Origin of the sequence: Bacillus sp. 205(2023), assembly GCF_037027485.1 — a bacterium.
Taxonomy (GTDB): domain Bacteria; phylum Bacillota; class Bacilli; order Bacillales; family Bacillaceae; genus Bacillus; species Bacillus halotolerans.
In genome coordinates, this window is sequence record NZ_JAXCHF010000001.1 from 403,699 (window position 1) to 634,384 (window position 230,686).

218 protein-coding genes, 1 tRNA gene, 2 other RNA genes, 11 pseudogenes and 2 riboswitches (2 of these 234 running past the window's edge) are annotated in these 230,686 nt (G+C 41.8%); of the genes and pseudogenes, 68 read left to right on the forward strand and 164 right to left on the reverse strand.

Going from position 1 to position 230,686, the window contains the following annotated elements:
- The 6 genes from fenE to WA325_RS01785 form a co-directional block, all read right to left on the reverse strand.
- A protein-coding gene (gene fenE, locus WA325_RS01760; RefSeq protein WP_336183119.1) for a fengycin non-ribosomal peptide synthetase FenE crosses the window boundary here: on the reverse strand, nucleotides 1-5,573 show its 5' portion. It extends 2,092 nt beyond the left edge of the window; the window shows 5,573 of its 7,665 coding nt (coding positions 1-5,573); its start codon is at nucleotides 5,571-5,573; the stop codon falls past the left edge of the window.
- A 16-nt stretch (nucleotides 5,574-5,589) separates the two neighbouring features.
- Entirely contained in the window at nucleotides 5,590-13,305 is a 7,716-nt protein-coding gene (gene fenD, locus WA325_RS01765; protein WP_336183120.1) for a fengycin non-ribosomal peptide synthetase FenD, read from the reverse strand.
- Between the two features lie 25 nt (nucleotides 13,306-13,330).
- Nucleotides 13,331-21,013, reverse strand: coding sequence for a fengycin non-ribosomal peptide synthetase FenC (fenC, locus tag WA325_RS01770; RefSeq protein WP_336183121.1), 7,683 nt, complete (start codon nucleotides 21,011-21,013; stop codon nucleotides 13,331-13,333).
- 431 nt (nucleotides 21,014-21,444) lie between these two features.
- On the reverse strand, nucleotides 21,445-22,920 hold the full coding sequence (gene dacB / locus WA325_RS01775) for a D-alanyl-D-alanine carboxypeptidase/D-alanyl-D-alanine endopeptidase (protein WP_336183122.1): 1,476 nt from the start codon (nucleotides 22,918-22,920) through the stop codon (nucleotides 21,445-21,447).
- 26 nt (nucleotides 22,921-22,946) lie between these two features.
- Complete coding sequence (galM, locus tag WA325_RS01780) at nucleotides 22,947-23,921, reverse strand: aldose 1-epimerase (protein WP_336183123.1); 975 nt, start codon at nucleotides 23,919-23,921, stop codon at nucleotides 22,947-22,949.
- A gap of 139 nt (nucleotides 23,922-24,060) precedes the next feature.
- Nucleotides 24,061-25,452 (reverse strand): MATE family efflux transporter, encoded by a 1,392-nt coding sequence (locus tag WA325_RS01785; protein WP_305934479.1) that lies wholly within the window; start codon nucleotides 25,450-25,452, stop codon nucleotides 24,061-24,063.
- A gap of 288 nt (nucleotides 25,453-25,740) precedes the next feature.
- Here WA325_RS01785 and WA325_RS01790 point away from each other — a divergent pair, with 288 nt between their 5' ends.
- Nucleotides 25,741-26,286, forward strand: coding sequence for an IseA DL-endopeptidase inhibitor family protein (locus WA325_RS01790; protein ID WP_105955726.1), 546 nt, complete (start codon nucleotides 25,741-25,743; stop codon nucleotides 26,284-26,286).
- A gap of 88 nt (nucleotides 26,287-26,374) precedes the next feature.
- Here WA325_RS01790 and WA325_RS01795 read toward each other — a convergent pair.
- From WA325_RS01795 to WA325_RS01805, 3 genes are all read right to left on the reverse strand, one after another.
- A tRNA-Arg gene (locus WA325_RS01795) sits at nucleotides 26,375-26,447 on the reverse strand.
- A gap of 54 nt (nucleotides 26,448-26,501) precedes the next feature.
- On the reverse strand, nucleotides 26,502-27,047 hold the full coding sequence (locus WA325_RS01800) for a site-specific integrase (RefSeq protein ID WP_044155674.1): 546 nt from the start codon (nucleotides 27,045-27,047) through the stop codon (nucleotides 26,502-26,504).
- 315 nt (nucleotides 27,048-27,362) lie between these two features.
- Nucleotides 27,363-27,593: an excisionase family DNA-binding protein gene (locus WA325_RS01805; RefSeq protein WP_024121629.1), complete on the reverse strand. Its 231-nt coding sequence runs from the start codon at nucleotides 27,591-27,593 to the stop codon at nucleotides 27,363-27,365.
- 181 nt (nucleotides 27,594-27,774) lie between these two features.
- Between WA325_RS01805 and ggt the strand changes: the two genes are divergently transcribed.
- Nucleotides 27,775-29,538, forward strand: a complete 1,764-nt coding sequence (ggt, locus tag WA325_RS01810) for a gamma-glutamyltransferase (protein WP_336183124.1) — start codon at nucleotides 27,775-27,777, stop codon at nucleotides 29,536-29,538.
- A gap of 281 nt (nucleotides 29,539-29,819) precedes the next feature.
- Here ggt and WA325_RS01815 read toward each other — a convergent pair whose 3' ends face one another.
- Nucleotides 29,820-30,689: a LysR family transcriptional regulator gene (locus WA325_RS01815; RefSeq protein ID WP_336183125.1), complete on the reverse strand. Its 870-nt coding sequence runs from the start codon at nucleotides 30,687-30,689 to the stop codon at nucleotides 29,820-29,822.
- 128 nt (nucleotides 30,690-30,817) lie between these two features.
- On the opposite strand from WA325_RS01815, the gene WA325_RS01820 reads away from it, so the two are divergent.
- On the forward strand, nucleotides 30,818-31,807 hold the full coding sequence (locus tag WA325_RS01820; protein WP_336183126.1) for a zinc-binding dehydrogenase: 990 nt from the start codon (nucleotides 30,818-30,820) through the stop codon (nucleotides 31,805-31,807).
- A gap of 56 nt (nucleotides 31,808-31,863) precedes the next feature.
- Here WA325_RS01820 and gltD read toward each other — a convergent pair whose 3' ends face one another.
- Nucleotides 31,864-33,345: a glutamate synthase small subunit gene (gene gltD / locus WA325_RS01825; RefSeq protein ID WP_336183127.1), complete on the reverse strand. Its 1,482-nt coding sequence runs from the start codon at nucleotides 33,343-33,345 to the stop codon at nucleotides 31,864-31,866.
- A 16-nt stretch (nucleotides 33,346-33,361) separates the two neighbouring features.
- A complete protein-coding gene (gene gltB / locus WA325_RS01830) occupies nucleotides 33,362-37,924 on the reverse strand; it encodes a glutamate synthase large subunit (protein ID WP_336183128.1) in 4,563 nt (1,520 codons plus the stop codon).
- A 146-nt stretch (nucleotides 37,925-38,070) separates the two neighbouring features.
- On the opposite strand from gltB, the gene gltC reads away from it, so the two are divergent.
- A complete protein-coding gene (gene gltC / locus WA325_RS01835) occupies nucleotides 38,071-38,973 on the forward strand; it encodes a glutamate biosynthesis transcriptional regulator GltC (protein WP_024121635.1) in 903 nt (300 codons plus the stop codon).
- Between the two features lie 59 nt (nucleotides 38,974-39,032).
- Here gltC and proB read toward each other — a convergent pair whose 3' ends face one another.
- From proB to rtp, 3 genes are all read right to left on the reverse strand, one after another.
- Nucleotides 39,033-40,148: a glutamate 5-kinase gene (gene proB / locus WA325_RS01840; RefSeq protein ID WP_336183129.1), complete on the reverse strand. Its 1,116-nt coding sequence runs from the start codon at nucleotides 40,146-40,148 to the stop codon at nucleotides 39,033-39,035.
- Nucleotides 40,149-40,163: 15 nt separating this feature from the next.
- The gene (gene proC / locus WA325_RS01845) at nucleotides 40,164-41,042 is read right to left on the reverse strand and encodes a pyrroline-5-carboxylate reductase (protein WP_101863279.1); all 879 of its coding nucleotides are present in this window, start codon (nucleotides 41,040-41,042) and stop codon (nucleotides 40,164-40,166) included.
- A 146-nt stretch (nucleotides 41,043-41,188) separates the two neighbouring features.
- Nucleotides 41,189-41,557, reverse strand: coding sequence for a replication termination protein (rtp, locus tag WA325_RS01850; RefSeq protein ID WP_010334473.1), 369 nt, complete (start codon nucleotides 41,555-41,557; stop codon nucleotides 41,189-41,191).
- Between the two features lie 304 nt (nucleotides 41,558-41,861).
- Here rtp and WA325_RS01855 point away from each other — a divergent pair, with 304 nt between their 5' ends.
- Nucleotides 41,862-43,079, forward strand: a complete 1,218-nt coding sequence (locus WA325_RS01855; RefSeq protein WP_202853184.1) for a cytochrome P450 — start codon at nucleotides 41,862-41,864, stop codon at nucleotides 43,077-43,079.
- A 30-nt stretch (nucleotides 43,080-43,109) separates the two neighbouring features.
- Here the strand turns inward: WA325_RS01855 and WA325_RS01860 are convergent, their stop codons facing one another.
- Entirely contained in the window at nucleotides 43,110-43,826 is a 717-nt protein-coding gene (locus tag WA325_RS01860) for a 3-ketoacyl-ACP reductase (RefSeq protein ID WP_059293344.1), read from the reverse strand.
- Between the two features lie 149 nt (nucleotides 43,827-43,975).
- On the opposite strand from WA325_RS01860, the gene WA325_RS01865 reads away from it, so the two are divergent.
- The 3 genes and pseudogenes from WA325_RS01865 to WA325_RS01875 all read left to right on the forward strand — a co-directional run bounded on the left by WA325_RS01865 (nucleotide 43,976) and on the right by WA325_RS01875 (nucleotide 45,671).
- The gene (locus WA325_RS01865; RefSeq protein WP_105955718.1) at nucleotides 43,976-44,281 is read left to right on the forward strand and encodes a DUF948 domain-containing protein; all 306 of its coding nucleotides are present in this window, start codon (nucleotides 43,976-43,978) and stop codon (nucleotides 44,279-44,281) included.
- Nucleotides 44,282-44,349: 68 nt separating this feature from the next.
- A pseudogene (locus tag WA325_RS01870) lies at nucleotides 44,350-45,131 on the forward strand (hypothetical protein).
- 43 nt (nucleotides 45,132-45,174) lie between these two features.
- Nucleotides 45,175-45,671, forward strand: a pseudogene (locus WA325_RS01875) (GNAT family N-acetyltransferase).
- A 291-nt stretch (nucleotides 45,672-45,962) separates the two neighbouring features.
- On the opposite strand, the gene WA325_RS01880 reads toward WA325_RS01875, so the two are convergent.
- From WA325_RS01880 to WA325_RS01910, 7 genes are all read right to left on the reverse strand, one after another.
- The gene (locus WA325_RS01880; protein WP_336183130.1) at nucleotides 45,963-46,952 is read right to left on the reverse strand and encodes an ABC transporter permease; all 990 of its coding nucleotides are present in this window, start codon (nucleotides 46,950-46,952) and stop codon (nucleotides 45,963-45,965) included.
- On the reverse strand, nucleotides 46,946-47,692 hold the full coding sequence (locus tag WA325_RS01885; protein WP_336183131.1) for an ABC transporter permease: 747 nt from the start codon (nucleotides 47,690-47,692) through the stop codon (nucleotides 46,946-46,948). The genes WA325_RS01880 and WA325_RS01885 overlap by 7 nt, the downstream gene beginning before the upstream one ends.
- A gap of 10 nt (nucleotides 47,693-47,702) precedes the next feature.
- Nucleotides 47,703-48,641, reverse strand: coding sequence for an ABC transporter ATP-binding protein (locus WA325_RS01890; RefSeq protein ID WP_202853189.1), 939 nt, complete (start codon nucleotides 48,639-48,641; stop codon nucleotides 47,703-47,705).
- A 13-nt stretch (nucleotides 48,642-48,654) separates the two neighbouring features.
- Nucleotides 48,655-49,206: a MarR family winged helix-turn-helix transcriptional regulator gene (locus tag WA325_RS01895; protein ID WP_336183132.1), complete on the reverse strand. Its 552-nt coding sequence runs from the start codon at nucleotides 49,204-49,206 to the stop codon at nucleotides 48,655-48,657.
- Nucleotides 49,207-49,675: 469 nt separating this feature from the next.
- Nucleotides 49,676-50,920: an MFS transporter gene (locus WA325_RS01900; protein WP_105955716.1), complete on the reverse strand. Its 1,245-nt coding sequence runs from the start codon at nucleotides 50,918-50,920 to the stop codon at nucleotides 49,676-49,678.
- Between the two features lie 93 nt (nucleotides 50,921-51,013).
- Entirely contained in the window at nucleotides 51,014-52,492 is a 1,479-nt protein-coding gene (locus tag WA325_RS01905; protein ID WP_336183133.1) for an FGGY-family carbohydrate kinase, read from the reverse strand.
- Between the two features lie 16 nt (nucleotides 52,493-52,508).
- The gene (locus WA325_RS01910; protein WP_336183134.1) at nucleotides 52,509-53,531 is read right to left on the reverse strand and encodes a 2-hydroxyacid dehydrogenase; all 1,023 of its coding nucleotides are present in this window, start codon (nucleotides 53,529-53,531) and stop codon (nucleotides 52,509-52,511) included.
- A gap of 97 nt (nucleotides 53,532-53,628) precedes the next feature.
- Nucleotides 53,629-53,720, reverse strand: a riboswitch (SAM riboswitch).
- A gap of 147 nt (nucleotides 53,721-53,867) precedes the next feature.
- Between WA325_RS01910 and WA325_RS01915 the strand changes: the two genes are divergently transcribed.
- Both WA325_RS01915 and WA325_RS01920 read left to right on the forward strand, forming a co-directional pair.
- A complete protein-coding gene (locus tag WA325_RS01915) occupies nucleotides 53,868-55,910 on the forward strand; it encodes a molybdopterin oxidoreductase family protein (protein WP_326327350.1) in 2,043 nt (680 codons plus the stop codon).
- 111 nt (nucleotides 55,911-56,021) lie between these two features.
- The gene (locus tag WA325_RS01920; RefSeq protein ID WP_059336530.1) at nucleotides 56,022-56,318 is read left to right on the forward strand and encodes a hypothetical protein; all 297 of its coding nucleotides are present in this window, start codon (nucleotides 56,022-56,024) and stop codon (nucleotides 56,316-56,318) included.
- Between the two features lie 153 nt (nucleotides 56,319-56,471).
- On the opposite strand, the gene WA325_RS01925 is transcribed toward WA325_RS01920, so the two are convergent.
- Together WA325_RS01925 and WA325_RS01930 are read right to left on the reverse strand one after the other, a co-directional pair.
- Nucleotides 56,472-57,170, reverse strand: coding sequence for an expansin EXLX1 family cellulose-binding protein (locus WA325_RS01925; RefSeq protein WP_202853193.1), 699 nt, complete (start codon nucleotides 57,168-57,170; stop codon nucleotides 56,472-56,474).
- Nucleotides 57,171-57,443: 273 nt separating this feature from the next.
- Nucleotides 57,444-58,121 carry a YoaK family protein gene (locus WA325_RS01930; protein ID WP_268511085.1) on the reverse strand — a complete coding sequence of 226 codons (678 nt, stop codon included), beginning with the start codon at nucleotides 58,119-58,121 and terminating at the stop codon, nucleotides 57,444-57,446.
- Between the two features lie 195 nt (nucleotides 58,122-58,316).
- On the opposite strand from WA325_RS01930, the gene WA325_RS01935 reads away from it, so the two are divergent.
- Complete coding sequence (locus WA325_RS01935; RefSeq protein WP_369810953.1) at nucleotides 58,317-59,327, forward strand: polysaccharide lyase family 1 protein; 1,011 nt, start codon at nucleotides 58,317-58,319, stop codon at nucleotides 59,325-59,327.
- Nucleotides 59,328-59,622: 295 nt separating this feature from the next.
- On the opposite strand, the gene WA325_RS01940 is transcribed toward WA325_RS01935, so the two are convergent.
- Nucleotides 59,623-60,396, reverse strand: coding sequence for an acetoin reductase (locus WA325_RS01940; protein ID WP_326327354.1), 774 nt, complete (start codon nucleotides 60,394-60,396; stop codon nucleotides 59,623-59,625).
- 1,558 nt (nucleotides 60,397-61,954) lie between these two features.
- Here WA325_RS01940 and WA325_RS01945 point away from each other — a divergent pair.
- Nucleotides 61,955-62,500 (forward strand): hypothetical protein, encoded by a 546-nt coding sequence (locus WA325_RS01945; protein WP_336183135.1) that lies wholly within the window; start codon nucleotides 61,955-61,957, stop codon nucleotides 62,498-62,500.
- A 279-nt stretch (nucleotides 62,501-62,779) separates the two neighbouring features.
- Here WA325_RS01945 and WA325_RS01950 read toward each other — a convergent pair whose 3' ends face one another.
- A complete protein-coding gene (locus WA325_RS01950; RefSeq protein WP_326327358.1) occupies nucleotides 62,780-63,136 on the reverse strand; it encodes a DUF3221 domain-containing protein in 357 nt (118 codons plus the stop codon).
- Between the two features lie 352 nt (nucleotides 63,137-63,488).
- Here WA325_RS01950 and WA325_RS01955 point away from each other — a divergent pair, with 352 nt between their 5' ends.
- The gene (locus tag WA325_RS01955; RefSeq protein ID WP_326327360.1) at nucleotides 63,489-63,845 is read left to right on the forward strand and encodes a YoqO family protein; all 357 of its coding nucleotides are present in this window, start codon (nucleotides 63,489-63,491) and stop codon (nucleotides 63,843-63,845) included.
- Between the two features lie 154 nt (nucleotides 63,846-63,999).
- Here the strand turns inward: WA325_RS01955 and WA325_RS01960 are convergent, their stop codons facing one another.
- From WA325_RS01960 to WA325_RS01970, 3 genes are all read right to left on the reverse strand, one after another.
- On the reverse strand, nucleotides 64,000-64,479 hold the full coding sequence (locus WA325_RS01960) for a DUF4944 domain-containing protein (protein WP_326327463.1): 480 nt from the start codon (nucleotides 64,477-64,479) through the stop codon (nucleotides 64,000-64,002).
- A gap of 288 nt (nucleotides 64,480-64,767) precedes the next feature.
- A complete protein-coding gene (locus tag WA325_RS01965; RefSeq protein ID WP_442895277.1) occupies nucleotides 64,768-65,247 on the reverse strand; it encodes a hypothetical protein in 480 nt (159 codons plus the stop codon).
- Between the two features lie 240 nt (nucleotides 65,248-65,487).
- A complete protein-coding gene (locus tag WA325_RS01970) occupies nucleotides 65,488-66,903 on the reverse strand; it encodes a sugar porter family MFS transporter (RefSeq protein ID WP_326327363.1) in 1,416 nt (471 codons plus the stop codon).
- A 619-nt stretch (nucleotides 66,904-67,522) separates the two neighbouring features.
- On the opposite strand from WA325_RS01970, the pseudogene WA325_RS01975 reads away from it, so the two are divergent.
- Nucleotides 67,523-68,131: pseudogene (locus tag WA325_RS01975) on the forward strand (thermonuclease family protein); the annotation flags it as partial.
- Nucleotides 68,132-68,213: 82 nt separating this feature from the next.
- Entirely contained in the window at nucleotides 68,214-69,653 is a 1,440-nt protein-coding gene (locus WA325_RS01980) for a flavin monoamine oxidase family protein (protein WP_336183137.1), read from the forward strand.
- A gap of 309 nt (nucleotides 69,654-69,962) precedes the next feature.
- On the opposite strand, the pseudogene WA325_RS01985 reads toward WA325_RS01980, so the two are convergent.
- The 3 genes and pseudogenes from WA325_RS01985 to xylA form a co-directional block, all read right to left on the reverse strand.
- A pseudogene (locus WA325_RS01985) lies at nucleotides 69,963-70,128 on the reverse strand (glycoside hydrolase family 11 protein); the annotation flags it as partial.
- A 101-nt stretch (nucleotides 70,129-70,229) separates the two neighbouring features.
- Nucleotides 70,230-71,729: a xylulokinase gene (xylB, locus tag WA325_RS01990; RefSeq protein WP_336183138.1), complete on the reverse strand. Its 1,500-nt coding sequence runs from the start codon at nucleotides 71,727-71,729 to the stop codon at nucleotides 70,230-70,232.
- Between the two features lie 159 nt (nucleotides 71,730-71,888).
- A complete protein-coding gene (xylA, locus tag WA325_RS01995) occupies nucleotides 71,889-73,226 on the reverse strand; it encodes a xylose isomerase (RefSeq protein WP_336183139.1) in 1,338 nt (445 codons plus the stop codon).
- 256 nt (nucleotides 73,227-73,482) lie between these two features.
- Here xylA and xylR point away from each other — a divergent pair, with 256 nt between their 5' ends.
- Entirely contained in the window at nucleotides 73,483-74,637 is a 1,155-nt protein-coding gene (gene xylR / locus WA325_RS02000; RefSeq protein ID WP_101861430.1) for a transcriptional repressor XylR, read from the forward strand.
- A 167-nt stretch (nucleotides 74,638-74,804) separates the two neighbouring features.
- Here xylR and xynB read toward each other — a convergent pair whose 3' ends face one another.
- The 3 genes from xynB to WA325_RS02015 all read right to left on the reverse strand — a co-directional run bounded on the left by xynB (nucleotide 74,805) and on the right by WA325_RS02015 (nucleotide 78,785).
- Nucleotides 74,805-76,406 carry a glycoside hydrolase family 43 protein gene (gene xynB / locus WA325_RS02005; RefSeq protein ID WP_248338926.1) on the reverse strand — a complete coding sequence of 534 codons (1,602 nt, stop codon included), beginning with the start codon at nucleotides 76,404-76,406 and terminating at the stop codon, nucleotides 74,805-74,807.
- Between the two features lie 54 nt (nucleotides 76,407-76,460).
- Entirely contained in the window at nucleotides 76,461-77,852 is a 1,392-nt protein-coding gene (locus WA325_RS02010; protein WP_336183140.1) for an MFS transporter, read from the reverse strand.
- Nucleotides 77,853-78,503: 651 nt separating this feature from the next.
- Nucleotides 78,504-78,785, reverse strand: a complete 282-nt coding sequence (locus tag WA325_RS02015; RefSeq protein ID WP_105955059.1) for a permease — start codon at nucleotides 78,783-78,785, stop codon at nucleotides 78,504-78,506.
- A gap of 548 nt (nucleotides 78,786-79,333) precedes the next feature.
- Here WA325_RS02015 and WA325_RS02025 point away from each other — a divergent pair.
- A complete protein-coding gene (locus WA325_RS02025) occupies nucleotides 79,334-79,564 on the forward strand; it encodes a hypothetical protein (protein ID WP_105955058.1) in 231 nt (76 codons plus the stop codon).
- Nucleotides 79,565-79,576: 12 nt separating this feature from the next.
- On the opposite strand, the gene WA325_RS02030 is transcribed toward WA325_RS02025, so the two are convergent.
- From WA325_RS02030 to WA325_RS02040, 3 genes are all read right to left on the reverse strand, one after another.
- Nucleotides 79,577-79,972, reverse strand: a complete 396-nt coding sequence (locus WA325_RS02030) for a UPF0715 family protein (protein WP_105955057.1) — start codon at nucleotides 79,970-79,972, stop codon at nucleotides 79,577-79,579.
- Nucleotides 79,973-80,055: 83 nt separating this feature from the next.
- On the reverse strand, nucleotides 80,056-80,331 hold the full coding sequence (locus tag WA325_RS02035; protein ID WP_336183141.1) for a hypothetical protein: 276 nt from the start codon (nucleotides 80,329-80,331) through the stop codon (nucleotides 80,056-80,058).
- Nucleotides 80,332-80,913: 582 nt separating this feature from the next.
- Nucleotides 80,914-81,534: a lytic polysaccharide monooxygenase auxiliary activity family 9 protein gene (locus WA325_RS02040; protein WP_336183142.1), complete on the reverse strand. Its 621-nt coding sequence runs from the start codon at nucleotides 81,532-81,534 to the stop codon at nucleotides 80,914-80,916.
- Nucleotides 81,535-82,123: 589 nt separating this feature from the next.
- On the opposite strand from WA325_RS02040, the gene WA325_RS02045 reads away from it, so the two are divergent.
- Both WA325_RS02045 and WA325_RS02050 read left to right on the forward strand, forming a co-directional pair.
- Complete coding sequence (locus WA325_RS02045) at nucleotides 82,124-82,627, forward strand: DinB family protein (protein WP_336183143.1); 504 nt, start codon at nucleotides 82,124-82,126, stop codon at nucleotides 82,625-82,627.
- A 192-nt stretch (nucleotides 82,628-82,819) separates the two neighbouring features.
- Nucleotides 82,820-83,053: a hypothetical protein gene (locus WA325_RS02050; RefSeq protein WP_336183144.1), complete on the forward strand. Its 234-nt coding sequence runs from the start codon at nucleotides 82,820-82,822 to the stop codon at nucleotides 83,051-83,053.
- Nucleotides 83,054-83,177: 124 nt separating this feature from the next.
- Here WA325_RS02050 and WA325_RS02055 read toward each other — a convergent pair whose 3' ends face one another.
- The 4 genes and pseudogenes from WA325_RS02055 to WA325_RS02070 form a co-directional block, all read right to left on the reverse strand.
- Nucleotides 83,178-83,690: a GNAT family N-acetyltransferase gene (locus WA325_RS02055; protein WP_336183145.1), complete on the reverse strand. Its 513-nt coding sequence runs from the start codon at nucleotides 83,688-83,690 to the stop codon at nucleotides 83,178-83,180.
- 369 nt (nucleotides 83,691-84,059) lie between these two features.
- Nucleotides 84,060-84,222, reverse strand: a pseudogene (locus WA325_RS02060) (GNAT family N-acetyltransferase); the annotation flags it as partial.
- A 315-nt stretch (nucleotides 84,223-84,537) separates the two neighbouring features.
- Complete coding sequence (locus tag WA325_RS02065; protein ID WP_336183146.1) at nucleotides 84,538-85,044, reverse strand: hypothetical protein; 507 nt, start codon at nucleotides 85,042-85,044, stop codon at nucleotides 84,538-84,540.
- Nucleotides 85,045-85,766: 722 nt separating this feature from the next.
- On the reverse strand, nucleotides 85,767-86,510 hold the full coding sequence (locus WA325_RS02070) for an alpha/beta fold hydrolase (RefSeq protein WP_326327385.1): 744 nt from the start codon (nucleotides 86,508-86,510) through the stop codon (nucleotides 85,767-85,769).
- A gap of 440 nt (nucleotides 86,511-86,950) precedes the next feature.
- On the opposite strand from WA325_RS02070, the gene WA325_RS02075 reads away from it, so the two are divergent.
- Nucleotides 86,951-87,181, forward strand: a complete 231-nt coding sequence (locus WA325_RS02075) for a hypothetical protein (protein ID WP_105955051.1) — start codon at nucleotides 86,951-86,953, stop codon at nucleotides 87,179-87,181.
- A 7-nt stretch (nucleotides 87,182-87,188) separates the two neighbouring features.
- Here the strand turns inward: WA325_RS02075 and WA325_RS02080 are convergent.
- The 6 genes and pseudogenes from WA325_RS02080 to WA325_RS02105 all read right to left on the reverse strand — a co-directional run bounded on the left by WA325_RS02080 (nucleotide 87,189) and on the right by WA325_RS02105 (nucleotide 91,164).
- Nucleotides 87,189-87,515 (reverse strand): annotated as a pseudogene (locus WA325_RS02080) (UPF0715 family protein).
- A 204-nt stretch (nucleotides 87,516-87,719) separates the two neighbouring features.
- Nucleotides 87,720-88,844: an ATP-binding protein gene (locus tag WA325_RS02085; protein WP_336183147.1), complete on the reverse strand. Its 1,125-nt coding sequence runs from the start codon at nucleotides 88,842-88,844 to the stop codon at nucleotides 87,720-87,722.
- A gap of 22 nt (nucleotides 88,845-88,866) precedes the next feature.
- The gene (locus WA325_RS02090; protein ID WP_336183148.1) at nucleotides 88,867-89,661 is read right to left on the reverse strand and encodes a hypothetical protein; all 795 of its coding nucleotides are present in this window, start codon (nucleotides 89,659-89,661) and stop codon (nucleotides 88,867-88,869) included.
- A 277-nt stretch (nucleotides 89,662-89,938) separates the two neighbouring features.
- A pseudogene (locus WA325_RS02095) lies at nucleotides 89,939-90,095 on the reverse strand (helix-turn-helix domain-containing protein); the annotation flags it as partial.
- Between the two features lie 139 nt (nucleotides 90,096-90,234).
- The gene (locus tag WA325_RS02100; protein WP_336183149.1) at nucleotides 90,235-90,876 is read right to left on the reverse strand and encodes a hypothetical protein; all 642 of its coding nucleotides are present in this window, start codon (nucleotides 90,874-90,876) and stop codon (nucleotides 90,235-90,237) included.
- A gap of 54 nt (nucleotides 90,877-90,930) precedes the next feature.
- Nucleotides 90,931-91,164: a hypothetical protein gene (locus WA325_RS02105; RefSeq protein ID WP_106022513.1), complete on the reverse strand. Its 234-nt coding sequence runs from the start codon at nucleotides 91,162-91,164 to the stop codon at nucleotides 90,931-90,933.
- 347 nt (nucleotides 91,165-91,511) lie between these two features.
- On the opposite strand from WA325_RS02105, the gene WA325_RS02110 reads away from it, so the two are divergent.
- From WA325_RS02110 to WA325_RS02125, 4 genes are all read left to right on the forward strand, one after another.
- On the forward strand, nucleotides 91,512-91,772 hold the full coding sequence (locus WA325_RS02110; protein ID WP_081638323.1) for a hypothetical protein: 261 nt from the start codon (nucleotides 91,512-91,514) through the stop codon (nucleotides 91,770-91,772).
- A gap of 324 nt (nucleotides 91,773-92,096) precedes the next feature.
- Nucleotides 92,097-92,141 carry a hypothetical protein gene (locus tag WA325_RS21425; protein ID WP_372588338.1) on the forward strand — a complete coding sequence of 15 codons (45 nt, stop codon included), beginning with the start codon at nucleotides 92,097-92,099 and terminating at the stop codon, nucleotides 92,139-92,141.
- A gap of 133 nt (nucleotides 92,142-92,274) precedes the next feature.
- A complete protein-coding gene (locus tag WA325_RS02120; protein ID WP_336183150.1) occupies nucleotides 92,275-93,405 on the forward strand; it encodes a Rap family tetratricopeptide repeat protein in 1,131 nt (376 codons plus the stop codon).
- Complete coding sequence (locus WA325_RS02125; protein ID WP_024121692.1) at nucleotides 93,395-93,538, forward strand: hypothetical protein; 144 nt, start codon at nucleotides 93,395-93,397, stop codon at nucleotides 93,536-93,538. Before WA325_RS02120 ends, WA325_RS02125 begins: the two co-directional genes overlap by 11 nt.
- Nucleotides 93,539-93,566: 28 nt before the next feature.
- On the opposite strand, the pseudogene WA325_RS02130 reads toward WA325_RS02125, so the two are convergent.
- The 9 genes and pseudogenes from WA325_RS02130 to WA325_RS02175 all read right to left on the reverse strand — a co-directional run.
- A pseudogene (locus WA325_RS02130) lies at nucleotides 93,567-94,448 on the reverse strand (DinB/UmuC family translesion DNA polymerase); the annotation flags it as partial.
- Nucleotides 94,449-94,746: 298 nt separating this feature from the next.
- Nucleotides 94,747-97,350: a phosphoenolpyruvate synthase gene (gene ppsA / locus WA325_RS02135; protein ID WP_336183151.1), complete on the reverse strand. Its 2,604-nt coding sequence runs from the start codon at nucleotides 97,348-97,350 to the stop codon at nucleotides 94,747-94,749.
- Nucleotides 97,351-98,578: 1,228 nt separating this feature from the next.
- On the reverse strand, nucleotides 98,579-98,911 hold the full coding sequence (gene csaA, locus WA325_RS02145; protein ID WP_105955047.1) for a chaperone CsaA: 333 nt from the start codon (nucleotides 98,909-98,911) through the stop codon (nucleotides 98,579-98,581).
- 62 nt (nucleotides 98,912-98,973) lie between these two features.
- The gene (locus WA325_RS02150) at nucleotides 98,974-99,696 is read right to left on the reverse strand and encodes a helix-turn-helix domain-containing protein (RefSeq protein ID WP_336183152.1); all 723 of its coding nucleotides are present in this window, start codon (nucleotides 99,694-99,696) and stop codon (nucleotides 98,974-98,976) included.
- Nucleotides 99,696-100,448, reverse strand: a complete 753-nt coding sequence (locus tag WA325_RS02155) for a GNAT family N-acetyltransferase (protein WP_336183153.1) — start codon at nucleotides 100,446-100,448, stop codon at nucleotides 99,696-99,698. Before WA325_RS02155 ends, WA325_RS02150 begins: the two co-directional genes overlap by 1 nt.
- A gap of 78 nt (nucleotides 100,449-100,526) precedes the next feature.
- A complete protein-coding gene (locus WA325_RS02160; protein WP_336183154.1) occupies nucleotides 100,527-101,102 on the reverse strand; it encodes a TetR/AcrR family transcriptional regulator in 576 nt (191 codons plus the stop codon).
- Nucleotides 101,103-101,104: 2 nt separating this feature from the next.
- The gene (locus WA325_RS02165) at nucleotides 101,105-101,809 is read right to left on the reverse strand and encodes an MBL fold metallo-hydrolase (protein ID WP_336183155.1); all 705 of its coding nucleotides are present in this window, start codon (nucleotides 101,807-101,809) and stop codon (nucleotides 101,105-101,107) included.
- Between the two features lie 75 nt (nucleotides 101,810-101,884).
- Nucleotides 101,885-102,370, reverse strand: a complete 486-nt coding sequence (locus tag WA325_RS02170) for a GyrI-like domain-containing protein (protein WP_024121704.1) — start codon at nucleotides 102,368-102,370, stop codon at nucleotides 101,885-101,887.
- A gap of 53 nt (nucleotides 102,371-102,423) precedes the next feature.
- Nucleotides 102,424-103,362 (reverse strand): helix-turn-helix transcriptional regulator, encoded by a 939-nt coding sequence (locus WA325_RS02175; RefSeq protein WP_336183156.1) that lies wholly within the window; start codon nucleotides 103,360-103,362, stop codon nucleotides 102,424-102,426.
- 206 nt (nucleotides 103,363-103,568) lie between these two features.
- Here WA325_RS02175 and csk22 point away from each other — a divergent pair, with 206 nt between their 5' ends.
- Nucleotides 103,569-104,111, forward strand: a complete 543-nt coding sequence (csk22, locus tag WA325_RS02180) for a mother cell-specific sporulation protein Csk22 (RefSeq protein WP_336183157.1) — start codon at nucleotides 103,569-103,571, stop codon at nucleotides 104,109-104,111.
- A gap of 30 nt (nucleotides 104,112-104,141) precedes the next feature.
- Here the strand turns inward: csk22 and czrA are convergent, their stop codons facing one another.
- A complete protein-coding gene (gene czrA, locus WA325_RS02185) occupies nucleotides 104,142-104,474 on the reverse strand; it encodes a Zn(II)-responsive metalloregulatory transcriptional repressor CzrA (protein ID WP_024121707.1) in 333 nt (110 codons plus the stop codon).
- Between the two features lie 191 nt (nucleotides 104,475-104,665).
- Between czrA and WA325_RS02190 the strand changes: the two genes are divergently transcribed.
- Nucleotides 104,666-105,340, forward strand: coding sequence for a lysozyme family protein (locus tag WA325_RS02190; RefSeq protein ID WP_024121708.1), 675 nt, complete (start codon nucleotides 104,666-104,668; stop codon nucleotides 105,338-105,340).
- A 92-nt stretch (nucleotides 105,341-105,432) separates the two neighbouring features.
- Here the strand turns inward: WA325_RS02190 and WA325_RS02195 are convergent, their stop codons facing one another.
- Both WA325_RS02195 and WA325_RS02200 read right to left on the reverse strand, forming a co-directional pair.
- Entirely contained in the window at nucleotides 105,433-105,969 is a 537-nt protein-coding gene (locus WA325_RS02195) for a DUF420 domain-containing protein (RefSeq protein WP_003231280.1), read from the reverse strand.
- 137 nt (nucleotides 105,970-106,106) lie between these two features.
- A complete protein-coding gene (locus tag WA325_RS02200; protein WP_227599374.1) occupies nucleotides 106,107-106,889 on the reverse strand; it encodes a VLRF1 family aeRF1-type release factor in 783 nt (260 codons plus the stop codon).
- Nucleotides 106,890-107,059: 170 nt separating this feature from the next.
- On the opposite strand from WA325_RS02200, the gene WA325_RS02205 reads away from it, so the two are divergent.
- The 5 genes from WA325_RS02205 (at nucleotide 107,060) to desR (ending at nucleotide 111,629) form a co-directional block, all read left to right on the forward strand.
- Entirely contained in the window at nucleotides 107,060-107,557 is a 498-nt protein-coding gene (locus WA325_RS02205; RefSeq protein ID WP_024121710.1) for a hypothetical protein, read from the forward strand.
- A 64-nt stretch (nucleotides 107,558-107,621) separates the two neighbouring features.
- Complete coding sequence (locus WA325_RS02210) at nucleotides 107,622-108,599, forward strand: S66 family peptidase (protein WP_202853550.1); 978 nt, start codon at nucleotides 107,622-107,624, stop codon at nucleotides 108,597-108,599.
- Between the two features lie 121 nt (nucleotides 108,600-108,720).
- Nucleotides 108,721-109,779 carry a fatty acid desaturase DesE gene (desE, locus tag WA325_RS02215; RefSeq protein ID WP_105992068.1) on the forward strand — a complete coding sequence of 353 codons (1,059 nt, stop codon included), beginning with the start codon at nucleotides 108,721-108,723 and terminating at the stop codon, nucleotides 109,777-109,779.
- 119 nt (nucleotides 109,780-109,898) lie between these two features.
- Nucleotides 109,899-111,011 carry a two-component sensor histidine kinase DesK gene (gene desK, locus WA325_RS02220; RefSeq protein WP_305934443.1) on the forward strand — a complete coding sequence of 371 codons (1,113 nt, stop codon included), beginning with the start codon at nucleotides 109,899-109,901 and terminating at the stop codon, nucleotides 111,009-111,011.
- A gap of 18 nt (nucleotides 111,012-111,029) precedes the next feature.
- Complete coding sequence (gene desR / locus WA325_RS02225) at nucleotides 111,030-111,629, forward strand: two-component system response regulator DesR (protein ID WP_044155563.1); 600 nt, start codon at nucleotides 111,030-111,032, stop codon at nucleotides 111,627-111,629.
- Nucleotides 111,630-112,027: 398 nt separating this feature from the next.
- Here desR and WA325_RS02230 read toward each other — a convergent pair whose 3' ends face one another.
- From WA325_RS02230 to WA325_RS02265, 8 genes are all read right to left on the reverse strand, one after another.
- Nucleotides 112,028-112,405, reverse strand: a complete 378-nt coding sequence (locus WA325_RS02230) for a sodium:solute symporter family transporter (protein ID WP_336183158.1) — start codon at nucleotides 112,403-112,405, stop codon at nucleotides 112,028-112,030.
- Between the two features lie 869 nt (nucleotides 112,406-113,274).
- Nucleotides 113,275-114,138, reverse strand: coding sequence for a LysM peptidoglycan-binding and 3D domain-containing protein (locus WA325_RS02235; RefSeq protein WP_336183159.1), 864 nt, complete (start codon nucleotides 114,136-114,138; stop codon nucleotides 113,275-113,277).
- 236 nt (nucleotides 114,139-114,374) lie between these two features.
- Entirely contained in the window at nucleotides 114,375-116,162 is a 1,788-nt protein-coding gene (recQ, locus tag WA325_RS02240; protein ID WP_105992066.1) for a DNA helicase RecQ, read from the reverse strand.
- A gap of 143 nt (nucleotides 116,163-116,305) precedes the next feature.
- Nucleotides 116,306-116,492, reverse strand: a non-coding RNA gene (gene ssrS / locus WA325_RS02245) — 6S RNA.
- 231 nt (nucleotides 116,493-116,723) lie between these two features.
- A complete protein-coding gene (gene azoJ / locus WA325_RS02250) occupies nucleotides 116,724-117,350 on the reverse strand; it encodes an FMN-dependent NADH-azoreductase AzoJ (protein ID WP_024121718.1) in 627 nt (208 codons plus the stop codon).
- A gap of 150 nt (nucleotides 117,351-117,500) precedes the next feature.
- Nucleotides 117,501-117,992, reverse strand: coding sequence for a TraR/DksA family transcriptional regulator (locus WA325_RS02255; RefSeq protein WP_336183160.1), 492 nt, complete (start codon nucleotides 117,990-117,992; stop codon nucleotides 117,501-117,503).
- Between the two features lie 123 nt (nucleotides 117,993-118,115).
- On the reverse strand, nucleotides 118,116-118,460 hold the full coding sequence (locus tag WA325_RS02260) for a PH domain-containing protein (RefSeq protein WP_024121720.1): 345 nt from the start codon (nucleotides 118,458-118,460) through the stop codon (nucleotides 118,116-118,118).
- A gap of 384 nt (nucleotides 118,461-118,844) precedes the next feature.
- On the reverse strand, nucleotides 118,845-119,048 hold the full coding sequence (locus WA325_RS02265) for a DUF6501 family protein (RefSeq protein ID WP_024121722.1): 204 nt from the start codon (nucleotides 119,046-119,048) through the stop codon (nucleotides 118,845-118,847).
- 228 nt (nucleotides 119,049-119,276) lie between these two features.
- Here WA325_RS02265 and dhaS point away from each other — a divergent pair, with 228 nt between their 5' ends.
- From dhaS to WA325_RS02280, 3 genes are all read left to right on the forward strand, one after another.
- Nucleotides 119,277-120,764 (forward strand): aldehyde dehydrogenase DhaS, encoded by a 1,488-nt coding sequence (dhaS, locus tag WA325_RS02270; RefSeq protein WP_105955029.1) that lies wholly within the window; start codon nucleotides 119,277-119,279, stop codon nucleotides 120,762-120,764.
- Between the two features lie 99 nt (nucleotides 120,765-120,863).
- On the forward strand, nucleotides 120,864-122,762 hold the full coding sequence (locus WA325_RS02275) for a terpene cyclase/mutase family protein (protein ID WP_336183161.1): 1,899 nt from the start codon (nucleotides 120,864-120,866) through the stop codon (nucleotides 122,760-122,762).
- Nucleotides 122,752-123,597 carry a superoxide dismutase gene (locus tag WA325_RS02280; RefSeq protein ID WP_202853838.1) on the forward strand — a complete coding sequence of 282 codons (846 nt, stop codon included), beginning with the start codon at nucleotides 122,752-122,754 and terminating at the stop codon, nucleotides 123,595-123,597. The genes WA325_RS02275 and WA325_RS02280 overlap by 11 nt, the downstream gene beginning before the upstream one ends.
- A gap of 31 nt (nucleotides 123,598-123,628) precedes the next feature.
- Here the strand turns inward: WA325_RS02280 and WA325_RS02285 are convergent, their stop codons facing one another.
- A complete protein-coding gene (locus WA325_RS02285; protein WP_095713102.1) occupies nucleotides 123,629-124,966 on the reverse strand; it encodes a sodium-dependent transporter in 1,338 nt (445 codons plus the stop codon).
- A 241-nt stretch (nucleotides 124,967-125,207) separates the two neighbouring features.
- Between WA325_RS02285 and WA325_RS02290 the strand changes: the two genes are divergently transcribed.
- Nucleotides 125,208-126,173, forward strand: a complete 966-nt coding sequence (locus WA325_RS02290) for a bile acid:sodium symporter family transporter (protein ID WP_105992063.1) — start codon at nucleotides 125,208-125,210, stop codon at nucleotides 126,171-126,173.
- Nucleotides 126,174-126,230: 57 nt separating this feature from the next.
- Here the strand turns inward: WA325_RS02290 and odhB are convergent, their stop codons facing one another.
- From odhB to cdaS, 8 genes are all read right to left on the reverse strand, one after another.
- Nucleotides 126,231-127,484: a 2-oxoglutarate dehydrogenase complex dihydrolipoyllysine-residue succinyltransferase gene (gene odhB, locus WA325_RS02295; RefSeq protein ID WP_105992062.1), complete on the reverse strand. Its 1,254-nt coding sequence runs from the start codon at nucleotides 127,482-127,484 to the stop codon at nucleotides 126,231-126,233.
- A gap of 15 nt (nucleotides 127,485-127,499) precedes the next feature.
- The gene (gene sucA / locus WA325_RS02300) at nucleotides 127,500-130,334 is read right to left on the reverse strand and encodes a 2-oxoglutarate dehydrogenase E1 component (protein WP_059293273.1); all 2,835 of its coding nucleotides are present in this window, start codon (nucleotides 130,332-130,334) and stop codon (nucleotides 127,500-127,502) included.
- Nucleotides 130,335-130,562: 228 nt separating this feature from the next.
- Nucleotides 130,563-132,479, reverse strand: a complete 1,917-nt coding sequence (locus tag WA325_RS02305) for a vWA domain-containing protein (protein WP_105992061.1) — start codon at nucleotides 132,477-132,479, stop codon at nucleotides 130,563-130,565.
- Nucleotides 132,480-132,489: 10 nt separating this feature from the next.
- Entirely contained in the window at nucleotides 132,490-133,380 is an 891-nt protein-coding gene (locus tag WA325_RS02310; RefSeq protein WP_105955023.1) for an AAA family ATPase, read from the reverse strand.
- 87 nt (nucleotides 133,381-133,467) lie between these two features.
- Complete coding sequence (locus tag WA325_RS02315) at nucleotides 133,468-134,058, reverse strand: superoxide dismutase family protein (protein ID WP_336183162.1); 591 nt, start codon at nucleotides 134,056-134,058, stop codon at nucleotides 133,468-133,470.
- 142 nt (nucleotides 134,059-134,200) lie between these two features.
- Entirely contained in the window at nucleotides 134,201-135,436 is a 1,236-nt protein-coding gene (locus WA325_RS02320) for a C40 family peptidase (RefSeq protein WP_336183163.1), read from the reverse strand.
- Between the two features lie 397 nt (nucleotides 135,437-135,833).
- Complete coding sequence (locus tag WA325_RS02325) at nucleotides 135,834-137,051, reverse strand: macrolide family glycosyltransferase (protein WP_326327429.1); 1,218 nt, start codon at nucleotides 137,049-137,051, stop codon at nucleotides 135,834-135,836.
- A gap of 243 nt (nucleotides 137,052-137,294) precedes the next feature.
- The gene (gene cdaS / locus WA325_RS02330) at nucleotides 137,295-137,918 is read right to left on the reverse strand and encodes a sporulation-specific diadenylate cyclase CdaS (protein WP_336183164.1); all 624 of its coding nucleotides are present in this window, start codon (nucleotides 137,916-137,918) and stop codon (nucleotides 137,295-137,297) included.
- Nucleotides 137,919-138,183: 265 nt separating this feature from the next.
- On the opposite strand from cdaS, the gene WA325_RS02335 reads away from it, so the two are divergent.
- The gene (locus tag WA325_RS02335) at nucleotides 138,184-139,542 is read left to right on the forward strand and encodes an MATE family efflux transporter (RefSeq protein ID WP_336183165.1); all 1,359 of its coding nucleotides are present in this window, start codon (nucleotides 138,184-138,186) and stop codon (nucleotides 139,540-139,542) included.
- Nucleotides 139,543-139,557: 15 nt separating this feature from the next.
- A complete protein-coding gene (locus tag WA325_RS02340; protein WP_326327432.1) occupies nucleotides 139,558-140,406 on the forward strand; it encodes an STAS domain-containing protein in 849 nt (282 codons plus the stop codon).
- A gap of 28 nt (nucleotides 140,407-140,434) precedes the next feature.
- Here WA325_RS02340 and bshB2 read toward each other — a convergent pair whose 3' ends face one another.
- The 4 genes from bshB2 to rarD form a co-directional block, all read right to left on the reverse strand.
- Complete coding sequence (bshB2, locus tag WA325_RS02345; RefSeq protein WP_024121739.1) at nucleotides 140,435-141,100, reverse strand: bacillithiol biosynthesis deacetylase BshB2; 666 nt, start codon at nucleotides 141,098-141,100, stop codon at nucleotides 140,435-140,437.
- Between the two features lie 19 nt (nucleotides 141,101-141,119).
- On the reverse strand, nucleotides 141,120-141,470 hold the full coding sequence (locus tag WA325_RS02350) for a YojF family protein (RefSeq protein ID WP_010334594.1): 351 nt from the start codon (nucleotides 141,468-141,470) through the stop codon (nucleotides 141,120-141,122).
- Entirely contained in the window at nucleotides 141,467-141,745 is a 279-nt protein-coding gene (locus WA325_RS02355) for a hypothetical protein (protein WP_024121740.1), read from the reverse strand. Before WA325_RS02355 ends, WA325_RS02350 begins: the two co-directional genes overlap by 4 nt.
- Nucleotides 141,746-141,819: 74 nt before the next feature.
- Nucleotides 141,820-142,716 carry an EamA family transporter RarD gene (gene rarD, locus WA325_RS02360; protein WP_059293280.1) on the reverse strand — a complete coding sequence of 299 codons (897 nt, stop codon included), beginning with the start codon at nucleotides 142,714-142,716 and terminating at the stop codon, nucleotides 141,820-141,822.
- A 98-nt stretch (nucleotides 142,717-142,814) separates the two neighbouring features.
- On the opposite strand from rarD, the gene WA325_RS02365 reads away from it, so the two are divergent.
- A complete protein-coding gene (locus WA325_RS02365; RefSeq protein WP_336183166.1) occupies nucleotides 142,815-143,270 on the forward strand; it encodes an Hsp20/alpha crystallin family protein in 456 nt (151 codons plus the stop codon).
- Between the two features lie 32 nt (nucleotides 143,271-143,302).
- Here the strand turns inward: WA325_RS02365 and WA325_RS02370 are convergent, their stop codons facing one another.
- Together WA325_RS02370 and WA325_RS02375 are read right to left on the reverse strand one after the other, a co-directional pair.
- Complete coding sequence (locus tag WA325_RS02370) at nucleotides 143,303-143,536, reverse strand: hypothetical protein (protein WP_044155524.1); 234 nt, start codon at nucleotides 143,534-143,536, stop codon at nucleotides 143,303-143,305.
- A gap of 99 nt (nucleotides 143,537-143,635) precedes the next feature.
- Nucleotides 143,636-143,736: pseudogene (locus tag WA325_RS02375) on the reverse strand (transporter); the annotation flags it as partial.
- Between the two features lie 363 nt (nucleotides 143,737-144,099).
- On the opposite strand from WA325_RS02375, the gene WA325_RS02380 reads away from it, so the two are divergent.
- Nucleotides 144,100-144,489, forward strand: coding sequence for a tautomerase family protein (locus WA325_RS02380; RefSeq protein WP_024121746.1), 390 nt, complete (start codon nucleotides 144,100-144,102; stop codon nucleotides 144,487-144,489).
- A gap of 91 nt (nucleotides 144,490-144,580) precedes the next feature.
- On the opposite strand, the gene WA325_RS02385 is transcribed toward WA325_RS02380, so the two are convergent.
- Nucleotides 144,581-144,847, reverse strand: coding sequence for a hypothetical protein (locus tag WA325_RS02385; protein WP_024121747.1), 267 nt, complete (start codon nucleotides 144,845-144,847; stop codon nucleotides 144,581-144,583).
- 181 nt (nucleotides 144,848-145,028) lie between these two features.
- Nucleotides 145,029-145,367 (reverse strand): transcriptional regulator YodB, encoded by a 339-nt coding sequence (gene yodB, locus WA325_RS02390; RefSeq protein ID WP_105955015.1) that lies wholly within the window; start codon nucleotides 145,365-145,367, stop codon nucleotides 145,029-145,031.
- A gap of 129 nt (nucleotides 145,368-145,496) precedes the next feature.
- On the opposite strand from yodB, the gene WA325_RS02395 reads away from it, so the two are divergent.
- Entirely contained in the window at nucleotides 145,497-146,105 is a 609-nt protein-coding gene (locus WA325_RS02395; protein ID WP_322008783.1) for a nitroreductase family protein, read from the forward strand.
- A gap of 45 nt (nucleotides 146,106-146,150) precedes the next feature.
- Here WA325_RS02395 and WA325_RS02400 read toward each other — a convergent pair whose 3' ends face one another.
- Nucleotides 146,151-146,753, reverse strand: a complete 603-nt coding sequence (locus tag WA325_RS02400; protein ID WP_202853605.1) for an alpha/beta hydrolase — start codon at nucleotides 146,751-146,753, stop codon at nucleotides 146,151-146,153.
- An 11-nt stretch (nucleotides 146,754-146,764) separates the two neighbouring features.
- Nucleotides 146,765-147,676 (reverse strand): ring-cleaving dioxygenase, encoded by a 912-nt coding sequence (locus tag WA325_RS02405; RefSeq protein ID WP_336183167.1) that lies wholly within the window; start codon nucleotides 147,674-147,676, stop codon nucleotides 146,765-146,767.
- A gap of 184 nt (nucleotides 147,677-147,860) precedes the next feature.
- Here WA325_RS02405 and WA325_RS02410 point away from each other — a divergent pair, with 184 nt between their 5' ends.
- Complete coding sequence (locus WA325_RS02410; protein ID WP_044155515.1) at nucleotides 147,861-148,061, forward strand: DUF3311 domain-containing protein; 201 nt, start codon at nucleotides 147,861-147,863, stop codon at nucleotides 148,059-148,061.
- The gene (locus tag WA325_RS02415) at nucleotides 148,061-149,551 is read left to right on the forward strand and encodes a sodium:solute symporter family protein (RefSeq protein ID WP_024121753.1); all 1,491 of its coding nucleotides are present in this window, start codon (nucleotides 148,061-148,063) and stop codon (nucleotides 149,549-149,551) included. The genes WA325_RS02410 and WA325_RS02415 overlap by 1 nt, the downstream gene beginning before the upstream one ends.
- A gap of 34 nt (nucleotides 149,552-149,585) precedes the next feature.
- Here WA325_RS02415 and ctpA read toward each other — a convergent pair whose 3' ends face one another.
- Nucleotides 149,586-150,986: a carboxy-terminal processing protease CtpA gene (ctpA, locus tag WA325_RS02420; RefSeq protein WP_322008773.1), complete on the reverse strand. Its 1,401-nt coding sequence runs from the start codon at nucleotides 150,984-150,986 to the stop codon at nucleotides 149,586-149,588.
- Between the two features lie 151 nt (nucleotides 150,987-151,137).
- Between ctpA and WA325_RS02425 the strand changes: the two genes are divergently transcribed.
- Both WA325_RS02425 and WA325_RS02430 read left to right on the forward strand, forming a co-directional pair.
- A complete protein-coding gene (locus tag WA325_RS02425) occupies nucleotides 151,138-151,839 on the forward strand; it encodes a class I SAM-dependent methyltransferase (RefSeq protein ID WP_059293285.1) in 702 nt (233 codons plus the stop codon).
- An 86-nt stretch (nucleotides 151,840-151,925) separates the two neighbouring features.
- The gene (locus WA325_RS02430) at nucleotides 151,926-152,186 is read left to right on the forward strand and encodes a hypothetical protein (protein WP_044155510.1); all 261 of its coding nucleotides are present in this window, start codon (nucleotides 151,926-151,928) and stop codon (nucleotides 152,184-152,186) included.
- Nucleotides 152,187-152,226: 40 nt separating this feature from the next.
- Here WA325_RS02430 and WA325_RS02435 read toward each other — a convergent pair whose 3' ends face one another.
- Both WA325_RS02435 and deoD read right to left on the reverse strand, forming a co-directional pair.
- Entirely contained in the window at nucleotides 152,227-153,048 is an 822-nt protein-coding gene (locus tag WA325_RS02435; protein ID WP_336183168.1) for a M15 family metallopeptidase, read from the reverse strand.
- Nucleotides 153,049-153,131: 83 nt separating this feature from the next.
- Nucleotides 153,132-153,833, reverse strand: coding sequence for a purine-nucleoside phosphorylase (deoD, locus tag WA325_RS02440; protein ID WP_024121757.1), 702 nt, complete (start codon nucleotides 153,831-153,833; stop codon nucleotides 153,132-153,134).
- Between the two features lie 201 nt (nucleotides 153,834-154,034).
- Between deoD and WA325_RS02445 the strand changes: the two genes are divergently transcribed.
- Nucleotides 154,035-154,160 carry a hypothetical protein gene (locus WA325_RS02445; protein ID WP_024121758.1) on the forward strand — a complete coding sequence of 42 codons (126 nt, stop codon included), beginning with the start codon at nucleotides 154,035-154,037 and terminating at the stop codon, nucleotides 154,158-154,160.
- 37 nt (nucleotides 154,161-154,197) lie between these two features.
- Here the strand turns inward: WA325_RS02445 and yodL are convergent, their stop codons facing one another.
- The 3 genes from yodL to WA325_RS02460 form a co-directional block, all read right to left on the reverse strand.
- Complete coding sequence (yodL, locus tag WA325_RS02450; protein WP_038954208.1) at nucleotides 154,198-154,512, reverse strand: shape determination protein YodL; 315 nt, start codon at nucleotides 154,510-154,512, stop codon at nucleotides 154,198-154,200.
- 59 nt (nucleotides 154,513-154,571) lie between these two features.
- Complete coding sequence (locus WA325_RS02455) at nucleotides 154,572-155,183, reverse strand: phosphatase PAP2 family protein (RefSeq protein WP_024121760.1); 612 nt, start codon at nucleotides 155,181-155,183, stop codon at nucleotides 154,572-154,574.
- Nucleotides 155,184-155,260: 77 nt separating this feature from the next.
- Nucleotides 155,261-155,437, reverse strand: a complete 177-nt coding sequence (locus WA325_RS02460) for a YozD family protein (RefSeq protein WP_202853601.1) — start codon at nucleotides 155,435-155,437, stop codon at nucleotides 155,261-155,263.
- 120 nt (nucleotides 155,438-155,557) lie between these two features.
- On the opposite strand from WA325_RS02460, the gene WA325_RS02465 reads away from it, so the two are divergent.
- Entirely contained in the window at nucleotides 155,558-155,701 is a 144-nt protein-coding gene (locus tag WA325_RS02465; RefSeq protein WP_101860544.1) for a hypothetical protein, read from the forward strand.
- Here the strand turns inward: WA325_RS02465 and WA325_RS02470 are convergent.
- The 13 genes and pseudogenes from WA325_RS02470 to WA325_RS02530 all read right to left on the reverse strand — a co-directional run.
- Nucleotides 155,698-156,378, reverse strand: coding sequence for a hypothetical protein (locus tag WA325_RS02470; RefSeq protein WP_010334614.1), 681 nt, complete (start codon nucleotides 156,376-156,378; stop codon nucleotides 155,698-155,700). The genes WA325_RS02465 and WA325_RS02470 overlap by 4 nt on opposite strands.
- A gap of 153 nt (nucleotides 156,379-156,531) precedes the next feature.
- Entirely contained in the window at nucleotides 156,532-156,756 is a 225-nt protein-coding gene (locus tag WA325_RS02475) for a YozE family protein (protein WP_336183169.1), read from the reverse strand.
- Nucleotides 156,757-156,842: 86 nt separating this feature from the next.
- A complete protein-coding gene (locus WA325_RS02480) occupies nucleotides 156,843-157,121 on the reverse strand; it encodes a YokU family protein (protein WP_105992047.1) in 279 nt (92 codons plus the stop codon).
- Nucleotides 157,118-158,533: a lysine 2,3-aminomutase gene (gene ablA, locus WA325_RS02485; protein ID WP_336183170.1), complete on the reverse strand. Its 1,416-nt coding sequence runs from the start codon at nucleotides 158,531-158,533 to the stop codon at nucleotides 157,118-157,120. The genes WA325_RS02480 and ablA overlap by 4 nt, the downstream gene beginning before the upstream one ends.
- A 32-nt stretch (nucleotides 158,534-158,565) precedes the next feature.
- On the reverse strand, nucleotides 158,566-159,393 hold the full coding sequence (gene ablB, locus WA325_RS02490; RefSeq protein ID WP_305934425.1) for a putative beta-lysine N-acetyltransferase: 828 nt from the start codon (nucleotides 159,391-159,393) through the stop codon (nucleotides 158,566-158,568).
- Entirely contained in the window at nucleotides 159,371-160,681 is a 1,311-nt protein-coding gene (locus WA325_RS02495; RefSeq protein WP_326327450.1) for a peptidase, read from the reverse strand. Before WA325_RS02495 ends, ablB begins: the two co-directional genes overlap by 23 nt.
- Before the next feature lie 8 nt (nucleotides 160,682-160,689).
- Nucleotides 160,690-161,343 carry a 3-oxoacid CoA-transferase subunit B gene (locus WA325_RS02500; protein WP_024121766.1) on the reverse strand — a complete coding sequence of 218 codons (654 nt, stop codon included), beginning with the start codon at nucleotides 161,341-161,343 and terminating at the stop codon, nucleotides 160,690-160,692.
- The gene (locus WA325_RS02505) at nucleotides 161,328-162,017 is read right to left on the reverse strand and encodes a CoA transferase subunit A (RefSeq protein ID WP_044155490.1); all 690 of its coding nucleotides are present in this window, start codon (nucleotides 162,015-162,017) and stop codon (nucleotides 161,328-161,330) included. Before WA325_RS02505 ends, WA325_RS02500 begins: the two co-directional genes overlap by 16 nt.
- 18 nt (nucleotides 162,018-162,035) lie before the next feature.
- Nucleotides 162,036-163,358 carry an aspartate aminotransferase family protein gene (locus WA325_RS02510; RefSeq protein WP_105955004.1) on the reverse strand — a complete coding sequence of 441 codons (1,323 nt, stop codon included), beginning with the start codon at nucleotides 163,356-163,358 and terminating at the stop codon, nucleotides 162,036-162,038.
- Between the two features lie 131 nt (nucleotides 163,359-163,489).
- Nucleotides 163,490-163,606, reverse strand: coding sequence for a YjcZ family sporulation protein (locus WA325_RS02515; RefSeq protein ID WP_044155488.1), 117 nt, complete (start codon nucleotides 163,604-163,606; stop codon nucleotides 163,490-163,492).
- A gap of 79 nt (nucleotides 163,607-163,685) precedes the next feature.
- Nucleotides 163,686-164,465, reverse strand: coding sequence for a GNAT family N-acetyltransferase (locus tag WA325_RS02520; RefSeq protein WP_105955003.1), 780 nt, complete (start codon nucleotides 164,463-164,465; stop codon nucleotides 163,686-163,688).
- Between the two features lie 28 nt (nucleotides 164,466-164,493).
- Nucleotides 164,494-165,774: a glycosyltransferase family 2 protein gene (locus WA325_RS02525; protein ID WP_336183392.1), complete on the reverse strand. Its 1,281-nt coding sequence runs from the start codon at nucleotides 165,772-165,774 to the stop codon at nucleotides 164,494-164,496.
- Nucleotides 165,775-165,843: 69 nt separating this feature from the next.
- Nucleotides 165,844-166,117, reverse strand: a pseudogene (locus WA325_RS02530) (spore maturation protein CgeC); the annotation flags it as partial.
- Between the two features lie 221 nt (nucleotides 166,118-166,338).
- Between WA325_RS02530 and cgeA the strand changes: the two are divergent.
- Both cgeA and WA325_RS02540 read left to right on the forward strand, forming a co-directional pair.
- A complete protein-coding gene (gene cgeA, locus WA325_RS02535) occupies nucleotides 166,339-166,740 on the forward strand; it encodes a spore crust protein CgeA (protein ID WP_336183171.1) in 402 nt (133 codons plus the stop codon).
- 6 nt (nucleotides 166,741-166,746) lie between these two features.
- Complete coding sequence (locus tag WA325_RS02540) at nucleotides 166,747-167,700, forward strand: CgeB family protein (protein WP_326327461.1); 954 nt, start codon at nucleotides 166,747-166,749, stop codon at nucleotides 167,698-167,700.
- A 98-nt stretch (nucleotides 167,701-167,798) separates the two neighbouring features.
- Here the strand turns inward: WA325_RS02540 and WA325_RS02545 are convergent.
- Together WA325_RS02545 and WA325_RS02550 are read right to left on the reverse strand one after the other, a co-directional pair.
- A protein-coding gene (locus WA325_RS02545; RefSeq protein WP_336183172.1) for an IS3 family transposase occupies nucleotides 167,799-168,949 on the reverse strand; the annotation gives its coding sequence in 2 pieces (ribosomal slippage) (nucleotides 167,799-168,676 and nucleotides 168,676-168,949; 1,152 coding nt in all).
- Between the two features lie 110 nt (nucleotides 168,950-169,059).
- Nucleotides 169,060-170,208: a phytase gene (locus tag WA325_RS02550; RefSeq protein WP_336183173.1), complete on the reverse strand. Its 1,149-nt coding sequence runs from the start codon at nucleotides 170,206-170,208 to the stop codon at nucleotides 169,060-169,062.
- A 351-nt stretch (nucleotides 170,209-170,559) separates the two neighbouring features.
- Here WA325_RS02550 and WA325_RS02555 point away from each other — a divergent pair, with 351 nt between their 5' ends.
- A complete protein-coding gene (locus tag WA325_RS02555; RefSeq protein WP_105954998.1) occupies nucleotides 170,560-171,585 on the forward strand; it encodes an SDR family NAD(P)-dependent oxidoreductase in 1,026 nt (341 codons plus the stop codon).
- Between the two features lie 45 nt (nucleotides 171,586-171,630).
- Here WA325_RS02555 and msrB read toward each other — a convergent pair whose 3' ends face one another.
- Together msrB and msrA are read right to left on the reverse strand one after the other, a co-directional pair.
- Nucleotides 171,631-172,065: a peptide-methionine (R)-S-oxide reductase MsrB gene (msrB, locus tag WA325_RS02560; RefSeq protein ID WP_024121776.1), complete on the reverse strand. Its 435-nt coding sequence runs from the start codon at nucleotides 172,063-172,065 to the stop codon at nucleotides 171,631-171,633.
- Nucleotides 172,066-172,599 (reverse strand): peptide-methionine (S)-S-oxide reductase MsrA, encoded by a 534-nt coding sequence (gene msrA, locus WA325_RS02565; protein WP_248339000.1) that lies wholly within the window; start codon nucleotides 172,597-172,599, stop codon nucleotides 172,066-172,068.
- Nucleotides 172,600-172,732: 133 nt separating this feature from the next.
- Here msrA and WA325_RS02570 point away from each other — a divergent pair, with 133 nt between their 5' ends.
- On the forward strand, nucleotides 172,733-173,158 hold the full coding sequence (locus WA325_RS02570; protein WP_024121778.1) for a MarR family transcriptional regulator: 426 nt from the start codon (nucleotides 172,733-172,735) through the stop codon (nucleotides 173,156-173,158).
- A 46-nt stretch (nucleotides 173,159-173,204) separates the two neighbouring features.
- Here WA325_RS02570 and WA325_RS02575 read toward each other — a convergent pair whose 3' ends face one another.
- The 7 genes from WA325_RS02575 to ilvA all read right to left on the reverse strand — a co-directional run bounded on the left by WA325_RS02575 (nucleotide 173,205) and on the right by ilvA (nucleotide 178,587).
- The gene (locus WA325_RS02575; protein ID WP_202852540.1) at nucleotides 173,205-174,542 is read right to left on the reverse strand and encodes an MATE family efflux transporter; all 1,338 of its coding nucleotides are present in this window, start codon (nucleotides 174,540-174,542) and stop codon (nucleotides 173,205-173,207) included.
- A gap of 72 nt (nucleotides 174,543-174,614) precedes the next feature.
- Entirely contained in the window at nucleotides 174,615-174,809 is a 195-nt protein-coding gene (gene ypmT, locus WA325_RS02580) for a protein YpmT (protein ID WP_044155479.1), read from the reverse strand.
- Between the two features lie 11 nt (nucleotides 174,810-174,820).
- A complete protein-coding gene (locus tag WA325_RS02585; RefSeq protein WP_069487337.1) occupies nucleotides 174,821-175,384 on the reverse strand; it encodes a YpmS family protein in 564 nt (187 codons plus the stop codon).
- A gap of 9 nt (nucleotides 175,385-175,393) precedes the next feature.
- A complete protein-coding gene (locus tag WA325_RS02590) occupies nucleotides 175,394-176,161 on the reverse strand; it encodes an SGNH/GDSL hydrolase family protein (protein ID WP_095713132.1) in 768 nt (255 codons plus the stop codon).
- Between the two features lie 77 nt (nucleotides 176,162-176,238).
- On the reverse strand, nucleotides 176,239-176,820 hold the full coding sequence (locus WA325_RS02595; RefSeq protein WP_336183393.1) for an SCO family protein: 582 nt from the start codon (nucleotides 176,818-176,820) through the stop codon (nucleotides 176,239-176,241).
- A gap of 156 nt (nucleotides 176,821-176,976) precedes the next feature.
- Complete coding sequence (locus WA325_RS02600; RefSeq protein WP_305934418.1) at nucleotides 176,977-177,228, reverse strand: DUF2535 family protein; 252 nt, start codon at nucleotides 177,226-177,228, stop codon at nucleotides 176,977-176,979.
- 90 nt (nucleotides 177,229-177,318) lie between these two features.
- Nucleotides 177,319-178,587 (reverse strand): threonine ammonia-lyase IlvA, encoded by a 1,269-nt coding sequence (gene ilvA, locus WA325_RS02605; protein ID WP_095713134.1) that lies wholly within the window; start codon nucleotides 178,585-178,587, stop codon nucleotides 177,319-177,321.
- A 248-nt stretch (nucleotides 178,588-178,835) separates the two neighbouring features.
- Here ilvA and WA325_RS02610 point away from each other — a divergent pair, with 248 nt between their 5' ends.
- Entirely contained in the window at nucleotides 178,836-179,840 is a 1,005-nt protein-coding gene (locus tag WA325_RS02610; protein WP_336183174.1) for a sigma 54-interacting transcriptional regulator, read from the forward strand.
- A 23-nt stretch (nucleotides 179,841-179,863) separates the two neighbouring features.
- A complete protein-coding gene (gene trhA, locus WA325_RS02615) occupies nucleotides 179,864-180,505 on the forward strand; it encodes a PAQR family membrane homeostasis protein TrhA (RefSeq protein WP_044155470.1) in 642 nt (213 codons plus the stop codon).
- Between the two features lie 32 nt (nucleotides 180,506-180,537).
- On the opposite strand, the gene WA325_RS02620 is transcribed toward trhA, so the two are convergent.
- The 11 genes from WA325_RS02620 to WA325_RS02670 form a co-directional block, all read right to left on the reverse strand.
- Entirely contained in the window at nucleotides 180,538-181,158 is a 621-nt protein-coding gene (locus WA325_RS02620; RefSeq protein ID WP_336183175.1) for a 1-acyl-sn-glycerol-3-phosphate acyltransferase, read from the reverse strand.
- Nucleotides 181,159-181,668: a dihydrofolate reductase DfrA gene (dfrA, locus tag WA325_RS02625; protein WP_202852545.1), complete on the reverse strand. Its 510-nt coding sequence runs from the start codon at nucleotides 181,666-181,668 to the stop codon at nucleotides 181,159-181,161.
- Nucleotides 181,665-182,459 carry a thymidylate synthase gene (locus WA325_RS02630; RefSeq protein WP_202852546.1) on the reverse strand — a complete coding sequence of 265 codons (795 nt, stop codon included), beginning with the start codon at nucleotides 182,457-182,459 and terminating at the stop codon, nucleotides 181,665-181,667. The genes dfrA and WA325_RS02630 overlap by 4 nt, the downstream gene beginning before the upstream one ends.
- 85 nt (nucleotides 182,460-182,544) lie before the next feature.
- The gene (locus WA325_RS02635) at nucleotides 182,545-183,078 is read right to left on the reverse strand and encodes a phosphatidylglycerophosphatase A family protein (RefSeq protein ID WP_336183176.1); all 534 of its coding nucleotides are present in this window, start codon (nucleotides 183,076-183,078) and stop codon (nucleotides 182,545-182,547) included.
- A gap of 17 nt (nucleotides 183,079-183,095) precedes the next feature.
- Nucleotides 183,096-183,710, reverse strand: a complete 615-nt coding sequence (locus WA325_RS02640; protein ID WP_059352470.1) for a YpjP family protein — start codon at nucleotides 183,708-183,710, stop codon at nucleotides 183,096-183,098.
- Between the two features lie 259 nt (nucleotides 183,711-183,969).
- Nucleotides 183,970-184,755, reverse strand: coding sequence for a class I SAM-dependent methyltransferase (locus tag WA325_RS02645; RefSeq protein ID WP_202852547.1), 786 nt, complete (start codon nucleotides 184,753-184,755; stop codon nucleotides 183,970-183,972).
- 39 nt (nucleotides 184,756-184,794) lie between these two features.
- On the reverse strand, nucleotides 184,795-185,229 hold the full coding sequence (brxA, locus tag WA325_RS02650; RefSeq protein WP_202852548.1) for a bacilliredoxin BrxA: 435 nt from the start codon (nucleotides 185,227-185,229) through the stop codon (nucleotides 184,795-184,797).
- A gap of 105 nt (nucleotides 185,230-185,334) precedes the next feature.
- Nucleotides 185,335-187,011 (reverse strand): dihydroxy-acid dehydratase, encoded by a 1,677-nt coding sequence (gene ilvD / locus WA325_RS02655; RefSeq protein WP_105991761.1) that lies wholly within the window; start codon nucleotides 187,009-187,011, stop codon nucleotides 185,335-185,337.
- Between the two features lie 292 nt (nucleotides 187,012-187,303).
- Nucleotides 187,304-188,434 carry a conserved virulence factor C family protein gene (locus WA325_RS02660; RefSeq protein WP_105991760.1) on the reverse strand — a complete coding sequence of 377 codons (1,131 nt, stop codon included), beginning with the start codon at nucleotides 188,432-188,434 and terminating at the stop codon, nucleotides 187,304-187,306.
- Between the two features lie 59 nt (nucleotides 188,435-188,493).
- Complete coding sequence (locus WA325_RS02665; protein ID WP_202852597.1) at nucleotides 188,494-189,099, reverse strand: HD domain-containing protein; 606 nt, start codon at nucleotides 189,097-189,099, stop codon at nucleotides 188,494-188,496.
- A gap of 31 nt (nucleotides 189,100-189,130) precedes the next feature.
- The gene (locus WA325_RS02670) at nucleotides 189,131-189,613 is read right to left on the reverse strand and encodes a glutathione peroxidase (RefSeq protein ID WP_105954988.1); all 483 of its coding nucleotides are present in this window, start codon (nucleotides 189,611-189,613) and stop codon (nucleotides 189,131-189,133) included.
- A gap of 368 nt (nucleotides 189,614-189,981) precedes the next feature.
- On the opposite strand from WA325_RS02670, the gene metA reads away from it, so the two are divergent.
- The 4 genes and pseudogenes from metA to cspD all read left to right on the forward strand — a co-directional run bounded on the left by metA (nucleotide 189,982) and on the right by cspD (nucleotide 192,712).
- Complete coding sequence (metA, locus tag WA325_RS02675) at nucleotides 189,982-190,887, forward strand: homoserine O-acetyltransferase MetA (RefSeq protein WP_024121799.1); 906 nt, start codon at nucleotides 189,982-189,984, stop codon at nucleotides 190,885-190,887.
- Nucleotides 190,888-191,117: 230 nt separating this feature from the next.
- Nucleotides 191,118-192,266 (forward strand): diglucosyl diacylglycerol synthase, encoded by a 1,149-nt coding sequence (locus tag WA325_RS02680; RefSeq protein WP_044155455.1) that lies wholly within the window; start codon nucleotides 191,118-191,120, stop codon nucleotides 192,264-192,266.
- A gap of 102 nt (nucleotides 192,267-192,368) precedes the next feature.
- Nucleotides 192,369-192,496, forward strand: a pseudogene (locus tag WA325_RS02685) (hypothetical protein).
- Nucleotides 192,497-192,511: 15 nt separating this feature from the next.
- Nucleotides 192,512-192,712, forward strand: coding sequence for a cold-shock protein CspD (gene cspD / locus WA325_RS02690; protein ID WP_003153604.1), 201 nt, complete (start codon nucleotides 192,512-192,514; stop codon nucleotides 192,710-192,712).
- A 43-nt stretch (nucleotides 192,713-192,755) separates the two neighbouring features.
- Here the strand turns inward: cspD and degR are convergent, their stop codons facing one another.
- Complete coding sequence (gene degR / locus WA325_RS02695; protein WP_010334663.1) at nucleotides 192,756-192,938, reverse strand: transcriptional regulator DegR; 183 nt, start codon at nucleotides 192,936-192,938, stop codon at nucleotides 192,756-192,758.
- A 156-nt stretch (nucleotides 192,939-193,094) separates the two neighbouring features.
- Between degR and WA325_RS02700 the strand changes: the two genes are divergently transcribed.
- Complete coding sequence (locus tag WA325_RS02700) at nucleotides 193,095-193,364, forward strand: DUF2564 family protein (protein WP_024121801.1); 270 nt, start codon at nucleotides 193,095-193,097, stop codon at nucleotides 193,362-193,364.
- 26 nt (nucleotides 193,365-193,390) lie between these two features.
- On the opposite strand, the gene WA325_RS02705 is transcribed toward WA325_RS02700, so the two are convergent.
- Together WA325_RS02705 and WA325_RS02710 are read right to left on the reverse strand one after the other, a co-directional pair.
- On the reverse strand, nucleotides 193,391-193,573 hold the full coding sequence (locus WA325_RS02705; protein ID WP_024121802.1) for a zinc-finger domain-containing protein: 183 nt from the start codon (nucleotides 193,571-193,573) through the stop codon (nucleotides 193,391-193,393).
- Nucleotides 193,566-194,246 carry a ribonuclease H family protein gene (locus WA325_RS02710; protein WP_336183177.1) on the reverse strand — a complete coding sequence of 227 codons (681 nt, stop codon included), beginning with the start codon at nucleotides 194,244-194,246 and terminating at the stop codon, nucleotides 193,566-193,568. Before WA325_RS02710 ends, WA325_RS02705 begins: the two co-directional genes overlap by 8 nt.
- 82 nt (nucleotides 194,247-194,328) lie before the next feature.
- On the opposite strand from WA325_RS02710, the gene WA325_RS02715 reads away from it, so the two are divergent.
- The 3 genes from WA325_RS02715 to sspL are packed head-to-tail and all read left to right on the forward strand — an operon-like array spanning nucleotide 194,329 to nucleotide 195,577.
- Nucleotides 194,329-195,018, forward strand: coding sequence for a queuosine precursor transporter (locus WA325_RS02715; RefSeq protein ID WP_024121804.1), 690 nt, complete (start codon nucleotides 194,329-194,331; stop codon nucleotides 195,016-195,018).
- On the forward strand, nucleotides 195,018-195,416 hold the full coding sequence (locus tag WA325_RS02720) for a reverse transcriptase-like protein (RefSeq protein WP_024121805.1): 399 nt from the start codon (nucleotides 195,018-195,020) through the stop codon (nucleotides 195,414-195,416). The genes WA325_RS02715 and WA325_RS02720 overlap by 1 nt, the downstream gene beginning before the upstream one ends.
- Nucleotides 195,417-195,448: 32 nt before the next feature.
- Nucleotides 195,449-195,577 carry a small, acid-soluble spore protein L gene (sspL, locus tag WA325_RS02725; protein WP_010334670.1) on the forward strand — a complete coding sequence of 43 codons (129 nt, stop codon included), beginning with the start codon at nucleotides 195,449-195,451 and terminating at the stop codon, nucleotides 195,575-195,577.
- Between the two features lie 8 nt (nucleotides 195,578-195,585).
- Here sspL and WA325_RS02730 read toward each other — a convergent pair whose 3' ends face one another.
- The 14 genes from WA325_RS02730 to WA325_RS02795 form a co-directional block, all read right to left on the reverse strand.
- Nucleotides 195,586-196,473, reverse strand: coding sequence for a 5'-3' exonuclease (locus WA325_RS02730; protein ID WP_105954984.1), 888 nt, complete (start codon nucleotides 196,471-196,473; stop codon nucleotides 195,586-195,588).
- Between the two features lie 98 nt (nucleotides 196,474-196,571).
- On the reverse strand, nucleotides 196,572-196,718 hold the full coding sequence (locus WA325_RS02735) for a hypothetical protein (RefSeq protein WP_003230761.1): 147 nt from the start codon (nucleotides 196,716-196,718) through the stop codon (nucleotides 196,572-196,574).
- A gap of 74 nt (nucleotides 196,719-196,792) precedes the next feature.
- Entirely contained in the window at nucleotides 196,793-197,050 is a 258-nt protein-coding gene (locus WA325_RS02740) for a YpbS family protein (protein ID WP_044155446.1), read from the reverse strand.
- A gap of 63 nt (nucleotides 197,051-197,113) precedes the next feature.
- Entirely contained in the window at nucleotides 197,114-200,695 is a 3,582-nt protein-coding gene (locus tag WA325_RS02745; RefSeq protein WP_336183178.1) for a dynamin family protein, read from the reverse strand.
- 178 nt (nucleotides 200,696-200,873) lie between these two features.
- Nucleotides 200,874-200,963, reverse strand: a complete 90-nt coding sequence (gene fbpC / locus WA325_RS02750; protein ID WP_100069434.1) for a Fur-regulated basic protein FbpC — start codon at nucleotides 200,961-200,963, stop codon at nucleotides 200,874-200,876.
- Nucleotides 200,964-201,033: 70 nt separating this feature from the next.
- Nucleotides 201,034-201,540, reverse strand: a complete 507-nt coding sequence (locus WA325_RS02755; RefSeq protein WP_105991758.1) for an isoprenylcysteine carboxyl methyltransferase family protein — start codon at nucleotides 201,538-201,540, stop codon at nucleotides 201,034-201,036.
- Nucleotides 201,541-201,543: 3 nt separating this feature from the next.
- The gene (locus WA325_RS02760; RefSeq protein ID WP_336183179.1) at nucleotides 201,544-202,641 is read right to left on the reverse strand and encodes a type III polyketide synthase; all 1,098 of its coding nucleotides are present in this window, start codon (nucleotides 202,639-202,641) and stop codon (nucleotides 201,544-201,546) included.
- 73 nt (nucleotides 202,642-202,714) lie between these two features.
- Nucleotides 202,715-204,031, reverse strand: coding sequence for a xanthine permease PbuX (gene pbuX, locus WA325_RS02765; RefSeq protein WP_105991756.1), 1,317 nt, complete (start codon nucleotides 204,029-204,031; stop codon nucleotides 202,715-202,717).
- Nucleotides 204,028-204,612 (reverse strand): xanthine phosphoribosyltransferase, encoded by a 585-nt coding sequence (gene xpt, locus WA325_RS02770; protein ID WP_105954979.1) that lies wholly within the window; start codon nucleotides 204,610-204,612, stop codon nucleotides 204,028-204,030. Before xpt ends, pbuX begins: the two co-directional genes overlap by 4 nt.
- Before the next feature lie 91 nt (nucleotides 204,613-204,703).
- A riboswitch (purine riboswitch) is annotated at nucleotides 204,704-204,803 on the reverse strand.
- Nucleotides 204,804-204,946: 143 nt separating this feature from the next.
- Nucleotides 204,947-206,452 carry a carboxypeptidase M32 gene (locus tag WA325_RS02775; protein WP_336183180.1) on the reverse strand — a complete coding sequence of 502 codons (1,506 nt, stop codon included), beginning with the start codon at nucleotides 206,450-206,452 and terminating at the stop codon, nucleotides 204,947-204,949.
- A 112-nt stretch (nucleotides 206,453-206,564) separates the two neighbouring features.
- Entirely contained in the window at nucleotides 206,565-207,560 is a 996-nt protein-coding gene (kdgT, locus tag WA325_RS02780; RefSeq protein ID WP_024121814.1) for a 2-keto-3-deoxygluconate transporter, read from the reverse strand.
- Nucleotides 207,561-207,603: 43 nt separating this feature from the next.
- The gene (eda, locus tag WA325_RS02785) at nucleotides 207,604-208,194 is read right to left on the reverse strand and encodes a bifunctional 4-hydroxy-2-oxoglutarate aldolase/2-dehydro-3-deoxy-phosphogluconate aldolase (RefSeq protein WP_336183181.1); all 591 of its coding nucleotides are present in this window, start codon (nucleotides 208,192-208,194) and stop codon (nucleotides 207,604-207,606) included.
- 1 nt (nucleotide 208,195) lies between these two features.
- A complete protein-coding gene (gene kdgK / locus WA325_RS02790; protein WP_024121816.1) occupies nucleotides 208,196-209,170 on the reverse strand; it encodes a 2-dehydro-3-deoxygluconokinase in 975 nt (324 codons plus the stop codon).
- 34 nt (nucleotides 209,171-209,204) lie between these two features.
- A complete protein-coding gene (locus WA325_RS02795) occupies nucleotides 209,205-210,224 on the reverse strand; it encodes a LacI family DNA-binding transcriptional regulator (RefSeq protein WP_105954977.1) in 1,020 nt (339 codons plus the stop codon).
- Between the two features lie 222 nt (nucleotides 210,225-210,446).
- On the opposite strand from WA325_RS02795, the gene kduI reads away from it, so the two are divergent.
- Both kduI and kduD read left to right on the forward strand, forming a co-directional pair.
- Complete coding sequence (kduI, locus tag WA325_RS02800) at nucleotides 210,447-211,274, forward strand: 5-dehydro-4-deoxy-D-glucuronate isomerase (protein WP_105954976.1); 828 nt, start codon at nucleotides 210,447-210,449, stop codon at nucleotides 211,272-211,274.
- A 1-nt stretch (nucleotide 211,275) separates the two neighbouring features.
- Nucleotides 211,276-212,040: a 2-dehydro-3-deoxy-D-gluconate 5-dehydrogenase KduD gene (gene kduD, locus WA325_RS02805; RefSeq protein ID WP_202852557.1), complete on the forward strand. Its 765-nt coding sequence runs from the start codon at nucleotides 211,276-211,278 to the stop codon at nucleotides 212,038-212,040.
- Between the two features lie 45 nt (nucleotides 212,041-212,085).
- On the opposite strand, the gene WA325_RS02810 is transcribed toward kduD, so the two are convergent.
- Nucleotides 212,086-214,011, reverse strand: coding sequence for an ATP-dependent DNA helicase (locus WA325_RS02810; protein ID WP_336183182.1), 1,926 nt, complete (start codon nucleotides 214,009-214,011; stop codon nucleotides 212,086-212,088).
- Nucleotides 214,012-214,113: 102 nt separating this feature from the next.
- Nucleotides 214,114-214,308 (reverse strand): hypothetical protein, encoded by a 195-nt coding sequence (locus WA325_RS02815; RefSeq protein ID WP_024121821.1) that lies wholly within the window; start codon nucleotides 214,306-214,308, stop codon nucleotides 214,114-214,116.
- 161 nt (nucleotides 214,309-214,469) lie between these two features.
- Between WA325_RS02815 and WA325_RS02820 the strand changes: the two genes are divergently transcribed.
- Complete coding sequence (locus WA325_RS02820; RefSeq protein WP_003153548.1) at nucleotides 214,470-214,622, forward strand: YpzG family protein; 153 nt, start codon at nucleotides 214,470-214,472, stop codon at nucleotides 214,620-214,622.
- Nucleotides 214,623-214,674: 52 nt separating this feature from the next.
- On the opposite strand, the gene WA325_RS02825 is transcribed toward WA325_RS02820, so the two are convergent.
- The 9 genes from WA325_RS02825 to WA325_RS02865 all read right to left on the reverse strand — a co-directional run bounded on the left by WA325_RS02825 (nucleotide 214,675) and on the right by WA325_RS02865 (nucleotide 222,049).
- Nucleotides 214,675-215,832, reverse strand: coding sequence for a THUMP domain-containing class I SAM-dependent RNA methyltransferase (locus WA325_RS02825; protein WP_101864421.1), 1,158 nt, complete (start codon nucleotides 215,830-215,832; stop codon nucleotides 214,675-214,677).
- A 98-nt stretch (nucleotides 215,833-215,930) separates the two neighbouring features.
- An RNA gene (rnpB, locus tag WA325_RS02830) (RNase P RNA component class B) lies at nucleotides 215,931-216,312 on the reverse strand.
- A gap of 66 nt (nucleotides 216,313-216,378) precedes the next feature.
- On the reverse strand, nucleotides 216,379-216,675 hold the full coding sequence (gpsB, locus tag WA325_RS02835; protein ID WP_010334692.1) for a cell division regulator GpsB: 297 nt from the start codon (nucleotides 216,673-216,675) through the stop codon (nucleotides 216,379-216,381).
- Between the two features lie 78 nt (nucleotides 216,676-216,753).
- Entirely contained in the window at nucleotides 216,754-217,299 is a 546-nt protein-coding gene (locus WA325_RS02840) for a DUF1273 domain-containing protein (protein ID WP_024121823.1), read from the reverse strand.
- Nucleotides 217,300-217,388: 89 nt separating this feature from the next.
- Nucleotides 217,389-217,616, reverse strand: coding sequence for a spore coat protein CotD (gene cotD / locus WA325_RS02845; RefSeq protein ID WP_081638329.1), 228 nt, complete (start codon nucleotides 217,614-217,616; stop codon nucleotides 217,389-217,391).
- A gap of 85 nt (nucleotides 217,617-217,701) precedes the next feature.
- Nucleotides 217,702-217,830, reverse strand: a complete 129-nt coding sequence (locus WA325_RS02850; protein WP_003230707.1) for a hypothetical protein — start codon at nucleotides 217,828-217,830, stop codon at nucleotides 217,702-217,704.
- Between the two features lie 100 nt (nucleotides 217,831-217,930).
- Nucleotides 217,931-219,172: a ribonuclease H-like domain-containing protein gene (locus WA325_RS02855; RefSeq protein WP_336183183.1), complete on the reverse strand. Its 1,242-nt coding sequence runs from the start codon at nucleotides 219,170-219,172 to the stop codon at nucleotides 217,931-217,933.
- Between the two features lie 16 nt (nucleotides 219,173-219,188).
- Nucleotides 219,189-221,438 carry an ATP-dependent helicase MrfA gene (mrfA, locus tag WA325_RS02860; RefSeq protein WP_105991750.1) on the reverse strand — a complete coding sequence of 750 codons (2,250 nt, stop codon included), beginning with the start codon at nucleotides 221,436-221,438 and terminating at the stop codon, nucleotides 219,189-219,191.
- A 104-nt stretch (nucleotides 221,439-221,542) separates the two neighbouring features.
- Nucleotides 221,543-222,049, reverse strand: a complete 507-nt coding sequence (locus WA325_RS02865) for a PTS sugar transporter subunit IIA (protein ID WP_336183184.1) — start codon at nucleotides 222,047-222,049, stop codon at nucleotides 221,543-221,545.
- Between the two features lie 136 nt (nucleotides 222,050-222,185).
- On the opposite strand from WA325_RS02865, the gene WA325_RS02870 reads away from it, so the two are divergent.
- Nucleotides 222,186-222,605 (forward strand): Hsp20/alpha crystallin family protein, encoded by a 420-nt coding sequence (locus WA325_RS02870; protein ID WP_095713161.1) that lies wholly within the window; start codon nucleotides 222,186-222,188, stop codon nucleotides 222,603-222,605.
- Nucleotides 222,606-222,626: 21 nt separating this feature from the next.
- Here WA325_RS02870 and WA325_RS02875 read toward each other — a convergent pair whose 3' ends face one another.
- Nucleotides 222,627-223,001, reverse strand: coding sequence for a YppG family protein (locus tag WA325_RS02875; RefSeq protein WP_336183185.1), 375 nt, complete (start codon nucleotides 222,999-223,001; stop codon nucleotides 222,627-222,629).
- 187 nt (nucleotides 223,002-223,188) lie between these two features.
- On the opposite strand from WA325_RS02875, the gene WA325_RS02880 reads away from it, so the two are divergent.
- Complete coding sequence (locus WA325_RS02880) at nucleotides 223,189-223,377, forward strand: YppF family protein (protein WP_105991748.1); 189 nt, start codon at nucleotides 223,189-223,191, stop codon at nucleotides 223,375-223,377.
- Between the two features lie 35 nt (nucleotides 223,378-223,412).
- On the opposite strand, the gene WA325_RS02885 is transcribed toward WA325_RS02880, so the two are convergent.
- Together WA325_RS02885 and WA325_RS02890 are read right to left on the reverse strand one after the other, a co-directional pair.
- Entirely contained in the window at nucleotides 223,413-223,784 is a 372-nt protein-coding gene (locus WA325_RS02885; RefSeq protein ID WP_105991747.1) for a YppE family protein, read from the reverse strand.
- 45 nt (nucleotides 223,785-223,829) lie between these two features.
- The gene (locus WA325_RS02890) at nucleotides 223,830-224,075 is read right to left on the reverse strand and encodes a DUF5446 family protein (RefSeq protein WP_095713163.1); all 246 of its coding nucleotides are present in this window, start codon (nucleotides 224,073-224,075) and stop codon (nucleotides 223,830-223,832) included.
- Between the two features lie 197 nt (nucleotides 224,076-224,272).
- On the opposite strand from WA325_RS02890, the gene sspM reads away from it, so the two are divergent.
- Nucleotides 224,273-224,377, forward strand: a complete 105-nt coding sequence (gene sspM, locus WA325_RS02895) for an acid-soluble spore protein SspM (protein WP_010334703.1) — start codon at nucleotides 224,273-224,275, stop codon at nucleotides 224,375-224,377.
- A gap of 25 nt (nucleotides 224,378-224,402) precedes the next feature.
- Here the strand turns inward: sspM and WA325_RS02900 are convergent, their stop codons facing one another.
- Entirely contained in the window at nucleotides 224,403-225,365 is a 963-nt protein-coding gene (locus WA325_RS02900) for a DUF2515 domain-containing protein (RefSeq protein ID WP_336183186.1), read from the reverse strand.
- A gap of 40 nt (nucleotides 225,366-225,405) precedes the next feature.
- Here WA325_RS02900 and recU point away from each other — a divergent pair, with 40 nt between their 5' ends.
- Both recU and WA325_RS02910 read left to right on the forward strand, forming a co-directional pair.
- Nucleotides 225,406-226,026 (forward strand): Holliday junction resolvase RecU, encoded by a 621-nt coding sequence (gene recU, locus WA325_RS02905; protein ID WP_044155259.1) that lies wholly within the window; start codon nucleotides 225,406-225,408, stop codon nucleotides 226,024-226,026.
- Between the two features lie 21 nt (nucleotides 226,027-226,047).
- Complete coding sequence (locus WA325_RS02910; protein WP_336183187.1) at nucleotides 226,048-228,795, forward strand: PBP1A family penicillin-binding protein; 2,748 nt, start codon at nucleotides 226,048-226,050, stop codon at nucleotides 228,793-228,795.
- Between the two features lie 72 nt (nucleotides 228,796-228,867).
- Here WA325_RS02910 and WA325_RS02915 read toward each other — a convergent pair whose 3' ends face one another.
- The 3 genes in view from WA325_RS02915 to dnaD are tightly spaced (at most 18 nt apart) and all read right to left on the reverse strand, a layout consistent with a single transcriptional unit that may run on beyond the window.
- On the reverse strand, nucleotides 228,868-229,362 hold the full coding sequence (locus tag WA325_RS02915) for a YpoC family protein (RefSeq protein WP_105954966.1): 495 nt from the start codon (nucleotides 229,360-229,362) through the stop codon (nucleotides 228,868-228,870).
- Complete coding sequence (gene nth, locus WA325_RS02920) at nucleotides 229,359-230,018, reverse strand: endonuclease III (protein ID WP_105954965.1); 660 nt, start codon at nucleotides 230,016-230,018, stop codon at nucleotides 229,359-229,361. The genes WA325_RS02915 and nth overlap by 4 nt, the downstream gene beginning before the upstream one ends.
- An 18-nt stretch (nucleotides 230,019-230,036) precedes the next feature.
- Nucleotides 230,037-230,686 carry the 3' portion of a DNA replication protein DnaD gene (dnaD, locus tag WA325_RS02925; RefSeq protein ID WP_044155229.1) on the reverse strand. Its footprint extends 49 nt past the window's final position, so the window shows 650 of its 699 coding nt (coding positions 50-699); its start codon lies beyond the right edge, outside the window — the gene reads right to left on this strand; the stop codon is at nucleotides 230,037-230,039.

Sequence of the window (230,686 nt, forward strand, 5' to 3'; positions counted from 1 at the left end):
AGGTCTGGTCGACCAAGATAGCCTCTTGCCACACCATCTCCGCCGACACACAGTTCACCGACAGCTCCGATCGGCTGCAGCATTCCCCATTTATTTAAGATAAATGCGGTTGAATTACCAATCGGCCGGCCGATCGGAATGGAATGTTCATACAGTTTTTCAATGTGAAAACAAGTCGAAAATGTTGTATTCTCAGTCGGCCCATATCCGTTCCAGATTGACAATTCCGGGCATGCTTGCTTGATTCGATTGACATGACTGGCTGACAGAGCTTCTCCGCCAATAATCAGATTTATGAGCCGGGAAAATGTTTTCTCATTCTGTTCTGTTAAATGGTTGAAAAGAGATGCAGTCAGCCACATTGTGGTGATTCCGTTTTGTTCTATGTACCTCTTAAGCTGATGGGAATCCAGAAATGTTTCTTTATCTGTGAGATGCAAAGCAGCGCCATTTAGCAGCGGCCCGAGTATTTCAAATGTAACGACATCAAAACCGAGTGAAGAAGTCAGCAGAAGCCGGTCTCCAGGTGTAAATTCAATGTAATTGCTGTTTTTGACAAGACGGATCACACTTCGCTGCTCAATCATGACACCCTTCGGTTTGCCGGTTGATCCCGAGGTATAGATGATATAAGCGAGTGAATGTGGTCCTGCTGGAGATTCAAAGTTCTTCGTTTCTCCTTGTCCTTGAATCTCTTCGATGACGATTTGCTCACATTTAAGCTCTAAGTCTAATCGTTGATTGTTTGCTTTTTCAGATTGAAGGAGTATTTTTGCACCGCTGTCAGACAGCATATATGATATTCGGTCAGCTGGAAGATCCTTAGCGATAGGCAAATAGGCTCCTCCAGCTTTCAAAATGCCGAGCATTCCTGCTGCAAGTTCTGGAGTTCGTGTTGTCAATAATGCAACTACAGTTTCAGGTCCGACTCCTTTTCTGCGAAGAACAGCAGCAATCCTGTTTGCCCGGATGTTCAGCTCCTTATACGTTAATGTTTGTTCATCGCCGGCCACAGCTATGGCATCAGGCGTTTGTGCAGCCTGTAACTCAAACAGCCTGCTGATGGTTTCATGTCTCGGATACTCTCTTTTTGTGCAGTTGAGTTCATGGATAAGGAAATGGGTTTCATTCTCGTCCAATACATGTATTGTTCCAAGGGCTGCTTCGCTGTCTTGGATGATGGCGCGCAGCATATTCATTAAATATTGAAGCCACATTTCAATCGTATTTTTCTGATAGAGATCAGTGCTATATTCCATTTGAAACATCATAGATCCATTAGCTTCCTCGTACGCATACAGGGTTAAATCGAACTTTGAGACTTGATGTCCCACATTTGTTGCGGGCCGGAGACACAGGTCCTTCAGCTGCATGGATTCTTGGTCCATATTCTGAAGCACAAACATCACATCAAACAGCGGATTTCGGCTCATATCCCTCGTCATGCCGAGCTTGTCGACAAGCTCTTCGAACGGATAATCCTGGTGTTCGTAAGCTTCCAATGCAGTCTCACGCACTTCCTGCAAAAATTGTGCAAACGGCTTCCCGCCCTCCGGGCGTGTCCGAAGCGCCAGGGTGTTGACGAACATTCCAAGTATCGGCTCAAGATCTTTGTGAGGACGTCCGGCAATTGGTGACCCGACGATGATGTCTTCCTGTCCGCTTAAGCGCGCCAATAACGCTGTGTAAACTGCCAGGAGCACCATGTACAGGGTGCTTCCGTTCTCCCGTGCGAGTTTGTGAAGCCCGGCTGTGAGTTCTTGATCGAGCGTAAATGAGACTTGATCACCCGCGAAGCTTCGCACTGGCGGCCGGGCGTAATCAGCCGGCAGGTCCAGTACGGGCAGCTCGCCTTCGAGCTGCTTCAGCCAGTACGCCTCCTGCGTCTTGTACGTGTCTCCTTTTTTAAAGGCCTCCTGCCATACGGCATAGTCTTTATATTGAATGTGAAGCGCAGGTAGCTCTTGATTGGCGTACAGCTCCCCGAATTCGCGAATGAGCGTATTGACTGACACACCATCTGAAATAATGTGATGCATATCGACCAGTAATAGATGCCGTCCGTCTGATACCTTGACGATCCCCGCTCGGAACAGCGGAGCTTGGCTGAGGTCAAACGGCTGGATAAACGCTGCCGCGGCTTCCTGTTCAGTTTGTCCGCCGAGCACAGAGGTGTGGAATGTAAACGTCACTTCGTCATGGATGCGCTGAACCGGCTCGCCGTCTGTGTCCGTTGTAAAGGACGTCCGCAGTGACTCGTGGCGTTTGATCAGCTTTTTGAATACAGCATCCATTCTTGTAAGATCCAGCTTTCCTTCCAGCTCCAAGACTGCCGGCATATTGTAGCCTGTGCCTCCATCCTCCAGCTGCTGGAGCACATACATCCGCTTTTGGGCGGAGGAAACCGGGTAGGTCTCGCGTTTTTCAGCCGGCTTCATGGCTTCATACGGACTTTCCGTTCCTTCGCTGATGACAGAAGCCAAACCTTCTACCGTCGGATGGGCAAACACATCCTTCAGCGGCACCTGGACGCCGAATTCCTTAGCGATCCGGGAGACAAGCGCGGTGGCTTTTAAGGAATGGCCGCCCCGGTCAAAAAAGTTGTCGTGAATGCCGACAGGTCCGCTTTTCAGCACTTCCTCCCACAGCTGGGAAAGCTTCATCTCTGTCAGATTTCTTGGCGCTGTGTAGGTTTCCCGATCTGCCGCTCCGTCAGGAGCAGGCAGCGCTTTTCGGTCGAGCTTTCCGCTCGGGGTAACCGGCCATTGTTCCATCTCAATGATATGAGCAGGGATCATGTAGCCCGGAAGCAAAGTATCAAGCTGCTTGCGCACTTCATTTCTGCCGAGCCCTTCCGCATACGCACATAATTCCGCCTCGCCGCTTTCTGTACGAACAGTCACAGCCGCTTCCCGCACGCCTTCTATGCTTCTGAGCGCCGCTTCGATTTCTCCCGGCTCAATCCGGTAGCCGCGGATTTTCACCTGGTCATCCAGACGGCCGAGGAATTCAACCTGTCCGTCTGGGAGCCAGCGCGCCAAATCACCCGTTTTGTACATGCGTTCACCCGGATAAAATGGATCATCAAGAAAACGTTCTTCTGTTAATTCCGGACGATTCAAGTAGCCTCTGGCAACCCCGGCCCCGGCAATGTACAATTCTCCCGCTACGCCGACAGGCTGTACGGCTAAATGAGGATCTAATACATACAGACGCGCGCCAGGCACGGGTTTTCCGATCGGAAGGCGTAAGCGATCCTTGTCCAGCTCAGGATCACACGCGTAAAATGCCGCATCAACGGTTGCTTCTGTCGGCCCGTAGCCGTGCACCAGCGATGTCTCCGGCAGCAAAGAAGCGAACCGGGCTGCCGTATGGGGTGCCAGCGGTTCACCTCCGGCGAATACGCGCTTCAGGCTTCTCGGTGCCTCTATTTCCGCTTGATCCAAAAAGCTGTTCAGCATGGCCGGAATAAAATGGGCCGTTGTAACGCCTTCCTCTCGAATGGCTTTTACCATCAATGCCGGGTCTTTCTCCCAGCCGGACGGAAGCAGATAGGCCGAAGCACCTGAAAGCGTCCACCAAAACAGCTGCCAGACAGATGCATCAAAGGAAAAAGACGTTTTCATCATAATGATGTCGTCTTCCTCTAAAGGAAACTGCATCTGCATGCCGGTCAGAAAGGAAACAGCCTGGCGGTGCTCTACGGCGACCCCTTTCGGCTGTCCAGTGGAGCCCGACGTATAGATCACATAGGCGAGAGAATCGCTGTCCGCTTGATGAAGAGAGTGATATTCAGATTCTTCATTCGCAAGCGCCGTCATATCCACTTCAAGTGTCTTTCCGGAAAAAACAGGTGCCTTTAATCCCGGCTGCGTCAGCAACAATGCTGCCCCGCTGTCTTTCAGCATATAGCTCAGCCGCTCCTCTGGATATGCAGGATCGAGAGGAACATAAGCTCCGCCTGCCTTTAAAACGGCGAGAACGGCTGTCAGCATGTCCGGCGACCGCTCGCTTAGAACACCGACAATGCTTTCCTTCGTGACACCATGCGCCGTAAGGCGCGCTGCCAGCCTGTTGGCGTACATGTCAAGCTGCGCGTAAGTCAGTGAGCCGCCAGAAAAGCGCAAAGCCGTCCGATCCGGCGTCAAAGCCGCCTGACGTTCAAACAGCCCGTGCAGTGTCGGAGCTAACGCTGAAACAGTTCCCGTCGTATTATATTCAGCAACCATTTTCTGTGTTTTGTCTTTATCTAGTAACGTCATCTTTGAAACAGGAAGAGAAGGATCAGAGATGACAGCTGAAATCATATGCTGTAAATAATCTTTTATCTCAGCTATTATGCCAGGCTCATATAAACCTGTATGAAAATTGATGCGCACGAACAATGTGCGGCCTGGAATCACTTTGACGCTGCATCCATAATTAGTCTCCTCCGCCATCGCAAAGTTTTCCACTGAGAAACCGAACGATCCAGTCTGGTTTAGTCCTTCAATTTCTTGCTGGGTCGGCACGTTTTCAAACACGATAATATGATCAATGAGCTCTTGTTTAAGAGCACTCTGTGCTTGAATGTCATATAGAGGGAAATAGCTGTATGCTTCTGCTTCAGTCATTTCCTTTTGCATCCGGCTGACCAGGCCAGAGAAAGAAAGAGCTTTGCTTTGGACCCGGATGGGAATGGTATTGATAAAAAGGCCGACTATATTTTCTACATCCTCCAGCTCAGAGGGCCTGCCTGAGACGACTGATCCGAACACGGCATCGTCACAGCGATTGAATTTTTGCAGCAAAATCCCCCACAAAGCTTGGAAAACGGTGTTAAGCGTTGCACCGGATGCTGCTGCGATTTTCTGCAAATCGGACGTTTCTTTTTCAGAGATGGTAAACGTGACCTGCTGTAATTCACCTTCTGATACTTGCTCGTTTCTTTTTGGCAAAGAAGAAGCTTTCTCGAAATGCTGCAGCCGCTTTTTCCAATACGCAGCTGCCTCTTCACGATCCTGCTGCATCAGCCATTTAATATACGTTCCGTACGGCTGAACTGGCTGCAAATATGGAAGCCGCCCTTCTCCCAGCGCTTGATAAATGTGGAGAAAGTCTTTAATGATGATGCCTAAGCACCATCCGTCCATTAAAATATGGTGATGGCTCCAGATGCACACGTAACGCTCAGGCGCCCATTTTAAAACGGATATTCTCATCAGTACATCCGACTGAAGATCAAAGCCCCTTTTTTTATCTTGTTCCTTGAATGCTTCTGTACAATGTTCTTTCTCTCTCTCATTAAGATGAGAAATATCTTCAAAATGAACATGGCAAGGACGGTTTTTAAGCACCACCTGACGAGGTTTGGCTACATTTTTGTAGATAAAAGTCGTTCGAAAGATTTCATACCTGTCAAAAACAGCGTCCATACTTTTCTGGAAACGGTCTAAGTCAAGCTGCCCATTGATTGTAAAAGACGCCTGTTCAAAATAAGCTCTCGACTGTTCATCATACAGCGAATGAAAAAGCATCCCCTCCTGCATAAAAGACAAGGGATATATATCCTGTATTTCGGGTTGCTGCGGCATCAATGAATCTCCTCTCCTATAGTTTGTTGACGGCCCCCATAATCTCACTTAAATCCTCCAGCGTTAAATCCTCATCAGTAAAATCAGCGGCACTCCATTCGCGGTTTTCTTTGCCCGCGCAATGCTGAATTATGTTTTCAAGCGCATGTTTAAGATGATCGGCTAATGCTTGTACGGTTTGTTTCTTAAATTGAAGACGGTTATAAATAATGTGCATGTGCAAGCATCCTGATGAAACGGCTCCACTGATATCAAGCACATAAGGACGCTCCCAATCCGGGCTGATTTCATTCCCTGTCTTAATATCAGAAATCTCAAAAGCTTTTGATTGAACATCCTGATCAAACTGGCCTAAGTAATTAAAGCTGATTTCCGGGTCGCTGTACTTAGAATCCCATATCTTGTTGATATATTTCAGCACTCCATAGCCTGCGCCTTTATGCGGTATGCGGTGCAGCATGTCTTTTGTCTGCTTAATGTGTCGCCCTAGCCGCTCACCTTCATCCGTATAGTCAGAATCACTCATATCAAGCCATACAGGATAAATTGAAGTGAACCAGCCTACTGTTCTGTTTATGTCAATATTGTCAAGATAATCTTCTCTGCCGTGGCCCTCCATACTGATTTTGAAATGGTCAAGTCCCGTCCATTCCTGCAAAGCTAGGCCTAAAGCAGTCAGAAGGATATCATTCGTTTCCGTGTTGTATGCATTGTTTGCACCAGTTAACAGCAATTCTGTATCTTCACGAGACAGCTCGAAATCAATTACTTCTGTATCTTTGAATGAGTTCGATGTGACCGAATGATCTTTGGGAATACGCTCAATATGCCGGTCCTCCCGCTCATTCCAATACGCGATTTCACGCTGCAGACGACGGCTTTTTGAATAGTCAGCCAATGTTTGTGCATAGGTGAAATATGAATCCGTTTTTTCCGGCAGTACGATGGGTTTTCCTGAGACTGCCTGTTCGTAAGCAATTGAAAAATCCTCAAATAAAATGCGCCATGAAACGGCATCAATGACTAAGTGATGGATCGTCAGAAACAAATGGTCTCCATCATCGGCTTTAAACAAACCAGCATGAAGCAAAGGGCCAGTCTCCAATCGAATGGTTTGCTGAATTTGGTTTGCCATTTCTTCAATCTGTTTGTGTGCTTCGGCCGACAAGCCCTGTGCATTTCCGGCTGTATTTGAACGATGATCTCTTATATCAAACAGATCGAAGGCATATAGCTCCTCATCCGGAAGATCTGCTCCTCTGTTAACCTGTACAGGCTTGCCATCTTTGTAACGGCATATGATTCTCAGTGCGTCATGATGAGTCACCAAGCTTCTCAGCACATTTCTGAGTGCAATGTCATCAAATCGTTCAGCCCGGTAGAGCATGACAGATTGATTAAAATGATGGGCTTCCAATGATTGTGAGAAAAACCATTGCTGTACAGGTGTCCAAGGCAGCTCGCCTTCGACTGGCGTTTGGTCAATTACGCGTTCGGCTTTTCGAACGCGGGCGGACAGTTCACCAAGCGTCTGATGCTCAAACATCTCACGCACTGTCGTTTCATAGCCTCGCTGCTTCAGCCGTGCACACACCTGCAACGCTTTTATTGAATCCCCTCCAAGCTCAAAGAAATTCGCGCTGACACCTATCTCCTCCGCTTCGAGCAGTTCCTCCCAAATGTCAGCCATCGCCTTTTCAATCTCATTTCTAGGGCTGATATCATTCTCAGCTTGAGCGCGCTTATCTGGTTCCGGCAGGGCTTTCTGGTCGAGCTTGCCGTTAACCGTCAGCGGGATGCTGTCAATCTGGATCAAGCGGGCAGGCACCATAAAATCAGGCAGAACGCCTCTCAGGGCAGCCCTGATATCTGCTTCATTTACGACCTGTCCATCTTCCGCAACCAAGTAAGCATATACAGCGGATCGGCCTTGTTCATCATCTTTTGTGATGACTGCCGCCTCTTTGATTATTGGAAGCTGAAGCAGAGAAGCCTGGATTTCGCCGAGCTCGATGCGGTGTCCTCTCACCTTTACTTGATCATCAATTCGGCCCATATATTCCAGATCTCCACTTGCCAGACGCTTTGCAAGGTCTCCGGTTCGGTATAATCTGTCTCCCGGAAGATAAGGATTAGGTACAAATCGGGCCGCGGTCAGATCATCTCTGTTCAAATATCCCCGGGCTACCCCTTCTCCGCCAATATACAGCTCTCCTGGAACTCCTGTAGGCTGAAGATTCATATGAGCATCCAGCACATAAGCCTGAAGAGTTGCCAGCGGTTTTCCGATATTGCTCTTATTTTTTTCTATATCAGCTGAGGACAATTTCTTATATGTCACATGTACAGTTGTTTCAGTAATGCCGTACATATTGATCAGATCAGTATCAGGGTATTTCTCGTTCCAGGTTACAAGCATGCCGGGCTGTAAAGCTTCTCCGCCGAAAATAACGTATCGCACATGTAATCGGTCCGTATGGTTTTCTTCTTCATGAATGAGTCCGTAAAAAGCAGTTGGAGTCTGATTGAGTACTGTGACGCCTTCGTTTTTTAACAATTGGCGGAATGCATTTGGATCGCGGGCTGTTTCTCTGGAGACAACAACCAGCGTACTTCCATTCAGCAACGCTCCGAACATTTCCCATACTGAGAAATCAAAGCAATATGAATGAAATAAAGTCCAAACGTCCTCACTGCCAAAATCAAAAGGCAGATCCTGATGCTTCAATAGACTAATCACATTGCGATGCTCGACAACGACGCCCTTTGGCTGCCCTGTGGTTCCAGATGTATAAATCACATAAGCTGGCTGGTCTGCTAATGTTTCTTGCGCTTTCAAATCAGGCGAAATCAATTCGTTTTCGGCGTCATTCAGATATAAAATTTGCCCATGGTAATCCGCCGGCTTGTTGTGCCCGTGCTCTGTCAGAAGAATTCTTGCCCCGCTGTCATTCAGCATAAAGCTGATGCGTTCTTGAGGATATTCAGGGTCAATCGGCAAGTATGCCCCTCCGGCCTTTAGAATAGATAAAACGCCAATCACCATATCAGGCGATCGATCAAACAATAAACCGATAATATCCCCGGATCGGACTCCCTGTTTCATCAGCATAGCCGCTGTACGTTCTGCTTTTTCATTCAGGTCGCGATAAGTCAGCCGTATATGATCGCATACGACTGCGGTATGTTCGGGATGTTCAGCTGCTTGTTTTTCAAATAAACGAACGATGCTTTCATCTCTTGGATAGTCAGCATACTGACCCATCGTTTCAAGAAGCAATTCGCGCGCTGGAGCAGAAAGCAATTGCATTTCCGAAAGCTTCATATGGATATCAGACGTTATTCCTTTCACCAGCTCAATAAAATGGGAAGCCCATCTTGCAATGGTCTCTTCTTCAAACAGCGCGGTACTGTATTCGAAGCGGCAGCGAATGCCATCGGAATGCTCCTCAGCGTGTAATGTCAAATCGAATTTAGATACATTGTGTGACGGGGTTACAGACGAGATAGATAAACCAGGCACTTCAAACCGGAAATCTTCGCTGTTTTGAAGCACAAGCATCGCGTCAAACAGCGGATTGCGATTTACCTCCCGTTTCGTTTCAAGCTTATTGACGAGCTCTTCAAAAGGATAATCCTGATGCTCGTATGCAGTCAGAGCAAGTTCGCGAATTTCCTGCAAATAAGAGCTGAACGTTTTGCGGCCCTCAGGCTGGCATCGCATAGCTAATGTATTGACAAACATCCCGATGACTCGCTCCAGATCAGCGTGCGGTCTCCCGGCAGCAGGCGAGCCGACAACAATATCCTCCTGCCCGCTCAGTTTGGAAAGCATGATGGAATAGACAGCCAGAAGGAGCATATACATCGTCGTTCCCGTTTCAAACATCAAGCGGTGCAGTTCTTCCGCCGTTCTTTTATCAATGTTTACTTCAAATGTTCCGCCGCTGAAATCAGGCAGAAGCGGCCTCGTTTTATCAAGCGGCAAATCCAATACTGGAAGGCTGCCGCCAAGCTGCTTCAGCCAGTAGGCCTCCTGTTTGCTGTAATGCGTTTCCGGAAACTTCTCTTGCTGCCAAACCGTAAAATCCTTATAATGCAGGTTTAAAGCTGGAAGATCTTTTCCGCAATAAAGATCAGTGAATTCTTGGATGAGTGTACTCATAGAGATTCCGTCAGCAATGATGTGATGCATATCAAGCAACAAATAGGCTCTTTCTTTTTCGAGAGAAATCAAGCTTGCTCTAAAAAGCGGTCCCGCGGTAAGATCAAACGGTTTGATAAAGGACGAGATCGCGGACTGCAGCATTTGCTCTGATTCAGTTTCAAGCTCTTTCAGATCAGCTGCCAGCGCCGGATGAATCTTTTGCACTGGCTCTCCGTTGTTCAGTTCAAATGCCGTACGTAATGATTCATGCCGATTCACAAGCTCTGTGAGAACTTTTCTCAATCTCCCGCGATCCAAATGTCCTCGCAGTTCCAGTACGGCCGGCATGTTGTAGCCTGTGCTGTCATCTGCCAACTGGTAAAGAGCGTATAATCTTTTTTGCGAGAAAGACAGCGGATAGACATCTCTAAAATCCGCAGGTTCAATCTGCGTAAAAGCATGCTCACGTAAACTTATCAGTTTGGCTGCCATGCTTTCCACGGTGGGATAAGAAAAAACGTCACTGAGCGGCAGCTCGATATTCAGCCGTTTATGTATTCTTGATACGAGTGTGGCTGCTTTTAAGGACTGTCCGCCTAATTGAAAGAAATCATCGCGTATACCGATTTGATTTTTGTTCAGCACCTCTTCCCAAATGCGTGCCAGTTCAGTTTCCATTAAGGTTTGTGGAGGCATGTACGTTAAGCTAGTTGTGTTTTCTGGTTCCGGAAGTGCGGAACGGTCGAGCTTCCCGCTGGATGTTAACGGCATTTGAGTGATTTTGATGATGCTTGCGGGAATCATATAGGACGGCAATGTACCGGCAAGATGCTGGTGCAGATTCGGAAGGCCGTTTCCTTTTTCCGGAACGATATAAGCAACGAGTTCCTTTTCCTCATCAGAAACATCACGGGCCAGCACTGCAGCTTCCTTCACTCCAGATGCTTGCCGAAGAACAGTTTCAATCTCACTTAATTCAATGCGATATCCCCTGATTTTTACCTGATCATCAAAACGTCCAATATATTCAATCGTGCCATCAGGCAGGAAGCGCCCTGCATCTCCGGTTCGATATAAGCGTTCCCCTTTGAGGAATGGATGGTCTGTGAATGCTTTCTCTGTTAGCTCTGTCCGCTTATAGTACCCCCGTGCGAGACCCGCGCCGGAAATACACAGTTCACCCGCCGCGCCTATCGGCTGCAGTTGCTCTCCTTGTAAAATATATACTTTTGTATTGGCGATCGGGTGTCCGATCGTGATTCTCTCTTCTTCGTTCAGATGACGAAGGATTGTTGTTGCCACACTGTTTTCTGTCGGTCCATATTCATTTGCAAGTTCAGCGGAGGGACAAATCTTTCTGCTGGTCTCAAGCAGGTCAGGAGTCACTGCCTCGCCCGCAAATGTCACGATACGAAGACTTTGTGCATCTTCAGCAGTCAGCACTTCTAATAACACCCGGTACAAGGAAGGAACAATAAGCATATGACTGACCTTGTATTGAGCTATTTTCCGTCTGAGGGCGAGCACGTCCTTCGCTTCGTTATCTGTAGTCAGCAGCACGCATGCACCGGACAGAAGCGGAGTAAACAAGCTCGTCACGCAGCCGTCGAAAACATAGGAAAACAGATGAAGTGCTGTATCCCCTTCGCTCATGCCGTACTCTTCCCGTCTCCACTGCAAGGTATTTGCAATTCCTTGATGGTCAACGAGCACTCCTTTTGGCTGTCCTGTCGTTCCTGACGTATAGATCAGGTAGGCAAGCTCACCAATCGATGCATCAGGAGAGTCCGTTTTGTAATGTGTTGTATGTTCTGATGTCACAATTCTGCCTTCATAGCCTGACGGGATGAATGAAATAAGTTCCTCTTCTGTCAGTAAGAGAGCTGCTTGACTGTCATGCAGCAGAAAAGAAAGCCGCTCTTTCGGATAACTTGGATCAAGAGGCAGATAAGCGCCGCCGGCTTTCCAAACTCCAAGCAGGGCAGCAGCCATGTCTATTGACCGTTCCATCATCACAGCGACAATCCCGCCAGATCCAGCTCCCTTTTCTGTCAGGGCGTGTGCAATCTGATTGGCTCTTTCATCTAATTGCCGGTATGTCCGGCACTCATCTCCCATTCTCAAAGCAGCCGCGTCAGGTGTTTTGAGAGCCTGTTCCTCAAACAATTGGGATAGCGTTTTATTTGGATAATGGCGCTCCGTTTCGTTAAACGATTGAATGAGCTTACGTTCTTCAGGAGGCACAATGTTGATGCTGTCGACAGCAATATCGGGATTTGACAAAATACAATCCATTGCCTCCATGAGGTGCCCCTGAATCCGAAGCACCTCTTCCCGTTCATAAACGGCGGCATTGTAGCTGAATTTAATATAAAATGATTCACCTGGAACGATGACAACGTTAAGGTCATAGCTGGTTTGTTCTGACATAGAAATGTCATCAAGCTTCAATGCGTTTTCGTCATTTTCGCTTTGCCTATTGACTGCCTGCTGAAGCTGTACAGGATAATTTTCAAAGACAAGAATATGATCGATCAATCCTTGCTTTAAAGCACTGCGGTTTTGAATCTCATAAAGCGGATAATAACCATGCTGCTCAGAACGTAAAGTATCCTCCTGCACGGATTTGACAAGTGTAGAAAATGCCATTTTCTCTGCAGATCGAATACGCACCGGAACAGTGTTAATAAACAAGCCGACCATTGACTCGATCCCGTCAATCGCTGACGGACGTCCGGAAACAACAGAGCCGAAGACCGCGTCATCCGTTCCGTTGTAACGATGGAGAAGAACACCCCATAGACTCATTAATAAAGTGTTTAATGTAACTCCCCAATTTTGGGCAGCTGCTGTCAATTTCTGAACGATAGCCGGCTCTAAAGAAAAACGGATATGTGCGGGTTCATATTCCCCGTTCGCTGAGCGGCTTTTTAGCTTGGGAATAGAAGCGGTCTTGCCGTACTCCTGCAGATAATCTCTCCAGTATGCAGCGGTTTCTTCTTTATCTTGTTCTCCGAGCCATTCAATATAACGGCTGTACGGCACCGTGCTGCCGAGCTGTACAGGCCTGTTATTTTTAAGTGAGTCATACATGCTGAAGAATTCTTTGAGGATGATGCCCAAGCACCAGCCATCCATGATGATATGGTGATGTGTCCAGACACATGTATATGTGCTGTCTCCTCTATCAAAAAGCGTGAGCCGCATTAACGGATCTTTTTGCAAGTGAAACCCTTTTTCCCGGTCCTGCTGCATAAAGTCTTCTATCAGAGCAAGCTGCTCATCATGTTTCAGGTGAGAAAGATCTTCCCTTTGTACGGTCAATTCACGGTTTGTCAGCACAACTTGCTGCGGCCCAGTGAGGTCTGGAACCTCCTTAAGGAATATGGTTCTGAAAATATCGTATCGGGAAACAAGAAGATTTAAGCTCTTTTGAAACGAATCGATACACAGGCTGCCTGTAATGGTAAACGAGGTTTGTTCCACATAGGCTTTAGAGCTGAAATCAAGCAGTGAATGAAACAGCATCCCTTCCTGCATGTACGATAACGGATAAATATCTTGGATCTGCGTTGCTTGCGTCATCAATTCCACACACCTTTTCCAAAAGTTAAAGATCTTTAACGAGATTTTCGATGCTAGATAATGCGGATGGCGTTAGTTCTTTGTTGCTGAAATCGCTCAGCGTTTTTTCTCGTTCTTTTTTCTTTGTACAATGCTCAATGATCTCAATAAGATGACTGTGAAAGCTGTCCATCAAACACTGAATTGTGTTTTCGCGGAACACCCGGGTGTATACTGCTTTGACTTGCAGGCGTCCGTCTGTTATCAAAGCATTAATATCGAGCTCATACTCTCTTTCTCTCTCCCCCGCTATTTCGTAACGAGGCTGATAAGAAGACAGTTGAAACAAATCAGAACCCTCACCTTCGCTGAATTGTCCAAGATAATTGAAGCTGATCTCAGGCTCTTTATGCTGTATGGCTCCCTTTTGTACCAATAAGCCGTAGCCCGTTCCCTTGTGCGGCACTCTTCTCAGCCTGTCCTTTGTCGCTTTGATTCTGTAACCGAGCTGATCTTCAGATGAATGCGGTGCACTCATGTCCAGAAGGATAGGATAAATAGAAGTGAACCAACCTACTGTTCGTGAAATATCAATATTCGGAACATGTCCTTCTCTTCCATGGCCCTCAGCGCTGATCACAATTTGTTCGTGTCCGCTCCATTCATAAAGCGCCATTCCTAAAGCAGTCAGCAAAAGTTCGTTGGCATCAGTACCATAGGCTTGCTGCGTTTCAAACAGCAGTTTTTTAGTCAAGTCACTGGCTAATACAAACGCAGCTGTTTCGGCACTGCTTTGATGCCTGTCCGACTCAGCCATGTCCTTAGGCAGAAAAACGTTATGAGCATCTAAAATCGTTTGCCAATATGTTATTTCTGATAACAATTGCCGGCTCCCGGCTATCTGTGCCAGACCGTTGGCATATGATAAATAAGAATCGCTTTTCGGCGGCAGATTGATCTCTGTTTGCTCCAAAGACTGTTGGTAGGCTGCAGCTAAATCTTCAAGCAGAATCCTCCAAGAAACGCCATCTACAGCGAGGTGGTGGATCGTAATCAGCAAATGGTCTCCTTCTGTGGTTTTAAACAATCCTGCTTGCAGCAAAGGTCCTTCTTTTACATTCATATTGCTTTGAAGCACGATTTCCTCAGCAGCAAATTTTTCTTCCAAGAGTGTGCCTTTTGCCTGTTCTTTTGTCCAATCTGCTAGGTGAAATCCGAACAGTTCGTTTTCAGTAATCTGAATTCCGCGATTGTACTGAACGACACGCCCGGTATGATCCTGTGTAAACACCATGCGAAGCGCGTCATGATGCTCAGTCAATTTGCGCAGCGCTTGGCGAAGCGCGTCAGCATGAAACCCCTTTTCGCTGAAAAGCATGACCGATTGGTTGTAATGATCACGAAAAGCATGATGCTGATCGAAAAATTTGCTCTGAATCGGTGTGAGATCCGCTTCACCTTCGATAGGCCTCTGTTCTGCCTGAGATATCAATGGAGTGATGTGGCTGCTCAGCTCATGAACTGTTGGATAACGGAATAAATCTTGTATAGTCATGCTCCAGCCTTCAGCTGCCAGCCGGGCGGACACTTGCAGTGCTTTAATAGAGTCTCCTCCAAGCTCAAAAAAGGAGTCGTGAATGCCAACTCGAGACACGCTCAGCACGTCCTCCCAAATCTGCGCTGTCATTCCCTGCAATTCGTTTACCGGTGCAGTATACGGCCGCGAGAAAGCTTCATTTGGTGCCGGTAAGGCTCTTCTGTCCAGCTTCCCGTTTAATGTCAGCGGCATAGTTTCCAAAGGAATGATATGCGCAGGAATCATATAGGCCGGCAGCATTTTCGATAAAGCACCGCGGAGAACCGTTGTATCGGCATCTGAAGGCAGAATATACGCTGCCAAACGAGCCTGTCCATTCGTATCATTTTGAACCGCAACAACCGCTTCATTGACAAGTCCGGTTTGGAGGAGCACACTTTCAATTTCTTCTGTTTCGATTCTGTACCCGTTTATTTTTACTTGATGATCTATCCGGCCAAGAAGCCTGAGAGTGCCGTTTGGAAGCCAGCAAGCCAGATCCCCTGTTCTGTACAGTCTTTCTCCGGGCACAAATGGATTTTCTGTAAATTTCTTTTCCGTTAATCCAAATTTTCCGTGATAGCCCTTGGCAACGCCGGCTCCGCCGATACAAAGCTCGCCGGCAATACCGATCGGCTGTATTTGGTCAGTCTGGCTGAGTACGTACAGTTTTACATTGGGAAGCGGGATGCCGATCGGTACGCTGTCTCCCGAATACTCTTCACCCATATTCATTTCATAGTAACTTGAATCGATCGTGGCCTCTGTGACCCCGTAACTATTGATTAAGCGCATTTTGTTTCCGAAACGCTCCGCCAGTGTTTTGAAATCATGGGCTTTCACCATATCCGAACCAAGAATAAGGATGTCTAAGTCAGGAAGACTGAGCTGGTTGCGGTAAACATATTCCATAAATGGGACAATGAGTGCCGGTGTTGACTCCATGATCGTGATACGCTGGCTGTTCATCAATGCATATAATTCAGCAGGTTCAAGCCTTGTTTCATCAGGGCAAATGACTAGTGTCCCTCCGTTGGCCAATGTTCTCGCCAAGTCTCCTGAAAAGACATCAAAGGAAAAGCTCGCCATTTGAAGCAGTCTGACAGGCATTTGATCGAGCTGATATATGCTGCGCCATGCAAGAACAGCATGAGCAAAGTTTCGGTGCGTAACGATAACGCCTTTAGGCGCACCGGTTGTTCCTGACGTATAAATGATATATGCCGAGTCCTCCGGGGCAGGAGATGAAGCAAGGTTGCATCTTTTTGCTTCATAGAAACTTTCATCATCAAGACAGATGCGAGAAATATCACCTATATCTGAGCCTGCAATCAAATGCTTTACTTCATTCTGTAAAAGAAGAATTTCAGCCCCGCTGTCTTTGAGAAGGTATTCAATCCGGGCTTTTGGATAATGAGAATCTATCGGAATATACACGCCGCCGGCTTTCATAACGGCTAAAATACCAACAATAGCATCAATGGATCGCTCCGCTAAAACAGCAACGATCGGCTGCGTCTCGGTCCCTTTTTCTTGCAGTGTGTGTGCCAGACGATTGGCTTTTTCGTTGAGATGACGATAGCTGATCTGTTTTTCACCGTCCATAACAGCAATATGCTCCGGTGTCTCTTCAGCCCTCTTTTCAAACATGCGATGAAAAACGGTATCAGTTTGAGAACATTCAACGCGGGTTTTGTTGAGTTCTATCAAAATCTTTTGTTTTTCTTTTTCGCTGAGTATATTCACTTGTGAAAGAGTTGTATTAGGATTTGACGTGGCAGCACGCAAAAATTCGGTAAAATGAGCCGTCCAGCGTTCAATTGTCGTTCTCATAAATACGTCGGTACTAAATTCCATGTCACATTTGATGACTCCATCTGATTCAGCCGCAATCAACGTCATGTCAAATACAGAAATTTGATGATTGACATTTGCAGGCCGTGCTTTTATGTCTCCAAGATTAATGTCTTGTTTGTCCATATTTTGAAGAATAAACATCGCATCAAACACTGGATTTCGGCTCATATCCCTTGTCACACTGAGCTTGTCGACAAGCTCTTCGAACGGATAATCCTGATGTTCATAAGCTTCCAATGCAGTCTCGCGCACTTCCTGCAAAAATTGCGCAAATGGCTTCCTGCCCTCCGGGCGTGTCCGAAGCGCCAGGGTGTTGACGAACATTCCAAGTATCGGCTCAAGGTCTTTGTGAGGACGTCCGGCAATTGGTGACCCGACGATGATGTCTTCCTGTCCGCTTAAGCGCGCCAATAACGCTGTGTAAGCTGCCAGGAGCACCATGTACAGGGTGCTTCCGTTCTCCCGTGCGAGCTTGTGAAGCCCGGCTGTGAGTTCTTGATCGAGCGTAAATGAGACTTGATCACCCGCGAAGCTTCGCACCGGCGGCCGGGCGTAATCAGCCGGCAAGTCCAGTACGGGCAGCTCGCCGTCGAGCTGCTTCAGCCAGTACGCCTCCTGCGTCTTGTACGTGTCTCCTTTTTTAAAGGCTTCCTGCCATACGGCATAGTCTTTATATTGAATGTGAAGCGCAGGTAGCTCTTGATTGGCGTACAGCTCCCCGAATTCCCGAATGAGCGTATTGACTGAAACACCGTCTGAAATAATGTGATGCATATCGACTAGTAATAGATGCCGCCCGTCTGATACCTTGACGATCCCCGCCCGGAACAGCGGAGCTTGGCTGAGGTCAAACGGCTGGATAAACGCTGACGCGGCTTCCTGTTCAGTTTGTCCGCCGAGCACAGAGGTGTGGAATGTAAACGGCACTTCGTCATGGATGCGCTGAACCGGCTCGCCGCCTGTGTCCGTTGTAAAGGACGTGCGCAGTGACTCGTGGCGTTTGATCAGCTTTTTGAATACGGCCTCCATTCTTGTAAGATCCAGCTTTCCTTCCAGCTCCAAGACTGCCGGCATATTGTAGCCTGTGCCTCCATCCTCCAGCTGCTGGAGCACATACATCCGCTTTTGGGCGGAGGAAACCGGGTAGGTCTCGCTTTTTCCTGCCGGCTTCATGGCTTCATACGGACTTTCCGTTCCTTCGCTGATGACAGAAGCCAAACCTTCTACCGTCGGATGGGCAAACACATCCTTCAGCGGCACTTGGACGCCGAATTCCTTGGCGATCCGGGAGACAAGCGCGGTGGCTTTTAAGGAATGGCCGCCCCGGTCAAAAAAGTTGTCGTGAATGCCGACAGGGCCGCTTTTCAGCACTTCCTCCCACAGCTGGGAAAGCTTCATCTCTGTCAGGTTTCTCGGCGCTGTGTAGGTTTCCCGATCTGCCGCTCCGTCAGGAGCAGGCAGCGCTTTTCTGTCGAGCTTTCCGCTCGGGGTAACCGGCCATTGTTCCATCTCGATGATATGAGCAGGAATCATATAGCCCGGCAGCAATGTCTCAAGCTGCTTGCGCACTTCATTTCTGCCGAGCCCTTCCGCATACGCACATAATTCCGCCTCGCCGCTTTCTGTACGAACAGTCACAGCCGCTTCCCGCACGCCTTCTATGCTTCTGAGCGCCGCTTCGATTTCTCCCGGCTCAATCCGGTAGCCGCGGATTTTCACCTGGTCATCCAGACGGCCGAGGAATTCAACCTGTCCGTCTGGGAGCCAGCGCGCCAAATCACCCGTTTTGTACATGCGTTCACCCGGATAAAATGGATCATCAAGAAAACGTTCTTCTGTTAATTCCGGACGATTCAAGTAGCCTCTGGCAACCCCGGCCCCGGCAATGTACAATTCTCCCGCTACGCCGACAGGCTGTACGGCTAAATGAGGATCTAATACATACAGACGCGCGCCAGGCACGGGTTTTCCGATCGGAAGGCGTAAGCGATCCTTGTCCAGCTCAGGATCACACGCGTAAAATGCCGCATCAACGGTTGCTTCTGTCGGCCCGTAGCCGTGAACCAGCGATGTCTCCGGCAGCAAAGAAGCGAAACGGGCTGCCGTATGGGGTGCCAGCGGTTCACCTCCGGCGAATACACGCTTCAGGCTTCTCGGTGCCTCTATTTCCGCTTGATCCAAAAAGCTGTTCAGCATGGCCGGAATAAAATGAGCCGTTGTAACGCCTTCCTCTCGAATGGCTTTTACCATCAATGCCGGATCTTTCTCCCAGCCGGACGGAAGCAGATAGGCCGAAGCACCTGAAAGCGTCCACCAAAACAGCTGCCAGACAGATGCATCAAAGGAAAAAGACGTTTTCATCATAATGATGTCGTCTTCCTCTAAAGGAAACTGCATCTGCATGCCGGTCAGAAAGGAAACCGCCTGGCGGTGCTCCACGGTGACCCCTTTCGGCTGTCCAGTGGAGCCCGACGTATAGATCACATAGGCGAGAGAATCGCTGTCCGTTTGATGAAGAGAGTGACTTTCAGATTCTTCATTCGCAAGAGCCGTCATATCCACTTCAAGTGTCTTTCCGGAAAAATCAGGTGCCTTTAATCCCGGCTGCGTCAGCAACAATGCTGCCCCGCTGTCTTTCAGCATATAGCTCAGCCGCTCCTCTGGATATACAGGATCAAGCGGCACATAAGCTCCGCCTGCCTTTAATACGGCGAGAACGGCTGTCAGCATGTCCGGCGACCGCTCGCTTAGAACACCGACAATGCTTTCCTTTGTGACACCATGCGCCGTAAGGCGCGCTGCCAGCCTGTTGGCGTACATGTCAAGCTGCGCGTAAGTCAGCGAACCGCCAGAAAAGCGTAAGGCCGTCCGATCCGGCGTCAAAGCCGCCTGACGTTCAAACAGCCCGTGCAGCGTCGAAGCTGCAGGCGAAACAGCTTTCGTTCTGTTAAATTCATACAAAACTTTTTCTTTCTCACGTTTTTCTGCCATATCTAATTCTTTTATAGTACTATGCGGATTTTGAAGCGCGTTTTCCAGCAACGTAAGCAGGTGGTGCTGAATCCGTTTAATGTCCTCAAGAGAAAATAAGATATTTTGATAGTCGAAATTTAATTGAATGGCTCCAGTATCTATCCGCTCCTGTATTTGAACAGAAAGCTCGTTTGCGGTGTATCCGCTGAAATAAAGCGCCGTCTCATAGTTCAAATCATCCGCTTTTTGCCACTGAAGCGGATGGTACTGCATTGATATACCGATCAGGTTGTGTAAATCCTTGTGTTCTTTTCTTAATTCATTCACCAGCAAATTATAAGGAAATCTTTGATGGCGCATGACTGAAAGCTGTTCTCTGCCGACACTGCGTACAAAGGAAAGAAAATCGGCGTCAGAATCAACCGTTTTTCTGATTGGAAGAGAGCTGACAAACATGCCAAGCATTTCTTTCTCCGCTTTTGACCCCCTGTTTCCATAGTAGGTTCCGATTGCAAGGTCCGTTTTGGAGGTGATGCGGCTGATGCATATGTAAAATGAAGCCATAAATAAGGAGATCATACTGATTTTCTGTTCTTCGCAAAAAGCTTGGATGGTATGTGCTAGGTAAGGTGAAAGTGTGATAGTATCTCTCGATGCGGAGGTACTCTGCTTTTGTGAAGTGCTCTGTCCGGTAAGTGAGTGGTATACCGGCGGCTGTTGGTAGGTTTGCGTCCAAAACAAATGGTCTTTTTCAAAACGTGAAGATTGTAAGTACTGCCTCTCTTTTTCTATGTAGCTAATGTAGGAAGGCTCTTGCTCATCGGGTATAGGCTCCCTTTTTTTGATTTTTTGATACAGATTAATAATTTGATTTCCCATCAAATTTAAAGAGATGCCGTCCATGATAATATGATGGAATTTCGCATATAGCCAAATTTCATGGGGGTGGATTCTAAGGAGATAAAATTGATACAGAGGCGAATCAAGCAGCTTAAACGGAATTCTGGCTTGATCATGAATCCATTGCTCTGTTTCTGTCATTTCAGCATTTGTAAAATCTATTATTTCAAGTGATAATTCTTTGTATTCTGCAAGATACAGACGAGGCTCTGACTCCGATTCAATTCCTTCTGTCAGCTGGAACCTGATTGCATCATTACGGGAGATTGAAAGGTTCAGAGCCAACTGGAGAGCATCAAGATCAACATCACCCCTGAATTTTACACAGGCGGTCAGATTACAGATGCTTGTACCAGGCTCCAACAGTTCAGTAAACCAAACTCTCCTTTGGGCATGAGTTAAACCATAAGTATTTTCTTTCAACGAATTCCCTCCAATTCTAATTTATAAGAGGATAAGAAACTGAAATAATTACAATAAAAAGAAATTATATGACTATATAATCCATATATGCATTATATTAACCGAATTTTTTTAAAGTACAATAAAAAATATAAAATTTTTATAACATTTTTTTGAATATAGTATTAATTATTTATTTTTCTTGATTAATTTTATTAGGATTTCGAATGTAAAGTTATGAAAGTATCGATTTTTAATAGTTCTTCATCACTAGATTTTTTCTTCATTTATTTAATTTCATATGAGGATAGGTTGAACCGTTTATAAGATATTCTCCGCCTCAGTATCAGTTACATTTCTACAATATTTAGCTGAATGTTTTAAAAACAAGCGCGATAATGTAAAAAGAAACATAAAAAAACCTGTTTTCCACGAAAACAGGTTTAGCGTTTTTATTGATTTGCCAAAATAACAGCAATGTGATCCTCAATGTCTTTGCCATCCGAGTCATCAATCAAACCGTTTAGAAGAATAGAGAAAACGAGCGTTTTTCCGCTCTTTGTTTCTGCATAGCCAGACAGAGAGCTGACAGTGCTTAACGACCCGGTCTTTGCTCTTATCTTCCCTTCTGCCGGGGTGTCTTTCATGCGGTTTCTTAGCGTCCCGCCTACCAGTCTGTCACTGTTCCCCGCTTCCGGCAGAGCATGCAGATAAGTTTGAAACCACTTTTCATCTTGGATGTCATATAACAGCTTTGTGATTTGGTCTGATGATACGGCGTTGATATGAGAGACCCCGGAACCGTCCCTCAAAATAAGTGTTTTGGGATCAACGCTGAAATTCGGAAGCGTACTGTTTAGCACTTCAAGCCCTTTTTCCCAGCTGCCCTCTCCTTTTTCCGCTTTCCCCATCTCTTTTACAAGTACCTCGGCGTGTCCGTTATTGCTTAATTTCATAAAAGGAAGAAATAGCTTAGACAAAGGCATTGAGTGATGAGTGGCCAGTACGTCTGAAGAGTCGGGCGCTGTGCCCGTTATGATTTTCCCTTTTACTGTAATGCCTTGTTTTTTAAGAGCCTGCTTAAATAAATCTAAAGCATATCCTGCCGGCTCCCAGACGGAAATCCACTCTTTTGTTTTGCTTGCATCAACCGGTATGCTCCCTTTAATCGTAATCGTATTGGTTCCATGTTCTCTTTCGATAAAAAGATCTTTCTTTTTTCCCGCCTCAACTGTTTTCGCCTCATTCTCAATCGCTACATAATCCGTTTTTGGCGACACTGATATTGCTGGCTTTTGTCCTTCATTCTTTCCCGGGCTGGCTTCTACTATCACAGTGCCTGCATCATAGTCCTCATTTGGTGACGCTGTCAGTGCGGAAATTTGCGCGCCGTAATAAGTGTACTCATCATTCCATGGCAAATCAGGCGAATAGCGGATATGATCATACCATGAGTCATCGGCGACAAGATTGCCTTTTATGGACTTGATGCCGGATTTTTTCAGCTTTTTGGCCATTTGATTAAAATCAGCTGGTAAAAGTGTCGGATCTCCTTTTCCTTTCAGATAAAGGTTGCCATTCAGCTTTTGTCCTTTAAGGCGGCCGTCTGTCCGCACTTCTGTTGTGAAAGAATAATCCTCACCGAGAACAGAAAGTGCCGCGGCGGCTGTAAAAAGCTTCAAAGAAGAGGCGGGTCTCATCCGGACATCCCCTAAATGGTCGTAAATGACGTCGCCTGTTTCTGCAGAACGGACAGTAATGCCGGCCATTGCGCCTTCTAAAGCAGGTTCATTGGCTAAAATGGTTTCAATCTGCCTGGCAAGTGTATCCTGTTCTTCAGCCGCATGTGCAGCATGATGCATATATGGAATGGAAGCAAAGATGAAAAGCAGCAATATTACAAAATAAAGCTTCATGCTTTTTCCCATTTTCTTATCCCGCCTCTCCTGATTGGCTATCGATGATTACGCTCAATCGTGATGCTGCTTTTTACTGTCTTCTCTTCACCAGGCTCTAACACTTGTAAGCCGGTGAGTGACGAAGAGAGATCAAGGTTAACTGCGTTTGTCACCCATGTATAAGGCTCCGGGCACAAATACCCTTGTGTTCCATCAGCATTATACACAACCCAATGCTTAAATTGTTCATCTGCCTTGTAGATCATATTCAGGTGTGCATGCTGATGGTAAATGACAGCCTGATTTTCTCCCCCTCTCTTCTGATAAGAAGATAAAAAGACATCATCAAGCTGCTGCCGCAAGAGCATTCCTTCGTGCAAAGCTTCCTGATTTGGTATATCGATCAGCTTTCCGGTCGGCAATAAACGTTCATCCAATTCCCATTGCTGATCAGCAGTAAGAGAAAATAAAGAGCTCTCTTCCGGGAAAACGAAGGTCGTATGATAACCAATCCCCCAAGGAAATGCATCCTTCCCTTTATTCATGATCGTGGCATGCTTATAAAGAGTGTTATCTTTTAAAATGTATGTCATCCGTACAACAGCATGATGCGGAAATTGTTTATAAACATGGGGAATTTCCGATAGATCAATTTCAGTTTCTATGATCACTTCTTCGTCTGTTTGTTTCATCGTTATGATGTCCCACTTTTTGTCATAGAGAAAGCCGTGAAGGTGATGGTGTTTATCTTTTTCATTGATATCAAAATGATACGTTCTGCCCCGGAAGGTGAACGTTCCGTCACTTATGCGGTTAGGCGGAAACAAAATGGGAATTCCATACAATGTAGGTGTGTCATGAAAGCTTTCAGCTGTTTCCGGTTCTCGTAAAAGGTGCATCTTTGTTTCTTTGTCTACGAGAGAAATGACGTTGCTGCCCCACTCAGGCACGACTATTATTTCCAAATGCTCATTACCTGCTTTGACAGCTGGTGTTCCTAAATACGTCATCTTTTCAATAAAATTTGTCATGTGTACTCAACCTCTCCTTAGTTCAATGCTTATATATAAATTCAATTCAGTGTGCACTATTTCCTCCATTTTATGTTTTCCCTTTAGTCTTTAAGTAAACAAAAAACACCATTCAAAATGAACGGTGTTCTTTTGGAGTTTATTGAATCAGACGTGTAATCTGCTTCTTTTTCCAAATGAATTGATAATACCCGTAAATCAAAAGCAAACTCACGGCAAATGCTGCCGGATAGCCTACCCAAATGCCGAGTATTTCAAGATTTGTATAGTGAGACAGAACAAACGCGACCGGCACTTCGATTCCCCAGATGGCAAAAATACTGATGAGGGTCGGCCATAAAACCGTTCCGCTTGCACGCATCGTCGCAGAAATAATTTGGGCATTCCCAAACAGCAAATAGCTCCATAATGTAATCATCAAAAGCCTGTGTGCAATGTAAAGTGTATCTTTCTCGGTCAAAAATAATGCTAAAATCTGATGTGCAAAAAGATAGATAAGGAGGATCAGCACACCGCCAATGATATAATTCAGCCAAATGCCGACCCGAATGACTTGCTTTAACCGGTCAAACTCATTCGCGCCAATAGATTGAGCGGCGAAAATAGACACCGCGATCCCCAGACTGACAGCCGGCATTTGCACATAGCTGGCTACCTGGTTGACCACGCCATATGCTGCGGTTGCATCAGAGCCATAATGATTGACGAATGAAATGACCGCTATTTCCGATAGTGAGACGAGAATCATGTTAATGCTTGACGGAATACCAAGACGCAGCAGAAGCGCCAGCAATTCCTTATCCATTTTCAAATAACGCCGCACTGTCTTATCAAATTGCAGCGGGTGTTTCGTTTTCCGCAGATACACCAATAATACGATAAAGGTCACAATTGTAGAAATAACGGTTGCGTAAGCAGAGCCGTAAATGCCCAGCCTCGGCAGGCCGAACATGCCGAGAATTAAGATCGGTAAAAGTGCTATATTGATGACTGTGCTTACAATCAATGTATAAAACGGTGTCTTAGAATCTCCTGTCCCCCGCAAGAATGTGGTATAAGCAAAATATAAAAACATAAACGGCATTGCACAAAATAAGATACGCGCATAGCTGACACTGACATGAATTACATTTTCCGGCGTTCCCATGAGACGCAGAATATCTAAGGTGAATATACTGCCGATCACAGCTAACACAATTCCTAATAAAAAGGTGAATGTCAGCGTTGTTCCGACAACGGCCTTTAACCGTTCCTCATTTTTTGCCCCATAGGCTTGCCCGATAAGAATGGAACTGCCGGAACCGATGCCGATCGTAAATGAAATGAGAAGAAAAAACAGCGGGAAAAAGGATGAGACAGCTGCAAGCGCATCTACGCCAAGCCATCTGCCCACAGCGACCATCCCGACTAATTGGCCCACTGATTGCAGCACATTGCTCAGAAGGAGCGGCACTAAAAATAGTGACATTGACCGCCAAACAGATGGATTGCTCTTCTTCTTAGATACGGGATTTTCTTGTAATGTTTCCATATGAATGACTCCTTTATTTAAACTCGTTTCACTAACGTGCTCCCGTTTCTCTTGAAATGAACACGACATGCAACATGTAACTATTCACCACAGTACTTATAAAACCCTTCCCGATTCTCCTATTTTTACACATTTTTCAATCTGCAAGAATAAACTAGCGCGATACAGCATAGTCTTTTGGTGAGATGAAAGAATAAAAAATAATTTACGCAAAAGTATTGTAATCTAAACGTAACTATTGTAACATTTGTAACATAAGAGAAAGAGATTTTAAAGGAGAGAGCCACATTGAAAAAATATCTTCTATTTTTAACCACTATTGCACTTATTCTGTCATTAAACACAAATGCATTTGCGAAAAACACATCTGGGGATTTATCACAAAAACAAGCATTGCAGCTCGCACTAACAGCAAGAGAGCATTTTTGGAATACAATGAGCGGACACAATCCAAAAGCGAAAAAAGCAGTTTGCCCATCAGGCACATTCGAGCATCAAAATCTTCAGTACGTATACATGTGCAGTGACCTTGGCACAAAAGAAAAAGCTGTGAATTACTTAACACCTATTTTCTCAAAACCAGCGATTGAAAAAGGCTTTAAAGACTATCATTTCATTGTCTCAAAAGGAAAACTGGCTGTTCCGATCGGTGACGGAGACAATCTCTTAAATTGGAAAAAATCAACCGCTAAACTCATTTCTAAAAAAGGCGGCACAGTCACATATGAATTTACCGTTCCTACTTTGGACGGATCACCTTCAGCAAAACGGAAAGTGACATTTGTAAAAGAGAATAAAAAGTGGAAAGTAAATCGCTTTGACGCAGTTATATAAGAAAAAACGCCCGAGAAAAACGGGCGTTTTTTATGTTAAGCATAAAAAAGGCAACGGACGTATCGGCCGTTGCCTTTTTGTTTTATTACGCTCTAGGAGAGATTCGAACTCCCGACCTGCAGTTTAGGAAACTGCTGCACTATCCGCTGTGCTACTAGAGCTTTTTTGATATCTATATAGTAGCTCCGATTGTCACGATTTTCAAGCGATTTGATTTACAGCCCTCCAAATACCTTATAAGCAGCTCTTGTTGTATCTTCATCGATTCCAATATAACGCATTGTAATTGAAGGTGATGAATGATTAAGGATCCTCTGCAGCTCAGCGATATCTTTTGTCCGCTGGTAGAAATGATAGCCAAATGTTTTCCGGAGCGTATGGGTCCCTATTTCCTCAAGTCCGCACGCTTCGGCTGCCTCTCTTAAAATTCTGTATGCCTGAATGCGTGAAATTGGCTTTCTGGTTCGTACAGATTTAAAGAGGTATTCATTTTCTTTCATATCTTTCGTATACTCGTATATTTCTGCTTTCAAAGATTCTAAAATGAGAATCTTCCTTTTCTTTTTTGTTTTGCTTTCAGTCGCCCATAAATGGTCTTTATTTCTGACATCTTTCACTTGAAGCGGCAAAATATCAGAAATTCGGAGCGCGCTGTTAATGCCGAAAATAAACAAAAAATAGTCACGCTTGTTTTTGCTGCGTAAATACTGTTTTACATCTTGAATTTTCTCTAAACTGCGGATCGGCTGTACAATATGCATCAAAAAACTCCTTAAAAACCGTTATGTAACGTTTTGAGGTCTATGTTACTATTATAGCGGAAAAACGTTGAATGTCAAAGTTCGGTGGCATTTATGTAACATAATATACATAGTGTTACATAAGCAGAAAAGATATCTCTTGAAACGCCCTATCCTCTGAAATGACATTTACAGGCTCATATAAAGCTTTTTTGACTCCTGAGACAAATCACTCTGACCCTTTCCGAAAAAGCCCTTAAAACGCAATATGACGCTTTTCTTTTCGAGATGCTCACAAAAAAATATGCAAAAAAAGACACAATTTGAAATTGTGTCCTAATCTTCATCCTTTACATCTATATCTTCCGGAATCGGTTCATTTAATATTTCCTGCACGAGCGCTTTATAATTTTCCAGCTGTTCGAGATGCGTTTTGAACTGTCCCTTATAAATCAAAAATTGCTCGCCGTCATGAACGGCCCTGATTTTTCCTTCGAGCACCAAACTTTTAATATAATCCTCTGAAAGATTTGCATATTCTGCTGTTTCTTTAATCGTTAAATACATATACATTCCTTTCTTAATCCGTATGCTGTTTCTACTATAGCACATGACTCACCCCAATATAATCAATTTCACACAGAAATAAGGCCGGATGATATAGATAATATACCATTTGTCACTTGTGAAACCGCTGTATTTTTTTTACGCTAAGATTGTAACATAACAGCTTAATAGGAGGGAGAACATGAAAAAAACATGGAACGTCTGTTTAGCAGCCCTGCTTAGTGTTCTGTTAGTCGCTGGAAGTGCTCCATTTCACGCGGAAGCTAAAAAGCCGCCCAAAGGCTATGACGAGTACAAACAAGTAGATGTAGGCAAAGACGGAATGGTTGCGACTGCGCATCCTCTCGCTTCAGAGATCGGAGCTGACGTCCTGAAAAAAGGCGGAAATGCCATTGACGCGGCGGTTGCCATTCAGTTTGCGCTTAATGTCACAGAACCGATGATGTCAGGTATTGGCGGCGGCGGTTTTATGATGGTGTATGACGGAAAAACAAAAGATACGACGATCATTGACAGCCGCGAACGCGCTCCCAGAGGCGCAACTCCGTATATGTTTCTCGATGAAAACGGCAAAGCGATACCTTTCTCCGAGCGTGTCACAAAAGGTACTGCCGTTGGTGTTCCGGGTACACTGAAAGGGCTGGAAAAAGCCTTGGATACATGGGGAACCCGTTCGATGAAACAATTAATTTCCCCCTCTATTAAACTCGCTGATAAAGGCTTTCCGATTGATTCAGTGTTAGCAGATGCGATTTCTGATTATCAGGAAAAATTATCACGGACTGCCGCTAAGGATGTATTTCTGCCGAATGGCGAGCCGCTTAAAGAAGGCGATACGCTCATTCAAAAAGATCTGGCCAAAACCTTTAAGCTCATTCGTTCGAAAGGCATAGACGCCTTTTACGAAGGCAGATTTGCCAAAGCCCTTTCTGATACTGTTCAGGATTTTGGGGGATCAATGACCGAAAAAGATTTAGAAAATTACGACATTACAATTGACGAACCAATTTGGGGAGAATATCAAGGCTATCAAATCGCAACGACTCCTCCTCCAAGCTCTGGCGGAGTTTTCTTGCTGCAAATGCTGAACATTCTCGATGATTTTAACCTTTCACAATATGATATCCGCTCATGGGAAAAATACCATCTGCTCGCTGAAACCATGCATTTGTCTTACGCTGACCGCGCGGCTTATGCAGGCGATCCCGAATTTGTAAATGTTCCTCTCAAAGGTTTGCTTCACCCCGATTATATAAAAGAGCGCCAGCAATTAATCAGTTTAGATGAAGTCAACAAAAAACCAAAAGCCGGTGATCCTTGGAAATACGAAGAAGGAACCGCAAACTATAAGCAAGTCGAACAGCCGAATGATAAAGTAGACGGCCAAACGACACACTTTACCGTCGCGGACCGCTGGGGCAATGTTGTTTCCTATACAACAACAATTGAACAGCTGTTTGGCACAGGCATTATGGTTCCTGATTACGGCGTCATTTTAAACAATGAACTAACAGATTTTGATGCGGTTCCAGGCGGAGCCAACGAAGTTCAGCCGAACAAGCGGCCATTAAGCAGCATGACGCCGACGATTTTGTTTAAAGATGACAAACCAGTTCTCACCGTCGGATCTCCTGGAGGGGCAACGATTATTTCTTCCGTGCTGCAAACCATCCTCTATAATATAGAATATGGAATGGAGTTAAAAGCAGCGGTTGAAGAGCCGAGAATTTACACAAACAGTATGAGCTCCTACAGATACGAAGACGGAGTTCCAGAGAATGTACTCAGCAAATTAAAAGACATGGGCCATAAATTCGGCACAAGTCCAGTGGACATCGGAAATGTGCAAAGCATTTTTATCGACCGTGAAAACGGCACCTTCAAAGGAGTAGCCGATTCAAGCAGAAACGGCGCAGCGATCGGAATTAATTTAAAACATAAATAAAAAAGAAAAACTGTACTCATTTTTGCCGAGTACAGTTTTTTTGCTGTGAACGATTAATCTTGTCTATGGTCCTCGCAAACTCCTTAACGGTCGGTATGAATACCTTTCAATATAACATCCAGACATGTGCCAGATAACAATTCGAAACACATAAAGGTTTGATCAGCTAATTAATTCATAGAACTTAAAGCTTCTTTGTTTTTTTGAAAACAGTCTCTCCAGCTTACGAAAACAAAAATCTATCCCGCCTCCCCTCCTATTGTTGAATCTTCTCTTCTTGATTAGACTGATGGGATCAATTTGGTTTCATTCAATTCTGCAATAAACCGCTGAAATGCACTGGTCATAAAAAAGTCTTTTCTGTAAATAAACACGATCGTCATATCCTGATATGATGCGGGAAGCTGGTGAACGTACACCCTTTGGCGATGGACAGAGCAGGCAATGGCCGACTTTGGCAGCAACGCCGTTCCCAAACCAGCGGAAACTCCTCTGATAACGGCTTCCAATGTGCCAAATTCTATGATTTTTTGCTGTTGAATACCCGCTTCCTCCAATAATCTTTTGACCCTATCGCGATGAGAGCAGCCGGTTCCAAAAAAGAGCATCGGCAGCCGAAACATGTCCTTTATCGCCCCTTCCTCCGGTGAAATCAACACCAATTCCTCATGGGAAACAGGAATTTGTTTGATATTCGTGTATTCAACAGGACCGTACACAAAAGCGCCATCCACCTTATGATCTAGAACTTGCCGAACCAAGCTGTGCGTATCACCTGTGTTCACTGATAAATCAACTTCAGGAAAACGTCTGAGGAATGAAGCTGCATGTTCAGGCAGGTGAGTGACCGCTGTTGTTTCCAATGCTCCAAGCCGTAACGGCCCTTTTGGATGCTGACTTAACTGCGCTGATTTCTCAGCTTCGTCCAATAATGATAAAACTTGATCTGCGTATTGTAATAGGTTTTCCCCCGCAGCCGTTAACTTCATTCCACGATTTGTCCGGTGAAATAACTTAATATTCAGATCTGTCTCAAGCTTATGGATTCTGGCTGTTACATTAGATTGAACATAATTCAGCTGCCGGGCTGCTTTTGTTATACTTCCTTCACGGGCAACAGCCCGGAATATCTTTAATTCTCCGCTTTCCACACGCTGTCACCTTCTTGCTATGATTAAAAGTGATACCGGCAATCATTTTTGTTCATTTTACTTGAAGAAAACCGCTGTGTAAAATATGTGAAGATCATAGATTACGAGGAATATAGGAGGCAGACGGCATGAAAGCGGTTATTCATAACGGAAAAAGCGGACTTCGGGGGTTAGCGTATCAGGACATTCCTTCTCAAAATCCCGGATACGGAGAAGTGAAAGTAAAGTTGAAAACGGCGGGATTAAATCATCGGGACCTGTTTCTCATGAAAAATAAAACTGAACAAGATCCTGAGTTTATTCTGGGCTCTGACGGTGCTGGCATTATAGAAGCGGTCGGTGAAGGTGTAGATAATCTCGCTGTTCAAACAGAAGTAGTGATTTTACCGACTTTGAATTGGGAAGTAACAGATGATGTACCTCCTGTTCCGGATATTTTGGGAGGCCCTTCAAACGGAACACTTGCTGAATATGTGATCATTCCTTCACAAAACGCAGTGAAAAAACCTTCTTATCTATCCTGGGAGGAAGCAGGCGTGTTGCCATTATCAGCTCTGACTGCATATCGAGCACTTTTTACAAAGGCCCAATTAAAAAAAGGCGAGCATATTTTGATACCCGGAATTGGAAGCGGCGTTGCAACCTACGCGCTATTAATAGCTAAAGCGATTGGAGCAACTGTAAGCGTAACTTCTCGAAGCGAGGAAAAAAGAAAAAGAGCAATACAATTAGGCGCTGACCACGCTTTTGACAGTTACAGCAATTGGTCTGAACCTCTTCAAGAACAAAAAGCTGATGTCATTCTCGATAGCATAGGGCCGGCCCTCTTTTCAGAATACTTTGACCATGTTAAACCGAACGGCCGTATTGTCAGCTTTGGTGCAAGTTCGGGTGATAATCTCAGTTTTCCGCTGCGTTCTTTATTCTTTCCGCAAATCAATATAGTGGGAACGTCAATGGGAAGCCGTGATGAATTCCGTGAAATGCTGCATTTCATGGAAAAACATAAACTTCGGCCCGTGCTTGACCGGACATATCCTATAGAACAAGCACATGAAGCATATACCAGAATGCAGGAAGGCAGCCAGTTTGGGAACATCGGGATCACAATAGATTAAAAAAGAAACCGGCTGACAAACAGTCCGGTTTCTTTTTTTTATATAATCCCCTTTATTTACGGAAGAACTGAACTCCCCATCAAATATCGGTCAACTTCACGCGCCACTTCACGGCCTTCATTAATCGCCCATACGATTAAGCTTTGGCCTCTTCTTGCATCCCCTGCGGCGAAAACACCATCGATATTTGTTTTATAATCCCCATATGCTGCGCTGATTTTGCTGTTATTAGAATCAACACCAAATTGTTTTAAAAGCGGCTGTTCTGTGCCTTCAAAGCCGATAGCGATAAAGACGAGCTGAGCAGGCCATACTTTTTCAGTTCCAGGCAGTTCACGGAACTCGTATTTTCCATGCTCATTTTTCACTTTCTCCATTTGAATCGTATGGAGCTCTTTCAATTTGCCGTTTTTATCGGCAACCAATTTTTTTGTTTGGATCGAATATTCTCTCGGATCTCTTCCGAATTTTGCTTCTGCTTCTTCATATGCATATTCAAGCGTAAAGACGTGCGGCTGTTCAGGCCACATATTATCATTCGTGCGAGCCGGAGGGAGTTTCGGGTGTTTGCCGAATTGGTGCACGCTTTTGGCTTTTTGGCGCAAAGCGGTAGCCACACAGTCAGCTCCTGTGTCTCCGCCTCCGATCACGATAACATCTTTCCCCTTCGCATCAATGAATCGCTTGTCTTTAAAGTTAGAATCTAAATAGCTTTTTGTAGCAAGCGTTAAGTAATCCATTGCGTAGTGAACACCTTTTGATTCGCGTCCCTCGATTAACAGATCGCGCTGTTTTTGAGCACCTGTGCAAAGGATCACGGAATCAAATTGCTCTTTCAGTTCATCAGCCGTTATATCAACGCCAATTTCCGTATTTGTAACAAAATCGATTCCTTCTTGCGTCAGCAACTTAATGCGGCGTTCGACAATTCCTTTTTCAAGTTTCATGTTTGGAATGCCGTATGTTAAAAGTCCGCCCGCTCTGTCTGCGCGTTCAAATACAGTGACAGAATGTCCAGCTTGGTTCAGCTGGTCAGCACTCGCAAGTCCGGCTGGGCCCGACCCAACGATGGCAACTTTTTTGCCTGTTCGTTTTTTCGGAATTCTAGGCTGAATCCAGCCATTCTCAAACCCTTTATCAATTATGGTCCGTTCAATATTCTTAATCGATACGGCCGGGTCGGAAATCGCTAGTGTACATGACCCTTCACAAGGAGCGGGACAAACCCGCCCTGTGAATTCAGGAAAGTTGTTTGTTTTTACAAGCCGTTCTAATGCTTCTTTCCATCTGCCTCGGTAGACAAGATCGTTCCATTCAGGAATTAAGTTGTAAATCGGACAGCCGGATGTAAATCCGTTAATGTCAGCACCGATCTGGCAAAACGGTGTACCGCAATCCATACACCGCGCTCCCTGCCGTTTTGACGCTTCTTCTGAAAAAGGAGCAGAATATTCCTTCCAGTCCTTTAAGCGAGTGAGAGGGTCTCGCTCAGCTGGTTTTTCTCGATTGATTTCCATAAATCCAGTTGGTTTCCCCATGTTCCTCTCCCCTTCCTTACTGTACTACCGCTTGTTTTTGTCCCGCCGGCGCTTTTTTCTGCTTTGGTTTCGTATTGGCTTCAAACGCGTACATGACGGCTTCTTCTTCAGATAAGCCCGCAGCTTTTTGCTCTTCGATGCTCGCAAGCATTTGTTTATAGTTTTTCGGAATCACTTTAATGAATGTTTTCACGCTGTCTTCCCACTGTTCAAGCAGGTCTGCTGCTTTTTGGCTGTTTGTATATGCAGCATGCTTTTCAAGCATTGCTTTAACTTGTTGAATTTCTTTTTCATCTTCTAATGACTCAAACAAAATCATTTCAAGGTTGCATTTGCGTTTAAATGCTTTTACATCTTCGGCCAATACATACGCGATTCCGCCGGACATACCAGCAGCGAAGTTTTTGCCAACATCACCCAGTACGACAACACTTCCGCCTGTCATGTATTCACAGCCGTGATCACCGATGCCTTCAACAACAACATTCACACCGCTGTTCCGAACGGCAAAGCGTTCACCTGCACGGCCGTTAATATATGCTTCTCCGCTCGTCGCGCCATAGAATGCTACGTTGCCGATAATTACATTATCATGTGATTCGGAGTTGAATCCTTCCGGTGATTTGACAATGATTTTTCCGCCAGACAGACCTTTTCCGACGTAGTCATTTGAATCTCCGTCTAAATAAAGCGTCATGCCTTTTGGAACGAACGCTCCAAAGCTTTGGCCGGCTGATCCTGTGAATTGCAGCTTAATCGTATCTTCCGGAAGTCCTTCTTCGCCATAACGTTTCGAAATTTCACTGCCTGTTACAGTGCCTGCTACACGGTTTGTGTTATTGATTTCAACTGAAATATCAGCTTCTTTTCCCGATTCGATGGCATCTTTTACTGCAGGAAGAATCGTTGTGATATCGAGCGATTGATCAATTTTATGGTTTTGCGGCGTTTGGAATGTCCGTACGCCTTCCGGCTGATAAAGAAGTGTGGACAAATCAAGCTGGCTCGCTTTCCAATGCGCCTTCGCCCGCTCACTCACGTTAAGTGCGTCAGTGCGGCCGATCATTTCATCGAAAGTTTTAAACCCTAATGCGGCCATGTATTCACGGACTTCTTCAGCGATAAACAACATGTAGTTCACAATATGATCAGGATCTCCCATAAACTTTTTGCGAAGTTCAGGATTTTGAGTCGCTACCCCGACAGGACATGTATCCAAATGGCAGGCGCGCATCATAACACAGCCAAGAACAACTAACGGAGCAGTTGCGAAACCGAATTCTTCGGCGCCGAGCAATGCGGCCATGACGACGTCGCGGCCTGTCATAAGCTTTCCGTCTGTTTCTAATACAACACGATCACGGAGTCCGTTCAGCATTAAGGTTTGGTGCGCTTCTGCAAGGCCAAGCTCCCACGGAAGCCCTGTATGTTTAATGCTTGTTTTGGGTGAAGCACCTGTACCTCCGTCGTAACCGCTGATAACGATGACATCTGCAGTTGCTTTAGCAACACCTGCAGCGATCGTTCCGACACCAGCTTTTGAGACCAGCTTCACGCTGATTCTTGCATCACGGTTCGCATTTTTTAAATCGTGAATCAGCTGGGCTAAATCCTCGATTGAATAAATGTCATGGTGCGGAGGCGGTGAAATCAATCCGACCCCAGGTGTTGATCCGCGGACATCGGCAACCCAAGGATACACTTTATTGCCTGGCAGCTGTCCGCCTTCTCCCGGTTTTGCGCCTTGCGCCATTTTAATCTGCAGCTCATCGGCGTTGACTAAGTAATGGCTTTTTACACCGAATCGTCCGGATGCAATTTGTTTGATCGCACTTCTTCTGTCATCGCCGTTTTCATCAGGCACAAAGCGTTTTGGATCTTCTCCGCCTTCACCGCTGTTGCTTTTTCCACCCAAGCGGTTCATCGCAATCGCTAATGCTTCGTGGGCTTCCTTGCTTAATGATCCAAATGACATCGCACCTGTTTTAAAACGTTTGACAATCGATTCAGCAGATTCTACTTCCTCCACTTTTAGAGGCCTGCGGTTTTCGTCAAATGAGAACAAGTTTCGCAGGAATCCGATTCGTTCTTCATCTGCCGCTTTCGTATATTGTTTAAACAGATTGTAATCATTTCTGCGGCACGCCCATTGCAAGGTATGAATCGTTTTCGGGTTAAATGCGTGATGCTCTCCGCCGTTTCTCCATTGGAAGTCACTTCCCGGTTCAAGCGTTTTGCTGTAGTCATCTTTATACGCTTCCTGGTGGCGGCGCTGCGCCTCTTCGGCAATGGTATTTAAGTCAATGCCGCCGAGCTGTGATGCTGTTCCCGTAAAATAAAGGTCAATTACGTCACGGCTGATTCCTACCGCTTCAAAGATTTGGGCGCCCCTGTAGCTCTGTACCGTAGAAATCCCCATCTTCGACATCACTTTTACGACACCTTCGGTAATGCTTTTTCCATACTTGCTGACTGCTTCTTCATAGCTGATATCCAAGCGGCCTTCGTCAATTTCCTGCTTGTAGGTCGCATATGCCAGATAAGGATTGACAGCATCAGCACCATAGCCGATTAGAGCTGCGAAGTGATGAACTTCACGTGCTTCTCCCGATTCAACGATAATGCTGACTTTCGTGCGCAATCCTTTTCGGATTAAATGCTGGTGCAGTGCGCTGACTGCTAACAGCGGCGGAATTGGCGTTAACTGCTCATTCATTGCTCTATCGGACAAAATCAAAAGACTGACGCCTTGGCTGATTGCTTTCTCAGCTTGGGTGAACATGTCTTTTAACCCGCGTTCAAGATCTTCTGAAAACAGCACATTTATTTTTTGGCTTCTTAAATCAGGATGGACGATTGTTTTCAGCGCATAAAACTGCTCATTTGATAACACGGGTGTATACAGCTTGATTCGGCGGACGTTCCGTTCACTCGGATGAAGGAGGTCGCCTTCTGCTCCGAGCCAAGTCATTGTTGAAGTCACGAGCTGCTCGCGAATCGCGTCAATTGGCGGGTTGGTAACCTGTGCAAACAACTGCTTAAAGTAGTTAAACAGCGATTGCGGGCGATCAGACAAAACAGCAAGCGGCGAATCGTTCCCCATTGAGCCGAGCGGATCTTTTCCTTCTTTAATAACAGGAATTAAATATTTTTGAATATCCTCATATGTGTATCCAAACGCTTTCTGACGCGTAAGAAGATCCGTGAACTGCTCTTCCTCTCTTGTTTCCGGATCAGGATTCACTTGCACAAGCTCTTCCTCAAGCCATTTTTGGTACGGATATTCAGTTGCGATTTGTGTTTTTACTTCTTCATCAGAAATGATGCGGCCTTCTTCCAGGTCAATTAAAAGCATTTTTCCTGGTTCAAGGCGATTTTTATATAAAACGTTTTCCTGTTCAACTTCAATAACGCCGACCTCAGATGAGAAAATAATATAATCATCCTTTGTCACATAATAACGGGCCGGACGTAAACCATTTCGGTCGAGTATTGCGCCGATTTGTTTTCCGTCAGTAAATGAAATGGCAGTCGGACCGTCCCAAGGCTCCATTAATGAGCTGTGATACTCATAAAACGCTCTTTTTTCTTTAGACATGTGCGTATTTTCTGTCCATGGCTCAGGAATCAGCATCATCGCCGTATGTGCCGGCTTGCGTCCCGCCATAACGAAAAACTCAAATGCGTTATCTAAAATGGAAGAGTCACTGCCGTCAGCATTCAGAATCGGAAGAATTTTATTGAGATCCTCACCAAAACTTTCAGATACAAATTGCTGTTCACGAGCTCTCATCCAGTTGATATTTCCTCGAAGGGTGTTAATCTCACCATTGTGAACCAAATAACGGTTTGGGTGAGCTCTTTCCCATGTAGGGAAGGTATTAGTGCTGAAGCGTGAATGAACTAGTGCAAAAGCGGATACGAATGCCTCATCTTGCAGATCGGAATAAAACGCATCAACCTGTTCAGGTGTTAAAAGGCCTTTATAAACAATAGTTTGGCTTGAAAGACTGGCAAAATAAAAATCTAGACCTTCCGTTACTCCCCAGTTTTCAGCCTGTTTACGAATGACATACAATTTTCGCTCAAAGCACAAATCATCCTTCAGGTCAGAACTTGCGCCAATGAATACTTGACGGACAAACGGACAGCTTTTTTGTGCTACTGTTCCGATTTTTCCGACATTTATAGGTACAGTTCTCCATCCAAGCACAACTTGGCCTTCTTGTTCAATCAGTGCATTGATTTGCTTTTCGATTTTTTTTCTTTCATCTTCCTTCTGCGAGAAAAAGACCATTCCTACCCCGTAACGTCCTTTTTCCGGCAGATTGATGTCTTTGCACTCTTTCTTAAAGAAAGCATCAGGGATTTGAACCAGTAAGCCGGCGCCGTCTCCCGTATCCGGATCACTGCCTTGACCTCCTCTGTGGTCGAGCTGGCAAAGCATCTGCAGCCCCTGTTTGACGATGTCATGTGTCGCCTTGCCTTTTAAGTGCGCATATAGGCCGATTCCGCATGCATCATGTTCAAATTCAGGACGGTAGAGACCTTGAGCTTTTGGCATTTGATTGTAAGTCATAATTCCTCTCCCCCGATCAGTTTCCGATAATACCGGTCATAAAATCTAACAACTCTAATATTATTGTAGGTTTTCAAAACGATATAAACAATATATAATTTAGATCAAAAGAATCTCAAAATGAGATAGATGGATGTGAGACTTACATGGAGCTGCGCCAACTGCGTTATTTTATGGAGGTTGCTGAACGGGAACACGTTTCAGAAGCCGCTGATTATCTGCATGTGGCCCAATCAGCAATAAGCAGACAAATTGCAAACCTTGAAGAAGAATTAAATGTTACTTTATTTGAGCGTGAAGGGAGAAATATCAAACTCACTCCGATTGGAAAAGAATTTTTAATTCATGTCAAAACAGCGATGAAAGCCATCGATTATGCTAAAGAACAAATTGATGAGTACCTTGACCCGCATCGCGGAACCGTAAAAATCGGCTTTCCTACAAGCCTCGCCAGTCAGCTTCTGCCGACTGTCGTTTCGGCATTTAAAGAAGAATATCCGCACGTAGAGTTTTTGCTGCGCCAAGGCTCTTATAAGTTTCTGATTGAAGCTGTCAGAAACCGCGATATCGATTTAGCGTTATTAGGCCCGGTGCCGACGAATTTTCCAGACATAGCAGGAAATATTTTATTCACGGAAAAAATTTATGCGCTTGTACCTTTAAATCATCCGCTCGCCAAACAAAAAACGGTCCATTTAATCGATTTGCGCAACGATCAATTTGTGTTGTTTCCGGAAGGATTTGTGCTCAGAAAAATGGCGATTGACTCTTGCAAACAAGCCGGGTTTGCCCCTCTTGTCTCTACAGAGGGTGAGGATTTGGACGCTATCAAAGGATTGGTGTCCGCAGGTATGGGTGTCACCCTTCTGCCGGAGAGCACTTTTGCTGAAACGACACCCCGATTTACTGTGAAAATTCCAATTGAGTTTCCTCAAGTGAAACGGACTGTCGGGATTATTAAGCCGAAAAACAGAGAGCTTGCACCGTCAGCGCAGGATTTTTATGAGTTTGTCATTCAGTTTTTCTCGAAATTGGAACAGTATCAATAAAAAAGAACCCGAGCTTCTCTGGAGAAGTTCGGGTTTTTTGTTCCCGTGTATTTCTTCTATTAATATACAGGCAAAGATAAATCCACATGGCATACAAACGCTTCTGGATCAATCACCGCTTTGTTTTTCATGCCTTTATTTTTTTCGGGTGTCTCAAGCTGCGAGGAAGAATAATTGACGATCCCGAGGCCGATGTCTTCACCATGAGAATCAGTAAGGCGGACAACAGCACCGCTTTTAAATTTTCCTTTAATCTCCCTTACACCATCTGGGTATATACGCGATTGACCGTCAGCTATTTGGCGGGAACAGTCATCTGATAAAACAATTTCACCTTCTGGTCCGGAATTAAAAGCGATCCACTGCTCTTTTTGATTCAATGGAAGCGTTCCCTCAGCTTCAAAATAGGTGCCTTCCGCCTCTCCATGAACAGCTTGATATAATATATCTGCAACGTCTGCCTGGCCAAGAAATCCTTTTATGCCGGATGCCATCACAATTTTAAACGCATCCAGTTTGGACCGCATGCCTCCGGTGCCGACCTCGCTGTCTGTATCGCCTGCAGACGCTTCAATTTCCGGTGTAATCTCACTGACTCGCTGCACCCTTTTCGCTTTTGGATTATTTCGCGGATTGCCGTCATATAAACCGTCGATATCAGATAAAATCACAAGCAGATCCGCATCGATTAATCCGGCGACTTTGGCCGCGAGTGTATCATTATCGCCAAACTTAAGCCGATTGACGGTCACTGTGTCATTTTCGTTAATTATCGGGATAATACCGCGTTCGAGCAGTACATTCATTGTGTTCCGAACATTGTGATATCGGTATTCATCAGAAAAGTCGCTTCTTGTAATTAAAATTTGGGAAGCCACATAACCGTGCGCCAAAAACAGCTTTGAATAAGCCTCCATCAGCAACCCTTGACCGATTGAAGCAGACGCTTGTTTTTCAGGCAGATTTTCTGGTCGCTGAAGAAATCCGAGCTTGCGATACCCTGCAGCTACTGCGCCGGAAGAAACCAGGATGACTTCATATCCGGCGTCTTTTAGTTTGGCGATCTGGTCCACTAAAGCTTCCAGTTTGCGAATGCTGATTTCCCCATGAAGACTTGTCAATGAACTGCTGCCGATCTTCACGACAACTCTTTTCATTTCTGTTTCAGACGTCACTTTATCACTCCTGTTTTATAGCGGTGCCGCTGTTTTTTCGATATCATCGCTGATTTCCTTTGAACGCTTAGCCGCATGTTTAATGGCTTGAGAAATGGCTTCTCCTCCGCCGCTCTTCTTCAAGGCCTGCAATCCGGCAGCAGTCGTTCCATTTGGCGAGGTGATATTATCTCTCAGCACCTCAGGCTGTTCTCCTGTCTCCATCAGCATTTTTGCAGCACCCAAGAGTGTCTGTGCACCGATGCTTCGTGATAAATGTTTATCAAGGCCCGCTTCCTCGCCTGTCTTTTCGATGAATTCCATTAAATAATAAAAATACGCAGGGCCGCTGCCGGCAATTCCTGTGAAAATGTCCATTTGATTTTCCTGGATTGTATACACTTCACCCATACAGCCGAGCAAAGCCGCCGTCAGTTTTTCTAAATCATCTGTTACATGCCTGCCAAGTGCGATGGCAGTTGCAGAAGCGCCGATCATACTTGATGTGTTAGGCATTACTCTGACAACCGGCTGTTGATTATGCAATGATTGTTCAATATAAGAGGTGGTTATGCCGGCTAGCACCGACAAAATTAATTGATGGGGTTGGATGCGTGTTTTTAATGATGACAGAGCGCTTTCGGCATCTTTTGGCTTCATCGCCAAAATGAGCACATCCATGTCTTCAATACATAAGTGATCCGGCGCCACGCCTTTGATTCCATATTGAAGTTCAAGCTCAGCTAATCGCTCTGTATTGCTGCGGTTTGTAACGCAGATGTTTTGTTTTGGGATTTTATTGGCACGAACGATACCTGATATCATTCCTTCCGCCATAGATCCGGCTCCGATAAAAGCTACTTTTTTTTGATCAAAGATCGGTAACATCTCCTTTGTTCGCTTTTTTGTTCGTATTTTCACACGTTTAAAATGTTACCACGTGAGGAAATGATGTCAAGTTTGAAGGTCACTATTGATTTGTATTGTTTCATTTCGACAAATATGTATAATGAAAAACAGAAAACACCCGATACTCGTGACTATGCCGGGTGTTTTCTATGTTAAAAATTATCTGACAGTGCTTTTTCAATCAGTTTCTTGCAGCGATCCAGCTCTACTTTCAGCTGTTTTTTATACAGCTTGGCTGCCTCATAATCTTTAAATTGATAGAGGACCACTTCTTGGAGCTTAGCCCCTTCTTTCTTTACTTTGATTTGTTTTAATATCCCATCATCAAGAAGCTCATGCAAAGACCGGTAAACCTCTGTATGGTTTGGTTTAAAACCAATCTCTTTAAATTCTGATCGAAGCACTTCCAGAAGCTTTAACCCGTAAAGTCTTTTCTGCTCAGTCATGGTAATCATATAAAGCTTCAAAAACGCGCGCTGCTTGACTAAAAATCCAGTGGAACTTCTTTTTTCTTCTTTCATCGGTCTGCACCCCTTCTCTGTAAACTGAGAACACCATGTACTAAATATTCAATTTTTTCCTGTTGTTCTCCTTCTTCTATTAATAACATGATAATCAAGTTATTTTGTGTTTGGTGTTTGTATGGCTGGAGGGAATAAAAAAAGATTAAATGAACATTTGGTACATAGTTTGTTTGGTTCATTATAACTTGTTTTCACTATGATCTTCAATTTAAAACTATTGTCCGGTTTACATTTTCTTCAATATATGTCCGTTGAATTGAAAAACAGCCTTTGATAACGTATCGATAAAGGAGATGATAAAATGACAAAGCAAACAGCGTGCCCTGCCAAAGAAGAACGTTACGCCAACTTGATTCCCATGCAAGAATTGCAATTCGAAAAGGATCGTCTTTTCCCCTTCCCGATTTATGAAAAGCTTCGGAAATCGTCTCCTGTCCGCTATGACAAACAGCGTGATTGCTGGGATGTTTTTAAGTATGATGACGTACAATTCGTCCTGAAAAATCCCAAACTTTTTTCATCCAAACGCGGCATACAGGCAGAAAGCATTTTAACAATGGACCCTCCGAAACATACCAAATTACGTGCACTCGTCAACAAATCGTTTACTCCAAAGGCAGTGAAACGAATCGAAACCCGCATAAAAGACGTTACAGCATTCCTCTTACAGGAGGCGCGGCAAAAAGACACAATCGATATGATAGATGATATAGCAGGCCCCCTTCCTGTTATTATCATTGCTGAAATGCTTGGGGCACCGATTGAAGACCGGCACATCATCAAAACATACTCCGACGTGCTCGTAGCCGGAGCGAAGGACAGTTCAGACAAATCTGTCGCTGACATGGTTCAAAAACGCCGGGACGGCCACGCTTTCTTAAGTAACTATTTTAGAGACATTCTATTAAAACGACGAGCCCAGCCAAAAGAAGATTTGATTACGATGCTTTTGCAGTCAGAAGTCGATGGAGAATATCTAACAGAAGAGCAGCTGCTCGGTTTTTGCATTCTACTTCTTGTCGCGGGAAACGAAACGACTACTAATTTGATCGCGAATGCTGTTCGCTATATCACGGAAGACACAGCCATGCAACAACAGATAAGACAGAATACAGACTATGTGCCTAATATAATAGAAGAAACACTCCGCTATTATCCGCCTGTTCAAGCCATCGGACGAGTTGCAGCAGAAGATACAGCGCTTGGCGGAGCATTTATAAAGAAAGGATCTTCCGTTATCAGCTGGGTCGCGTCAGCCAATCGGGATGAAGCTAAATTTTCTGAACCTGATCGTTTTATCATTAACCGTCCCTCCTATCCCCATCTCAGCTTTGGGTTCGGAATTCACTTTTGCCTCGGCGCACCATTGGCCAGGCTCGAAGCAAAAATCGCTCTTTCCTCCCTCTTGTCTATGTCAGCTTATATTAAAAAAGCTGATGATGACCAGAAACTTGAAGCGGTACCAAGTCCTTTCGTGTTTGGTGTTAAACATTTACCTGTGCGGATTGAATTCAAATAAAAAAAGCCTGTCGCTAGACAGGCTTTCGTTTTACGGATTTGTAGACCACAATCCTGCAGATTTAATGAAAATACGCGGATCTAATTTCAATTGAGCCACCATATATTCAGCCAGATCCTCAGGCTGCATAACCTTTTCAGGATTGCCGTCTGTCAGGTTCAGTTCAATCGACATATCACTTGCGACAGTGCTCGGCGTTAACGCGCTGACTCTGATATTATGCTTTCTCACTTCTTGCATGAGAGATTCCGTTAACCCAAGAACGGCAAATTTGGATGCGCTGTAAGCGCTTGTGACAGCTGCTCCTCTTTGGCCGGCTGTAGAAGAAATATTAATAATGTCACCAGCTTTGCGTTCAATCATTTCAGGAAGCACCGCACGAGTAACATGGTATACACCCATTAGGTTCACTTGAATGATATTTTCCCACTCATCAGCGGATAGATCTAAGAATCCGCCAAATTTGCTGATTCCCGCATTGTTAATGAGAATATCAATCTCGCCAAGCTCCTCTTTAATAGAAGCCACAGCTTGATCAACATGCGCCGCATCCTTTACATCCGCAGCGGCAAACGCAGCTTTCACACCAAGTGCTTTTACTTCTTCTGCGACTTTCTCAACATTGGCGGCAGTTCGTCCGATTAAACCGATATTTACGCCTTCTTTCGCAAGCGCAAGAGCTGTCGCGCGTCCAATCCCTCTGCCTCCGCCTGTGATAAGAGCAGTTTTATTTTGTAAACTTTGCAATTGAAGCACCCTTTCTTTGTTTACATATGTACGATAACACATTATAAGCACAAGAAAACCAATACGCAAATGATATGAACTGCGCAACTATCATTTCACCTGCTTAAAATAGGCGAAATAGGGTATGACATTAGAAAAGGGGTGAACATATGGTTATCGTTTATATCAGTATCGCAGTAATAGCCATTTCAATCATTTACTTAGGGATAAATGCGATTCAAAACAAGAAGAAAATAGATCCCGCCATGAAGGAACTCACTGCAGTTACGCAATCCATGCAAAAACAAGTTGAAATGGTAAAAACGGAAGCACAGCAGCTGTCTCAAAAACAAAAAATGATTCAGTACGATGTTGAAATGAAAAAAACCGCGTTGCAGCAGACTGCTGCTGAAGTGAAAGAAGCCCCTCAAGCAGTTAAAGAGGTGTGGCACGCAGGACATTTGAATAGAGGTTAAATATGGATGATATCCCGTTGTGACGTTTAAAATGGACAATGGGATATCATTTTTAGGGAGGTTCACCCATGATTGGAAACCGCAGCGGTTTAGCAGCATTTGCAGAGAAACTAAATACTCTTCCGGTATCAAGACCGCTTTCGAAAACGGATGTGCTTACTTCCCCATTTCGCATACACCAAGAAAACGCGCTTGAAATGTACTATTCACCTCATAATGAATATATCAATCAAGATGCTTCGATTGTGATTACAGGCATAACGCCTGGTTTTTCACAGATGAAAACAGCTTATGAAACAGCCGCAGAAAGCTTGCGCAAAGGCCGATCTCTAGAACAGATCGCTTTAGACACCAAAAAAGCGGCAGGACTTTCTGGAACTATGAGAGATAACCTGATTACGATGCTGGATCAATGCGGGCTGCCGCAGGTTTTAGGCATTCAAAGCGCCGCACAGCTTTTCGGCGACTTGCGCCATATGCTTCACACCACTTCTGTTATCAAATACCCTGTTTTCATTCAGCAGAAAAACTATACAGGACATCGTCCGGCTATCCCCCGCTCATCTATGCTAAGCACTTATGCATATAAGCATTTTCCCGCTGAACTTGAAAAGCTATCGGGCCCTGCTCTTCTTATCCCGCTAGGCAAAGCAGCCGAAACAGTCTGTGAAACACTGATCAGGGAAAACAGCAAATGGCGGCTGACCTGCCTACACGGCTTCCCTCACCCATCGGGCGCGAACGGCCATCGAACGAAACAATTTAATAAAAACAAAGAGGAAATAGAAAAACAAATCCGCTCCTTTGCTTCATCAAATTCGATTTCGTCGTTATAGAAAAGAGGAAATAAAAGGGATATGATAAACCTACATACATCATAAGGGAGGGATTGGGTGTTTCCTGTATTAGAAACCGGCAGGCTTATTCTAAGAGAGATGACAGAGAAAGATGCGGAAGCCATTTTTACTTGTTTTTCAAACCATGACGTCACACGCTACTACGGACTTGATCCCTTTGAAAGTATAGAGCAGGCAAAAACAATGATTCATCAGTTTGCCGATAATTATCAAGAAAAGCGGGGAATACGGTGGGGAATTGAAAGAAAAGACACCAAAGAACTCATCGGTACGATTGGCTTTCATGCTTTGGCACCCAAGCATAAACGTGCAGAAATCGGTTATGAAATCAGCCCGGCGAATTGGCGAAACGGCTATGCGTCAGAAGCCATTTTAGAAATTGTGTCTTTCGGCTTTGATATCCTTGAACTAATGAAGCGTCAAATCGTTTGCTGTTAAAAATGGGATTTGAAAAAGAAGGCGTATTAAGACAATATATGTACCAAAGCGGTGTCCCTTATGATACAAATGTTTATTCTATTATAAAATCATGAAAATCAGAGAATGAGCAGAGGTTCTTGCTGCTCTTCTCTAAGTCTCTCGTCTGTTTTCACTCCTCATGATTGCCTCCCAAAATATCATAGCTAAAATATTCACAGTAGCGGAAATCAGAAAGACCGCATTCCATCGCAGCATTGGCGAAGACGGAGCCTTGTCATGTAAAATGTCCGTTCTGTAGTCGTGCCAGCAATGCCACTTCATTCTTAAAAACTCCCGAATAAATAACTCACTATAACGAAACAATAAAAAAGATGCATAGCGCTCTATGCATCTAGTGACATCCATTAATAAATCCCTTTCTTCATCCTGCTTCTTGTCATAAAGCCACCAAAGAAATAAAATAATGCCGACCAAAGAAAGATATAAAAAAGCTGAAATTTGAATTCCCGCACTGTCTGCCCTATTTCTATCCCATGGATAAAAGTCATGAATGCTTTTTGCGGCAGAATCGCACATAGTGCATCTAAGACGGGAAGATTAGTCGTAAAAGAAATAAAGCAGCCTGACAATACAGACGTAACCACACTGATTCCGCTCGTCACCAAGCTTAAGTTTCGATCCATAACTGAGGCCATAAAAATAGCGAATGACGCTGCAAGCACTGCGAGAACAGCCAGCAGTTCAGCAAGAATGTCCAAGCGAAAGCCAATATCCACATGAAATAATATTGTTGTCATCACAATGGCCAGATAGGTTGGTATGTATAGACATAAAAATGTAAAGATAAACTGAACACTCAGGTATTTGTTCTCGTTTACGGGTGACACTAAAATCCGCCTGAAGGTTTTAAGCATGCGGTCTTCAGGATACAAGGCAGTGAGCGCGACACCTTGCATAAAAACAAGCATTACGATAAAACCTAAGATATTTGTGCCTGTCACTCTTTCAGTCCTTATTTTATCCTCTCCTTTATAGCTGTTCGGCATTTTCCCAGTCTCAAAAAGCTCCCGAATCATTTTTTTATCCGCTTCACTTTTCAAAGTGGTTACCTTGTAGTCTTGATGATTTTTTTCTACGACTGCTGCATATTTTCCTAACACAAGATCAGAAAACCTCGGCTTTTGATGGACCATAACCACTCGAAAGGCAGGATCTTTGGGTAGATTTTTCATCTCATCCTGATCCGTGACAAATGCAATGGTTTCTTTTAAGACCGGTTTACCGGAAAAAAGAATCGCTGCTCCAACCATCAGCGGAATGATAATCACTGCAATGATGATAATGGCTTTCTTCACCAGTATTCGTTCCCACCTATTTCGGAATAGATTCAGCATACATATCCCTCCGGCTTAAAAACAACATGGGAAACGGCAATACAAACGACTGAAGCCAAGAGAAGAATGGATACCACAGGCAGCAAAATGCTGAAATCATGATCATAAATGAGGCGAAATGAGCATTCTGCTACCCATTTAACCGGAGAAAATACGGAAATTTCATTTACGGTATCTCCAAATCTATGAATTCCGAAAAAAACGCCTCCAAAGAAAACAAAAAAAGCAACTGGAATTTGCATGATACTATTCGCCTGTTCTTCATTTTTGAAAATGCAGCAAAACATGGTGCCGAAACAGCAGCCAAAGAACAAAAAGACATGCAGTAAAAGCAAGATACACGGAAGGTCTTCTCCGCCAAAGTTCAATTTAAAAATCGTTTGGGCCGTCCATACATTCATGCTGTACAATATCACACTGAATATGTAAGTTGATAGTAGTTTTGAAAGATAAATACTTGTTTTCGAAACGGGTGCGTATACAAGGCGGATGTTTCCTCTCTTCACCTTTTCTTCCATAAATGTGTTGGACGCGGTCATTGCGATCAGAGCCGCTGAGAAAATGATCATATTCACCCCGTAATAATCGTATGAACTGATACCATCTGCCCCAAAGCTGTTTTTTGTGACAAAACCCATGATCACAATAAGAATGAAAGGAAAAATCGTATTAGCTAAAACGAGAACCGGATTCCTTAAAATATTCATAAAATCAAATGTCATTACTTTTATCAAACTCATGTTGCCTCTCCTAATCTCTTAAATTTCTTCCCGTCAGCTCCAAAAATACCGTTTCTAATGATGCCTCTTGACTGCTCATATGCAGAATGCTGCATCCTTGAACACTTAATTCTGCTATGATTTCACCTAGGAGATCTTGGCTCTTTCGGACTGTAACTTTCAATTCACCCTCTATGGAGTGTACTTTTATAACCCCTTCTATATCCATCAGAATGTTTTTGTTTAATTTATCTGCATTCGCCAGCTGAAAAGAGTAAGTCATTTCTTTATTTACTTTTTTGTACAATTCATCTTTCGTCCCGTTAGCAATGATTTTTCCCTCATTCATAATCATAATCCGATCAGCAATAGCCTCCGCTTCTTCCATATAATGAGTTGAGTAAATGATGCTCGCTCCTTTTTCTTTAAGCAATTTAATAGACTCCAATATGTGATTTCTGGATTGAGGGTCTATCCCAACAGTCGGCTCATCCATAATAATCAGTTTCGGCTGATGGGCAATAGCACAGGCAATGTTTAGTCTTCTTTTCATCCCGCCTGAAAAAGTCTTAGGCTTATCATCTTTACGATCATATAGTTGTACAAGCTCCAAGGCCTCCTTAACCCGGGCTTTCAGCTCTTTTCCTTTAAGAGAATATAGACTGGCAAAAAAGCGAACATTTTGCTCAGCAGATATATCCTCATAGATAGCGATATCTTGAGGGACGATTCCGATGCCCTTTTTCATTTTCTTTGCGCTGTTTTTTACATTATGGCCCAATATCGTAACATTTCCGGAAGTGGCCGACAGTACTCCGGATAAAATATGAATCGTTGTGCTTTTTCCTGCTCCGTTTGGGCCAAGAAGCCCAAGGACTTCACTCTCCTTTACTTCAAATGAAATGCCGTCTACTGCAGTTTTGTTCGTGTACTGCTTTTTCAAATTTTCTATTAATGCCACGCTGTTCATACGTATCTCCTTTTTACATTCTCCGTTTTGCGAACTCCTGAAGTATTTTTATTCTCAGATCATCACGTTCTTGTTCAATTTCAAAGTCACGAGCATCTTCTTCGAAACCATCCTGCTCTTCTCCGTCAAAACTGTATAGCTTTTTCAATAAATTCCACAGTGTCTCTAATTCTTCCGTCGAAAACCCCTGAAAAATATCTGCCATAAAGTACACAGCTTTTTCACCGCACTCCTCTAAAACGCGTTTTCCAGAATCGGTAATTTTCACATTAACCGCACGCTTGTCACGTTTACTTGGCACAGTAACGGCATATCCTCTTTTTTCAATACTGCTGACAAGCCTGTTTATGTTCTGTTTCGACGTACCTAATTTTTTGGCAATGTTGTTGAAAGTGGTTTCTTCTTCCGGTAAATGCAGTATGGAGACCATCGTCATAAATTGCCTAGTCGTTAAGCTCTCATAGTACTCATCACCTCGTGATTGAATTTTGTTTAAAACAGAAAAAAGTGTAGCGTAAGACTGCTGCATTAAAAATAAATCTTTTAGTTCTTTAGAAAAATTCATTATAATCCTCCCACAAAAGACAATTTATTGTCTATATCATCATAGCACTTCGTTTTGATTTGTCAACATATTGTCTATTTTATTTCAAAAAACTAACATCCTCGTTTGCAAAACATACACATATTGATCAATATGAAAAAGGTATAACATGGCTCGGCAACGTATAGTTGATGAAGAAAAAGCATTGAAATCAGCCTTTTTTTGAAGATCTAATTGAAGAGAAATACGGAGACTCTTAAATCGTACTACAATGGTTGAGCCGTGCCCTGCAAAGATACACTTAAAAAAAGGCATACAATCATGAGTGTTAAAAAGCGATTTAAATGCAGAAGCGATCGCCCAAACTATTTTATTGAGCGGACTCCTAATGATGAAGTCCCGTCCAGAACAATCATTTGCGCGGCACTCTGTAACTGAAACCATTGCTGAAAAAAATCATAAAAAGCGCCCTGAAACAGGGCGCTTTTCATCAGGATGCATATTGAGGGGAAGTCTCTTTCTGTACTTCTTTTTCTTCAGGTATCTTAATACATTTCGTCATGACTGCACTCGCAAGATAAAGCACCGCAAAAATCCAGACAACGCCTTGTGCACCGACGAGTCCGATGAACATCCAAGCTAAAGCAGGTCCGACAAATGCCGATAAACCGGCTGCGAGGTTCAAAACGGACATGGCGGCTCCTTTGTCTTTTCCGGCAACTGTCGGCACGATCGCACCAATCGGCACGTAGCCTGCCAGCAAGCCGCCCCAGATAAAGCCGATGATGCTCACAACCGCTATATTCCCGCCTGAAAAAACAGGCGCATAGTATAATAAAACGGTGAAAATGCCGCAGCCGACACCTCCAAACCAAATGACGGTGTTTTTCCATCCGAATTTATCACCGACAATTCCAAAAATGAGGTTAAATACAATGTTGCCCAGAAAAATCGTTCCCCAAATCTGCAGCCACACATTAGTTGAAATGCCATGCTGAGCCATGTGCATCGGCAAAAACACAGGGAAACCATATGTGCCGATGCTGTTGATGATTCTAATCATTCCTCCTGTCAGCACCCGCGGATTGGTAACAAGAATGGTAACCCCTTTTAAAAGCTCCTCCGCCGTTTCTGATCTTTTTCTTTTCTTCTTTTCAAACCGGTCTTTATTAATAAACAACGCGAAGACTGCACCGAGGCATACCCAGAAAATAGAACTCCACAGCGTATTTAAATAACCAAACGTTTTAATTGCATAACTTGAATACCAAGCACCGAAAACAAACATGCCCAGACAATACGCAATCCAAAACCAGCCGACAGCTGTGCTGAGCCTGTTCTGCGGTGTTCTGTAGATGACCCATGTCAAGAAGGAATAAGCAAAAAGCGGGTATCCTAAGCCTTTAATAAAGTAAGTCACATACATGACAGGCAGATTTAGCTGTTCAAATCCGAAGACGATAAAAGCAGCTGTACCGATCACATAAAACAACAACCCCATAAACATCGTCCGCTTTGCGCCAAATGCTTCCAGACACACACCCGAAAACCATGAAGCGATGGCCAGTGAAATGCCGTATATACTAAAAATCGAAGCGGATTGCTGAACGGTGAGCCCATTTTCAATCAGAAAAGGACTGAGCCATCCTTGTTCAAGACCGTCTCCCATCATAAACAGTACAACCCCTAAAAACCCCCATGCCAGCCGCTTTGGTATACCAATTTTATCTAACATATCTGTATCCTCCTTAGATGCTTATCTCAATTACCGTATTAACTCATTAAAGTAAGAAAATGTATAATTCCTCAATTGGCGGAAAATTCTGCCTTATACTAATACCTTGTTTCCCGATGACGGCTCTAACCCTGAAAAGAAGCGTTGGACCTGCTTCCACTCCTCGTATAAAGTCATTTCTATCCGGCAATCCTGCGGTTCTATCACCCGAACACTTCCAGACATTTCTTCGGTCAATCTATAGGCCTCATTGCAAACCACAGCAGCACCAACAACTGATGCCTGACTGTACCCTTCTTTGACATAGATTTTTTTCTGAAGAAGATTGGCGATATATTGTGTAAATGCTCTGCTTTGGAATCCGCCTCCGCATCCCCACACATAGTCACGATCAAACGGAGTGATCTCTGTTAAGATGTCAAAGTTCCATTTGATTGAACATGCAATCTCCTGTAAGGCCGCGCGTACAAAATGCGCTCTGCTTAAATGGGCTGAAAGCGGTACATCAAAGAGAAAGCCGCCTTTCGTCAGGGCGTTTTTTTCTGCCGATAAATACGAACCGAGGGAAGATACACATGCATGATCTTCCTTAGCAAGAGCAGCAATCTCTTCTTCCATCACATCGTACGGTTCATTCGGATAGAAAATATCCTTTAGTTTTTGAAAATTCAGACCCGTTACCCCGGGATTTGTCTCCACAAGCCACTGTCCTTGATCTGTGTGGCAGTTCAGCCAGGCTTTATTTTGTCTGTCCTCATGAATTTCACCAATAATTTTGGTAATCGGTGTTGTCGTACCTGATACAATGACTGCGTCTCCCAGAGCAGCACCAGTGCTTTTGACAGCAAGCTGTGTATCTCCCCCACCCGCTATAACCTTCGCATGAAGTGATAGTCCCAATTCTGTCGCATACTCATCTGTTATCGATCCAATGACTGTTCCCGCTCTTACTAGAGGCGGAAGAATAGATGGCGAGAAACCGAATATATCGCACATCTCTTCTGACCATGTATTTTGTTTTACATCAAACAGCAGCGTTTCCGTCGCCTGTGACGGTTCATATGTCAATACTCCGCTCAACTGATACGTCACCCAATCACTGATGCTTGTGAAGCTTGCAGTTTTTTCCCATAAGGAGGGCTGCCGGTGCTTTAAACCATAAAGCTTGAGCGCTGAAAAAAGCGCAGTCGGCAGACGGCCTGTTCGGCTGTATACTTCTTCCCGATTCGGTATGTTTTCCTCCCACTCCCTGCCCCGATTGTCAATGTTGGGCAGACCGAGGAAAGACTCACCATTTTGATCAAGCAGCACGATCCCTTGTCTTTGACTTGTTGAAGTGAGACCAATAATTTCAATATGATGAGAACGAGAAATCGCACGTTTAGCCAGACTCATGATTTGATTCCACAGCGCCTGTGGAGAAAAATAACGGCTGTCCGGGTAAAGCGGCTCGGTCGTATATACAATGTCCTCCCGTTCAACCGTTTGAACGCTGCCCGACACACTTGCGACCGCAACTCTTGCATTGCCAGTGCCAATGTCAAATACGAGATAACCTTTTTGTTTCGTCATCCTGATGCCCTCCTTTTTACACCTCTGCTTTAAGATCGTTTTTGTTATATAAAGTCGGAATATTGAGAGTTTTTTCACCCTTCCACTTTTTAAGCGCTTCGTTCAGAATGGTAACGTGATGATCCTCTACTTCAAATGTTGCTCCTGCTAAATGCGGTGTTGCCAGAACATTAGGCAATGAAATAAATTCATAATCCGATTGCTCTGGCGGCTCATGATAAAAAACGTCTAATATCGCACCTCTGATTTTACTTTCTTTCAGTACAGATAAAAGATCCTCTCGGTTTACCACGACAGCTCTTGATGTATTCACGAAAATGGCGCTCTCTTTCATCAAGTCAAAATACGGCCGATCAATGAGGCCAAGCGTATCATCTGTACGCGGCAGATGAACAGAAACGATATCACTATCTGAAAATACCTTCTCCAGAGATACTTTTTCATATTGCGGATAATCGTGCTGTACGTATGGATCGTAATACAAAACCTTGCAGTCAAACGCAGCCAGCAGTTTTGCAATTCTTTGCCCAACCGCTCCGAATCCGACCATACCCACGGTTTTTCCTGTTATTTCATTACCTTTGAATTTGGCATACGCCTGCAAATAATCGCTGTTCCATTTTCCATCCTTTAGCCATTGATTAGAGGTATTCGTATGCCGGAGAAATGAGATCACATTTCCAATAAACATTTCAGCAACAGCTTGTGCGTTGCGCCCAGGTGTATAGAAAACCGGAATGTCTCTGTTTGACGCTGCTGCCACATCAACATTGGAAGGCATTCCCCTGCATACTCCCACAAATGAAAGTTCCGGTATTGATGCAAACACGTTTTCTGTCACCTGATCAAGCTCAGTAATCAAACCCGTCGCATTTGATCCTTTTAATAGCTGAATCAATTCATCTTCCCTGTATGCCCGGCCGTTTTCTTTCCAAGACTGATAAACAACGGAACCGAACAATTCTTCAAGCTCTTTTCGTCCTTCTTCGTTGTACGGTGCTGTAATCAAAACCGTCATGATGCAAAACATCCTTTTCATCGTTATTTTTCACACAAAAAAATCTCTCTCCAAAGATGGAAAGAGATTCATGTATAGGCGCACTCTGCCACAGACAGAAGCCGGTATAAACCTTACTTTCCTATCTTTCAAGCTGACGCTTGCTGGAATTGGCACAATAATGTTGCCGAGGTTTCATAGGGCCAGTCCCTCCACCTCTCTTGATAGAAAATGTTTTGTATGTAATTTTCAGTATTGAGAATACGTTAATCATAAAGAAGACCCAGATTGATGTCAATGTCTTTTTTCAGAATTGACGTTATCATTCGAAATGTTATAATTCTTACAATATATCTAACTAGGGAGAGGAACTGGGCTATGAAATCGTTCGCCACTCAACAAAACGGCATTTTTAAATCCGTTTGCTCACTGGACTGCCCGGACCAGTGCGGATTGCTGGTACATAAAAAAGACGGGAAAATTGTGAAAGTGCAGGGTGATCCTGATCACCCCGTGACAGCCGGAAATATATGCAACAAAGTACGAAATATGGCTGAGCGCATCTATGATGAAAAGCGGCTGACGACTCCGCTGAAACGAACAGGTGTGAAGGGCGAGGCAGAGTTTAAACCAATTTCTTGGGAAGAAGCGATTGACACCATCACATCCAACTGGAAACAGCTGATTGATCAAGAAGGAGCTGAAAGCATACTGCCTTACAGCTTTTACGGCAATATGGGAAAATTAACGGCTGAAGGAATGGACCGCCGCTTTTTTTACCGCTTGGGCTCAAGCCAGCTTAAGCGCACGATTTGCAGCAAAGCCGGATCAGAGGGCTATAAATATACCATGGGTGTCAGTGCTGGAATCGATCCTGAAGAAACGATTCATACGAAACTGTTTATCTTTTGGGGAATTAACGCAGTCAGCACAAACATGCATCAAATTACAATCGCTCAAAAAGCACGGAAAAAAGGCGCAAAAATTATTGTGATTGATGTGCATAAAAATCAGACAGGGCGTCTAGCAGATTGGTTTATTCCTATAAAACCCGGTACCGACAGCGCGCTTGCCCTCGGCATCATGCACATTTTATTTAAAGAAAATCTTCACGATGAAGCGTTTCTTTTAAAATATACAGTCGGCTATGAAGAACTGCGCGAGCATGTGAAACAGTATCATCCAGAAAAGGTATCCCTGATCACTGGTATCAGTACCGACGATATCTATCAGCTGGCAAAAATGTACGGTGAAACCTCCCCTTCCTTTATCAGGATCGGAAACGGCCTTCAGCATCATGACAACGGCGGAATGATTGTAAGAACGATTGCCTGTCTACCGGCGATTACCGGTCAATGGATGCATACAGGAGGCGGTGCTATCAAGCATAACAGCGGAATTTTAGAATATAACACCACCGCGCTTCAGCGTCCTGATTTACTGAAAGGCCGCACACCGAGATCGTTTAATATGAACCAGCTGGGCAGAGTTCTTCTGGAAACAGCCCCTCCTGTTCGCTCCCTCTTTATTTATGGGACGAATCCAGCCGTTGTGGCGCCAGAAGCAAACAAAGTCAGACAAGGTCTCCTGCGGGATGACTTGTTCACCGTGGTTCATGATTTGTTTTTAACAGAAACGGCCAAATATGCGGACATTGTACTGCCCGCTGCATCTGCTTTTGAAAATACTGATTTTTACACCTCATACTGGCATCATTACATTCAGCTGCAGCAGCCGGTTATTGAGAAATACGGAGAAAGTAAGTCTAATACCGAGGTATTCCGGTTATTAGCTGAGGCAATGGGATTTACGGATCAGGAGCTCAAAGATTCAGATGAAGACTTAATCCGCCAGGCGCTTCACCATCCGGATAATCCTTATTTAGCAGAGATTACTTATGAATCACTTACTGAACGTTCGTTTATGAAGGCGAAGCGTGAAAAGCCGCTGTTTCCGGGTAAATTGCCGACACCGAGCGGAAAAATAGAATTATATTCAGAAAAAATGAAACAAGCCGGTTTCCCGCCGTTACCGACCCATACGTCGCTTGCGCCGGATCATGAATTCCCGTTTATGTATGTTCCGGGACCGAATCATAATTTCTTAAACTCAACGTTTTCCAATAATGCAAAGCACGTCAAACTTGAAAAGACACCGAAACTCTTTATCAACACGATAGATGCCGAAAAACACGGCCTCACTGATGGTGAAGCCGTACGGATTTGGAACAGCCGAGGTGAGTGTGAATTAACCGCCGCAGTCGGAGAACAAGTGCTGCCCGGTGTTGTCGTCAGTCAAGGGTTATGGGCAGATGAACCAGGCAAAAATCAGCTTGTTAACGCCCTGACCCCCGACCGCTTGTCTGATATGGGCGGAGGCGCTACTTTTTTCTCAGGCCGAGTGCAGATTGAAAAAGCATAGAAACCGTCCAGAGCTTGCTCTGGCGGTTTTTTGTGTGCACAGTCAACAAAAATGAAACCAATGATATAGATTGACCGTATAACATGACGATTACATAATGGAGGCATACACATGGACGTTTTTTTAGGAATCGGTATTGCATTGGCTGGATATTTTATCGGAGAAGGATTAAAGCATATTAACAACCCAAAAGCTAACGAAAAAAATGACATCATGCTGATTAAAGAACGAGATATTCACTTTTACATCGGGCATTTTTTAGGAATAACCCAAGCGGAGGCGAAACTCTTAGCAAAGGATCTCACAGACCTCCCTCATATCGAAATAAACGGAAAAAGATATGTGCAAAAACATATCTTAAGAGAATGGGTATTAACATTAGGAGAGAAACAACAAGCGAAAGATTAATGCGAATTTTTCAATAAGACGAGCTTTGAAATGTTCCTCTACCGTTGCTGTGCCAACTTGCATAAGTAAGTCATAACATTCTTTATTTCATAATCATTTGCACGTATAAAAAAGCGGCGGAAAATTTAGATCTTCCGCCGTTTTTCAAAGGTTTTATTCAGGAAACTGAACATGCCCGGGAACTGTGTACGCCCCAGATGTTCCGTTTGCAGGAAGCTTTGGAATCGTGTCTTTTACAACTTTTCCTCGAATGTCAGTGATTCTGACTTTAAGAGAGCCCGTTCCTAAATTGGTGCTGAGGAAATGATTATAGTCCGTTTTCTCCATGTTGATCCACTTTCCGTCTTTGTAGTATTCCATTTTCATAACGGGATACTTGTGATTTCTAACTTGGATTGCCGCCCACCACTGGCTGCTGCCTTCTTTAATCCGGTATGTGAAATTGCCAGTGATTGGCGCTTTGATCACGCGCCATTTGATTTTGATTTTTCCATCTTTCATAGCACCGATTTTGCTGAAGGCATTGGGTGAAAGATCAAGGGCTCCTGGGGCACCCTCAGGATATAGATCGGTAACATAGACGATCGTCTTCCCCTTTGGCCCTTCCACTTCAAGATAAGAGCCGGCAAGAGCGGCTTTCACACCGCCGTAATTAAGATCCTTTGGGTTAATTGCCGTAATTTCCATGTCAGATGGGATGGGGTCAAGAAGGAATGCCCCTCCTGAATAGCCTGATCCGGTATAGGTTGCATAGCCTTCGTGCAAATCGTTATAGGCTGCCGAAGCCTGCGGGCAAAAACAAAGAATCATCAACATAACCACGCTAATAATAGCACTGATCTTCTTTTTCATAGACTTCCTCCTAATCCAAATTTCGAATGAGAATCATTATCATTGTAATACTCATTCGATATGGATTGAAAGAGGACATAGATTCATAGATTGATTTATGTCTAATTCACTATTCTATATCTATCAAAGGGTGCATTTTATACGACTATGCAATACTTATGTTCAGATGCACATATGAGCCAAAATTCTTGTTTCATTAATATGGGTAGCTATAGTGGGGATCTGAAGCTCAAAAAATCCCCATCCCCGCTTGAAATCGCAAGCGGGAGAATTTCACTTTACTTTTTGCAACTTGGCCAGAGCAGTAAGTATAATACCTAAAATGAGCACAATCGGAACCCAAATAATGATGTAATGAAAATGCGGTTCTGCAAAAGCTACAATAATAGCCCCCACACAATATAATATGATGGCCAGTGCCCTTAACACAGCATCTCTCAAGAATGTTTTATTCTGTTTAGAGAAAAACAACCGGCCGGAAAGATCCTCTAAAAGAGAAGCCAATGTTCCGGTCAAAACAGTTGAAGAAATGCCTGCAATCCCCAGTTGTTTAGCTGCTATTGTTTGTATCCCCATGGCAATACTCAAAAGGATAATAAGGATGTACACGGGAACGAAAGCAGGAGATATTGAAAGACAAGCAAAAACAAATAAAATGAACGCTTCAATTGCCAGAGCTTTAGTTACAGCGGATGGCCAAAATGTTTTCTCTGCCTTTCCAACAATGATTGTTGAAATAATCACCCCCAATATGAAGCCGATTAGCGCAGTCAGAGAATGAAAAACAGTGACCTGAAGAGATTTTCCGATCGCTAATCCCAATAAAACGATATTTCCGGTCATATTAGCAGTGAAGACGTGTCCTAGGCTTAGATAGCCGATCACATCCACTATTCCCGCTGTTAAACAAAGGAGTGAAAGCAAGGTGTTTCGATATGCTGAAGCAGTCAATGGTGTATCAATCCTTTCGTGTTGTTCCAATTGTAACTCTTTTATTTGCATCAAAAAATATATAAAATCCCGGTTTTGATCAGGAATATAGACTCTATTCTTACTTTTGTCCAACTGTAATAATAATCCATATGAATTTATTTAAATTTGAAAGGAAGCTGAGTGGCTTTGAAACGATTTTCTTTATTATTTGCCATGTTAAGTTTATTATTGCTTCTCTTGCCTGAAAAAGCTTTAGGCGCCGTCGATTTTCCAAATACCTCGACGAATGGCATTTTAGGATTTGCCGGAAATGCAAAAAATGAAAAAGGAGTGTCTAAAGCCAGCACAACCGGCGGAAAAAACGGCCAGATCGTTTATATCCAAAGTCTAAATGATTTAAAAACCCATCTGAGCGGATCAACACCTAAAATTTTAGTGCTTCAAAATGATTTAATCGCTTCTTCAAAAACAACGGTAACGATTGGTTCAAATAAAACACTTGTAGGTTCTTACGCTAAAAAAACGCTGAAAAATATTTATTTAACAACATCTTCTTCATCCGGAAACGTCATCTTTCAAAATCTGACCTTTGAACACAGCCCGCAGATTAATGGAAATAACGATATACAGCTTTATCTAGATTCAGGCTTCAACTATTGGATCGACCATGTTACATTTTCAGGACACAGCTATAATGCTGGCGGAAGTGACCTGGACAAGCTGTTGTATATCGGTAAATCAGCTGATTATATCACCATCAGCAACTCAAAATTCGCAAATCATAAGTACGGTTTAATTTTAGGATACCCTGATGATTCCCAGCACCAATATGACGGCTATCCGCACATGACCATCGCCAACAACTATTTTGAGAATTTGTATGTAAGAGGCCCGGGGCTGATGAGATATGGCTATTTTCATGTCAAAAACAATTACAGCAACAATTTTAACCAAGCAATTACCATCGCGACAAAAGCAAAAATATACTCTGAATACAATTATTTTGGAAAAGGCAGCGAAAAAGGCGGAATCCTCGATGACAAGGGCACCGGATACTTTAAGGATACAGGAAGCTATCCATCCTTGAACAGGCAATCCTCTCCGTTGACAACGTGGAATCCAGGCTCCAATTACAGCTACCGGGTTCAAACTCCGCAGTACACAAAAGAATTTGTTACAAAATATGCCGGATCACAAAGTACAACATTGGTTTTTGGCTACTGACACAAAGAGGGCTTGCATAACGCCAAGCCTCTCTTTATGGCTATGTATTGTGCGTCTGGCTTGTGTCTAAAACTCACATGTGCGCCACAATGTTGCTTGTCAAACATATCATTCCTGCACAAGATGAACATGCTTACGGACCAAAAATTTTTTCACATGTTCACTCCATTTTCATTAATGAACACACGGACCTCTGAATTGCTTTTCTTATTATACAACTAGGTCATTATGGTTTCATCTCAAGCAAAAAGAATCCATTTCTAAAATGGATTCTTTTATTTTAATGTACATTCTATCATCTATAAACCAGGCCGCCATCAGTTAAAATAGCTTGACCGGTGATATAATCTGAATCATCTGAAGCTAGAAATGAGACTAAATTGGCCACATCTTCAGGAGTTTGATATCTTTTTAGAGCAATGTCTGAAGAGAATTTTTCAAAAGCTTCTCCTGGTTTTAAATCATCGCTATGTTTAACCATTTCCTCATCAATGCGATCCCACATTTTTGTTTTTGCAACACCAGGACAATATGCGTTAACTGTTATTTGATATTTGGCTAACTCTTTAGCAGCTGAATGTGTAAAAGATTTCACTGCGTGCTTCGTAGAGGAATATGTGCCAAGCATTTCAAATGATTCGTGACCTGCTATACTGCATGCGTTAATGATTTTGCCTTTTGTTTCTTGCTTAATGAACTGATCAGCAGCTGCTTGAGTACCAAACACAACGCCATTGACATTAACCTTGAACAATTGGTTCAGTTGTTCTTCTGTTATTTCTAAAAATGGAGAAACTGCCTCAATGCCAGCATTGTTTACAAACACATCTAAACGGCCAAATGTATCTGCCGCTGCTTTAACTAAATTGAATTGGTCATCACGCTTGGATACATCCCCTTTTACTCCGATCACATGATAGCCTTTTTCTTTGAAGTCTGATACAGTTGCATGCAGCAGTTCTTCGTTAATATCATGCAGAACGACACTAAAACCATCCTTGCACAATCTCTCTGCTATCCCTCTCCCTAATCCGCCTGCGGAACCAGTAACTATCGCTATCTTGGTCATAAATATTCCCCTTTCGCAATGAGGTATAGTCACGATATATTTATTTTAACAAATCAGTGTTCCTCTACATAATATAAACTGCTGTCTCAAAAGAAAGCTTGTGTTATATTAATTAATTCAAGTCGAAATCATCGTGTGTAAAGTAATAAAGTTCTTCTCTTCAGGATTGATCCCTTAATTAAGATGATCTATAGGACGTGTGTAACCAAGCCCTCATTATTGTTAAAGATATGGACACCGAGCTCTTATCCGCTTTCTTTAGTATTCAAGCGCTGTAATATATTGTATTGGAATTCATTAGACCGGTACCCAATGTTTCATTGCTACGGTCTACCCCTAAATGTAGTTTTCCTTGCTTAACATACCTTTGAATTTCGTATAAGCATGGTGTAAATGCCATTGAATTTAATTGGTCTTGATTCCAAAGCATGCGTGATGAAGAAGATCATCGACCTGGTCAACTTTTTCATCAGTTAACATTCTATTTTCTTAGCAAGCTTATAATCATATGTATTGCCGATGCTGCGTCCTCTTGTTTCCTTTGTAATTCTTTAAGCTGCAAGCTTTTTCTGACTCCTACTTGGTTTACATTCTTCAACTGAGATATCATTATTTATAATTGAGATGTATCGTTTAACAAATAGAGTTATCCTAATTTACTTCCTTTTTTATCAGATTCTTAATTTATATTATGTGGTTTTAAAGAGGAGAAAGTCCCCTCTTTTACACTTGTATTTCTCCATAACATAATCTGTCACATAACTCATAGTTGCCGCCAGTTTGATACATGTAACGTTGATAACATCGTTGTGGATCATAAGAGATTGTTTGGTATTGAGGCACATGATAATTCAGGTAGTAAGGTGTTTGTGTATACCAAACTGGATATTGTCTAAACACATCAAACCCTCCATTCGCTCCTCTAGTTTACTGTATTGTATTTACCTCACAGCCAAATGTCATTTGTCCATACGAAATTAGGCATTCTTTAGAGCCATTGATCTTTTCAACACATTTAGTTATTTTTTTATTCTTTAACTTTATCAATTCAATATCACTCCAATCATTTTCAACTTTGACTTATATGAGCAATAAACCTCTCCTCAATCGTTTCTTAAAAACATGTCAGCAAAATTGGTTTGGAAATCACTGTCGTTATTGAGTTTCACCTTCCCTTTCCTCCTTTTAAATCTAGATAAAAGTCTTTTTTTATTTAATCTTAATCTTTTCCTAATTATGTTAAAATAGATTTAAAAAAGAAATTGTGGTGTATTTATGCTTGACTCAACTTTTCTCTTGTCATTCATGTTTGTACTTTATTTTTGTTTTATTCTTTATAGAATTATTAAGCGATTTATATTTAAGAAAGAATGGCCAATAATAAGCATCTTGTTATTGTTTGTTAATCGTTTACTTCTTTGAACTGATAAGCGTTACAATATCTCAATTGATTTAACAATCATAAAGCATTCACTAGCGCGAGTAATGATGTTTATTGGAAGATCGCAAGGTGAAAGGATATAATCAACATAACTAATCATTTTAAGGTGATACGAAAATGGACAGTATAATGAAATCTCATTTTGAAAATCTAGAAGCAAAGGACAAAAGCCTGCAATTAGAAGCCTTTCAGAATATTATTAACGCCACAAAAGAAAAAGTAGACTGGGCTTATGAAGTATGGGATCAATTAATAGGATGGCTAACCGATCCGGATAACCACAGGCGAGCGAGAGCTGCACAGTTTCTTGCTGGTTTAGCAATCAGTGATCCGGATAAGCGGATGCTGCGCGACTTTCCAGCGTTATGGGAAGCGACCAGGGATTCAAAATTTGTAACTGCTCGGCATAGTTTGCAAGCAATCTGGAAGGTTGGCTTAGCTGGGCCAGAACAAAAAGAACTGGTGCTTACTCATATTATTGATCGCTTTAAAAATGGAATAAACGAAAAACATTATACATTGATTCGCTACGATATGATTGTAGGATTAAAAAAATTATACGATGAAGATAAAGATGAGCATATTAGGGAAATAGCAATGGACTTGATTGAGATCGAGAAAGATAGCAAATATCGAAAGAAATATTTGTCAGTCTGGAAATAACCACTTTTATGCAATGCTCTGCAAACGTTAAAACAGCACTACGTCTTCGTGTGAGTGCTGTTTTTTATGCTAAAGCCCATCATGCTGCTTTTTATACAGCAACAAGCTGAATTGATTGTGTAAACGATGTTCATGCTCTTGCGCGTGGTAAGAGAACATCTGTGTTTATTGATTTTTTTCAGGACCGTTCCAATCGTAAATCCATTTTCTCTACGCTTAAAGTTTGTTTTATATCAAAATTGCCCTAGCGCTAGCGATCATATGCGGGGATGCCAACCTTTATAACCAATTGAATTTTTTAATTGTTGCTTTTGGAGGATCAGATTCTTTAAGAGTGTTTAACCACACCTTCATTTTTTTACCTTCCACAAGGTCTTCTTTGTTTTCAATTTGACTTAATTCCAATATCACAACATGATTTCTATATTTTCTTATAAGTCTATCTTGAGACAATTTAAAGTCCTCTTTTTCAGGAGCATGTTTGCCCTCAAGAAAAACGGCTGACTTTTCATCCTTAAAAAGGATAAAACCAACAAGGTTCTGCATCTTTGGCGTTTTTATTTTATTTTCTTCCTTATCATTGCAGCCCGAAATAAAAGCAAAGAACGCTAAGACCGATATCCCGATTTTACGCATTTATCTCTCCTTTTTTGGTGTATGTTTTATAACAGTGAAAAAAGGCAAATCATTTTAGAGGTAATATATAACAACGCGACACAAGAGTACTGGACCCGGAAAGACAGTACAAGTTTATAGATTTGAAGAACAGATTTACCACAGATAAACTCTCTTCAGTTCCGTTTTGTCTTTCCGTTACACATCATTCCCTAGTGCCCGCACATAAAAAACGATTGAATATTTAGTACATGGTACAATAAGATAAAAAACCGATTTTGTTTACCAATAGATTAATTAACTGACACCACATTGTGCTTATTGTGAAAAACTTGTAAACTTTTTGGGTAGCCATAAAATAAGGAGCGATTTTTTGTCTAAAAACTTAGCATTTTTTCTTTTCATCTTATGTATCTTCATTGCGAAAGTCATGAAAAATATTGATGTAATAAGCACTGCAGCATCCTTTTGCTCTTTCGTTCTCGTTTTCATTTATTTTAAAGATGAGTTTAAAAAGCTAAAACCAAAAGCAAGGAGCATTCTGTTTTCATGCTTTTTAGTATTAACAGGAATTATAACTTTTATCATTTTAGAAGGACAGGTATTCATTAAAAACCACGATTTTTTTAACGGCTGGGAGACCATAGCAGTGATAATCTTGTTTGCAGTCCCTTTGATATCTGGTACTGTTTGCTTTAGATTGCTTTACGAGCATTTGAAAGAAATGTAAGCATTTTATGTACAGGTAAGGAACTACACTCGCATGTTTTATATTTACTCTGAATAAAAACATGCCTTTATCATGACATGTACTTATCAATCAGATGTTTCTGAAAGCAGACCTATTTTTTGGAACGTTCATCCCTAAACTTGCCATTGCAGATTTATCTTTTATACCATGGTTTCTCTTGTAATCTTATTTTATCTGTGTGTTTCTCCCTACCGGTCTTCCACTCCACCTTAACAACTACATCATGTCCAATTACTTCATCTTCAGGCATAAAATCAAACGTAGCAATGTGGTCTTCCATTTGTCCTCCGCCTGGCATTTCTTCACCTGTGTACTCTGATAAATCATAATCTTCTCTGTCATCGTACTTTTTACCATCTATATACAATATGATTTTTTCAACAATGGTTCTTTTCGCTTCTTTCTTGTTCCCCTGCCAGTATAAATTCAAGAAGTAATTAGGGCCAATCGAAGTTTTATCTGATTTTTCAATGGTAGAAACCCATAATCCGTTCCTGCTGCTTCCCTCATATTTTACTTTGTCTCCTGATATCATTGCAAAGAACGTTACTAAACAAATCAATAATAGAGCTGTAATGAGTAGTGATTTTTTGATTTTATTTTTGCTTCTCATGTTTCCCCTCGCTTTCTTCATTTTATTAGTAGAATAAATGGGCAAAATGTTACTTGAAAAAGAATATAAAAAAAGCTGCTCATAAAGCAGCCCAATCATTGTCTTTTCAGTTTTGCAGCCATATAAGACTTTCTTCATTGTTCTCAGCTTTGTGATTCGCAGCGCGCCTATATCTGCCTTAAGACCGATCAGGTGTTGATTACCTGCCTGTTAACCCAAATGGAAACAAGTTTACTTACAAGTATTTTAACTCCTATGTAGGTCACTACATTGTCTAATTCACCTCTTCTAACTGAATGTAAAGGTTTGTTTTAATTGGCGTCCTTCTTTTCCTTTTTGTGTCCAAATAATAACAACCTCTAATTCAGATGCCTTTTCAGCCACCATAAAATGGTTAAACTTCAGCGGGGCACCATCGTTTAAACTTTTGGCTAAGCTTATTAAATCCTCCTCCTGTCTCACACAATTTTCATTGGGACAGCCAAAAAGTGAAAACCTCGTGGTTGACTCAGGATCATTTCTATACAATTGTACATCCACTGTAGCTGCGGCTTCTCCTATGTTTTTGATTTCCATTGAATATACGTTATATTCCCCCTTTTTTGGACTCGCTAATTCCTTTGCATTTTTTGCTTCAGTTATTTCGACTGACCATTGTTCTGTTTTTTGTTTAATTGGCAACTCTGTAAATATCAGGGCTTGAGTCTTTGTTTGAACAAAAGTCAATGCAAATAATAAAACACATAAGGAAAGTAAATGCTTCTTCACTTCGTATCTCCTTCCTTCTTTTTCATTAGCTTCCCCAATATAAGTGTCGGTATGACGCATAATAAAAAGCCCTCATTTAGAGAGCTTTAATTACAAATGCAATACTATTAATATGTTCATAGACAGAGGTAAAATTTTCAAGAAGATTAGTCGAAAACAATTACTTGTTATTGTCCACTTGATGAAAGTGGGCTGCTTAACCATTTTAAAATTGCATTCAATATCATTTTAATGAGATAATCACGCTTCATGAATTGATTTTTCAGAGTCATAATTTCTATCCATTGAACGGAAATGCTCTTCTAGTTCCTCAAGTGTTCGTCCCTTAGTTTCCGGCATGAATTTGTACACAAAACCGATTGCCAAGATACCCAAAGCGACAAATATAAAGAAAGTAAAGGATAAGCCTGCAGAGCTAAGCATGATTGGAAAAGCAAAACCGATGATAAAGTTTAAAATCCAGAGGAAAAATACACTGATGCCAGAACCAAGCCCTCTTACTCTTTGCGGGAATATTTCTGCAATGACCAGCCATGTTACTGGCCCGACACAGCCCTGCATAAAGGCTAGAAATAAAACGGTCAAAGATAGCACGATATACGGGAGTGCTGCTGATCCATCAAGCACGATTGAGAATATGGCAATGAATAAAAGCGCTGTGGTGGTTCCTGATAAACCAACCATCAATATCGGGCGCCGGTTCACCCTGCCAACCAGCCAAATGCCGATGATAACGGCAATGACTGATATCAATCCATTCCCAATATTAGCGATTAAAGCTGCCTTTGTACCAAAACCGGATTCTTGCAGGATTTGAGTGCCGTAATACATAATCGAATTGACGCCTGTGATTTGATTAACGATGGCAACACCGATCCCAATCCATAAAAGACGGCGCAGCCATGGTGTAGAGAACTCTTTGATCGATGCCTTCTCTACATTTGAATCTTTGACTGCCGCTGCTTGTATTTCTTTAAATTCTGCTTCTGCCCTTTTCTCGTCACGTATGAGTTTAAGAACGCGCAGCGCCTCGCTTTTTTTACCTTTAGAAGTTAGCCACCTCGGGCTCTCCGGGACCATGAGCATACTTGCAAATAATATGAGAGCCGGTATGGCACAAAGGACAAGCATGTATCTCCAAACATGCCCTGTATCAGCCATTGCAACACCAAGAATCGCATTAAAAACGTAGGCTAAAAATTGCCCGCCGACGATCATCAGTTCATTTTGCGTTACCATACGCCCTCTTTTCTCATACGGCGCCATTTCTGCTAAAAAGGCCGGTACCATTGATGATGCCCCACCGACAGCCAGTCCCAGCAAAAACCGAAAGATAACCATCGTTAAAACATTCGGCGCAAATGCTGTTCCGAGTGATGCCAGAAAGAATAAAAAGGAAAGATTAAGGATCATTTTACGTCTGCCATAGCGGTCAGCCAATTTGCCGCACAGCAATGCACCAAACGCTGCTCCTAATAGAAGCATGCTTGTAACCAGTCCTTCTGTGACCGGTGTTAAGTTAAGTTGATCAGATCTTGCCATAAAAGGCAAGGCTCCATTTATAACACCGGTGTCATATCCAAAGAGAAGCCCGCCAAATGTTGCTGAAATCATTATCAACTGCAAAAACGACCTGGGATTTCGTTGTTCTTTCATACCCTTTCCCCACCTTTATGAAGAATGTTTTATACATTTTTTCATTCTTGTCAACCGAGTGTGCTGGATTCACCCTTTCTCTTTTAAAGAGCAATACTCGTTTCAGCCAGGTTTTTTATTTCCCGAGACCTTATCAATCTGAAAATTAGCAATACTCAATGCAGCGAATGAAGCTTTTCGCAAAAACAGCCTAATTGAAATCGCTTTCATTTTTTTGCAAGAAACATATCCACTTTTTTGTTATGTCCTAGTTATATTTTTGTTACATCCTTGTTAGGTTTGATATTATCATAATTTTAAAAGCGTTTTCAGTCAATAAAAAACTTCTGAAGTTTTTTAGCAATCATAGGATTTTCCCAGATAAAACGCCTAACACCAGGAATACATACTAATCCCCTTATGCTCCGAATGATTTCAGGAAATTCAGCTGAACATGTTCTATTTTCATTATGTTATGGTTATGTTTTTGAAACCTTTTTGTGATATTTGAATATTGATCAAAAGCTAGCACTCAAATATAAACGTGTTAAGAAAAATTACATTAACAATAAATAGCGATATCATTATAATGAATGTTGGTTGATTGAGATAGAAAGAAACAGAAGAAGGAGAAATGGAATTGAAGAAAGTAATGTTAGGCTTTAGTCTATTAGCTTTGAGTTTTTCTTTGGCAGCCTGCGGATTAAATGATACTGCTGAAAAAAGCCATTCAGATATTAAACAGCCAGTTGCCAAGAATTCTAACTCTGAAGCAAAAAAAGGCTTGGTGGATGCTGTGTTAGAAAGGCCTGTTGACGGAGATACGATCAAAGTTAGCTATAACGGCAATATTGATACGGTTCGCTACTTGCTCATTGATACTCCAGAGACTAAAAAGCCACATTCATGTGTTCAGCCATATGGCGAGGATGCATCTAAACGAAACAAAGAATTGGTTAGCGGCGGCAAGCTGCAATTAGAATTTGATAAAGGAGAGCGCAGAGATAAATTCGGAAGGCTGTTAGCTTACGTTTATGTCGATGGCAAGTCTGTTCAAGAAACACTGTTAAAAGAAGGATTAGCCAGAGTAGCATATGTTTATGAGCCAAATACGAAATACATAGACCAGTTTAAAAAAGATGAACAGGAAGCACAAACGAAAAAACGTTCTATTTGGAGTAAAAACGGTTATGTGAATGCCAGAGGATTTAAAGGCTGTGTTAAGCAGCCCTCAACTGAAAAACACAAGTGAAAAAAAGATATAGTTCGTGATAGACACCCTTTTGAATGAATATAATGCAATAAATCAAAAAAGAGGGTGCCTCACAAAAATGAATTCTCTACTAAAGAACGAAGACATGATTGCGATGATTAGAAATGGTCTTAGCGCATCACAATACCCAAAGCACATTATTATCGTTGGCGCCGGGTTGGCCGGGCTTGTTTCTGCATCTTTACTGAAGAATGCGGGACATAAAGTGACGATTCTGGAAGCGAGTGATAGAGTCGGGGGCAGAGTTTGCACGTTGCGATCTCCCTTCAGTGCCGGGCTGTATTTCAATGTTGGACCAATGCGCATTCCGGATATCCATACTCTAACCTTGGAATATATAAAAAGATTCAGCCTGCCAACTAGTGTATTTTTGAACAGAACTCCAATGGACATCATTTACGCCAATGGCATTCAAACACGTCTTCATCAATTTGAAAGCAATCCGGGTATCTTAAGATACCCAGTTGCAGCAAATGAACAAGGAAAAACGGCCGAAGAGCTGATGCTTTCTGTATTGCAGCCTATCCTCAATTTTATTTATGTAGATCCTGCGAGAAATTGGCGGATCGTTGAAACACAATACAGGAACCATTCGTTAGGCTCTTACTTGAATACTTATTTTTCATACGGTGCAATCGATATGATCGGCGTACTTTTGGATATGGAAGCATATATGGGGATGTCCCTTGTTGAAGTGTTACGGGAATCCATCTTTTATACGTCGCCAACTCGCTTCTATGAAATAATAGGCGGCATGGATCGGCTTCCTCAAGCATTTCTTCCTCAATTAAAAGAACATATTGTCTTCCATCATAAAATGGTGAAAATATCTCAAAACCAAAACAATGTTACGGTTAACTGCATTCATCAACAGACAGCAAAACATTTGGCAGTGACAGGCGATCTCGCTATCATAACCATCCCATTTTCAACATTGCGTTTTGTACAAGTTGAACCATATGATTCATTTTCCTATTATAAACGGCGGGCCATTCGTGAACTCAACTATATTGCCGCAACAAAAATCGGAATAGAGTTTAAGAGCCGTTTTTGGGAAAAAGCTGGGCAGCGCGGCGGCAAATCGATAACTGATCTTCCGATTAGATTTTCGTATTATCCCAGCATTGACATTGGATCGAATGGACATGCTGTCGTTGTAGCGAGTTACACATGGGCGGATGAGGCACTGATATGGGACAGTCTTTCAGAGGGAGAGCGCCTCCGCTATACATTAATGAATTTATGTGAAATATATGGTGATATTGTATGGTCAGAGTTTGTGACCGGCGCTTCTTTTAGCTGGACCCAAAATCCATATTCAGCCGGGGGTTTCACAGCTTTCGAACCAGGACAGGAATTACAGCTGTATCCATACATCCCTGCCCCTGAAGGGAAAATACATTTCGCTGGAGAACACGCCTCACTTACTCACGGATGGATGCAAGGAGCAATTGAATCCGGAATACGAATGGCGTATGAAGTGAATCGTATAACTTAAATCCTACGTTTTTTATATTCGTTTTAGCGACTCCTTTAGATAGATTTGATATTGCTTTTTCATGACGAACATTGATTTTGTTGAATACAATAGAAACAGCAATTAGATCGTGTAGCTTATCAAAAACACCCCTTCACATTAATGTGAGGGGTTATTTGTGAGTAGACAATACTTCAGATTTGATCGTAAATCAAAAGTTTGGTGATACCAAATCAGGATTTGAATCAAAACTTAAAAGGTTGATTTACTACTTGAATTTCTTCCCAGATTGAAGGTTGCGTTGTAATGAATTGACACGTTTCCAAATTATGAGTGAGTCTTGGTTGTATCGAATTTCTTGCCTTTTCGGAATAAAGCATTCCCAATTGCTACTCCACTGGGCACTAAACGCGCCACCGCTATTGAGCGTCATACTGGTGTTCCCATAATCCTTCCGCAATTCATCGTCATAGCCATCTTGGGAGCCGATTTGAGCTGTAGTTTTGTCATCAAATGCCTTTGTTGATGATTAGCCATTAATTGTTCTTTCGTTGATCCCCTGACAAAAAAATACACTCTTTACGAACCACACTTATATTAGTTTTTTCGAAAGCTCTTCAATGCTGTATTTATATCCTTTGTGTGAGTGTAAATTTTCTTATACACATCGAATAGTGTTTTATATGTTTGAACATTTTGTTCCTTTGGATAAAATGTAGCAGCCTCACGAATGAACTGCTCTGCACACTCTTCAAGAGATTCAAACCACCTACTTCCAAAGGCAGCTAGCATAGCAGCACCCATGGCTGGGCCTTGTTCATTTGCCAACTTTATCACCCTCGCATTGAAAATATCAGCTTGCATTTGAAGCCACATTTCATTTTTAGCTCCTCCACCAATAGAAACAACGGTATTCACTGATTTTCCCGCTTCTCGAAATAGCTCAATTGATTCATGTAAAGAGAATGTAATGCCTTCCATAACCGCCCTCAAAAAATGCTCTCTTTTATGTGCTCCATCCATTCCAATTAAGCTTCCCCGAATAGAAGAATCAGCATGCGGCGTTCTTTCACCTACCAAATAAGGAGTGTATAGCAGTCCATTTGCTCCTATTGGAATAGATTCCACCCCCTGCAATAATTGCTCAAACGATTCGTTTGGGGCAAACGTTCTTTTGAACCAGTCCAAGCTGTGCCCTGCAGCGAGCGTGACTCCCATCGTATAAAAAGAATCCTTTTTTCCATGATTAAAAAAGTGCACTTTCCCTTTAAAGTCGCTTTCTTCGCCTTCTTCGTATGAAAGTATGACCCCTGACGTTCCAATACTGCATAATGTTTTTCCGGAAGAAAGAATGCCGGCTCCAATCGCACCACAAGCATTATCTGCTCCCCCAGCGTACACTTTTGTTTTTTCCAACAGCCCTGTCTCAGCCGCAACGTTCGGAAGCAGCGATCCTACACAATCATGAGATTCAACAAGCGGAGGACAAATATCTGCAGAAATGCCAAATCGATTGCAAATATCATCGCTCCACTCCTTGCGAGTAATATGTAAAAGTAACGTTCCTGCTGCATCGGAGTATTCGGTGTGAATGGCACCGGTCATACGAAATCTCACATAGTCTTTCGGAAGCAAAAAAACAGCCGTTTTTTTAAAAAGTTCAGGCTCATGTTCCTTCACCCATAAGATTTTAGGTAATGTAAACCCTTCTAAAGCACGATTTTTTGTGATGTTAAGCAGATTATCACCGAATTTCTCGGTCATCCTAATACATTGAGGCGTGGTTCTGGTGTCATTCCAAAGAATCGCATGACGTAACACCTGCCGATCCTGGTCAAGCAGTACTAACCCATGCATTTGTCCTGAATAACTTATCCCATCAATATCCTTGGCTTGAACGTTAGATATGGAAACCAATTCAGCCAATGCATCAATTGTTTGCTGCACCCAGTCTTCAGGATTTTGCTCACTATATCCCGCCTTCTCTTGAATGAGCGGATAACTTTTGGACGTTTCTGCACAAACCTTGCCGTTTTGATTAACTAAAATCGTTTTAACAGCACTCGTTCCAAGATCTATTCCAATGACATATTTCATTTTTTCACCTCTTACCCTTATAAAAAAACCATTCACTCTAAATAAATGCCCAGTTATAGAAATTACCCGTCATAACAATAAGCAAAAGTTAAATCATGACGGGTAGTCTCAGGTATTGGCTATTATGCTATACCTTTTTATAGCGGTTCTCTTTATCTGTTATACTTCTAAAATGTATTGGTTCAATATAGCTTTTAATCGCTCCTGTCTTCCTGATTCGTTTTTGATTGCTGTATTATTTAGCGCATATTGCTCAAGAGTATGGAAATTAGCTCTTCCTTCTGTAATTTCAAGACCTATTCCTTCAGTAAAGCTGCGATAACGATGTTGAATCACATCATCAAACACACGATCTTCGATTAATTTATGAGCTACTCTCAATCCTCTTGCAAATGCATCCATCCCTGCAACATGGGAATATATTAAATCATCAGGCTCAAAAGAAGACCTTCTGACCTTCGCATCGAAGTTTAATCCACCGCTTCCAAGGCCGCCATTTTGCAGGATTTCGTACATTGCTAATGTCGTAGAATATAAATCCGTCGGAAATTCATCTGTATCCCAGCCTAAAAGAGGATCACCCTGATTCGCGTCAACAGAGCCAAGAAGACCATGTACTCTTGCCATCCGTAATTCATGTTCAAATGTATGCCCGGCTAAGGTGGCATGATTGGCTTCAAGATTTAATTTAAAATGATTGTCTAAGCCATATTGCTTTAAAAAGGCAATGGTTGTTGCTGCATCTGTATCATATTGATGAGTGGTTGGCTCTTTTGGTTTTGGCTCAATCAAAAACTGCCCTGTATATCCGATTTCCTTCGCATAATCCACTGCCATATGCATGAATCTCGCCAAATTATCAAGCTCCAATTTTAAATCGGTATTTAACAATGTTTCATATCCTTCACGGCCGCCCCAAAATACATAGTTCTCGGCGCCAAGCTCTTTTGCTGTTTCTAACCCTTTTTTTACTTGTGCTGCAGCATACGCAAACACATCTGCATTGCAGGAAGTCGCCGCACCATGGACGAAACGGGGATTCGTGAACATGTTTGCAGTATTCCATAATAGCTTAACGTTGCTATTTCTCATATACTCTTTAATCATGCCCACGATGATATCTACATTTTGATTTGTCTCTTTTAACGTACTTCCTTCTGGTGCAACATCCCGGTCATGAAAAGCAAAGAATGGTGCATCTAGTTTTTCAAACATCTCAAATGCTGCTTCTACTCTCGCCTTCGCCAGATCCATTCCTTTATAATGATCCCATGGCCTTTGCATCGTAGCTGCCCCAAAAACGTCTGTTCCATCAGCGGTAAATGTATGCCAATAGGCAATAGAAAACCGCAAGTGCTCTTTCATCGTTTTTCCGCCGATTACTTCTTGAGAATTATAATATTTAAATGCTAAAGGATTAGTGGAATCTTTCCCTTCGTAAACCACTTTGTTTACGCTTCCAAAATAGTTGACTGAACTAGAATGAGATTGAGCCATGTTATTTCCCCCTTAAAAATCATTTTAAATACATGTGCATTTTATTTCATATTGTAAGTAAGTTGTCTATTAGTTTGTTGTTCGAACAAACTAACTTATTTTAATCTTATATAACCTCATCAGTATTTTCAAGATTTTTTTGTTTTTTATGAACACATTAGATATAGTAAAGGTAAGATGAGCTATGTACTATGTCTCATACTGAAAACAATACATTTCAACTTAATTTAAAGATTATACAAATGGAGTGGATTAAGTGGTTATCGCTGATCAAACCTTTGTCAAAAAAGTAAATCAAAAGTTATTATTAAAAGAAATTCTTAAAAATTCACCTATTTCAAGAGCAAAATTATCTGAAAAGACTGGATTAAATAAATCAACTGTTTCATCACAGGTAAACACGTTAATGAAAGAAAATCTTGTATTTGAAATAGGTCAGGGACAATCAAGTGGTGGAAGAAGACCTGTCATGCTTGTTTTTAATAAAAAGGCAGGATACTCCGTAGGAATAGATGTTGGTGTGGATTATATTAATGGCATTTTAACAGACCTTGAAGGAACGATCGTTCTTGATCAACACCACCATTTGGAATCGAATTCTCCAGAAAAAACCAAAGACATTTTAATTGATATGATTCATCACTTGATTACGCATATGCCACAATCTCCATACGGGCTTACTGGTATAGGCATATGCGTGCCTGGACTAGTTGATAAAAATCAAAAAATTGTTTTCACTCCGAACTCCAACTGGAGAGATATTGACTTAAAATCTTTCATACAAGAGAAGTTCAATGTGCCCGTTTTTATTGAAAATGAGGCGAATGCTGGGGCATATGGAGAAAAAGTATTCGGTGCTGCAAAAAATCACGATAACATTATTTATGCAAGTGTCAGTACAGGGATAGGGATCGGTGTTATTATCAACAATGATTTATATAGAGGGGTAAGCGGATTCTCTGGAGAAATGGGACATATGACAATAGACTTTAATGGCCCTAAATGCAGTTGCGGAAACCGAGGCTGCTGGGAATTGTATGCTTCTGAGAAGGCTTTATTAAAATCTCTTCAGACTAAAGAGAAAAAAGTGTCCTATCAAGATATTATAGACCTCGCCCACCGGAATGATATTGGAACTTTAAATGCATTACAGAATTTTGGATTCTATTTAGGAATAGGCCTTACCAATATTCTAAATACATTCAATCCTCAAGCCATCATTTTAAGAAACAGCATAATTGAATCGCATCCTATGGTTTTAAATTCAATTAGAAGTGAAGTGTCGTCCAGGGTTTATTCCCAATTAGGCAATAGCTATGAATTATTACCGTCTTTCTTAGGAAAAAATGCACCGGCATTAGGAATGTCCTCTATTGTTATTGATCATTTTCTGGATATGGTTACAATGTAATTTATGATTAAAATGTACAGATCTCTATGTCCTGCGCTCATCTTTAAAGATGAGCTTTTTGTTTGTTATTTTAATGTTGAATATTTCTGAAGGAATATTTATATATGACACCTTCTAATATGAAAAAAGGAGTTCTAAAATAGAAGTCTCCTTTTTTCATGCACAAATTATTTTTCTTTATAGCGAAAATATCTAAAGTCAGCCGGAATATGATTACCACTGGTATCTTGGCATTGCATCCCTACAAAGGCTCCCGTGAAAAATCCTCCTCCACGGATGTAATCATCTGATAATTTTTTCGATTCCAATGCAATGTCAATTTTGTGCCAATCTTCTTTGTTAAAAGAATAAAAATAATAATAATTTTCCTTTTCAATATTTACTTTTAAATATACATACTTTACTTCACGAGGAATAACAATTTTATTTTTTAATGGTTGTGAAAAAGAAAAGTTATCGCATATTGTTAATTCAAGAATACGGCCAAGGTCTTCATCATGCGTGACTTGAAGAGCCGTCCAGTTCTCTGTATTGTAATAGTTCACCAATCCAGCGGCTTGTTGAAAGTTCTCCGGATAAAACTCAACAGCCGTTTCTGCTTCAAAATGGAGACTTTGCCAACGTCTGGCCACAAATGCCTGAGTAAATGTCGAGGTTAATGATTCATGACCGTATAATCGCAAATGATTTGGCACTTGAGTCAATGAACCTAATTCATTCGTAAACGGGATCCTTAAAGTTTGAAAATTTATATTTAATGTTGAGTCCTCAAATTCATCAACTTCCGGGTACGTTGCTTGAAACATTATATTAGGTATAGAAGGCGCTTCTACCTCCAAGCTTCCTTCTTTTCCACCTACTACATAAGGCCATTCATCTTTCCAATCCAGTTTTTGAATAGCTGTTTCTCTGCCTAAAGGACAATATCCTCTCTGCTGAAAAATTGAATCACTGTCAGGATGAATAGGACGGCCCGTTAAATGAGCTAAATACCATTCATCTGTATGTGTTTGAACAATGGATGCATGACCGCATTTTTGCAATGGATTTCCAGGATCATGCCATGACGTTAAGATTGGATTATCGGGATGAACTTCATATGGACCCTCAATATTTGTAGAACGGGCAATTGTAGCAGCGTGTTCAAACCGTGTTCCTCCTTCTGCAGTCAATAAATAATAATAGTTCCCGATATGATAAAGGTGCGGAGCTTCTGTTAGTTTTCTATCGGTTCCTTTAAAAATAACTTTCGGTTTACCAATTAATTTTTTCTCCTCATCAGAATATTCCTGTATGACAATTCCTCCAAATGAATGCCGATCAATACGCTGATCCCATAACATATTTAATAAATATTTTTTTCCATCCGTATCATGGAACAAAGAAGCATCAAATCCTGAGCTATTTAATTTGATCGGATCCCCCCAATCACCATTAATCGTTTCACAAGTAACTAAATAATTATGACAATCTTTCCAAGCGCCATCTACTACCTTAACATCCGTATAGATCAGCCAAAACTTACCGTCACTATAACTTAAACATGGTGCCCAAACTCCGCCTGAATTAGGGTTCCCTTTCATGTCTAATTGTGAAACTCTTTGTAATGGATGTGCGACTAAGTGCCAATTCACTAAATCTTTTGAATGGTGTATCTGGACACCTGGAAACCACTCAAATGTAGATACAGCGATATAATAATCCTCTCCTGCCCTACAAATACTTGGATCGGGATTGAATCCTTTAAGTACTGGATTGATAATCTTCATTTGAACTCCTCCTCAGCTATTTTCTTAATAGGCTTCTCTTATTTGGTGCCATTTTCATGCCTTGAATTCCTCAATATTATCCAAATAAACTTTATCTCTATTCTCTAATTCTCGTACCATTTTTTTATATTTCTCTTCATCTAAATTATAGAAATTAATATCAATCATGGCTAGAACCAGCAAGAACACGGGAATGATTGTTGCTGTAATTAAAATTCCCGTTAATGCCTCCGGGGTTTGTGTTTGATTTGCCACGTATCCAAACTTATCTAAAACCAACCCAGGAACAATCCCTCCCAGTGCCATACCGAATTTAAAGAAAAATCCGATAATAGCATAAATGAGCCCACCCATTCTTTTCCCAGTCCTATACTCTCCATATTCTATTGTTTCAGGAATGAGCGCCCACATATATCCGCCGGCAGTGAGACTTCCGGCAGCAGCAATTAATCGAAAGAAGAGTATTAGATATACATTACTTGGCGGAACAAATAGTAAAGCGAAGAGGCCGATAATATTCAGTAATAATGCATAGTTTAGTAGTTTTTTCTTCCCCAATAATTGATGAAGCCTTGGAATAAACGGTAAAATGACCAAAGCAGGCAAACTTCCAATCAAACCGTACCACTTCACTAAATCCTCTCTTCCCAAGTTATATGTCACATAATAGATGCCAACTGAATTACTTATTGAATTCACTCCAAAAATAATAATAAAGAAAATGCTTAATACAACAAGTGGACGATTCACATGAAATTGCTCAAATATATCCGATAATTTAATTTTCTCCTCAGACTTTTGAAGAGTGACACGCTCTTTTGTGCTTTTAAAACAAAAGATTAAAAGGCATCCACCTATCATTCCCAAAATACCCATGGTGAGCTGCCAGCCAAGAGATTCGTTGCCGGAAGTATCGCTTAAATAGGCAGCCAATAAGGGAACAAAAAATGCAACGACAAGTCCCCCAACATTCGCAAATAACATACGAACAGATGTTATACTAACAACTTCTTGATTATTTCTAGTCATTGCAGAAGTTAACGCGCCATATGGCACGTTTATGGTTGTGTATGTAAGCGACAAGCCAACATAGGTCATATAGGCATATATTAATTTCCCCATATCTGAAAAATCTGGAGTTGTAAAACAGAGAAATGCAAGTACTACAAATGGGAAAGCTCCGAATAAAAGATACGGTCTAAAGCGTCCAAACCTGCTATTTGTTCTGTCTACTACTGTTCCAATAAAAGGATCAGCGAGAGCGTCGATAATTCTAACCACTAAGAACATGGTACCGGCTGCTGCTGCCGATAAACCAAATACATCTGTATAGAAGAACAAAAGATAAGTAGACACCGTTGCATAAATTAAATTACATGCAAAATCTCCAGAAGCATAGCCAACTTTTTCAGTCATGCTAATCTTCTTTACATTTTCACTGACCATGATCTTTCCTCCCTTTTCGATCATTAAATAAGGAACAGTATGCAATGGTATAAAAATTTTCCAAACTCACCTCGGCCGGCAATTGTTTATAAAAGCGCTTTCAAAAAAATCGCAAAAAATATGAGTAGTTTAACTTCACAGATTATTCTTCATCGTACAAAATGATCTGATCAGCAAGCAGTAAATTCATCTTTTTTCGTTGCACTCGTATACTTGGGAAAGGATTAAAGATACACTCTTTTGTTTTATATATTGTTTAGCTCCAATTGAATCAAGCCTTTTATTCCCCCTTTATATTTAGAAATAACCTTATCTTGTGGAACTAATAAAGTCACCTTCATTAGTTTGTTGATTGGACAAACTAACTTGACTTAATATTATAAAATCCTATCAACTTTTTCAATGTTTTTTCAGAAAATTTAAATCAGCCTGCAGCAAATATTGATTATTGCTTTTTTTAACAGTCAGTTTCTCAAATATCCTGATTGTTCTCTTCAAAAAAATTTACAATGTAATGATCATATCATTTTGTTTAATACCTAATAAGTTTCTTCATTCGTTCTCAGAAGCCTGTAAATAAATCCATATAAACTTCACTCTGAATAAAATGATTATTATTTTATTAGTGCACCAAAACAAAAAGCAGTCTATTCAGAACTGCTCCTTAGTGTTCTCTTCTTTTAACTTTTTGTTTAGCTTGAAACCAATTAAGACATTGATCATCGCAGCTGGAAAATATAAAATTCCTGCTCCCATTATTCCTAACGCAGTGCTTGAACCTACTATAAAAGCCTGCATTTCTGTATTTCTTGACTTCAAACTAAGTAATACTAGAATACCCGCTAAAACCCCTATAAACCGAGCAATGCCTGGAATAAAGAAATCGGTTAGGATTCCAAATATTTGTCCAATAATTGATAACACAATCCCCATAAAACTGGATAATACAACTAATGTTTTGATAGCTTTTCACCCCTTTTTAAATCCGTTTCCAATATTAAATCGCTTTTGATACAGGTCTACAAGTATAGCAGCCCGCTCTACAAACCCTCTCAGCTGCCATGCTTTTTGACTCACCATTCTCTTTCCGCTCTATTCCAATACAATAAACACTCCTTACCCTGCGACAATGGCGATTAGCTTTATTCAAAAACTCTGCAAAGAGCGGTGTATTCTTACATGAATGCCGGAGATGTGGAATAGAAAAGAGCATTTAACTTAATATTCTTTAAGAATTCTCACAGTCTGTTTCCAGAAATTTATATACTTTACTTTTCTTGTTTAAGCTCTTTCTTTTTATTCCTTTTGTAACCTGCATAAGGGCCGCCAAAAATAGCTATAAACATGGCAATCCAAATAAAAATGTTCAAGTCAACTCCCCCAATTTTAAATAAAACACTTCTTTTATCATGACCCCTTTTCCTCTCCAATAAAAGCTCATACCGTGTTATGGTTTAATAAAACTTTCAAGGAGTGGTTCTTTGCTTAAAACTTCAAAAATTTTGATCTCATGTGTAGCTTTAATCCTATGCGTATATTCTTTATATAATCAAAGTGAATTCCTCTTGGTTTCTCTCCAAGTATTAGTTGCACTTCTCTTTGTTTTAATGGGAGTGGAGACACTTTCAAAAAAACAAACAAGGTCTGCGTATTTATTGTTCGGATCAGCGGCTTTTATACTTGTTGTGAACGTTGTGAAATGCATGATTTAAATAGTAAATAAACTAATTCCGCAGGCATATGGAATCCCAGAACCAATAAATTAACGCAGCGGCAATGCTCATTATGTAATAATTTAAGCTACTGAACACTGTAAGAGCACTAGGCGGATAATCAACAAACCAGAACACGAACACAGCTAAAAAAGCTACTGCAGTATAAATAAAAAAATGGATCAAACTGAACTTTCCGGGATTTCTTCTTGGTAATAATTGTAAGGGAAAAGCAAATATTAAGTAAGTGATAAAAGAGTAGAATGCAATGATGCCTATTGTGATTAAGGCGATCGCCATAAATCCTGAATAAACAAACATATACAAGCCAAAGACTAGACCATATGACAAACTGGAGAATACCAGAGTATAAACATAACTGTTTAACGTCTTTTGATTGAGGCTCAAATCAGCACCCCCTACCATGTATCCTTTTTAACCAGTTATCCAATTGTTCAAAATCTTCATCGATTTTCACGTCTTTTTAAAAATTAGACTCCGAATAACAAAGTTCCACCTATAAAAAAGAAGAAAGGGAATAGTAACAAAATTGAATTTAAGATGATTCCCCATATAGCCCACCGTTTATTTGTCTTGATTGAAACTAACGCGAGCATTATCCCTATAGGTGAGAGTAATAAAGGGAACAATACCGGCATTCCTTGCCACGGCATTGAAATAATCCCAGTCAAAGAATTAATTATTAATATAGCTGAGATAATTGGAAAAGCAAATGAAAAGATGACTGCAGCTTTTTTAAAATTCATATTAAAAGTAAATCTCCGTTCTCTTTAAAATCGTATTTTTATTAAAAAATATATTAAGACGTCATTGTCTCCGTGCTATTGCTTCAACAACGCTTTATTTAATTTTGAGAGATGCTTCAAACCTTGCCTCAGATCACACTGCGCTTAATTCTTTTCTCATATTTCGAAAAGATGTTTTATCTTAATGGTTTTCTTTTCGTTAGTATCAAGCAAGTGAAGAACCTTAATGCCATTCTATTCTATGTATTGAAAAGACTTCAATTAAAATTTAAAAAAGATCGGTAGATGCACGAACATCTCACCGATCTGCAATAGATAGCTCCTCTTAGTAGCTTCACAGCATCCCATTTGATCCTCGTACTTCCACACTCAAACACTCTGTGTTCTCCCAGTTCCATTACAGTTTCCTTCGTTGTTACAGCAAACGTTTCACTAGCTGATGATGGTTTATCTCATATAATCACAACGATTGGCAGCTATTAAAACCTAAGCGATATACACTGTGCCAGATTTAATGGCAATTTTCTGATCAAGCCTCATATTCTTGTCCATTGGGATAAGATTTGTCGTTGGAGATGAACATCATTGCATTAAGTTTACATCAATTACATTATAAAAGGCATTAGAGGTATCCGCAACGTCCCACACCCCTAAAATGACATGATAACCACTGCGATCAGTTGGTACATAAATCTTATGAGAAAGATTAGTATCTGCCTTTGAACCATCGTGATCTACTGTTCCAATTAATTCAAACTCATCTCTTGTTAATGGTTTGTTTGGATTCCAATCTTTCTTGGTTATATAATAGTGCCACTTTGATGTTGCGTGAGGAGCAGTATAGTGCCAAGTAAAGGTGTTTAGACCTCCATGCATGTTTTGTTTTACCCAATGATCTGCAGTCTGCCTGTCTAACCCAAAGTCAATTTGACCGAAGCCTCCATTTGCCGATGCAATTTTTCCATCTGGCGGACCTCCGGCTGGAAACCCTTTTGGTCCTTCTACCGATTGAGGATTATCAACTACAGAACCATACTTTTGCGTAGCTGCCGTCCAACCAATTATTTGTTTTTCTAATGATCCCATGTACGCTCTACTAGCAGGTTCTTTTATATACCCGTGTGCAGATACATCACCTGCAAATAAAGTAGCACCCACACTTAGAACAGCAGTTAGAACAGCGCCTTTGATAAAACCCTTCATTACCAACTCATTCCTCCCTTTGCTGTAAAATTTTTCTCTTTCCTACTATAATAATTCATTATATGTCAGGTAAACTCCTTCTTTATTTTTGATGGCGTAAACACTTAAAAAACTTTATACTCCCCAGCTCTTTTGTTCTTCCTACAGCTTTTTAATGTAATCACAGATGGAGAACTCTTTTTCAATCTCTGCTTTAACACATATCATCTGCATTATCATTCAACCGAGCGGTATATTCTCAATCCCCTATTAACTAACAAAAGGATTTATTCAATCTTCTGTGGTAGCTGAAATTACAATTTCCAGAAAAAACCTATAGCATGTGGGCATTTAAAAATGATTGTTCAGCAGCTTATAAATTTAAGGCTTTTATTCAACTCATTATGAAATTCACACTGCTGTTTTCAGAATCCTTGTGAAAAAGGCAATTCAACATCAATCAAACGAAATAAAGTCATGACGTTTATAAGAATGTTGCGATGCTTTTTTTCCTTAGAAAATTCTTGTCTAAAGTTTTGTTCTTTTTAACTAAACGGGCAGGTATAATTAAACTATAAAAAGAAAACAAAACATCATAAGGAGGATTTTTGTGTTTCAAACCTTAGACCATTTTTTAAAATCTTGGGAGTTCGAAGCCGACGCTACACAGAAACTACTAAATAGTCTAACTGATGAATCACTTAAACAAGAAATAACTTCACAAAATTGGACTTTAGGCCGTATTGCGTGGCATACTGTTGCAGCCATTCGCATCATTACCTCAAACACAGACTTATCGTTTCATGCCCCTGCTGAAGATTATCCTGTCCCTACTTCAGCTCAGTTTATTGCAGACAGCTATCATCAAGCCAGTAATGCGTTTGCACAGGCATTAAAAACCCAATGGACTGATCATACACTTCAAGAACGTATCAACTTTATTGGTCAACAATTGCCAAATGGTTCACTTTTGATGTTTCTGATTCAACATCAAAATCACCACCGAGGACAAATGACTGTTCTTATGCGACAAGCAGGATTAACTGTTCCAGGTATTTATGGTCCAGCTAAAGAGGAATGGACAAAATTCGGTTTGGAGCCCCCGCAAATGTAAGCAACCTAAGTTAACTATTACAATATATAAAAGCATGTTTCGATGAATCTTTTATCAAAACATGCTCTTTCCTTTTGTTCATTTAATCAATGTTATTATCATCACAAATAATATCTGGCATTTTTCTAATCTCCTTTTTGAATAATGTTTTGATACACATTAAAATGGGTAAAAATTTATCAGGTGATTTCTTTGAATAATGATCCAAAAGTTACTCATTACTCTTCATTTATTTTTTCAACGATCATCGTGTTGCTGGTCGCAATCTTTCCTCAATACACTTCTTGGTTTGTGACTGTTTTCTTTTTGGGTTTTGCACTTATATATACTTTCCAAAAACATAAAGCAAGTTCGTCAAAAGCAATTTCTTATATTTCATATTTCTTGTTCACCGTTGCGTTGGTTTACACATTAGTAAATATATAGTTTTAATCCTCCCAGAATTGTCTCAAATAAAATGCCCATTTAAGTATGTCTCCTGCCATTTCAGTGTTCTAAGTAGGAGATGGTATTTTGTTTGTATCGCCAATGTTTCTGCCTTCAATATAGTTCAATTCCACTCTTCCTCTAAAATAGCGTAATAATATTCATCCCACCATTCATTGCCTTCAGGAATACATTTTTTAAAAAAGCCTTCTCTTCTCATTCCAATCTTCTCCATAACTCGGTATGATGGAATATTCTCAGGTTGACACGTAGCTATAATCCTATGTAAGTTCATTTCTTTAAATCCATATTCCAAGATAGCTTGTGCTGCTTCAGAAGCATACCCTCTATTTTGATAATTCGGATTAAACACCCACCCAATCTCATATGTATGTTCACCAAAATACTTATAAAAAACAATATGGCCTATAAGAAAATCTTCATCTTTTAATATTACAGGAAATTTTTCTGCGTTATCACCTTTGTTTTTCTTTACAAATGCTTTTGCATCTTCTTCAGTAAAAACCCCTTCTGGTATATACTTCATAACATTAATATCTGACGTATACTCATATACAGCTTTCCAATCTTTGAATTCAAATTCACGTATCAATAACCTTTTTGTTGTTATATGCATTAAAATAACTCCCCATCAAAAATAATTTCACTTAATCTTTATTCGATATTAAGACAATAATAACCTCTTTAAATACTATCCTTATACAACAATCTGGGCCCCTTACAAACAACAAAGGGTAGGCGTCTCAGCTATATCTTCTTGTAGAATTCTGTGTACGCCTTTAATTGGTCACGTAAATCCTTGCTCTAATCGCTTGACTTTCCGGTTTAATGAGTCGATAATCGCGTCTTTTTTATTTTCATTTACATCCCTTTGCAGCTTTCTTTTTCATTTTTAAAGCTCTTTACACAAAAAAAAGGCTATCCACAAAATGAAAATTTTAGGGATAACCTCTTTTTTATCAAAATCTAATCAATCATCTAGCTTTCACTCCATAAAAGCTTCTGAATAATGAACGACACCTTGCACATCTTCAAGAGAATGATCTTGCTAATTCCAGAGCCATAAATACTTCATCAGGCACCTCAAAGGGCGCTTTTATATTCCATAAGCTAGCTGGCTTAAAACCAAACTTCGGATAATAATCTGCAAGATTGCTAGTTGAAAGGGCTCTGAAAAAACTAAAATTTGACAATCAGGTAACTGTGGAATGTAACCGAGTCAGTCTCCAACTCAAATGAATTTCTTTAAAATTCTTAATTTATTTAAAACTCATTTTTTTTTAATTAATCAGTTAAGATTAAATTTATACACAAAAGTGTAAATACCTAACAAAAACCACAAGATCTCAACATTTTTTCACAAAAAACTTCCTTTGTAATATCTAAAACAAAGGAAGCAGGATGTTTTCTATTTATAAAAATACAATAATGAAGAAAAGTTCGCCTTTTTCGCCTTTTTTCAATCAGTTTTTTAATTGTTCGTCTGAAGGTGGCAGTAGGCTAGGCGGTAGTGATTCCTCAATTTCTTTTGGGAGAAGTGCTTTTACTGCTTCTTGCCCTATTTGTTTAGCTGCGGCAGGATTTCGTGAAGTCCAATTCATTATTTTTATCATTAGAGCAGTTGCCCATTTCTTTTTTGATAAGTACTCGACTTGCTCCTTTAATAATTCAACTTCATCATGTAGTTTTGTATATTCTTCTCTTGATTGATTCTTATTAGTTACGTTTTTATTAATAGCTTCGTTATAAAGTTTTTCAAGTTGACTGAGTTTTTCTTTTAATTCATTTGCTTCTTTCCTAGTAAAAAAGGTTTCTTTATCTTCTTTAAATTTCTCTCGAACCAAATTTTCAAGCTCAGCTAATTTTTCTTCTGTTTCCTCAGCTTGTCTTCCTAAAATTGTATTCTTTATTTCCTTTCGTAATGCATTAACCCATCCTTCGATGCTGTCTAAAAGATCGTCAGAATTCATATTATGTTTATTTTGAGTTAAAACTACTTCACCTGGACTATATTGGCTTGATATACGAGAGCCCTCTCCTTCAATTGTTGCGTTGTAATAATAATCATCATATAAATATTTAAGTTTATTCTCCTTGCCTTCTGTTCTTGAATAATATGAAAATCATCTGAAGTTATTCCTTGGTTGTTTAGTCTGTTTCTGATTTCGGTTAAAAAACTTCTATTCAATGTAGTAGCCAAAATGCTCACCTCAAAAAACTTTAGTTGAAAATACAATACCATATTTATCTAATTTTTAGTCCTACTGCGGGCTTTTGCATAAAACAATTATTTTAATGTGAATGTTAAAAACTAGGAAAATAATATATTCTTGTTGCCTTCTGTCTTCAAAAGCTATGTAGTATCTCCTTAGCCTGTGTCAAATGGTTATAGAGCCACCAAAGTAAACTCGATAGTGATTAACATTAAGTTTTGGTTTATGACCCTTTGACTTTAAATATTCAGCAATTTCTTCAGCGCCAAATTCTTGACCAATCTGCCTCTTTCTTTACGCACATTTTAAACCTCACTAATAATAAAAGGATTACTTTATCGTATCGCTTTATAGAATTCTCCATTCCGCGTAATCCAGCCGATTTCGATACAGCGTTTAAGGATTGCTACCTACTCTAACCAATACGAGACTGCACCCTTCAGTACTGCTTTTACTCCTAGTACAGTTTTTAACTAAACTTATTTCTGTATCTCTTTCAATGTATCTTTAATAATGTCAACAATAATCTGGGGTTGATCAACATGTAGACCGTGTGATGCATCCTTCACAACAATATGTTTACTATTTGTTGATAAATGAATAAAGTCTCTTTGAAATAAATTCCATGCAGCGAAGGATTCAGTTGTATGATAAGACTGTAAACCAGCGCTGACAACTATAAGTGGGATATCTCCTAATGATGTGCATTTGTCTATTTGTTCAAAACTATCATGAATTTCACTTAAAGAACCTTCTACCGAAAATTGATTAAAGTAAAGAGATCTTGTTTCTTCACTGAATAGTGGTGGCATAATTTTGTTTTGATCTTCATGGCAGGAATCTAAGAGAATAACTGCTGCTACTTCTTCTGGATATGTACAAGCATATAATCTTACATTTGCTCCTCCAAATGAATGCCCAACAAGCATATATGGTGGTTTAATATTCGCATTTTTTAAAAGGGTACGAAGATTTCCAACAGACTGCTTGCTGTCTTTTCGTCTATCGTCTTTTTCACTTTTTCCTAAACCTACTCTATCGTAGATGAAGAATTGTGCAAATTTTGAAATTTCACCTTTTATAGGGTCCCAAGAGGCAGAAGGGCATCCGTACCCTGATTCAAATATGACTGTAATGTTTTCATTTTGCCTTTCAAAAAATTCGTAATAGAGCTTAATACCACCAATATCTTGCATATTTCCAGTATTGGTAATTTTATTCATACAAAAACCTCCAGTGTTTAATCATTAGGTTCATAGGTTAAAATGGAGCTTGTGTCTCTGACATTTTTATATACTTTCCTGTTTTTTTGTCGAATGCTAAACCTCCCCAAACATGACATTACCAAACCCTTGACATTACATTAAGAAAAGGAAATCAATCATGAAAAACATTCTCCTTGTTAACATCATACGGTATTTATCTTATGTGGGTGATATGCTTATGAAAGAGAAAGAGAAAAATAATAAAAACGAATGGATATGATGTTTGGTTAGTAACCTGCAGACCAAAAATAGCTATAAACATGGCAATCCGAATAAAAATGTTCCAGTGAAACTCCAATTTTAAATAAAACACTTCTTTTATCTTGATTCTTTATGCTCTCGGATTAAGACACGTAATCATGTTAAGGTTAATTCATGACTGCATAAGGAGTGATACCTTGCTAAAGGTTGCAAAAATTTCGGTTTCTTGCTTAGCATTAGTCTTGTGCGTATACTCACTGTTTAATCAAAATGAAATATTGTTGTTGGTTGTGCAATTATTTGTTGCAGCCCTTTTATCATTAGTCGGAGTTGAAGCGATATTAAGCAAACAAAAACTGTCTGGATATTTATTGTTTGGAACAGCAGCCTTCTTACTTGTTGTAAACGGTGTGAAATTCATGATTTAAACTTATTTTAATTCCGTAAGAATATAGAGTCCCAGAACCAATAAATGAAAGCTACAACAATGCTCATAATGAAATAATTTAAGCTACTTAGCACAGCAAGCAAGAGCACTTGTTGGATTAGTCACAACAAAGAACGATAACGCAGCTACAAAAGCTATAGCTGTGTAGATAAAAAGATAAATTTAATTTAAACTTTTTGCCTCTTTTTCTCAGCAGCACTTGCAAATTGCAAAGGGACAGCAAACACCAAATAAGTGATTAAAGCGTAAAATCCTATGATGCCAATAGTGACTAATGCGATTGCCATAAATCCAGAGTATAAAAGATTGAGCATTATTCAACCTCTGAAAAATAACCACCGCGTTACGATATAATTCATATCATTAAGCTCAAACCATAAATTCTTTATCCAAACGTCTCTTAAGCTTTGCCTTTTTATGTGAACTCTTGATAATAAATTCTGTTCGGATCTGTTTTCACCTGGTTTGTTGTACTTAAGTTTAGTTGAAAATTTTCTTATGCTTGTCCACATTTTTACTTATGAATTAAAAGTTAATTTTCTAAAATCTTCAAGCATCTGCTTTAAAATTTCACCAGTTCTTAGTTGTCTTTGGAAAACAGCATTATCAGTTCTAACATAATCCCCTTCTTTTAATTTCATCCTTTCCTTAAATATTTTCTCATTTTGATATAAAAAATTAATAAAGTGCTTTTTTTCATCTAAAGAATTAAAAAACAGCACTACACTCGAAAAATTTCTATAGGCAATCAAGCCATCTTCACTGTCTTCATCTATAAAAAAATTATGTAGCTTATACTTCAAATCACCTTTAACAAAATATTTAAAATCAAACACATCGTTAAAACTAAATTTTATATATCCCCATTCTGGAGAAGGAGTAACATATCTACCACTATCCAATGTAACTAATTCAATTTCTTTTAGGGCTCTCCCGTTGACTTCCAGTTCAACCATCTCAAAAGACGTGTCTTTGTTGTACATTGTATAGGAATAAAAAACACTAGTTCTATCTTTAGGATATTCTGAGTCTTGGTATTTTAGTGCATAATCAGTGAAAACAGAATGATAGTATCCGCATTCATTTGAAACCCAATCACTAGGACTATCTAAAAGATCACTAAACCTTTCCAACCCAGTCTTGTTAATTCCGAATCTTTTTTTCCATAATAGTTCAATCTTGTTATGATTGGCTCCTTGGTCTATCGGTGTGTTAGTATCACCAATACGACTATAAATTAAGCCTTGTTTAATCTTTTGGTAGTCTTTATTTCTTTTCATTAAAAAGTAAGGAACTTTATTTGAGTTCTTTATAATTAAAACATCAATTAACTCTCCGTCAAATATTTCAATATTTAGTAGTTCGATGGAAGGGGGTTCCTCATTAAAAGGGTAACTGTTTAACAAGTTAATTAAGTCAGCTTGTTTTTTTCTTTCATTTTCAGTGAGCCCTTTTACTTCTCCATCATTTGTTACCCCAACAATAATTAAACAGTCTTTATCATGATAAGTATTAGCAAAACAAAGAATATCATGGATTAACCTCTCATTTTCCTTGTGCCATTTTTCTTTGTAGTCCCAAAATTCCCCTTCCTTTTTCAGACTGATTAGATATTTAATTAAATCCATGAGTTTATGATTCATAGTGCCTCCATTTGGTTTTAAATTAATAATCCATTTCGTTAGTCAGTTCAGTTGTAATTTGTCCAATTTTAATTTTAAATTCTTCACATAGATTTTCTAAAGATAACAAAAGTTCTTTTTCTTTATAATAAAGATCAGATTGTATTTTTCTAAGCCTTTCTTTGTCTTCAGATAATAGTGGAAGTTCATTAAGGTTCCCACTTATAATTATATGCGCATCTGTATCCATGTACCCGTCCATCAAATCCTGTTGGAAAATTTCAAGTTCTTGTTCCACTGGAAATATAAATTTCCTGTACTGTAGGCTTAAATTAATCGAGAACTTTCTATATTCTTTATAAGATTTAGCATTAACATGTGATAAATGGCCTCTAATTTGCTTGGGAAATTCTTTGGTGATTAGTTTTTCTGCGTCTGTCGGTATCAATACAAAGTTTTCCGATATTTCATACAATTTTAAACTGCGTTCGTGAGATGATTTCATAAAATGTTCTTCCACATCTACAGCACTAAATGTTCTTATTTTTTTTATGTAATCACTCAGAATATCAAGACACTCGTCAGCATTTTGAATTTTATTCGGTAGCCTGCTCTTATTGTTTTCGTTTTTTGTAAACTTTAAAGTTAATACCACACCAATAAAAGTAATATAGCCAGAAATTACAGAACCAATATATGCTCCAAGAATACTCACCCACGCACTATTTGAACCGGTTGATAAATATAAATGGAGTATCCATGGAATAAACAAAATAATTATTATACTAAATACAGATATTATAAAAATTTTAGGACTCTCTTTGATGTTCCTTTTCATACATCCTCCATTAAATCAATATCATTTTTTCACCTTGACTATCAGTAACCCATTCGCCGTTATATTTACATTTTCTCACTGTATCAATTAAACTTCCAAGTTAAGCAAAACTCATGCTATGAGGAACTCTTCGGAACATAGAGTTAATGTGTTACAGCCTATCATCAATCAATTTACATTACCATTCACTTTCCCCTTTTTGGATAAAAGTACGATTTTATGTAGACCTAGAAAACTTGTGATTTTTTCCTAACCTTATAACTTTAGTATACCATTTTTATCCTGAGTGATCGATATGGTTATGATCTTTTTGAAATAGCAACAACTCATGCAGTTCAATGTTTAGGTATGTGCAGAGTTATCTAACAGCTCTCTTGGATACCGCTCCATTTCATACCTGTATAGCTTCTAACAGTCGCAAAAGCATGATCAATTCACGATCAAAATGTCTTAATCAAATGGTGTTTTTATGTAAATTTAAAACAAGCATGCAATAAACAAAACTACGCTCAATTGTTATTTTTCGTAATAATAAGATTTGACCCAATGATAATTTCTGCCCGTATTTTCACATCATTCAATAAATCCCTTTGATTGTTTTCCTGTAAACAATACCCAGTCATTCAACAGATCTTGATAATAGTCAAGTGCTTCGCTATTGTTATGTCTTGTTTGTTGACATTCTACCTTGTTGTTTAACTGCAGTGACTTAGTAATAAGTGCTGTATCTTCTTTAATATCGCCAAGATACAAATCTTCGGATATATGATGAAATGAATACCAAAGGGCGTTCAAATTAATATCGATTAGCGTTAATAAGGATAATTGTTCATTGCTGCCCCCAAGTCTAAGTGCATTGTATAAGTAATCGACACGTTTTTCAGCATTTAAAAACACGCCATACCACCTATATGGTCTTGGATCTTCGGGGTTACTCTTCATCCATATCTCAAGTAAAGGCTTTAAAAGTTCCTTTTCCAAAGGATGAACGAGTGTATGGTGAATATCATCTGATGTTTCAAATAAAGCAAACAGCCAACAAGCAAAATTCTGTTGTACATTATGATCCCATGTCTTTGCCTCATCAATAAAGGAAGATAATGGTTTAAAGGATTCCTTACGTAACCCTTTTTCTTTGAGGGAGCAGAACTTTTTAAATTTTGGATATTCATCCAATCTGTCACTTTTCAAGATATTAGTTAAGATATTTACCATTGTTCACATCTCTCTTTGTTTAGAATAAAATACATGTTTTATACAGAATTGATACTAATAAAAATATCCAAAAGGAAGGCTGTCTTTGAATAAGGATTGGTGAACTGCAATTACTTCTGAATCATTTTCTTTCTCTTTTGCCTCTGCTTTAGTTAGAAACATTGTATTTTGATAAATGTAATGAACCTCTGTTTCTGGTATCAGATCAGCGCCACTGTCTACATATTCATATATCCAATCTAATGCGGAAGCCTCACACTCTATATCTTCCACCGCTTCTGAAGACAATTCATCATTCTCCTTGATGTCCTTTAGATAACTTTCCAGGTCATAAGATTCGCCATCTTCAGGGATGTAAACAGAACAGCGTTCCGCATCATCATCATCTGAAGTCCTAATTCATTTATAATCTCCTATAAACAAACCGCGGTGCAGCTTGAGAGCCATGATCCTGCGTTTTCAATTCAGTTTGGAGGTCTTTCAAAAGCTGAATATCTTGATTCATTCGTTTCCCCCTAATTTGTTTAAAACCACGATTTTGAAAATAAATAGGCTTTTATGATCCTTCATTCACTTCCAAATAAACTCCAGATATTGCATAATAAATGCATAATATGTAAATGGAGTTGATATAATTGAACCCTCGAAAAATTTTATTGAGTTCTGCTTTAACATTCGGCATGCTAATATCCGCTGTTCCTGCCTTGGCAACGAATGTTTCATCTGAAGTTGTTGTGAAAAATGATGAATATGAATACGATACCATATATCAGCTTAGTCCCATACCAAACTTCAAGCCTTCTCTTGAATACAATGGTTATACTTATACTCTTACAAATTATTATTTTGATTACTCAATAGGGTTTTATAAGGCTATTTATACAAAAGTTATTTAAACTTATAAGGGGCTTTTTAGCTCCTTTTTCTTGTTTGAAGCAAGGTGTTTCTTCCTATGTGATCTTTTATGTATGAAATCAACCGTAATATCTACTTTTGCTGGTTCCTTCTTTTCTGTTGCGCTGAGTAATAACAATCACTTGGCTATATTTTGATTCCTCAATGATCTCGACTGATTAACCCTTAGATGCAATATAAGTACTGGGATCGTGTACGATATACGACTTGACGGTATTGGGTGACAATTTGACAGAGAAATTTAATGCACTTCTAACTTTTTTAACTGCAATGGGAATCATTGTTGACCCGACAACTCTCAAGGTATTTCTGATAGTGAACAAGCAATGGATTATGATTCACCGAGATAAAACCCCTACCCTTCTCTTAATCGAGGAGGGTATTTTTTTCGCTTTTTAAGAAAACGTTAATCTTCCTTAAACACTTAAATATGATAAAATATTACATATTTAGTCTATTGGATACATAGAGGGAGGGATTTCAATGGAGCAATTAATTCCGTCATCCACGGTTGGAGTTAAAATCAATGAGTGGTATAAATACATACGGATGTTCGCCGTTCCAGATGCTGAGATATTAAAAGCAGAGGTTGAAGAAGAAATAAAACATATGAAGGAAGATCAAGACTTATTGCTGTATTATTCTCTAATGTGTTTTCGTCATCAGCTAATGCTGGATTACCTTAAACCTAAGTCATTGAATGAAGCACGTCCTAAAATTTCAGACTTATTAGAAAAGATCGAAAGCAGCCAAACAAAGCTTAAAGGTGTCCTGGAATACTACTGCAATTTCTTTAGAGGAATGTATGAATTTGATAAGAAGGATTTTATAAATGCAATAAGGTCATATAAAATTGCTGAGAAAAAGCTCGCTTTAGTAACAGATGAAATTGAACGAGCTGAGTTTTATTTCAAAATGGCTGAAGTGTATTATCACATGAAACAAACCCATGTATCAATGCACTATGCTGAAGCAGCCCTTAACATTTATAAAGACCAAAAAACTTATACTGTTCGCCGAATACAATGTGCATTTGTTGTAGCAGGCAACTTTGATGATCTGGAAAGTCATGAAAAAGCAGTTCCCCATCTTCAGAGAGCCCTAAAAGACTCAAAAGCCATAAACAAACACAAACTAATTGGTGCATCATTATATAATTTGGGAAACTGTTATTATAAGATGAAAGAGTATGACAAAGCTGCTGAATATATTGAACAAGCAGTTTCATTGTATGAAAGAGATAAAAGCGATCTCCTCCCTCACACGTTATTTACGCTGACACAAATTCACTTTAAAATGAAGGATATTGAAAAAGCCTTGGTTCTTTACAAAAAAGGAATCGAGAAAGCAAAAGCAATAAATGACGATGTCTTAATTGCTGAGTTTAATTACTTAAAGGCTTTATATATCGACTCTATAGATAAACGCACAGTTTTCCGAACTTTTTCTGTACTTAAAGATAATGTTATGTATCCAGATTTAGAGGAATTAGCACTCGACACGGCTAATTATTGTAAGGAGATAGGGCAATTTGAAAACTCAACCACCTTTTTTGACGTCATGGTGGATGCCCGAATCCAAATACAAAGAGGAGAGTGTTTATATGAAATTTAAACTTGCATTAGCCACCTTGTCAGTTGTCGTTGGATTAGCAGTGTTTAGTGGCTTTTCATCCTCGAATGACCAAGAATTCCATGAAGCTAAAAGGAACATTACTTCTATTCAACCAACCAAGTTTTTTGTTTAATGTTTAGCCCTTCTCATTGAGAAGGGTTTTAACTCTTATGTCCACCTGTTAGCCTAGCTCTGTGAAGTGCTGTCCCTGCAGGTGTATAAGAAACTGCTCTCAGGATCGCTTTCGATCCGTATTTGCTTCTAATTCCATCCATAACGAATCCAAGCTTTCTTCTCTTTTTATTATCCACTTCAAATAAACTAACCTGCTGATTAACATCACCCTCAATATTTGATAGCGTGACTGAGATATTACTCACTGTTTTACCCGAGTAAAACTTATAAAAGCGCATCAAGCAACATTCATAAATGTCCATTGTGTTATTTGTGGGTAGATCAATTGTTTTGGATCGATGAAAACCACCGCCAAGCTCATCTTTACTGTAACCAATTCCTAGGCTAATTGTTCGACCAACTTTATTATGTGCACGTGCCCTTCTTGCGACTTCCTCACAAATCTCCAGAAGAACAGCCTTAATCTCTTCTTTTCTTGTGTAATCCCTCATTAAAATTTGACTCTTACCAAAACTAATCTGACCTTGCATCAACGGAGCACCTATTTCTGATAAATCAATTCCGTGAGAGGTAGTACAACTGGTTTCCCATTATTCCAAACTTCTTTTCAAGCAGCTCTAAAGGAAATTTAGCCAACTGACCTACAGTTGATATTCCCATCCGATTCAGATTTCTTTCCATCCTCCCTCCTATTCCCCACATTTTAGACAACGGGTGAACCTTCCAGAGTTTATTTGGTACATCTTCATATCTCCAACGTGCAATACCACTCTTTGTTTTCTTACTCTCCAGGTCAAGCGCAAGCTTACTGAGTAACATGTTATCTCCAATGCCTACTGTGCACATTGGCCAAATTCTCTCCACATGCTGCTTTGAATTGCTTTGACCATGTCTTCAGGATCTTCTTTCCTGCAATGCGGATTTCCCGTGCTAAGCAATTATTACATAAAAAAGCCGGATCCCCACTCTATGGGGATCCGACTTTACTTATTGTAAGAGTATTATTTTTTCATTTTTGTATATTTCATCGATTCTCTAATCTTGTCGAAGAATAGCTAAGGCCTCAATGTGTGTAGCAAGCCATCAAATATTCAACATTAACTAAGTGTCCTTATCTCTGCTCAAGAGATAAAAGAATGAACAGTATAACCGTTCTTTTATCCATTTAAGGCCGTCCATTATAACAAGATCTCAATTGATAAGCCATTACAATATTTCAATGTACCCTTCTGTTCCATTCACACGAATTCGTTGCCCGTCTTTGATTAGTCTGGTAGCATTTTCAACTCCAACAACTGCAGGTAAGCCATATTCACGCGCTATCACTGCTCCATGGGTCATCAGTCCACCAACTTCGGTGACTAGGCCTTTTATGGATACAAACAATGGTGTCCAGCTAGGATCAGTAAAGGAAGTGACTAATATATCTCCAGCTTCTAGATCAGCATCTTCCATGTTTAAGATGACACGTGCTCGTCCCTCTATAACTCCGGAGGAAACAGGTAGACCTACAATCGCTCCGGCTGGGAGATTTTCTCGTTTGTACTCGCCTGTCATAATTTCACCATCAGACGTGATAACACGTGGTGGAGATAGTTTTTCATATAATTTATACTCGTCTTTTCGTTTGCTTATGATTTGGTAATCCAGTTTATTTGTGCGTACGACTTCGTGAAGTTCTTCAAAAGTGAGATAGTATATATCTTCTTTTTCATGAATAACGCCCACTTTTACGAGTTGTTCGGCTTCTTTCAGTAAAGCCTGCTTATAAACGAAGTAGCGATGAACCATGCCGTATTTTGGATATTCCCGATATCCGATGAAATTCCGGATGATGTCGATCATTCGTTTGGTTTCTTTGGCTTTTTGTTCACCATCCGGTAATTGCTTCAATCGATCTAATAACTCTTGTTCTTTCTTCAAAGCCTCCTGTCGCCCTTGCTCAAATTTCCGAAGGCTGGCATTAGGCTCAAAGTTTTTGATATTATTAAGAATCATTGGGACAAGTATAGTTGGTTTTTCGCTCCATCGAGTTCTTGTAATATCAATTTCTCCGGCACACCGCATTCCGTATTTGTTGAGATAAGCATAGATAGCGTCTTGGATTTTCTGTCCATTTTCAAACTCAACCAGCTCATCCAAAAAGTGATCATTTTTTACATGCTGTAAATAAGCAATTACTTCTGGATAAGGACGTATCACGTCTGCGACGTCTAATAGCGCAAGACCCATTTCTGAAGTAATATTATGAGGTACAGATTGAGAAAGCGTATCTGCTGCGTTTTTTTCGCCTAACCACTCATTCATTTTTTCGTTAATCCATGATGTAGCATTTATAGCAGCCATAAACACAGCCGAACTTTGTGGGTCAAATAAGATCTTCTTTAATTGCTGGATATCTTCGAGAATAAAATCAAACAAATCCGATCCCGATTTCGTTTGGATGTTTTGTTTTAACTCTTCTATCGATGTTTGACTACGCTTAATCAAATCAGAAACGATTGTTGGATCGTTCTCGAATTGTGCCAGCATATCTGTATTATTACTTCGGTTGGGAATCGTTGCTGTTTTATCATTTGGTATCGACTTAATGAAATCTCGTCGCTCAATTGTGGTCATAAGTGCGTCTTTTAAGAGCGGATCGTGTTGTCCCATGCCATTTAATAAAAATTCTCTGCTGTCAGGTGATGCCAGATTATGTGTGACATCAACAAATAACCTTCCACCAGCTTTATGCATGGGTGCAGAAGTCGTCAACAGAAAAAAAGACAATCCCAGTGGTTTTATGGGATCCGTCATCATTTGTTGATGACCAACAGAGATATAGACGTGATTTTCTTGATCACTCGCTTCAGGGATGGGGTATAAAGTTGTGATTGGACGACTCTGGACAATATAAAAAGTATCGTCAACCAAACACCATTCGATATCTTGCGGGCAACCAAAATGAGCTTCGATCTGTCTCCCGATGCGTGCCAGTTGTAAAATTTGTTCATCAGTCAGTGTTTGAGTCTTTTGCTGATTCGGATCGATCTGCTGTGTTTCTGTTCCTCCTTCTTTTCGTCCATAGATAGCCAATTTTTTGGTTGCTATCATCTTATCGACGATTTGCTCATCCTGTACTTTATAACAATCGGCAGATACCAAGCCAGAGACCAGTGCTTCACCAAGTCCAAAACCGGCATCAATGGATAACACCTTTCTGTTGGAAGTAATTGGATCAGCGGTAAATAAAATCCCCGAAGTCTGTGGGAAAACCATCCTTTGAATGATAACGGATAAATAAACTTGGGTATGGTCGAATCCATTTTGCATGCGGTAGATTACCGCGCGATCCGTAAATAGGGAAGCCCAGCATTTGCTGATATGCAGCAAGATCGCTTCTTCGCCGATAATATTTAAATAGGTATCTTGCTGACCGGCAAAAGAGGCATGTGGTAAATCTTCAGCAGTCGCACTCGAACGCACGGCATAGGCATGTTCCTCGCCAAACTGGGAGAGATAGTGAGCAACTGCTTTCACTACATCGGAAGGAATTTCTACTTCCATAATAATTTGTCGAATCTTTCTGCTGATTTTGCCAATTTGATCTCGATCCTCAACTTTTAGCATGGCCAATTGATCCAACAACACTTGTAACGTTTCGTTTTGTTCGATGGCTTTTTGATATCCTACTGTTGTGACACAAAATCCTTCTGGTACTTGTAGACCTTGAATTTTTGATAATTCCCCTAAATTTAACCCTTTTCCTCCAACAAGCAAATGCTGTGTTTTTTCAATTTCATAAAAACCAAGAACCAAAGAACTCATTCTACATCTCCCCTTCAAAAATAATAATTGACAAAGAGCTTTCCAGCCTGATATAATAAAAATATAAGATGGATATCTATAACTTTTTATACAGAAAGCACACGTAGTCTGATTATATCACCGTGTCTATTTTTGTGCAATATAAAAAGAACCTAGGCTATTTCACCAGGTTCTTTTTTAATTTCCCGCTACCATTAGTCACAAAAAAACTCGGAACTTTATTCTGGAGAAAGAACATGAAAAGTATTTACAAGAAAAAATGACCAATAAACAAAGCAAAATCTAACTTTTATTCTTGTATTGTTTCCATATTCAAATTGATTTTTTATAGACAATATATCAAAGGTTTTATAACCAAAGAACCTGCATTTTGCAAGCCCCTTTCACGTTGTCAATATATTTGAATTTTTAACGACAGGACATTTATGTATAAATATCTCCTGTAAAGTTTGCTCTCTCAAGGGAGTCTTGCTCATCCCCTAATGAAAGGGGGTAATGCTATGTCAATATTCCAGGCATTAATGCTAATGTCTTGCATTCGAGTCGTTTATACTCGCCCTGTTGACGTATATAAATAAAAAATAGACCTCCCTTGAGCCTCAGAACCTAAAGGGATAGGTCTACCAAGAAACCACATCGAGCAATCCCTTTGATGGGCAGCTTTTTGTACAGAGCCGGGGTGTTGGCAGCACCCTGGTCTTTTATGTTAAAAAGAAGGTTCAGAAACTAAGTCAAAAAATAAATGAAGATATCGATACTAACATTTAATGCCTATTGAGAGATCCTAGGCATTTTTTTGTGCAATAAAGAAAGACCCAGATCAAAAAGTCTAGGTCATACTAGTTCCTCTATTCACTTTGATATTTAGTACGTTTTCATTGATTGAACTACGTTTATAACAACTCTTAAATGTATACTTCGGGTCACAGTTGGGGTCACACTCAGGTCATAACATAACTTTTACCGGTTTCAAACCATCCAATACAAACTAATCATTGTACAGTAATCTCCCCTATTTCTCTTCATTTCATATTTTCACAACAAATTCAAACATACAATAACAAAGTACTCCTTGCATTTCCTCACCCGTCATGCTATATTCATATAGCGATGAGCTGAATTGTGTAAGCCGATGTACATGCCCTTTGCGGCACACACGAATGTGGCGTGTGGTGCATCGCCTCAATACGCAAAGACGTTTGCCTCTTAGGCAAACGTCTTTTTTGTGTTATCCGATTTTTGTTCCGTTTGGTAATGGTTGTTCAGGCTGAAGCAGGACGACATCGCCTTGGCCGGGAATGCCGCCGAGGACTAAGACTTCGGATTTAAAACCTGCAATTCGGCGCGGCGGGAAGTTCACGACAGCGATAATTTGTGTGTTGGTCAGTTCTTCTGGGCAATAGCGCTTTGTGATTTGCGCGCTTGATTGTTTAATGCCGATATCTTCTCCAAAATCAATGAACAGTTTAATCGCCGGGACTCTTGCTTCAGGGAATTCTTCCGCTTTGATAATGGTGCCAGTTCTGATATCCAGTTTTTCAAAATCTTCAATTACAGCCATCATTATATCTCCTTTTTCTTACTATTTTAAAAGAGACACCTGCTAAATGTTTAACCAAAAGCTCATATTTTTTTATCTGAATGAAAGGTATTCCGGTACATTCGGGGTGATACACCTGTACTTTTTGCAAACCATCTTGTAAAAGAAGAAAGGTTTTGAAAGCCGAGCGCTTGACTCACGACAGTCAGCGTAACATTTTTCTCAATCAGCATCCGTTTCGCTTCCTCAAGACGGAGGTCAGCTATATAGGCTTGAGGGGACTTACCGGTTTGTTTCTTAAACCAGCTTGAATAGTAAGCTGGGTGATAATGTTCAATTTTCGCCAGCTTTTGTATTGTCAGCGGCTCAGACAAATGGCTATGGATGTATGCGATTGACGCATGAGTATGGGTTTGCAGTTTTTCTTTTATGTATTGAACAAGCAAATGGAGCGTGTGCGCTGAGCGTGTGTTTGCTTCCTCTATTAATAAGTGCCTGATCGAAGACCAAAAAGGATCGATTGCAGCTTCAATCCCTGCGGCTGCATGATGCTCCTCAATTTTCATCGCCTGAAGCGGCACATCCAGCACAAGACATTCATTTCTGCCAATAGAGCGGAACCGATGCTCGCACTCTGGAGGGATATATATAAATTGATCCGGCTTTAATTTGACCTGCCGATCCTCTGTTTCAAGATCGATATTCCCTTCAAGGGGAAAAAGAAATTGGCTGTACGCGTGCTTATGTGAGGAATAAAGGCGTGTATATGTCCGTTTTTCACAGATAATCTCTTGAAGCGAATTCATCAGCCATCCTCCTTTTTGATCCGGTAATGGTGTTCCGATATAGGCAAGAACCCGATTTTTTTATACAAAGAAACGGCGGCTGAGTTTTCTTTCATCACTTGCAAGTACATATACTTAGCTCCATGGTTCATTGACCATTCAGTCAGAGCCCTGATGACTTGAGTCCCTGCCCCTTTTCCTCTATGTTCCTTTGCTACTACAACGTTGCTGAGTCCGCCATAGCCATCGATAACGGAAGCCGTGCCCACTGCTGTCAGGCTGCCTTGGTCATACATAGTGAAAAAGGTTTTACACGGCTGCATTCGTTTGAAAATGCTTGTATAGCCGCAATGCCGTTCGGGTGAAAATTCTTCCAATCGGATAAAATCATCAATCCATGAAGACGATGGCTGTTGCTCCCACTTATATGTAAATCGGCTGTTGTCAAAAGTACGATCTAAAATATCGCAGCATGATGCTGTCATCTGAAAACATTCATCAATCTTTTCATATCCGCTGTCTGCCAATGCATCATCCAGTCCTTCCGGAGATGCGTCACTGATTTGAATACAAACGGGCAGACCTAAACTTTTATAGAAATGCTCGATCTCTTTTTGGTAATCTCCTTCTGGCATGTCCGCCGATGTCCATACGCTGTTCGCCCGTTTGGTTACGCCAAAGTTCGCTCTGAGAAGCCATTTCCCCATTCTTTTTTGAATATAAGACGGCCATGATGCTGCCGCTAATTGCTCAATTTTGTAAATATCATGCATCGCCTCTTGCCTCTCCCTTATATATACTGCATGATATATTATACAATATTCAGAAATATAAGACATATATTATTTAGTTTACATAATACTTTTACTGTTTATTGACAGACCCGATAGAAATAATCGGATTGAAAATGCTAAGCTGTCTGAAATGTCTTCCTTTAATTCAAACGCTTCTTTTCCGATTAAAGTCGCGAATCCGTGCAGCAAGCTTCGCAGCCCTCTTGTTGCATGGATCACAGTCTGTTCGTTTGCATAACCGCTGTCAATTAGCAGTTTCGTGACAAGACGGACAATCTGGTTTGACAGGCTTTCAGCTCTTTCATCTTGAATTTTAAGCAAAGTCGCTTCATAATAACCCGGATTTTCAACTGCAAACCCAACATATGCATCGCCTAAAGATAGCAAGGCGGACTCCCCCTTCTGTTCTTTGACGGAATCAGCCATCTGATCAAAAAGCTTTGTCAAACCGCTAACGGCAAGCTCTGTTCTGATTCCCTGCAGCCCGCTTATGTGATTATACAGAGACGGGGGCCGTACATTCATTTTTTTAGAGAGTGCGGCTAGTGTCACGCCGTTTATTCCTTCCTGATCAGCAATCTCTGCCGCCGCTTCTATAATCATCTTTTGATGTAATCCTGCTCTCGGTGACATGGTCAGACCCCCTTCTTTGCTTTTTGAATTGCTAATTTCATCAATTGTTCTGGTGAAGCAAGGAAATTTCCATGTCCGACCGCGAGACAGCTCGGCGCCTTGTCAACAAGCCATTCCGCGCTTCTTACAGCAGCCTCCTTATTCCAAGTGGCGAAGGCAGGAAAAGGAAATGTCCATCTCATCTGGCCGGAGACGGCTATTCCCCCGCGTAATTGAAATGCATCCCCAGCTATTACAATTCTGTTTCTTGTGTCCAGAAACGACATGCTTCCCGGGGTATGACCTGGGGTTGAAATCGCAATTAGAGAACCGATTGTTTCGCCACCCGCCAGCAAAACGTCAGGCTTTGTTTTGATATTTTTTGGAATTCCTCCTTTTACAGGCGTCTGCGGTTCATCTTTCCGCAAAGAAACATCTCCTTTTAACAACAATGAATCACGCTCGGATATGACAACCTTTGCATGAGGAAAGGCTTGGGACAGTGCATCCAATGAACCGACATGATCACCGTGCGCATGAGTCAGTAAAATGTGTTGTAGCGGTTTTCCCAGCTGATTCACTGCTTGGATAATCCCTTTATAGCTGTTCGGAAGACCAGTATCAATTAAGGTTACTTCATTTTCTTCCTCTACAAGATAGCAATTGACCGGAAATAATGTCGGATAAAACGTCAGCTGCCGCACAGTTTGATTCTGAATGATTCTCATATGATAATCCTCCTGAATAAAAAACTAATGGTGTTAGTTTTATTATTAACTAATACCATTAGTTTTTCAAGAGTGTTATACCAAGTTTATGGCGACAAATATTTTAACCTGCGCCCGCTGCGGTGAAAGCGCACTTTGATCATACTGCTCAAAGTCTCCTGAAAACGTACGCAAATGGCGCTTGTCCCAAGACCAGATTTCCTTCCATGTGTCGAGTACAATGTCTTCAATAGGACCGATTCTTGAAGTAAAAACAGCATAAGCGGAAGCCGGTAAATATATATCCTCATAAGGTTCCGGAAGCATGTCGCTATGCTCGGTAAAAGCGCCGACAGAAAATGTGTAAAACCCATTCTCCTGCTGTTCGTAATGAGAGTATAAAGCGATAATGCTCTGATCCTTTTTATTAGGCGGGAGTAACATGCTCGTATCCTGCTGCCAAAATCGATTCCATAAGAGCGGGATTTGTCTTTTTTCCGTCATTTCCAATGCATTGCTTGTTCTCTGTGACAGCCCTGAAAAGCGCTTTTGTTCTAAATGTGTCATATGTGAATAGCTCATATGATACCTCCTTTTTACCTAGATTATAAAAGAAGAAACCTGACAGCATTGTGTCAGGTTTCATATACTTTTTGCATATGAAAAATCGTATCTTTTACCTTTTCCCGGATATGAAGGGGTTCCAGGACCTCAATATCCTTGCCAAATTGCAGCAAGAAACCGATCAGCCATTGATCCTCAGGCAGAGATATCACCGCTCGGCAGGCTTTATTTTCATCCAATTGAAGGACATCATTTCCAAACCATTCACTTATACGCTGATGCGCACCGGGCTGGACAAGAATGACCAGTTCAGTTAAACGATCCTTTCGATACCAATTCGCATCCCAAGGCAGAGTCTCCAGCTGTATGCCTTTTCTCTTAAATGATTGATGTAAAACAGTCAGATCTTTCATCCGGCTTAATTTAAAAAAACGGAAATCGTTTCTAACCAGACAGTAGGCGTATAAATACCAGCGGCCTGTCTTGCACACCAACGTGTAGGGCTCTGTTTCACGGAGAAGTGTTTCCCCGTTTGCATTTGTATATGTAAATGATATGGTTGACGACCGATCGATTGCATCACTGATGTTTTCTCGAAGCGCTTTTTGGTCCTCTGTTTGTCCCCATGCCGTCATGTCAATAAACCATTTTTCCGTTTCTCGCTTAAATGCCTCTGCGGCCTGGTCAGGTATGAGATGTTTTATTTTTTGATAAGCCGCGCTGTGAGAAGCGGGTTCATACATCGATGAGACGCTCTGCAAAGCGGAAGCAATAGCAAATAGCTCCTCTTCTTTCAGCCACTCTCTTTCAAGCCGATACGTTTCCATCACTCTGATCCCGCCCCCGGCGCCTTGTGAGGTTACAATCGGAATGCCCGCTCTGCTGATCGTATCAATATCTCGGTAAACCGTTCTGACTGATACTTCAAACAAATCAGCTAGCTCAGCAGCCTGCACTTGTTTTTTGCTGATTAATAACATCACCATCGCTAACATACGTTCCAGTTTCATTTTTCGCACCTTGTCTCCTGCTTTTATTTTCCAATATTATCATACCATTTTATGAGGCTTGGGCATATCTATTATGCAGCCTAAAGGCATCGTGCATATGTTATGAAAACAGGGGCCTCCCCTTCTTTTTTTATGGTCATTGTTTATTTAGACTACTATTTCAAAACGGATAAGCATACACTTCTCAACGGAGGGGATATCACATCATGCATCTTACACTTCAAAGCGTTTATCCTGTCATGATTATCGTCTTTTTTCTGTATAAAAAAATCAAACGATCCATCGGATATCAGCCGCTGAAGCCTCGCTGGCTTTTTACTCGTATGATTCTTTTTTCAATGTTTGCATTCGGTCTCACCATCTTCAGCCTCATTCATCCTTTTTTATACGGATATTTCATTATCGGCATTCTCGGCGGATGTCTGCTGGTTTTTTTCGCCAGGAAAAATCTCTCCTTTGAAAAACGCAGAGGAAAAATTTATTTTCGGACTCATATTTGGGTAGAACTTATTCTGCTAACCCTATTTCTATCGAGATTTCTTTATCGTGTAACAGAGCTGTACCTTGCCGCGCCTGATTTACACAGCCTGGGATCTTACAGCCAGTCTATCGGAACTGATCCTTTCACGATTGGCGTCTGTTTTCTGATCGCCGTCTATTATATCGGTTTTTCCTCTATTGTCATCAAAATCAGCAGAAACGGACTGGAACAAAATGGGCAAAGCAAAGAAAAAGACATCCTTGCTTAATCGCGACATGCGGCAGCAAGGATGTCTTTTTTAATCGTGTCTTGTATGATGGATCATTTGCTGAAGCACATCTAATACATGCTCATCCTCGGGAGAATAGTAGATTGATGTTCCTTCTCTGCGCGATTTCACGAGCCGTAGATTTTTTAAAAACCTGAGCTGATGGGATACTGTTGATTGCAGTAAATTCAGTTTCTCAGCGATCCCGTTCACAGCATGTTCACCCTGAGAAAGCAAATGGAGAATTCTGATTCTGGTAGGATCAGAAAGCGCTTTGAAGGTTTGTGCGACTAGAAATAAAGTTTCTTCGTCCAAATCGGTCACCGTTTCATTCGCACGGTCCGTTTCTCGAAATTCAGTCATGTGTCTCACCTTTCTTATTTCATAGTTTTATCTTATAACAAATGACCTTTCATGCAAACCTGTCTCTTCTTGTTCCAATTTAATCTCATAGTTTAAATTTATGTTTCAAATCAGGTTTTCACTTGGTCTGGTATACGTTCTGTGTCATAATGAAAAAGTCATACTGCTGCAAACATTGAGGGTGAAACACAGTGAAGAAAAAGAGAAAAGGCTGTTTCGCTGCTGCGGGTTTTATGATGATTTCTGTCTTTGTCATGGCCTCTTTTTTATTGGTCCTGCTTTTGTTCAACCGCGATTTAATCAAAAAACTTCCGATTGACACGAAAACAATTGTCCTCGAACGTTTAACTGACTATAAACCGCTGGTTGAGGACGAGCTTGAAAACCGGGGACTCTCCAATTACACATCGCTGATACTCGGCATGATGTATCAGGAGTCAAAAGGAAAAGGCAATGATCCGATGCAGTCCTCTGAATCTCTAGGGTTAAAGCGTAATGAGATAACAGACCCTCAACTCAGTATTAAACAAGGCATCAAGCAATTTACCCTCATGTACAAAACCGGTAAAGAAAAAGGTGTGGATTTGGATACGATTATTCAAAGCTACAACATGGGGGCAGGTTATATTGATTTTGTAGCTGAACATGGAGGAACGCATACTGAGGAATTGGCAAAACAATACTCCGAGCAGCAAGTCGAAAAAAATCCCGGGCTCTATACTTGCGGAGGAAATGAAAACAATTTCCGTTATCCGTATTGCTACGGTGATTACACGTACGCGGAAAAAGTAAAAGAAAAAACGAAAACTGTTGAAAAATCTTTACAAGTTGCAACACTTGAAACAATGGAATCAACGGCTCATTAAAGGAGCCTGTCAATTTACTGACAAAGCCCAAAACGATATTTGGGCTTTTGTTATGTTTACAAACCTCAAAAAAGCCATACAAAGTATGGCTTTTAATAATACGGTGATATCATCAAATATACAATAACGCCTGTAAGGCTGACATACAGCCACAGCGGCATTGTCCATCTGGCAATTTTTTTATGGCGCTCAACCTGCATGCTGAAGCCTCTGATCAGCGTAAACAGCGCAAGCGGCACGATGATTGCAGAAAGGCAGATATGCGTAATTAAAATAAAGAAGTAAATCGGACGCATAATACCTTCTCCGCCATACAGCGTATTCTCCGCAATCGAATGGTATGTGACATAGCAAATCAAAAACAATAATGTTGTCGTAAAAGCAGCTAAAATAAAGCGTTTATGCGCCTTAATGTTTTTTTGTTTAATCATAATCAGTGCCGCCAATAAGAAGATAAACGTAAAGCTGTTGAATATCGCATTCAGCATTGGCAAAATGTGAATATTCGCATGGCTGAACTGATCTAATTTGGGCATAAAAAACAGCACTGCGATTAAACCGTTAATCAGAACTGTCAGTGTAAGGACAATTCCAGTATAATTTTTCGGTTTATTTTCTGTTTGATTCATTTGGTGACCTCTCCTAATTTGTACTGGCTATCCAAATCGTATGCAAATTCAACGGAGATGTCAACGTTTTCGATAGCTTCGTCAGAAATTAGACACACTTCAGAAGGCCGGCGCTTTAATAGCACCAGCCTTTTGGTTTATGCCTCTTGCATTAAATGGTCAACAACCTTATGTTCATTTTCATTCAGCAAATTTTTTTGGATTTTCGAGTGAATGGGTTTGTTCATATGCTGATCAAGGATGTCAGCCGTTTCTTTATCACCGGCAATGATCATCCGCTCCCATTTTTTTGCCGCGGCCTTTTGGTCGAGGTTGGCCGCCAGCCGCTTGTACAGTCTCGTTTGATTCTCCGTTACATGATTCTTCATTTGTTCCTCTTCTAATGAAGCCGATGTGGTTTTAGAAGACTGGCTGCTCTCCCATGATTCATTGATTACGTCATATTCATAATGTTCCACCGCTTCAATTTTGCCTAAAACGGTTTCTATAATTTTCACTTCATTTTGCTGCGTTAAAATAAAAGCCGTGCTTGGATACGTTTTGCGCAAATTCTCCAGTTGATCAAGTACAGCTGTCTCTTCCCAGTAAAATTTTGTTTCAACAGGAATTTGAAGCTTGATCGCTTCCCATATACCGCTATTCGAAACAAAAAACACGAGGCTGCGCGGCATGTTTTTTCCTATTCCGTTAAGGTGCTGATAGATTTTGTCCGTGATTGCATTCAGACACTTTTCTTCCTCCGGGTCACTTGCTGCCAGATATTCTTTTAATCTGCCGAACCCTGACTTAAGGGCTATTTTCCATTCTCCCCCTTGCTGCTCTGGATCCCTCATATCTGTGTTGAGATATAACGAGAGAATTTTGTCCGGGGGTTCCAATTGGACATAACGCAATTTCTTAATCAATGAATCAATCGGCATTCATATTCCTCCTTTTGCAACGGGTTACTTTTCTTTTTCCTCTCTTAAAACCAATCAAACCTTCCTTGCACTAAATTCTAGCAATTATGTATTTATCATTTACAAACGCCTCTTCTATCTACTACAATTGGTTACTGTGTTTCTAACTATTTTTTGAAAGGGGTTTGATTTTGATTACCACTAAGGAAAAAAACCGCCAAGAGCTTGAAGAAGAGCTGAATCATTTAGAATTTCAAATTTATCGCATGCAGGAAAATATAAAGGATCTATCGAAAGATGCCAGAGTGCTTGGTATTGATCAATCGAAAGATGAAGATTGGATGATTGTTTCCTCGATTGATGATGGCCAAACATGCAAAATTATGCTCACAGATTGTGAAACAGCTTATAGAGGGAAAAGCTGCTTTTCACTTGTAGCATCCTATCAGGACGATGCCATTCATATTGGGGATATTAAAGGGCCTCCGAATTACGGCTTCGGTTCTATTTGTATGAAATATTTAAAAGATATTGCCAGAGACTGCAATATCCCGAAAGTTACCGGCGACATAGCCAAACGGGATTGGAATCATGTGGACAGACTCATTCATTTTTATGAAAAGCATCAATTTGAAGTATCCATTGACTACGATACACAATCAGGAAGCATTAAATGGACGGATTTCTAAAAAAGTCTGGAAGAATATGCCGAGATATGCTGTAATGGTGTAAAACTGTTTAGGAGGACCTGAAGTGTTTGCACCCAAACTGAAACCGGGAGACGAAATTCGAATCGTGTCTCCCGCCACCAGCATGTCCGTATTAACAAATGAAGCAAAGTTGCACGCAAAAACGACATTAGAACGATTGGGTTTTCGGGTGACCATTGCTGAACACGCAGAGGAGTTAAACGAATTCCAGTCATCCTCTATCGAATCAAGAGTAAGTGATCTGCACAGCGCCTTTTTTGATCCCGAAGTCAAAGCTATTTTAACAACACTCGGCGGATTCAACAGCAATCAGCTGCTGCGTTATCTTGATTACGAGAAAATCAAACAGAATCCAAAAATTCTTTGCGGCTATTCCGATATTACGGCTCTCGCCAATGCCATTTATCAAAAAACCGGTCTCGTTACATATTCAGGCCCCCACTTTTCTACGTTTGCAATGAAAAAAGGATTGGACTATATAAAAGATTATTTTCTGGCTTGCTGCGCTTCGGATGAAGCCTTTGAAATCCTGCCATCACAAGAGTGGAGTGATGACCAATGGTTTTCAGATCAAGAAAACAGGCACTTTTACCCCCATTCCGGTCCTATTGTGATTCAGGATGGCTATGCTGAAGGCACATTGATTGGCGGCAACCTGTGTACACTTAATTTGCTGCAGGGAACGGAGTATTTTCCGGAAACAGAAAATACAATTTTACTGATTGAAGATGATTATATGTCAGACGCAAACATGTTTGACCGCGATTTACAATCGCTCATCCACCTCCCTTCTTTTTCAAATGTAAAGGGGATATTGATCGGCAGGTTCCAAAAAGCATCAAACGTATCTATAGATCATGTAAAAGCCATGATTAGAACAAAAAAAGAATTATCCGGCCTCCCCGTCATCGCAAACATAAATGCCGGGCATACCTCTCCATTTGCCACGTTCCCTATAGGGGGAACATGCAGGATTGAAGCTGATTCGGGCAAATCACGAATATGGATCGACAAGCATTAAACAGCTTACTGCACGAGGGCATATGACAAGTGTCATGTATGATGCATGATGTGTGCTACTACAAAGGACTCCTCTCATTAGCGTATACTTAACCGAGACACACAATGAGAGGATACTTACTATGACTGAAAAAAACATTGCTCATAAACAAAAACTGCTGACAAAGCAAGTCGCTGCTTTTGCTCAGCCCGAAACAAAAAACAGTCTGATTCAGCTTTTAAACACGTTTATTCCTTTCTTCGGACTGTGGTTTCTTGCTTATTTCAGCCTCAATGTCTCCTATCTTCTTACTTTAGCATTAACAGTGATTGCCGCAGGGTTTTTAACAAGAATTTTCATTATCTTTCATGACTGCTGCCATCAATCATTTTTCAAACAAAAGCGCTATAACCATATTCTCGGTTTTCTGACAGGTGTTCTGACTTTATTCCCTTACCTTCAATGGCAGCACAGCCATTCGATTCATCACGCGACCAGCAGCAATCTGGATAAACGCGGAACAGGTGACATCTGGCTGTTAACGGTAAACGAATATAAAGCCGCACCTAGACGCACAAAACTTGCATACAGACTTTATAGAAATCCGTTTATCATGTTTATTCTCGGACCAATTTATGTTTTTCTGTTCACCAACCGTTTTAACAAAAAAGGTGCAAGACGTAAGGAGCGTATGAATACGTACCTTACAAACCTGGCAATTGTGTCATTGGCTGCTGTTTGCTGCCTGATCTTTGGCTGGCAATCGTTTTTGCTGGTGCAAGGCCCTATCTTTCTGATCTCAGGTTCAATCGGCGTGTGGCTGTTTTATGTACAGCATACATTTGAAGACTCTTATTTTGAAGCAGATGAAAACTGGAGCTACGTTCAGGCCGCTGTGGAAGGCAGTTCATTTTATAAACTCCCGAAACTCCTTCAATGGCTGACAGGCAATATCGGTTACCACCACGTTCACCATTTGAGCCCAAAGGTGCCCAACTATAAGCTTGAAGTTGCTCATGAACATCACGAACCATTAAAAAACGTACCGACAATCACCTTAAAAACAAGCCTGCAATCACTCGCATTCCGGCTTTGGGATGAAGACAAAAAACAATTTGTGTCATTTCGGGATATCAAACAAATATCTTTCCGCCTTCCGCCTGATTCAACAGAAAAACAGAAGCTGCGGAAGAACGCCTGACAATTAGGAGGTCTTCTTATACAACAAGAAGGCTTCCTTTTTATTGTTCGGTGGTGCAATCTGGCTTTCACAATGGTAAAGTTACATTTAAGATGAAAAGCTGAAAATGAGGTTATATCATGATCAAAAAGCATTTTACATTTCAAAAACTAAGCGGGATCACGCCTTATATATGGACGATATTTTTCATCCTGCCCTTCTACTTTATATTTAAATCATCTTCTACATTTGTTATTATCGTCGGAATTATTTTGACGCTTTTATTTTTTTCGGTTTATCGATTTGCTTTTGTCTCAAAAGGCTGGGCCATTTATTTGTGGGCGTTTCTGCTAATCGGCATTTCAACCGCCTCCATTACGCTGTTCAGTTATATTTATTTTGCTTTTTTTATTGCGTATTTTATTGGAAACATAAAAGAACGCGTCCCTTTCCACATTTTATATTACGTACATTTAATAAGCGCAGCTGTCGCAGCGAATTTCAGTCTTGTGTTAAAAAAAGAATTCTTTCTGACACAAATTCCTTTTGTAGTCATTACCCTCATCAGTGCAATTTTATTGCCGTTCAGTGTCAGAAGCCGCAAGGAGCGCGAACGGCTGGAAGAAAAACTTGAATTTGCAAATGAACGGATTGCCGATTTGGTAAAATTAGAAGAAAGGCAGCGGATTGCCCGCGATCTCCACGATACACTTGGTCAAAAGCTTTCTCTTATCGGTTTAAAAAGCGACTTAGCGAGAAAATTAATATACAAAGATCCTGAACAAGCAGCGCGTGAGCTGAAAAGTGTTCAGCAAACAGCGAGAACTTCTTTAAATGAAGTAAGAAAAATCGTATCCTCTATGAAAGGCATCCGGCTCAAGGATGAAATCATAAACATCAAACAAATTCTCGAAGCAGCTGACATTACATTTATCTACGAAGATGAGAAAATACCCGAAAATATCTCATTGCTTAATGAAAATATTTTGAGCATGTGCTTAAAGGAAGCTGTCACAAATGTTGTGAAACACAGTCAGGCTAAAACATGCCGAGTTGATATTCAGGAGCTCTGGAAGGAAGTTGTTATTACAGTGTCTGACGATGGAACATTTCAAGGAAGAGACACGTGCTTTTCAAAAGGACATGGCTTACTCGGTATGAGAGAGCGTCTTGAATTTGCAAACGGGAGCCTCCACATCGACACCAAAAACGGAACCAAGCTTACCATGACGATTCCTAATAACTCAAAATAAACAAAAAGGATGGCTTACATGATTAGTATATTTATTGCGGAAGATCAGCAGATGCTGCTGGGCGCTTTAGGATCACTATTGAACTTAGAAGACGATATGAAAGTTGTCGGCAAAGGAACAACCGGACAGGATGCTGTCGAATTTGCAAAAAAACATCAGCCCGATGTATGCATTATGGACATTGAAATGCCCGGAAAGACGGGGCTTGAAGCTGCTGAGGAATTAAAGGATACAGATTGCAAAATTATTATCTTAACCACTTTTGCCCGCCCCGGCTACTTTCAGAGAGCCATTAAAGCCGGCGTTAAAGGCTATTTGTTGAAGGACAGTCCCAGCGAAGAGCTCGCGAGCGCCATCCGAAGCGTCATGAACGGAAAGCGTATCTACGCACCTGAGCTGATGGAGGATATGTATAGCGAGGCCAACCCTCTCACAGATAGAGAAAAAGAAGTGCTCGAACTTGTGGCTGACGGAAAAAACACAAAAGAAATCGCCCAAGAACTCAGCATTAAAAGCGGGACGGTGCGAAATTATATCTCCATGATTCTGGAAAAGCTTGAAGTGAAAAACCGTATAGAAGCCATTACGCGCTCAAAGGAAAAAGGCTGGTTTAAGTAAAAGAGGATCTTGGCATATGTCCAAGATCCTCTTTTGTTCATCTGCTACTCCCCACGCTGAAACAGGAAATATGTTGCCGCTCCAAGAATGAAAATAACACATGACGCCAGCTTGACGTGCTTCCATGGTGTAATATCAACCTGCGGGTCAGAATCAGGCTTGTATTCAATTTTGGAACCGCAGCAAATGCCGGTACTTTTTTCGTAAAGAAGCCACGGGCACATTAAAGAACCTGATCCTCTCATGAAGATTGTACTTGAAGGCATATCACACGAATCTTTCATAGACAGAAGAAATAGGAGTAAACACATGATCTACTCCTCTAATTAGTTTCTAGCCCCTTCACTTCTTCATAGTCTGGTGTTTTCTTTGATAAACCAAGGCGTCATTTTCGCTGTTCATTGTTCATTGGCATATCGTCCACCTCTTGATGATAGATGTATAGCTCTATGGCGCGTATAAAACAAATGGTGCGATGACATGGATACAATCCCGAGGGCCGCAACAAAAATGCGCCCTGATTTGACAATTTCACCTTTACTATCATCTAGCTTGAACATTGTCTTGTATATATTTAATGTAAACAAGGTAACTGTACTATTTAAAGCCCCACTGAAAGAGCTTAAAATCGCCATGAATAAAATAGCGGCAAAAACACCAGTAAGCAACGCTGGCAATAAGTCGACGATCAGTCGAGGGTATACAGTGCCAGCATTTCTATTCCGAAGCCATACAAATGAAAAGGCAGTCACTCCCGGAACAACTATATAATACACTCCGATCAGTTTAAAAACCTGCTAAAAAAGCCCCCTTCTGTCCTTCATCTGAATGTTTAGCGCCTAACGCACGCTGAACAAATTGCATGGTTCATAAATACAGGTGATTCACTAATAAACCTGTTAAAATCGTCGGCCAGAATACATCTGCCGAATTACGAATATCGATTTTATGTAATGCAGTCAGTCTTGCAATTCCCAAAGCTGCCATCTTCGACTGCAAGAACGCCGAGAACCACAATAAAAAAATCGTCTAAAATTAAACCAATTCCGTATATCACATCTGCTCAAAGCAACTGCTATCAGCCCGCCAAAAAAATGTAGCAGTCGTTACGCAATAATGAAGGAAATCAGCTAAACCGTCATGAACGTGCTCATGCCAAACGTCTCCGTAATGCGGAAGACAAGAGCCTTGAATACATCATTGTTGCTGGAATGAAACAGCATAACCTATGATCAAATCGCTGCTCCAAAAAATCAGGTATCGCCATGACTCCTGTTTTTAAGTAACGCGGGCGGCGCACTTGCTTCCCAAAACATGCTGTCATAGAGCCCGCGTAGCTTTGCCAATTTAACCTGCCATCAGCTCATTTGATAAATTCGTTATAAAAGCGAGCTTTCAATATATAAAACAGTGAGGCTCCTCCCCTAAGAAATAACGGTTAGAGTATGAACGATACAATAATCAAAGCAAAAGCCAGCAACACCTTCTGCAAAGACAGTAGATGACAGGAGCGTTTACCTTCTATTCATCGAAATCAGAAAGAGCACAATTTTTCTTTTATCAGCATATTATGTTTTACGTCTCTAAAAAAACAAAAAAAGGACACGAGCTTAGAGCTACATGTCCTTTATCTTCATCTATTCTATTAATTTAACACTTTTACACTTACTGTTCTGACGCCCCAATTATGTGCATCACTTTTGTTTGGTACAAATACGTCAATTTTATTTCCTTTTATTGCGCCGCCAGTGTCTGCTGCTGTTGCTTCTCCATAACCTTCAACATAGACTTTAGAACCTAGCGGAATCACGTTTGGATCAACCGCAATAACTTTAGCATTCGGGTTCTTGTTTAAGTCGATGCCTGTTGCTGTAACGCCGGAAATGCCGCCGTCGTTAGCAGAGTAAGCAGTAGCAGTAACAGTTAGTTCTTTTGCCGCTTCTTGTTGATTTGTATTAGATTCAACAGCCTTTTCTTCTGTTTTAACAGAAGTTTCTGCTGCAGCCTTTGTTTCTTGTTTTGGTTGCTGTTGAACAGCTTCTTGTTTAGGTTGCTCTTTTTGCACAGCCTCTTGTTTTGTTTCAGTTTGAGGTACGCTTGTTTGCGCATTCTCAGTCACTGTGTTTGCTGCTGTTGCCTGACCTTTTACTGAAAGTGCAGATCCAGCATAGATCATGTCAGAGCTTAAGTTATTCCAAACTTTCAGGTTGTTAACTGTCGTACCGAATTTTTGAGCAATCTTAGAAAGCGTATCTCCCGCTTTAATTGTATATTGCCCAGAAGTGGTTGTTTCTTCTGAAGAAATGGTCAGTTTTTCTCCCGCAATGATTGTATCAGAAGTTAACTTGTTCCATTCTTTTAGGTCCTTTAGGTTCACTCCGTTTTTCTGAGAGATCCCCCAGAGCGTATCACCCTTTTGCACCGTGATTTCTTTTGCAGAAGCGTGAGCTCCGAATGCAGTTGTTGAAAGTGCTGCAACTGCTACAAAGGACATAATCGTCTTCTTCATAAGTAAATCCTCCCTTGTTAGCTTTTTATTGGCGGCTAACAGGTGATATCGTAACACATGTAAATGTCAAATCAATAACAAAAAGATATGATTTAGATTACAGTTCCTTTACATGAAGGATTTCTCTCCGTTGGAAAGTCTTACTGAACCCTTGATATAATAGGCTTTTCAAGTCTTTTAAGTTCGGGTCAAAAAAAAGAAAAGAAAATGTGTTTTTCAAAGAAAAAAAGGTTGATTTATGCTTTTTTTGAGTCTGTCACCTGTACATAAGCTTGTATTTCTTCTAAAAAAAGCCGGCCATATTTTGCTCTTTTTTGTTCTCCGACTCCTTTTATAGACAAAAGTTCCTCATCATTTACAGGCTGTTTTCCTGACATATCTTTCAGCGTCTGATCAGAAAAAACGACAAAAGGCGGAACGCCCTGCTCCGCTGCAATTTGCTTGCGTAAGGTGCGCAGCCGTTCAAACAGCTCGTCATTTTCTGTAATGGCTTCTGCTTTTAATGTTTCTTTTCTCGCTACAGATAATTCGCCTCTCAGCACATTTCTCCCTTTGCCGCTTACAAAAAGAGTCGGAAATGTTCCATCTGACATCCTAATAAAGTCGTCAGCAATCAGAAATTCAATGAAGTCGCTGATTTCACCAACTGATTGGTGCTTTAATATTCCGTATGTTGAAAGGCTGCTAAAGCCGTTTTCGAGCACTTTTTTATTTTTTGATCCAGCGAGCACCTGGGCAACCATCGTCTTCCCAAAACGTTCATTCATGCGAATGATACACGATAAGACCATCTGCGCTTCTCTCGTCACGTCATGGGCTGTTCTTGTATCTGTGCAGTTTCCGCACTGTCCGCAGGCTTCAGCCTCCTTTTCTCCGAAATACATCAGAATAAATCGCTGCAGACAATCTTCCGTATGGCAGTAGTCAACCATTTGCCGCAGTTTTTTCAAGTCCTGCTTTTGCTTCTCTTCATTTTCCGATTGCTCGATTAAAAAGCGCTGCACCATAATATCCTGCGGAGAAAATAAAAGCACACATTCACTGTCGAGGCCATCCCGGCCAGCTCGTCCCGCCTCCTGATAGTAGCTTTCCATATCTTTCGGGATTTGGGCATGAAGAACAAACCTGATATTTGATTTATCGATGCCCATGCCGAAAGCAGATGTGGCAACCATGACCTGCAGCTCATCGTTCAGAAACCTTTCCTGCTGTTCTTTTCTGACTTCGTCCTGTAAGCCCCCATGATACCGCCCTGCGCTGATCTGATTTCGTTTTAATCGCTCATATATCCGATCTGCTTCTTTTCTTGTCGCGGTATAGACAATGCCTGCTTCATGTTTGTTTCTTTTTACATACTCTTCAATAAAACGATCTTTGTTTTCCCCTTTTGCAACTTTTAAAGTCAGATTGTCACGGGAGAAACCGGTATACACCGTATTTTCTTTTTGAATATGCAGCTGGCTGCATATATCATCATGCACCTCAGGTGTTGCTGTTGCCGTTAATGCCATGATGACGGGTTTGTCATTTAACTCACGAAACAGAATTTCAATGTTTCTGTAGCTTGGCCTGAAATCATGGCCCCATTGAGAAATACAGTGCGCTTCATCTATTGCTACTAAAGGAACGTCAATGCTTTGCAGAATACGAATAAATTCTGTTGACGTTAACCGCTCTGGTGTAATGTAAAAAAGCTTATAAGCTCCTTCTTTCAGCCCGTTCAGCCTTTCATATATCTCTTGATTGGTTTGCGTGCTGTTGATGTAAGCAGCTCTGATTCCCGCTTCTTCAAGAGCATCAACCTGATCCTTCATTAAGGAAATTAACGGTGAAATGACAATAGTTGTTCCTTCAAATATCAGTGCCGGAATTTGATAGCAAATTGATTTCCCCCCGCCCGTCGGCATGATGCAGGCCGTATTTTGTCTCGCTTCTGTCACCGAACGGATGGCTTCCTCCTGCCCTCTGCGCAGCTTTTCATAACCGAAATAATGCGCCAAAAGAGATTGGGCTTTATGTAACATAACGTGTAACCCTCGCTTTTCCTTCAATTTCTCCCATCATATCACAAAAAATAAACCTGCATTTCTTCTCGGATGGAAATTGAATTTTCGATATAAAAATCCTTTTTTAGATAAAATAAAAAGCCATTTCCATAAAGGAAATGGCTTTCGCTACATCTTGCCGTATGCAAGTAAGAAAGTTTTAAACCACCACTCCTCAAAGTGGGTGTTTGCAGAAACGTTCCTGTCGTCCTCTACAAAGGAGGCATGACATTCCGGCTTCGATATAAAACTCCCTATTACAGCTTAAAGGTTAAAACTTAATTAACAATACGTACAAAGTAGCTTCTTTTATATAGTACACCATCGGACATATTTAATCAAGGGGTAGATCAATTGTTCAGAAAAACTTTTTCCGTCCATAAAACTGTTTTTTTCGCTAATATATCTAATAATTCGACAAACAAAAAATATATTACGATAAAAAAACGGCGTTTTTTGACGGCAAGAAGTCATCGCTTTCTTCTATATAATATGTACACGCAAAAAAACTCCTATCTCACGGATAGGAGTCTTCATTCATTAAAATTTAACAGCAAGCTCTTTCGCTTCTTGTAAACCTTTTTCAACAATTTCTTGTGCTTTATCAGGCGCTGCATTATGTCCCTCGATGACAACTGTGTGCAAGTCTTGAACACCCCAGAAACCAAGAACTGTTTTCATGAAGTTTAATGACATTTCTAGTGAAGCCATTGGTCCTTCTGAATAAACGCCGCCGCGCGCGTTAAGAAGTGCAACTTTTTTGCCGCCCATTAAACCAACTGGTCCTTCTTGTGTGTATTTGAATGTAACGCCTGCGCGAGACAGATAATCCACATAAGTATGAAGCACTGCTGGCACTGTAAAGTTCCAAAGCGGGAATGCGAACACCACTTTATCAGCTTTTACAAATTGGTTCAGATATTTGTCAGCTGTTGCAGCTTGTTTTTTCTCTTCCTCAGTCATTTCCATACCTTGACCTGCTTTAAATGTTCCGTTAATCATATCTCTTCCAAGGTAAGGAAGGTTTTCTTTATGAAGATCTAATTCAATCACTTCATCATTAGGGTTGTTTTCTTTATATGCAGCTAGAAATGCTTCGTATAGTTTAACTGAAACACCTTCTTCAGCTGTACGGTCACTTGATTTTACAAATAAAACTGTAGACATTTGTATTCCTCCCGGTAAACTTTTTATATTAACTTACAAATAGTATGTTACTTTCTTTTTTATGCAAAGTCAATCACTTTATTTCGAATATGAGATTTTTTCATAAAAAAAAGCAAGTACACTTCATATCGGTGTACTTGCTTGCCATTTTCAGTTTGAATCCTGCTCACGATCTAAAATCTCATACGTTTGAGAGCTTTTTTGATCAATTGTTTCTTTATTAGATAGATCTTTGACCTGTTCATGAAACTCCCTTTCGACTGACGGAGCATCCGTTTCCAAGTCATCCTCTATATCAGCTTGGGCTTCCACTGTCATTCTTGCGTACGGAACAGCTTCCAATCTTTCGTATGGAATGTCTTGACCTGTTTTTTCACAAATGCCGTACGTTCCGTCTTTTATCTTTTGTAAAGCGTGATTAACTTCCTCCAAAAGCTCCCGGTCTATTTCTTTTACCGTTTGGTCTGTCATGCGGTCGGTTACAAGTGTTCCGTGGTCAGCCATATGGTTATCGACCCCATTAGACAGCTCTCCTACTTCTTCAGTCATTGATTGTGTTTTCTTTTTTTCGCCAGACAATTCTTTTTGCATATCAAGCAATTTATGGTAGAGATGCTGAGTTTGTTCTTTAGTCAGTGCCATGTGTATCCTCTCCTTTTTTTCTCTGTTCCCAGTTTTGAATACTGACAAACCAAAAAAAGTGTTTTTATGGCACAAAAAAAAGCCAAACCATTCTTTGGAGACGGCTGGCCTCAGTCAGTTTATTCAGCTGCATAAATACTTTGTCAGCACCGCTTGCACTTCGCTTAAATCGGTATCTTTCGCAAATTCTAATTCAAAGGTTTTGCTTCTTGTCATTAATAAAAGTCCAGTATCGGGATCAAACATTCCCGCTTCTTGAATGGCAAAGCTTTCAATCGTTTTATATGGAAGAAATACACGAACCTTCTTTTTAGAAAACACCTTATTATCAAAGAAAATGATACGTTTGTTTGTAAAGCAAATTTGGTCAACCCGGAGCTTATAAATCGATTCTATTCTTTCCCCTTCAACGAGCAAAGCTTCAAGCTTCTTTGCGTCAGTTGATCTGCTAACAGAAAAAATACCCAATGAAGAACCCCTCTTTCTGCATTTATCTATTTTTCATATGACGAGATTACATTAAATAAAATAAGTCCTTTATCCCTATATAAGAATACGACATAGAAGACATTTAAACCATTACGAACAGATTACATTTTTCAAATTTTTGATTTGTTTCTTGTCTTTTGAATTGTTGTCATCATGTAGTACGCACCAAAAGAGAAAAAAGTTTCATTTTTCGCAAATATTTTTTGAAAAATGAGTTTTTTAACGTTTCTTTTGTGTATCTGTTTTATTTTCCCTTTTTGAATCAAAGAAGAACCGCAGCTAAGCTGCGGTTCTTTGCATAACCATCCGTATCTTCAATTGTGACATCTTCTGTTTCTTCTCCCTCAGGAATTCGATCGGTGATTATACCTCTTCAAAATATTCTTTATAGTAACCGCCGATTTTATTTGTATTATCGACGACAAACAGAAATTCCTCTGTTTCATTCTTCACTTCATATTCTTTCCCTGGAGTTAATACGCGATTTACAATGTATTTTTTTGCGTTTGTCTGAACACACTTTACTTTTTTAATGGTTTCTTTTTCAAGCCAATTTTTATGTATCATGATGAAATCTCCTTTACTTGTCTATAAGCCTATTGTAGCTTTTTTCTTTTATAAATTGCAATATCGGTTATTCATTGATTTTGCCTTGTTTTCTAGTATAGAATGTTTGTATACGCTTACTTCCACAGTAACGATCACAGCTAATTCCTGCTCTTCAATGAAGCAATATCCATTCTATCACCAAGAATCTCAGAACAGACCATAAAAATGACTGGAGGTTTGTTACGAATGAGTTCTTTAACGATGCAAGTGAGTAAAAGGCTGGAGACATTTTTACAGGGAACAAAGAAGCTTTATATTGATGGAAAGTTTGTTCCGAGTGCCTCAGGGGCAACCTTTGACACGCCCAACCCGGCGACAGGCGAAACCTTAATGACGCTGTACGAAGCCCAGGCAGAGGATGTGGACAAAGCCGTTAAAGCTGCCCGCAAAGCCTTTGATCAAGGCGAGTGGAGAACAATGTCTCCAGCAACGAGAAGCAGACTAATGTATAAGCTGGCAGATTTAATGGAAGAGCATAAAACTGAGCTTGCTCAGCTTGAAACCCTTGATAACGGAAAACCAATAAACGAAACAACAAATGGAGATATCCCGCTGGCTATTGAGCATATGCGCTATTACGCCGGCTGGTGTACAAAAATAACAGGGCAGACAATCCCTGTTTCCGGCTCCTATTTTAATTATACACGCCATGAGCCTGTCGGCGTCGTCGGGCAAATCATCCCGTGGAATTTCCCGCTTCTTATGGCGATGTGGAAAATGGGTGCGGCTCTTGCAACCGGCTGTACCATTGTGCTTAAGCCTGCTGAGCAAACCCCGCTTTCAGCTCTTTATTTGGCTGAGTTAATTGATAAAGCCGGTTTCCCCGACGGTGTCATCAATATCATTCCTGGATTCGGTGAGAATGCGGGAGAAGCACTTACCAACCATGAAGCGGTTGATAAAATTGCCTTTACCGGATCAACAGAAATCGGAAAGAAAATCATGGGCACGGCGGCAAAAAGCATTAAGCGGGTCACCCTGGAACTGGGCGGAAAATCACCTAATATCCTGCTCCCGGATGCGAATTTGAAAAAAGCCATTCCAGGCGCTTTAAACGGTGTCATGTTTAACCAAGGCCAAGTCTGCTGTGCGGGCTCACGCGTCTTTATTCATAAAGACCAGTATGATGAAGTTGTCAATGAGATGGTGTCTTATGCTGAATCACTCCGCCAAGGAGCCGGACTTCATAAAGATACCCAAATCGGCCCGCTCGTGAGCAAGGAGCAGCATGAACGTGTTCTTTCTTATATTCAAAAAGGGAAAGATGAAGGAGCTAAAGCTGTCACTGGCGGAAGCTGCCCTTATGAAGAAGGATACTTTGTCGCGCCGACTGTGTTTGCGAATGTGGAAGACGATATGACCATCGCTAAAGAAGAAATTTTCGGACCAGTCCTGACGGCCATACCATATGAAACAGTGGATGAAGTCATTGAACGAGCTAACCATTCTGAATACGGACTTGCTGCCGGACTATGGACCGAGAATGTAAAACAAGCCCATTATATCGCAGATCGTCTTCAAGCCGGGACTATCTGGGTAAACTGCTATAATGTGTTTGACGCAGCTTCCCCATTCGGCGGTTATAAACAATCCGGACTCGGAAGAGAAATGGGTTCATATGCTCTAGATAACTACACAGAAGTCAAGAGTGTATGGATTAATCTTGAGGACTAAAAGGTTTTTCAAAAAAACTGCTGCCAGTCAGCAGTTTTTTTCTTTCAGTAATGGCGGCAAAAGCAGATGAATATATATCTTCTGAAGGAGTTGAGCGGGATGAGCACACTTCAGGAGAAGGTGAGGCGCTATCAGCAAAACACCATTTCAGAGCTGAAAGATAGGCAAAATGATGACGGTTCTTGGACATTTTGCTTTGAAGGGCCAATCATGACGAATTCTTTTTTTATTCTGCTCCTCACCTCACTTGATGAAGGTGAAAATGAAAAAGAACTCATTTCGGCGCTTGCAGCCGGCATTCGCGAAAATCAGCAGCCAGACGGAACGTTTAACAATTTTCCTGACGAAACAGGCGGCAATATAACAGCTACCGTCCAAGGATATGTCGGAATGCTGGCTTCAGGATGCTACCATCGAACTGATCCGCACATGAAAAAAGCTGAACAATTCATTGCATCACATGGCGGCTTGAGAAATATTCATTTTATGACAAAATGGATGCTTGCAGCAAATGGCCTTTACCCTTGGCCCGCTTTATATTTGCCATTGTCGCTTTTAGCAATTCCCCCAACATTCCCGGTTCATTTTTATCAGTTCAGCACATATGCCCGTATACACTTTACCCCAATGGCCGTAACACTCAATCAGCGATTCACACTAAAAAACCGCAAAATTCAATCTCTCCGCCACCTCGACCCGCACATGACAAAAAATCCTTTGACTTGGCTCCGTTCCGATGCTTTCGAGGAGAGAGACCTCTCTTCTGTTCTGACTCATTGGAAGCGCATTTTTCGTGCACCCTTTGCTCTTCAGGAGCTGGGCTTACACACAGCTAAAACGTATATGCTTGACCGGATTGAAGAAGACGGCACACTGTACAGTTATGCAAGCGCCACAATATTTATGGTATACAGCCTTCTGTCACTTGGTGTGTCACGCCATTCACCGGTTATCCGAAGGGCAATAAATGGCATCAAAGCATTGGTGACTGAATGCGGCGGCATTCCTTATTTAGAAAATTCCACATCCACTGTTTGGGATACTGCATTAATCACCTATGCGCTTCAGCAAAACGGTGTTGCCGAAACAGATGGTACAATTACAAAAGCCGCTTCTTTTTTACAAAAGCGGCAGCATACCAAGATAGCAGATTGGTCTGTCAAAAATCCAAATGTATCTCCAGGAGGCTGGGGATTTTCAAATATCAACACGAATAACCCTGATTGTGACGACACCGCAGCCGTCTTAAAAGCAATTCCCCGCAACTTCTCTCCTTCTTCTTGGGAGCGAGGTGTGGCTTGGCTTTTATCGATGCAGAACAATGATGGAGGGTTTTCCGCCTTTGAAAAAAATGTGAACCACCCTCTTATCCGCCACCTCCCGCTTGAATCCGCCGAGGATGCGGCTGTTGATCCCTCAACCGCCGACCTCACCGGGCGTGTGCTGCACTTTTTAGGTGAAAAAGCCGGCTTTTCAGTAAAACATCACCACATTCAGCGTTCTGTGAACTGGCTTTTTGAAAACCAGGAACATAATGGATCTTGGTACGGACGATGGGGTGTTTGCTACATTTATGGCACATGGGCTGCCTTGACCGGTATGCACGCCTGCGGAGTTGTTCGAACACATCCTTCGATACAAAAGGCAATCCGGTGGCTCAAAACCGTACAAAATGATGACGGCAGCTGGGGTGAATCCTGCAAAAGCGCGGAGGTCAAAACCTATGTGCCGCTTAAAGAAGGAACCATTATACAAACTGCATGGGCTTTAGATGCTTTATTGCAATATGAAAAACCCAGTCATCCAGCAATTGTAAAAGGAATGAACTACCTCATGGACAGCAGTTCTCATGACGGTAGAAGCTTGACTTATCCAGTGGGTATCGGGCTGCCAAAGCAATTTTATATTCGGTACCATAGTTACCCTTATGTGTTCCCTTTGCTGGCTGTCAGCAAGTATTTGAATTCTATTGAAAAGGAGACAGCAAATGAAACGTGAATCTTATCAAACCGAGATGTTCAATTGGTGTGAAGCCTTAAAAGATCAGATTCAAAAACGAGGACAGCTTGATCAATATGAGGATCAAATCGAAAAGATGATTGAAGCGCTGGAGGATGACCAGACAACAGAAGAAGAGTGGTATCAGCAGGCCTCCTCACTCTATCGTAATATTACACAATCAGAAGAAACAGGTGAAAGACGTGCCTTCGTTCCTATAGGAAAACATGTTCTCCCAAAGCTTCCGTATAAGTACTCCGCTTTAGAACCTTATATTTCACGTGATATTATGGTGCTTCATCATACAAAGCATCATCAAAGCTATGTTGACGGACTGAATAAAGCAGAATTGGAGCTTAAGAATGCCAGAGCTTTAAAGAACTATGACTTAATCACTCATTGGGAAAGAGAGCTGGCATTTCATGGAGCTGGCCATTATTTGCACAGTATTTTTTGGTTTTCTATGCATCCAAACGGAAAAAGACGTCCTACTGGAGCATTGTTTCAAATGATCGATCTTTCATTTGGAAGCTATTCGGCCTTTAAGGAGCATTTTACCCAAGCTGCAAAAAAAGTGGAGGGTGTCGGCTGGGCCATTCTTGTCTGGTCCCCTCGTTCCGGACGGCTTGAGATTTTAGCCGCAGAGAAGCACCAGCACTTCAGCCAGTGGGATGTTATCCCTCTTTTGCCGCTTGATGTATGGGAACATGCTTACTATTTGCAATATAAAAATGACCGCGGGAGCTATGTTGATCATTGGTGGAATGTAGTCGATTGGCGTGAAGCCGAAAAACGTTTTGAACAGGCAAAAGAAGTTGTATGGAAACTCTATTAAAAAAGCCCCCTTTTCCAGGGGGCTTCATTTTTTAAAAAACACCTAATACATGTAAAAATACAATAATGATTGCAACAGGTGAAAGATAACGTATTAGCAGAAGCCAAACCGCAAACCACTTTCGCTTGAGGTTTGAGCCGCTTTTCAGCTCGTTAAACAAATCCTCTTTCGGTATTTTTAACGGTACAAAGATAGAAATCAATAACGCTCCTAACGGCATTAAAATATTGCTGACCAGAAAATCAGCTGCGTCAAAAATAGACATGTGAAAAATGGTAACATCACTTAAAACCCCGTATGATAACGCAGACGGTACGCCGACCAGAAAGATAGCAATCCCGCCGATCCAGGCAAATCGTTTTCTTTTACTAACATCGCCTTTAGAAAGCACAGCGACCAAAATTTCAAGCATTGAAAAGGCAGAGGTCAGTGCCGCAAATAAAAATAGAATTAAAAATGCTAATAAAAAGACAATTCCGAACGGCATTTGATTAAACACAGTCGGCAGCACATTAAATAACAGAACAGGCCCTTGATCCGGTTTGAGACCGAATGAAAAAACAGCTGGAAAGATCGCGATGCCCGCCATAATGGCGACAAGGACATTCAAAACCGTAACAGATACAGCAGACTGCACCAGATTTTCTTGTTTCTCTAGATAAGCACTATACGTTACCATTACAGATACACCGACACTTAATAAGAAGAAGGACTGGCCCATCGCATATAATATCGTATTGGCGTCAATCGCAGAGATATCAGGTGTCAGGAAAAACTTAATACCTTCTATCGCTCCATGAAGTGTAACTGAACGCACCATTAAAATGATAAATAATATAAAAAGCGCCGGCATTAAAATTTGGCTTGCTTTTTCAATTCCGCTGCTTACACCTTTTGCGACAACTAAAATTGTGACCAGCATAAACAGCAGCTGGCCTCCTACAGCCAAATAAGGATTTGAAATAGTATTCGCAAACAGCGTATCAAATCCTGACGTATGCGATAAACCGCCGGTAAAGCCTTTAAAAATGTAATTTAAAATCCATCCGCCGACGACGCTGTAGAATGATAACAGAATAAAGCACGTCGCCATGCCCAAATAGCCTATCCAATGCCACTTAGACCCTGGAGCAAGAGATTTATAGGATTGGACGGCATCTTGCTGTGTTTTTCTGCCTATGATGAATTCACCGAGCAATAATGGCAGTCCGATTAAAATTGTAAATAAAATAAAAATAAATAAAAACGCGCCTCCTCCGCTGGTGCCTGCTACATATGGGAATTTCCATATTGCACCGAGACCGATAGCCGATCCAGCCGCAGCTAAAATAAAGCCCAGCTTCGAAGACCATTGATTAGCTTCCTTCACCCTATCACTCCTATTTTCCAAAACACTTTAAAGGTTCATTGTAAGAATATCTACCTATATAGTCAAGAATATTTTGATTAGTTTACATAATATATTTATCATCTATCTCCATGAATATATCAGAATACAGTCAATCTATCAATATTGAATTATTCAGAAAATTAATTATAATAGGGGAATACCAAAAAAATCTGTAAGGATTTCTGCTGGAGTTCTTGATCAGTGTATGAGGAGTGTTTTTATGGAAAACATCAGAAAGATAAGTCATTTCGCGGGACAAACCTTCGGAATCTGGGTCATTGTTTTTGCCGTGCTCGGATTTTCTTTCCCGTCATTATTTTCTTGGATCAGTTCTTATATTACGATTTTTCTTGGCATTATTATGTTTGGAATGGGGCTCACACTGCAAACCGATGATTTTAAAGAGCTGATCAGAAAACCTTTGTACGTCATTATCGGCGTGATTGCCCAATATACGATTATGCCGCTTGTTGCTTTCGGCTTAGCATATGGCCTGCATCTCCCCTCGGAAATCGCGGTAGGCGTTATTCTCGTTGGCTGCTGTCCCGGTGGAACTGCCTCTAATGTCATGACATTTTTAGCAAAAGGCAATACGGCCCTGTCTGTTGCCGTCACAACGATTTCCACCTTGTTGGCACCGATTTTAACGCCGGTTTTGATTATGCTGTTTGCCAAGGAATGGCTGCCTGTCTCACCTGGCTCGTTATTTATTTCGATTTTGCAGGCTGTATTGATTCCAATCATTGCAGGCCTAATCGTCAAAATATTTTTCAAAAAACAGGTCGCAAAAGCCGTTCATGCCCTGCCGCTTGTTTCAGTCATCGGTATCGTTGCCATTGTGTCAGCTGTTGTAAGCGGCAACCGGGAAAACCTGCTTCAATCAGGTTTGCTTATTTTTTCAGTAGTTATCCTGCACAACGGGTTTGGATATTTACTGGGATTTCTTTGTGCAAAGCTGTTAAAAATGGATTATGCGTCTCAAAAAGCAATTGCAATTGAAGTCGGCATGCAAAACTCAGGGCTTGGCGCAGCACTTGCCACGGCACATTTTTCACCGCTATCTGCCGTTCCGAGCGCGATTTTCAGCGTATGGCACAACCTTTCGGGCTCCCTGCTCGCTACATATTGGTCTAAAAAAGGTAAGAATCCAAAAGAAGATTCAAACAGCACAGAACTGTCTCTTTAACATTCTATTGTATATAAAAAGGTACATCACGTTTATCCGTGATGTACCTTTTTTGTTTTATCCCTCTAACAAAAGCTGTTCAGGATCTTCTAGTAAGTTTTTAATTGTGACAAGGAATCCAACTGCTTCTTTACCATCTACGATCCGGTGATCATAAGATAATGCAATATACATCATCGGACGGTTTTCGAAACGCTCTTCATCAATTGCGACAGGGCGCAGCTGAATCTTATGCATACCCAGGATACCAACTTGAGGGCTGTTTAAAATCGGTGTCGACATGAGTGAACCGAAAGTCCCTCCGTTTGTAATTGTAAATGAGCCTCCTTGCAGCTCACCAAGGGTCAATTTATTGCTTCTCGCTTTTTTCGCAAGCTCGCCGATTTCTTTTTCAATGCCTGCAAATGTCAGGCGGTCTGCATCACGTACAACTGGAACGACAAGTCCTTCCTCAGCTGCGACAGCGATTCCGATATCATAGAATTTTTTAACAATCAGCTCATCGCCTTGAATTTCTGCATTCAAGAGCGGATATTTTTTCAAAGCAGCTACAACAGCTTTTGTAAAGAAAGACATAAAGCCGAGCTTCACTTCATTTTGCTCAAAGAATTGGTCTTTGCGGCGTTTTCTAAGATTCATAACAGCCGTCATGTCAACTTCATTAAATGTAGTCAGCATCGCAGATGTTTGCTGTACTTCGACTAGACGTTTTGCGATTGTCTGTCTGCGGCGTGACATTTTTTGCACTTCAACAGGCTTTTCAAAGCTTTGCTGTGTTTTTTGAGCCTGCGGCTGCTGTTTTTGCTGAGGAGCTGGTTTCGCCGCCGGTTTTTCATACGCCTCAACATCCTGTTTGCGCACTCTTCCAAGCGGGTCGCCAGTCGGAACCTGAGACAGGTCAATCCCTTTCTCTCTCGCCAGCTTACGGGCAGAAGGAGATGCGATTGTTCTTGATTTTGCTTCAGTTTGCGCTTCCTGGCTCACTTCTTGCGCCGCTGGTTCAGCTTTCTTTTCTTCTTTTTCACTTTCTTTGCTTTCAGCCTTCTCTGAAGGAGCAGGGGCAGAACTTTCACCCGCGCCTTCTGTAATGGTACCGATAATTTCTCCAACTTGGACGGTATCACCCGAATCTTTCAATACCTCTTGCAGAACACCCGATTCTTCTGCTGTCAATTCAACATTTACTTTATCCGTTTCAAGTTCAAGCAGATATTCACCCTGTTCTACATAATCACCGGGCTGCTTTAACCATTGGGCTATTGTTCCTTCTGAGATTGATTCTGCTAATTCAGGTACCTTAATTTCCGCCATTTTTTCATTTCCCCCTTAGTTTTTGCGAGTCAAGCTATCAGATACAATACGTTCCTGTTCTTTTTTATGAACTGTCGGATCTCCCTCTGCAGGACTGGATCGTCTTCTTCGTCCAATATATTGAACGCTTACTCCTTCTGGTGCAAGTTCTGTCAAATAAGGGCTGATGTAGCTCCAAGCCCCCATGTTCTGCGGCTCTTCCTGAACCCAAACAATTTCTTTAAGGTTCGGAAGCTTTGCAAATAATTCTTTGACTCCTTTTGCAGGGAATGGATACAGCTGTTCAATTCTCGCAATGTGAAGCCACTCTTTCCCGTCTTCTAACTTGTTGAAATGATCGCTGATGTCTATAGATACTTTACCGCTGGATAATACGAGCCGCGTTACTTTTTCATACTCATGAGAAAGTCCTGACTGTTCGTAAACAGGCTGGAAGCGGCTTTCACTGAGCTCCTGCACTTCGGAAACGGTATTCGGATTGCGCAGAAGGCTCTTCGGCGTCATGATGACGAGCGGACGAATTTCCTCACGCAGCAGCATTTTAGCCTGTCTTCTTAATATATGAAAATATTGAGCGGCGCTTGTCAGGTTGGCAACCGTCCAGTTGTTCTCAGCAGCTAGCTGCAGGAACCGCTCGATTCTACCGCTTGAATGCTCAGGGCCCTGTCCCTCATAACCGTGCGGCAGCAGCATCACTAATCCGGATTTTTGGCCCCATTTTGCTCGTCCGGCAGAAATAAATTGGTCAAAGTACACTTGAGCAGCATTGGCAAAATCCCCATACTGCGCTTCCCAAAGGACAAGTGTTTCAGGTGAATACACATTATAGCCGTATTCAAAACCGAGTACAGATCCTTCAGACAGCGGGCTGTTATGAACGGCAAATGATGTGTCACAATCTGACAAATGGTGCAGCGGCACAAATTCCTTGCCTGTCTCACTGTCGTGAAGCACAAGGTTTCTTTGAGCAAACGTTCCGCGCTCAGAATCCTGTCCTGTTAATCGAATCGGTGTTCCGTCTTTCAGAATGGAAGCAAACGCGAGAGATTCAGCCAATGACCATTCCACTTTTCTGTCATCATCAAACGCCTTGGCCCGTCTTTCCAAAATGCGTTTTAGCTTACCGAATACATTAAACGACTCCGGCCAATTGACCAGTTCGCCATTCAGCTTGCGGAGCACATCAAAATCAATAGATGTATCTACATCCGGAAAGCCGTTTGAAACAGGTTCCGGAAGTTCTATTTCACTGGCGATATGTTCCTTTTTAGCCGGCACTTTTTGATAAGCGTCTTCTATGCGTTTCGTTACCGACTTTTCAATGTTTTGAACAACTTCCTCGGTAAGCACCCCTTCTTTAACGAGCTTTTCCGCGAAAATATGTTTGACAGTCGGATGCTTTCTTACAGCGTCATACAGCATCGGCTGAGTAGTTGACGGCTCATCCATTTCATTGTGTCCGTAGCGTCTGTACCCGATCAAGTCAATCAGAAAGTCCTTGTTGAATGTTTTTCGGTATTCTACCGCAAACTTAACAGCTGAAAGACAGGCTTCAGGATCATCCGCATTTACGTGAACAATCGGAATTTCATAGCCCTTCGCCAGGTCACTGGCATAGTTTGTTGATCTTGATTCAGCGCTTTCTGTTGTGAATCCGATCATGTTATTGGCGATAATATGAATCGCACCGCCGACTTGATACCCTTTTAAAGAGCTTAAATTCAATGTTTCAGCTACAATTCCTTCCCCGGGGAACGCAGCGTCTCCATGAATTAAAATCGCAAGTGATTTTGTTTCATCCTGAACCGGATATCCGCTTTGTGTTCTAGTTTCCTGCGCCGCTCTTGTGCTGCCTTCAACAATCGGATTAATAAATTCCAAGTGGCTCGGGTTATTCGCCAGCGTAATGCGCGCTGACTTCGTTTCAGCGTCATGAAGCTCACGGTTCGCTCCCAGATGATATTTGACATCCCCCGTCCATCCGTAGCTGATGCCGATTGATCCTTCAGACGGGACAAGATCTTTGTTCGGCGCGTGCTGGAATTCTGAGAATATGATTTCATACGGTTTGCCCAGCACATGTGCCAGCACATTCAGGCGGCCCCTGTGCGCCATACCGATGTTGACGCTCGTTGTACCTGATTTGACAGATTGTGCAATAATGTCATCAAGCACTGGAACGAGAGCGTCCAGACCCTCAATTGAAAAACGCTTCTGCCCGACGAAGGTCCGGTGTAAAAATTGCTCGAATCCCTCTACTTCCATCAGTCTCTCCAGCACAGCTGACAGCTTTTCAGCTGAGTTCTTTTGGAACAATTCACCGGATTCAATCTTTTGAGTCAGCCACTCGCGCTCTTTAAAGTCGTGTACATGATCAAATTCAAATGAGATGGTTCTTTTATACGTATTTCGTAAATATTGAATGGCTTCTAAACCGTTCGTAATGTTTGTAGGAGCGTCTTTACAAATGACCGACGCAGGTATTTCTTTTATTTCCTCTTCTGTTAGCCCGTAATCGGATAATGGAAAGAGCTCGCTCTTTTTCCCATCCTTTCTGAGCGGATTGACGGAAGCGTTCAAATGGCCATAGGTTCGTATATCTTCTGCAAGTCTGATTGCTGATGCGATCTTTTGTATCAGATCGGCTGTAACACGTCCCTTTTCTTTTGTTCCCGATGCCTCTTTTATATCGCTTGGAGGAGCTCCGAGTTCGTCGAACATTTCCTTCAGATCCGGATCAATGCTGTTCGGATCCTGAGTGTACTGATCGTAAAGCTCCAGCGCATAGCCGAGGTTCGGACCGTAAAAATCTTCCCAATTCATTCGTTGTTTCATATTATTTTGAAACATTTGAATATTACCCCCAACCTAGATAATCAAGTGATTTATTCACTATCTTAAAATAACTTTCGAACGCTGTGTCCAAAATTATGTAATAAAAACGCTTCCAACGATATTTTACCACTGTTTGCAATTTGATTCTACCTTGATTGTTCACAAAATAGTAAAAAACCTTTATAAAAAACAAAAAATTTAATCATTTAAAAAAAGAAACGCCAAAAAGCATAGAATAAAGGGTTATCCTATGCTTTTATGGAGCAGTTTTTTAAGAAGCGGATACAGTACATCCGGAAGCTGATCGACATCCGGGACAAATATACTGAACTTCCCGTACATATCCTGTATTGTTTTCATTTGTGATTCTTCAATTTCCGAGTTGGAGAGAAAAACATTTATGACTTCTATTCCTCTTTTTCGAGCTTCGATAACTGCTTCACTTGTATCGACAATTCCATTTTGCTCATAACCAAATGCGGCCGGCTCTCCGTCAGAGAACACGATTAAGAATTTTTGCGCCTCGCTCCGCTGCAGCATTTTTTTCGTCATTTGCCTGATCGCATAGCCGTCACGGTTGTCTTCCTCAGGTTCAAGCTGCATTATCGCCGGTCCCGCCGCCTGTCTTAAGGATGACTGAAATGGAATTACCGTATTAAAATAGTTCGGCTGACTCGTTTCGGTCGCATCGTTTGTATCCTCCCAGAAACCGACAATTTGATGCGGGACTGCTACCGACTTCAGGGCTTCGTGAAACAATACGATTCCCCTCTTCGTTTCATCCATTTTGTCGAACATGCTTGCTGAACAGTCGACCAGCAATGTGAAAACAGCGTCAATTTCTGAAGAAGGCTCTTGTTTTTTGTAAAAAAGACGCGGATTCCGCTCCGTAAAATAACGGAGAAGTTTGTTGTTCAGACGGCCCGCGTGAAGATCAGTCCTTGGCAGCGTTTTTTTGTGTTCAAGCGTTTTTTGAATCATCTGTTTCAAACGCTTCTGATACGATTCGATCGATTTTGCCTGCTGTTTATAAGAAAGCTCTTCATCTTGTGTTGCAGGCTGCGGTTCTTTATAAATCGCAAACGCGAATTTATTTTCCTTTCCGTCGGCAAGACCCGCGCCGTTCGGCTGGTCTTTTTTGGACTCCAGCGCTTCCAGTTTGGAATAGTCTTTTCGTTTTGTCTGTCTGGCTGAACCTTGAACAGAGCCGAGGGCCTGGTCTCCATCGTCCCCTTCACGAGAAGCATCTTTTCCTAAATCGGATTTTGCGCCGTGTTCAATATCAAATTGAAGGAAGCTTTTAGACGGCGCTTCTGTTTCACGGTGCCAGGTCGGCATTTCTTCATCGTGAATATCTTCATCGCCGTCTGACTTTTTCGGAAGCGTTATGTCATCACTCAGCTTCGGCGCTTTTTTCTCTTCTTCAAATAACGGCTGCTCTGCAGCCTTTGCATAATCTAACTCAGGCAAAAAGAAGTAGGTATTCAGCATGTCTTTATCAAGCACCTCTTCAAGTCCGTCCATGATATCTTCGACAATTTTCAGAACGTGATGTGTAGAATCAGCTTCATACACACGCAAGAGCTGCTGTTCGATAAACGGACGCATCAGATCAATATCATCACGCATAGACGGGATGGCTTCCAGAGGCGATTCCGCCGTCAGCTTGACATACATGGCGCAAAAGAGCGCATCTGTAAAAATGCTTCGTTCTAAATTTAAAGTCAGCTGCGTGGAGAAATGTTTTCTGTACATGTCTTTTCGTTTTGCAAATACATGCTTTGTACCAGGACGCTCGTGTTTGATACACTCTTCAATTCTGATGTCCTCAAGCAGCATAAACAGCTGTTTGGCAAAGCTTTTGTACGTAAGATTGTGCTGGATATAATTCAAAAGGCTCGCAAACTCTTGCAGCGAGCTGTATTTTGTTCCGACTGATCGAAGGTAGACATCGCTTTTGAGACCTGCTTCCATATCTTCAGCTGCTCTGTCCTTCCAAAAGTGGCTCATGTAGATTTTTTTTTCAAATGGGTTGTAGTAGGACTGAACGCCATACTCCACTTCCACTGCCTCACTTTTGGTGAGCGTTTTGGCCAAATCGGTCAGCATCATAAATAAAAACGAGTCAATTGTGCTGTCATTAAATTTGATAAATTTCATCGCACATCCCTCATTCAAACAGAGTTTCTGCGATATTTCGGACCGCCGCCTTTTCACGGTCATCGTCAAGCTTCTCTACAATTCCGCGTTCGATGGCGCGTAGCGGCGGAATATAAGCGGCTAAATCACACGTATCAATTAAAGCTCTGATGGATGCCGCTTCTTCAGACACCTGCCCGTTATTGGCCTGAACGATCAGATCAGAAGACAGCGTGATAAACCGGTCAATCAATTTCTCATCATGAAGAGCAGACTGAGACATGAGTACTTGTTTCAGCAGCTCGCCTTTAATATAAGGCACATCAATGATGACAAAACGGTTTTTAAGCGCTTCATTCAGCGGAACGGTTCCAACATAGCCTTCATTGATGGCAGCAATGACTCCAAACCCTTCTTTTGCCCGAACGACTTCTCCTGTAAACGGATTTGTCATCATTTTTCTGTAGTCCAATACACCGTTTAAGATTGGCAGGGTTTCCGGTTTTGCCATATTAATTTCATCTATATAAAGAAAGTGGCCTTCATTCATGGCCGTTGTCACAGGTCCCGAGACAAACTCGATCGTCGCCTGGCCAGATTGATTTTCAATGGTTTTATAGCCGACCAGCGCTTCAGCATCCAAATCAACTGAGCAGTTGACACTGTGCATCGGTTTATGAAAATAGCTGGACAATGTTTCTGCCAGCTTAGTTTTACCTGAGCCTGTAGGTCCTTTTAACAGGATATTTTTCCCCATCGCTAATGCGATAATGGCATCGAATAAAATGGCTTCATCCTCCGCCTCATAGCCTGATGTCCCGATAAGCGATTGAAATTCTGGAGAAATCGGCTTGCTCTTATATGATAAAAGCTTATTTTGTATATCTTCCGGCAATGTTAAGTGCTGCAATTGAGATGTCATAGACAGGTTTCCTTTCCTATTCGTATTCCATTAACGAGTATACTAAAAAAGCCCCTGTATGCTCAATACAAAAGGGCTCCCGCTATATTACTGTTTCTCGTTATTGCCAGAAAGCGCTCCGCAGACAATTCGCGCTCCTGAATTTCCGCTCGGATTCGTCAAATAGTCGTCAGCCTGTTCATGAATAATAAACGCGCTGCCATCCTGGTCGAGAATATTCAATTTGCTTCCTTTTTGTAAAGAGGTTTCAGGCGCATTCATAATAACATCTACTTTCCCGTCTGCGCCGACCTCAAGATTCGGAAGATCTCCGGCATGATGTCCCATCGGATTATTGAAGCCGTGTTCTTTGTTCAGCGGATTAAAGGGTCCGCCCGCGGATTCAAAATCCGGCCTGACGCACGATCCTTTTTCATAAATATGAAACCCGAGTGAAGCCCCAGGTGTCAGGCTGTGTGCTGAGATGTGAAAATCGAGCCCTTCGTCTTCTGACTCTTTTATTTCAATAAACCCGACTTTTTTGTCTTCTCTATTGACCAGCTGAATCTGATGACGAAACGCTGAGGTTTCTATTACCTTTTTTTCCGGTACCCGCCGCGGATGATCGGGAGGTGTTTCCTGACTGCATCCCGCAAGACCCAGTGCCGCCAGCACGATAAGGAGCAAGAAACGATTCATGCTGTCTCCCCCTTGTTTTTTCTAACAGTCTGGTCAATCATATTCCGATATAAACTAAAAAAAGCCTTTTAAAAGGCTTTTACATTAGGGCAGCAGGACGTCTGCCCAAACGCCCCGTCTGTCTAATGTCGATGCTCAAAGTTTAAAAATAGCTTCGTGCTCCCAGGTAGCGCTGTTTCCAATACGAATTGCTGAGATTAGAAATGCCCACACCGTCGGAGCTTGCATGAATAAAATTGCCGCCGCCCAAGTAAATCCCCATGTGAGACGGTCCGGATTTATACGTCGTAAAGAAAACAAAGTCTCCGACTGACGGCTGGCTGACTTTTTGCATCACATTCCAGTACCCTGCCGTGCTCAGCCTTGAAATAGATGATACTTTATTAATGAGGTAATAAATATAGCCGCTGCAATCGAAACCGGAAGGCGTATTTCCGCCCCAGCGATACGGAACACCGACATATCTTTTTGCCTCCGTTATCATTCTGTCAATCTTTGTTCCAATTTGAACGTTTGATCCTGGTTTGTCTTTCGGGACTGTCTTATTGGAATTATTTGATTTAGTCGTTCCTGAAATGGTGAGAACCTGCCCGATTCGCAGAACATCACTAGACAAATTGTTCTTATCACGGATACTTTGCACAGTGACGCCCAGCTGATTCGCAATCTTCCATAACGAATCGCCTGATTTCACTTTGTATGTAGTTGTTTTTGAAGAATTTGAGTTTGACGGCTTTTTGGAACCGCTGCTCCCGCTATTGGATGAGCTGCTTTTTTTTATTTTTAATACTTGCTTAGGGTAAAGCGTATCTGATGTTAAGCCGTTTAAGGTTTTCAATTCGGCCACCGTCATATTTAAACTGTTTGCGATTTTCCACAGAGAATCACCAAGCTTTACAGTATATGTACTTTTTGATGAGCCTGCAGAATTTGAACCGTTGCTTTTTTTCTGCCCATTCGAACCATTTGAACTGCTTGTCCCTTTAATTTTCAGTTTTTGGCCGGGACGAATCAAATCACTGCTCAGGCTGTTTAAGCTTTTAAGCTCTGAAACACTCATTTTATGATTTTTGGCAATCATCCATAAGGAATCACCATATGCTACGGTGTATGTTGACGTTTTGCTTGAGTTTGATGAGGATGTTTTGCTTTTTTTGCTGCTTTCAGGAACTTTAAGGCTTTGGCCGACATAAAGCATTGACGATTTCAATTTGTTTTCGGATTTCAGTGCTGAAATACTCGTATGATACTGGCGCGAAAGTTTCCAAAGAGAGTCACCGCTTTTCACCTTTATCGTTTTTGCGTCCGCGGGTGCTGCTGCTATCGATGACCCAACAACTGCGGAAACAGCCAAGCCGGCTACGATCTTCTTTTTCATTCATTTAACCTCCTAAACTTTTTATGAGACAAACAGAAATAATTAGTATTCTGTTTCCAAAAATGGCACACATACGTTTTATCGTCACTTTTTTAGCGTTATAAACAAATTTTTATAGATCCGGCAGCAAATTCAGCTTCGTTCGACCTTAAACCTCTAGATAAACACCTAATACTTTACATAATTTGTATAGGTTTATCGAAAGTCTAAGGAACTATTTAAGCGGGGGTAAAATGATTGGTTTATGTTGATGAAAGAAGCAGATTTTCCTCCTTTCCTGTCTGTTTTTCTTTCAATTCTCTATCAAAGTGTCAAATCCCTTCTTCTGACTGCAACTCTGCCCAGCTTTCCGAAACAGTTAAAAGCCTGTCCATTTCAAATGAACAGGCTGTATACACTATGCGTTAGCAGATTGAGTATTGTGTTTAACATATTCAAGAATGCTGTCGGCAGCTTTTTCAGCACCGCCTGCTGCTTTCAGTGACTGACCAATTGCTTTTGCTTTCTCAGCATAAACAGGATTGCTGATCACTTCTTGAATGGTTTCTTTCAGAAGGTTTTCAGACAGCTGTTCTTTTTTCAGCACTTTCCCCGCACCTACTTGTTCCACCTGTTTTCCGACAGCAAATTGATCAGCTCCCATCGGAATGACAATGAGCGGTGTTTCAAAATATAACCCTTCGCTTGTGCTGTTCATTCCGCCGTGGGTGACAAACAAACTGGCTCTTTTCAGGATTTCAAGCTGCGGCACATACGGGCACACAATAAAATTGTGAGGAATATCGTTTAACTCACTTTGTTTAACATGTTTCCCAATGGACAGCACAACTTTTCCGTCAAAGTCTTTGCACACCTCGAGACATTGATTGAAAAACTCTTTTTGATTATTAAAAATGGTTCCCATAGAAATAAACAGCACGTTTTCATTGTCAATCTGATCGAATGGAAAGTCATTGCTTTTGGCTCTTTTTGCAATTGAAGGGCCAACAAAAACATAATTTTCTCCGAATTGCTCAGCCATTGGCTGAAATTCTCTTGACGTAAAGACAATCGTCAAATCTCCATCGGACGAAAAAACGTCAAACGGCTTGGTAATTCCCGCTTGAAACTCGGCATTTAAGGTTTCTGCGAGCTGCTGATAGGATTCGTAATAAGGTGAGTCTTCAAATGGTCTGCTATTGAAGGTGTCCATCATTTCCTTTAAAAAATCCTCATTCATTGCAAAGGTCGTACATAATGAAAATCTCGGCAGCTTCAGCAGATTGGCAATGATTTTACCGGCCAGGAAATGGTGATCATATATGACATAATCATATGATTCGTTTTTCACTTCATTATAAATATGGGTGGCGATGTCCTTACACCCTTTCAAAAAGGCGCATATCATTTCGGCAAAATCTCTTTCCTCATTACCAGTTGCGTTTTTTCCGAAATATTCTTCTCTAAAATCGTTATATTCACGAAATTCAATATCAAGCGCGGTGATTTTTTCTTCATATTCCTTTACTGCATAGTAAGTAATGTTTTCTCCTCGTGATTTCAGCTCCTTCATTACACCGATAGACGGATTAATATGGCCCTCTCCCGGAAAACCGATCATTAATACATTAGCCATGCGGCACACCCTCCCATTAAAATTTATGTAATATTTTATACAGTACTATAAATACAAAATCAGGTAAAGTATTTAACTTTATTAATATTAACCCAATATAACTTTTATACTAGGTTACATTTCCTGACTTTCTATTTTCAAGAAAAAAAGCATTCAGTATGGCATGAATGCTTTTAAAAAAGAGTTCTATTCCAGTCATTTTGTCTCATGAGACGAAAGCTGTTCGGGTCCTTTTGTTTATTTTTATGTTCTCGGTGAGATGAGCGGATATAACACACCGTCCTTCGCAAACGACATCTTGCCTGTTTCCTCAGAAACAACCAGCACAAGCGCATCTGTATATCCAGACATCCCCAAAGCCGCCCGGTGCCTGGTTCCCAGATGAATATCCACTTCTTGTGTCGTCAGCGGGAGAACGTTTCCGGCTGAGACGAGTGTATGGTCCCTCACTAATAAAGCGCCGTCATGAAGAGGGTTTCCCGGGAAAAAGATGCTTTCAATTAATGAAGCACTGATTTCTGCATGCAGCGATGTTCCTTTTTGGATAAATTTGTCAACCGGGTCTGCCCTTTCAATGACAATTAATGCGCCATGCTTATTTTCCGATAAATTTTTAATCGCCTTGGCCAGTTCCACAAATGACGGTGTAAATTGTTCAATGTATGATTGCAAATAAAAGGATGAGGCAATGCCGTGCATATTCTGAAAAATACGTCCCAAGTCATCCAATTCACAAAGGAGGCATTGATCTTTTTCGTGTAACGTTTTCAAAATAAGAGAAGCATCCCCTAGTATCTGTTCTAAATGCGATTGTATCTTTGCCGTGAATACACTTTCTGTCATCTGTTCGTAATGCATGGGCCTCATCTCCTTTTCATATTTTCAACTTTGCACGCATGCTTATCTTATTGATGTACATTCTATTGGTAAAGGAGGTATGTAAAGAATGGAAATGGAAAGAATCATTCAATATATCTGCACCTTTTTAGGCGTTATTTCGCTTTCTTTTATTTATGCCCAAATGTTTAGAAAAACGAAACCGACAAAAAAAGAATAGGCCAGGCGTTCATTGCTTTTTATACATAAAATGTTATAATTTCTCTCGTTATGATAAAGAAACGGGGATCAATGTATGAAAGAAACCAAAAACGCCGGACAAAAGATAAAACAGCTTTTGCACATTTTAATTCCGATTTTAATTACTCAGGCGGGGCTTTCTCTCATGACCTTTTTAGATACGGTGATGTCAGGGAAAGTCAGCGCCGCCGATTTAGCCGGTGTGGCCATTGGATCAAGTCTTTGGACGCCTGTCTATACTGGACTGGCAGGTATATTAATGGCTGTCACCCCGATTGTCGCACAGCTATTAGGCGCTGATAAAACCAAACAAATTCCCTTTACTGTCTTACAGGCTGTATATGTGGCCGCGCTTCTAAGCATTGCCGTTTTAGCGGTTGGATATGGAATAGTTGATCCTGTTCTGTCCCGATTGAACCTTGAGGCTCACGTATATGACATTGCTAAGCACTTTTTAGGGTTTTTATCTTTGGGGATTTTTCCTTTATTTGTTTACACCGTTTTGAGATCGTTCATTGACTCATTAGGAAAAACACGAGTGACCATGATGATTACGCTATGTTCACTGCCGATTAATTTTGTGTTAAACTACGTATTTATTTTCGGAAAATTCGGCATGCCTGCCCTTGGCGGAGTCGGCGCCGGAATTGCATCAGCGCTTACGTATTGGTGCATCTGTATCATCAGTTTTATCATCATTCATAAAGCAGCGCCGTTTTCTGAATATGGCATTTTCCTTACCATGTATAAGTTCTCTTGGCAAGCGTGCAAAAATATGCTGAAAATCGGACTGCCCATCGGGTTTGCCGTGTTTTTTGAAACGAGCATCTTCGCGGCTGTCACTTTGCTGATGAGCCATTTCAATACAGTGACCATCGCGTCCCATCAGGCCGCCATGAACTTTGCGTCACTTTTATATATGCTGCCGCTCAGCGTGTCCATGGCTTTAACGATAGTTGTCGGGTTTGAGGCAGGAGCAGCTCGTTTTAAAGACGCTCGCTCTTACAGCTTTATCGGCATCATGATGGCAGTAGGCTTTTCTTTGTTAACAGCTGCCTGTATCCTTTTATTCAGAGAGCAAATCGCAGGCATGTACACCTCTGATCCGGATGTCCTCAGGCTAACGCAGCACTTTTTAATTTACGCGCTGTTTTTTCAGCTTTCTGATGCTGTGGCAGCACCTATTCAGGGCGCCCTCAGAGGATATAAAGATGTCAATTATACACTTGCAGCCGCTTTTATTTCTTATTGGGTTATCGGCCTTCCTGTCGGTTATGCGGTCGGCACGTTTACAGGACTTGGCGCGTTCGGTTATTGGATCGGGTTAATTGCAGGGCTAGCGGCAGGAGCAGTCGGGCTGTTTTTCAGGCTGGTTAAACTGCAGAAGCGTTATTTATTGAAACAGGAATTTTAAAAGAGGTGATATGACATGGCACAAAATCAGAAATTATATGAGTATCTGTCTCAGCATGCAGAAGAAATAAGTTCTACATGGTATGAAACAATCGAGGAAACTGATCCGAATTCAATCTATGCATCAACAGACCCGGCCGTCATTAAAAATTTAAAGAGCCAGAATCTTGCTTTCAATTATAAGATCAGCCGTATCTTTATAGATGAAGAAGAGGTATACTTGCCCATTCTAAAAGCCTGGGCATTTGAAGTCACCCAGGATCAAGAGCATTTAAAAACGCCTATCCACTATATTATCCGTGAGTTTGTCAGAGTGAGAGACTTGTATATTTCCTATGTGAAGGACTTTGTTCATATCAATCAGGATACCGTGAAAAGCGAAGAAGCCGAGGATTTGTATCACACCCTTATTAAGGCGTTTGATCTTGTGATTCATATTTTTATAGAAGAAATGTACAAAAACACAAGCCTTCAGCTTCAAGCCCAAAAGGATATGATCACTGAATTGAGCGCACCGGTGATCGTGCTGTTCCACAGTGTAGGACTGCTTCCGTTAATCGGTGATATTGATACCGTCCGCGCTAAATTGATCATGGAAAATGCATTGAATCAATGTGCGAAAAAAAAGGTGACGCAGCTTTACATTGACTTGTCCGGAGTAGCGGTAATTGATACCATGGTTGCCCACCAGCTGTTCAGTCTGATTGAGGCGCTGCGTTTGATCGGCGTTTCATCCACATTGTCGGGGATCCGCCCGGAAATTGCGCAAACCGCGGTTCAGCTCGGTTTGTCTTTTGAGGACATCTCACTGAGATCTACTCTTGCATCAGCGATTGCATCTGACTTGAAATTAAAAAAGGTATAAGGTCCCTCAAGGGCCTTATACCTTTTTTTTAATCATTCCATTGATATGTCCAATACACTTCTTCTTCAAACCATGTTGCCATCACAGGTTCATTGTTTTTCAGTTTTTCCTCAAGCTCTCGGAGCATACCTTCCGTCTGGGTGCGATGAGCTCTTAACGCGTTCATTTTAATATCTGCCACTTCTTTGATATCAAGTACGACGTCTGCTTCGCCAAGCACCTCTTCCCTATTGCGTGTAATAGCCATGCATAGTGTGCGCGGACGGTCTTCTTTCTTTTTGCGGTACAATGCGCGGATGACCGCTTCCCCGCATGCATCATGGTCAGGATGCACGCCATGTCCCGGATAAAATGTGACAATTAAGCTTGGTTTTACATCATCTATGATTTCTTCCATGATATCAGCTAAATATTCATCGTCTTCAAACTCAAGCGTTTTATCACGAAGTCCGAGCATTCGCAGATCATTGATATCCATTTCTTTGCAGGCGTTGATAAGCTCTTGTTTTCTTAATAATGGCAAGGTTTCCCGATTGGCAAAAAATGGATCTCCCATATTTCTGCCCATTTCGCCTAACGTAGCGCAAGCATATGTAACGGGCACATCTTTTTTTCTGTTTAAAGCAATCAGACCCGCCACACCGTATGATTCGTCATCAGGGTGAGGCAGGATTACAAGCACGTGTTCTTTCATTATTTTTTCACCCTTTTCTTTAAACTGTGAACGGTTTTTCACTGATTTGAAGTGAAATAGCCAGTTTTCCGCCCGGCAAGTGTCCTGCCATTAATAAGCGGTTTTCTTCATCCACTGTGTACTCAGTCAGGCCTTCAGCATAAATCCAGCCCTCTTCTGTTTTTAAGCCGACCCGGTAAGGCCCGCTCCCTTTGATTTTAGCTTGATGATAGGTTACCTTCGCATTGCGTATATAAGCAACAACCGTCATGTTTTTTTCATTTAAATGTGCCGAGTAAGAACCGGTTGTGGTTTCTAAATGGATATATACAGGGCGGTCCGCATATCGTTCTAAAGATGCTTGCACATCTTCTTTTATGATTGCTTTCATAATTGCTCCCCTCTTTCTACTTTTAAATACTGTACGCGTTCTGTATGTAATTTGACCAGTTGATATTTGACAGCCGGTTCCAGCTGTGAATTCACAATGCGCTGTATAGCGGCATAATATTTTTCCAGCATAGGTTTACGGAGTCTCGGATGTGTTCTCTTATCCAAAAGCTCAAGATCAATTGCCTCTGTAACCGATTCTGCATCTTCGTTTGAGAAAGAGCGGCTGTTCCATAGCGAGGCGTATGCTTTTCCTATTTCTATATCATTGTCCATCGTCCTGCTCCTTTATGTCTTACATACATGAAATGATTATACATAATATATACTCAAACTGAAAAGCCAAAGGCTCAATGGCTTTTTGATGCCCGTTTCCATTTCACTTGTGAAAACGTAAACAAGACTAATGCAGCCCATATACAGGCAAAGGTAAATGCCTTCGAGCTTGAAAATGGCTCATGGTAAATGAACAGCCCGATCAGCAAGGTGATGGTCGGTGCAATATATTGTAATATACCGACTTGATACAGCGGCAGCCGCTTCGCCCCTTCAGCAAACAATAAGAGCGGCAGCGCGGTAAACACACCGGCAAAAAAGAGAAGCACCCATGCCCCGCCGCTTTCTGCACCCGCAGGCTGAATATGGCCGCTAAGCAGCAAATACCCCAATGCAATCGGCATAATCATGAATGTCTCCAGCGTTAAACCGATAGCGCTTGAAAGACTTGTTCTTTTTTTGGTAAATCCGTATAAGCCAAAGCTGAATGCAAGCAACAGCGCGATGTACGGAATGGAGCCGTATTGAAACGCAGAAATAATAACGCCGGCTGCCGCAATAGAAACTGCAACCAATTGAAGGCGATTCAGCTTTTCCTTTAAAAACAAAATGCCGAGAAGAACTGACACAAGCGGATTGATGTAGTAGCCAAGACTTGCTTCTAGCAGAAATCCATGATTGACAGCCCATATGTATACAAACCAGTTAACCGAAATGAGAATTGAAGCGAGAAATAAAGATAGTATGCCTCCGTTCTTTTTTAAAGACCGCAGCTCATGCCACCCCGTTTTCCATTGACGCAAGAAAAAAAGCACGATACACATAAAAACAAAAGACCAAATGATACGGTGAGCTAAAATATCAAGTGCCGGGAGCTGTTCAAGAAGCTTCCAATAGAGCGGAAACAGCCCCCACATCGTAAAGGAAACGGCTGTGTAAAGAACGCCTTTTTTTGTTTCTGATTGATGCATAGTTTGTCCCTGCCTTTCTTTAGAGCATCTTATATTATATCACGTGAAAGATCGAGCAGGCATATACTATTTTGTCAGTGAAGAAAGGTGTGACGAAGATGTTTGAGTGGAACAAGTACTTTCCTTTCCAAAATCAATTTTCCAAGGAAGCATTAAAAAAGGCCGATCCAAAAGAGGTTGAGCATTATGTAAACAGTGTAATGGAAAATGTGTTCGGAAATGATTACGCGGCTCAATTTCCATTTCGCGATCCTCTCCCGACTAAAGAAAAAACACAGCGCACCGAACCTGATATAGATATATTCGAAACAGCAGACCATGTGTTTGTAAAGGTTTCAGTAAACGAAAGCCAGCTGGAACAGCTCAAAATTAAACATACATCCCATACATTACTGATTGAACATTTCCCGGGTTTGACGCATCCTAAAAAAGTAAATCTTCCCTGTCTTGTCAAGCGGAAAGGAACGAAAGCCGTATATAAAGACGGCCATCTGGAAGTCATGTTTCATAAACAGCAGGACTACAATATGTCCGAGGTAGAAATTATGCGATAAAAAACGGCCTGCACAGAAGCAGGCCGTTTTTGCTAATAAAAACCGGGATAACCTCCGCCATACGGTCCCCCGGGGCCGTATGGCGCACCTCCGTAACCGTAAGGAACAGGCGGATACGCATAGGGACGCGGATAATTAAAAAGAGCACTCCCAAGAAAACCGCCTAATAAACCGCCGACTAAAGGAGCGCCAAACAAAAAAGGGTTTCGTTCCGGGTATCCGGCCGGACCTGGGTTCCCGCGATAATACGAGTGTTGAGGGTACATGATTATTTCCTCCTTTATGTCTGCCTATATGTAAGATATTCATCCAGGAAGAAAAACGATTGGGCTATTGTTATATTGATTTTTACTGATAAAGCATTATTACAAAAATAGTCCGGCCAATAAAAAACAGCCCAGTCCTGTACCGAGAGGACCGTTGTGAGCAGCGTCCATGTTTGAAACGTTTCCTTCATGCTCAAGCCGTCAGAAATAACAAAATAAAAACCCCGGCAGCAATGATAAAAATCGGCATGGCTAACCTCCATTTTCATGTTGTTTTTGACAATATCTCCGGATGTTTGTTAGAAAATGTTTTCATTTTTAACGAAATAGGATCTTCATGGTAATATAATTGTCATCTTTTGATCAACTATTATTTCATGCTAATCTCCTAATCAATTGCTGCCAATAATATTTATGATTTCATAGGCTGCCAGACAACAACATAGTTATATATTGATCAATTATTGGTTATGTGTTATGTTTTTATCTATCGATTGGCTTCAGATAACAAAACAATGTGATAACATGCTGATAAAATCAGTGTCACAAAAGGAGGAATTCAAATGCCATTATTACGTTTCGATCTGATAGAAGGCCGTGATCAAAAAGCATTACAATCGCTATTAGACACTGCTCATCAAGCGATGGTAGAAGCGTTTGGCGTGCCGGAGAGTGACCGATATCAAATTGTGCACCAGCACCCCGCGAATGAGCTCGTGATTCACGATACCGGATTAGGATTTCATAGAAGCAAAGATTTGATCGTGATCAGCATTACAAGTAAAACAAGAACAAAGAGCCAAAAAGAGAAATTATATGCCTTGCTGGCTGAAAAACTAGAAGCAGAATGCGGTATTTCCCCGGAAGACCTAATGGTTTCCATTACGGAAAACGGAGATGCTGATTGGAGTTTCGGGCTCGGCGAGGCACAATTTTTGAATGGTAAGTTATAAGATGGTGAAACTTCTTCATCTGCTTTACACTTAGCAAATGGCCAGTCAATGAAATAAAAAAGAGAGATCCTTATTCAAGACCTCTCTTTTTTTATTTCTTTTTCAAAAAAGCAGAAATAACCAGAATGAAAACAGCCAGCAAAACGAAATATAACGGTGTGATCCAGATTTGGTGGATAGAATCAGGGTCTCCCTTTTTATACCCAGTTTCGATGCCTATGTAATTCCAATGAAAGCTGACAGGGTTTTGATCGTATATATAAAATTCAGGCAGATAGAGCTCCGGTTTGCTGATTTGTACAACAAGATAAATGATGATTCCCATTAACAACAGGATAGCTGTTAGTAACTTTTTCACGGAAGGATCCTTTCCTATTTTTGTATGTTGACATCATCCTAACATCTCTTTTTATATATGTAAAATAAAAGCTGATTCATAACATGGCTCCTAAAATAAAAAGTCATGTAAACGGTATGACCCACTTACATGACTTTCTCACTGATACAAACCATTTCTGCGGATACTCTGTTTCTTTCCATTATTTCTCTTCTTCGCACACTGTAACACCAGGCTCACAAAATTGATCGGCCCACGCTTGCATTTCTTGAAATACGGCTTGCAGCGCGGTTCCTTTTTCAGTCAGCGTATAGATCACTTTTACCGGTGTCTCGGGAAGAACCCGACGTTCAACAATCGCGTTTTGCTCTAGCTCTTTAAGGCGCTCTGCCAGCATTTTTTGGCTGATCATCGGTATGGTTTCCGTTATCTCTTTAAATCGTTTCGGCCCATCCATTAGTACATGGATGATCAGACCGTTCCATCGTTTTCCCAGCAATGAGAAAGCTGACTCCATTTTAGGGCACATTGTATTTCCCACTAGTCTTCATCCCTTCATCTATTGTTTGACAAGTATTCACTGATCCATTAAAATTATCTTTCAAGTTACATTTAGTAAGCTTCTAACTTTTCTATTATCATACCACGTTTACCCGAAGGAGGAAACATTATGACTGATACTCTGGACATTTTGCAAGCACGGGCATCTGTTAAGGAATATGATACCAATGCCCCGATCTCTAAAGAGGAACTGACTGATCTTTTGGAGCTCGCCACTAAAGCGCCTTCTGCATGGAATCTGCAGCACTGGCATTTTACAGTTTTCCACAGCGATGAATCAAAAGCGGCTCTTCTGCCTGTAGCATATAACCAAAAACAAATTGTTGAATCTTCTGCTGTCGTTGCCATTTTAGGCGATCTAAAAGCGAATGAAAACGGTGAAGACGTTTACGCTGAACTGGCAAACCAAGGTTTCATCACGGATGAAATCAAACAAACGCTTCTTGGCCAAATTAACGGTGCTTACCAAAGTGAACAGTTCGCACGCGATTCCGCTTTCTTAAATGCTTCATTGGCTGCTATGCAGCTTATGATTGCCGCAAAAGCGAAAGGTTATGACACCTGCGCAATCGGAGGATTTAATAAGGAGCAGTTCCAAAAGGAATTTGATATCAGCGATCGCTATGTTCCGGTGATGCTTATTTCTATCGGGAAAGCAGTGAAACCTGCACACCAAAGCAACCGCTTGCCTCTATCAAAAGTATCAACTTGGCTGTAAATCTAAGAAAAACCTTAGTCCGGATAAACACGGACTAAGGTTTTTTTATTGAAACGTATCTTTGTACCATTGGCGAGCCTGTTCAGCTTCATGCTGCGTGAGCTGATGGCCCCCATCCTGCCAAAAAACTGAAGCAGATGCCCCGCTGTCAAGCAAACAGCGGTGAAGCTCTTCCGATTCTTCCTTTGTGCAAAGCGGATCATATTTTCCCGCCCCAATGAAAACAGGAAGCCCTGTCATATCGGGAAGCTCAAGCCCCCGTATCGGCACCATAGGATGATGCAGAATAGCCGCCTTTAAAACATCCGCATAATGAAAAAGCAGGCTCGCCGCGATATTTGCGCCGTTTGAGTAACCGACTGCAATCACTCGGCTCCGGTCAAACTGATGCGTTTCTGCCGCCTCGTCGATAAAATCTTTCAATTCTTTTGTCCGCTCAACGAGATCCTTTTCATCAAATACACCTTCGCTGAGGCGTTTGAAAAAGCGCGGCATTCCATTTTCGAGCACTGATCCCCTGACGCCGAGCAAATGAGCATCCGGATCTATAAAACGGCCCAATGAAAGGAGATCATGCTCATTTCCTCCGGTTCCATGTAACAGCAGTAAGACGTTATCAGATGTCCCTTTTTCAAAAATATGCTTCATCATGTCTCCTCCTACAATTCAGGCAAAATATCTGTAATTTGTTTGCGGTGTTGCTCCAGCCATTCAGGCAGCTTTAAGGATGTCCCCAGCTCATCAAACGTTTCATCTGTCATAAAGCCTGGTTCATCTGTGGCAATTTCAAATAAAATGCCGCCTTTTTCCCTGAAATAAATTGATGTGAAATACTCCCTGTCCAGAATTTCTGATGAAGGGAGATGTTTTTCAGCAATAAGCGGCTGCCATTTGGCCTGCTCCTCACTCGTTGTCCGAAACGCTATATGATGAACTGTTCCATAACCTCCGACGCCTCTTTTTTCCGGCTGCAAATGAACGTCAATCACGTTTCCGACAGCCGCTGCGGATTTCAGTCTAACGATCTGATCTTCTTCCGCTGCTTTGCTGTATCCGAAGCTTTCCTCTAACAATTGAATCGTTGCTTGCGGATCATAGGAGTACAGCAGCACGCCTCTCATTCCGGTGATGGCTTCATGTTCTGAAATGCCGTCAGGTGTCCACTCGCTTTTTCCGCTTTCGCCGTCTTCCATGATTGCTAACGGAAGGTCTTCTGTATCATCAAAGATCAGCGCGTGTTCCCCGCATAGCATTTTCTCCTCTGCATTCAGTCCATTATTTTGAAGGCGTTCCTTCCAGAAAGCCAGAGAGCCTTTAGGGACTGAAAAGTAAATCCGGCCGGCTTGGCCTTTCCCTACCGTCCCCTGCCCGCTTCCTTGGAACGGGAAAAAGGTAATAATGGTCCCTGGATCTCCATTTTGATTCCCAAAGTAAAAATGATATGTTCCCGGGTCATCGAAATTCACTGTTTTTTTGACAAGCCGAAGCCCGAGCACTTCTGTATAAAATCGCAAATTTTCTTGCGGATCTCTGGCAAATGCTGTAACATGATGCAATCCTTCTGTTTTCATCTTTTCACTCCTAAATTATCTTGATTTCGAGATATTTATTATTTTAAACCTATAATGTGCAGGATGCAAACCATGTGATTTAATTGAATAATTGAAAAAATCATTTTTTTCTAATAATTATCTTGTGATCTTATCTTACAACTGCTATTATAGTGAGCATTATCATCTTTCAGGAGGAAAGTAAATGGTTAAAAAAGCACTTATTGTTATACTCATCATTTTACCATTCATTCAGCTTGCACTTTTGCCGTTTGTGAATCGAATCGAACCGATTATTTTCGGCCTTCCTTTTTTCCATTTTTGGCTGCTGCTGTGGATTATTATTACGCCGGTATGTTCGTTTGGCATTTACCTGGTGCAAAAAAAAGATGGAGGAATTGAATAATGCAAGGAAATCTCACTGCACTTATGATTACGGCTATTATCGTATTAACTGTTGTCTGTATCGGATTTCTCGCCGGGAGAGACAAATCATCGCGAACCTCGGTGGAAGAATGGTCTGTCGGCGGCAGACGTTTTGGAGGCCTTCTCGTTTGGTTTTTAGTAGGCGCTGACCTTTACACGGCATATACTTTCTTAGGTTTGACCAGTACGGCTTACACAGGCGGAAGTGTTGCGTTTTTTGCTATTCCTTACTCCGTATTGGCTTATTTTATCGCCTATTTCTTCCTACCGAAACTTTGGAAAGTTGCGAAAATTCACAAATTAACAACTCTCGCTGATTATGCGCGGGAACGTTTTGACAGCAAGCTGTTGGCAAGTCTCGTTGCAATTGTCGGTGTCCTGATGCTTATCCCATATATCTGTCTTCAGCTTAGCGGAATTCAAGATACGCTTCAGGTAGCGGGCACCGGCTATATCAACGTAAAGTTCGTTGTCATCATCTCATTCATTCTAGTTGCTCTGTACACGTTTTTCAGCGGGATTAAAGGGCCTACTTTTACAGCCATTATTAAAGATATTTTAGTATGGGTGATTATGCTGTTTATGGTCGTTTCCCTCCCTCTTATTCATTTCAACGGCTGGACGCCGATGATTGATACATTGGTGAAGGAAGCGCCGCAAATGCTGACGATACCGACAGAGGGCCCAAAAGGCATCCCTTGGTTTATTACAGCATCTATTGTATCCGCCTTGGCACTTTTTATGTGGGCGCATGCCGCTACAGGTGTATTTACGGCGAAAAGTGCCGATGCAGTTAGAAAAAACAGCATGTTTTTGCCGCTTTATAACATCGTTTTAATCTTAGTTATTTTCCTTGGTTTTATCGCTTTTCTTGTGCTGCCGGAAGATACAAATCCAAGACTGGCGCTGCTGCATCTGATTCAGACGTCTTACGGCGGCGTGGCACAAGGTTTTGCATACGCCACTATCGCTTTAGCTTCATTGATCCCTTGTTCGATCATGGCTATCGGAGCATCGAATTTATTTGCCAATAACTTATACCGTGACTTGATTCATCCAAATGTGTCACAAAGCAAACTGACCCTTATTACACGTTCCATGGTATTTGTCGTGATCGGTCTTGCTCTTCTATTTGGAATGCTGTTCCCGACTGCCTTAGTAACACTTCAGCTTTTAGGCGTTTCCGGTATGGTGCAGATCTTCCCCGCGATTGCCGTCAGCTTATTCTGGAAGAACCAAACGAGAGAGGCGACAGTGATCGGATTATTAGCCGGCCTTGCGGTTACGTTTATTGTGTATATCACTCAATCTGCACACGGCATTTATGAAGGTTTCTGGGGATTGTCCGCCAATATCATCGCTGTAATCATTCTCAATCCGCTGTTTGTAAAAAGAGCAGGTTCAAATCCAGTCAAAGAAGGTTTATTTGGTAAAAAAACTGAACCGAATCCGAATCAGAAGGGTGCTTAAAAAAAGCCATACGCGGTAGCCGCGTATGGCTTTTTTACATTTCTTTTTTCAGCGTTTCAATTGCTTTTTTCATTTGCGTATCATTATTTGACAGCTTTTGTTGAAGTTCTGTCATTAGTTTTGTTGTAGTATCGCCAGTCAGCACGCCTGTTTGTTTCAGATTCTCTTTTTTCTGAAACTGTTTGACGACTGATACAAAATCTTGATCATACGTACTGTTTACCTTCACCTGATAGCCAAGTGCTTTCAGCATTTGCTGAGCGACTTTGACTTCAGTGCCTGTATTGCCTGATTTGTACGTTTTATCAGCGTCCAAATATGGGAGCTTTGCGTAATCAGGAAGCTCTGCTTTCACTTGCGGCTTGATGCCTTTTTTATGAATCCATTCACCGTCAGCAGTCAGCCATTTGGCCATTGTCAGTTTGACTGTTGAACCATCCTCATACTCTTTTGCGGTTTGCACTGTGCCTTTTCCGAATGTGGTTTCTCCAATTAACGGAATGCCTGACGATTCATGAAGGGCAGCGGCCATGATTTCTGCAGCGCTCGCTGTTCCGTCATTTACTAAAACGACAGTCGGCTTGGTAACTTTTCGTTCTTTTTCCGCTTTCATGACTTCTTTTGAGCCGTTTTTGTACTCAACCTGCATAATATTTTTACCTTTATCAATAAACAGATTGCTCATTGTAATCGCCTGGTCCATTAAGCCGCCCGGATTGCCCCTCAAGTCTAAAATATAGCCTTTGGCACCTTTTTTCTCTAAACTGTCGATCGCACTTGTCAGCTCTTTAGCAGTTGTTTCAGAGAAAGAAGTGATTTGGATCTCACCGATATTGTTGTCTTTCATCTCAGAATAGACGGTCTCAACAGGAATCGTATCGCGCTTAATGGAAAGATCAATCTCTCCCACTCCCGCTCTGTTCAGCTCAAGCTTCACTTTTGTGCCCTTTTTGCCGCGGATTAAAGCGACGGCTTCATTTACATTCATGCCTTTTACGCTTTTCCCGTTTACTTTCAGGATTTGATCCTTCGGTTTGATTCCGGCTTTTTCAGCAGGTGAACCTTTGATTGGCGCAACAATAAGGATTTCACCGTCTTTTTCCTCTACTTGCGCTCCTATTCCTTCAAAGGATGCAGAAATGCTTTCTTCGAATGATTTTCCTTCCTTTTGATCCATATAGGTAGAGTAAGGATCGTCCAGAGACTCAATCATTCCTTTAATTGCTCCGTCTACTAATTTGTCATCGTTTGTTTCCTTGTAATAATCACTTTTGATTTGCTCATACGCTTTATTTAATTTATCGAACTTACTATCTCCTGCGCTTGTTGATTTTTGGCCCAGAATGCTTGAATTGCCCGTAATAAATAAAGTCAGCGCCGAAGCGACAACCGCAGTGATCAGCACAACAAAAAACAGTTTCAATTGCCGTTTCAATTAAACACCACCTTTTCTTCTTACATTATTATCATGGACGATTTCCTATTCGTCAACTCGGAGCAGAAAATATAGAGATCCGCCCTTCTTTATCGTTTCATAAACCTATGTCTTTTCACGACATATAATAACCAAAAAGGAGGATACCATTTTGAGCCGATATTTAGAAATGCTGTCCTTATTCGGTGTCTCAGGTGCACATCCAGGCGGGCTTGCTTTTTCAAAAGCCGTATTGCAAAAAGCGGCACCTCCGCCTGATCAGCCGATTCTTGATGCCGGATGCGGGACGGGGCAAACTGCGGCTTATTTAGGACATTTGCTTTATCCTGTCACAGTCGTTGATAAAGACCCTGTCATGCTTGAGAAGGCGAAAAAAAGATTTGCAAATGAAGGGCTGGCCATCCCTGCATATCTTGGAGAGCTGGAACATCTTCCGTTTTCTTCGGCGTCCTTTTCCTGCGTCCTGTCCGAATCCGTCCTCAGTTTTTCCCATCTGACATCCTCCCTTCAAGAAATTAATAGAGTATTGAAGCCGGGTGGAATGCTGATCGGTATTGAAGCGGCGCTTAAAAAGCCGATGCCTCCGCGCGAAAAGAAGCAAATGATGGACTTTTACGGTTTTACAAAGCTTTATAACGAATCGGAGTGGATGGAATCGATTCATTCCCATGGATTTCAGAAAACAGAAACGATCACCCTTTTGCCGGAAGATATGGAATTTGAACCGACGACAGAAATGGATGTATCGCAAGCAATCGCTCCTATCTACTATGAAACGCTTCAGTCCCATTATGACCTCATGCAGGCATACAGCGAGTATATGGGTCATTGTATCTTTATCGCATACAAGTAAAACGGCGCTTCACCCCCTCTTTTCGTCCAACCTTTTTTGTTTATCTATCATAAGCTGATAGAAAGACGGATTAGGAGGGAATTATATTGGAAAAATACTATCATATCTGCCGACAGCACCAAGGAAAAGTTGCTAGAATTACAGAAAGAAACGGCAGGGTCCATGTGGGCAGAATTACACGGGTAACCAACAGCAAGGTCTTTATTGCTCCGGTTACTTCAGGGGGCCCAAGAGGCGGATTTGGCTATGGATATTGGGGCGGCTACGGATTTGGATATGGAGCCGCATATGGTATTGGCCTTGGGCTGATTACAGGTGTGGCGCTCGCCGGTTTATTCTTTTTTTAATGGAAAAACCCGCTTAACCAATGGTAAGCGGGTTTTTATTTTATATCTTCTTCACTTTTTCAAAGTATTCTTCTAATGTTAAGTCATTCTCATGAATAACCTTTGCAGCCTTTTTGCCTACATAACGCAAATGCCATGGTTCGTATTCGTACTTCGTGATATCTTCTTTGTTTTTAGGGTAGCGAATAATAAAACCGTATTTATATGCATTGTTCTGCACCCATTTTCCGTCTTCGGTGCTGCCGAACTCCTCATTTAGCTCAAAACCGTTGCTTCGGCTGGAAATATCCATTGCTAAACCTGTTTGATGTTCACTTTCACCAGGATATGCGACAGCTTCTCTTGCTTTCTTTTCCCCTTTTAGGCTTACTTCATTTTTAAAGATAACCTGCTGTCTGTCATACGAGCGGTATCCTGACACGGCTGCCAGCTCATAGCCATCCTTTTTCGCTGCATCAAACATCGTTTTTAATGCGTCTGCTGCTTCTTTTCTGATGTATCGCTTTTGTATTTTCTCTTCAAAAGAAAACTCGACATCAGGGATAACTAGATCGCTAGGTTCATAGTCTCCTGGCAGTGCGTATTGCTTATTGACAAGGGCGAGGATATTTTTTGGATTTTGAATGGTTTCCAGGCCGTCTACTTTTTTAATGTTATTGAAAAACTTGCTTTCCAATAAGAACTCACTGTCCTGCGTATTTGTTTTTTTGCTGTCAGCTGTTTTTTCTTCTGTCTGTTTTGATTCTGCAGTGGTTTTCGTATCCTTTTGAGCATCTCCATTTGACATGCTGCAGCCGGCTCCGACAATTGCCGTCACACTCAGAGCGGCGGCCAGCGAGAACCATTTACCGGACTTTTTCATAATCACATTACCTTCCTTTTATCAATCGTTTCCGTATCCATAAAGAAGAGGCTGCCGGCACCCAGCACGCCTCTTCATTTATTTTATTTTGATACAGAATGTAAAGCCACTTCTATCATATCATGAAAAGTGGTTTGACGCTCTTCTGCTGTTGTTTCTTCTCCTGTTAATACGTGATCGCTCACGGTCAGGATGGACAGCGCTTTTCTACCGTGCTTCGCTGCCAATGTATACAAAGCGGTTGTTTCCATCTCTACCCCGAGCACACCGTATTGGGCAAGCTTTTCAATTTGAGAATCGTCATTGTAGAACTGGTCAGCAGTAAATACACTGCCTACCGTCACCGGTACGCCTTTATCCTTAGCGGCGTCATAGGCATTTTTCAAAAGCTCGAAATCTGCGTTAGGCGCGAAATCGATACTTCCAAAAGCGACTCTGTTCATTTGTGAATCAGTAGAAGAAGTCATGGCCAAAATGACGTCGCGCACTTTGACATCTTTACGGATGGCGCCGCAAGAGCCTACTCTTATTAAATTTTGCACATCATAGCTTTGAATTAATTCATTGACGTAAATTGAAATGGACGGAACACCCATGCCCGTGCCCTGCACAGAGATTTTTTTGCCTTTATATGTACCTGTAAATCCATACATGCCTCTGACTTCATTATAGCATTCCACATTTTCAAGATACGTTTCAGCGATAAATTTTGCTCTTAAAGGGTCCCCCGGCAACAGTACCGTATCCGCAATTTGTCCTTTTTCCGCACCGATATGTACACTCATCTCATATCCTCCTCAACCAAAATTAACGATCAGTCCGTTCATTTTACAACGGATGTCATGATGAGACAAACTTCAGCATTGATTATAAAGGAATGTTCCGAAAAAAGAAAATGATCCGGGGTATTTTTAGGCGCCATTAGAGAAAATCGGGATAATTGAGCTGCTTATATGAGAACCTAACGGCAAAAGGAGGGATGAAACATGGGTAAAAAACAGCGTAACCGGATAACCGGACAAAAAAAGAATAACCACATACCTGCTAAAGACGTTATCGCGGCTGAAGAGGCGCACGAAAAAGAGCATTCCGCGGCCAAACGAAAACCTTAAAAAACAGAAAACTGCGGATATCCGCAGTTTTCTTTCGTTATGTTGTTTGCACAATCAGACGATTGATTTTCCTCCATCCGGCGGGAAGCAGTTTATAATATGTTTTCCCTTTTCTGCCTTCATCAATCAAAATCACATCCCCTGTGGCCATAAATCTCGCATCATAATCACTTGGAACAGTATCGAATACATTAAACAAAGAGAACGCTCTTTTTAGCACGTCTTGATGATTGCTCCCGTTCAGTTCAGTTCGATAGACGGCTCGGTAACCTTTTTTTTCACCAAACCGGGGTGTTTGAAATATTGTCACATCGTAAAAACAAGACTTCTTTTTAAACACGGATAACATCATCAAGATCCCTCCCTTTTATTTCTATAACATATTAGCGTTTCGCCCTCTTTTTCCTCTCTCTACTTTTGTCGAAACGAATGAAACTTTTCGTCAAAACCTTTCACGAGGAAAAACAGTAGCAGGCCGAGACTGAAGCCTCCTAAAACGTCAGTTAAAAAGTGCACGCCGAGGTAGACTCTGCTGGCACCAACCAAAATAACGACAGTACCGGCGATTATGTATACCGCTTTTTTATGCTTTGACAAAAACGGGATGTGTTTCACTAAAAAGTAGGCGATTACAGGATAAACACAAGCAGCGTTCATGGAGTGGCCGCTCGGAAAGCTGAAGGACGACTCATGAACGAGCGGTTCAAAATCCGGCCTTGCCCGTTCGATCCACTCTTTTAATATTTTGTTTAACAGACGATCCGCTCCGAATATGAAAAGCATCAAAAGACCGTCCAAGGTTCTCTTGTAAAAAAACAGCCCTGCCCCAATGACTACGATAAGTGGCAGTAAAAAGGAAGTAGCACCGAGATGAGTCACCCAAATCATCACATCGTTCAGCCAAGGCTGACGGATAGCTGCGGCTGCCTTACTGATCATTTCATCTGCTGATTGAACAGCAGATGTATGAATAACCGCGGCTAAAAAAAGAAAGAGAAGAAACAGACTGACTGGCTTGTACAAGATTTTCCCTCCTTTATTTCTCAAAAATTCATATCAGCCGAATAAAAAACCGGAGCTGGCCGCTCCGGTTTCAAGCCTTAATAATCTTCATCCAGCTCTTCATCTATCATACATTTTTCTATCAGATAATCAAAGGTAATATCGGCGATTTCAAACAGCTCATCTTCACTCGGTATGTAGCCCCGTCTTGCAAGCTCTCTGTAAAAAAATTCAGCGATTTCTTCCGTGTCAATCACAAGATCTATTTCTTTCATAACCGTACCGCCTCCTTTTTTATGTTTTATGAAAAAACGGGATGAATTATACCCGGTGTTCTAAACAATTCTTTCATTCATATACATTGAATAAAAAAACAAGCCATAGGAGGCTGACAAATGATCGCTAAAATGATGGAAGCACTGGACGGAGAAAGATTCGATATGGTCATGGAAAAAACGCTCAAAGGTATGACGCATGTCATGATTTGGGGCTGTCTGCCTTACTTTTTATATGTGGTCATCCGCTTGTTCACAAACTAACTGAAGTGTTCTTTTAAACTTTCCAGCACAAACATCATCATATCTTTATATTCTTCATCTTTAAACATTTCGTACAGAATTTTGTAATCGTTGTAAATATCCAAAAGCTCATCAACAATTGATACAGCCAGGATGCGCAGGGTATCTTGATCTTCATCTTCGCCTTCAAACTGAAGAAGAGCAGACGGTACAATATCTTCGCCGATCTCATGGGCAGTTTCTCCGACATAGTGGACAAACAAAAGCTGATGCACAAACTGGTCCATTTCATACTTTCTGAGTACCAGCGTGAGATCCTCTTCCTCCGTTTCAAGCCACTCTCCATCCTTTAAACGAGTCAGCTCATAAATAATATCTTCCCAGCCATCTTCTAAATATCTCCAAATTTCTGTTCTGTGGCCGATAATGCGAAAGAGTTCTTTTCCATAATCTTTTACATAAACAACATCTCCAATGAGGAATTCATATTCAATATCAAGTTTTTCCATATCGACGATGACGCCTTCATAATCTTTATATAATTGAATGGACGATTCAAAATATAAGACTTCATTGTGGTTTACTTCATAAAGATAGTGCTTATCGATTTGGTGTACTTTTGTGATGGTGCCGACTGTCCCATACATAATGACGACTACGATATCCCCTACTTGGAATTTCGGTTTATTTTGCTTCATGGTGTCTCCCCCTCGCCGCAACATTTCTCATACGCTATCGTATGCTGGGTTACACCAATTCGCATGGGCATGAAAACCATTGGAAGTATCCAATTATGGTATGTGTATGCGCACAAAAAAATCCGCAGCGGATCTGCGGATTTAAACATGTGGTTATTTCTCGTGCACCTCGGCCTCGTATTTTTCCCAAGCTTCATCAAACGTAGCCATCGTGTCCAGATAATCAACAGTCAGCTCCAAATATGAACTGATTTCGTGATAATCGGTTGATGTTTTTGGGAAGCTGTGATCCTCATACGCCTGATTGGCAAACTCACTGATGCTGTCCTGCGGTTTAGGATGTCTGTATTTCAATAAATAGTGATAAAAGGATTTCATGGGTTTCCCCTCCTGGTGTCTGTCTTTTGTTGTTCTATTATACAGTGCAAGTGTAAAATTACAACAAAAGAATAACGAAACATCATTCAGGAAAAATCAAAATAGTTGCGTTTTAATATCCTTTCCGTTTCCATGAGCTGTTGATACGTCAGACTTTCAGGGAGTTTTTTTGTGTTGATTAAAAACAGCTGATCCTCAATATCCTTTATCGTCGAATCCTCTTGGTAGGCCATTCCGCAAGAAGAGCAAATCATCGCGGGGGTGTTTGTCAGCTCTATGGCTCGTGTGCCGTCAGGAAGCTCCCAATAAACCGTGTTCGTGCCAGGCTGCGCCTCAGGCACACCGCACCATACGCATGTTTTCATGAAGAATCCCCCCCGCTTTCTGCCTCTTTTTCTTTTTTCTGCTGGGCTAAAAATTTCTTTTCCTTTAGCTGGTCTCTTTTCTCCCGCCGGTCCTTTAAGGTTTCGTGCCCCGGCTTCGCTGTATATGCTTCTCTCCTTTTGATTCTGGCCACGTTTTCCGGTGTGAAAGAAATCTCTTTGTCGGCAAGGATGGCACTCAGTCCAATTGGCTCTTTTTTGTCGACAGCTTCAGGAAAAACAGACTCAAAATAGGCGTCAGCCTGGTTAGGGATATAATGTTCAGGTTCCGGATAAGAGGTAATGACTCCTTCAAAATTTCTCAAGATGATTTTGTCAGGACTTTGCGATAAAACATAATTTGGCTGCAGTGCGATCTTCCCGCCGCCGCCTGGTGCGTCAACGACAAAGGTTGGTACCGCGTAGCCTGAAGTATGGCCTCGCAGCCCCTCAATAATCTCCAGCCCTTTTGAAACCGGAGCTCTGAAATGTCCGATGCCTTCTGAGAGATCACATTGGTATATATAATAGGGACGGACTCTGATTTTCACCAAGTCATGCATAAGCTTTTTCATAATTGTTACCGAATCATTAATGCCTGCTAGCACGACGGCCTGATTTCCGACCGGCACACCTGCGTTCACCAGCTTTTCGCAAGCCTCAACGGATTCCTCCGTCATTTCGATGCTTGTGTTGAAATGGGTGTTCAGCCAGACCGGATGATATTTCTTTAAGATATCGCACAGTTGATCGGTGATTCTCTGAGGAAAAACGACAGGCGCTCTTGTGCCGATTCTGATAATTTCCAAATGCGGTATACTGCGCAGCTCTTTTAAAATGTATTCTAAAATTTGATCATTGATCAGCAACCCGTCCCCGCCTGAAATCAGACAGTCCCGGATCTCGGGTGTCTCCCGAATGTAGGCGATCGCGGCATCAAGCTGCTTTTTAGGGACGCCCATTCCGATTTGACCGGAAAAACGCCTCCTTGTGCAGTAGCGGCAGTACATGGAGCATTGGTTCGTGACAAGGAATAGGACTCGGTCGGGATAACGGTGTGTCAGACCGGGTACCGGAGAGTCTTCATCCTCATGAAGCGGGTCTTCCAGGTCGTATTTTGTTTTGTGCATCTCTTCAGAGAGCGGCACAGACTGCATCCGTATCGGACATCTGGGGTTGTCGGGATCCATTAAGGAAGCATAATAGGGTGTGATATTTAAGGGGATCGTTTTAGTAGAAATTCTGACGCCTTCCTCTTCTTCTTCGGTCAGGTTAATCACTTTTTTCAAGTCATCTAATGTTCTTACAGTATGGGTCAGCTGCCACAGCCAATCATTCCATTTTTCTTCCGGAACATCCTTCCATAACTCTATCTCCTTCCAATGCCGTTTCGGTTTATACCATTTGTTTGTCAAATGAAATTCCTCCTCGTGCATTTCTTTTTCACTTACAGGCGCTTGCACCAGATATTCATATTTTCAAGCCCTTCTCCTATATAACAATTATTGATCAGCCTTCCGCCATACTGATACCCGGAATGATACAGGACCGCATTCATTCCAAAAGATGCAGCGCGGGCGAGTGAAAATACTTGAAAGATATCTTGCTCTCTCATTTCTTTTTCTAATGCATCTATTAAAATACTTGTCAGCGAACGGCCCCGATAATCGGGAAGCACGGCACAGTCCGTCATTTCGGCATGCCCCAGCTCAGGATTGATATCTGCGCTTGCCGCGCTAATCAGACGGTCATCTTCAAGCATGACATAATAAAGTGTATGCTCATTCATCGTCTTTTCAATATAGGCGGGATCAAACACAGGAGTCGGATACGTGCGGAATACTTTTTTATACAGCATAGATAACTGATACATGTCGTTTGTTTCTGCTTTTCTCATTGTAAAAGGAGACCTGTCTTCGATTTGTGGCTGAGGCTTCAATTTATATAATAGCTCTATCATTTCCTGCTCGGATAAATAGGTATCTGTTTGTCTTCGTTTTTCTGTGAGATAACGGACCATGACGGCAGCGCGATGGCCGAGATAGTAGCCTTCGAGAAAGCCCTCCGGCGTAAACAATTGTTTAGCCAGCTCCGCCTCGTCATGCTGTTTAGTGTACACAATAATTTTTTCGGCGCCCTCCTCTTCAGCCGCTGTCATAATATCAGACAAGACTTCCTGAATAGCGCCTTCATAACGAATGACTCTAATTCGTTTATTAAAGCGGTCATTGTCTATGACAGCCGTGACACCGCTATTCTTTACTGTTTTGATCATCAGCATCCTCCCCGTCTGTATGAAGCCCGCACCAATCCATCACAAAAAGAGCAATAATTTTAGCTGATTCTAACATGGCTTCAACCTCAATATACTCGTTTGCCTGATGTGCCGTTTTCGTCTCTCCCGGTCCAAAAACGATAACAGGAGTATCTCCCGCATGATACAAAAGGCCGCCGTCTGTCCCCCAAGGCGACGCTTCGATGATCGGCTGTGTTTGTTTCATTTTTTGATAGGCTGACTGCAAAACTGATAGTAAAGGATGGTCATCAGGCAAATCATTCGGCAGCCATTGAGCCCCGAACCATTCTACTTGAATTGGATGGCGTTTAAACCATTCATCATGATATTGTAAATCTTTCAGCCAGTTTTCCAATTCCATTTTCACGGCTTCAGGCTTTTCATGGGGAGCAATTCCGCATCTTCCTTCTATGACGACGCGGTCTGCTACCGAGGACGGCCATGTTCCGCCTGAGATAGTGCCAATATTGATTGGAACCGGGATTGGGATATGATCATAAAGCGGGTCAGAAATTCTTGCATTGCGGACTTTTTCAAGCTCTTGAATGGCTGTAGTGACATGCATGCTTTTTTCAATGGCGCTGACACCTTCATACCGTGTGCCTCCGTGTGCTGCTAATCCTTTAACCGTGATCCGAAACCACATCGAGCCCTGCTGTTTAATAAAAAGCTTCATATTGGTCGGTTCCGGAATTAGCGCCCCGTCCGCACGATAGCCTCTTATAATGGCAGAAAGTGTTCCGGCGCCGCCGCACTCTTCATCTATAACACTCTGAAACAATACATCACCTTTCAGTTTGACATCGCAGGCGTGCAGAGCTTCTAATGCAAATAGAAGGGCTGTATTGCCTCCCTTCATATCAGTGGAGCCGCGGCCGTAAATTTTACCATTTACTTCGGCAGCTTGAAACGGTTCATACTTCCATTCCTTCAAATTTCCTTCTGGCACAACATCGATATGCCCGTTTAAAATCAGAGATCGTCCTCCGCCCTCTCCCGTTTTTTTAGCGACAATGTTCGGGCTCTCATGAAAATCCGACCGGTCTGATATAAAATAGGGATGCTGTTTTAATTGTTTTAGGCTCGGCTCCCACACATCAATGTCCATATGAAATTGCCTAAGCTTTTCAAGGACTACTGCCTGGGCGTTAAATTCCTTGCCAAGTGTGCTTTTTTCTCCAACCAGCCTTTTCAAAAGACGAATGGCTTTGGCTGAATGCTGATCAAGCCATTCGATTACTTTTCTTTCAATGTCCTGCATCATCACTCCCCCTTTTAAGAAAAAGGCATATCTACCATTATTTCAGCGTCGGTCAGACCGATCACCTCGTCAATAGTTGAGCCATTCATCAGTTCTTTTAAAATAAAATGATGCCGGCCAACTGCAAGAACTGCTTTTTCAGTAATGATCATATCTACACAGCCTGCTGCTGTTAACGGAAGGGTGCAGGCTTCTGTTAATTTAGGCCTCCCTTTTTGATCGGTATGGCTCATGACGACAACCACTTTTTTCGCTTTTTGGGCGAGCTCCATCGCACCGCCCATGCCTGGCACCTTTTTTCCGGGTACAAGCCAATTCGCAAGGTCTCCCGACTGGCTTACCTGCAAAGCGCCTAAAATCGTAATGTCAATCATGCCTCTTCTGATCATGGCAAAAGACATCGTTGTATCAAAATAAGATGCTCCCTTAACAGCACGGACAGGGAATCCCGCGGCGTTGCATAAATTTTCATCCTCATTCCCTTTTTCGGGACTTTCGCCAATCCCGAGTACGCCGTTTTCCGCCTGCAGCATAACCTGCATGTCAGGCGGCAAAAAGTTCGGCACCAAGGAAGGGATGCCGATACCGAGATTCACCATCATGCCTGGTTTGATTTCAGAAGCAGCCCGTCTGGCGATCTGCTCTCTTTCTGTTACTCCCAAGCCCATTTCCACCTCACCCCTTCGCTTCTCACAACTCCCTCAACAAAAACCCCAGGCGTTACAATCATTTCTTCTGCAATATCACCCATCGGCACAATCGTCTCAGCCTCGGCAAAGGTTCTTTTGGCGGCCATTGCCATAAGCGGATTCATGTTACGCGCTGTTTTGTCATACGTTAAATTGCCGAATTCATCTGCAATGCAGGCATTGATGAAGGCAAAATCAGCCGTCAGCGCTTCTTCAACCAAGTATTGTTTCCCCGCTACAGACACAATCTCTTTTTTCTCACAAACCATTTGATTATCAATGCCGATATCGGTCAAAATGCCGCCAAGGCCGGATCCGCCGGCGCGAATCCGTTCTGCGAGCGTGCCCTGAGGCGAAAATCGAACCTCTAATGTGCCGTCTGTCATCTGTTTTCCGGCTACAGGATTTGAACCGATATGCGATGCAATCAGTGTCTTGACTCTTTTATTGACAATAAGCGGTCCAATCCCAATCTCCGGGAATCCGGCATCATTGCAAATGACAGTTAATTCTTTCACACCGCTGTCCAATATGGCTTCAATCAAAGAAGGAGGAGAGCCGACTCCTCCGAAGCCGCCAAACATAAGGACCGATCCATCACGCACATCTGCAATTGCCGATTCAATGCTGATCGTTTTTTGAAATGGTGCCATATTGATTTCAATCCCTTTTCAGTTTTTTTCAACTTCTGCAACTGTCTCCGAAAAAGTTGATATAAGCTCTTCCATCTCTCCGTCTGAGATTGTGAATGGAGGAGCGATGATTACGGCATCTCCTTCCCCGCTGTCGATTCCAGCCTTGGCAGGATAGACAATGAGCCCGCGTTTTTTTGCTTCGCTGATGATACGCTGGGTCATCGACTGATCTTGCGGAAACACTCGCTTTGTCTTTTTATCAGCCACAAATTCAACGCCTAACAGCAGTCCTTTGCCGCGGACATCCCCAATGATGCCGCTTCGGTGCATCATCTCTTCAAGTTTCTTTTTCAGCTTGAAGCCCTTTTCTTCAGACTGTTTGATCAAGCCGTGTCTGATAACATAACGCAAAACCTCGAGAGCGGCTTTGGCTGAAAAGGGATGAGCACTGTATGTGTGACCGCTCATAATAATACCTGATCCTTGTTTTATCGTTTGGAGAACCGTATCAGACACAACTGCAGCTGCAATAGGCGCGTAGCCGGCACCGAGCCCCTTTCCAAGCACAGCGATATCAGGAACGGTATGCCAATGCTCTGTCGCAAGCATCCTCCCAGTTCTCCCAAGCCCGGTCATCACTTCATCCGCAATAAACAGCACACCATGTGAGCGGCACACCTCTTGCAATCTCTCATAATATCCAGAAGGAGGAGTGATTGCTGCTCCCGCGGCTCCAATAATAGGTTCTGCCACAAATCCAGCAATAAACTGACTTCCGATTCTTTTTATAGCGGTTTCCAGCTCCTCCGCAGCCGTTTGAACAAAATCTTTTTTTGCCTCTTGATTCAGCCGATATATATGCGGGGCTGAGAGAGCGGGATAACGCTCTAGCAAATGGGTGAACCGGTACCTGCGTTCATAAAATCCTGACAATGAAAGCGCTCCCAAAGTTATTCCGTGGTAACTGCTCCATCGTGAGAGAAAGATGGATTTTTCTGTCTGCTTTTTTTCCTGCCAATATTGAATGGCGATTTTCATTGCCGTTTCTATGGCCTCTGATCCGCTATTGACAAAAAAAGACCAATTCAAGTCTCCCGGCAGCTGCTCGGCCAGTAAAGCAGCTAATTGCTCGGCCGGCTCACTCGTAAACTGCGAGCGGTAAGCAAAAGACACCTTATCAAGCTGTTCTTTCAGCTGCTCAGTTACTTCATCAACCCCATGGCCGATATTGCATGTCACCGCACCAGATGAGCCATCAAGATATTTTTTTCCGTTCTGATCATACACATATGTGCCCTTTGCATGACTGACAATCGGATATTCGGCATTAAGCTCTGGCTTAATTAAATAACTGCTCATGCTTCCACCTCAAAAACACCTTTTCTACATTGTATGAGTGTCCAAATAGCGGCATGACGCTCCCTATAAAATCTTTTTTCGCACAAAAAAAGAGCCCTTCCGAACTTCGAAAGGCTCTTGTGTTATTTCATCTAGCAAATAAAAGCGGCTCCGACGATAATTAATAAAATGAACAAGACAACAATCAATACAAATGTATTTGTCCCGCAGCCAAATCCTCCGTAACCGTATCCATGATATCCATGCATATTGTTTTTCATCCTTTCTTATCACGATATACGGCATTGTATGCGGGCCAAGTCCCAAACGGTTTGTGCAAATGCCCATCTATGTAAGGAAATAATGAAAAACAGTGTGCACCCGCTCAAATTTTTTAAATTTGAGCTTTTCATAAAAATGAGTAACGCCATCAGAATTTGAGGCCACTAAATAAGCATCGTCCATTCCTAAAGATTTGGCAATGGACAGCATCTCACCCACAAGAATACTGCCGTAGCCCCTTCTTTGAAACTGATCCAAAATCGCCACCTCTTCAATTTTCGCCGTTTTCTCTTGCGAATCAATAAAAAGTTCTCCGCAGCCAATCGGAATGTTCTGTGATGAATCGCTGTAACAAACGACAAGCAAAATCGTACCCGCTTTGTAAAAAGGATATTTTCTCACTAATTTTTGTTCTGCGGTTGCCTCTCCTATATAAAGCGAGTCATAAATTTTCATGATAGAAGATCCGTCACTAAGACTCTTTGCCGTCCCCCATGCCGTGAAAGGATGTCCGGTCTGTCCCTTCCAGTCTCCAAGCTTCATGCAGTATAACAGCTCATCTTCAACCACAAAACCGCTTTTCACAAGCGACTGCTTCAAAACGAGCGGAAAAACATGCTGAGGAGACGCTTTTAAATGGATATAATTCGCATCAAGCAGCTTCGGTACGGACGGCAAAAAATCAGGTATACGCTCCAATGGAAATGTATCATGAAGCTGCACAAAATTATGAGAAAAAATGTGCGGCAGCTTGGAATCTTTATATACACTGTAATGATCAAACAACTTCGATTCAGACGTTAACGATAGATATTGATACTCCGTTTTTGAATAAAGTCCTGTCATGAATGTCTCCTTTTTATGACCTATACATTTACTCGATTGCAATATTTAATTTCTTTATAATCTCATCGTACACCGGATAAAACGGCTTTCCAATTGGAAATTGCTGAATATTCCGGAAAGAAGCGGGTATTGGTTTCTGCTGCAAAAAGAATTTCCTCACCACTTGCTCGCTGATTGGATGAAAAACACCGTTTAGAAATAGAAACCGCTCGCGTTCTATAAAAAACAGTCTTCGTCCAGGCGGATTTGCGATCACTCCAGATCTGTCCCGCGTGATAGGCGGCCCTTCCTGCAGATCCGCGAGCACTTCTTTTTCAATCGTCAAAATATCTTTTCTTTTAAATTGATAAAATTGAAAAGCATGCTGACTTTCTATCCGTCTTTTTTTACCGGCGTCAATGTAAAATACTGCAGGCTGGTCAGGTTCTTTTACCAAAACATAATTCGGAATGTTTAAACATTTTCCCGTATGATATTGAAATAAATACGGATCGGGGATAACAACAGTCCGATCCAGATACACTGAACTCCATCTCTCCCCCACAGGATGCCGCACACCTTGATCAAGAAAATACACATGTTGATCAGATCCTTTTACAAACGTGCCGTCAATCAAATCGGCTGGCAGAAACTGATAAGCGTTTTGAAAAGAATTCGGGGTCTTATACGTTGTATCTAATACTTCATTTATCGGCAGGAACGGGGCAAATGTGTTTACTCTCATCCAAAAAATTGAGTCGCCGTGATTCCAATGCATCATATCATCGTCCCAATAGCTTCCATATTTATCTTTGATCCGATCAAGCAACGAACGGCGATGCATAACAGAGCAATGATCGACTTGAAAAGCGGCTTGATCAAGCACCGCATTGGCATCTCTGTAAAAATGGGAAATTTCCTCTCCTCTTTCGTTTACATGAACAACTTTTTGTTTTGAATAGACTGCCTGTGCTTCAGGATGACACAAAAATGTCTGCACCATACGGCTCAGCCGATCAGGATGATAAACCGTATCATCAGTAAGATAAGAAATGTAGTCGCCGGCGGCAAATGGAAGAGCGTTATTAATTAATGTGGCATAACGGGTTGTTTTTAATCGATTTTGAGGATGGACGAAGCTGTTTTTATAACGAATGCGCTGATCATGAAGGTACTTGTGAATCACCGCAATCGTTTTCTCGTTTGAATGGTCATCCATGACAAAAAGCTCCCAATTGCTATGAGTTTGATTGATGACACTCTCAATCGCCATTTGTAGATAATCAGGTTTGTTATAACTCGTTAAAATAATGGAAACTTTGTCCCCCATCTCTGCAAGCCTCCTATTGTCACACATGAAAACGGCTCCACAGCAAGCAGAGCCTCTGTCATCATGTAAAAAGCGCCCCCAACTTACAATAGCAACATTTGATCCCGTTTGATTTAGCGGTTTCTGAAAAATAACCAAATCAGCCAGGGATTTTCACGATAACATTTTGAAGCGTATCTCCATTGATCAGATTGACTCTTGAAATCGGCACACCAAGCTCTTTAACAACTACGAGCTGGCGTCTGTGATCAAATGGATTTCCGTCTGAAGCTGTTTGACGTATAAGCAGAATGAATAAAAACAGAATAAAATGCAATTCGTGGTCATTTTCTTCTTGGTTCACTTTGTTTTCTAAATCCGCACTTCCCTCTCTCCCTTACCCTCTGTTTCACAATATGAACATGCTGTCAATTGCGGTATAGGCAATGTCCATCCATAGAAGAAAATCAGCATTTTCCTTAAATATATGAAAAATAGCTCAGGTACGGCGTTCGACTCATACCAATTGCCAATCAGAAGAATATGATTAAACGTGAGTTCAATAATTAATAGGAGGTGTATGTGTTGAGCAGTGAAAATGCGCAGTTAAAAAAGGATATTATTAAAAGCCTTTTAAGCCCTTTATTTACAAATGCAACAGAAGGAGGAGAAAACGTGAATAATAACCTTAAAGAATTACTTGAAGCTGCTGTTGATAGAAAAGTTGACGAAAGCGAAACGGTTACTGCTGAATCTGTTTTAGATCCTTCCCTTCCTGCAAGATGGATTTTTGCCAGAATTACACCTGGCACTACCATCAGTATTGTGACAGATTCCGGTGACATGATCGGTCCGGTTGTCTTTGTTGCTTTTGATCAAGTTCACGGCATCGTATTTGTCACACAGGAAAGCTCTGTAACTCCGCCAGGTCAAGCGACAACATTGATTGATGTAGATAAAGTAGAAAGCGTTACATTCTTTTCATAACCTCTGATGAAAGTTTTGTATATCCAGTCGGGATATGGAGGAATATACAGTTATTTTGACCGCTGGGCTGAAGAATGCTTTCGGCACGCTCAGACAGAATACATGTCTGCAGATACACCAGACACCGAATCGCTGTCACGCATTGAAACGTTTCAGCCGGATTTCGCACTCATGATGGTTGGAGTTCACGTTCCTCACGACTGGCTGACCTGGTTAAAGGGTAAGGGTATTCCCGTATATGTTTGGCTGACAGAAGACCCATTTTATATTGATATCAGTCTTCAGGTGATAAAGCACGCTGACGCGGTTTTAACAATTGACCAAAATGCTGCTCTCTATTATCAGGAGATTGGTTATCAGCATATCTATTATGTTCCGATTCCTGTTAATCATCGGCTGTTTAAAAAAATGGACACCGAACATTCCTTTCATTCACAATTGCTTATCATCGGCTATCCTTACCCTAATCGGGTTCAGCTTGTGAAAGAAGCGGCATTTCTCCCGTACACCGTTCGGGTCATCGGAAAGGAATGGAGAAAGTACCTGCCTAAAAAAGTACTCAAACAGCCGCATATAGATGTAGTCAGCACATGGGTTCCGCCTGAACAGGCCGTTCATTATTATAATGGGGCAGACATCGTGATCAATCCGCATCGGCCGTATCATTTTACGTTCAACAAAAATAAAAGCCGCATTAAAAATACAAGCTTTAATAACCGCACCTTTGATATCGCTGCATGCGAAGCATTTCAACTAGTGGATCTCCCTGCGGCACATCCTTTTTCATCCTTTATTTCTTATCACAGCATCAACGACTTAAAGGAAAAAGCCGCTTTCTATATCAATCATCCTGAGGAACGAAACAAAGCTGCGGCGTTAAATTATAAAGAGACCGTTCCTGCTCATACATTTGATGAGCTTCCCGCAAAACTGAAAGCCATTCATCTGGCGCTTTCTTGAAAAATCGTTCATTTCATATGAACGATTTTTTCGTGCACATAAAAAAGCAGCCGAAAAGGGACTGACCCCTGTTTTTGAGACAGGGATCAAAACACCTTTTATACAGCCAATTGCCGATAGCTTATCGGTGATTGGCTGTTTAGTTTCGTTTGAATACGAATGTTGTTATAATAATAAATGTATTCTTTGACAGTGCGTTCTACGATGGCGGTCGTGGTTCGATTAATGCTGTTAAGATAGAACGTTTCAGACTTTAGTGAGGAATGAAACGATTCGATGGAGGCATTATCAGCGGGCGTCCCTTTGCGGGACATGCTCATGGTAATGCCTTTTGTTTTAACAGCTTTCTGATACTCATAAGATGTATACACAGATCCTTGGTCACTATGCAACACGCAGTTCTGAGGCAGTGTTGGCAGCTGATCAAGTGTGTTTAAGACAAAGTCTGTGTCCTGCTTATCTCCAATCGTGAAAGCAATTACTTCTCCATTGTATACATCCAATATACTGGAAAGGTACAATTGTTTCTGTCCATAAGGCAAGTACGTGATATCCGTTACTAGTTTTTCAAGAGGATGATCGGACTGAAAGTTCCGATCTAATATATTATCAACCACGGCATATGGCTGCCCATTCTTCTTGCGCTTTTTCACCTTAACCCGGCACTGCCACTGATTTTTCTGCATGATACGCTGAACCGTTTTATGGTTAATACGCATTTCCTTTTTTAATATAGCTGTAATTTTTCGATATCCATATCGATACTTGTGCTCTCGGCACAACGTGCCGATTTGTTTTTCCAAATGGCACTTGGGATGATCTTTCATCAGGTTCTTCTTCCAACGATAATAAGACGCTCGTGAGATACCTAAATGAACACAGATATCCTGTACGGTCATTGTGCTATGCAATACTTCTACAAGTTCGACTGACGTTTGGCTATCAACTTCCTTTCCAATTCGTTGTACTTTTTTAAAACTTCATTCTGTTGTCTCAGATAACGGTTCTCTGCCTGCAGTTTCTCTAATTCGGAAGAATACTCCGGACCTTTTCCGTAAGTGTATTGCTTACCAACAGGCTGTTCAAATCGATGTGCATCCCCAGCCTTATGCCATCTAACCCATGTCTGAACCTGCGTCTTATTCTTGATATTCAATTCCTGCATGATCTCTTTCATAGGCACGCCTGCCAATCTCATTTCTACAGCCTTCTGCTTAACTTCAACCGGATAACTCACTCTTGTCCCCATAGAAAAAACACCTCCAAGTCTAATTTCGGCTAACAATCATCCGTTTTCAAACTTGAAGGTGTTTTTTATTTGTCTCATCTTATGGGGTCAGTCCCAAATAGGCTGCTTCTTTATTCATCAGATCTGTCCTTCATCTTCCTTGGATTCACCTGTTTATTCAGGTCAGATTTTCCGCTTAGGTGCTGAGAAATCTGTTCCCATGATACAATTTTGAAATTTTGATTGACAGCTTGTCCATTTTCTATATTTTCTCCGTCCTGCGCTACAAAAATGCCATACGGATATTTTGGCCCCAGCCCGAAACCAAGAACATCAATACCGTCAGTATCACTCGTCCCGTCTATTTTCTCGCCATCCGTAATTTCAAAATTGGCAATATACCGATTGCCTCCCTGTCTTTCATACATCGCATAGCTGTTATTGCCTTGGCTTGAAGCGATAAGATAACCTTTTCCGTCCGGCGCATAATAGATGGTCAGGCCCTCAATATCAGCTGTCAAATGCTTTCCAGAAGCAAGATCAATGACTTTGCCCTGCGATCCTCCAGATGGTTCAGCATTAAATTTCCAAATCGCTGTGTCTTCCTCCGCTATATAGAGATTCCCGTACTCGTCATCTGCGACGAGACCTTCAGTTTGTGAATGTAATTTGAATTGCCGCACTTTTTTCCCTGTTACATATCCCTTTCCATTGTCGGCAATTTCATATTGCTCGAACTCTCCTTGCTTTCCCGTTACCAACGCATAAAATGCCCCTGTTTTTTGGCTGTGATACAGGCTGAAACCGTAAACTTCAGAAATATCAGTAGAAATAGGATGTTTTGGGTCTGTGATGCTTTTCAATTCACCTTTTGCCCCATCAATGGCGTAAACTTCGACCGAATTTTTTCCTTCTGTCCGGTTTGAAGCAGCGGCAATGTCAATCTGTTTGCCGTTGAACGGAAAATCATAACGCAGATCGACATTATTCAGCTTGCCAAACTCGTAAGAATTGATCTGTTTGCCGTCCAAATCATACACGACTAACCCGGACTTCTTGTTTGTCGTTATCAATTTGCTTTTTTCCGGATGCTTTGCATCAACCCAAATGGACGGATCATCCGCTGCGTCATCTCCTGAAGCAACCGGGTCAGTCTCTCCCTTTGCCGTCACTTTGAAATGATTCACTTCATCAGCCTGATGAGCCGATACCGAGTTTGCAGATAGGCTAAGCAATAAACCCGCAGCAGCACTAAACAGAATAGTTTTTGGATACTTCATTTTACAGCCTCCTTATTTTAACCTTCATTTCTTATTGTAAAATATATGAAGTTGATGAATATGAGACAATCGAACCTTTTTATCGTAGTGTTTCTGATTCAAAAGAAAGCTTTTTATATGGACGTGATATGATCATATGGGACCTGTTTATATGGAGCGAAAAAAGACAATATGAAAATTTAGTACACTGTTTATTTAGTGAGATTAAGATCTCTTCATTTTCTATTAAAAAAGAACACCTTGTGACATCATCATTCCCCTAAATTTCGTTTTATTGGTTGCTTTCATTAACTCGATTAAAATGTTGAACATATGATGCATGGTAGAGAAACGAGAGTTGGAGGATAAGCCATGCCTAAACAGCAAACAGCAGAACTAAAACCATTTTTCCATAACAAAACAGTTTTAGTCACTGGCGGAACGGGTTCAATCGGAAGTCAAATTGTCAAACGCCTTTTGCTGCTTACACCAAAAAAGGTCATTGTATTCAGCAAAGACGACAGTAAACAGTATGTAATGAGTCAAAAGTATGCGGAGGATCAGCGGCTTTCATTTGTACTTGGAGATGTGCGCGACCACCGGAGAGTGAATCAGGTGATGACAGGTGTCGATATCGTCTTTCACGCAGCAGCGCTGAAACAGGTACCGACATGCGAAGACAATCCGTTTGAAGCGATCCAGACCAATCTCATCGGCGGACAGAATGTGGTAGAGGCCGCCCTAATCAATGGAGTACAGCATGTCATCAATATCAGTACAGATAAAGCTGTGTCCCCTGTAAACACAATGGGTGCCACTAAGCTGTTATCTGAAAAGCTGTTTCATCAAGCTAACCGCCACGTTCAAAATAGAGGAACTGTTTTTTGTTCCGTCCGTTTCGGAAATGTTCTCGGCTCAAGAGGTTCAGTCATCCCTATTTTATTTGAACAGATGATGGAGGGTGAACCGCTGACCATCACAGACAAGAACATGACCAGATTTTTTATGTCTATTGATGATGCGGCCACACTGACACTGCAATCAGCCGCTATAACCACAGGCGGAGAAACTTTTATTTTTAAAATGGAATCACTGAAACTCGAGGAATTGATTCATGGATTTGAAGAATACGCAGCGCAGCACGGTCTCCCGCGCCCGGCCGCAATAGAAGTCGGCAAGCGTCCAGGTGAAAAGCTTCACGAAGAATTGACATCTCCCCACGAAGTAGAGTCACTATATGAATGGGGCAACCTATATGCTATCCTCCCAGAACCTGAAAAACATCCTGATTTTCGCAAAGTCAATTTGCCCGGATATCAGTCTGATCAGGCTCCTCTTATTACAAAAGACAGAATTGCCCAAATTATTGAAGACCTGCATAAAGAAAAAAAGGCATAAAACAAGCCTGTCTATCCATTAGGCAGGCTTGTTTTTTCTTGCATTTTATTTGTCAAATAGGTGCTGATAGCTTTCATATCCCTCTTCTTTGAGCTTATCCTTAGGAATAAACCGCAGCGCCGCAGAATTAATGCAGTAACGAAGTCCGCTAGGTCCGGGTCCGTCATTAAATACATGTCCCAGATGGGAATCGGCTGTTCGGCTTCTGACTTCTGTCCGAATCATTCCGTGGCTCGTATCCTGTTTTTCTTCCACTTCTTCTTCCTCAATCGGCTTTGTAAAGCTTGGCCAGCCGCAATGGGAATCAAATTTATCCTTGGAAGTAAACAAAGGCTTTCCTGACACAATGTCAACATAAAGCCCTTCTTCCTTATGATCCCAATACTCATTTTGAAACGGCGGCTCCGTTCCGTTATTTTGTGTGACCTCGTATTGCATACGGTTTAATGACTTTATTCTTTCTTCTTTATTTAGCGTCATTTATTTCGCCCCCCAATGCTCACTGATAAATCCAGCTCTTCCGGAGCCTGTCCGGTAACGCTGATAATGCCCTGGATTCTTTTTATAAAAATGCTGATGGTAATCTTCCGCTTCATAGAATGGTTCAGCCTTTAAAATGTCTGTCACGATAGGACCTTTAAAAATGCCGCTTTCCGCCAGCCGTTGTTTTGATGCTTCGGCAAGCTCCTTTTGTTTTTCATTATGATAAAAAATCGCTGCACGGTAAGAGCTGCCGCGATCAGCGAACTGGCCGCCTGCATCTGTCGGATCAATTTGCTGCCAGAACAGCTCTAACAGCTTTTCATAAGGGAATACATCAGGCTCAAACGTGATTTGTACAGCTTCACGATGCCCTGTTGTTTCGCTGCATACTTCTTCATACGTAGGGTTTTCAGTATGGCCGCCTGTATACCCGGACACCACTTTTTCAATTCCCGGCTGTTCGTCAAATGGTTTGACCATACACCAAAAACAGCCGCCTGCAAATGTGGCGAGTTCTTTTTTTTCAGACATACTGGTGCCTCCTTTGTTAATACGTGGTATTATTATATTATAGCATGTAAAAATAGAATGAAAATGATTCTGCTTTTCAATAAAAATCTATAGGTTTTGAGTATTAGCAATTATGTAATGGGGGTTCACAAATTTGAAAGTAAGAACACAAATGATGTATGATATGGAAACTTTACTCCGTAAAGTTTTTAAACAAATACGCAATGAAATCAACGATATTCTAGATAAAGAGCTTTCGCGGAATGAATTTACCATTTTGCGCATTCTAAGTGAACAGGGACCTAAGAAAGTGACGGAATTTGCGCCCATTTTGGAAGTATCAGCAAGCCATATTACCGCAGTGACTGACGCGCTGGTAGAAAAAGAATGGATCACGAGAATCAGATCGAAGGAAGATCGGCGGATCATCCGCATCCATATCACTGAAGCAGGTGAAAAAATCGTTCAGCATTTCAATGAGAAAAAAACTGAATATTTCTTTAAACGCTTTGATTGTTATACGGATACTGAACTCGCCACATTAATCGAGCTTTTCAGCAAACTTGATAAAAAACGGTAAAAAAGCACATACCCAATTAGGGTATGTGCTTTTCGCAGCGCCTTTCTTATCTTTCAGTAAACAATTTCATCGTTTTCCAGCGGCCGTATCTGTAGTACAAAAACGCCGCACAGCTGCTGAATAAGAAACTCATACCGATTCCGAGACCGATCCCTTTCTGTCCAAGCCAAGCTGAAAACAGAGCCGTGAAAGGATATCTCAAAACCCAGAAAGAAATCAAATTTAAAACCAAAACCTGCATCATTGCCCCAGCGGCTCTGACAATTCCGTTCAGTACAAAATTAATACCGATAAAGGGATAGAAAAACGCAATCCACCGCAAATATTGTTCACCAAACGCTGCCGCGTCAGGCTCACTAATAAATAACCTCATTAAATATTTTCCGAATATCCAAATGATAATAGCAATTACGAGCATGCAAGAAAAAACAGACATCACACCAAGCTTCGCAATCGATTCCACCCTTTTATAGTTTCCGAGCCCGATATTTTGTCCCGCCATGCTGTTGACCGCCGTACCGGCCGCCATAGCCGGAAGTGTGATGATGCTGTCCAGCCGCTGCACTGCGCCAAATCCAGAGACCACATGCTCTCCATAAGAGTTGACAACGCTCATGATCGCCATCATACCGCCTGTAATCACCATCATCTGCAGACCGGCGGGAATACCAAGTTTCAGAATCAATGCAGTCTCTTCCCACTTAGGTGCTTTTGGCATAGAAAACGGAACCAGCTGATGTTTGATGACATAAAACAAACCGTAAAGGAACGCAATGCCCTGTGACAAAACAGTTGAATAAGCCGCTCCCGCAATCCCCATGCGGAAAACAGAAATAAAGAGCGGTGCCAGCACAGCATTCAGCACAACGGCAAAAGCGATGAACCGCAGCGGTGTTTTGCTGTCGCCTAGCGCCCGAAGAACCGTACTGATAAAGTTATAACCAAACAAAAACAGGATGCCGATAAATTGAATCTGCAAATAGATCTCGGCAAGCGGAATCATGGACTCCGGCGTTTGCAGAAGACGCAGCAATGGTTCTGACAGGAAAAAACCGGTTGCGCCGAACCCGATGCTTAAGCCCGTTAATAAAACGACAAAGGCATTTATATACGACGCCATTCCTTTCTCATCATCTTTTCCCTTTTGCTGAGACAAAATGGTTAAGGTCGCATTATTAAGTCCCAAAATAAAAGACAGCACGGTTAAAACAATCGTGCTTGATACCGCGGCCGCGCCAAGCGCTTTTGCCCCCAGCAAATTGCCGATCCATAAACTGTCTATGAATTGAAAAGAAACCTGCAGAGCATTTCCCAGCATAATAGGCATCGAAAACAGGATAAGCTGCCTCAGCACGTTTCCCTTCGTAAAATCGTATGCTTTCATTTCTTCTCCTTGTTCTCTTATATTTTCGTCCAGCCGCATGAAAAAAGAGACGGTGCCGCATGTCTCTTTTTTTTATGATTTATCGGTTTTTTTTCGGTCTTTCATGCCAAATGTAAACACCATCACACTCAAAAACAATGCGCAATACGAAATGTTCAAGTACATTTGATCCATATCCTCAGCCGCCAGATGATGATAAGCCAGCCAGCCGAAGTAAAGGGAAAACGTAAATGATAACAAACTGAAATACTGGTAAATCCGTTTCATTTCAGTCACCTCTATTGTTTAGGATGGTAATAGGAAAACTCAATTTCATCTTTTTCTAAATTAATTTTATCTGCTTTGACATACATACCGTTCGTTAATGGCATTTCAGACAAACGAACCTCAATGCTTTTATCGCCGGGATGAACATGCACAAAGGATGGAAGTTCATAGAAGCTGTCCATATAATTTAACACAAAGCTAATAGGAATACTCAATTTCCCTAAGGAAAATTTCGTTACATTCAGCTCAACATCGCCATTCTTTTTCACGGTCGGCTCAAATGCGATAAACGCGTCAATTGACGTGGAAAATGCTTTGATTTTCCCTGCCACATGGACATCGTCATCTATATCCACTTTGTAATCAAGCTGATTTGACGCTTTCTCGTTTAAATATGAGTTGACAAACGCAGCTAAGGATTCTTTTGTGCTTGTCACTTGAAATCCGTACTCGCTTTTAGAGGTATCCTCTACCTCCGCTTGCTTGCCCGGCAGCATGACCAGCGTCACAAATCCTACTGCTAATACAATATTGATGGCAAGCAATATAAAAAACAGTCGTTTCCAGTTATTCATGATTTCACCCTACTCTTTCGGTAATCCTTCTTTTTCAATTGCTTGATAGACCCGCTTCGCTATTAAGGAATAACCCGTTCCATTAGGATGAAAATCATCTTCCTCAGAAATTCGTTTACTGTCACTTTTTTGATTGAACAAGTCTTCTATATTAATGATTTTTGCATGTTTATCTTTTTTCAGCTCTTTTTTAGCAATGTTGTTCCAATCAGTGACTACCCCGTTTATTTCCTGTAATTCAGATAAAGTAAATGTAAACGGATTATACATGCTGACGTAAATCAGCTCTGCGTGATTATTCAGCGCGCGGATTTCTGAAATGATTTTTTTAAAACGCTTTTCGTACGGCTTTTCCTCTTCCTGAAACGGTTCGACGGTTAATTGCAGGAAGTTTTGACGAAGGACCTTCATCAGATCATTACCGCCAATTGTTAAAAAGACATAATCTGCATCTTTTATGCCTTTTTGAACGTTTTTATCTTTTAGTTTCTCTAACAAATCCTCCGAACGATTCCCTTTGACGGCATAATTTTTAACGTCAACCTTTTTGACTTGCTCATTTGACCGGATAGAATCCGCCACCTTGCCGACATATCCCTTGCCCTCAGGATCTCCGACACCTTCTGTAAGCGAATCTCCGACAGCGGCAATGACAATGTGTTCCTTCGTTTTCAGTTCATGGGCTTTTTGTTTTCCCTCAGATGCTGTACGTATGCTCGTACATGCAGTAAGAAGCAAAATCAAACTGGCCATGAGTGCAAAAATGCGCAGTTTCAATCTTGTTGCTCCTCCCCATTCTACTAGTGGAAAGTGTATCATGTTTTAGAAGATTTGAAAATGCCTTGTCTTCGAGATTACTTGAGTTTACTAGCCGCTTTCACATCAGCGATAATGTCATCGTATGGTGTATTTTCTACTCCATTGTAATCTTTCAGCACTTTACCGTCAGGGCCTACTAAATAAAAAGAGGATTGATGAATGACCTGGTCCTGGCCTTCAGGTTTCTTCACGATCGCTTTAAAGCTATCAAACGCAAACGTCTCGATGTCACTTTGACTGTATCCCGTTAGAAAATCCCAGTTATCAAAAGATAAAGGATAATTTGCCGCAAATTTTTTCAGCTGCTTCGGGTTATCATTCTCAGGATCAACACTAAAGGATACGATACGCACATCTATATTCTCAGCCTTTAATTTCTTTTGAAGATCTGTCATATGAGCCGTCATCGGCGGACACACGGTCTCACAATTGGTAAAAATAAAGTCTGCGAGCCAAACCTTTCCTTTTAAACTGTCTAAAGAAACATTTTTGCCATCTTGGTTTTTAAAAGTAAAAGACTCCACCTCGTAATTAAGCGGATCCTTAATCTGATGTCCTCCGCAGGCACACAAATGCAGAAAAATCAGCCCCGCCGCCAACCCTTTGATCATCTTCATGCCGTTCACCCTTTCCAGCTTAAAGCGCTTACTAAATGCCGCGCTCACCTTCTTACACCCTTTGTTTAATTCTATACCCGCAAAAAAATTCCTGCATGCCCCTTCGTCCGCCTGCGAGCGGCATAGCAAAGGGGACACACAGGAATAAACGGCGTATCACGCGTTGTGTTTTAACACCTCTTGATGAAAAACAGCCTGATAATCAGTCCATTTCATCCGGCGCTTCATATATTGTCGGAAAGAATACACTTTTGTCCTGCTTTTTGATGAAAGCACTTCTTTTAAGTAGATCTGCAAATGCTGATTCAACATAAAGAAATAATGTTCATCTTCCTTTAACACAGGTATTTCTGTCACTTTCACCTGAATCCCGTCGCTGCGTTTGAACTCTAGGCTTTTGAGTAACAAGCTATCAATCCTCATTTTTTGATTGTTTTCTTCTATTATATACAATGCCGGCCGGGCTGTCTGTCATTTTGCGCGGTTGTGCCGAAAAAATCAGATCAGCAGATGGAATAAATCTTGATCCTTATTTACCTCTAAATAATGAAACGCTTTTTTATTCATCCGCTCAATCAGCGGCCCATAGTCAGCTTTGTTTTGAAGCTCAATGCCGACCAGGGCCGGTCCGTTGCTTTTATTGTTTTTCTTCGTATACTCAAATCGTGTAATGTCATCATTCGGCCCAAGAACTTCGTCAAGAAATTCACGGAGTGCACCAGCTCTTTGCGGAAAATTGACGATAAAATAATGCTGAAGGCCTTCGAAAATCATAGACCGCTCCTTCATTTCCTGCATTCTTCCGATATCGTTATTGCCGCCGCTGACAACACATACTACGTTTTTCCCTTTAATTTCTTCCTTATATAAATCCAGTGCCGCGACAGAAAGAGCACCCGCCGGTTCAGCGACAATCGCACATTGATTATATAGTTCAAGAATGGCTGTGCATACCTTCCCTTCTGGCACGAGAAGTATGTCATCTACAACGGTTTCTAGCGCTTGAAAGGTTTCATCGCCGATTTTTTTTACAGCCGCTCCGTCCACAAATTTATCAATTTTATCTAACGTGACGACATGTCCAGCTTTGTTAGATTCAAAATAAGACGCAGCGCCTGCCGGTTCAACCGCGATTACTTTGGTTTCAGGAGACACATTTTTCATATACGTGCCGACCCCTGCAAGAAGCCCGCCTCCCCCGACACTTGCAAATAGAAAATGCGGTTCTGTATCAATATCGTTTAAAATTTCAACAGCCAGAGTTCCCTGGCCGGCCATTACATCCGGATCATCAAACGGATGGATAAAGGTGCGGTGTTCCTGCTCACAGCATTCAACTGCGTTTTTATACGCATCATCAAAAGTATCACCTGTCAAAATAATATCGATAAACCCTTTTCCGAACAGTTCAACTTGTGACACTTTTTGTCTTGGTGTTGTGGAAGGCATGAAAATCTTCCCGTGAACGCCCAGGTGTTTACACGAAAACGCTACACCTTGCGCGTGGTTTCCGGCACTTGCGCACACGACTCCGTTTTTAGTCTGCTCGTCAGAGAGCTGCTTCATTTTGTTATAAGCCCCTCTGAGTTTAAAAGATCTGACTACCTGCAAGTCTTCTCGTTTCAAATAAATATTGCATTCGTATCTCTCAGAAAGTCTGTCATTCCTTTGCAGCGGTGTGTGAGTCACAACGTCCTTCACGTTTTGATGAGCCTTTAAAATGTCTTTCACTTGGATGAGAGAGTTTTCTTTAAGCAACGGTTTCATGTACAGATTCCTTTCTTGTTTTAAATCCCTATTTAATATGCCATTATAACATGAATATTCAAATAATAAGACAATTATTTTTATTTAGTAAATAAAAAATGAATCGTATTCTAAGTTCCCCGCACCCGTAATAACATCTGCGTGACCTGTATCCAGCAGCTAAGAAAAAAGTTTCTTAAAGATAAAAGATGTTTTCATCTGAAAGGCATGCTATAATAGAACCAATTAGAACCAAAAGGAGCCAATAAATGATTACAGCACCTCGACCTTGCACTTTTCATAATCTAATTGGAGAGCATCAACTATTTCTCGAAACAAAACGAGTCGCCATGCAGTTCGCCCTATCAGAGCTTCCTGTCCTGATCACAGGAAAGGTCGGAACAGGCAAGGATCATTTTGCACAGGCCATACACCAAGGCTCTTCAAGAAACGGCGAACCATTGATCAGTATCAATTGCAGCACCCATTCAGAAGAAAACCTTGCATACGAGCTTTTTGGCGCTGATAATGCCTTGGGTGCGTTTCAAAAAGCCGCCCGAGGTACACTTTTTCTTAATGACGTATGGAGTATGCCGGTTTCTGTACAAGCTAAGCTTCTAGAAGCACTTGACTCAGATGGGGAAAAACCGAGAATCATCTGTGCTTCTGCAATCCCGATAACAGAAGTTGCTGAAAATACATTCAGGCAGGACTTATTTTACAGGCTGAACATTTTAACGCTCACATTGCCGGTGCTGTCCGAGCGAAAAAGCGATATCCCCCTTTTGACCCAGTATTTCCTTTCGGAATCGGGGCAGCAATTGTTAATTGATCCCTCGGTCTTTCCGCTGCTTGAACAGCATCCCTTTGATGGGAATGTAAGAGAATTAAAAAACGCTGCAGATTATATGGCGGCTGTATCAAGCGGGGGAACCATTCATCCGTATGATGTGCCGCCGTATATACGGGACGGGCTAAATGAAAAAACGACGAAGAAAAAAGCGAAGCTTCTGACTTTAATGGAAAAAGCCGAGTTTCTGTTTATTTTGGAAACCATAAAAGTGTTAAATGAAAAAGGCGAACCGGCAAGCAGACGGATCATCTCTGAAAGCAGCAAAAACAGCCAAATCTCTTTAACGCCGCAGCAGGTCAGAAGCCGTCTCGATTATTTGGAGAAGAAAGAATATGTGACAAAAAGCCGCGGACGTGCGGGCACGAAAATCACTTTAGAAGGGCTGAATTTTTTAGAAACGCTGCAAAAACAAATGATGTAGCAGCTAAAGAGAGGAGAATGTACGTGTATACAATAAAAGAAGAGATCGCCAACGCCATTACCCACGGCATCGGTGTGTTCTTATCCATACCAGCATTAGTGTTTCTCATCATATTTGCGGCTAATTACGGGTCCGCATGGGATATCGTCAGTTTTACCATATTTGGTGTTTCCATGCTGCTGCTTTATTTGAGCTCCACCCTGCTTCACAGCATTCAGCACAAAAAGACGAAAGATATTTTGGAGATTATTGACCATAGCGCCATTTACGTGTTGATTGCCGGAACCTATACCCCTTTTCTGCTTGGCCCGTTAAAAGGCACACTCGGCTTCACCCTGCTGATCATCGTTTGGGCGCTTGCCCTTGGCGGAATCGTATTCAAAATTTTCTTCGTAAAACGGTTTATCATTTTATCTACCTTGATGTATTTATTAATGGGATGGCTAATGATTATCGCGGTTAAGCCTTTATATGCTTCACTGACAGGAGCTGGATTCAGCCTTCTTTTACTTGGCGGTCTGTTGTATTCAGCCGGAACGATCTTTTATATTTGGAGAAAGATTCCTTTCCATCATGCCATTTGGCACAGCTTTGTTTTAGGCGGGAGCGCGGCGATGTTTTTCTGCGTGCTGTTCTATTGTGTGAAAGTGCCGTTTTTATCCTAATGAAAAAGCGCAGTCTCAGTGACTGCGCTTTTTTAAGCCCGTAATTGCTTCTCACTTGCCGGTATATAAGCCTTAGAAAATGACACTTCTATATCTGCTGGCTTTAAGCGTTTAACAAGCGATCCCTTCAGCAGTTTATCGGTTCCTTTCGTTTCCACCATTACAACCGGAAGGCTGCGGCGGGCTGCAAGTTCCAATGGATTGATACAGCCATCTAAAGAAAGAATCATGCTTTGGCCTTTTTCTAATTGGGTCAAAATATCTTCATATACCATTTCTGAACCGCTCTCTCGAATGACATTCATCCGTTCAAGCCATTGTCTGATAATCGGTAAACGAAACACTTTGGGATTTGCGATAAATCCGGCTGGTTCTTCAATATACCCGGCAATCAAAGCAAGTTCAGGCAATCCTAAACGAGAATGCACATACAAAACAGGACCGCTCGGTATCGGCTCTGGCTGATGAATGGTGATGACAGATCCTGAAATGCCGATACAGCCTTCCAAAAACGCCTTTGGCTGCTCGTAAACGAGCGTCATCTGTTTTTTGTATGACAGACGCGGATCCAGCATTCTTTGATTAAACAATTGTTTTATATTTTTTAACAGCATATACACAATGTAAATCACTAGACAGCTGTAGCGAATCAATTAAAATCCTCCCGCTTCAGATGATACATTCTTTTTTTCATACACTAAAAATTCATAGTCATACCGATTTTTTTCGTCCTTAGTCCCTTGCTCAGAAGAAACAAGTTTCCATTTGCTCTCATCAAATTCAGGAAAGTAGCGGTCTCCATCAAACTGGTGGTGTATTTTTGTCATATACAGCCTGTCCGCATAAGGGAACAGCGCCGTGTAAAGCTGTGCGCCTCCGATCACGAAGCATTCCTCAGTATCTGAGGCAATCTGGAGCACATCCTCTATTGAACTGACGACGGTACAACCGGGAAATTCTGAATCGTGTGCAGATGTCACAACAATATTTTTCCGATTCGGAAGCGGACGTCCAATTGATTCATATGTTTTTCGCCCCATGATGATTGAATGTCCTGAGGTTATTTTTTTAAAGTATGCAAGGTCATTCGGCAAATGCCACGGCAAATCATTGTCCTTTCCGATAAGCCGGTTGGCATCCATCGCGAAAATGAATGAAATCATACGCTGACCGCTCCTTTAATATGCGGATGCGGATTGTAATCTTCAATGATAAAGTCATCAAACGTAAAGTCGAAAATCGAATCAACCTCTCTGGCAAAACGAAGCTTCGGCAGCGGGCGGACATCTCTGGTCAGCTGCAAGTTAACCTGTTCAATGTGATTTTGATAAATATGAACATCGCCGAATGTATGAATAAACTCGCCCGGCTCAAGCCCTGTTACATGCGCGATCATCATCGTAAGCAGCGCATAAGAAGCTATATTAAACGGCACACCGAGGAAAACATCGGCTGAGCGCTGATAAAGCTGGCAGGACAGCTTGCCGTCAGATACATAAAATTGAAACAGGCAGTGGCACGGAGGCAGGGCCATTTTATCGATTTCACCAACATTCCATGCACTGACGATTAAACGTCTTGAGTTCGGATTTGTTTTAATATCTTCCACAAGACGTGAAATTTGATCAATGGTTTCTCCGTCAGCTCCCCGCCATGAGCGCCATTGTGAACCATATACAGGCCCGAGTTCACCGTTTTCATCAGCCCACTCATTCCAAATACGCACTCCGTTTTCCTGCAGATAGCGTACATTGGTATCACCCTTTAAAAACCAAAGCAGCTCGTGCGCAATTGATTTAAAGTGAAGTTTTTTTGTGGTCAGCATCGGGAAGCCTTCCTGTAAATTAAATCTCATTTGATAGCCGAAGGTGCTGATTGTTCCGGTTCCTGTACGGTCACCCTTTTTTTCACCATGATCTAAAACATGTCGGCATAAATCTTTATATTGTTTCATTTTTTTCATCCTTTAAAAGTAGTCTTATAGTAGTGTAACACAATAAAAAATCATTTCTGAACCCAGAAATGATTTTTTTTATAAGTCAGCTGACAACAGGCTTTTCGTCCTGTTCTTTTTCTTCATCTTGCAGATCCTGATGCGTATGGGCAATTCTGCTCGCTGCTGCGGCTGCAAGTGCTGCCACAATATCATCCAAAAACGTATGGATGCCGTCAGGGCTTTCATCGAGCTCCTTAATAATTCCGATCTTCTCTTTATCCAAATAACCAAAGTTGGTCAAGCCGATCGAACCGTACACATTAACGATTGAAAGAGGGATAATTTCATCTATGCCGTACAGCGGTTCATCTGTTTCAACAAGATGCTGCAGCGGTTCAGGAAGTAGTTTCTGCTCTGCAAGCTGATCAAGCGCCAGCCCGGTTAAAACAGCATGGATAATTTCACGCTTGTTCAGTACTTTTTCTACATTCTCCATACATACACTAAGCGGGAGATTTGGATTGTATTTTTCCTGAAGTTTTTGAACAATACGCGCAATATCTTCTATCATAACGCCCCGTTTGTTCAGCATATCTTTTGTTATATAGACCATTTCATTCATTGTGTACTTTTTCATATCTAATGGCATCTCCTTTAGGCACTCATCCAGTTGGGAGGTGTGTTGCGGTCCCAATAAATGCTCCCAAGCTCATGGTGTGATTGAAATCCATCTTCTGCTGTATGATAATGAAAATTAAACCAGTAGCCGTCATGCGGAGGGTGATCTCTGCGCACATGGAACCTGAGGAGGTCTTCTCCGGTTGTCCGATTAAAAACGTGAAAGATTTTCTCCGTTTTCCCCGCTGAAGGCTTGCTTGAAATCACAACATCTTGATACGCTTCGTCATCTTGTAATGTCGCTAAAAAGTCACATATGACGTTTTCGATTTTCGGCAGAATCTCTTTCCGATAGTCATCTTCAATGACCGGAGCAATTTTGCTGCCAAATTTCAAAAAAGACTGATTTTCAGCGCTGTCAAGGAGCTGTTCCTTGTACGATTGAAAAAGTAATTCGGGGTCTCGCCTGTCTTCCGATTCATAATCATCGTACAAATCATGCTCATCATAAAAAGCGGTGTAATCATTCTGCTCAAGACTGCTCGGCTGTCCTGAAGGCTTGTCTGCCATGAGAGCAGCCGGAGGAGATACGAGCCCGAACGTTACGATGGTAAATAAAACCACAAGGGTCTTTCTCATCCACAATTTCATGACTGCTTATTCCTCTCTATTTTATTGTCATGTTTCTCTTATTTTATCATAGGTCGAACTTACAAGTCATGTACTATATGAAGCTCTAAGTCAATTTAGGAGATTTGTTGCTTTGCTGCGTGTGTAAAAACGCTTACAATATAATATGAAAGGAGGCCTTCCTCATGATTGACGCTTTGTTTGCAACGGTTTCACTTTTAACATTATTATACTTTGTCGTCATGGAAGTCACCGATTAGAAACAAGCCCGTGAGGTTCTTCACGGGCTTGTTTCGCTTGCGATTTGAATAACACCGTAGTGAAAAAGCGCTGTTTTTCTTTTCAATACGTTAAAACCAAATTGGTCAAAGCGCGGGCTTTTCCAATGGTCTTTGAGTACCACGCTTTTTCTGGCTGCCCGCACCGCTTCTTTGATGCAGCCGTCAGCCAATGCAGAATCCTCAGCCAGATCTCGTAATGGCGCGATGCCATCAGACGACTCTACAGGCTCATGAAACATCGGATCAAAATAAATGACATCTACTGATTTGTCAGGCAGCCGCTTTAGATAGTCAAAGCAATCCGCATGATTCACTTGTATTCTTCTCATGGCAGCTTGAAGCTGTTCTATACCGGTTTCCCATGAATGGAGTCCCGTCTTCACCAGAACGGACACAAGCTTGTTTTTTTCCAGCCCGATCACCGACCCGGTTTCGCCAACCGCCATACTTGCGATAATAGCGTCGGAAGCCAGACCGAGCGTGCAATCCAAAAAAGAATCTCCGGCCGTTAAGCCGGCTGCCCGAAGCATTGGCTCTTGCTCGCCGCGCATAAACCGTTTAGCTCTGAACATCGCTGTATTCGGATGAAAAAAGAATTTACCGCCTTGTTTTGTATAAAGTTCGAACCGCTCTTTTCCAATCACGAGCAAATCACGCTCAGCTGACTTCAGCATATTTTCAACCGTTTGTTTATTTCGGTCGCAATATTGTATACCCAGCTCTTCCGAAAGCATTTTTGCGGTCTTTATCGTGTGGTCAGACGGTCTATAGCTTGTTGTAATCATGATCTATACTCCAAAAGAAAATGCCCGGAAAACGGGCATTTAGCAGTGTGCATCAAAGGCATCAGTTAAGTTTTTCATGATTTCTTCCATATCGTGCCCTTCAATCTCATGGCGCGGAATAAAATGCACGACTTCTTTGCCTTTCAAAAGAGCCATTGACGGTGAAGAAGGCTCCTGGCCTGTAAAATACTCCCGCATTTTTGCAGTGGCTTCTTTATCTTGGCCCGCAAATACTGTCACCGTATTGGCAGGTGTTTTGTCGTTCTGCAGGACTGCCTGAGTTGCCGCAGGACGCGCAAGACCAGCCGCACAGCCGCAAACAGAGTTAACGACTACGAGAGTTGTGCCCTCTGCCTTTTCCATAAAATTCTCCACTTCTTCTGCTGTTGTTAATTCTTTAAAACCGGCCCCAGTCAGCTCGCGGCGCATCGGAACGACAAGCTGGCGCATATATTCTTCATAAGCCATTGACATAAAAAAAGCCCCCTCTATTATCCTTCATCTGAAGTAAAGGATACTATAGAGAGAGCCGGATTTCAAATGTTCACGTCTTAAAACAAGAGAATGTGATCCTGATGTCTAGATTTTCATGATACCGCCCGTATTGGCACTTGTCACAAGTTTAGAATAACGGGCTAAATAGCCGGTTTTCACTTTTGGCTCAAAGCCTTTCCAATTCGCTTTCCGTTTTTCCCATTCTTCTTCCGGCACTTGAACGTCCAGGATGCGTTTTTCAATATCAACGATGATATGATCGCCGTTTTCAACAAAGGCAAGCGGTCCGCCTTCTGCTGCCTCTGGTGATACGTGTCCGATTGAAAGGCCTCGTGATGCTCCGGAAAAACGTCCGTCTGTAATCAGCGCTACTTTCGGACCAAGCCCCATTCCGACAATCTGTGATGTAGGTGCAAGCATTTCAGGCATACCCGGCCCGCCCTTTGGCCCTTCGTAACGAATGATGACGACATCGCCTTCTTTTACTTTCCGGTTGATAATGCCGTCTAGCGCCTCATCCTGAGAGTCGAATACGACAGCCGGCCCTTCGTGTCTCGTAATTCCGTTCTGTACGCCGCCGGTTTTGATGATAGCGCCGTCCGGAGCCAGATTTCCGAATAATACGGCAAGACCGCCCTTTTCAGTGAATGGCTGATCTAACGGATGAATCACGTTATGATCCTTCACTTCATGTCCGGCAATGGTTTCTCCAAGCGTCTCACCTGTAACTGTCAGCGCGTCCAAATGAAGTGCTCCTTCTTTTTTGGAAAGCTCATTCAATGCTGCAGACACACCGCCCGCTTCATGAAGATCTTCAATAAATACATCAGATGCAGGCGCCAGCTTAGCCAAATGCGGCACGCGCTCTGCGACTTCATTGATGCGTTCTAAAGAGTATTCAACGCCAGCTTCATTTGCAAGGGCAAGCGTATGAAGTACAGTATTTGTTGAACCGCCGAGCGCCATATCAAGCGCAAACGCGTTATCAATCGCTTTTACTGTAACGATATCTCTCGGTTTGATGTCTTTGCGAATGGTTTCCATTAATTGCGCAGCTGATTTTCTGACAAACTCTTTTCGTTCCGGTGATGTCGCGAGAATGGTTCCATTACCAGGCAAAGCCAATCCAAGTGCTTCTGACAGACAGTTCATTGAGTTTGCTGTAAACATTCCCGAGCAAGATCCGCATGTCGGGCAGCCGAACTGTTCTAATTCTTGAAGTTCGCTTTCGCCGATTTTTCCAGCTTGATAAGCACCGACTCCCTCAAATACTGAAGAAAGAGAGATTTTGCGGCCGTCGCTTGTTCTTCCTGCCGCCATCGGTCCTCCGCTGACAAAAATGGTCGGAATGTTGATGCGCATAGCCGCCATAAGCATTCCCGGCGTGATTTTATCACAGTTCGGAATACAGACCATTCCGTCAAACCAGTGCGCTGATACGACAGTTTCCACTGAGTCCGCGATGATCTCACGGCTCGGGAGCGAATATCTCATTCCGATATGCCCCATCGCTATTCCGTCATCTACACCGATTGTATTGAATTCAAACGGTACGCCTCCGGCTTCTCTGATTGCTTCTTTTACGATTTTCCCAAACTCCTGCAAGTGAACATGACCGGGAACGATATCAATATATGAGTTACAAACCGCAATAAACGGTTTGCCAAAATCCTCTTCTTTTACACCTGCTGCGCGAAGCAAACTGCGGTGCGGTGCTCTATCGATTCCTTGTGTGATCATGTTACTGCGTAATTCTGCCATGGTGATCCTCCTAAATAGTCTCAATTGTTAGATTGAATTTTATTTTAACAATTTTCAGTTTATTTGTGGGGCGTTTTTGCTAAATCGCATAATTTCAGGCCGCCCTTTCCTCGGTTGTTTGATTCATGTTTTTATATTTATATAGCTTTCTGTCGATGTGAACCCTCCAACTATTAATATTGTTACTTACTATATATAGTTTTTGATTATTTTTCAACAATATTCGAAATAATTTTTATAAAAAGTGAATTCAAATAAAAAAGGTGCATGATCTGCACCTTCATCTTCTTTTTTATTCGCCTTTTTTTCTGCTCTCTGTCATTTGTTTCCAGACTGAACCTTTTGCCTCTTCCCCATGTTCGATTCGTTCCAGCGCCATTTTCACTTGAAGGCTGACTTCGAATTCCGGATCATCTTCAGCAGCCCGCAAAGCTTCTATGGCACTTTCATCACCAACTTCGTAAAGGAACATAGCGGCGCGCCAGCGGACCAGCTTGCTTGAGTCGCTTAACGATTTTATCATCGCAGGGATGGCTTGAGGGTCGCCGATATCAGACAGGCAGTCTCCAGCCGTCCTTCTCACCGATACAGACTTATCCTCAAGCGCCTTATACAATAGAGGAAGAACATCAGGTGATTCAATCATTCCCAAATACACAACAGCCTGTCTTCTGATGGACACCTTCGGATCATCCAATGCTTTTTGCAAAACGGGGATGTCCTCTTCTTTCGGATCCATCTGCTCCAAGTGTGCGTACCGCTGCTTCCAATCCTCATCATCCAGCATGTCAAGCGTTACTTTATATGCTTTGCGCTGTGCTGTTTGTTTCGTTTCGCCTTTACCTTGGGCCGCTGCTTCCGTTAGCCGTTTCAGCCTTTCATCACTGTAAGCGGCCTGAAGCTCTTCTGTCACGTCATGGCCGATTTCAGTAAAATCGCCGAATCTGACGCCTTGTTCTTTCCAAGCTCGTTCAAACACAACATTTGACGCTTCAGATCTGAGTTTTAAGATCGCCTGCTGAAAACGGTCAGGAAGCCCGAACCGCTCTTCACGCTCACCATCTGTCAATTTGACTTGCATAGGAATTCCGCTGAACATCTGCACAAAAACTTTCACTTCTCCAAATGACTCCTGATCCGAGCGGTTTTCTGCACTCTCAGCGCTCTCCATTCCAAATGCCGTCCGGACTTGCGGTAAAATGTCTTTCCAGTCATATCTGGCGTTCCGTTCAACCGCAAGAAAGTCGGCAACGTGATATACCCCTTTAACTCCTTCAATATTTAGGATTTCCACGACAACAGGCGGGGCGCCTTCTGCCTGATCCGGTTTATAATTATTGCTTTTGCCCGCCGGAAGCTCTTCCGTTAAGATGACCTTCATTGTATTCGGGCTTGGCGTCGGTTCAATTGATTTTATCTTCATGATTGTCCTCCTATAGCCTATCTGTGACTTATTCTAACATAGTCGCCCCGCGCCTTCTATTACGATGTTTCAATATCAATTCCGGGAATTTCTTTTCCTAATTGACTGACAAAATGAAGCATAAATTTATGCCTCTCGTCAGCCACTTCTCTTGCGGCATCTGTATTCATCATATCTTTTAGGAGCAGCAGCTTGCTGAAAAAGTGGGCATAGGCACTCTTATCATTTCCATAAAGGCTATGTCCCTTTGCTCCCGCAAACATAAACGTCCGTGCTATACCAACTGCGCCGATTGCATCCAGCCTGTCAGCATCCTGTACGATTTTCCCCTCAAGTGAAAGCGGTTCTTTTCCGAGCTTTTCCCTGTCCCGAAAGGACATTCTAGTAATAATGTGAATAATTCTTTCAGCCTCATCTTTTCCGGCTCCTAAAGAAACCAGCTGCTCGTCCACCTCGCTGACTGAAAGCCTGATTGCGTCAGGCAGCTTCACATCAATCAAATCATGAACCAAGGCTGCCGCTTCAACGACGAACAAATCCGCATTTTCCTTTTTTCCAATATATAAAGCAAGCTCTGCAACTCTTGACACATGAAGCCAATCATGGCCCGTGCTTTCACCGCTCAGAACAGATTTGACCCATGTCCTGATTTGCTCTGTCTGCATCAGTTTTCGATCCCGCACCAAAACACCCTCTTTATTGTCCTAATAACTTCGCAATAACGTCTTCCAGTTCTTTCGGGTTTGTGTTTGGTGAATAGCGGCCGGCTATTTCTCCGTTTCTGTCCACTACAAATTTAGTGAAATTCCATTTGATTGCCTTTGTTCCAAGCATGCCTTTCGCATTGTCTGTCAAATACGCAAAAAGCGGGTGGGCATTTTTTCCGTTCACCTCGACTTTTGAAAACATGGGAAACGTCACACCGTAATTAGTTTTGCAAAATTCCTGTATGCCTTCCTCGTCGTCAGGCTCTTGATTCATAAATTGATTGCAGGGAAACCCTAAAATCTCCAGGCCCTCCGGCTGGTATGTATCATACAACTCCTGAAGCTGCTTAAATTGAGGAGTAAAACCGCATTTACTGGCTGTGTTAACAATCAACAACACCTTTCCGGCAAATGGCTGAAGTGTCATGTCTTTGCCTGTAATGGTGCGGACCCTCATATTGTATATAGACATTGAAATTCCCTCCTAATGAACCTGAGTGCTGTGATTATTTTACCTTTTTTCCTGTTTCAAAACAAAACGGAAGCTCTAGGTTTATCAATTGGCCAGCTGTTCATTTGTACAGACATCGTGTTCAACGGATGTTCTTCCCTCATTAATCATTTTTCTATGAACAGAAACATCTCTTGAGAAGGTGCTATTATTCTATTTATTGCATGACACCTGGAAAACTCATTACAGTGAAACCAAAAGTCATGTGTTTGCGTTTATTATATAGTATTTTCTGCTGTTCCCCTTCAAACCCTTATAGATAGATTGAAAATTGGCGGGAAAATTCCTATAATGAAGAAAATTAACGGGGAAATGATGGAGGTGGCACGTTGCCTATTAATATACCTACACACCTGCCGGCAAAACAGGTGCTTGAGAGTGAACATATCTTTGTAATGGATGAAAGCAGAGCATTTCATCAGGATATCCGGCCGCAGAAAATTATTATTTTAAATTTAATGCCGAAAAAAATCCAAACGGAAACTCAGCTGCTCAGACTGCTTGGGAATTCGCCTTTGCAGGTTCATTTTACATTTTTAATCCCAAGCACTCATACACCGAAAAATACAGCAAGGGAACACCTTGATGAGTTTTATACGACATTCTCCAATATCCGTCATAAGAAATTTGACGGCATGATCATCACCGGTGCGCCGATCGAGCATTTGGCGTTTGAAGATGTTTCTTATTGGGAAGAGCTCAAAGAGATTATGGAATGGAGCAAAACGAATGTCACGTCAACCTTGCATATTTGCTGGGGTGCTCAGGCAGGTTTGTATTATCATTACGGCGTGGAAAAAACTGAAATGCCGAAAAAAATCTTTGGTGTGTTTGAACATACTGTTCTTTCCAAGCACGAAAGATTGGTAAGAGGTTTTGACGAGCTATACTACGTGCCGCATTCCCGGCATACAGATATAAATATGGAACAACTGCAAGCAGTGCCCGAGTTAAACATTCTTACTGCATCAAAGGAAGCTGGGGTTTGCTTAATTGTGTCAAAAGACGAAAAACAAGTCTTTTTAACAGGACACCCTGAATATGATACAAATACGCTGCTTCAAGAGTATGAAAGAGATCTGGAACGAAACCTTTCGACTGTCGAGGCGCCGAAACATTATTTCGCAGAAGACAGCAAAGAACCTGTCAATCGCTGGAAAGCACATGCGACATTATTGTTTATGAACTGGCTTAATTATTATGTTTACCAAGAAACTCCTTATGAATGGGACTAATTTTTCTTTTTAAAGTGATACGCTGAGCAAAAAATATGATAAAATACATCTGATTCAGTATGCGTATAACAAAAATTAAAAATACTGGAATCCGAATCTTTTAAAATTAGCTTAATTTTTTCACTGCATTAATAATTCGATTATGTATTTGTGTTATGTTTATGTATAGACAATAACTCCTTACGATGCATGAAGCTTGCTTGTTGTTGATTACATTGAGGTGAATTTACTTGAATACCAATAAAAGAGTATTAATTTTGACTGCAAATTACGGAAATGGACATGTACAGGTAGCCAAAACGCTTTATGAACAATGTGTACGTCTCGGCTTTCAGCATGTAACAGTTTCTAATTTGTATCAAGAGTCAAATCCGATTGTTTCAGAGGTAACTCAGTACCTTTATTTAAAAAGCTTCTCAATCGGAAAACAGTTTTATCGTTTGTTTTATTACGGAGTTGACAAAATCTATAATAAACGTAAATTTAATATTTACTTTAAAATGGGAAATAAACGATTGGGCGAACTTGTCGATGAACATCAGCCCGACATCATTATTAATACATTTCCGATGATCGTCGTACCCGAATACAGACGGAGAACAGGAAGAGTTATTCCTACCTTCAACGTCATGACTGATTTTTGTCTTCATAAAATTTGGGTTCACGAAAATGTGGATAAATATTATGTGGCGACAGATTATGTGAAGGAAAAACTGATTGAGATCGGGACCCATCCCAGCAACGTGAAAATTACGGGAATTCCGATCAGGCCTCAATTTGAAGAATCGCTGCCGGTTGAGCCGATTTATAAAAAGTACGACCTTTCGCCTGACAAAAAAGTGCTGCTCATCATGGCTGGCGCACACGGTGTATTAAAGAACGTAAAAGAGCTGTGCGAAAACCTTGTTATGGATGATCAGGTGCAAGTGGTGGTCGTATGCGGAAAAAATACGGCTTTAAAAGAATCCTTGAGCATACTTGAAGCAGAAAACGGCGATAACTTAAAGGTTCTCGGCTATGTAGAGCGAATTGACGAGCTCTTCCGGGTCACAGATTGCATGATTACAAAACCAGGCGGCATTACTTTGACAGAAGCCACTGCTATCGGCGTGCCTGTCATTCTGTACAAACCAGTGCCCGGACAAGAAAAAGAAAATGCAAATTTCTTTGAGGACCGCGGAGCTGCCATTGTCGTGAACCGGCATGAAGAGATTCTCGAGTCTGTCACCTCCCTTCTTTCAGATGAAGATACCTTACAGCGAATGAAGAAAAACATTAAGAGTCTTCATTTGGCACACTCCTCTGAAGTGATTTTGGAGGATATTTTGAAGGAATCAGAAATGATGACAACCAAACAAAAAGCCAAGGCGCTTTCTTAACTGATGTTCTTGCAGGAGCACACGAAAAATCGTGTGCTCTTTTTATTCGCATTCATCTTTTCGTAAAAGCGGTTACATTTTTTTGAGAAACTTGCCCTTTTTTTGAAAAATAAGCAGTTTCGCAACTTGACGCGTGCTGCCAGATGGTGTATAGTTGAACCATCATTTAACAACGAAACGAAGTTAAATGGTACAAAATTTTTTTTAGCACATGGGTGCTACAGTACTAGGAGGAATTAAGCAATATGCAAAACGGTAAAGTAAAATGGTTCAACAACGAAAAAGGATTCGGCTTCATTGAAGTTGAAGGCGGAGACGATGTATTTGTTCACTTCACAGCTATCGAAGGAGAAGGATACAAATCATTAGAAGAAGGACAAGAAGTTTCTTTTGAAATTGTCGAAGGTAATCGTGGACCTCAAGCTTCTAATGTTGTAAAACTCTAAACTCAATATAAGTTGACAAATAGAGGAGAGGCAAATGCCTCTCCTATTTGATTTTCATCTGAATTTCGATCGCTAAAATGTTTTGTTTGCACCTCTGCTCAATCTCTTCAATATGCTTTTCCATTGACGGCTTTCCTTTTTTCGCAATATCCGCAAGTTCTTCTAAATCATTGTATATTTCTATAAATGTTTTGTGAAGGATCGATTTTAAGTCTTTATCATCCATAGCTGTGCTCCCCTTCTCTACCAAGATACCTCAAATAGTAAAACAGACCTACTCATTCAGGTTCAATAGTTATATCGGCTTATTTTTTATTTTATTTTCTATTTTGGCACATAAATTTAAAAAAACTCTGCAAAATAGTTGCGGAGGTGTTTTTTTGTGAACTCAGAATTTCATGAAGAGGATCAGACTGGATTTACCGATAAACGGCAGCTAGAGCTAGCGGTGGAAACAGCGCAGAAAACGACCGGCGCCGCCACAAGAGGCCGAAGCTCAACATTACTCAATTCCGCATACCAAGCCATCGAGGACGCGAGAGAGCTTTCACTGTCTCAAGAACTGGCAGCTCTTGATGATCCTGAATTTGTACAGCAGCAACAGCAGCTGTTAGATGCCTGCCAGCATCAGCTGGATGAATTTAAAAAATAAAACCGCAGAAGCTGCGGTTTTATTTTTTAGTGCTTGGTTAAGACATCCCCATATGATTTAAGCTTTTCACCCACTGTACATTTATTGATACAAAATGAATGTGCATATGTTTTGCCAAATTCCTTGCGAAACTGCTTCTTAATAAAACAGTCTTTGCAATATTCATCTTGCAGTTCTGTCAGTTCCTTATATATAGCTTTCTTATCCAATATTGTCATCTCCGTTACAGTCTAATTTCATGTGGCTTTCTACGAATTGATGAGATAGGATTTTTTTTGCGAGGCCATCAGCTTCCTGATTTTCTTTTCGCTGTATCGTTTCGTATGTCGGACTCAGCTTTAATGACTCAAGAAGCGCTTCTATTTTTTCCAGCCATTCATTATGGGAGGGATCATAGCAAGGCCAGCTGCCATCAAGCTGATTCAGCACAACAAGAGAGTCCCCTCTGATCGTGATTGAATTTCTGCTAGCTCCGAGCTCTCTTACTTCTCTTATCGCTTCATAAAGAGCGGCATATTCAGCTTCGTTATTGGTTTTCAGACGGAAGCTTTTATTTTTTCTTAAGCGGTGGCGCGTCCCTCCCAATGTATAATAAATGACGATTCCGAGCCCGGCCAGCTGGCTTTCCTTATCGAAACTGCCGTCAAAATAAACGGTAATGTCATCAGGTTCATGCGCAAGCTCCTCAGTCAGCTTTTCTAATTCCTTCAGCGTCCAGACGCCGCCCTTCTCATCTTCGAATTCAAGTTCCTTCATATAAGGAAAACGGCCGAGTTCCCTCGCGAGCATACGTGCTTCCTGAACAGTCAGCCAGTTTTCGCCCAAAAACGAGACAGGCCCTGTCCCTTTTGCTTCTATTTTCATGTGCGGTCTGAGATTCAATATAATCACCTTACCATTCATTAGTTGCCGGGCTTGTGCTATAATCAAACCATTCTTAACCCGGAAAGGAAGCTTCTTCATTTTGTTTAATAACTCTTTTTGGATCTTTTTTGCGATCATTCATTTTATCATTGTTCTTTTATTTTATAAAGGATTTGGCAAAATGGGTTTATTTGTGTGGATCGGCTTTGCAACAGTCTGTGCCAACCTTCAAGTCGTCAAAACGGTTGAACTGTTTGGCTTAACAGCAACGCTCGGGAATGTGATGTACGGCACAATCTTTTTTGCTACAGATGTGCTGAATGAAAAATATGGGCCAGCTGAAGCGAGAAAAGCTGTATGGCTCGGGTTTTCGACTCTCCTGACACTGACTTTTGTTATGCAGGGCGTTCTGCTTTTCGAACCCGCTTCCAGCGATATTTCACAAACAGCGCTGGAAACGATTTTCGGTTTTCTCCCGAGAGTTGCTTTGGGAAGTCTGCTTGCCTTTATCTTCAGCCAAACACTGGATGTTTATGTATATTCGGCAATTAGAAGGATATTTCCTTCCGATCGGCTTCTATGGCTGAGAAACGGCGGCAGTACAGCAGTCAGCCAGCTGTTTGATACATTCATTTTTACCGGAGTCGCTTTTTTCGGCACATATCCGGCGGATGTTTGGCTTCATATTTTTATTTCTACATATTTGATTAAGTTTGCGGTATCTCTGATTTCGCTGCCATATGCTTATGCGGCGAAAAAAATGATTCCGAGTGACGAAAGGAGTACATGATGCCTACAGAAATATATGTTGACGGAGCGAGCGCCGGTAATCCAGGGCCTTCCGGCATCGGCATTTTTATCAAACATGAAGGAAAAGCAGAATCTTTCTCGATTCCAATCGGAATGCATACCAATCAGGAAGCGGAATTTTTGGCGTTAATTGAAGGCATGAAACTGTGTGCAGCGCGCGGGTATCAATCGGTCTCCTTTCGAACTGACTCGGATATCGTGGAACGCGCAGCCGATCTTGAAATCGTGAAAAATAAAGCGTTTCAGTCATTTGTCGAAGAAATCATCCGATTAAAAATGGCCTTCCCTCTTTTTTTCATCAAATGGATTCCGGGAAAGCAAAACCAAAAAGCCGACCAGCTGGCAAAAGAAGCGATTCGGATGAATGATAAGAATTAGAATGGTTCATGCTATTGATGAGGTGAACAAACATGAAAAAGAAAGATAAGGGCCGGCTGACCGGCGGTGTTTCCCCGCAAGGCGATTTAGAAGGAAATACACATAATGACCCTAAAACAGAGCTTGAGGAAAGAGCTAAAAAAAGCAATACAAAACGCTAGAGAAGATCTTAAACGATCTCTCTAGCGTTCAGTTTTTCAAGCATACGCTCTATTCCTTTGATCTGATGGCGGCGAAGCATGACAGCCGCCTGCTCCATTTTCAATGTAAAAACGGCTTCTGTCAGCGTACAGGCTAACGGCACAGAGCAGTTAATCTCAGCAAGCTTCCTCGAAATTTCCAGGTCGCTTAAACCTTGCTGAATTTTCCCCTGCTGTCCCTTTGGAAGAAGAGACAGATTCTCCAACAAGCGGTCAATTGTTTCGTATTCACGAATCAGTTTATACGCGGTTTTTTCTCCAATGCCTTTTACTCCGGGATAATTATCACTGGAATCGCCCATCAGCGCCTTGATGTCAATTAAAGCCTTGGGCAGGACACCTGTTTCTTCGTAAAATACATCTTTTGTATACATTTTATAATTGCCGATTCCTTTTTGAAGCAGCGCAACGCTTACTTCGTCCGTTAACAGCTGAAGTAAATCCCTGTCGCCTGTTACGATCGTAATATCCGTTTCTTCAGAAAACAAAGCTGCAAGTGTTCCAATACAATCATCCGCTTCGTACCCGGTAAGGCCAATATTCATGATACCAAGTTCAGCAGCCGCTTCCTTTGCCAGATCAAATTGCGGGATCAGCTCAACCGGCGGCTGGCTTCGGTTCGCCTTATAATCCTGAAACAGATCATTCCGGTACGTTTTGCTGCCCATGTCCCAGCAGCATACAACATGTGTAGGCTGAAATGTTTCCACGGCTGTGATTAAATGCTTCAAAAATCCGTTAACGCCGTTTGTCGGAACCCCGCTGTCATTTATCATAAAGTTGCGATGCACGGCTGTGGCGAAAAATGCCCTGAATAATAGAGCCATGCCGTCAACAAGCAATAATTTGTTTTTCATATGATAACTCCTTTTTCTATCAGTCGATCTATTTTACCATAAGTGCCGCGAAAATAAAAAACAGCATCTCTGTATAGAGATACTGTTTTGCGGTTAAATTAATCGTTGTGTCTTTTATTGCTGGCAATCAGCTTTTCAGCTTCGCGTCCTGCGTAAGAGTCGAAATGGGTTTGAAACCCGTTTTTCTTTTTGGCATTGTTATTGGCCTGTGCATTTCTGTTACCCAGCTTTGTTCTGCCCAACATAAATCCCCCCTTACGTCGGATACATATAGTATGCGCGTAACGGAGGATCTGCACTCGAGGCAGGATCATCCAGCTTATGTGCGGCTGACGTATTCTTTGACCATTTCTTTTGATACCAGACGTCTAGTCGGTACGATGCCTTTCTTGGCCAGCTGATTCATCTTTTCTGTAATTTCATTAATGGCATCTGTTGAAAATGGCTCATCGTTTTTGCATTTCGCAACAGCTTCTTCAATCGCCATTTCACGAAGGTGTTCAAGCTGCATAAATGTTTTAATATGCTCGTGCTGTTTTGCAGAATGTGCAGAAATTGCTTTATGTACCTCTGACATCAATCGTTCATCTCGCTTTTTCTATTTAGTCTATCATGACTTGAAATGCAAGCCAACTAATTTTTACATTTTGATTGTATCGCCTGTTCTCTGCCAAGAAATACATGCTTGATATGCATTTTCTATCTCTTTCACATGTTCCCCTTCTGCGTATCCTTCTACATACGTATCTCTTTGGCCCTCTATTTGCGCCAATGCTTTTTCCGCCATTCCATACTGCTGGTGTCTGACATATTCAGCATAATGAGATATAAGGCTTTCTTCTTCACTTTTAATCCAGGCCTCCGTTATTTTCATAAGCTTCGTCCGCACTGCTTCAATGAAGCCTGCTTTTCCTTTCTGTTCAAAAAACTGCTTCGGAGATTTGATTTGTTTTTGTTCCTGTTCAAAGGCACGTTCATCGATTTCAGGTTCAACTTCTTTGAGCTGTATGCTGTTAGAAAGCTGATCATCCGCATAAATGGAGAAATATCCGTCTTCTTCCAATGTTTTTTGACAGCTTTCCAGCCACTCTTCAGTGATATGCCGTTCGATGAAACCGCTCATTCGAATGTCGAGCGTTTTGATCTCCTGAATATATTCAAATTGATAATCATGTAATGCGCTTTTCATCGCCGCACTGATATTCTTTTTCCAATCTCCATTTTGAAGACCCGGATGAAACGCTGATTTTAACAAATCATTCGCAAAAAAGGACAAACGCTGTGTAATGTGATAAAGCTGCTCCCTTGTATCCTTTTTTACTTTCTCAATAATGGTTTCTGAATTGCGGCGTTCCTTGATATCTGCAGCTGCCCGCTCAAACGATAACAGAAGGCGCTGTTTTTGCGCTTCCTTTTCTTCTTTGGACTGATGCTGAGATTGATGAAGCTGTAAGACCGTCTCACATAGTTTGTCTGCTTCTGAGCTAAGCTGTGCCGCAGCCGCTTTCTTTACATCGACCTCAATAAACTGGTCTAAATGTGCTCTTGCTTTTGAGAACTGATTATGATACGTTTCCGGTTTTCCTAAGAGCTCTTCTTTACTTGACACGTAAAAGAGCTGCGGATCATGAATTCCTTCTTTTAAAAGCTCTGATCTGACATAATCCGTGACCGTTTCGAGCTCTGCTTTATCTTTCGCAAGATCAGCTGCATTAATGACAAAAAACATTTTATCCATGCTGAGCGATTCTTTCACGAGTCCCAGCTTCCGTAAAAAAGAGCGGTCTCCTTTCGAGAAAGAATGCTGATAGTAGGTCATGTAAAAAAACGCATCGGCATCCTTGATATATTGAAACGCAAGTTCTGTATGCCGTTTATTCAGACTGCTGGCTCCAGGTGTATCAACGATCGTAATCCCTTTTTCAGTCAGCGGGCTTTTATAATAAACAGTCACTTCCTTTACAGCACAAGCCGTTGTCTCCTCAGCTACATACGGTTTTAATTCGGAGAGCGGAATCGTTAATATCTTTTGGGCCTGAATATATTGCTGATATTTTTCATATGCAAGCAGGAAATGACTGATCATGTTGATTTGTTCTTCTTGCAGACGCTCTTTTTTGATTGCCTTTTTCCATTTATCCGCAAATGACCGTCCTTGTGGTTCCTCTTGCATTCCTGTGAGCTGCATGATTTCAGCTGTTATGTCATCCTCCGTCTTAAACATGACATCCGCTGTTTTGTGGGATTTGCCGTTTACCGGTTTCGTTATTTTGTTAATCGTTGCTGTTGTCGGTGTCGGTGATGACGGCAGCACTCTTTCACCAACCAGCGCATTGGCAAATGAGGATTTTCCTGAACTGAATCCGCCAAATAGAGCAAGTGTAAATTTTCGGTCTTCCAGCCTTTTAATCCTTTCACGAAAAGCTGAGGTTTGTTTGGACAGCATACGATATCCGCCCAATAGATCAGACAGTGTGTAAAAGCGTTTTATCTGATCTTGAAGCGGCAGCTCTTTCCCGCTTTTCACTTCTGTTTTTAGCGTCTGCTGCTTTGTATGCTGTGCTTGGCTTTGTTTCTGTTCTGGAGCCTCGACCTTTTTTTTCTTCGTTCTAAACCAGTCCGAATCTATGTTTATTGAGCTTGCAGACTTCTCTTCCCAGATCACCCACATCCGGTCGGCTTTCTCACGGGCATGTTGTTCATGGCTGGCCTGTTCCTGAAGATAGGCCAGCTTTTCCGATTCCTGCGCGAGCCGGCCAGTGATCGATTCCTGTACTATAGAAGTACTCTCTTTTACCGTGGCGGTAAGTGTTTTGATGATGTCTGACGCTTCAGCTTTCGCCTCTTTACGGATCAGCTCTGCCAAATCTTTTGTATATTGCAAGACATATTCAGAAGAAAATGCTGCACCTTGCTTGACTGCGCGTTCAATGATATCAATATGAAGCCGCGTGCGATAAGCCTGGATCAGCTTTTCACTTTCAGCTGATTGAATACCAAATCCCTTGGCGAGTTTATGCAAAATATCAATGATATGCCAATCCGCTTCAGCTTCCGTTCTTTTTTTCACATCAGAGAAAAACTCATTTCTCCTTTTTTCTCTTTCCTGTGCAGTCTTTGCTTTAGAAAAGAAAAAACCGGTCTTAAAAGAGGGCTCACGTGATTCTAAGTAAGCTGCTGCCAGTTCACGCATTTCAAAAGGCGTCAAATTAGCGTTTTTTAAAATTTGATTGATTTCCTCCTGCATCGTGCTTTCTGCCTCAATCGGTTTATTTGCTGCTTCGGTTGATTGAAGCTGCAGGGAATCGACCAGACGTGCTTGCTTTTCAAGCTGTTCTCCAGAACTTGGACTGTCCGTATCCTCTTTCATGAGCATCTCTGTGTGCTCTCTCAGTAAATTCTGTACTTTTTGTTCAGTAATGGCATGCAAATTTCTTTTTGACTGCTCCTCGATTCTTTTTAACTCTTTTCGCAGGATACCGATTTGATTGAATGGGTGATTCGGTTCCGTCACCGACGTAAAAAAGAGTGCATCCTTCGGAATTCCTTCTTGACAAAGCATCTCCTCCACTTGCGCTTTGTAATCTTCAAAGCGTGTCTCAGTCTCATCATGTCTGTCAATTTGATTAACGATAAAATAGACATTCGGAATGCTGTCTTTGATTGACCTAAGAAACAGTACATTTTCCTCAGAGTGGACATGGTTATAGTGAACGACGTAAAACAGCGCATCTGCCTGGTGAAGAATAGATGCCGCCGATAAAAGATGAGCCTCATCTGTTGAGTCAATCCCGGGGGTATCAATATACGCAACTCCTGGTTCGATTTCAGTATACCGGTCAAAAATTTCTACGGTTTCAATCTGCTCCCCATCCTTGCAATATTGCTGCACCTTGTCTTTATGATAGGCACCCTCCAGCTCCGCACACGCTCCGTCTGTTGTATGAAGACGAACACGCTTTTCTCCGTTTCTGATCACAACAAGGTTAGCGCTGGTCGGAATTGGACTTGTCGGCAGAATATTCTCCATTAACAGGCAGTTCAGCAATGACGATTTCCCCGCTGAATAATGCCCTGTAAACGCGATATAAATTTCTTCATCTGCGGCTTTCTTAACAACTGAAGCCAGTTTAGCCGCCCTTTTTTCATCCTGGTTCTCAATCAATTGTTCATAAAGTGCCCCAGTTTTGTACAAAAGTTCTTGTCTGCTGCGTTCTGTCATAAGTCTGAACCCCTTTGTGCCGTTTCAATTATGAATCTTTTTTGAAAGATCTGAATAAATCCCACTTTCATTTTACACAAGAATGACCCAAATTTCTTTAAGAGAATAGAAAAAAGCTGCCGAAGACGGCAGCTTCTATAAAAGAAAATCTGCAACTTTTTTACAAGTTCCAGATTCTTTAAACAGATTTATTAGAGATTCCTTTCAATACAAAACCGATTAATACACTATATGTACAAACTGCCCCAAGCAAAAACAGCATTGTCATTTGCTTCACCATCCTGATTGAGAATCTTTTTCAAGTTCATTCTAACATGGATGAGAATGATATTCAATCTCTATTTTGCTGTATATTCTCGTAATGCTTGCTCCTCTGCACGTATTCTGACAGACAGCATAACGGCATTTAAAAGTGAAAACAGACACATGGTAAAGTACGCTTGATACAAGAGCGGAATCAGGATGATTTCTAATACGACAACCGTATAGTTTGGGTGCTTCAGCCATTTGTAAGGCCCTTTTTTGACAAGTTCAGCACCCGGAACAACAAGAATTTTTGTATTCCAGTATGCCCCCAAGGAACAAAGCGCCCAATATCGAATCGCCTGTACTGCCAATATAGCCGCTGCTATGCCTGACCACCAGTTTGAAGGCTGTTTGTGCAGCAGCAGTACTTCGGCAATTAAAGACAGAAAAAATAGAATGTGCATGGTGATGATATACGGATAATGACCCTCTCCGCACTCTATCGCACCTTGTTTTTTCACCTTTTGTTCGTTTCGTCTCGCTACAGCCATTTCCGCTACTCTTTGAGCAGTGAGCACAGTGATTAGCATCCAAAACATGAGTTATGCCCCCTTTTCCCAGCTGAACAGCAGCAATTCTGATGAAAATCCCGGCCCCAATGCACCGATCAGCCCCCGTTCTGCTTCGTTTTTGCTTCCGTTCTGCAGATGGTGGTCGATCACATACAGAATTGTGGCTGATGACATATTTCCGTGTTTTTTAAGGATAGTTTGCGAAGACGCAAGCTGCTCAGGTGACAGGTCAAGACATTTAATGTATGCATCAATGACTTTTTTTCCGCCTGGATGAGCCAGAAAGACCGTAATATCGCTGAATGAAAGCTGATGTCCATTCAAAAAAGCCTGGACATTTGTCTTCAGCCATTTTTCAACCAAAGTCGGAATATCCCTTGAAAAAATGACTTTGAAACCTTGATCGGTAAAGTCCCAGCCCATAACATCTTCAGATTGTTTCATCAATACAGATTGCGAATCCGATATATTCGGCAAAAGCTGCAGCTTTGTCAGCCGGCGGTCCGCCTTCTCCCCGCATAATAATGCCGCTGCAATGCCGTCGCCAAAAAGTGATGTGCCGATCAAATTGCTTTTCGTTTTATCTTCAGGCTGAAATGTCAGACTGCACAGCTCAGCAGCAATGACAAGTACAAAAGCCTCCGGATACGCTTTGCAGTACTCAGCAGCGCGCGCAAGCCCGCTCGCCCCTCCTGCACAGCCAAGTCCCCAAAGCGGAATTCGCTTCGTATAAGGAGAAAACGGGAGTTCATTCATCAGCCGCGCCTCAATGCTTGGTGTGGAAAGGCCCGTGCTGGAGACGAAAAAAACAGCATCCACTTTTTCATAAGGAATGGGTTCTTGAAGATAAGCTGCATTTGCGAGACACGTTTGAACAGCACTGACGCTATGTCTGAGTGTTTCCTCTATATAAATTTGATTTTTTTCTTCGAAGCTGTGCCCTTCTTTATACCATTCAATCGGTCTCACAAATTGTCTCGATTCAATTTGCCCGTTTTTAAAGGAGGTTAACAGCCGTTCTATATCTTTAAAGGAATGCTGAAACATATATCTGGCAAACTCCGCCGCCTTTTCTTGATCCACATCATTCTCAGGAAGACTTGTCCCGATCGACAAAACAAACGCCATATGATCACCTCTTAGCATACATTGTGCCGCAACTTTCTTTTTTATATGCAAAAAAACTCCGCCGAAGCGGAGTTTACACTGCTGTTTTTTGCTGATTGACATCAGCTTTCTGTTCTGTTTTTTCAGTTTTCGAAAACATATTATATATCATATTCAAGACAACAGCTGTAAAGCTGCCGGCAACAATGCCGTTTGTTGTAAGAAGCGTTAAGGCGCTTGGAAGCTGTTTAAATATGTCCGGCACAACTGTTACACCGAGCCCAAGCCCCACTGAGCAGGCAACGATCAGCAGATTTTCCTGCTTTGCAAAATCAATTCGGCTGAGCATTTTGACGCCATAAGCAATGACCATTCCAAACATGGCCACCATCGCTCCGCCTAACACGGCAGATGGAATGATGGTCGTAAAAGCAGCAATTTTGGGAAACAGGCCAAAAGCCATTAGAAGCACGCCTGTCGCCACAATCACTGTATTTTTCTTGATTCCTGTCAGCTGGACAAGACCGACGTTTTGAGAAAATGCAGTGTAAGGAAATGCGTTAAATATACCGCCCAGCAAAACAGCCAGTCCTTCTGCACGATATCCTCTGGATAAGTCCTTTTCTGACAGACGGCGGTTGGTCAGATCGCCTAAAGCAAAGTAAACGCCCGTTGACTCCACAAGGCTGACGATGGCAACGATGGACATTGTAATGATAGGGGCCGCATGAAAAGACGGTGTGCCGAAATAAAACGGCTGAATCATTTGTACAAAGGCAGCGTCTGAAACATGATCAAACTGAACTTTCCCCATAAAATACGCAATAAATGTCCCGATCAAAATACCGATCAAAATGGAGATGGACTTGATAAATCCTGTTGTAAAACGGTAGAGAAGCACGATGATGCTCAAAACGATAAAAGCCAGAGCGAGATTAGAAAGATCACCGAAGTCTGGACTGCCTTCCCCGCCGGCTATATTATTCATGGCCACCGGCATAAGCGTAATGCCAATGATGGTAACGACAGAACCTGTTACGACAGGCGGAAAAAACGAGACGAGTTTTCCAAAGAAAAAAGAAATGAGAATCACAAGAATACCTGAAGCGATAATACTTCCATAAACGGCGGAAACCCCATATTCGGAGCCTATCGCAATCATTGGTGACACAGCGGTAAATGTGCAGCCAAGCACAACTGGAAGCCCGATGCCGAAAAACCGATTGCTCCAAACTTGGAGAAGTGTAGCAACACCGCACATAAAAATATCAATCGACACCAAGTAGGTCAGCTGCTCCGCCGTCAGCCCCATCGCCTTCCCCACAATCAGGGGAACGACAATGGCGCCGGCGTACATGGCGAGTACATGCTGGATCCCTAGTGACAGCGTTTTGCCGAATCCGTTTTTCATGAACGAACCTCCTGTACAAAGGATACTTTTCCTTTTTCTAAAGATTCAATTCTTGCCAAAGATTCCACCCGATAGCCAAGCTTCACAAGTTCTTCTCTTCCCGGCTGAAAAGATTTCTCAATGACAATGCCAAGTCCCGCGACAGAAGCTCCAGCTTGCTGTACGATCGATACCAGCCCAAGTGCGGCTTGTCCATTTGCCAAAAAGTCATCAATAATCAAAACGCGGTCTTGATCTGACAGATGATTTCCTGATACTGCGATTTGGCTTTCTGTTCGCTTCGTAAAGGAATAAACAGACGATGTCAGCAAATTGTCAGTGAGCGTTAAAGACTTATGTTTTCTCGCGAATACGACTGGCACACCCATTTGTAAACCAGCCATTACGGCCGGAGCAATTCCGGATGATTCGATTGTAACAATTTTTGTTACTCCGTCTTTTTCAAATCTGGCGGCAAACTCGTCACCGATTTTCTTCATGAGCAGCGGATCAATTTGATGATTTAAAAAAGCATCCACTTTCAATACCTGATCTGATAAAACGACGCCCTCTTCCTCTATTTTTCGTTTCAGTGCTTCCATCCTGTCATACCTCCGTTTAGATAATAAAAAAAGCATTACCCGCTCAAAACAAAGAGCAAGCAATGCTGAAATAACAAAAAACCGTACACGTCCGGTCTCATTGCTCACTCATAGTCGGACATTTACGGTGCCCGGTAGAAACTTGCGTGCCATATCCACGCGATTATATGAGTGTTCCTATCATATTGTTACAAATTATATCAAGATTCTAAGGTCTTGCATAGACAAAAATAAAAATTTCCGAACTTTAATTCTTTTTTTGAAAAAATCATTCGTTTTTTATGAATATTTTGATAATAAATTAGCCTGACGTTTGAAACGCCAGGCTTTTTCATTAAGATAAATACAGATTTGAGTATTTATTTTGCAAATAATCAATCAGGTAGCGTACATTCAGCTCTTCACCTGTTGCTTCTTTAATAATGTCTAATGGCTTTTTCCGTTTTCCGTGAATATGCACTTTTTCCGTCAGCCATTGTTTAATCGGATGAAACTCTCCTCTTTCCAAGAGAGTATCAAATTCAGGCAGATCATCGAGCATTTTATGTTTCAGCTGCGCTGCATACATATAACCAAGTGCATACGATGGGAAATAGCCAAAATCTCCACCCGCCCAGTGAACATCCTGCAGGATTCCCTCTGCATCCTCAGAAGGAGTAATACCTAAATAATCCTGATATTTTTGATTCCAAAGTGAAGGCAGTTCTTCCACTGATACTTCATTGCTGAAAATCGCTTTTTCAATTTCATATCGAATAATAATATGCAAAGGATACGTCAATTCATCCGCTTCAACTCTGATTAATGAAGGTTTTGATTCGTTGACAGCCCTAACAAAATCATCAAGCGATATGTTGCCGAACTGTTCAGGAGACGCTTCTTGTATTTTCTGATAGTATGGTGTCCAGAAATGCTTGTTGCGTCCAATAAAATTCTCGTAAAACAATGATTGAGATTCATGAATACCCATTGAAGCACCGTCTGATAAATTCGTCCCGCTCAGCGCTTCGTCAATATTTTGCTCGTAGATCGCATGACCGCATTCATGAATTGTGCCGAAAATAGCTGTCCGGAAATCTTTTTCATCATATCTCGTCGTCACCCGAACATCCCCGCGGTTCATTGTAGTCGCAAATGGATGAACGGTTTCATCAAGCCTTCCGCCGTCAAAATCGTAGCCGAGCTCTTGCAGGAAATAAAGGCTGAGTTCTTTTTGTTTTTCCTTAGGGAACACTTCACTGATAAAGCTTGTATCCGGTTTATTCTCTGAGGCTGACACTTGTTTGATAAGAGGAATGATCGCTTCTTTCAGCTCAGAAAACAGCTGATCAAGCACCTTGACTGTCACACCTGGTTCAAACAAATCAAGCAATGCATTATAAGGATGCTCTTCATAACCCCAATATTCAATAAATCGTTTATTGTATTCGACCAGCTCCTCCAAATAAGGGGCAAACAAGCTGAAATCAGATTTTCCTTTCGCTTCCTCCCATGCTGTTTCAGCCTTTGAACAAAGAATAACATATTCCCTGTATTCTGCTTCAGGAATTTTTTTGTTTTCTTCATACTCTTTTTTTGCCAGCTCTACAGCCTTTTTCGTATCTTCAGCCAAATCATCAAACCGTTCATAAAGCGCATCAATAAGCTCCTTCATCCGATCTGATATCTGGATATTGAATATATCTGTCGAAAGCTGACCGATGCTTTCAGCACGGTCCTCTGAGCCGTTTTTCGGCGCGCCTGTTCTGGAGTCCCAATGCATCAATGCAACCGCTTCACTATAATGTGAGATTCTTTTTAAAAGATCAAAAAATTCCTTTTCGTATGTATGTATCTCCATATCCATTCCCTCCCTATTCTAGCCGTTCCATTACAGGCTACTGGAAGGGTGTTTGAAAGTCAAATTGTTTGTATAAAAGGCTGCCGGTCTAGTTATCGGCAGCCTTCATCACTCAGTTTATCGTCATTTGATTGTTTGGCGGCGGCGGTGTTTTTCGTTTTTTTGCATTGATTTTTTTATCCGCCCACACTGTTGCCAGAGGTGTTAACAAAGAGGTGACAATAACGCTTGTCGCAATGATTGCAGTTGCCGATTCAGCAACAGGTGCAAACGCAGAATTCGCTTCCGCTAAGGCGTATGGCACGGCGACTGCCGCTCCCGCTGTGGATGAAGCTGCCACCCCCGCGACACCATCACCCCGGGCAATGAAACGATCAAGCAAATACAAGGAGCCGCCGGATAAGATGACAACAGATACACCGACCAAAATGCCTAATAACCCTGACTGAATCAGCATTCCAAAATTTAAAGTGTTCCCAAGTGAAAATGCAAAAAACGGAATGATTGCCGGCACTACCTTGCTGAATAAGTCTCTCAGATCATGATCAAGATTTCCAAGTATGCAGCCGAGCAAAAACGGGATGACTGTTGCCGCCAGCGTTTCCCACGGAAAAGCAGCCAGTCCGGTAACACCGAATGTAACCATGGTCATAAAAGGCCCAGATTCTGTGCTGATAAACGCGAATGCGCCGGCATCTTCTTTTCTGCCCATATGATTCATGAGCGCCAAATAGAGGCCGCCGTTCGTTTCATTCATCACTGCAACAATGGCTAGAACAGAAAGACCTGCAAAGAATCCGGATTGGATGCCTTCATCGGGTATAAATTGAGCCGCAATCACACCGAGCAGTGCCGCAAACCCGATCTTTCCCAATAATAAGGTAATCCCTTTTCTCGCAATATAGCCTGAAGAACGGAAATCAATCGTCGCTCCAACGCAAAAGATAAAAACGCCTAGTATGGGAAGGGTTCCTGTAATAAGCGCACCCGTAAACCCTCCAAAAAACTCTGCTGTTCCAGGCGCAAACGTATTAAGCGCTGCTCCCAGAAACAGCGGAATAATCATCATTCCGCCAGGTACCCGTTCAATTGTCGCTTTGATTTTCATATATATTCTCCCATCCTCTGGTTATGGAAAAACAATTATGTGGCTACACTTGGAAAACAGCCTGTAAATCCTCTTTTGAACAGCTTTCCAGCTGGCTTCCGACTCCGACGGCACCTGCCCCTGCCTTAAGCCATTCCGGAACCTCAGACGGATGGATTCCGCCAGTCGGTATAAAAGTAACCTGCGGAAAAGGGCCCGCTAAATTTTTCATAAAAGAAATGCCGAATACACCGCTTGGAAACAGCTTTAATGTAGTGAATCCGTATGTCAACGCTTTCATAATTTCGCTCGGTGTCAGTACGCCAGGGATATAATGCGTCTTCATAAACGATAGGTGTTCAGCAAGATCTGTTGAAAAACCCGGACTGACAATAAATTGTGCTCCTGCTTCCGCAGCTTCTCCCGCCTGCTGCGCAGAGATGACCGTGCCCGCTCCGATTAAGACATCTTCCCGATTTCTGTAGGACTCAATAATAGCAGAAGCTCCAGGTGTCGTATAAGTGACTTCAATTGCCCGAATCCCTTTATCTATCAAACTCTCAATCTGCTGACAGGCCTGCTGTTTATCCTTTGAACGAATGACTGCAATCAGCCTGGCTTCTTTCAGACGGTTTTCTACTACATTGGACTCCATATTAACAATCCCCTTTCTTGTGGTGAACTGTTCTTTGAGCAGATAGAAATGCGGCTAATTTTTCCCTTGTCGGCAGACCGTCCATGTCCCCCGGTGCCTGAACTTGCAATGCGCCGATCGCATTACCCCTTTGCACTGCATCCTTGTACGGCAAGCCATCAAGAATTCCGCTGATGACGCCGACAGCAAATCCGTCTCCGGCGCCGACTGTGTCAACAACCTGATCAACCCGGAAGCCTTCTGTATATCCTTCACTTTCCTTTGATTTAAAGTAAGCGCCTTCTTTTCCAAGTTTAATAGCGACAAAGCTGACACCTTTTTTCAGATAAAAATCTGCAATGCCTTCAGGCGTTTTTTTACCAGTCAATAGCTCTCCCTCTGCGATTCCAGGGAAGAACCAATCCGCAAGTCCCGCCAAATCATTAATCGTATGTGCCATTGTAGCTTGATCAGGCCAAAGTGCGGGTCTTAGGTTAGGATCTAATGAGATGGTTTTTCCAGCCTGTTTCATGTCTTTCATCACATAATAGGCGAATTCTTTCATATCGGCGGACAAAGCCGGGGGAATACCTGTAACATGCAGATGGTCTGCGCTTTGAAAATAGTCTCTTGGGTATTCGGCAGCTGTTAAAGTGCTTGCAGCCGAGTTCTTCCTGTAATAGGTTACCTCAGGATCGCCTTCTTTCACTTTGGACTTTAGCAGCAGCCCGGTTGGATTGCCATCCTGAGACCGGATCACGCGAGACACATCCACTCCCTCTTTTTTCAGCTCCTGAAGAATAAATGTTCCGAGCTGATCATTGCCGACTTTGCTCATCCAGCCCATTTGAAAGCCAAGTCTGGCCAGGCCGCAAGCCACATTGCTTTCTGCCCCGGCCAGTCCTTTTGAGAATGTGGAAGCTTCATGAAGGCCTCCGTACTCATTTGCGTAAAACATGGCCATCGATTCGCCGAAAGTAATCGCATCAAGCTTCATTTCCCAACCTCCCCTTAGTTGAGGGCACCTTGGATTAAAGTGACTTTCTCATGATGACTTTTGCCTCTAATTCGATGGTTTGAGGCGCTCCCTCGTCACCTTCAATCCTTTTTAATACGCGTTCCATCGCCGTCTTGCCCATATCATGTGACGGCTGGGCGATTGTTGTAATGCCCGGGCCGATGAGTTTATACCATTCCGTATCATCGAATCCGGCAATCCCTGTATCTTCGGGAATGCGCAGCCCTATTTCTTCCATACAGCTAATAATTTTCAGCATAATCAACCCATTTAAAGCAAGAATCGCTTTTTTTTGCTCAGGCATCTCATTCATAAAAGAACGCAGCGCCTTCTCAAGCTGCTCTTTGTCTTTGACGTCAATTTCATACATTCGCCTGAGTCCATTCACATTTCGCACCGCAGCAATCTCCTGATAAACAGCCGCTCTTTCCGCCCGGGGGCTGATGGATGCAATCGGTTCGGTAAACAGCGCGACATCTGTGTACCCTTTGCTGTAAATCTGCTGAAGGATCTCTTCAGTTATCCTTCTGTTGTCAGTCGTTACGGTATCCAGTTTCAGATCCGGCAATTTGCGGTCAATTAATACTGTCGGCACCTGCTGTTCGGCAAAGGAATATAAAATATCCTTGTTTTCCCCGGTTGCATTCAAAATCAGCCCTTCTACAGAGTGTGCTTCGAGCTTTAGCAGCATTTCCCGTTCTTTTTCAGGACTGTTATCAGTGTTGCACACCATTATGCTGTAGCCATATTGATCACAAACCTCTTCAACTCCCCTAAATGCTGCGACTGAAAAGGGATTTGTAATGTCGGCAACAACAAATCCGATTAATTTGCTTTTTTTTATTTTCAAACCTTGTGCCATTTTACTCGGCCGATAATTCAATTCAGTGATTGCCTTTTTTATGTTTTTTACCTTTTCAGGAGAAATTGCGTCAATTTTCCCGTTAATATAACGAGAAACGGTTGATTTTGATACTCCTGCAAATTCAGCTACGTCTTTGATGGTGATATGGCCTGTTGTTTTCTTTTTCATTCAAGTGCTCCTGTATCGTCTTATAATTTGAAACCGATTTCAAAACCGTTACAACACAAGAATACCATATTTTTTAAAATTGAAAAGTATTTTTTTAATAATGTGCTTATTCACAAAATTTCCGTTGACTCTTTTCTCTATTTATCCTAAAATTTTCTTTGAAACCGTTACCAAAAAATTTCATTCAAGTGATGCTGAAATCCTAACCAAGGGGGAAATCCAATGAAAAATCGTTACTCTGTACACCCTGAACAAGTAAAACGCTTTACAACCGAGGAGCTTCGCAGTCATTTTTTACTGGATACGTTATTTACGGAAAATAAGCTGACCATGTATTACTCCCATGAAGACCGCGTTGTGATAGGCGGTGCAGCACCCGGACAGAACGAACTGAAGCTTGATGCCGGAGACTTTCTTAAAACGGACTTTTTTCTGGAACGGCGTGAAATCGGTATTATTAACGTCGGTCAGCCTGGTGCGGTTAAAGTTGGCGATGATGAATATGTGCTTCAAACAAAGGATTTTCTATATATCGGGATGGGCAATCAGGATGTAGCATTTAAAAGCCTAAACGGAGAAACAGCAAAGTTTTACTTCGTCTCCTCGGGCGCGCATCAAAGCTATCCGACGCAAAAAGCCGCTCTTTCTGAACTGACACCGGACCGGCTCGGTGACGCAGCAGCATCAAATGTAAGAAGCTTGTACAAAGTCATTCATCAAGATGGCATTCAAAGCTGTCAGCTGATGATGGGGATCACGATGCTAGACGAAAACAATAACTGGAACACCATGCCGGCACACGTTCATGATCGCCGGATGGAGGCTTATCTCTACCTTGATCTTGAGAAGGATTCGAAGGTTTTTCACTTCATGGGTCAGCCGGATGAAACACGCCACCTTGTCGTCGGAAACGAGCAGGCTGTCCTTTCTCCTGCCTGGTCCATTCATTCTGGCGCAGGAACATCTAACTACAGTTTTGTATGGGCGATGGCTGGTGAAAACTACACATTTACGGACATGGATCTTGTGCCGATGGATGGGCTGAAATAAGATGAGTTATCTGCAAGAGGCATTTTCATTAGAAGGAAAAACGGCACTGGTGACAGGGCCGGGTACGGGAATCGGCCAAGGAATCGCCAAAGCGCTGGCAGGCGCCGGTGCTGATATTATCGGCACATCACATAAAAGCAGCCTCTCTGAAACACAGCAGCTTGTGGAACAAGAAGGCCGCACATTCACTTCCTTTACATTGGATATGAGTAAGCCTGATGCAATAAAGGATACAGCGGCTGAACTGTTTGAAACACAGCAAATCGACATCCTTGTCAATAACGCCGGGATTATTCACCGGGAAAAAGCGGACACTTTCGCTGAAGAGAATTGGCATAACGTGCTGAATGTGAACCTAAACAGCTTGTTTATCCTGACCCAGCTGGCGGGCAGACACATGCTGAAAAGAGGCCATGGGAAGGTAATCAATATTGCCTCTCTCCTCTCTTTTCAAGGCGGTATTCTAGTTCCAGCCTATACAGCAAGCAAACATGCCGTTGCTGGTTTAACAAAATCGTTTGCAAATGAGTGGGCCGCTTCCGGCGTACAAGTTAACGCGATAGCGCCTGGCTATATATCAACTGCCAATACACAGCCTATCCGGGATGATGAAAAGCGAAATGAAGACATTTTAAAAAGGATTCCTGCCGGCCGCTGGGGCAAAGCTGATGATATCGGCGGGACGGCTGTTTTTCTTGCATCTCGCGCTTCTGATTATGTCAATGGACATATTTTAGCAGTAGACGGCGGCTGGCTTGCGCGCTGACAAAATGAAAAAGCTGATGATCATGGATCATCAGCTTTTTTGTGATTACATCATATGCGGTTCAACAGGTAAGACCTTTTTCACTTCATCAATGATGCGTTCATTTTCTCCGCCCGCATAAATATGAATCGAGCCGCTGTCTTGATTGGAGCGAATCAGACGGCCAATCCCCTGCCGCACTCGCAACAGCATATACGGAAGGTCAACCTCTTCAAACGGGTCTTTTCTCGCACTGTTGCGTTTTGCCGTAAATACAGGGTCATGAGGCGGAAACGGCAGTGACCAGATCGTGACATTCTTCAATGCGTCACCAGGAATATCAAGCCCTTCCCATAGGTGAACTGAACATAAAACCGTTTCCTCTTCCCCTTGGAATTTTTCTACTAAGCTGCTGATTTCTTCGTCGCCTTCAAAGTAAATCGGATACGGCAGCTCCCAAGCAGCTGCGAGCTCCTTAAACTCGTTTAATTCCTCAAAAGACGGGAAGAGCACCAGCGTTCTGCCTTTATAGTGCTTAATTGTCTCTATTGTTTGAGCTGTTTTTTGTTCTGTGCTCATTTCTGTTTTCCCATAAAGGGTAACGGTCATTTGTTCGTCATAATCATAAGGAGAATCAACCGTTAACGATAAGTAATCGTGAATCCCCAGACTGTCCGCAATATAGTCAAACGAACCGCCTTCTGACAGCGTTGCAGAAGAAAAGATATACGGAATTTTCTTTGAAAACACTTTCTCGCCAAGCACTTCTGCTACTGTTCTCGGCATCACGACAAAAGTGGATTCCGCTTCCTTTTGCTCCAGCCAGCTGATCGCATCCTTTTGATATAAAGATAGTGAATACGCCATTTGCTCAACATATTCCTCTACGACTGACAGCTCGTATTGATCAATGGTGTACATTTCTGACTCAAATACGAGTGCTTCACCAATTTTATCAAGCAAACGGCACAGCTCGTCCGCCGCCTTTTTGACCCGCTGATCATTCTTTATTTCCAAACGGTGCGACCCGGCAACTTCTCTTGATTCTTCAGAAAGAACATAGAAAAATTCGTCGTTTGCCGCAAGTGCGTCTTCTATCAATTCAGCAAATTCTTCTCTAATGTCATTTTGAAGCAAACGTTCTAAAAATAATTCGAGAGTTGATTGCTTGACTCTGTAGGTCAATGCTTTTTGCGCAGCAAACTCTAACAGATGCCCTTCATCAAATACAACCGCACTATGATCAGGCAACAGCGGCAGCTGTCCCTCCCGTTTGCGCGATTCTTCCGTCCATACATGTTCCATATAGAAATCATGAGAACAAATGATCAAGTCTGTTGACTTGCGATAATAATCTCTTGATAGCGTCAAGCCGCATCTATGTCTCATATCACATGTCAGGCAATCTTGAAACGAGTCGTAGCTTACTTGCGACCATTCTTCATTCGAAAGGTTAGCGTACTGCTTTCGGTCACCATACGGATAAAACCGCTGCATGGCCTGTGACTCATGGACAAATGACGGTAAAGCTTCATAAAGATCAAGCCACTTTTCATCATCAGATCGCTGCATTGTTTTTTCAAGCTTTTTCAAGCATAGATACTGCTCATGTGATTTCGATAGCCTTGTGTCAATCTTAAGATCCAAATGTTCAGCCAGTTTCGAAATGTCTCCCTCTTTTTTCACAAGCTGTTCGATTAACGTTTCATCAGCACAAGCGATAATGGCGGGTTTTCCGACATATCTTGCATAGCTGATCGCAAAAAGAAGGTAAACAAGTGTTTTCCCCGTTCCTACTCCGGCTTCGGCAAACATGACTTTTTTCTCTTTAAACGCCCGTTCCAGCTGAAAAGCCATGAACACTTGCTCATCTCGAAGATCAAACCCTTTTTCGGGAAGAATATCGTAAAACACGTCACCAATCCAATTGTTCAATTCTTCATAAAAATTCTTTGTTTTCGTTAAAGAAAAAGGCAAACGTGATGTTGTCACCCAGTTCCAACCCCCAACTATTCGGCATTCAGACCATCAATATTATCATTTCCCGCCGCTGAATACAATAAAAAAACTTGGCAGTGCCAAGCTTTTTGTGACTTACTTTCGGTTGATCACATGCGAGGATAAAAAAGGATGGTCTGTTGAATGAATATGTTCCACCGCTTTTTCTAAATTATTTTGCGCATGTGAAATCACAGACGGAGACGCATCATCAGCTCTGAGCTCCTTCAGCTCGTTTGCGGTTGCGTCAAGCGCCCTTTGAATGAGATTAAAATGTTCGCTGTTCAGCATGAGATCACCTCTAATTGAAATAATCATCATTGTATGCGAACTTTTCATTTTATATACATGCTTTCCGCATGTTATCACTGAAATGTGCACAAACTACATCCGATACTCCGTCATGGACTATCCGTCTTATCAACAATATTCTATCAGGGAGTGATGTTGACATGAGTTATAAAGACCGATTAGATCAGCATTCTGAACTGTTTCATCACAATTGGACGCGGCCTAAACGTTCTAAGTCTCAAGTAAACGGTCACACCGAAATGTCCCAAACCAACATTATATTAAGAAGTAACGCGAAAGCGCACCGTTGGTAACGATAGAATATGGCTGAAAGATGAAAGAAGACGCATCCAGAGCGTCTTCTTTTTATGCGTGTTCCGTTTTATTACGCTGAGGTCTTACTTTAGACCAGTACTGATAGTAATCCGTTTTAATAAATCCATTAAAGAGCTTTCGTTTCTTCGTTGCTTTTCTTCCATATGCTTCCTCAAAATTTTCATTTGAAGTCAGCATATACACAGACCACGTATCAAGCGGCTCGAACGCCTGTCCCATTTCTTTGTACATTTGTTCGACAGCTTTTTTCTCTCCGAGACGTTCTCCGTACGGCGGATTTCCGACAATCACGCCAAACTCATGTTTTGTAGTGAAGTCCTTTACCTGCATTTGTTTAAATTCGATTAATTCGCTCAGTCCCGCTTCCTCTGCATTTTCTTTTGCGATTTGCACCATTCGGTGATCTACGTCACTGGCGAAAATCGTAAGCGGCTGATCATAATTTGCCTTTTCTTCGACTTCAAGACGTGCCTTGTCCCACAGATCTTTACCGATCCACTCCCAATCCTCTGAGACAAAATCGCGGTTAAATCCCGGGGCAATATTTTGGCCAATTAATGCGGCTTCAATCGCGATCGTTCCGGAACCGCAAAAAGGATCGACAAATGGACGGTCCGGAGTCCAATTTGTTAATTGCACCAAAGCGGCAGCAAGCGTTTCTTTAATGGGCGCGCCTCCCTGATCCACGCGGTATCCCCGTTTGTGGAGGCCTGTCCCTGACGTATCAAGTGTAATAACCGCCTGATCTTTCAATAAAGAAATTTCCACCTTATATTCGGCGCCTGTTTCTTCGATCCAGTCATTGGCTTTGCCGGACTGCAGCTTCAGCTTTTCAACAATCGCTTTTTTGACGATCCGCTGACAGTCGGGAACGCTTGCAAGTGTTGATTTAACGGATTTACCGATGACAGGAAATTTCCCGTTCTCCGGTATAAATGAACGCCAGTTAACCGCTTTCGTTTTTTCAAACAGCTCATCAAATGTTTTTGCTTGAAATGTAGCAACCTGAACTTTTACGCGGTCCGCCGTTCTCAGCCAAAGATTCGCACGGCAAATCGCAAGCGCATCTCCTTCAAAGATAACTTTTCCGTTATCAACCTTGCATTCATATCCTAAGTCACGAACTTCTTTTGCAACTACAGCTTCAATGCCCATCGGCGCTGTTGCAATTAGTGTATACTTCTTCATCGTATCACCCTGTCTTTTAAAACTTTTCTCTCATCAAGATAAAAGCTCTCCTTATACGGGAGAGCTTGATTTCATCATTTAATTTAAGTGGTCTAACGTTCTGTAAGCCATGTTTTGTTCCATCGTACTGCAATCGGCTTATCACCTCGTACTCAGGCGGCAATCATCTATCTACAGAAAGCATTCTGTCCTTCTCTCCGTTGAATTCCGTCAAGAAGGTTCCCCTACCAAAATTTGGGTTTCTCGCTCGAGGGGTTTACCGCGTTCCACTCTCACCATTTCTAGTGAGACTTCGTCACTGTGGCACTTTCAAGGATACTCAGCCATATCCAAAGGACGTAGGCTTTTTTCCTGCCGTCAGCCTATCAAGGCTGCCCTAGCTTATGACTTCGCTAGGCACGAACACTACGGGCATCTCAGCACCGTGCGAGCATGGACTTTCCTCTACAGATTCAAGATCTGCAGCGATTACCCGAACGTTAAGAACATGAATTATTATATAACAACTGATTGTCATTTACAAGCGCCATTTTTTTCAAGCGCAGATCAATCATAAAGCTTGCTGCCAAAAACATGCTTTTCTAAGTTAGACAGCCGTTTTAAGATATCAAAGTTCGTTGTGTTTGATTGCACTGGCTGTTTTTTGCTGGCTTCTTCAAGCTGTTTTTTCAGCTGCAAATTTTCCTGCTGCAGTTCTTCAATTTCTTGATGGAAGGTTTCATAATCCTTAATGATCATATCTAAAAATTTGTCAACGTCTTCTTGTTTGTAACCTCTAACGCCTGTTTTAAATTCTTTTTCCAAAATGTCTTTCGCAGAAAGCTTTACTTTATCAGCAAGCATCTTTTTCACCTCGTATCGTGAATCATCATCTTATATTTTTTCAGAAATCTGGACGATTGTCAAATTTCTCTTTCTTTGTTATGAGAAGCTGTCTTCCTCTACTGTCACTCTCAGATCATCCATTGTGATAAAGTAGATCGGATAGCCATCCTGTTCGCGTCTTTTTTCCGCTGTCTCAAGCATATACTTTGGGGAACCTGCCATTTCAGAGTCATATAAAAGCATAAGCGCGTCAGACTTATCAATGAAGAACTGATTTTTTTGTTTGAACTGAAGCGGGCTTTCATACGGACGATGAGTCAGGCTTTCCTCGTAGTCCGCCTGGGCCAGAACAGCTTCATACAGTTCCTTATTCGGCTCTTTCCAGTTCTTTTCCTGCTCGTAAAATGGTGTGATGACAGCAACCTTTAAGTCAGGGTATTCTTCTTGCAAATCATATGCAACTTCGGCCGACCAGAGTTCTGTTCCAAGCTGCCCTGAGATTAAAATCCATTCTAATCCTTCATCCAAAAAAGCAATCAGCCGGTTCTTAATGGCTTTTTTTATGTAATACAGCGCCTTGTCATCCTGTTTAAATATCCCGAGTTCAAACGGTTTATATCCTGTTATCGCTAATACTTTCATCTTTTCACCTGCTTTAAAAAATGGGGCTCCCATTGGGCCCCATTTGATGTGCTGCGTTGGTTTACACCATCAAGCTGCACGTTTCCATACTAGTAATCGCAACAAGGTCTTCCTGCTTGAAAATGCTGATGCGTAGCCGGATCAACATTTGAGAAAGTGTGTGGAAAGTAGTGAACGTGCTGGAAATGCTGGTGATTTACGTTTGTTGTGTGCTGTGGGTGAATGTGCGGCACGATTGTTTTTGAAAACGTATGGTGTTCACAGCAATGAGTAGGATGGACAATCGGCGCCATCATGTGCGGTCTGCAGTGATGCATGATTTAAAATCCCCTTTCCATAAACTTTATTACAATACTAAGCTATGAAAAATAGAGGGTACATGTTCTGATGCAAAGACCTATTTTAAAAGTGTGCAATTAAGCTGTCTTTAAAGTTTGAAAATACGAAAGCAATCAAAAACACAACGACGAAGAACAAATAAAAAACACCCTTATACATACCAACTCTCCCTTTAAAAATAACTAACGTCATTTTACAGGATTCGCCGGTATTCTACAACAAAATCGATGTGAATCCAGCAAAAAAATTTCATGGCGAAAGAAGTCGTCTTTTGCGCTTTCCCGGGGAATATTCAAGAGGAATATTTCCTCTTCAGACGGGCAATTCTCACGTGCAGATTTTCCGTTTCTTTTTCTGATAAGGACGCCTCATCGGCAAGTAATTGTTCAGCTGTATGTAAAGCTTTCCCGAATTCCTTTTTCTTATGCTCAAAATATTTCGCAAGCTCTATCGCTGAAGTGTACCTGCATTTCTGGTGCTGAGAATGAGATAGTTTCTCCCAAAGCGGGACTGCATCTTCTAGGCGGTTTTGTTTTTTGTACAGCATTGATAAATCTAAAAGGGCTCTGTCTTTATTTTCAAATGACTTTTCTTTAAGTCTTTCAAGCTGATTGACTGCTTGGCCTGTTTCCTTATGGACCATAAACCATTTCGCCATTGCGTAAGCTTCATCATGCTCTTTTGGCATATCAGAAGCGGAAAGAATTTTCTTTGACATATGAATGTACAGTGAAATTAACGACAGCACATCCATCTCATTATGGTGCAGCACACCCTTTAAAAGATCCGGTTCCTGTGCCTTAATAAAATGAAAGTACAGCATCGGTGCCAAATAGCCCGGGGTGTCTTCTTTTCTGCGTACGCCGAGCTCTTCTTTTTCAACTGAGCCAAGCGACACGCGTTCCATTTTGTGCTTCCACAAACGCCTTGCTCCATGCAAGAGGTCAAAATGTCCGAATTCCGGGAGCTTCGGAACTCTGTCACGAATCAGTGTATGCCTTGTTTTTACCTGCGGCCAATCAAAAGCTTTTCCGTTGTAGGTAACAAGTGATGTAATATCAACCTCGCTTAAAAAGCTCTGATACAAGGCGACTTCATTCCCCGGTTTGGGCAGAAGATGCTGTTTGATTACCACTTGATCTTTATATACCCTTGCATGGCCGAGCAAAAAAATCGTATTGCCGGCTCCACCGCCAAGACCTGTTGTTTCTGTATCAAAGAAAAAGAGGCTGTTGTTTTCATATCCTTTTGCAGATAGTGTATGCGACAGGCTGCTTTTATTCCATAACGCGATGACTTCATCAAGCTCGGAAAAACAGTAATGTCCGTGCCGATGGGAGAGCGGATATTCTACTTCCCTGATCAAACAGTATTCATCCTCAAAGAAGAAAGGCTTCACGCCATAAGCCTCCCACTCTTTAAGAAACGGTATATCAGAGCGAATGTCTGAGGTTCCATTCTCTTCTATCTTGTGTTCTGCTTCCTCCAGCACCATATGTTTTTTCATACGCTGGAGTTTTCCTTTTAACGACATGCCTAACCTCCTTTCCTTATGACATTTGGTCCAACAGCTGCAAAATTCGTTCCTTGGCTTTAATTCCTTCTATTTCAGTACCTATACAAGACGGACAGCCATCATGACAAGGACATTGTTTTATCAGCCGCTTAGCCGCTTCATTAATGTCAGCAAACCGTGTAAAGACTTCCTCTGCCAAGCCGATTCCGCCCGGATAATGGTCATACAAAAATACCGTTGGCAAACCGGTATGGGCAGCTTTGATTTGCGAAACGACATGGACATCATTTCGGTCACACATAATATACACAGGGACAATATGCTGCAAAACATTCGATATGCCGAGAAGCAGCTGTTCGAGTGTCTTTTCTCCAATGTCTTCATCAATTGTTTTGATTTCAAGCCAAGCCGCACTCGTGTGGAGTTCTTCTTCCGGTAAATGGATAGGGCCTGATCCGATATTTTCAAAAGTAGTCATCTTAATCTTTTTAAAAATAGTGGGCAATGCATTTACCGTAACATCGCCGTAATGTAGGGATGTACGGCTCCTCTCTTTTGTTTTGTCAATTTCCAGCACCTTCAGCTGGACTGCCAGATTGGCATCCGTGTAATATTCCACATCAACTCTTCTGACATAAGCCTTTTTATGATCCCAATCAAGCTTTTCCACCTGGAATTGCACGCCTTCATGCAAATAAATCGCTTCATCATGAAGAAGCGTCATCGCACTAAACCGATCCATTTCACCGATGATTCTCACATTCGCAATATCCGTTTGATCGACAATGACCACATTTTCTTGTGAAGCCGAACGCAGACTGATATTGGAAGCAGGAAACGATTCGTTTGCCCAATGATAACGTTCCCCATTGCGGTGCAGAACACCTTCTTCCTGAAGGTACTCGAGAATATCACTGACGTCCAGCGGCCCAAACTCTTCATCGGCTTTAAAAGGAAGTTCATAAGAAGCGCATTTTAAGTGATCAACTAAAATAATTAGATTCTCTGGGTTGATTCTTGCCGATTCCGGCGAACGGTCAAAAAAGTATTCAGGATGGCGCACAATATACTGGTCAATCGGCGTTGAATTAGCCACCATGACAATCAAGGACTCACCGTGTCTTCTGCCGGCTCTTCCCGCCTGCTGCCACGCACTTGCCACACTTCCGGGATAACCGGTCATGATACAGACCTGCAGCTGACCGATATCAACCCCGAGCTCCAGCGCATTTGTGCTGACAACCCCAAGAATTTCGCCATCTCGCAGTCCTCTTTCGATTTCTCTTCGTTCTTTTGGAAGATATCCTCCCCGATAGCCTCTGATAGACTTTGCCCCGATCTCTTTTTTCACCAGTTCCTGAATATGGCTTAAAATAATTTCGACACGGACTCTGCTTCTGGCAAATACAATGGTCTGCACTCTGTTCTTCAGGAACTCTTTCGCCAGCTCATTTACTTCTACTGTTGCGCTTTTTCTGATGTTAAGCGGCTGATTAACAATTGGCGGATTATAAAATACAAAGTGCTTCCGTCCGCTTGGCGCACCGTTGTCATCAACCAGCCTCATTGAGTTTCCGGTCAGCTGCTCTCCCAATTCCTTCGGATTCGCGATCGTTGCCGAGGTACAAATAAAGATCGGGTCACTTCCATAAAATCGGCAGATCCGTTTCAGCCGGCGGATTACATTTGCCACATGGCTTCCGAATACACCGCGATACGTGTGCAGCTCGTCTATCACAATATATTTAAGGTTTTCAAACAGACTCACCCATTTTGTATGATGCGGAAGAATTGCCGAGTGGAGCATATCAGGGTTTGTAATCACAATGTGCCCTGCTTTTCTGACTTTTTGTCTGATCGCCGGAGATGTATCTCCGTCATATGTAAAACTTTTAATATCAATGCCCATCTCATCAATGATTTCATTGAGCTCACTTTTTTGATCCTGGGCCAGCGCTTTAGTAGGAAATAAATATAACGCCCGGTTTGTATCGTCCTCAGCGATAGATTGCAGGACAGGCAGGTTGTAGCATAATGTTTTCCCGGATGCCGTAGGCGTTACAGTTACAATGCTTTCACCTTTTTGCACATATTGAAAAGCGGCATATTGGTGGGTATATAAGGCATCAATTCCCCTTTTGGAAAGGGCTGTTTTGAGTCTCTCATCTATACGTTCAGGCATCGGTCTTGTCCTTGCTTCACGAGGCTCAATTTCATGCCAGTTCACAACGTTTTCATTTCCTTTCAATTCAGAAATGAGTTCAGTCAGTGATTTCTTTTTCATTCTTTACACCTCTTTATCAAGTACAGTTTACCGAATATTTGTTTGCATGGCTAGGTGCAAATTTTATACAATCGGACAACAAAAAAGCAAGGCATCCGCCCTGCTTATTTCGCTCTTATTGTGAGCAGCTTTGTTTCGCCTTTGTGTGCAGCCTTTTCGCCTGCAGGCTCTATTGTTTCCACAGCTTCCCCATTCATAATGACGATTGGGATGACTGTGCTGCTCGCTTTTTCTTTTATTAACTCCAAATCACACGTGATGAGCGGGTCGCCGACCTTTACTTTGTCACCTTCTTTAATGTGAGCAGTAAATCCTTCTCCATTCATATTTACGGTTTCTAATCCGACGTGAATTAACAGCTCGATTCCCGTACGTGTCCGGATGCCCACGGCGTGTTTTGTATGAAACAGCTGAATCACTTCACCTTCAGCAGGTGAAACAATTTCACCATTAGAGGGTTCAACTGCAATTCCTTCGCCCATCATTTTTTGTGAAAAAACAGGATCCGGCACATCTGTCAGATCCATTACCGTCCCGTCTGCCGGAGAATAGATGACCTCTTCCGAAATTTTTTCCTCTGATTTTCCCATTCCGAATAATTTTTTCAGCAATGTGTTATCTCCCTTCCAATTCATCAACCGTTATCCCTTCATTCACCACCTATTTAACCACACTTTCAATTTCGCTTCAATTTATAACAACATCCGGCACAAACGCATAGTCTGATAAAAAAAGGCGGTGGCTCATTTGGAATGTAAAGATGACAAAAAGAATGAATTGTCTAAGAAAGAAGAGATCATCAATCAAGCAATGGACCATCTGTTTCAGTCTTCTGCATTAGGAAATCTTTTACATGGTTTTCAAAACTTGATCGACTCTAGTTTCAAAGATGTACAGACAACGATAGACGTCAGAGAAAGTGATGACGGGCTGTATGTTGATATCACAATTCCAGCAACGTTTCGAGACGGCGAGATTCTCATCGACATTAAGTCCCGGTACCTCCATGTAACGCTTCAGGAAAAACAGAAGGAGCAAAACGCCTCCACATTAACAAGCATGACAAGAACCGTACAGCTGCCTTATGAGGTCCACCAGGAAGAAATGGTAACGTCATGGAGTGAGCAGACAATGACGCTTTTCTTCCCAACAAATAAGCATGAATGATTTGATTCATTCATGCTTCTGTTATTTGAAAAAGCTGGTAAATCCCTTTATTAATGAGCCGACTTGATTCATGGCACTCATGACTTGGCCTGTCGTATCCATCATTTTATTAAAGTCCAACTGCCCGTTTGCTTTTTTGAATTGTGACATAATACTTTGAACCTGTGAAGGCTGCTGCTGATTCGGTCTCGGAATAGGATAAGGATTAGGAAATACCGGCGGCTGCATAGGCATAGACTGAGGCGGAATATACGGCTGATAAAACTCCTGTTGTCCGTAATGCTGCGGAACGTACTGTTCAGAATGAACAGGCGCATTCTGCTGATAATATCCCTGCACTTGCTGAGGATAATAATAACCCAATTGCCGAGGATCGTTTTGAGGTCTCCTTTTCATTGCGATTTCCCCCCTAAACTCAACAGTTTCTCTCCTATATATGTATGAATCATTTCTTTTGTTTGTGTCTGATGCCATCAAGCGTGTTTGTCAAATTGTGTCGAAAGTTTAAATTTTTTAAAAACAGAAAAAAGTCGAATCATTATGATACCATATTTTCAATACAGATGAGAGGGGATGCACCATAATGAACGTATCATACTTAAGCAAACGTTTTGCAGAAATGAAGAAATATGAAACAGACTGTGTGAATAAACTGATGGACTTTGCCAAGTTCCTCTATATTCAAGGACACCTCAACGCAACTGAATTTCGTAACAGTATGAAGGTTCTGGAAGCAAATGGAGCAGAAAGCCCGGCATATGAGTTGAGTTAATGTCCGGCCCCCTATAATAAAAATGAAGACAGCCTTTATTGGCTGTCTTCACTTGCAATTTCATCCTTCACTGTCTGCAATGTGTAAATGACTGATTCAGTGATGTCTTTGAATCGCTTTTTATGAATATGATGAACATATGATTGAAGAATCAATTCCAGGAAATTATCTTTTGCGGTCTCTATCTGCTCAGCATGCACATATTTCGGGCGGCGAGCCTTTATAAATTCAAGCGCCCCTTCCGCCCAGTGAGCTGCCAGGGCATCATTCTCCTCCACAGCAGGCTTTATCGTCTCAAAAAAATCGTACGAATGGTTATTTTCTTTCCCTTCCTGATATCGTGCAGCACCTGTTTCAGCGGCTTCAATCATTTGCTCGGTAACTTTCAGCAATGTTTGTGGTTGCAACATCCTTCACCTCAAAGCTTATCGTACCAAATTTTGCTCATAAATTCAGCCGATACGGTATACCTTGTCCACAGCATACCTCTCTTGAGGGGATCGGTACAGCTCGTTTATACATATATGAAGATCCATGATTTCTTCTTCCAGAACACTCAAACGTTCGTCCTCCGTTTCACGCATTTCAGCCTCGAATACATCTATAGAACGGCTAAGGCTCTGTTCAGCACAGTTTATTTCAGTTTCTATATCAGAAAGCATTCGGAGAATATCTGTCTTGCTTACGTAACCGGACATTTGTGTTCCTCCCTTTACTCTTCTCTCTCGGTTAAATTCTTTGCTCGTACGGCGCAATCCTTCCGCATGACAAAACTAGAAGCAAATCGCCAAACAAACAGGTATTCCACGAAAAGCTGAAGTTTTCGACAAAAAGACACGCAAAAATTGTATGATCCTCACGCTTAATGCACACGATACTTGTGAGGAGGTGCCGTATGAAATCTAGACCGAAAAAAGCCGGCCAGCAAAAAAAGACGGAATCAAAAGCAGTTGATTCTTTAGATAAAAAACTAGGCGGCCCGAACCGTCCTTCTACGTAAGAAGCAAGGAAATTCCTTGCTTCTTTTATTTCTTCAGCCAATGCTCCACCGCAAAGAGCGCATGCAGCTGACGTTTTTTGTTTACATACCAGTCAGTCAATTCTATCTGCCGCGGCAATGCCTCCCGCGCAAAGAGGCCTTTCTTTATCTTTCCATGAAACCAATCTGTTTTCTTTCCGTCTAATGAGTGAGTTAATTCAGGGTAGCATGTCCTTAGCATAGGAGATGTCCTTTTTGTGATTCCGATCATTTGTTCCATATCAAAACGGGAGCCTGTATGCGGCACTGTGTGCAAAAAGTCATAAAAAGAAGAAAACAGTTCCGGACTGAACAGCAATTGTGACAGCTGTTTTCCAAGCCTTATCCTTTCTTCGGTTTTAGAAAAACGCTTGGCCGTAATACCGTAAAGAATGCCGTCTGAAGAAGGAAAAATAACGGTGTTGAAATGAAACCAGTCACTTAAATAAAAAGGAATCGTGCCAAAAACGTTCTTTTTGAACGAAGGATTTTGTATAATAGGTGTTTGGATAGTGTTTTGTTCATTTATAATGAGAGCATACATGAGCCGCTCCGTGTTTCGTTCATGCCAAAACCGGATCCACTCTTCTGTCATAAATTGTGATACGCCAAACAATTGCAGATAGTTGAACAGGGGCTTCCCGATTTTTACAGACCAGTGGTACAAAAGAAGCTGCGGATAGGCATCTGAAAAGATGAGCCAATTCGCTCTCTCGTAGGCCAAAAAGAACCACCTTTGCTGTGACTCACGCAGACCAAGCTGAAACAGACTGCCCTTTAAATCAGTCATTGACCAGCCGGCATTGCGTGAAACGAAGGAAGCTAAGAGCGACCATTTAATTTCCGGATGACGGTCATAGAATGCTTTATAAGCATTCGTTCTTGAAATATTATCGGCGTTTTTGACTGCCGTCTGCCGCTCAATCCGGCGAAGAAGCTTTCTGATGGCCTGTTGTTCTTGCACGTTCATTCACTTCCGTCACTAATAGTTTAATAAGGAGGATGAGAAAGTGATTCGGTATCCTAACGGAAAAACGTTTCAGCCGAAACATCCGGTTTCATCCCAAAACAGTCATAAAAGAGCGCCATCTTACAGTAATCGCGGAATGACCCTCGAAGATGACTTAAACGAAACGAATAAGTATTATCTGACAAACCAAATTGCCGTGATACACAAAAAGCCGACACCTGTTCAAATTGTAAATGTCCATTATCCAAAAAGAAGCGCTGCAGTCATAAAAGAAGCCTATTTTAAACAATCATCGACAACAGATTATAACGGAATTTATAAAGGGCGGTACATTGACTTTGAGGCGAAAGAGACAAAAAACAAAACCTCTTTCCCCCTGCAGAATTTCCATGACCATCAAATTGAGCATATGAAGCAGGTAACGGCTCAAGACGGTATTTGTTTTGTTATTATATCCGCTTTCGGCCAGGTTTATTTTTTAGAAGCCGATAGGCTGTTTTATTTCTGGGAAAGAAAAGAAAAAAACGGCAGAAAATCAATTCGAAAAGATGAGTTAGAGGAAGCAGCTTATCCGATTTCTCTTGGATACGCGCCAAGAATTGATTATATTAGTATTATTGAGCAGCTTTATTTTTCGCCATCATCTAGTGCGAAAGGTTGATTAACGAAAGGTTGAGATGTTATGTCAGATCAATTTACGAGTCGTGAAGCTCGACGTAAAGCGAACAGCAAGTCGAGCCCTTCACCGAAAAAAGGCAAGAAACGAAAAAAAGGCGGATTGTTTAAAAAGACGCTATTCACTTTACTCATTTTGTTTATCCTGGGTGTAGTCGGCGGCGCCGTAACATTTGCCGTCATGGTTTCAGATGCGCCATCACTGAACGAAAACAAATTGAAGACGCCTTATTCTTCAACTATTTATGATAAAAACGGAAAAGAAGTCGCAGAAGTAGGTGCCGAAAAGCGAACCTACGTCTCGATAGATGAAATACCTGATGTCGTAAAAGAAGCCTTTATCGCGACAGAGGACGCACGTTTTTACGAACACCACGGGATTGACCCTGTCCGTATCGGAGGTGCCCTTGTCGCCAACTTTAAAGACGGCTTCGGAGCTGAAGGCGGAAGTACGATAACCCAGCAGGTCGTTAAGAACTCCCTTCTGTCCCATCAAAAGACGCTGAAACGGAAGGTACAGGAAGTGTGGCTTTCAATTCAGCTGGAGCGCAATTACTCTAAAGATGAAATTTTAGAAATGTATTTAAACCGAATTTATTTTTCTCCTAGAGCTTACGGAATCGGAAAAGCGGCGGAAGAATTTTTCGGCGTCACTGATTTAAGCAAATTGACTGTGGAACAGGCTGCGACACTTGCGGGTATGCCGCAAAGCCCTACAGCGTACAATCCGGTTAAAAACCCTGATAAAGCGGAAAAAAGACGGAACATTGTACTCAGCCTGATGAAAAAGCAAGGATTTATTTCTGATTCTCAATATACTAAAGCCAAAAAAGTGGCGATGAAAGATGAAGGCGTTGTTTCACAGAAGGAATATGAAAAAACAAACTCAAACAAATACAGCGCGTTTGTCGATGAAGTCATGAAAGAAATAGATGAAAAATCTGATGTCGATCCATCTGCTGACGGATTAAAGATCTATACAACACTGGATACAAAAGCACAAGACACTTTAGATGAATTAATGGATGGGGATACTGTCGGATTTACTGAAGGAATGCAAGGCGGCGTTTCGCTTCTTGACACAAAAACTGGTGAAGTCCGGGCAATCGGCTCCGGAAGAAATTCAACAGTTGGGGGCTTCAACTATGCCACTCAAGGAAAAACTCAGCCTGGTTCTACAATAAAACCAATCCTAGACTACGGACCAGTTATTGAAAATAAAAAATGGTCCACTTACGAGCAAATTGATGACTCAGCTTATACGTATTCAGATGGAACACCTATCCGCGACTTTGACCGTCGATATAAAGGGCCTATGTCCATGCGGGAAGCACTGGCACAGTCCCGTAATATCCCAGCTTTAAAAGCATTCCAAGCAGTCGGAAAAGACACTGCAGTGGATTTTGCTAACGGATTGGGACTCGGTTTAAATAAGGAAAAAGTGTATGAATCGTATTCTATCGGAGGATTTGGAAAAGGAAATGTTGGTGTCTCTTCACTGACTATGGCAGGAGCATACAGCGCATTTGGAAATAACGGAACGTATAATGAACCGCATTTTGTGAAGTCTATTGAATTTAACGATGGAACAAAGCTTGACTTAACACCGAAATCAAAGTCAGCAATGAGCGATTATACAGCCTTTATGATTACAGATATGCTGAAAACAGCTGTTAAGACAGGTACTGGACAGCTTGCACAAGTACCTGGAGTCGAGGTAGCCGGTAAAACAGGAACAACAAACTTTGATGAAGATACAATACAAAAATACAATATCGCCCCTGGCGGTGTGCCTGATTCCTGGTTTGTCGGGTATACACCTCAGTACACTGCTGCTGTATGGACAGGTGTAGATTCACAAAACAAGTTAGGGAAAAAATCTTTAAATTCTACAGAACAGCAAGTCGCAAAACGTCTATTTGCAAAGCTCATTGCCCAAGTCGATGACGGAAGCGGATCATTTGAAAAACCTGATAGCGTAGTGGAAGCGACTGTGGAAAAAGGCTCTAATCCAGCAAAACTGGCAGGGCCGAATACGCCAAGCGATAAAAAGGTCACAGAGTACTTTGTAAAAGGTACATCTCCTTCTACTGTTTCTAAAACATATGAGAAAGAAGAGAAAGAAGAAACAGCAAAACTGTCTGGTTTAAGTGTGAAATATGATAAAGACAATCAATCATTGACATTAAGCTGGAAGTACGACGGAGATGCTACCTTTGCTGTTAAGCAATCTGTTGATGGCGGCAGCTACTCTGAAGTTCAAAACAGCTCTGCAAAAGAAGCAGTCATTTCGGGCGTGCAGCCAGGCTCTGTATACAAATTCGAAGTGACAGCCGTCAGTGATGATGGCAAAAGTTCAGCGTCGACATCCTATGAAGTGCCAAAAGCCGAAGAGGATGAAGATAAAGAAGACCAGCAGCAAACGGATGATGAAAATAAAGATGATGAGAAGACTCAGGATGACACACAAACTGATGATACTCAAACAGATGACAGTCAGACAGATCAAGATCAGACAGATGATTCAACAAACGATCAAGACAAAAAACAAGACAACACGAACACCAACCCGTCTGACAACAGCAACCAAGACCCATCTAACGATAACAGCAACAATAACAACGGCCGCAAAGAAGAGGACGCGTCAGATGGTGACTCAACGGATGATTCATCAGGATCTAATCCAGATAAAAACAAAACAAATACATCTGACAATACACAAACGAATTCATCATCAACTGAAAAAACGAATTAAAGACAAAGCCATCACCCTTTAAAAGGTGGTGGCTTTTTTCTGCAAAAAAAAACCTCCTTTTTAGGGGAGGTTTTATCGTTTCATCGCGTGATGCTTATAGAAATGCTTCTTCATTTCTGTAAAAAGTTCATCTAGCTGGATAAAGCAATGGTACTGGGTCGGCTTCAGCAAAATGAACTCCACTCGTTCATCCCAATTAATCGGCTTAGCCGGAAAAGATTTCTTTGTCAGTTCTGACCAATTCAGCGATATCACCCGCTCACCCGCTGTCCAATGAAATGAAGCCAGTAAACATACAATACCTTTAAGCATGTCGTTTTGGTCGCATCTGGACTTTCTTGTTTGAAATACAGGGAGAAGTGATTCTTTTGTCTCTTCCCACACTTGAAATAGATACGGAACGTACTTGCCGCTGTTTTCCCATGGCAATATGTCTTGCGTGGTCTCGCAGAAGTCAAAATACAAAGGATTAATCCTTAATGGTTCCTTGATATCAGAGAAGTCAATGTGTCCTAGACTGCGCAAATATTGCTCATAAGAAGCTAACAATTCATTCGCTGCCGTCATCGTTTCACCAGCCCTTTTTTATCTCTCTTCTGCCCTTCTCTGCACAGAGAAAACAATGGACATTCCGCACAGCGCGGCGATTGTGCCTTACAGTGGTATCTTCCGAAGAATATGAGACGATGATGGGTAACGGACCAATCTTCTTTAGGAACCTTGCGCATCAGTGTCTTTTCGACTTCCAGCACCGAATCCTTCCACCGGCAGATTCCCAGACGCTTGCTGACCCTCTCGACGTGTGTATCCACTGCAATGGCCGGTACGCCAAAGGCAACAGATACGACAACATTGGCGGTCTTCCGGCCAACTCCTGGGAGTTTCACAAGCTCATCACGGTCCTTCGGTACTTCTCCGCCATAATCTTCAATAATCATTTTACTCAGTTTTTGAATATTTTTTGCTTTATTACGGTACAGACCGATTGATTTGATATCCTGCTGAAGCTCTTCCAGAGAAACAGATAAATAGTCTTCCGGCCGTTTATATTTTTGAAATAATGTTTTGGTCACCCTGTTTACAAGTGCATCTGTACATTGCGCAGATAAAGCGACTGCCACCACTAATTCAAAGGGATTGGAATGAACAAGTTCACACTCCGCGTGGGGAAACATGTCGCCTATCTTCTCTAAACAGAATTCAATTTGTTTTAGATTTAACACGATTGTCACCTTTTCACTTTATTGTTCAAGCCAATTGTAAAAAGGAACCTGCCTCTTATACTCTTTTTGCGGTTCATTCTGTTTTGTTTGAACACGCCGGAATTTTTGGCTGTGGATTTTGGCCTGCTCCACTGTTTTCAGCCCGTTTTTCTTCCATTCAAACAAAATCCGGTCAATGTAGCGGAAGCTGAGTTTTCCTGATAATACAGCCTCTTTTAAAGCGTGTTTAATCAGCTGTGCATCATGCTGATCCTGATCCTGCCAAATGGCCAGCGTTTCACACTCTAAAGGAGATAACGGTCTTGCAAACTCTTCTTCAAAAATCGTATAAAGGCTTTTTTGTTCCCCTTCTGCTTTTCTTTCTTGTGTTTGATTCTGTGCAAGCTCTATATACTCATAGAGCTTGCCCCATAAAGGCTGGAGTGAATATTTCTCAAACTTGATGCCGTTTTGGTCTTCGCCTTCCTCAATAAACAGAAAACCCTTTTGGATAAACATACGCAATCTGTTCGTGCATTCTTCAACAGAAATCGTCATGCCTTCCTGCAGTTCATGCGGTGTAGGAAAATAAGATCCCTTTTCTAAATGCATTTTGATTTTCAACAGCAGAATCAGTTCTGTTTCGTTAAGTCCAAGCTGTTTATAATGGGTCAGCAGAAGATTGGGGA

Bases quoted from the DNA above. Each gene is read 5' to 3' on its own strand.
- fenD (WP_336183120.1), bottom strand. From the start codon at position 13,305: ATGACGCAAGCAACGCAGATCCAAGATATTTATCCGTTATCGTACATG.
- dacB (WP_336183122.1), bottom strand. From the start codon at position 22,920: ATGGGAAAAAGCATGAAGCTTTATTTTGTAATATTGCTGCTTTTCATC.
- galM (WP_336183123.1), bottom strand. From the start codon at position 23,921: ATGACAAATTTTATTGAAAAGATGACGTATTTAGGAACACCAGCTGTC.
- WA325_RS01785 (WP_305934479.1), bottom strand. From the start codon at position 25,452: ATGGAAACATTACAAGAAAATCCCGTATCTAAGAAGAAGAGCAATCCA.
- WA325_RS01800 (WP_044155674.1), bottom strand. From the start codon at position 27,047: ATGCATATTGTACAGCCGATCCGCAGTTTAGAGAAAATTCAAGATGTA.
- WA325_RS01805 (WP_024121629.1), bottom strand. From the start codon at position 27,593: ATGTATTTAACGATTAAAGAAACAGCAGAATATGCAAATCTTTCAGAG.
- ggt (WP_336183124.1), top strand. From the start codon at position 27,775: ATGAAAAAAACATGGAACGTCTGTTTAGCAGCCCTGCTTAGTGTTCTG.
- WA325_RS01820 (WP_336183126.1), top strand. From the start codon at position 30,818: ATGAAAGCGGTTATTCATAACGGAAAAAGCGGACTTCGGGGGTTAGCG.
- gltD (WP_336183127.1), bottom strand. From the start codon at position 33,345: ATGGGGAAACCAACTGGATTTATGGAAATCAATCGAGAAAAACCAGCT.
- gltB (WP_336183128.1), bottom strand. From the start codon at position 37,924: ATGACTTACAATCAAATGCCAAAAGCTCAAGGTCTCTACCGTCCTGAA.
- gltC (WP_024121635.1), top strand. From the start codon at position 38,071: ATGGAGCTGCGCCAACTGCGTTATTTTATGGAGGTTGCTGAACGGGAA.
- rtp (WP_010334473.1), bottom strand. From the start codon at position 41,557: ATGAAAGAAGAAAAAAGAAGTTCCACTGGATTTTTAGTCAAGCAGCGC.
- WA325_RS01855 (WP_202853184.1), top strand. From the start codon at position 41,862: ATGACAAAGCAAACAGCGTGCCCTGCCAAAGAAGAACGTTACGCCAAC.
- WA325_RS01865 (WP_105955718.1), top strand. From the start codon at position 43,976: ATGGTTATCGTTTATATCAGTATCGCAGTAATAGCCATTTCAATCATT.
- WA325_RS01880 (WP_336183130.1), bottom strand. From the start codon at position 46,952: ATGCTGAATCTATTCCGAAATAGGTGGGAACGAATACTGGTGAAGAAA.
- WA325_RS01885 (WP_336183131.1), bottom strand. From the start codon at position 47,692: ATGAGTTTGATAAAAGTAATGACATTTGATTTTATGAATATTTTAAGG.
- WA325_RS01890 (WP_202853189.1), bottom strand. From the start codon at position 48,641: ATGAACAGCGTGGCATTAATAGAAAATTTGAAAAAGCAGTACACGAAC.
- WA325_RS01895 (WP_336183132.1), bottom strand. From the start codon at position 49,206: ATGAATTTTTCTAAAGAACTAAAAGATTTATTTTTAATGCAGCAGTCT.
- WA325_RS01900 (WP_105955716.1), bottom strand. From the start codon at position 50,920: ATGTTAGATAAAATTGGTATACCAAAGCGGCTGGCATGGGGGTTTTTA.
- WA325_RS01905 (WP_336183133.1), bottom strand. From the start codon at position 52,492: ATGACGAAACAAAAAGGTTATCTCGTATTTGACATTGGCACTGGCAAT.
- WA325_RS01910 (WP_336183134.1), bottom strand. From the start codon at position 53,531: ATGAAAAGGATGTTTTGCATCATGACGGTTTTGATTACAGCACCGTAC.
- WA325_RS01915 (WP_326327350.1), top strand. From the start codon at position 53,868: ATGAAATCGTTCGCCACTCAACAAAACGGCATTTTTAAATCCGTTTGC.
- WA325_RS01920 (WP_059336530.1), top strand. From the start codon at position 56,022: ATGGACGTTTTTTTAGGAATCGGTATTGCATTGGCTGGATATTTTATC.
- WA325_RS01925 (WP_202853193.1), bottom strand. From the start codon at position 57,170: ATGAAAAAGAAGATCAGTGCTATTATTAGCGTGGTTATGTTGATGATT.
- WA325_RS01935 (WP_369810953.1), top strand. From the start codon at position 58,317: ATGTTAAGTTTATTATTGCTTCTCTTGCCTGAAAAAGCTTTAGGCGCC.
- WA325_RS01940 (WP_326327354.1), bottom strand. From the start codon at position 60,396: ATGACCAAGATAGCGATAGTTACTGGTTCCGCAGGCGGATTAGGGAGA.
- WA325_RS01945 (WP_336183135.1), top strand. From the start codon at position 61,955: ATGGACAGTATAATGAAATCTCATTTTGAAAATCTAGAAGCAAAGGAC.
- WA325_RS01950 (WP_326327358.1), bottom strand. From the start codon at position 63,136: ATGCGTAAAATCGGGATATCGGTCTTAGCGTTCTTTGCTTTTATTTCG.
- WA325_RS01960 (WP_326327463.1), bottom strand. From the start codon at position 64,479: ATGAGAAGCAAAAATAAAATCAAAAAATCACTACTCATTACAGCTCTA.
- WA325_RS01970 (WP_326327363.1), bottom strand. From the start codon at position 66,903: ATGAAAGAACAACGAAATCCCAGGTCGTTTTTGCAGTTGATAATGATT.
- WA325_RS01980 (WP_336183137.1), top strand. From the start codon at position 68,214: ATGAATTCTCTACTAAAGAACGAAGACATGATTGCGATGATTAGAAAT.
- xylB (WP_336183138.1), bottom strand. From the start codon at position 71,729: ATGAAATATGTCATTGGAATAGATCTTGGAACGAGTGCTGTTAAAACG.
- xylA (WP_336183139.1), bottom strand. From the start codon at position 73,226: ATGGCTCAATCTCATTCTAGTTCAGTCAACTATTTTGGAAGCGTAAAC.
- xynB (WP_248338926.1), bottom strand. From the start codon at position 76,406: ATGAAGATTATCAATCCAGTACTTAAAGGATTCAATCCCGATCCAAGT.
- WA325_RS02010 (WP_336183140.1), bottom strand. From the start codon at position 77,852: ATGGTCAGTGAAAATGTAAAGAAGATTAGCATGACTGAAAAAGTTGGC.
- WA325_RS02015 (WP_105955059.1), bottom strand. From the start codon at position 78,785: ATGGGGATTGTGTTATCAATTATTGGACAAATATTTGGAATCCTAACC.
- WA325_RS02035 (WP_336183141.1), bottom strand. From the start codon at position 80,331: ATGAATTTTAAAAAAGCTGCAGTCATCTTTTCATTTGCTTTTCCAATT.
- WA325_RS02040 (WP_336183142.1), bottom strand. From the start codon at position 81,534: ATGAAGGGTTTTATCAAAGGCGCTGTTCTAACTGCTGTTCTAAGTGTG.
- WA325_RS02055 (WP_336183145.1), bottom strand. From the start codon at position 83,690: ATGCATATAACAACAAAAAGGTTATTGATACGTGAATTTGAATTCAAA.
- WA325_RS02065 (WP_336183146.1), bottom strand. From the start codon at position 85,044: ATGAATTCTGACGATCTTTTAGACAGCATCGAAGGATGGGTTAATGCA.
- WA325_RS02070 (WP_326327385.1), bottom strand. From the start codon at position 86,510: ATGAATAAAATTACCAATACTGGAAATATGCAAGATATTGGTGGTATT.
- WA325_RS02085 (WP_336183147.1), bottom strand. From the start codon at position 88,844: ATGAATCATAAACTCATGGATTTAATTAAATATCTAATCAGTCTGAAA.
- WA325_RS02090 (WP_336183148.1), bottom strand. From the start codon at position 89,661: ATGAAAAGGAACATCAAAGAGAGTCCTAAAATTTTTATAATATCTGTA.
- WA325_RS02100 (WP_336183149.1), bottom strand. From the start codon at position 90,876: ATGGTAAATATCTTAACTAATATCTTGAAAAGTGACAGATTGGATGAA.
- WA325_RS02120 (WP_336183150.1), top strand. From the start codon at position 92,275: ATGGAGCAATTAATTCCGTCATCCACGGTTGGAGTTAAAATCAATGAG.
- WA325_RS02125 (WP_024121692.1), top strand. From the start codon at position 93,395: ATGAAATTTAAACTTGCATTAGCCACCTTGTCAGTTGTCGTTGGATTA.
- ppsA (WP_336183151.1), bottom strand. From the start codon at position 97,350: ATGAGTTCTTTGGTTCTTGGTTTTTATGAAATTGAAAAAACACAGCAT.
- csaA (WP_105955047.1), bottom strand. From the start codon at position 98,911: ATGGCTGTAATTGAAGATTTTGAAAAACTGGATATCAGAACTGGCACC.
- WA325_RS02150 (WP_336183152.1), bottom strand. From the start codon at position 99,696: ATGAATTCGCTTCAAGAGATTATCTGTGAAAAACGGACATATACACGC.
- WA325_RS02155 (WP_336183153.1), bottom strand. From the start codon at position 100,448: ATGCATGATATTTACAAAATTGAGCAATTAGCGGCAGCATCATGGCCG.
- WA325_RS02160 (WP_336183154.1), bottom strand. From the start codon at position 101,102: ATGTCACCGAGAGCAGGATTACATCAAAAGATGATTATAGAAGCGGCG.
- WA325_RS02165 (WP_336183155.1), bottom strand. From the start codon at position 101,809: ATGAGAATCATTCAGAATCAAACTGTGCGGCAGCTGACGTTTTATCCG.
- WA325_RS02170 (WP_024121704.1), bottom strand. From the start codon at position 102,370: ATGAGCTATTCACATATGACACATTTAGAACAAAAGCGCTTTTCAGGG.
- WA325_RS02175 (WP_336183156.1), bottom strand. From the start codon at position 103,362: ATGAAACTGGAACGTATGTTAGCGATGGTGATGTTATTAATCAGCAAA.
- csk22 (WP_336183157.1), top strand. From the start codon at position 103,569: ATGCATCTTACACTTCAAAGCGTTTATCCTGTCATGATTATCGTCTTT.
- czrA (WP_024121707.1), bottom strand. From the start codon at position 104,474: ATGACTGAATTTCGAGAAACGGACCGTGCGAATGAAACGGTGACCGAT.
- WA325_RS02195 (WP_003231280.1), bottom strand. From the start codon at position 105,969: ATGAATCAAACAGAAAATAAACCGAAAAATTATACTGGAATTGTCCTT.
- WA325_RS02200 (WP_227599374.1), bottom strand. From the start codon at position 106,889: ATGCCGATTGATTCATTGATTAAGAAATTGCGTTATGTCCAATTGGAA.
- desE (WP_105992068.1), top strand. From the start codon at position 108,721: ATGACTGAAAAAAACATTGCTCATAAACAAAAACTGCTGACAAAGCAA.
- desK (WP_305934443.1), top strand. From the start codon at position 109,899: ATGATCAAAAAGCATTTTACATTTCAAAAACTAAGCGGGATCACGCCT.
- desR (WP_044155563.1), top strand. From the start codon at position 111,030: ATGATTAGTATATTTATTGCGGAAGATCAGCAGATGCTGCTGGGCGCT.
- WA325_RS02235 (WP_336183159.1), bottom strand. From the start codon at position 114,138: ATGAAGAAGACGATTATGTCCTTTGTAGCAGTTGCAGCACTTTCAACA.
- recQ (WP_105992066.1), bottom strand. From the start codon at position 116,162: ATGTTACATAAAGCCCAATCTCTTTTGGCGCATTATTTCGGTTATGAA.
- azoJ (WP_024121718.1), bottom strand. From the start codon at position 117,350: ATGTCTACAGTTTTATTTGTAAAATCAAGTGACCGTACAGCTGAAGAA.
- WA325_RS02255 (WP_336183160.1), bottom strand. From the start codon at position 117,992: ATGGCACTGACTAAAGAACAAACTCAGCATCTCTACCATAAATTGCTT.
- WA325_RS02265 (WP_024121722.1), bottom strand. From the start codon at position 119,048: ATGATACATAAAAATTGGCTTGAAAAAGAAACCATTAAAAAAGTAAAG.
- dhaS (WP_105955029.1), top strand. From the start codon at position 119,277: ATGAGTTCTTTAACGATGCAAGTGAGTAAAAGGCTGGAGACATTTTTA.
- WA325_RS02275 (WP_336183161.1), top strand. From the start codon at position 120,864: ATGAGCACACTTCAGGAGAAGGTGAGGCGCTATCAGCAAAACACCATT.
- WA325_RS02280 (WP_202853838.1), top strand. From the start codon at position 122,752: ATGAAACGTGAATCTTATCAAACCGAGATGTTCAATTGGTGTGAAGCC.
- WA325_RS02290 (WP_105992063.1), top strand. From the start codon at position 125,208: ATGGAAAACATCAGAAAGATAAGTCATTTCGCGGGACAAACCTTCGGA.
- odhB (WP_105992062.1), bottom strand. From the start codon at position 127,484: ATGGCGGAAATTAAGGTACCTGAATTAGCAGAATCAATCTCAGAAGGA.
- sucA (WP_059293273.1), bottom strand. From the start codon at position 130,334: ATGTTTCAAAATAATATGAAACAACGAATGAATTGGGAAGATTTTTAC.
- WA325_RS02305 (WP_105992061.1), bottom strand. From the start codon at position 132,479: ATGAAATTTATCAAATTTAATGACAGCACAATTGACTCGTTTTTATTT.
- WA325_RS02310 (WP_105955023.1), bottom strand. From the start codon at position 133,380: ATGACATCTCAATTGCAGCACTTAACATTGCCGGAAGATATACAAAAT.
- WA325_RS02315 (WP_336183162.1), bottom strand. From the start codon at position 134,058: ATGAATCGTTTCTTGCTCCTTATCGTGCTGGCGGCACTGGGTCTTGCG.
- WA325_RS02320 (WP_336183163.1), bottom strand. From the start codon at position 135,436: ATGAAAAAGAAGATCGTAGCCGGCTTGGCTGTTTCCGCAGTTGTTGGG.
- WA325_RS02325 (WP_326327429.1), bottom strand. From the start codon at position 137,051: ATGGCTAATGTATTAATGATCGGTTTTCCGGGAGAGGGCCATATTAAT.
- cdaS (WP_336183164.1), bottom strand. From the start codon at position 137,918: ATGAGGCCCATGCATTACGAACAGATGACAGAAAGTGTATTCACGGCA.
- WA325_RS02335 (WP_336183165.1), top strand. From the start codon at position 138,184: ATGAAAGAAACCAAAAACGCCGGACAAAAGATAAAACAGCTTTTGCAC.
- WA325_RS02340 (WP_326327432.1), top strand. From the start codon at position 139,558: ATGGCACAAAATCAGAAATTATATGAGTATCTGTCTCAGCATGCAGAA.
- bshB2 (WP_024121739.1), bottom strand. From the start codon at position 141,100: ATGAAAGAACACGTGCTTGTAATCCTGCCTCACCCTGATGACGAATCA.
- WA325_RS02350 (WP_010334594.1), bottom strand. From the start codon at position 141,470: ATGAAAGCAATCATAAAAGAAGATGTGCAAGCATCTTTAGAACGATAT.
- WA325_RS02355 (WP_024121740.1), bottom strand. From the start codon at position 141,745: ATGGACAATGATATAGAAATAGGAAAAGCATACGCCTCGCTATGGAAC.
- rarD (WP_059293280.1), bottom strand. From the start codon at position 142,716: ATGCATCAATCAGAAACAAAAAAAGGCGTTCTTTACACAGCCGTTTCC.
- WA325_RS02365 (WP_336183166.1), top strand. From the start codon at position 142,815: ATGTTTGAGTGGAACAAGTACTTTCCTTTCCAAAATCAATTTTCCAAG.
- WA325_RS02370 (WP_044155524.1), bottom strand. From the start codon at position 143,536: ATGTACCCTCAACACTCGTATTATCGCGGGAACCCAGGTCCGGCCGGA.
- WA325_RS02380 (WP_024121746.1), top strand. From the start codon at position 144,100: ATGCCATTATTACGTTTCGATCTGATAGAAGGCCGTGATCAAAAAGCA.
- WA325_RS02395 (WP_322008783.1), top strand. From the start codon at position 145,497: ATGACTGATACTCTGGACATTTTGCAAGCACGGGCATCTGTTAAGGAA.
- WA325_RS02400 (WP_202853605.1), bottom strand. From the start codon at position 146,753: ATGAAGCATATTTTTGAAAAAGGGACATCTGATAACGTCTTACTGCTG.
- WA325_RS02405 (WP_336183167.1), bottom strand. From the start codon at position 147,676: ATGAAAACAGAAGGATTGCATCATGTTACAGCATTTGCCAGAGATCCG.
- WA325_RS02410 (WP_044155515.1), top strand. From the start codon at position 147,861: ATGGTTAAAAAAGCACTTATTGTTATACTCATCATTTTACCATTCATT.
- WA325_RS02415 (WP_024121753.1), top strand. From the start codon at position 148,061: ATGCAAGGAAATCTCACTGCACTTATGATTACGGCTATTATCGTATTA.
- WA325_RS02435 (WP_336183168.1), bottom strand. From the start codon at position 153,048: ATGAAAAAGTCCGGTAAATGGTTCTCGCTGGCCGCCGCTCTGAGTGTG.
- deoD (WP_024121757.1), bottom strand. From the start codon at position 153,833: ATGAGTGTACATATCGGTGCGGAAAAAGGACAAATTGCGGATACGGTA.
- WA325_RS02445 (WP_024121758.1), top strand. From the start codon at position 154,035: ATGGGTAAAAAACAGCGTAACCGGATAACCGGACAAAAAAAGAATAAC.
- yodL (WP_038954208.1), bottom strand. From the start codon at position 154,512: ATGATGTTATCCGTGTTTAAAAAGAAGTCTTGTTTTTACGATGTGACA.
- WA325_RS02460 (WP_202853601.1), bottom strand. From the start codon at position 155,437: ATGAAAGAAATAGATCTTGTGATTGACACGGAAGAAATCGCTGAATTT.
- WA325_RS02465 (WP_101860544.1), top strand. From the start codon at position 155,558: ATGATCGCTAAAATGATGGAAGCACTGGACGGAGAAAGATTCGATATG.
- WA325_RS02470 (WP_010334614.1), bottom strand. From the start codon at position 156,378: ATGAAGCAAAATAAACCGAAATTCCAAGTAGGGGATATCGTAGTCGTC.
- WA325_RS02475 (WP_336183169.1), bottom strand. From the start codon at position 156,756: ATGAAATCCTTTTATCACTATTTATTGAAATACAGACATCCTAAACCG.
- WA325_RS02480 (WP_105992047.1), bottom strand. From the start codon at position 157,121: ATGAAAACATGCGTATGGTGCGGTGTGCCTGAGGCGCAGCCTGGCACG.
- ablB (WP_305934425.1), bottom strand. From the start codon at position 159,393: ATGATCAAAACAGTAAAGAATAGCGGTGTCACGGCTGTCATAGACAAT.
- WA325_RS02500 (WP_024121766.1), bottom strand. From the start codon at position 161,343: ATGGGCTTGGGAGTAACAGAAAGAGAGCAGATCGCCAGACGGGCTGCT.
- WA325_RS02505 (WP_044155490.1), bottom strand. From the start codon at position 162,017: ATGGCACCATTTCAAAAAACGATCAGCATTGAATCGGCAATTGCAGAT.
- WA325_RS02510 (WP_105955004.1), bottom strand. From the start codon at position 163,358: ATGAGCAGTTATTTAATTAAGCCAGAGCTTAATGCCGAATATCCGATT.
- WA325_RS02515 (WP_044155488.1), bottom strand. From the start codon at position 163,606: ATGCATGGATATCATGGATACGGTTACGGAGGATTTGGCTGCGGGACA.
- WA325_RS02520 (WP_105955003.1), bottom strand. From the start codon at position 164,465: ATGACAGGACTTTATTCAAAAACGGAGTATCAATATCTATCGTTAACG.
- WA325_RS02525 (WP_336183392.1), bottom strand. From the start codon at position 165,774: ATGGGGGACAAAGTTTCCATTATTTTAACGAGTTATAACAAACCTGAT.
- WA325_RS02540 (WP_326327461.1), top strand. From the start codon at position 166,747: ATGAAAGTTTTGTATATCCAGTCGGGATATGGAGGAATATACAGTTAT.
- WA325_RS02550 (WP_336183173.1), bottom strand. From the start codon at position 170,208: ATGAAGTATCCAAAAACTATTCTGTTTAGTGCTGCTGCGGGTTTATTG.
- WA325_RS02555 (WP_105954998.1), top strand. From the start codon at position 170,560: ATGCCTAAACAGCAAACAGCAGAACTAAAACCATTTTTCCATAACAAA.
- msrB (WP_024121776.1), bottom strand. From the start codon at position 172,065: ATGACGCTAAATAAAGAAGAAAGAATAAAGTCATTAAACCGTATGCAA.
- msrA (WP_248339000.1), bottom strand. From the start codon at position 172,599: ATGTCTGAAAAAAAAGAACTCGCCACATTTGCAGGCGGCTGTTTTTGG.
- WA325_RS02575 (WP_202852540.1), bottom strand. From the start codon at position 174,542: ATGAAAGCATACGATTTTACGAAGGGAAACGTGCTGAGGCAGCTTATC.
- ypmT (WP_044155479.1), bottom strand. From the start codon at position 174,809: ATGAAACGGATTTACCAGTATTTCAGTTTGTTATCATTTACGTTTTCC.
- WA325_RS02585 (WP_069487337.1), bottom strand. From the start codon at position 175,384: ATGAATAACTGGAAACGACTGTTTTTTATATTGCTTGCCATCAATATT.
- WA325_RS02595 (WP_336183393.1), bottom strand. From the start codon at position 176,820: ATGAAGATGATCAAAGGGTTGGCGGCGGGGCTGATTTTTCTGCATTTG.
- ilvA (WP_095713134.1), bottom strand. From the start codon at position 178,587: ATGAAACCGTTGCTTAAAGAAAACTCTCTCATCCAAGTGAAAGACATT.
- WA325_RS02610 (WP_336183174.1), top strand. From the start codon at position 178,836: ATGATTACAGCACCTCGACCTTGCACTTTTCATAATCTAATTGGAGAG.
- dfrA (WP_202852545.1), bottom strand. From the start codon at position 181,668: ATGATTTCATTCATTTTCGCGATGGATGCCAACCGGCTTATCGGAAAG.
- WA325_RS02630 (WP_202852546.1), bottom strand. From the start codon at position 182,459: ATGAAACAATATAAAGATTTATGCCGACATGTTTTAGATCATGGTGAA.
- WA325_RS02635 (WP_336183176.1), bottom strand. From the start codon at position 183,078: ATGAAAAAGTACACAATGAATGAAATGGTCTATATAACAAAAGATATG.
- WA325_RS02640 (WP_059352470.1), bottom strand. From the start codon at position 183,710: ATGAAATTGTGGATGAGAAAGACCCTTGTGGTTTTATTTACCATCGTA.
- WA325_RS02645 (WP_202852547.1), bottom strand. From the start codon at position 184,755: ATGATTACAACAAGCTATAGACCGTCTGACCACACGATAAAGACCGCA.
- brxA (WP_202852548.1), bottom strand. From the start codon at position 185,229: ATGTCAATGGCTTATGAAGAATATATGCGCCAGCTTGTCGTTCCGATG.
- ilvD (WP_105991761.1), bottom strand. From the start codon at position 187,011: ATGGCAGAATTACGCAGTAACATGATCACACAAGGAATCGATAGAGCA.
- WA325_RS02660 (WP_105991760.1), bottom strand. From the start codon at position 188,434: ATGAAGATAAAATCAATTGAACCGACGCCAAGCCCGAATACAATGAAG.
- WA325_RS02665 (WP_202852597.1), bottom strand. From the start codon at position 189,099: ATGCAGACAGAGCAAATCAGGACATGGGTCAAATCTGTTCTGAGCGGT.
- WA325_RS02670 (WP_105954988.1), bottom strand. From the start codon at position 189,613: ATGTCTATATACAATATGAGGGTCCGCACCATTACAGGCAAAGACATG.
- cspD (WP_003153604.1), top strand. From the start codon at position 192,512: ATGCAAAACGGTAAAGTAAAATGGTTCAACAACGAAAAAGGATTCGGC.
- degR (WP_010334663.1), bottom strand. From the start codon at position 192,938: ATGGATGATAAAGACTTAAAATCGATCCTTCACAAAACATTTATAGAA.
- WA325_RS02720 (WP_024121805.1), top strand. From the start codon at position 195,018: ATGCCTACAGAAATATATGTTGACGGAGCGAGCGCCGGTAATCCAGGG.
- sspL (WP_010334670.1), top strand. From the start codon at position 195,449: ATGAAAAAGAAAGATAAGGGCCGGCTGACCGGCGGTGTTTCCCCGCAA.
- WA325_RS02730 (WP_105954984.1), bottom strand. From the start codon at position 196,473: ATGAAAAACAAATTATTGCTTGTTGACGGCATGGCTCTATTATTCAGG.
- WA325_RS02735 (WP_003230761.1), bottom strand. From the start codon at position 196,718: ATGTTGGGCAGAACAAAGCTGGGTAACAGAAATGCACAGGCCAATAAC.
- WA325_RS02740 (WP_044155446.1), bottom strand. From the start codon at position 197,050: ATGTCAGAGGTACATAAAGCAATTTCTGCACATTCTGCAAAACAGCAC.
- WA325_RS02745 (WP_336183178.1), bottom strand. From the start codon at position 200,695: ATGACAGAACGCAGCAGACAAGAACTTTTGTACAAAACTGGGGCACTT.
- fbpC (WP_100069434.1), bottom strand. From the start codon at position 200,963: ATGACAATGCTGTTTTTGCTTGGGGCAGTTTGTACATATAGTGTATTA.
- WA325_RS02755 (WP_105991758.1), bottom strand. From the start codon at position 201,540: ATGTTTTGGATGCTAATCACTGTGCTCACTGCTCAAAGAGTAGCGGAA.
- WA325_RS02760 (WP_336183179.1), bottom strand. From the start codon at position 202,641: ATGGCGTTTGTTTTGTCGATCGGGACAAGTCTTCCTGAGAATGATGTG.
- pbuX (WP_105991756.1), bottom strand. From the start codon at position 204,031: ATGAAAAACGGATTCGGCAAAACGCTGTCACTAGGGATCCAGCATGTA.
- xpt (WP_105954979.1), bottom strand. From the start codon at position 204,612: ATGGAAGCACTGAAACGAAAAATAGAGGAAGAGGGCGTCGTTTTATCA.
- WA325_RS02775 (WP_336183180.1), bottom strand. From the start codon at position 206,452: ATGGAGATACATACATACGAAAAGGAATTTTTTGATCTTTTAAAAAGA.
- kdgT (WP_024121814.1), bottom strand. From the start codon at position 207,560: ATGAAAATCAAAGCGACAATTGAACGGGTACCTGGCGGAATGATGATT.
- eda (WP_336183181.1), bottom strand. From the start codon at position 208,194: ATGGAGTCCAATGTAGTAGAAAACCGTCTGAAAGAAGCCAGGCTGATT.
- kdgK (WP_024121816.1), bottom strand. From the start codon at position 209,170: ATGAAGCTTGATGCGATTACTTTCGGCGAATCGATGGCCATGTTTTAC.
- WA325_RS02795 (WP_105954977.1), bottom strand. From the start codon at position 210,224: ATGAAAAAGAAAACAACAGGCCATATCACCATCAAAGACGTAGCTGAA.
- kduI (WP_105954976.1), top strand. From the start codon at position 210,447: ATGAAAAATCGTTACTCTGTACACCCTGAACAAGTAAAACGCTTTACA.
- kduD (WP_202852557.1), top strand. From the start codon at position 211,276: ATGAGTTATCTGCAAGAGGCATTTTCATTAGAAGGAAAAACGGCACTG.
- WA325_RS02815 (WP_024121821.1), bottom strand. From the start codon at position 214,308: ATGCTGAACAGCGAACATTTTAATCTCATTCAAAGGGCGCTTGACGCA.
- WA325_RS02820 (WP_003153548.1), top strand. From the start codon at position 214,470: ATGAGTTATAAAGACCGATTAGATCAGCATTCTGAACTGTTTCATCAC.
- WA325_RS02825 (WP_101864421.1), bottom strand. From the start codon at position 215,832: ATGAAGAAGTATACACTAATTGCAACAGCGCCGATGGGCATTGAAGCT.
- gpsB (WP_010334692.1), bottom strand. From the start codon at position 216,675: ATGCTTGCTGATAAAGTAAAGCTTTCTGCGAAAGACATTTTGGAAAAA.
- WA325_RS02840 (WP_024121823.1), bottom strand. From the start codon at position 217,299: ATGAAAGTATTAGCGATAACAGGATATAAACCGTTTGAACTCGGGATA.
- cotD (WP_081638329.1), bottom strand. From the start codon at position 217,616: ATGCATCACTGCAGACCGCACATGATGGCGCCGATTGTCCATCCTACT.
- WA325_RS02850 (WP_003230707.1), bottom strand. From the start codon at position 217,830: ATGACGTTAGTTATTTTTAAAGGGAGAGTTGGTATGTATAAGGGTGTT.
- WA325_RS02855 (WP_336183183.1), bottom strand. From the start codon at position 219,172: ATGTCGTTAAAAGGAAAACTCCAGCGTATGAAAAAACATATGGTGCTG.
- mrfA (WP_105991750.1), bottom strand. From the start codon at position 221,438: ATGAAAAAGAAATCACTGACTGAACTCATTTCTGAATTGAAAGGAAAT.
- WA325_RS02875 (WP_336183185.1), bottom strand. From the start codon at position 223,001: ATGAAAAGGAGACCTCAAAACGATCCTCGGCAATTGGGTTATTATTAT.
- WA325_RS02880 (WP_105991748.1), top strand. From the start codon at position 223,189: ATGAACGTATCATACTTAAGCAAACGTTTTGCAGAAATGAAGAAATAT.
- WA325_RS02890 (WP_095713163.1), bottom strand. From the start codon at position 224,075: ATGTCCGGTTACGTAAGCAAGACAGATATTCTCCGAATGCTTTCTGAT.
- sspM (WP_010334703.1), top strand. From the start codon at position 224,273: ATGAAATCTAGACCGAAAAAAGCCGGCCAGCAAAAAAAGACGGAATCA.
- WA325_RS02900 (WP_336183186.1), bottom strand. From the start codon at position 225,365: ATGAACGTGCAAGAACAACAGGCCATCAGAAAGCTTCTTCGCCGGATT.
- WA325_RS02910 (WP_336183187.1), top strand. From the start codon at position 226,048: ATGTCAGATCAATTTACGAGTCGTGAAGCTCGACGTAAAGCGAACAGC.
- WA325_RS02915 (WP_105954966.1), bottom strand. From the start codon at position 229,362: ATGACGGCAGCGAATGAATTGTTAGCTTCTTATGAGCAATATTTGCGC.